The 222422-nt window shown below is 72.6% G+C and carries 200 protein-coding genes and 4 pseudogenes (1 of these 204 cut by a window edge); 92 read left to right on the top strand and 112 right to left on the bottom strand.

The genetic code is table 11. The features are described from left to right. Positions 1-176, bottom strand: the 5' end (the start) of a protein-coding gene (locus MET2598_RS0111055; protein WP_012332430.1) for an inositol-3-phosphate synthase. It extends 913 nt beyond the left edge of the window; only the first 176 of its 1089 coding nucleotides appear in the window; it begins with the start codon at positions 174-176; its stop codon lies beyond the left edge, outside the window. Between the two features lie 495 nt (positions 177-671). Between MET2598_RS0111055 and MET2598_RS0111050 the strand changes: the two genes are divergently transcribed. Next, positions 672-1130, top strand: a complete 459-nt coding sequence (locus tag MET2598_RS0111050) for a MaoC family dehydratase (protein WP_018260865.1) — start codon at positions 672-674, stop codon at positions 1128-1130. A 35-nt stretch (positions 1131-1165) separates the two neighbouring features. Here MET2598_RS0111050 and MET2598_RS0111045 read toward each other — a convergent pair whose 3' ends face one another. After that, complete coding sequence (locus MET2598_RS0111045; protein ID WP_018260864.1) at positions 1166-2068, bottom strand: peptidylprolyl isomerase; 903 nt, start codon at positions 2066-2068, stop codon at positions 1166-1168. A gap of 141 nt (positions 2069-2209) precedes the next feature. Then, complete coding sequence (locus MET2598_RS0111040; RefSeq protein WP_012332433.1) at positions 2210-2524, bottom strand: hypothetical protein; 315 nt, start codon at positions 2522-2524, stop codon at positions 2210-2212. Positions 2525-2724: 200 nt separating this feature from the next. On the opposite strand from MET2598_RS0111040, the gene MET2598_RS0111035 reads away from it, so the two are divergent. The 7 genes from MET2598_RS0111035 (at position 2725) to alr (ending at position 11555) form a co-directional block, all read left to right on the top strand. Continuing rightward, positions 2725-5481, top strand: coding sequence for a bifunctional acetate--CoA ligase family protein/GNAT family N-acetyltransferase (locus MET2598_RS0111035; RefSeq protein ID WP_018260863.1), 2757 nt, complete (start codon positions 2725-2727; stop codon positions 5479-5481). Between the two features lie 647 nt (positions 5482-6128). Then, positions 6129-6533, top strand: a complete 405-nt coding sequence (gene rpsF / locus MET2598_RS0111030) for a 30S ribosomal protein S6 (RefSeq protein ID WP_012332435.1) — start codon at positions 6129-6131, stop codon at positions 6531-6533. A 2-nt stretch (positions 6534-6535) separates the two neighbouring features. Further along, positions 6536-6787, top strand: a complete 252-nt coding sequence (gene rpsR, locus MET2598_RS0111025; protein WP_012332436.1) for a 30S ribosomal protein S18 — start codon at positions 6536-6538, stop codon at positions 6785-6787. Between the two features lie 109 nt (positions 6788-6896). Beyond that, positions 6897-7856, top strand: coding sequence for a DUF2232 domain-containing protein (locus tag MET2598_RS0111020; RefSeq protein ID WP_012332437.1), 960 nt, complete (start codon positions 6897-6899; stop codon positions 7854-7856). Between the two features lie 58 nt (positions 7857-7914). Next, on the top strand, positions 7915-8484 hold the full coding sequence (gene rplI / locus MET2598_RS0111015) for a 50S ribosomal protein L9 (protein ID WP_012332438.1): 570 nt from the start codon (positions 7915-7917) through the stop codon (positions 8482-8484). A gap of 285 nt (positions 8485-8769) precedes the next feature. Continuing rightward, positions 8770-10257, top strand: a complete 1488-nt coding sequence (locus MET2598_RS0111010; RefSeq protein ID WP_018260862.1) for a replicative DNA helicase — start codon at positions 8770-8772, stop codon at positions 10255-10257. Positions 10258-10460: 203 nt separating this feature from the next. Next, the gene (alr, locus tag MET2598_RS0111005) at positions 10461-11555 is read left to right on the top strand and encodes an alanine racemase (protein ID WP_018260861.1); all 1095 of its coding nucleotides are present in this window, start codon (positions 10461-10463) and stop codon (positions 11553-11555) included. Here alr and MET2598_RS0111000 read toward each other — a convergent pair. Further along, positions 11543-12115 carry a cytochrome b gene (locus MET2598_RS0111000; protein WP_018260860.1) on the bottom strand — a complete coding sequence of 191 codons (573 nt, stop codon included), beginning with the start codon at positions 12113-12115 and terminating at the stop codon, positions 11543-11545. The two genes, alr and MET2598_RS0111000, sit on opposite strands and share 13 nt — an antisense overlap. A 241-nt stretch (positions 12116-12356) precedes the next feature. On the opposite strand from MET2598_RS0111000, the gene radA reads away from it, so the two are divergent. From radA to MET2598_RS0110980, 4 genes are all read left to right on the top strand, one after another. Next, positions 12357-13790 (top strand): DNA repair protein RadA, encoded by a 1434-nt coding sequence (gene radA / locus MET2598_RS0110995; protein ID WP_018260859.1) that lies wholly within the window; start codon positions 12357-12359, stop codon positions 13788-13790. Between the two features lie 182 nt (positions 13791-13972). After that, complete coding sequence (locus MET2598_RS0110990) at positions 13973-14569, top strand: CvpA family protein (protein WP_012332443.1); 597 nt, start codon at positions 13973-13975, stop codon at positions 14567-14569. Between the two features lie 172 nt (positions 14570-14741). Next, positions 14742-16241 (top strand): amidophosphoribosyltransferase, encoded by a 1500-nt coding sequence (gene purF / locus MET2598_RS0110985; RefSeq protein ID WP_012332444.1) that lies wholly within the window; start codon positions 14742-14744, stop codon positions 16239-16241. Between the two features lie 6 nt (positions 16242-16247). Further along, the gene (locus MET2598_RS0110980) at positions 16248-17009 is read left to right on the top strand and encodes an SDR family NAD(P)-dependent oxidoreductase (protein WP_012332445.1); all 762 of its coding nucleotides are present in this window, start codon (positions 16248-16250) and stop codon (positions 17007-17009) included. 4 nt (positions 17010-17013) lie between these two features. Here MET2598_RS0110980 and MET2598_RS0110975 read toward each other — a convergent pair whose 3' ends face one another. Beyond that, positions 17014-18639, bottom strand: a complete 1626-nt coding sequence (locus MET2598_RS0110975) for a methyl-accepting chemotaxis protein (protein WP_018260858.1) — start codon at positions 18637-18639, stop codon at positions 17014-17016. 293 nt (positions 18640-18932) lie between these two features. Between MET2598_RS0110975 and MET2598_RS0110970 the strand changes: the two genes are divergently transcribed. Beyond that, a complete protein-coding gene (locus MET2598_RS0110970) occupies positions 18933-19340 on the top strand; it encodes a dihydrofolate reductase (protein ID WP_018260857.1) in 408 nt (135 codons plus the stop codon). Positions 19341-19361: 21 nt separating this feature from the next. Continuing rightward, positions 19362-19529, top strand: a complete 168-nt coding sequence (locus MET2598_RS42140) for a hypothetical protein (protein WP_012332448.1) — start codon at positions 19362-19364, stop codon at positions 19527-19529. A 3-nt stretch (positions 19530-19532) separates the two neighbouring features. Here the strand turns inward: MET2598_RS42140 and der are convergent, their stop codons facing one another. From der to MET2598_RS0110950, 3 genes are all read right to left on the bottom strand, one after another. Next, positions 19533-20873, bottom strand: a complete 1341-nt coding sequence (gene der / locus MET2598_RS0110960; protein WP_012332449.1) for a ribosome biogenesis GTPase Der — start codon at positions 20871-20873, stop codon at positions 19533-19535. A 115-nt stretch (positions 20874-20988) separates the two neighbouring features. Continuing rightward, complete coding sequence (locus tag MET2598_RS0110955) at positions 20989-21699, bottom strand: tetratricopeptide repeat protein (protein WP_018260856.1); 711 nt, start codon at positions 21697-21699, stop codon at positions 20989-20991. A gap of 83 nt (positions 21700-21782) precedes the next feature. Continuing rightward, on the bottom strand, positions 21783-22376 hold the full coding sequence (locus MET2598_RS0110950) for an NnrU family protein (RefSeq protein WP_012332451.1): 594 nt from the start codon (positions 22374-22376) through the stop codon (positions 21783-21785). Between the two features lie 136 nt (positions 22377-22512). Here MET2598_RS0110950 and MET2598_RS0110945 point away from each other — a divergent pair, with 136 nt between their 5' ends. After that, positions 22513-23670, top strand: a complete 1158-nt coding sequence (locus tag MET2598_RS0110945) for a hypothetical protein (protein WP_012332452.1) — start codon at positions 22513-22515, stop codon at positions 23668-23670. Here MET2598_RS0110945 and MET2598_RS0110940 read toward each other — a convergent pair. The 7 genes from MET2598_RS0110940 to rimP form a co-directional block, all read right to left on the bottom strand. After that, positions 23654-24106 carry an acyl-CoA thioesterase gene (locus tag MET2598_RS0110940; RefSeq protein WP_018260855.1) on the bottom strand — a complete coding sequence of 151 codons (453 nt, stop codon included), beginning with the start codon at positions 24104-24106 and terminating at the stop codon, positions 23654-23656. The genes MET2598_RS0110945 and MET2598_RS0110940 overlap by 17 nt on opposite strands. Beyond that, the gene (truB, locus tag MET2598_RS0110935; protein WP_012332454.1) at positions 24099-25163 is read right to left on the bottom strand and encodes a tRNA pseudouridine(55) synthase TruB; all 1065 of its coding nucleotides are present in this window, start codon (positions 25161-25163) and stop codon (positions 24099-24101) included. The genes MET2598_RS0110940 and truB overlap by 8 nt, the downstream gene beginning before the upstream one ends. A 104-nt stretch (positions 25164-25267) precedes the next feature. Next, positions 25268-25687, bottom strand: a complete 420-nt coding sequence (gene rbfA, locus MET2598_RS0110930) for a 30S ribosome-binding factor RbfA (RefSeq protein WP_012332455.1) — start codon at positions 25685-25687, stop codon at positions 25268-25270. Positions 25688-25836: 149 nt separating this feature from the next. Continuing rightward, complete coding sequence (gene infB / locus MET2598_RS0110925) at positions 25837-28782, bottom strand: translation initiation factor IF-2 (RefSeq protein WP_012332456.1); 2946 nt, start codon at positions 28780-28782, stop codon at positions 25837-25839. 140 nt (positions 28783-28922) lie between these two features. Beyond that, positions 28923-29696, bottom strand: coding sequence for an RNA-binding protein (locus MET2598_RS0110920; protein WP_018260854.1), 774 nt, complete (start codon positions 29694-29696; stop codon positions 28923-28925). A gap of 174 nt (positions 29697-29870) precedes the next feature. Beyond that, positions 29871-31505: a transcription termination factor NusA gene (nusA, locus tag MET2598_RS0110915; protein ID WP_012332458.1), complete on the bottom strand. Its 1635-nt coding sequence runs from the start codon at positions 31503-31505 to the stop codon at positions 29871-29873. A 69-nt stretch (positions 31506-31574) separates the two neighbouring features. Then, positions 31575-32186, bottom strand: a complete 612-nt coding sequence (gene rimP / locus MET2598_RS0110910) for a ribosome maturation factor RimP (RefSeq protein WP_018260853.1) — start codon at positions 32184-32186, stop codon at positions 31575-31577. Positions 32187-32500: 314 nt separating this feature from the next. Here rimP and MET2598_RS0110905 point away from each other — a divergent pair, with 314 nt between their 5' ends. Next, positions 32501-33247 carry a hypothetical protein gene (locus MET2598_RS0110905; RefSeq protein WP_026190653.1) on the top strand — a complete coding sequence of 249 codons (747 nt, stop codon included), beginning with the start codon at positions 32501-32503 and terminating at the stop codon, positions 33245-33247. Between the two features lie 33 nt (positions 33248-33280). Here MET2598_RS0110905 and urtE read toward each other — a convergent pair whose 3' ends face one another. From urtE to urtA, 5 genes are all read right to left on the bottom strand, one after another. Next, the gene (urtE, locus tag MET2598_RS0110900; RefSeq protein WP_018260852.1) at positions 33281-33976 is read right to left on the bottom strand and encodes an urea ABC transporter ATP-binding subunit UrtE; all 696 of its coding nucleotides are present in this window, start codon (positions 33974-33976) and stop codon (positions 33281-33283) included. 14 nt (positions 33977-33990) lie between these two features. Beyond that, positions 33991-34785 (bottom strand): urea ABC transporter ATP-binding protein UrtD, encoded by a 795-nt coding sequence (gene urtD, locus MET2598_RS0110895; protein ID WP_012332462.1) that lies wholly within the window; start codon positions 34783-34785, stop codon positions 33991-33993. Beyond that, on the bottom strand, positions 34782-35930 hold the full coding sequence (gene urtC, locus MET2598_RS0110890; RefSeq protein ID WP_018260851.1) for an urea ABC transporter permease subunit UrtC: 1149 nt from the start codon (positions 35928-35930) through the stop codon (positions 34782-34784). Before urtC ends, urtD begins: the two co-directional genes overlap by 4 nt. Before the next feature lie 2 nt (positions 35931-35932). Next, positions 35933-37576, bottom strand: coding sequence for an urea ABC transporter permease subunit UrtB (urtB, locus tag MET2598_RS0110885; RefSeq protein WP_018260850.1), 1644 nt, complete (start codon positions 37574-37576; stop codon positions 35933-35935). A gap of 199 nt (positions 37577-37775) precedes the next feature. Then, on the bottom strand, positions 37776-39062 hold the full coding sequence (gene urtA, locus MET2598_RS0110880) for an urea ABC transporter substrate-binding protein (protein ID WP_018260849.1): 1287 nt from the start codon (positions 39060-39062) through the stop codon (positions 37776-37778). Positions 39063-39466: 404 nt separating this feature from the next. Here urtA and MET2598_RS0110875 point away from each other — a divergent pair, with 404 nt between their 5' ends. Genes MET2598_RS0110875 through guaD form a run of 3 tightly spaced genes read left to right on the top strand, consistent with a single transcriptional unit; the run spans position 39467 to position 43923 of the window. Further along, a complete protein-coding gene (locus tag MET2598_RS0110875; protein WP_018260848.1) occupies positions 39467-41131 on the top strand; it encodes an alpha-amylase family protein in 1665 nt (554 codons plus the stop codon). 41 nt (positions 41132-41172) lie between these two features. Next, positions 41173-42516: a glutamate--tRNA ligase gene (gltX, locus tag MET2598_RS0110870; RefSeq protein ID WP_012332467.1), complete on the top strand. Its 1344-nt coding sequence runs from the start codon at positions 41173-41175 to the stop codon at positions 42514-42516. Between the two features lie 42 nt (positions 42517-42558). Further along, a complete protein-coding gene (guaD, locus tag MET2598_RS0110865) occupies positions 42559-43923 on the top strand; it encodes a guanine deaminase (RefSeq protein ID WP_018260847.1) in 1365 nt (454 codons plus the stop codon). A gap of 24 nt (positions 43924-43947) precedes the next feature. Here guaD and otnK read toward each other — a convergent pair whose 3' ends face one another. The 3 genes from otnK to ltnD all read right to left on the bottom strand — a co-directional run bounded on the left by otnK (position 43948) and on the right by ltnD (position 47063). Further along, positions 43948-45216, bottom strand: a complete 1269-nt coding sequence (otnK, locus tag MET2598_RS0110860; protein WP_026190651.1) for a 3-oxo-tetronate kinase — start codon at positions 45214-45216, stop codon at positions 43948-43950. 41 nt (positions 45217-45257) lie between these two features. Further along, entirely contained in the window at positions 45258-46040 is a 783-nt protein-coding gene (otnI, locus tag MET2598_RS0110855; RefSeq protein WP_018260846.1) for a 2-oxo-tetronate isomerase, read from the bottom strand. Positions 46041-46163: 123 nt separating this feature from the next. Continuing rightward, entirely contained in the window at positions 46164-47063 is a 900-nt protein-coding gene (ltnD, locus tag MET2598_RS0110850; protein ID WP_012332471.1) for an L-threonate dehydrogenase, read from the bottom strand. A gap of 264 nt (positions 47064-47327) precedes the next feature. Here ltnD and MET2598_RS0110845 point away from each other — a divergent pair, with 264 nt between their 5' ends. From MET2598_RS0110845 to MET2598_RS0110830, 4 genes are all read left to right on the top strand, one after another. Then, complete coding sequence (locus MET2598_RS0110845; protein WP_012332472.1) at positions 47328-48377, top strand: LacI family DNA-binding transcriptional regulator; 1050 nt, start codon at positions 47328-47330, stop codon at positions 48375-48377. A 13-nt stretch (positions 48378-48390) separates the two neighbouring features. Next, positions 48391-49047, top strand: coding sequence for a 3-oxo-tetronate 4-phosphate decarboxylase (otnC, locus tag MET2598_RS0110840; RefSeq protein ID WP_018260845.1), 657 nt, complete (start codon positions 48391-48393; stop codon positions 49045-49047). Positions 49048-49109: 62 nt separating this feature from the next. Next, positions 49110-49820 (top strand): orotidine-5'-phosphate decarboxylase, encoded by a 711-nt coding sequence (pyrF, locus tag MET2598_RS0110835; RefSeq protein ID WP_018260844.1) that lies wholly within the window; start codon positions 49110-49112, stop codon positions 49818-49820. 14 nt (positions 49821-49834) lie between these two features. Further along, positions 49835-50179 (top strand): DUF1330 domain-containing protein, encoded by a 345-nt coding sequence (locus MET2598_RS0110830; protein ID WP_012332475.1) that lies wholly within the window; start codon positions 49835-49837, stop codon positions 50177-50179. Positions 50180-50346: 167 nt separating this feature from the next. Here the strand turns inward: MET2598_RS0110830 and MET2598_RS0110825 are convergent, their stop codons facing one another. Beyond that, entirely contained in the window at positions 50347-51561 is a 1215-nt protein-coding gene (locus MET2598_RS0110825; RefSeq protein ID WP_018260843.1) for an NADP-dependent isocitrate dehydrogenase, read from the bottom strand. A gap of 277 nt (positions 51562-51838) precedes the next feature. Here MET2598_RS0110825 and MET2598_RS0110820 point away from each other — a divergent pair, with 277 nt between their 5' ends. Further along, entirely contained in the window at positions 51839-52591 is a 753-nt protein-coding gene (locus MET2598_RS0110820) for an RNA methyltransferase (RefSeq protein ID WP_012332477.1), read from the top strand. 98 nt (positions 52592-52689) lie between these two features. On the opposite strand, the gene MET2598_RS0110815 is transcribed toward MET2598_RS0110820, so the two are convergent. The 7 genes from MET2598_RS0110815 to MET2598_RS0110780 all read right to left on the bottom strand — a co-directional run bounded on the left by MET2598_RS0110815 (position 52690) and on the right by MET2598_RS0110780 (position 59085). After that, positions 52690-53985: an O-acetylhomoserine aminocarboxypropyltransferase/cysteine synthase family protein gene (locus MET2598_RS0110815; protein ID WP_018260842.1), complete on the bottom strand. Its 1296-nt coding sequence runs from the start codon at positions 53983-53985 to the stop codon at positions 52690-52692. Between the two features lie 16 nt (positions 53986-54001). Further along, positions 54002-54409: a response regulator gene (locus MET2598_RS0110810; protein ID WP_012332479.1), complete on the bottom strand. Its 408-nt coding sequence runs from the start codon at positions 54407-54409 to the stop codon at positions 54002-54004. 272 nt (positions 54410-54681) lie between these two features. Beyond that, positions 54682-55962 (bottom strand): O-acetylhomoserine aminocarboxypropyltransferase, encoded by a 1281-nt coding sequence (locus tag MET2598_RS0110805; protein ID WP_012332480.1) that lies wholly within the window; start codon positions 55960-55962, stop codon positions 54682-54684. Positions 55963-56113: 151 nt separating this feature from the next. Further along, the gene (locus tag MET2598_RS0110795; protein WP_012332481.1) at positions 56114-56581 is read right to left on the bottom strand and encodes an arsenate-mycothiol transferase ArsC; all 468 of its coding nucleotides are present in this window, start codon (positions 56579-56581) and stop codon (positions 56114-56116) included. A gap of 38 nt (positions 56582-56619) precedes the next feature. Beyond that, the gene (locus MET2598_RS0110790) at positions 56620-57108 is read right to left on the bottom strand and encodes a UPF0262 family protein (protein ID WP_018260840.1); all 489 of its coding nucleotides are present in this window, start codon (positions 57106-57108) and stop codon (positions 56620-56622) included. A gap of 86 nt (positions 57109-57194) precedes the next feature. Further along, positions 57195-58490: a histidinol dehydrogenase gene (gene hisD, locus MET2598_RS0110785; RefSeq protein WP_012332483.1), complete on the bottom strand. Its 1296-nt coding sequence runs from the start codon at positions 58488-58490 to the stop codon at positions 57195-57197. A gap of 154 nt (positions 58491-58644) precedes the next feature. Continuing rightward, a complete protein-coding gene (locus MET2598_RS0110780; RefSeq protein ID WP_026190649.1) occupies positions 58645-59085 on the bottom strand; it encodes a DUF2948 family protein in 441 nt (146 codons plus the stop codon). 182 nt (positions 59086-59267) lie between these two features. Here MET2598_RS0110780 and MET2598_RS0110775 point away from each other — a divergent pair, with 182 nt between their 5' ends. Next, positions 59268-59579, top strand: coding sequence for a hypothetical protein (locus tag MET2598_RS0110775; protein WP_415926906.1), 312 nt, complete (start codon positions 59268-59270; stop codon positions 59577-59579). Positions 59580-59615: 36 nt separating this feature from the next. Here the strand turns inward: MET2598_RS0110775 and murA are convergent, their stop codons facing one another. Both murA and MET2598_RS42135 read right to left on the bottom strand, forming a co-directional pair. Then, a complete protein-coding gene (gene murA / locus MET2598_RS0110770; protein ID WP_012332486.1) occupies positions 59616-60905 on the bottom strand; it encodes a UDP-N-acetylglucosamine 1-carboxyvinyltransferase in 1290 nt (429 codons plus the stop codon). Positions 60906-61033: 128 nt separating this feature from the next. Beyond that, the gene (locus tag MET2598_RS42135) at positions 61034-61186 is read right to left on the bottom strand and encodes a hypothetical protein (protein ID WP_018260838.1); all 153 of its coding nucleotides are present in this window, start codon (positions 61184-61186) and stop codon (positions 61034-61036) included. A gap of 182 nt (positions 61187-61368) precedes the next feature. Here MET2598_RS42135 and hemA point away from each other — a divergent pair, with 182 nt between their 5' ends. Next, on the top strand, positions 61369-62613 hold the full coding sequence (gene hemA / locus MET2598_RS0110760) for a 5-aminolevulinate synthase (protein WP_018260837.1): 1245 nt from the start codon (positions 61369-61371) through the stop codon (positions 62611-62613). Positions 62614-62730: 117 nt separating this feature from the next. On the opposite strand, the gene MET2598_RS0110755 is transcribed toward hemA, so the two are convergent. From MET2598_RS0110755 to MET2598_RS0110730, 6 genes are all read right to left on the bottom strand, one after another. Then, positions 62731-63240: a GNAT family N-acetyltransferase gene (locus MET2598_RS0110755; RefSeq protein WP_018260836.1), complete on the bottom strand. Its 510-nt coding sequence runs from the start codon at positions 63238-63240 to the stop codon at positions 62731-62733. After that, positions 63237-64220, bottom strand: a complete 984-nt coding sequence (gene hisG / locus MET2598_RS0110750) for an ATP phosphoribosyltransferase (RefSeq protein ID WP_012332490.1) — start codon at positions 64218-64220, stop codon at positions 63237-63239. Before hisG ends, MET2598_RS0110755 begins: the two co-directional genes overlap by 4 nt. Next, complete coding sequence (locus MET2598_RS0110745) at positions 64217-65353, bottom strand: ATP phosphoribosyltransferase regulatory subunit (RefSeq protein WP_012332491.1); 1137 nt, start codon at positions 65351-65353, stop codon at positions 64217-64219. The genes hisG and MET2598_RS0110745 overlap by 4 nt, the downstream gene beginning before the upstream one ends. Positions 65354-65453: 100 nt before the next feature. Then, entirely contained in the window at positions 65454-67037 is a 1584-nt protein-coding gene (hisS, locus tag MET2598_RS0110740) for a histidine--tRNA ligase (RefSeq protein ID WP_018260835.1), read from the bottom strand. A gap of 124 nt (positions 67038-67161) precedes the next feature. Beyond that, on the bottom strand, positions 67162-68421 hold the full coding sequence (locus tag MET2598_RS0110735; protein ID WP_018260834.1) for an O-antigen ligase family protein: 1260 nt from the start codon (positions 68419-68421) through the stop codon (positions 67162-67164). A 231-nt stretch (positions 68422-68652) separates the two neighbouring features. After that, on the bottom strand, positions 68653-69660 hold the full coding sequence (locus MET2598_RS0110730; protein WP_012332494.1) for a bile acid:sodium symporter family protein: 1008 nt from the start codon (positions 69658-69660) through the stop codon (positions 68653-68655). A gap of 130 nt (positions 69661-69790) precedes the next feature. Between MET2598_RS0110730 and MET2598_RS0110725 the strand changes: the two genes are divergently transcribed. The 6 genes from MET2598_RS0110725 to MET2598_RS0110700 all read left to right on the top strand — a co-directional run bounded on the left by MET2598_RS0110725 (position 69791) and on the right by MET2598_RS0110700 (position 75232). Beyond that, entirely contained in the window at positions 69791-70642 is an 852-nt protein-coding gene (locus MET2598_RS0110725; RefSeq protein ID WP_018260833.1) for a LysR substrate-binding domain-containing protein, read from the top strand. A gap of 216 nt (positions 70643-70858) precedes the next feature. Beyond that, on the top strand, positions 70859-71020 hold the full coding sequence (locus tag MET2598_RS36295; protein ID WP_083784669.1) for a YqaE/Pmp3 family membrane protein: 162 nt from the start codon (positions 70859-70861) through the stop codon (positions 71018-71020). A gap of 60 nt (positions 71021-71080) precedes the next feature. Continuing rightward, complete coding sequence (gene uvrC / locus MET2598_RS0110715; RefSeq protein WP_018260831.1) at positions 71081-73087, top strand: excinuclease ABC subunit UvrC; 2007 nt, start codon at positions 71081-71083, stop codon at positions 73085-73087. 159 nt (positions 73088-73246) lie between these two features. Continuing rightward, positions 73247-73849, top strand: a complete 603-nt coding sequence (gene pgsA, locus MET2598_RS0110710; protein ID WP_026190647.1) for a CDP-diacylglycerol--glycerol-3-phosphate 3-phosphatidyltransferase — start codon at positions 73247-73249, stop codon at positions 73847-73849. Beyond that, positions 73846-74097 (top strand): molybdopterin converting factor subunit 1, encoded by a 252-nt coding sequence (gene moaD, locus MET2598_RS0110705; protein ID WP_012332499.1) that lies wholly within the window; start codon positions 73846-73848, stop codon positions 74095-74097. Before pgsA ends, moaD begins: the two co-directional genes overlap by 4 nt. A 106-nt stretch (positions 74098-74203) precedes the next feature. Next, complete coding sequence (locus MET2598_RS0110700; RefSeq protein ID WP_018260830.1) at positions 74204-75232, top strand: DUF3616 domain-containing protein; 1029 nt, start codon at positions 74204-74206, stop codon at positions 75230-75232. Between the two features lie 134 nt (positions 75233-75366). On the opposite strand, the gene MET2598_RS0110695 is transcribed toward MET2598_RS0110700, so the two are convergent. The 3 genes from MET2598_RS0110695 to MET2598_RS0110685 all read right to left on the bottom strand — a co-directional run bounded on the left by MET2598_RS0110695 (position 75367) and on the right by MET2598_RS0110685 (position 78641). After that, on the bottom strand, positions 75367-76272 hold the full coding sequence (locus tag MET2598_RS0110695; RefSeq protein WP_018260829.1) for a metal ABC transporter substrate-binding protein: 906 nt from the start codon (positions 76270-76272) through the stop codon (positions 75367-75369). An 82-nt stretch (positions 76273-76354) separates the two neighbouring features. After that, entirely contained in the window at positions 76355-77935 is a 1581-nt protein-coding gene (locus MET2598_RS0110690) for a xanthine/uracil/vitamin C permease (RefSeq protein ID WP_018260828.1), read from the bottom strand. A 34-nt stretch (positions 77936-77969) separates the two neighbouring features. Further along, entirely contained in the window at positions 77970-78641 is a 672-nt protein-coding gene (locus MET2598_RS0110685; protein ID WP_018260827.1) for a cysteine hydrolase family protein, read from the bottom strand. Positions 78642-78970: 329 nt separating this feature from the next. Between MET2598_RS0110685 and MET2598_RS0110680 the strand changes: the two genes are divergently transcribed. The 3 genes from MET2598_RS0110680 (at position 78971) to MET2598_RS0110670 (ending at position 81274) form a co-directional block, all read left to right on the top strand. After that, positions 78971-79177 (top strand): hypothetical protein, encoded by a 207-nt coding sequence (locus MET2598_RS0110680; RefSeq protein WP_018260826.1) that lies wholly within the window; start codon positions 78971-78973, stop codon positions 79175-79177. 271 nt (positions 79178-79448) lie between these two features. Then, positions 79449-80216, top strand: coding sequence for a carbonic anhydrase (locus tag MET2598_RS0110675; protein WP_018260825.1), 768 nt, complete (start codon positions 79449-79451; stop codon positions 80214-80216). 158 nt (positions 80217-80374) lie between these two features. Then, the gene (locus MET2598_RS0110670; protein WP_012332506.1) at positions 80375-81274 is read left to right on the top strand and encodes a DMT family transporter; all 900 of its coding nucleotides are present in this window, start codon (positions 80375-80377) and stop codon (positions 81272-81274) included. 112 nt (positions 81275-81386) lie between these two features. Here the strand turns inward: MET2598_RS0110670 and MET2598_RS0110665 are convergent, their stop codons facing one another. Continuing rightward, positions 81387-82112 (bottom strand): fused DSP-PTPase phosphatase/NAD kinase-like protein, encoded by a 726-nt coding sequence (locus MET2598_RS0110665; RefSeq protein WP_012332507.1) that lies wholly within the window; start codon positions 82110-82112, stop codon positions 81387-81389. Between the two features lie 230 nt (positions 82113-82342). Between MET2598_RS0110665 and MET2598_RS0110660 the strand changes: the two genes are divergently transcribed. Together MET2598_RS0110660 and ppa are read left to right on the top strand one after the other, a co-directional pair. Beyond that, positions 82343-82849, top strand: coding sequence for a GNAT family N-acetyltransferase (locus tag MET2598_RS0110660; protein WP_018260824.1), 507 nt, complete (start codon positions 82343-82345; stop codon positions 82847-82849). Positions 82850-83046: 197 nt separating this feature from the next. Beyond that, a complete protein-coding gene (gene ppa, locus MET2598_RS0110655) occupies positions 83047-83583 on the top strand; it encodes an inorganic diphosphatase (protein ID WP_012332509.1) in 537 nt (178 codons plus the stop codon). A gap of 60 nt (positions 83584-83643) precedes the next feature. Here ppa and MET2598_RS0110650 read toward each other — a convergent pair whose 3' ends face one another. The 4 genes from MET2598_RS0110650 to MET2598_RS0110635 all read right to left on the bottom strand — a co-directional run bounded on the left by MET2598_RS0110650 (position 83644) and on the right by MET2598_RS0110635 (position 87407). Next, on the bottom strand, positions 83644-83877 hold the full coding sequence (locus tag MET2598_RS0110650) for a hypothetical protein (protein ID WP_012332510.1): 234 nt from the start codon (positions 83875-83877) through the stop codon (positions 83644-83646). 59 nt (positions 83878-83936) lie between these two features. Beyond that, on the bottom strand, positions 83937-84485 hold the full coding sequence (gene speG / locus MET2598_RS0110645; RefSeq protein WP_012332511.1) for a spermidine N1-acetyltransferase: 549 nt from the start codon (positions 84483-84485) through the stop codon (positions 83937-83939). A 61-nt stretch (positions 84486-84546) separates the two neighbouring features. After that, the gene (locus MET2598_RS0110640) at positions 84547-85860 is read right to left on the bottom strand and encodes an MFS transporter (RefSeq protein ID WP_018260823.1); all 1314 of its coding nucleotides are present in this window, start codon (positions 85858-85860) and stop codon (positions 84547-84549) included. Positions 85861-86024: 164 nt separating this feature from the next. Next, a complete protein-coding gene (locus tag MET2598_RS0110635; protein WP_018260822.1) occupies positions 86025-87407 on the bottom strand; it encodes a M20/M25/M40 family metallo-hydrolase in 1383 nt (460 codons plus the stop codon). Between the two features lie 125 nt (positions 87408-87532). Between MET2598_RS0110635 and MET2598_RS0110630 the strand changes: the two genes are divergently transcribed. From MET2598_RS0110630 to MET2598_RS0110620, 3 genes are read left to right on the top strand one after another with little or no spacing between them, the layout of a single operon-like run. Next, positions 87533-88108 carry a (2Fe-2S)-binding protein gene (locus MET2598_RS0110630; protein WP_415926907.1) on the top strand — a complete coding sequence of 192 codons (576 nt, stop codon included), beginning with the start codon at positions 87533-87535 and terminating at the stop codon, positions 88106-88108. Beyond that, a complete protein-coding gene (locus MET2598_RS0110625) occupies positions 88105-89118 on the top strand; it encodes an FAD binding domain-containing protein (RefSeq protein WP_012332515.1) in 1014 nt (337 codons plus the stop codon). Before MET2598_RS0110630 ends, MET2598_RS0110625 begins: the two co-directional genes overlap by 4 nt. An 11-nt stretch (positions 89119-89129) precedes the next feature. After that, positions 89130-91367 carry a xanthine dehydrogenase family protein molybdopterin-binding subunit gene (locus MET2598_RS0110620; RefSeq protein WP_018260821.1) on the top strand — a complete coding sequence of 746 codons (2238 nt, stop codon included), beginning with the start codon at positions 89130-89132 and terminating at the stop codon, positions 91365-91367. A 25-nt stretch (positions 91368-91392) separates the two neighbouring features. Here the strand turns inward: MET2598_RS0110620 and MET2598_RS0110615 are convergent, their stop codons facing one another. Beyond that, positions 91393-91923, bottom strand: coding sequence for a histidine phosphatase family protein (locus MET2598_RS0110615; protein WP_018260820.1), 531 nt, complete (start codon positions 91921-91923; stop codon positions 91393-91395). Beyond that, positions 91920-93683 carry a hypothetical protein gene (locus MET2598_RS0110610; RefSeq protein ID WP_018260819.1) on the bottom strand — a complete coding sequence of 588 codons (1764 nt, stop codon included), beginning with the start codon at positions 93681-93683 and terminating at the stop codon, positions 91920-91922. The genes MET2598_RS0110615 and MET2598_RS0110610 overlap by 4 nt, the downstream gene beginning before the upstream one ends. A gap of 624 nt (positions 93684-94307) precedes the next feature. Here MET2598_RS0110610 and MET2598_RS0110605 point away from each other — a divergent pair. After that, positions 94308-96071: an ethylbenzene dehydrogenase-related protein gene (locus MET2598_RS0110605; RefSeq protein ID WP_012332519.1), complete on the top strand. Its 1764-nt coding sequence runs from the start codon at positions 94308-94310 to the stop codon at positions 96069-96071. 23 nt (positions 96072-96094) lie between these two features. Beyond that, positions 96095-97153 carry a 2Fe-2S iron-sulfur cluster-binding protein gene (locus MET2598_RS0110600; RefSeq protein WP_012332520.1) on the top strand — a complete coding sequence of 353 codons (1059 nt, stop codon included), beginning with the start codon at positions 96095-96097 and terminating at the stop codon, positions 97151-97153. A gap of 58 nt (positions 97154-97211) precedes the next feature. Here MET2598_RS0110600 and MET2598_RS0110595 read toward each other — a convergent pair whose 3' ends face one another. From MET2598_RS0110595 to MET2598_RS0110575, 5 genes are all read right to left on the bottom strand, one after another. Beyond that, a complete protein-coding gene (locus MET2598_RS0110595) occupies positions 97212-98006 on the bottom strand; it encodes a PstS family phosphate ABC transporter substrate-binding protein (protein ID WP_012332521.1) in 795 nt (264 codons plus the stop codon). Between the two features lie 204 nt (positions 98007-98210). After that, entirely contained in the window at positions 98211-99386 is a 1176-nt protein-coding gene (gene solA / locus MET2598_RS0110590) for an N-methyl-L-tryptophan oxidase (RefSeq protein ID WP_018260817.1), read from the bottom strand. Between the two features lie 105 nt (positions 99387-99491). Then, the gene (locus MET2598_RS0110585; protein ID WP_012332523.1) at positions 99492-100676 is read right to left on the bottom strand and encodes an osmoprotectant NAGGN system M42 family peptidase; all 1185 of its coding nucleotides are present in this window, start codon (positions 100674-100676) and stop codon (positions 99492-99494) included. After that, positions 100673-102388, bottom strand: coding sequence for an N-acetylglutaminylglutamine synthetase (ngg, locus tag MET2598_RS0110580; protein WP_018260816.1), 1716 nt, complete (start codon positions 102386-102388; stop codon positions 100673-100675). Before ngg ends, MET2598_RS0110585 begins: the two co-directional genes overlap by 4 nt. 5 nt (positions 102389-102393) lie before the next feature. Next, positions 102394-104166 (bottom strand): N-acetylglutaminylglutamine amidotransferase, encoded by a 1773-nt coding sequence (locus MET2598_RS0110575; RefSeq protein ID WP_018260815.1) that lies wholly within the window; start codon positions 104164-104166, stop codon positions 102394-102396. A 271-nt stretch (positions 104167-104437) separates the two neighbouring features. Between MET2598_RS0110575 and MET2598_RS0110570 the strand changes: the two genes are divergently transcribed. The 3 genes from MET2598_RS0110570 (at position 104438) to MET2598_RS0110560 (ending at position 109363) form a co-directional block, all read left to right on the top strand. After that, a complete protein-coding gene (locus MET2598_RS0110570; RefSeq protein ID WP_018260814.1) occupies positions 104438-105718 on the top strand; it encodes a sensor histidine kinase in 1281 nt (426 codons plus the stop codon). 1 nt (position 105719) lies between these two features. Further along, positions 105720-106097: a response regulator gene (locus MET2598_RS0110565; protein ID WP_012332527.1), complete on the top strand. Its 378-nt coding sequence runs from the start codon at positions 105720-105722 to the stop codon at positions 106095-106097. 311 nt (positions 106098-106408) lie between these two features. After that, complete coding sequence (locus MET2598_RS0110560) at positions 106409-109363, top strand: PAS domain S-box protein (RefSeq protein WP_018260813.1); 2955 nt, start codon at positions 106409-106411, stop codon at positions 109361-109363. Positions 109364-109505: 142 nt separating this feature from the next. Here MET2598_RS0110560 and MET2598_RS0110555 read toward each other — a convergent pair whose 3' ends face one another. Next, positions 109506-110180, bottom strand: coding sequence for a class II aldolase/adducin family protein (locus tag MET2598_RS0110555; protein ID WP_012332529.1), 675 nt, complete (start codon positions 110178-110180; stop codon positions 109506-109508). Positions 110181-110602: 422 nt separating this feature from the next. Here MET2598_RS0110555 and MET2598_RS0110550 point away from each other — a divergent pair, with 422 nt between their 5' ends. Together MET2598_RS0110550 and MET2598_RS0110540 are read left to right on the top strand one after the other, a co-directional pair. Further along, entirely contained in the window at positions 110603-111292 is a 690-nt protein-coding gene (locus tag MET2598_RS0110550; RefSeq protein WP_012332530.1) for a class I SAM-dependent methyltransferase, read from the top strand. Positions 111293-111497: 205 nt separating this feature from the next. After that, positions 111498-112112: a hypothetical protein gene (locus MET2598_RS0110540; RefSeq protein ID WP_018260811.1), complete on the top strand. Its 615-nt coding sequence runs from the start codon at positions 111498-111500 to the stop codon at positions 112110-112112. 103 nt (positions 112113-112215) lie between these two features. Here the strand turns inward: MET2598_RS0110540 and MET2598_RS0110535 are convergent, their stop codons facing one another. Both MET2598_RS0110535 and MET2598_RS0110530 read right to left on the bottom strand, forming a co-directional pair. Continuing rightward, positions 112216-113337 (bottom strand): NADH:flavin oxidoreductase/NADH oxidase, encoded by a 1122-nt coding sequence (locus tag MET2598_RS0110535; protein WP_018260810.1) that lies wholly within the window; start codon positions 113335-113337, stop codon positions 112216-112218. Between the two features lie 104 nt (positions 113338-113441). Beyond that, positions 113442-115367 (bottom strand): propionyl-CoA synthetase, encoded by a 1926-nt coding sequence (locus tag MET2598_RS0110530; protein WP_018260809.1) that lies wholly within the window; start codon positions 115365-115367, stop codon positions 113442-113444. Between the two features lie 206 nt (positions 115368-115573). On the opposite strand from MET2598_RS0110530, the gene MET2598_RS0110525 reads away from it, so the two are divergent. Then, the gene (locus MET2598_RS0110525; protein ID WP_018260808.1) at positions 115574-117205 is read left to right on the top strand and encodes an acyl-CoA synthetase; all 1632 of its coding nucleotides are present in this window, start codon (positions 115574-115576) and stop codon (positions 117203-117205) included. A gap of 547 nt (positions 117206-117752) precedes the next feature. Here the strand turns inward: MET2598_RS0110525 and MET2598_RS0110520 are convergent. After that, the gene (locus tag MET2598_RS0110520; protein ID WP_012332535.1) at positions 117753-117938 is read right to left on the bottom strand and encodes a YdcH family protein; all 186 of its coding nucleotides are present in this window, start codon (positions 117936-117938) and stop codon (positions 117753-117755) included. Positions 117939-118276: 338 nt separating this feature from the next. Between MET2598_RS0110520 and MET2598_RS0110515 the strand changes: the two genes are divergently transcribed. From MET2598_RS0110515 to MET2598_RS0110505, 3 genes are all read left to right on the top strand, one after another. Next, the gene (locus tag MET2598_RS0110515) at positions 118277-118495 is read left to right on the top strand and encodes a YdcH family protein (RefSeq protein WP_012332536.1); all 219 of its coding nucleotides are present in this window, start codon (positions 118277-118279) and stop codon (positions 118493-118495) included. A gap of 207 nt (positions 118496-118702) precedes the next feature. Next, on the top strand, positions 118703-119200 hold the full coding sequence (gene purE / locus MET2598_RS0110510) for a 5-(carboxyamino)imidazole ribonucleotide mutase (RefSeq protein WP_012332537.1): 498 nt from the start codon (positions 118703-118705) through the stop codon (positions 119198-119200). A 23-nt stretch (positions 119201-119223) separates the two neighbouring features. Next, positions 119224-120333: a 5-(carboxyamino)imidazole ribonucleotide synthase gene (locus MET2598_RS0110505; RefSeq protein WP_018260807.1), complete on the top strand. Its 1110-nt coding sequence runs from the start codon at positions 119224-119226 to the stop codon at positions 120331-120333. Positions 120334-120355: 22 nt separating this feature from the next. Here the strand turns inward: MET2598_RS0110505 and MET2598_RS0110500 are convergent, their stop codons facing one another. Continuing rightward, a complete protein-coding gene (locus tag MET2598_RS0110500; protein ID WP_018260806.1) occupies positions 120356-121717 on the bottom strand; it encodes a serine hydrolase domain-containing protein in 1362 nt (453 codons plus the stop codon). 621 nt (positions 121718-122338) lie between these two features. Here MET2598_RS0110500 and MET2598_RS0110495 point away from each other — a divergent pair. Next, positions 122339-123217 carry a tetratricopeptide repeat protein gene (locus MET2598_RS0110495; RefSeq protein WP_012332540.1) on the top strand — a complete coding sequence of 293 codons (879 nt, stop codon included), beginning with the start codon at positions 122339-122341 and terminating at the stop codon, positions 123215-123217. 110 nt (positions 123218-123327) lie between these two features. Here MET2598_RS0110495 and MET2598_RS43360 read toward each other — a convergent pair whose 3' ends face one another. The 5 genes from MET2598_RS43360 to MET2598_RS0110475 all read right to left on the bottom strand — a co-directional run bounded on the left by MET2598_RS43360 (position 123328) and on the right by MET2598_RS0110475 (position 127160). Next, a complete protein-coding gene (locus MET2598_RS43360; RefSeq protein WP_269082995.1) occupies positions 123328-123462 on the bottom strand; it encodes a hypothetical protein in 135 nt (44 codons plus the stop codon). A gap of 73 nt (positions 123463-123535) precedes the next feature. Then, positions 123536-123982 carry a GNAT family N-acetyltransferase gene (locus MET2598_RS0110490; protein WP_012332541.1) on the bottom strand — a complete coding sequence of 149 codons (447 nt, stop codon included), beginning with the start codon at positions 123980-123982 and terminating at the stop codon, positions 123536-123538. Between the two features lie 8 nt (positions 123983-123990). Continuing rightward, on the bottom strand, positions 123991-124989 hold the full coding sequence (gene glpX, locus MET2598_RS0110485) for a class II fructose-bisphosphatase (protein WP_012332542.1): 999 nt from the start codon (positions 124987-124989) through the stop codon (positions 123991-123993). Between the two features lie 44 nt (positions 124990-125033). Further along, a complete protein-coding gene (locus MET2598_RS0110480) occupies positions 125034-126356 on the bottom strand; it encodes a homoserine dehydrogenase (protein ID WP_012332543.1) in 1323 nt (440 codons plus the stop codon). A gap of 120 nt (positions 126357-126476) precedes the next feature. After that, complete coding sequence (locus MET2598_RS0110475; protein ID WP_018260804.1) at positions 126477-127160, bottom strand: ceramidase domain-containing protein; 684 nt, start codon at positions 127158-127160, stop codon at positions 126477-126479. Between the two features lie 118 nt (positions 127161-127278). On the opposite strand from MET2598_RS0110475, the gene xth reads away from it, so the two are divergent. The 8 genes from xth (at position 127279) to MET2598_RS0110435 (ending at position 135631) form a co-directional block, all read left to right on the top strand. Continuing rightward, the gene (gene xth / locus MET2598_RS0110470; RefSeq protein WP_012332545.1) at positions 127279-128091 is read left to right on the top strand and encodes an exodeoxyribonuclease III; all 813 of its coding nucleotides are present in this window, start codon (positions 127279-127281) and stop codon (positions 128089-128091) included. 196 nt (positions 128092-128287) lie between these two features. Continuing rightward, positions 128288-129892, top strand: a complete 1605-nt coding sequence (locus MET2598_RS0110465; protein WP_018260803.1) for an ABC transporter substrate-binding protein — start codon at positions 128288-128290, stop codon at positions 129890-129892. Positions 129893-130058: 166 nt separating this feature from the next. Then, positions 130059-131012 carry an ABC transporter permease gene (locus MET2598_RS0110460; protein ID WP_018260802.1) on the top strand — a complete coding sequence of 318 codons (954 nt, stop codon included), beginning with the start codon at positions 130059-130061 and terminating at the stop codon, positions 131010-131012. A gap of 4 nt (positions 131013-131016) precedes the next feature. Continuing rightward, on the top strand, positions 131017-131937 hold the full coding sequence (locus MET2598_RS0110455; RefSeq protein WP_018260801.1) for an ABC transporter permease: 921 nt from the start codon (positions 131017-131019) through the stop codon (positions 131935-131937). Beyond that, complete coding sequence (locus MET2598_RS0110450; RefSeq protein ID WP_018260800.1) at positions 131934-132977, top strand: ABC transporter ATP-binding protein; 1044 nt, start codon at positions 131934-131936, stop codon at positions 132975-132977. Before MET2598_RS0110455 ends, MET2598_RS0110450 begins: the two co-directional genes overlap by 4 nt. A 3-nt stretch (positions 132978-132980) precedes the next feature. Continuing rightward, entirely contained in the window at positions 132981-133991 is a 1011-nt protein-coding gene (locus MET2598_RS0110445) for an ABC transporter ATP-binding protein (protein ID WP_018260799.1), read from the top strand. A gap of 231 nt (positions 133992-134222) precedes the next feature. Then, positions 134223-134546, top strand: coding sequence for a (2Fe-2S) ferredoxin domain-containing protein (locus MET2598_RS0110440; protein WP_018260798.1), 324 nt, complete (start codon positions 134223-134225; stop codon positions 134544-134546). Then, positions 134543-135631 carry a lysylphosphatidylglycerol synthase domain-containing protein gene (locus MET2598_RS0110435; RefSeq protein ID WP_018260797.1) on the top strand — a complete coding sequence of 363 codons (1089 nt, stop codon included), beginning with the start codon at positions 134543-134545 and terminating at the stop codon, positions 135629-135631. Before MET2598_RS0110440 ends, MET2598_RS0110435 begins: the two co-directional genes overlap by 4 nt. Positions 135632-135757: 126 nt before the next feature. Here the strand turns inward: MET2598_RS0110435 and MET2598_RS43720 are convergent, their stop codons facing one another. The 6 genes from MET2598_RS43720 to MET2598_RS0110400 form a co-directional block, all read right to left on the bottom strand. Further along, the gene (locus tag MET2598_RS43720) at positions 135758-136852 is read right to left on the bottom strand and encodes a methyl-accepting chemotaxis protein (RefSeq protein ID WP_442919007.1); all 1095 of its coding nucleotides are present in this window, start codon (positions 136850-136852) and stop codon (positions 135758-135760) included. A 1474-nt stretch (positions 136853-138326) separates the two neighbouring features. Next, a complete protein-coding gene (locus MET2598_RS0110425) occupies positions 138327-139505 on the bottom strand; it encodes a cell wall hydrolase (protein ID WP_018260795.1) in 1179 nt (392 codons plus the stop codon). Between the two features lie 259 nt (positions 139506-139764). Then, positions 139765-142440: a pyruvate, phosphate dikinase gene (ppdK, locus tag MET2598_RS0110415; protein ID WP_018260793.1), complete on the bottom strand. Its 2676-nt coding sequence runs from the start codon at positions 142438-142440 to the stop codon at positions 139765-139767. Between the two features lie 159 nt (positions 142441-142599). Further along, on the bottom strand, positions 142600-143259 hold the full coding sequence (locus MET2598_RS0110410) for a L,D-transpeptidase (RefSeq protein ID WP_018260792.1): 660 nt from the start codon (positions 143257-143259) through the stop codon (positions 142600-142602). A gap of 203 nt (positions 143260-143462) precedes the next feature. Beyond that, entirely contained in the window at positions 143463-145847 is a 2385-nt protein-coding gene (locus MET2598_RS0110405) for a putative bifunctional diguanylate cyclase/phosphodiesterase (RefSeq protein WP_018260791.1), read from the bottom strand. 143 nt (positions 145848-145990) lie between these two features. Beyond that, positions 145991-147538 (bottom strand): acetolactate synthase large subunit, encoded by a 1548-nt coding sequence (locus MET2598_RS0110400; protein WP_018260790.1) that lies wholly within the window; start codon positions 147536-147538, stop codon positions 145991-145993. Between the two features lie 240 nt (positions 147539-147778). Here MET2598_RS0110400 and MET2598_RS0110395 point away from each other — a divergent pair, with 240 nt between their 5' ends. The 4 genes from MET2598_RS0110395 (at position 147779) to MET2598_RS0110380 (ending at position 152057) form a co-directional block, all read left to right on the top strand. Beyond that, positions 147779-148837, top strand: coding sequence for a zinc-binding metallopeptidase family protein (locus MET2598_RS0110395; RefSeq protein ID WP_018260789.1), 1059 nt, complete (start codon positions 147779-147781; stop codon positions 148835-148837). A 127-nt stretch (positions 148838-148964) separates the two neighbouring features. Beyond that, a complete protein-coding gene (locus MET2598_RS0110390) occupies positions 148965-149957 on the top strand; it encodes a fumarylacetoacetate hydrolase family protein (protein ID WP_012332560.1) in 993 nt (330 codons plus the stop codon). Between the two features lie 74 nt (positions 149958-150031). Continuing rightward, positions 150032-150475: a VOC family protein gene (locus MET2598_RS0110385; protein ID WP_018260788.1), complete on the top strand. Its 444-nt coding sequence runs from the start codon at positions 150032-150034 to the stop codon at positions 150473-150475. A 283-nt stretch (positions 150476-150758) separates the two neighbouring features. Beyond that, complete coding sequence (locus tag MET2598_RS0110380; protein ID WP_012332562.1) at positions 150759-152057, top strand: pilus assembly protein TadG-related protein; 1299 nt, start codon at positions 150759-150761, stop codon at positions 152055-152057. 31 nt (positions 152058-152088) lie between these two features. On the opposite strand, the gene MET2598_RS0110375 is transcribed toward MET2598_RS0110380, so the two are convergent. From MET2598_RS0110375 to MET2598_RS0110360, 4 genes are all read right to left on the bottom strand, one after another. Next, positions 152089-152850, bottom strand: a complete 762-nt coding sequence (locus tag MET2598_RS0110375) for an SDR family NAD(P)-dependent oxidoreductase (protein ID WP_018260787.1) — start codon at positions 152848-152850, stop codon at positions 152089-152091. Between the two features lie 20 nt (positions 152851-152870). Beyond that, complete coding sequence (locus MET2598_RS0110370; protein ID WP_018260786.1) at positions 152871-153317, bottom strand: Crp/Fnr family transcriptional regulator; 447 nt, start codon at positions 153315-153317, stop codon at positions 152871-152873. A gap of 85 nt (positions 153318-153402) precedes the next feature. After that, a complete protein-coding gene (locus tag MET2598_RS0110365; RefSeq protein ID WP_018260785.1) occupies positions 153403-156297 on the bottom strand; it encodes an ABC transporter ATP-binding protein/permease in 2895 nt (964 codons plus the stop codon). Positions 156298-156611: 314 nt separating this feature from the next. Continuing rightward, complete coding sequence (locus MET2598_RS0110360) at positions 156612-156815, bottom strand: hypothetical protein (protein WP_012332566.1); 204 nt, start codon at positions 156813-156815, stop codon at positions 156612-156614. A gap of 236 nt (positions 156816-157051) precedes the next feature. Between MET2598_RS0110360 and MET2598_RS0110355 the strand changes: the two genes are divergently transcribed. Continuing rightward, positions 157052-157246, top strand: a complete 195-nt coding sequence (locus tag MET2598_RS0110355) for a general stress protein (RefSeq protein ID WP_012332567.1) — start codon at positions 157052-157054, stop codon at positions 157244-157246. Positions 157247-157388: 142 nt separating this feature from the next. On the opposite strand, the gene MET2598_RS0110350 is transcribed toward MET2598_RS0110355, so the two are convergent. From MET2598_RS0110350 to MET2598_RS0110340, 3 genes are all read right to left on the bottom strand, one after another. After that, on the bottom strand, positions 157389-157586 hold the full coding sequence (locus MET2598_RS0110350; protein ID WP_012332568.1) for a hypothetical protein: 198 nt from the start codon (positions 157584-157586) through the stop codon (positions 157389-157391). 37 nt (positions 157587-157623) lie between these two features. Continuing rightward, a complete protein-coding gene (locus MET2598_RS0110345; RefSeq protein WP_018260784.1) occupies positions 157624-158127 on the bottom strand; it encodes a hypothetical protein in 504 nt (167 codons plus the stop codon). Between the two features lie 453 nt (positions 158128-158580). After that, positions 158581-159384 carry a response regulator gene (locus tag MET2598_RS0110340; RefSeq protein ID WP_012332570.1) on the bottom strand — a complete coding sequence of 268 codons (804 nt, stop codon included), beginning with the start codon at positions 159382-159384 and terminating at the stop codon, positions 158581-158583. A gap of 189 nt (positions 159385-159573) precedes the next feature. On the opposite strand from MET2598_RS0110340, the gene MET2598_RS0110335 reads away from it, so the two are divergent. Further along, a complete protein-coding gene (locus MET2598_RS0110335; RefSeq protein WP_012332571.1) occupies positions 159574-159792 on the top strand; it encodes a NepR family anti-sigma factor in 219 nt (72 codons plus the stop codon). Positions 159793-160046: 254 nt separating this feature from the next. On the opposite strand, the gene MET2598_RS38980 is transcribed toward MET2598_RS0110335, so the two are convergent. Further along, on the bottom strand, positions 160047-160223 hold the full coding sequence (locus MET2598_RS38980; protein WP_012332572.1) for a DUF1328 domain-containing protein: 177 nt from the start codon (positions 160221-160223) through the stop codon (positions 160047-160049). 182 nt (positions 160224-160405) lie between these two features. On the opposite strand from MET2598_RS38980, the gene MET2598_RS0110325 reads away from it, so the two are divergent. Both MET2598_RS0110325 and MET2598_RS0110320 read left to right on the top strand, forming a co-directional pair. Then, positions 160406-160609 (top strand): hypothetical protein, encoded by a 204-nt coding sequence (locus MET2598_RS0110325; protein ID WP_018260782.1) that lies wholly within the window; start codon positions 160406-160408, stop codon positions 160607-160609. 536 nt (positions 160610-161145) lie between these two features. After that, on the top strand, positions 161146-162096 hold the full coding sequence (locus MET2598_RS0110320) for a DUF2865 domain-containing protein (protein ID WP_012332574.1): 951 nt from the start codon (positions 161146-161148) through the stop codon (positions 162094-162096). On the opposite strand, the gene MET2598_RS0110315 is transcribed toward MET2598_RS0110320, so the two are convergent. Beyond that, entirely contained in the window at positions 162097-162534 is a 438-nt protein-coding gene (locus tag MET2598_RS0110315; RefSeq protein ID WP_018260781.1) for a DUF4332 domain-containing protein, read from the bottom strand. Positions 162535-162670: 136 nt separating this feature from the next. Between MET2598_RS0110315 and MET2598_RS0110310 the strand changes: the two genes are divergently transcribed. After that, on the top strand, positions 162671-163594 hold the full coding sequence (locus tag MET2598_RS0110310; protein WP_018260780.1) for an MBL fold metallo-hydrolase: 924 nt from the start codon (positions 162671-162673) through the stop codon (positions 163592-163594). Positions 163595-163718: 124 nt separating this feature from the next. On the opposite strand, the gene MET2598_RS0110305 is transcribed toward MET2598_RS0110310, so the two are convergent. The 5 genes from MET2598_RS0110305 to MET2598_RS0110280 form a co-directional block, all read right to left on the bottom strand. Continuing rightward, positions 163719-164498 carry a DUF1499 domain-containing protein gene (locus MET2598_RS0110305; protein WP_018260779.1) on the bottom strand — a complete coding sequence of 260 codons (780 nt, stop codon included), beginning with the start codon at positions 164496-164498 and terminating at the stop codon, positions 163719-163721. Between the two features lie 75 nt (positions 164499-164573). Then, a complete protein-coding gene (locus MET2598_RS0110300; protein WP_012332578.1) occupies positions 164574-166202 on the bottom strand; it encodes a long-chain-fatty-acid--CoA ligase in 1629 nt (542 codons plus the stop codon). A gap of 267 nt (positions 166203-166469) precedes the next feature. Next, complete coding sequence (locus tag MET2598_RS0110295) at positions 166470-166958, bottom strand: DUF3429 domain-containing protein (RefSeq protein WP_018260778.1); 489 nt, start codon at positions 166956-166958, stop codon at positions 166470-166472. After that, the gene (locus MET2598_RS0110290; protein WP_018260777.1) at positions 166955-167584 is read right to left on the bottom strand and encodes a TspO/MBR family protein; all 630 of its coding nucleotides are present in this window, start codon (positions 167582-167584) and stop codon (positions 166955-166957) included. The genes MET2598_RS0110295 and MET2598_RS0110290 overlap by 4 nt, the downstream gene beginning before the upstream one ends. A gap of 203 nt (positions 167585-167787) precedes the next feature. Further along, positions 167788-168879, bottom strand: a complete 1092-nt coding sequence (locus MET2598_RS0110280; RefSeq protein ID WP_018260775.1) for an FUSC family protein — start codon at positions 168877-168879, stop codon at positions 167788-167790. A gap of 191 nt (positions 168880-169070) precedes the next feature. Here MET2598_RS0110280 and MET2598_RS0110275 point away from each other — a divergent pair, with 191 nt between their 5' ends. Beyond that, on the top strand, positions 169071-169841 hold the full coding sequence (locus MET2598_RS0110275) for a transporter substrate-binding domain-containing protein (protein WP_018260774.1): 771 nt from the start codon (positions 169071-169073) through the stop codon (positions 169839-169841). Positions 169842-169850: 9 nt separating this feature from the next. Here MET2598_RS0110275 and MET2598_RS0110270 read toward each other — a convergent pair. The 8 genes and pseudogenes from MET2598_RS0110270 to MET2598_RS0110235 all read right to left on the bottom strand — a co-directional run. Next, positions 169851-170276 (bottom strand): annotated as a pseudogene (locus tag MET2598_RS0110270) (methyl-accepting chemotaxis protein); the annotation flags it as partial. A 215-nt stretch (positions 170277-170491) separates the two neighbouring features. Then, on the bottom strand, positions 170492-172471 hold the full coding sequence (tkt, locus tag MET2598_RS0110265) for a transketolase (protein WP_018260772.1): 1980 nt from the start codon (positions 172469-172471) through the stop codon (positions 170492-170494). Between the two features lie 154 nt (positions 172472-172625). Further along, positions 172626-174506, bottom strand: a complete 1881-nt coding sequence (locus tag MET2598_RS0110260; RefSeq protein ID WP_012332585.1) for a TRAP transporter large permease — start codon at positions 174504-174506, stop codon at positions 172626-172628. A gap of 12 nt (positions 174507-174518) precedes the next feature. Next, positions 174519-175532 (bottom strand): TRAP transporter substrate-binding protein, encoded by a 1014-nt coding sequence (locus tag MET2598_RS0110255; RefSeq protein ID WP_012332586.1) that lies wholly within the window; start codon positions 175530-175532, stop codon positions 174519-174521. A gap of 127 nt (positions 175533-175659) precedes the next feature. Continuing rightward, entirely contained in the window at positions 175660-176559 is a 900-nt protein-coding gene (locus MET2598_RS0110250; RefSeq protein ID WP_012332587.1) for an NAD(P)-dependent oxidoreductase, read from the bottom strand. After that, a complete protein-coding gene (locus tag MET2598_RS0110245) occupies positions 176550-177578 on the bottom strand; it encodes a transketolase family protein (protein ID WP_012332588.1) in 1029 nt (342 codons plus the stop codon). The genes MET2598_RS0110250 and MET2598_RS0110245 overlap by 10 nt, the downstream gene beginning before the upstream one ends. After that, positions 177575-178435, bottom strand: a complete 861-nt coding sequence (locus tag MET2598_RS0110240; protein ID WP_018260771.1) for a transketolase — start codon at positions 178433-178435, stop codon at positions 177575-177577. Before MET2598_RS0110240 ends, MET2598_RS0110245 begins: the two co-directional genes overlap by 4 nt. 11 nt (positions 178436-178446) lie before the next feature. Next, positions 178447-179196 carry an SDR family NAD(P)-dependent oxidoreductase gene (locus MET2598_RS0110235; RefSeq protein WP_012332590.1) on the bottom strand — a complete coding sequence of 250 codons (750 nt, stop codon included), beginning with the start codon at positions 179194-179196 and terminating at the stop codon, positions 178447-178449. Positions 179197-179560: 364 nt separating this feature from the next. On the opposite strand from MET2598_RS0110235, the gene MET2598_RS0110230 reads away from it, so the two are divergent. Further along, entirely contained in the window at positions 179561-181414 is a 1854-nt protein-coding gene (locus MET2598_RS0110230) for a tetratricopeptide repeat protein (protein WP_012332591.1), read from the top strand. Between the two features lie 243 nt (positions 181415-181657). Next, positions 181658-182551 carry a 4-(cytidine 5'-diphospho)-2-C-methyl-D-erythritol kinase gene (locus tag MET2598_RS0110225; protein ID WP_018260770.1) on the top strand — a complete coding sequence of 298 codons (894 nt, stop codon included), beginning with the start codon at positions 181658-181660 and terminating at the stop codon, positions 182549-182551. A 133-nt stretch (positions 182552-182684) separates the two neighbouring features. Here the strand turns inward: MET2598_RS0110225 and MET2598_RS0110220 are convergent, their stop codons facing one another. The 4 genes from MET2598_RS0110220 to MET2598_RS0110205 form a co-directional block, all read right to left on the bottom strand. Beyond that, positions 182685-183722, bottom strand: a complete 1038-nt coding sequence (locus tag MET2598_RS0110220; RefSeq protein ID WP_012332593.1) for a polyprenyl synthetase family protein — start codon at positions 183720-183722, stop codon at positions 182685-182687. Positions 183723-183860: 138 nt separating this feature from the next. Next, on the bottom strand, positions 183861-184478 hold the full coding sequence (locus tag MET2598_RS0110215) for a TetR/AcrR family transcriptional regulator (RefSeq protein ID WP_012332594.1): 618 nt from the start codon (positions 184476-184478) through the stop codon (positions 183861-183863). A gap of 51 nt (positions 184479-184529) precedes the next feature. Next, on the bottom strand, positions 184530-187655 hold the full coding sequence (locus tag MET2598_RS0110210) for an efflux RND transporter permease subunit (RefSeq protein WP_018260769.1): 3126 nt from the start codon (positions 187653-187655) through the stop codon (positions 184530-184532). A gap of 16 nt (positions 187656-187671) precedes the next feature. Continuing rightward, positions 187672-188769, bottom strand: coding sequence for an efflux RND transporter periplasmic adaptor subunit (locus MET2598_RS0110205; protein ID WP_020493646.1), 1098 nt, complete (start codon positions 188767-188769; stop codon positions 187672-187674). A gap of 356 nt (positions 188770-189125) precedes the next feature. On the opposite strand from MET2598_RS0110205, the gene MET2598_RS0110200 reads away from it, so the two are divergent. The 3 genes from MET2598_RS0110200 to MET2598_RS0110190 are packed head-to-tail and all read left to right on the top strand — an operon-like array spanning position 189126 to position 191111. Beyond that, a complete protein-coding gene (locus MET2598_RS0110200) occupies positions 189126-190103 on the top strand; it encodes a sensor histidine kinase (RefSeq protein WP_018260767.1) in 978 nt (325 codons plus the stop codon). Between the two features lie 38 nt (positions 190104-190141). Next, positions 190142-190375: a putative signal transducing protein gene (locus tag MET2598_RS0110195; protein WP_012332598.1), complete on the top strand. Its 234-nt coding sequence runs from the start codon at positions 190142-190144 to the stop codon at positions 190373-190375. After that, on the top strand, positions 190359-191111 hold the full coding sequence (locus MET2598_RS0110190) for a tRNA1(Val) (adenine(37)-N6)-methyltransferase (protein WP_012332599.1): 753 nt from the start codon (positions 190359-190361) through the stop codon (positions 191109-191111). The genes MET2598_RS0110195 and MET2598_RS0110190 overlap by 17 nt, the downstream gene beginning before the upstream one ends. Positions 191112-191274: 163 nt before the next feature. Here the strand turns inward: MET2598_RS0110190 and MET2598_RS0110185 are convergent, their stop codons facing one another. Beyond that, positions 191275-191574, bottom strand: a complete 300-nt coding sequence (locus MET2598_RS0110185; protein ID WP_236728705.1) for a hypothetical protein — start codon at positions 191572-191574, stop codon at positions 191275-191277. A 292-nt stretch (positions 191575-191866) separates the two neighbouring features. Here MET2598_RS0110185 and MET2598_RS0110180 point away from each other — a divergent pair, with 292 nt between their 5' ends. From MET2598_RS0110180 to glyS, 3 genes are all read left to right on the top strand, one after another. Then, positions 191867-192730, top strand: coding sequence for a S49 family peptidase (locus MET2598_RS0110180; protein ID WP_018260765.1), 864 nt, complete (start codon positions 191867-191869; stop codon positions 192728-192730). 91 nt (positions 192731-192821) lie between these two features. Then, positions 192822-193763: a glycine--tRNA ligase subunit alpha gene (locus MET2598_RS0110175; RefSeq protein ID WP_012332602.1), complete on the top strand. Its 942-nt coding sequence runs from the start codon at positions 192822-192824 to the stop codon at positions 193761-193763. A 91-nt stretch (positions 193764-193854) separates the two neighbouring features. Continuing rightward, positions 193855-195969, top strand: a complete 2115-nt coding sequence (gene glyS / locus MET2598_RS0110170) for a glycine--tRNA ligase subunit beta (protein ID WP_018260764.1) — start codon at positions 193855-193857, stop codon at positions 195967-195969. A 364-nt stretch (positions 195970-196333) separates the two neighbouring features. On the opposite strand, the gene MET2598_RS0110165 is transcribed toward glyS, so the two are convergent. Continuing rightward, entirely contained in the window at positions 196334-198097 is a 1764-nt protein-coding gene (locus MET2598_RS0110165; protein ID WP_018260763.1) for a hypothetical protein, read from the bottom strand. Between the two features lie 132 nt (positions 198098-198229). Next, positions 198230-198439, bottom strand: a complete 210-nt coding sequence (locus MET2598_RS42130) for a hypothetical protein (RefSeq protein WP_198293010.1) — start codon at positions 198437-198439, stop codon at positions 198230-198232. A 310-nt stretch (positions 198440-198749) separates the two neighbouring features. On the opposite strand from MET2598_RS42130, the gene MET2598_RS43355 reads away from it, so the two are divergent. Further along, positions 198750-198884 (top strand): hypothetical protein, encoded by a 135-nt coding sequence (locus MET2598_RS43355; RefSeq protein WP_012332606.1) that lies wholly within the window; start codon positions 198750-198752, stop codon positions 198882-198884. Between the two features lie 154 nt (positions 198885-199038). Next, on the top strand, positions 199039-199347 hold the full coding sequence (locus MET2598_RS0110150) for a hypothetical protein (RefSeq protein WP_012332607.1): 309 nt from the start codon (positions 199039-199041) through the stop codon (positions 199345-199347). A gap of 284 nt (positions 199348-199631) precedes the next feature. Here MET2598_RS0110150 and MET2598_RS0110145 read toward each other — a convergent pair whose 3' ends face one another. After that, positions 199632-199826, bottom strand: a complete 195-nt coding sequence (locus MET2598_RS0110145; RefSeq protein ID WP_012332608.1) for a hypothetical protein — start codon at positions 199824-199826, stop codon at positions 199632-199634. A gap of 677 nt (positions 199827-200503) precedes the next feature. Here MET2598_RS0110145 and MET2598_RS0110140 point away from each other — a divergent pair. Then, complete coding sequence (locus tag MET2598_RS0110140; RefSeq protein ID WP_236728704.1) at positions 200504-201229, top strand: class I SAM-dependent methyltransferase; 726 nt, start codon at positions 200504-200506, stop codon at positions 201227-201229. Between the two features lie 80 nt (positions 201230-201309). On the opposite strand, the gene MET2598_RS42125 is transcribed toward MET2598_RS0110140, so the two are convergent. Then, positions 201310-201465, bottom strand: coding sequence for a hypothetical protein (locus tag MET2598_RS42125; RefSeq protein WP_012332610.1), 156 nt, complete (start codon positions 201463-201465; stop codon positions 201310-201312). A gap of 262 nt (positions 201466-201727) precedes the next feature. Between MET2598_RS42125 and MET2598_RS0110130 the strand changes: the two genes are divergently transcribed. Next, positions 201728-201913, top strand: a complete 186-nt coding sequence (locus MET2598_RS0110130) for a hypothetical protein (RefSeq protein WP_012332611.1) — start codon at positions 201728-201730, stop codon at positions 201911-201913. Between the two features lie 8 nt (positions 201914-201921). Here the strand turns inward: MET2598_RS0110130 and MET2598_RS0110125 are convergent, their stop codons facing one another. Beyond that, positions 201922-202140 (bottom strand): hypothetical protein, encoded by a 219-nt coding sequence (locus MET2598_RS0110125; RefSeq protein WP_012332612.1) that lies wholly within the window; start codon positions 202138-202140, stop codon positions 201922-201924. A 250-nt stretch (positions 202141-202390) separates the two neighbouring features. Here MET2598_RS0110125 and MET2598_RS42120 point away from each other — a divergent pair, with 250 nt between their 5' ends. Continuing rightward, positions 202391-202546 (top strand): hypothetical protein, encoded by a 156-nt coding sequence (locus MET2598_RS42120; protein ID WP_012332613.1) that lies wholly within the window; start codon positions 202391-202393, stop codon positions 202544-202546. Positions 202547-202622: 76 nt separating this feature from the next. Here the strand turns inward: MET2598_RS42120 and MET2598_RS0110115 are convergent, their stop codons facing one another. Then, positions 202623-202868 (bottom strand): hypothetical protein, encoded by a 246-nt coding sequence (locus MET2598_RS0110115; RefSeq protein ID WP_012332614.1) that lies wholly within the window; start codon positions 202866-202868, stop codon positions 202623-202625. Between the two features lie 337 nt (positions 202869-203205). On the opposite strand from MET2598_RS0110115, the gene MET2598_RS0110110 reads away from it, so the two are divergent. Then, positions 203206-203913, top strand: coding sequence for a hypothetical protein (locus MET2598_RS0110110; protein WP_012332615.1), 708 nt, complete (start codon positions 203206-203208; stop codon positions 203911-203913). 51 nt (positions 203914-203964) lie between these two features. Here MET2598_RS0110110 and MET2598_RS0110105 read toward each other — a convergent pair whose 3' ends face one another. Continuing rightward, on the bottom strand, positions 203965-204552 hold the full coding sequence (locus MET2598_RS0110105) for a hypothetical protein (protein ID WP_012332616.1): 588 nt from the start codon (positions 204550-204552) through the stop codon (positions 203965-203967). 1076 nt (positions 204553-205628) lie between these two features. Further along, complete coding sequence (locus MET2598_RS0110100) at positions 205629-206522, bottom strand: FkbM family methyltransferase (protein ID WP_236728703.1); 894 nt, start codon at positions 206520-206522, stop codon at positions 205629-205631. A 184-nt stretch (positions 206523-206706) separates the two neighbouring features. Between MET2598_RS0110100 and MET2598_RS0110095 the strand changes: the two genes are divergently transcribed. After that, positions 206707-206997 carry a hypothetical protein gene (locus tag MET2598_RS0110095; RefSeq protein ID WP_018260759.1) on the top strand — a complete coding sequence of 97 codons (291 nt, stop codon included), beginning with the start codon at positions 206707-206709 and terminating at the stop codon, positions 206995-206997. 36 nt (positions 206998-207033) lie between these two features. Here MET2598_RS0110095 and MET2598_RS40975 read toward each other — a convergent pair. Further along, positions 207034-207352, bottom strand: a pseudogene (locus MET2598_RS40975) (transposase); the annotation flags it as partial. Between the two features lie 236 nt (positions 207353-207588). On the opposite strand from MET2598_RS40975, the gene MET2598_RS0110085 reads away from it, so the two are divergent. Together MET2598_RS0110085 and MET2598_RS0110080 are read left to right on the top strand one after the other, a co-directional pair. Continuing rightward, positions 207589-208428: a class I SAM-dependent methyltransferase gene (locus MET2598_RS0110085; protein WP_018260757.1), complete on the top strand. Its 840-nt coding sequence runs from the start codon at positions 207589-207591 to the stop codon at positions 208426-208428. Between the two features lie 956 nt (positions 208429-209384). Continuing rightward, positions 209385-210362 carry an AraC family transcriptional regulator gene (locus MET2598_RS0110080; RefSeq protein ID WP_018260756.1) on the top strand — a complete coding sequence of 326 codons (978 nt, stop codon included), beginning with the start codon at positions 209385-209387 and terminating at the stop codon, positions 210360-210362. A gap of 211 nt (positions 210363-210573) precedes the next feature. On the opposite strand, the gene MET2598_RS0110075 is transcribed toward MET2598_RS0110080, so the two are convergent. Beyond that, positions 210574-210756 (bottom strand): hypothetical protein, encoded by a 183-nt coding sequence (locus tag MET2598_RS0110075; RefSeq protein WP_012332621.1) that lies wholly within the window; start codon positions 210754-210756, stop codon positions 210574-210576. A gap of 379 nt (positions 210757-211135) precedes the next feature. On the opposite strand from MET2598_RS0110075, the gene adh reads away from it, so the two are divergent. From adh to MET2598_RS0110050, 4 genes are all read left to right on the top strand, one after another. Beyond that, positions 211136-212656 carry an aldehyde dehydrogenase gene (gene adh, locus MET2598_RS0110070; RefSeq protein ID WP_012336432.1) on the top strand — a complete coding sequence of 507 codons (1521 nt, stop codon included), beginning with the start codon at positions 211136-211138 and terminating at the stop codon, positions 212654-212656. A 667-nt stretch (positions 212657-213323) separates the two neighbouring features. Continuing rightward, entirely contained in the window at positions 213324-214562 is a 1239-nt protein-coding gene (locus MET2598_RS0110065; protein WP_236728702.1) for an acetamidase/formamidase family protein, read from the top strand. 41 nt (positions 214563-214603) lie between these two features. Beyond that, entirely contained in the window at positions 214604-215533 is a 930-nt protein-coding gene (locus MET2598_RS38970) for a metal ABC transporter substrate-binding protein (RefSeq protein WP_157182126.1), read from the top strand. Continuing rightward, positions 215530-216930 (top strand): metal ABC transporter permease, encoded by a 1401-nt coding sequence (locus MET2598_RS0110050; RefSeq protein WP_018260752.1) that lies wholly within the window; start codon positions 215530-215532, stop codon positions 216928-216930. Before MET2598_RS38970 ends, MET2598_RS0110050 begins: the two co-directional genes overlap by 4 nt. A 191-nt stretch (positions 216931-217121) precedes the next feature. Here the strand turns inward: MET2598_RS0110050 and MET2598_RS38965 are convergent, their stop codons facing one another. Next, positions 217122-217313: a hypothetical protein gene (locus tag MET2598_RS38965; protein WP_236728701.1), complete on the bottom strand. Its 192-nt coding sequence runs from the start codon at positions 217311-217313 to the stop codon at positions 217122-217124. Between the two features lie 446 nt (positions 217314-217759). Then, positions 217760-218463, bottom strand: a protein-coding gene (locus MET2598_RS38960) for an IS5 family transposase (protein WP_085984614.1) whose coding sequence is annotated in 2 segments (ribosomal slippage) — positions 217760-218181 and positions 218181-218463 — 705 coding nt in all. Because the reading frame shifts where the segments join, the coding sequence is not laid out codon by codon here. Between the two features lie 200 nt (positions 218464-218663). Here MET2598_RS38960 and MET2598_RS0110040 point away from each other — a divergent pair. After that, a complete protein-coding gene (locus MET2598_RS0110040; protein WP_012332626.1) occupies positions 218664-218876 on the top strand; it encodes a DUF6494 family protein in 213 nt (70 codons plus the stop codon). Between the two features lie 952 nt (positions 218877-219828). Here the strand turns inward: MET2598_RS0110040 and MET2598_RS43715 are convergent. The 3 genes and pseudogenes from MET2598_RS43715 to istA form a co-directional block, all read right to left on the bottom strand. Then, entirely contained in the window at positions 219829-220074 is a 246-nt protein-coding gene (locus MET2598_RS43715) for an ATP-binding protein (protein ID WP_018260749.1), read from the bottom strand. A gap of 112 nt (positions 220075-220186) precedes the next feature. Then, positions 220187-220513: pseudogene (locus tag MET2598_RS43710) on the bottom strand (ATP-binding protein); the annotation flags it as partial. A 56-nt stretch (positions 220514-220569) separates the two neighbouring features. Further along, positions 220570-222067, bottom strand: a pseudogene (gene istA / locus MET2598_RS36285) (IS21 family transposase); the annotation flags it as partial. Positions 222068-222422 lie beyond the last annotated feature (355 nt).

Here is a 222422-nt window from a genome sequence, read left to right as displayed (position 1 = left end):
TCGAAGGCCGCCACCACCTCCACGTCCGCCACGTGGTAGCCCCCGAGCACCACGTTCATCAGCCCCGGAACCACCTCGTCCGGGGCGGCGCCGCGGTAATAGGTGAGGCCCTGGACGAAGGACGACGCGCAGTTCCCGACGCCCGCGATGGCGACCCGCAGAGTCCTCTGTCGCAACGCACGCACTCCCCTGTCGCGAGGCGGCCCGGCGGGGCATCCTCGGGCCGAACCGACGGGCCCCGGCCCTCGCGCCCGGCGCCCCGGGGGGTAAGTAGAACACTCTCCAGGAGTATCATCCCCCCGTCGAACGCGGATGCATCGCGCCCGGCGAGGCTCGCATGCGCTGTCCAGACGTGAGCATCCGGACAGCGTACGACAAGCTCGCGCGGCGCGTGAGCGACGCCGACATCCGCATGGCGACGCAATCCGTCGGATGTCGGATCACGAGCCCGCGCGGCGCTTGAGCGAAGCCGACATCCGCATGGCGACGCAATCCGCCGGATGTCGGATCTATGCCGGCGGCCCGGGATGCCGACGCATCGGGCCGCCGACCACCTCGAAGTGGCGGCACACGCCGATGGCCTGACGAAAAATGGCCTGGCGAAAATTCCAGAACGGCCCCAACGGTCCTGCGAGGTGACCGTTGAGATCGGCTCCGGGCGGGAGGATGGCATGCAGGCATTCGACGGGCCGGAGGCCCTGGCGGCGGCGCTCGGGCAGGAGTTGGGCGTCGGCGGCTGGATCACCGTGGATCAGGCGATGATCGACCGCTTCGCGGAGGCGACCGGGGATCGCCAGTGGATCCACGTCGATCCGGAGCGGGCCGCGCGCGAATCGCCCTACGGCACCACGGTGGCGCACGGCTACCTAACCTTGTCGCTGGTGCCGCAGTTCATCGCCGAACTGCGCCGGCTGGACGGCCTGCGGCTGAGCCTCAATTACGGGCTCGACCGCGTCCGGTTCCCGGCGCCGGTCCTGGCGGGCGCGCGCCTGCGCGGCCGGGTGCGGCTCGCGGCGGCGACCCCCGTGCCGCCGCGCGGGCTGCGGGTGACCTACGGCGTCACGGTCGAGATCGAGGGCCAGGAGCGACCCGCCTGCCTCGCCGACGCGGTGGTGCTGCACCATTGGTGACGGGACGGCCCGAGGGCCGCCCGCGCGGCGGGCCGCTACTTGGCTTCGGCCGGCTTGGCTTCCGTCGGCTTGGCTTCGGCCGGCTTGGCTTCGGTCGGTTTGGCCGGCGCGGGCGCCTCGGTCTTCTCGATCTTCGCCTGCTCGCGCAGCTTGGTGATGATGTCCTGCTGCGTCTTGCGCGTCAGGTAGGTGTCGATCTGCTCCTTCATCTCGTCGAAGCCCGGCACCGGCTTGGTGCGCTTCTCCTCGACCTTGATGACGTGCCAGCCGAACTGCGTCTTGACCGGGTCCGACACCTTGCCCTGGTCGAGCTTGAAGGCCGCCTCGGCGAAGGCCGGGACCATGCGCTCCTTGGTGAACCAGCCGAGATCGCCGCCCTCGGCCTTGGAGCCGGGGTCCTTGGAGGTCTCGGCCGCCACCTTGGAGAAGTCCTCGCCGCCCTTGATCCGCGCCGCGATCTTCTTGGCGTCGGCCTCGTTGTCGACGAGGATGTGGCGCGCATGCACCTCCTCCTCGGGCTTCAGCGTCTTGACGGTGTCGTCGTAGAGCTTGCGCGCCGCCTCGGGCGTCACGGCCTTCTTGGCCTCCCGCTCCAGGTACTCGTCGAGCAGCAGCTTGTCGCGGAAATAGGCGAGCTTGCGGGTGAAGTCCGGGCTCTCGGCGACCTTGGCCTTCTCGGCGGCCTGGGCGCCGAGCTTGAGGTCCACCATGTAGTCGACGAGGAGCCCCTTCTTCTGCTCGTCGCTCACGCCCGGCAGGGAGAGCGCCGGGTCGTCGGCCGCGACCGCGAGGTCGGCGGCCGTGACCGGGCTGCCGTTGACCCGGGCCACCACCGTGTCGGGCGCCGGGTTCGGCGCGGGCGCCGTCTGGGCGACGGCGGGCAGGGCGAGGCCGAGCACGAGGGCGGCCGTGCGCCAGGAAAGGGAAACTGTCTGCATCGGACGATCCTTGCGCCGCGAAGGTCGGGTTGGTCCCGGACGGACGCGGCGGACAGGTGGCGCAGTTCGCCCGACAACACAAGAGAGTCCCGCGGACGCAGCCCCGCGGGGGCGGAGCGGCGTCCCGGGCCCCCGTCGCGCTCAGAAGCCGGGCGCCATCACCTCGACCCGGTCGCCCCGGCGCGCGAAGGCGATCTCGGCCGGGGCCTCGTCGCGCTGCCCCGGAACCGACAGGCTGACCCGCTGGTCGGGGGCCAGGGTCGCCACGAGGCGGACGGGCCGCTCCGCCGAGGCGAGGGTCGCCACCACCCGGTACCCGTCGCGCTCGACCGTGTAGTAGGCGACGCCCCGGTAGGGGCCGAGATCGAGGTTGTGGGCGTGACCCGGGCGGAGCTCCGTCGCGCCGGCGGCGCCGGCCGAGAGGAGGACGAGGGCGAGGGAGACACGAAGGCGCATGAATCTGCTCGGTGCGGTTCTGTCCGGCGCGATGGGCGCTCCGGAAAGCCGGATGACCGGGAGACCTCAATTTATTTTAGCCATGCTGCGCCGCAACGCAAATTTTTGCATTGCCACCTTGCGGCCGCGGAATGGCAAAGCTGGACGTTGCGAGGCGCCGCGCCATCTCGGCGCGGCCGGCCGATTGGGGGGCCTCACCGATGAGCACCTATCGCTTCGACCGCATCCTCTCGCCGCGCAGCGTCGCGCTCGTAGGGGCGAGCGAGCGGCCCGGATCGTTCGGCGCCGCGATCCTGCGCAACCTGCGCGAGGCCGACTTCCCGGGACCGATCTGGCCCGTGAATCCCCGGCACGACACGGTCGACGGGCTGCCCTGCCACCGCTCGCTGGAGGATCTGCCGGAGCCCGCGGACCTCGTCGTGGTGGTCTCGCCGGCCGAGAGCGTGCCCGGCGTGGTCGCGGCGGCCGGGGCGCGCGGCTGCGGCGGGGCGCTGATCATCTCGGCCGGCCTCGGCGCGGGCGAGGGCTCGCTCGCCGAGGCGGCGCGCCTCGCCGGGCGGGCGCACGGCCTGCGCCTGCTCGGGCCGGAATGCATGGGGCTCGCGGTGCCGGCGGCGCGGCTCAACGCGAGCCTGCTCGCGCATCGGCCGCCCCGGGGCGACCTCGCCCTCATCACCCAGTCCCGGACCGTGGCGGCGGGCATCGCCGAATGGGCCTCGGGACGGGGCTACGGCTTCTCGGGCGTGCTCTCGGTGGGCCAAGCGGTCGACGTCGACATCGCCGATTGCCTCGACCACTTCTCGGCCGATCGCGGCACCCGGGCGATCCTCCTGCACCTGGAGACGATCCGCGACGCGCCGAAATTCATGTCGGCGGCCCGCGCCGCCGCCCGCGCCAAGCCCGTGGTGGTGCTGCGCTCGGGGCGGCACGAGACGGCGCGCGCGGACGGCCGGCCCGTCACCCACAGCGGCATCCTGGCCAAGCCCGATGCGGTCTACGACGCGGCCTTCCGGCGGGCCGGGCTGCTGCGGGTCAACGCGCTCCACGAGATGTTCTCGGCGGTCGAGACGCTCGGGCGTCAGCGGCCCTTCCCCGGCAAGCGCCTCGCGATCGTCACCAACGGCCGCGGCGTCGGGGCGCTCGCGGTCGACCGGCTCGCCGATCTCGGCGGCACCCTCGCGACCCTGTCGCCGGCCGCGGCCGAGCGGCTCGACGCGGCGCTCCCGCCGACCGGTCTGCCGGCGCGCCCCTGGGCCAACCCCCTCGACCTCGATGCGGACGCGGACGGCACCCGCTACGCCGCCGCCCTCGACGCGCTCATCGCCGACCGGGAGAACGACGCCGTGCTGGTCATCAACGTGCCGACCGCCCTGTCGGGCGGCGAGGCGGTGGCGGGCGCCGTGGCCGAGGCGGTGCGCCGCGGGCGCAAGGCGAGCCTGCGCGCCAAGCCGGTCTTCGCCGTCTCGGTCGGCGACAGTCTCGCGGCGACCGAGGCGCTCGGGGCGGCGGGCATCCCGCGCTTTCCCACCGACGCCGAGGCGGTGGAGGGCTTCATGCACCTCGTGCGCTACCGCGAGGCGCAGGACGACCTGATGAAGACGCCCGACTCGCTGCCCAAGGACTTCTCCCCGGACGTGGCCGCCGCCCGGACGATCGTCGCGCGGGCGGTCCGGGAGGGCCGGACCTGGCTCGACCCGCGCGAGGTGGCGGCCCTGTTCGCCGCCTACGCGATCCCGATGCTGCCGGTGCACTTCGCCGCCGATGCCGACGCGGCCGCCGAGACCGCCTGGCCGATGATCGCGGCCGGCGCCACGGTGGCGCTCAAGGTCGTCTCGCCCGACATCGTCCACAAGTCCGACATCGGCGGGGTGCATCTCGACCTCACCAGCGAGGCGGCCGTGCGGGAGGCCGCCGCCGATATCCTGGCCCGGGCCGCCCGCGACCGGCCCGAGGCGCGCGTGAGCGGCTTCGTGGTCCAGCCGATGCTGCGCCGGCGCAAGGCGCGCGAGCTGATCGCCGGCCTCACCGACGACCCGGTCTTCGGCCCGGTGGTGGTGTTCGGGCGGGGCGGCACCGCGGTCGAGGTCATCGACGACCGGGCGCTCGCGCTGCCGCCCCTCGACCTGCGCCTCGCCGCCGAGCTGATCGGGCGCACCCGCGTCTCGCGCCGGCTCAAGGCCTACCGGGACGTCGCCGCGGCGGACGAGCGGGCGATCGCGCTCGTCCTCGTCAAGCTCGCGCAGCTCGCCGCGGACCTGCCCGAGGTGCGCGACCTCGACATCAACCCGCTGCTGGCCGACGAGACCGGGGTGATCGCGGTCGATGCGCGCGTCGCCGTGGCGCCGAGCCCGGCCGCGGGGCGTCGCGACGCCGGCCGCGGCCCGAGCCACGCCCGCTTTGCGGTGCGGCCCTACCCGACCGAGTGGGAGCGCAGGATCGCGCTCGACAGCGTCAGCGCCTTCATCCGCCCGGTGCGCCCGGAGGACGAGGGCCTGTTCGAGGACTTCTTCCGGCACGTGAGCGAGGCGGACCTGCGCCTGCGCTTCTTCGCGCCGGTGCGCGACTTCAGCCACGCCTTCCTGGCCCGCCTGACCCAGCTCGACTACGCGCGGGCGATCGCCTTCGTGGCGCTCGACGACGAGACCGGCGCGATGATGGGGGCGGTGCGGCTCCACGCCGACGCCAACCACGAGACGGGCGAGTACGCGATCCTGATCCGCTCCGACCTGAAGGGGATCGGGCTCGGCTGGGCGCTGATGGGGCTGATGCTCGACTGGGCCCGCGCCGAGGGCATCCGCCACGTCGAGGGGCAGGTGCTGCGCGCCAACACCACCATGCTGACCATGTGCCGCAAGCTCGGCTTCGCGGTGGGGACGGACCCGTCGGACCCCGAGGTGATGCTGGTGCGCCTCGATCTTGCCGCCGCGAGCCCGGCCGAGCCGGTCGAGGCCGGCTGACGCGGCGAAGCGTCCCTCTGCCCGCCCGAGCGGAGCCTGCCTCCGCCATCCCGCAGCGATTGCGGCAGCCATCGCCGAGGGATCGGGCGGCTTCGGGATGACGCGACGGTCACGAACCCAGGAACGCGTCCCGGCGACGTGCGGAATTCCGATTCATGACGCAGCCGCTCCCCGGGTGCACGGGGTCCGGCTGCTGGCCGACTGCACGGCCGAGCCGCCCGCTCTCGACGATGGGTCTTGGGCCGTTGACCTTGGGCCGTTGACCTTGGGCCGTTGACCTTGGGCCGTTGACCTTGGGCCGTTGACCTTGGGCCGTTGACCTTGGGCCGTTGACCTTGGGCGGTCGAACAGGCGGACGCGTTCATCGCCTGAGTGCCATCCGCGCGTCGGCGGCCGCCGCCTTGCCATCCCGCGAAAACCTGCTATAGCCCGCGCCTCGCGTTCGCTCCGGCCGGGGGCTGAACGGACGGTGCCGCTCGCCGGCACAGGGGTTCGCGCCCCGGCGTCCCGTGTCTCCGCCTTCGAACAACCGCTCGGGCCTCTGCAGGCTCGAAGGGCTTGGCGCCGTGCGACGCGAGTGAGAACCGGCCCGAACGCCCGTCGTCAGACATCCGGCAGGACGGCTCCATTCCGACGAAAGGCCCACCATGGCTCTGTACGAGCACGTGTTCCTGGCGCGCCAGGACGTGACCTCGCAGCAGGTCGAGTCGATGATCGAAGCCTACAAGGGCGTCATCGAGTCGAACGGCGGCAAGGTCGAGAAGACCGAGATGTGGGGCGTGAAGTCCCTCGCCTACCGCATCAAGAAGAACCGCAAGGCCCACTTCACCCTGCTCAACATCGACGCGCCGCCGGCCGCCCTGGCCGAGATGGAGCGCCAGATGCGGATCTCGGAGGACATCCTGCGCTTCCTGACCATCCGGGTCGACGCGCTGGAGGGCGAGCCCTCCGCGATGATGCAGAAGCGCGACCGCGACGAGCGCAAGGACCGCGAGCGCGGCCGTCGTCGGGACGATGACGGCTACGTCGGCGAGCGGAACGAGGAGGGCTGATCATGGCATTCGGTGCTGGTGGCGGCGGGGGCCGCCGTCCGTTCTTCCGTCGGCGCAAGACCTGCCCGTTCTCGGGCCCCAACGCCCCGAAGATCGACTACAAGGACGTGAAGCTCCTCTCCCGCTACGTGTCGGAGCGCGGCAAGATCGTTCCCTCCCGCATCACCGCGGTCTCGGCCAAGAAGCAGCGCGAACTCGCCCAGGCGATCAAGCGCGCCCGCTTCCTCGGCTTCCTGCCCTACGTCATCCGCTGAGGCGGAACGACGCGCACCAACCCGGCGGTCATCGGGCCGCCGGGGTCGCTGGGGCAGAGTGGCCCCTAACCCTGCCGATCCCCGGCAGCGGGACAGCGGACCGGATTCGATGGCTTCCTCCCTCGGCATCGGCGTCGTCGCCGGCCTCGCCTCGGCCCTGCTCATCGGGGTCATCGTCACGGCGACGCCGCTCGCGCTCCTCCTCTACCTGCTCGCGCCGCTGCCGATCCTGATCGTGTCGCTGGGCTGGCGCCACCGCACCGGGCTCGTCGCCGCCGCGACCGGCACGCTCGCGCTGATGCTCGCCGCCTCGCCCCTGCGCGGCCTCGCCTTCCTGGTCTCGACGGCCCTGCCGGCCTGGTGGCTCGGCTACCTCGCCCTGCTCGGCCGCCCGTCCGGGTCCGGCGCCCCCGGCGCGATGGAATGGTACCCGCTCGGCCGCCTCCTCGCCTGGATCGCCGGCACCGCCGCGGTCGCGCTGATCCTGGTGGTGGTGATCTCCTCGGGCGATTTCGCCGCCTACGAGGAGCGCATGCGGCGCATCGCCCGCGGCGTGACCCAGATCGAGATGCAGTCGGTCCGGCCGGACGCCGAGACCCTGCCGGAGGGCGACCTCGCCCGCATCGCCGACCGGCTCTTGCGCATCGCGCCGGCCGTGATGGGCACGACCTTCACCCTGCTGCTGACCTTCTATCTCTGGGCGGCCGGCCGCATCGTCCAGCTCTCGGGCCGCCTGCCCCGGCCCTGGCCGGACCTGCCGGCGACCGCCATGCCCCGGGCCGTCGTCGCCGGGCTCGTCGCGGCCGCCGCCCTCGGCCTCGCCCCCGGCTTCCCCGGCATCTTCGGCATCGGGCTCGCGGGAGCGCTGGGGGCCGCCTTCGCGCTCCAGGGGCTCGCCGCCCTGCACGACCGCAGCCGCGGCAGGCCCGGCCGGGCGCCGCTCCTGATCGGCCTCTACCTGCTCGTGTTCCTGACCCAGGGGATCGCGCTCACCGCCCTGGCCCTGTTCGGGCTCGCCGACACCCTGTTCCGCCTGCGCCGCCGCCCCGCGGAGGTGCCCGCCCCCTGACCGGTTCCGGGCCCGAACCGGCCCGGTCCCCTCCATCCGCTGACAAGGAGTGACGACGATGGAAGTGATCCTGCTCGAGCGCGTGGCCAAGCTCGGCCAGATGGGCGAGACCGTGAAGGTCCGCCCGGGCTTCGCCCGCAACTACCTGCTCGCCCGCGGCAAGGCGCTGCGCGCCACCGAGGCGAACAAGAAGCGCTTCGAGGACCAGCGCGCCCAGCTCGAGGCCCGCAACCTGGAGCGCCGCACCGAGGCGCAGGCCGTGGCCGAGAAGCTCGACGGCCAGAGCTTCGTGCTGATCCGCCAGTCCGGCGAGACCGGCGTCCTCTACGGCTCGGTCTCGACCCGCGACCTCGCCGAGGTGCTGACCCAGAACGGCTTCACGGTGGGCCGCGAGCAGTTCAGCCTCAACCAGCCGATCAAGACGCTCGGCCTGCACAATGTCCCGGTGGTGCTGCACCCGGAGGTCGAGGTGACCGTGACGGTCAACGTCGCCCGCAGCCCCGAGGAGGCGGAGCGCCAGGCCCGCGGCGAGTCGACCACGGTGCGCGACGAGCTCGACCTGGAGGAGCTCGGCCTCGAGGTCGGCGCCGCCCTGGCCGAGGCCGGGCCGGACGCCGGGGAGCGCTGAGCGCGCGTCGGGGCGCGAGTCTGGGCGCGAGTCTGGGAAAGCCGGGAGAGCGGGGACAATCCGCCCTCCGGGCTTGACTTGTTCCGGTTTCGTTCCAGCATGGCGGGGCTCGATGCCGGCGGCATCGGGCCCCGTTTGCGTTTCCCCCGGCACGATGGTGGGGTGCGCGGCCCGCAGCCGCGGGTCGCGCTCCGCGGAAAGCTTCGGTCAACCATGCCGGTGCAAGGGTCGCCGGATCGTCCAGGGGCACGCGCCGCCCCGGGCGCAACCACACGGAGACGCCGGATGGCCATTCCCAGCACCCTGACGGCGAACCTGGAGCCCGTGCCCCAGGAATACCGGGTCGCGCCCCACAACATCGACGCGGAGCAGGCCCTGCTCGGCGCCATCCTGGTCAACAACGACGCCTATTACCGCGTCTCGGACTTCCTCCTGGCCGAGCACTTCATGGAGGAGGTGCACCGGCGGATCTTCGAGGTGGCGGTCAGCCTGATCAAGGCCGGCAAGCTGGCGAGCCCGATCACGCTCAAGACCTTCCTGGGCGACGCGGATCTGGGCGGGCTCACGGTGAGCCAGTACCTCGCGCGGCTCGCCGCCGAGGCGACGACCGTCATCAACGCCGAGCATTACGGGCGCACGATCTACGACCTCGCCCTGCGGCGGCGCCTGATCACGATCGGCGAGGATCTGGTCAACGGCGCCTACGAGGCGCCGGTCGAGACCTCGCCCCGCGACCAGATCGAGGCGACGGAGCGGCGCCTCTACGAACTCGCGGAGACCGGCAAGTACGACGGCGGCTTCCAGAAATTCTCCGAGGCGCTCACCGCCGCCGTCGACATGGCCGCCAAGGCCTACCAGCGCGAGGGGCGGCTGTCGGGCATCGCCACCGGCCTGTCGGACCTCGACGGCAAGATGGGCGGGCTGCAGCCCTCCGACCTGATCATCCTCGCGGGCCGCCCCGGCATGGGCAAGACCTCGCTCGCCACCAACATCGCCTTCAACATCGCCAAGGCCTATGCCGGCGAGAAGCAGCCGGACGGCACGATGAAGACCGTCAACGGCGGCATCGTCGGCTTCTTCTCGCTCGAGATGTCGGCCGAGCAGCTCGCCACCCGCATCATCGCGGAGCAGTCGGGCGTCGCCTCCTACAAGATCCGCCGGGGCGACATCCGCCCGGAGGATTTCTACAAGATCACCGACGCCGCCCGGGACATGCAGACGATCCCGTTCTACATCGACCAGACCGGCGGCCTCTCGATCGCGCAGCTCGCCGCGCGGGCGCGGCGGCTGAAGCGCCAGCGCGGCCTCGACCTCCTGGTGGTCGACTACCTCCAGCTCCTCTCCGGCGCCTCCAAGAAGGGCGACAACCGCGTGCAGGAGATGACCGAGATCACCACCGGCATGAAGGCCCTCGCCAAGGAGCTGGAAGTGCCGATCGTCGCCCTGTCGCAGCTCTCCCGCCAAGTCGAGTCCCGCGACGACAAGCGGCCCCAGCTCTCGGACCTGCGCGAATCGGGCTCGATCGAGCAGGACGCCGACGTGGTGCTGTTCGTCTTCCGCGAGGAATACTACGTCAAGAACAAGAAGCCGCGCGAGGGCACCGAGGAGTTCTTCACCTGGGAGGCGGAGATGAACCGCGTCTACGGCAAGGCCGAGGTGATCATCGGCAAGCAGCGCCACGGCCCGACCGGCACGGTCGAGCTCCAGTTCGACGCCGAGATCACGCGCTTCTCGAATCTCGCGCAGGGCGACCGGCTGCCGGAGCCGATGTGATCCGGCATCCGCTTGATCGCAGCGGATCCCGGATCACGCGCCTGCGCGGCGCCTGCGCGCGGCGCCTGAGCGAAGCCGACATCCGCCTTGCCGAAATGCGAGATGGCGAAGCCATCAACCGGATGGCGTATGATCCGGCTATAAGCCGGGCCGGGGACGATCCCGCCGGATCGCCCCGCCCCCTCCGCTGCGGACCAGAGGCGATGACGGCCACCTCCCCCCACGGCGCCCGCCTGACCATCGACCTTCGCGCCCTCGAGGCGAATTGGCGGCGCCTCGCCGAGGAGGCCGCGGGGGCCGAGTGCGCCGCGGTGATCAAGGCCGACGCCTACGGGACCGGCATCGACCGTGCCGGCCCGGCCCTGTGGCGGGCGGGCTGCCGCACGTTCTTCGTCGCCCACCTGTCCGAGGCCGAGCGCGCCCGCGCGGCCCTGCCGGAGGCGGTGATCTACGTGCTGAACGGCCTGCCCCCGGGCAGCGCGCCGGCCTACCGGGACCGCGCCCTGCGGCCCGTGCTCGGCTCCCGCGAGGAGATCGAGGAATGGGCGGCCTTCTGCCGGGCGCGGGGGGAGCGGCTGCCGGCGGCGTTGCACGTCGATACCGGGATGAACCGGCTCGGCCTCTCCCCCGACGCGGCCCTGGCGCTCGCCGGCGGCGCCGCGCTAGAGGATGTCGCGGCGAGCCTGCTGGTGAGCCATCTCGTCAGCGCCGAGGTGCCGGGCGACGCGGTCACGGCGCGCCAGGTCGCGGATTTCGCCAGGGTGGCGGCGGCCTTCCCGGGCCTGACGGCCTCCCTCGGCAACTCGGCCGGCACGTTCCTCGGCGCGCGGGCGCGCCACGAGATGGTGCGGCCCGGCTACGCCCTCTACGGCGGCAACCCGCGCCCCGGCGGTCCGAACCCGATGCGGCCGGTGGTGCGGCTCGACGCGACGATCCTGCAGGTGCGCGACGTCCCGCCCGGCGCGACGGCGGGCTACAACGCCCGCTGGACGGCGCCCGGTCCGCGCCGGCTGGCGACGCTCTCGCTCGGCTACGCGGACGGCTACCCGCGGGCGGGCTCCGGGCGGGCGGAGGCGGTGGTGGCCGGCCGGCGCTGCCCCGTGGTCGGCACGATCTCGATGGACCTCGTGATCCTGGACGTGACCGACGCGCCGCCGGAGGCCGCGCGGCGCGGCGCCCGCGCGACCCTGATCGGCGAGGGTCTCGACATCGACGAGGTCGGGCAGCGGGCCGGCACCATCGGCTACGAGATCCTGACCAATCTCGGGCGGCGCTCCGAGCGGGCCTATATCGACTGAGCGCCGCGGGCGCGCCGCCCGGGCCACATCCGCGCCAGCACCTCGTCGAGCCGCACGAGGGCGTGCCACGCCACCGCCAGGAAGTGGAGCGCGAGGAGGAGACCGATCGCCCAGGCCCCCCAGAGGTGGATCTCGCCCCCCAGATGCGACAGCGGCTTGTCGATGGGCACGAGCCGGGGCCAGGAGAACAGGCCGAACCAGGGCAGCGCGTAGCCGCCGGCGCCCGAATCGACGTAGCCGCTCAATGGCATCAGCAGCATCAGGGCGTAGAGGCAAAGATGGGCCGCGCGCGCCGCCGCGCCGGCGAGGCGGGACGGCCGCACCCGGAATCCGGGCGCGCCGGCGATCCAGCGGCAGAGGACGCGCAGGGGCAGCAGCACCAGCACGGTCATGCCGATCGACTTGTGCAGGTCGAGGAGTTCCCGCCGGGGCGAGGTGCCGGGCGGCAGGGTGCTCGCCCAGACGCCGATGGCGAGGGCGACCAGGATCAGGGCCGCCATGCCCCAGTGGAAGGCGCGGGGGGCGCCGGCGTAGTGGTGGGCTTGACCGTCGGGGGACATCGTGGCGATCCGTGCGTGCGATCTCCCCCGCGCTGTCCGGCCCGATTGCGGCCGCAGCGCGACGCTCAGGTTGCTGGCGCGTGACTGTTGCGATCCCGGGACGGCGGGGACATATCGGGAACATCGGCGACCTCCGGCCGCGTTCCGCGAGACGACCGTGGCGGCACCGTCGCATCCTCGCGCCGCGCCCGCCCCGGACCGCGGCGACCATCCCGACCTTCCCGCGCGAGGCAGACCATCGATGGCCAAATCCCACCAGACCTTCGTCTGCCAATCCTGCGGCGCGGTCTACAATCGCTGGCGCGGGCGCTGCGAGGCCTGCAACGGCTGGAACTCGATCGTGGAGGAGACCGGCGCCGGGACCCAAGCCGCCGGGCCGGTGGCGACGCGGCCGAGCCGGGCCAAGGGCCGGGTCTTCCCCCTCGAAGGGCTCGCCGGCGAGGTCAAGGACGCGCCCCGCACCCCCTCGGGCATCGCCGAGCTCGACCGGGTCACCGGGGGCGGCTTCGTGCGCGGCTCGGTCATCCTGCTCGGCGGCGATCCCGGCATCGGCAAGTCCACGCTGCTGATGCAGGCCTCGGCGGCCCTCGCCGCCCGGGGGGAGCGCGTCGCGTACATCTCGGGCGAGGAGGCGGTCGGGCAGGTGCGGCTGCGGGCGGAGCGGCTCGGCCTCGCGGGGGCGCCGGTCGAGCTCGCCGCCGAGACCAACGTCGAGGACATCGTCGCCACCCTGAGCCAGGGACGGCCGCCGGCCCTCGCGATCATCGACTCGATCCAGACCATGTGGACCGAGACGGTCGAATCGGCGCCGGGCACCGTCACGCAGGTGCGCGGCTCGGCCCAGAGCCTGATCCGCTTCGCCAAGACCAGCGGCACGGCGGTGATCCTGGTCGGGCACGTCACGAAGGACGGTCAGATCGCCGGGCCGCGCGTGGTCGAGCACATGGTCGACGCGGTCGCCTCCTTCGAGGGCGACCAGGGCCACCACTTCCGCATCCTGCGGGCGGTCAAGAACCGCTTCGGTCCGACGGACGAGATCGGCGTCTTCGAGATGACCGACGGCGGCCTCGCCGAGGTGCCGAACCCCTCGGCCCTCTTCCTGGCCGGCCGCGACCTCGCCGCGCCCGGCACCGCGGTCTTCGCCGGCATGGAGGGCACGCGGCCGCTCCTCGTGGAGATCCAGGCCCTCGTCGCCCCCTCGGCGCTGGGCATGCCGCGCCGCGCCGTGGTCGGCTGGGATCCCAACCGGCTCTCGATGGTGCTGGCGGTGCTGGAGGCCCATGCGGGCATCCGGCTCGGCACCCACGACGTCTACCTGAACGTGGCGGGCGGCCTGCGCATCGGCGAGCCGGCCGCGGACCTCGCGGTCGCCGCCGCCCTGGTCTCGTCGCTCTCCGCCACGCCCCTGCCCTCCGACGCGGTCTATTTCGGCGAGATCGGCCTGTCGGGGGCGGTGCGGCCGGTGGCGCAGGCGAATGCGCGGCTGAAGGAGGCGCAGAAGCTCGGCTTCGCCCGAGCGCTGATGCCGCAGGGACGCGGGGAGGCCGGCGAGCGTGGCTTCCCCGCCGAGGCGCTCGCGCACATCACCGACCTCGTGGCCGGCATCGCCTCGGGCAGGCCGGTCGGCCGCGGCGCCAAGCGCCCCCGCCTGCCGGCCTACGATCCGGAGGGGTGACCGTCGCGCGGCGCGCGGCACGGCGCGTGGAAGCGGGCCGCCCGGCCGCCGCGGACCCCGTCCGCGGGGCGCGCCTCCGGTCCGCCGGGTGACGGATCGGCCATGGCGGAGTATAGGTCTGGCGCGGCCAGGAGCAGCCGCGCCCACGAACCAACGCCGCCCGCTCCCGGTGCGTTCCTGCGATGCCCTTCTCCGTTCTCGATCTGGTCGTCCTCGGCGTGGTGGTCATCTCGGCGCTGCTCGCCGCGGTGCGGGGCTTCACCCGCGAGGTTCTGGCGATCGTCGCCTGGGTCGTGGCCGCCGCCGTCGCCTGGAAACTCCACCCCGTGCTGCAGCCGCTGGTGCAGCAGCACGTCTCCAGCGAGACCGTCTCGCGCGTCGTCGCGATCGCGGCGATCTTCCTCGGCACGCTGCTCGTCGTGTCGATCATCACCGTGAAGGTCTCGGACCTGATCCTCGATTCCCGGATCGGCGCCATCGACCGCAGCCTCGGCCTCGCCTTCGGCGCCGCCCGCGGCTTCCTCATCTGCGTGATCGGCTGGGTCTTCCTGGCCTGGCTGGTCCAGGGCAAGGTTCCGGACTGGGCCCAGCAGGCGCGCAGCCGCGAGATCCTGGACAATACCGGCCAGAAGCTGGTGGCGATGCTGCCCGGCAACCCGGACGAGCTCCTGAAACAGTTCCGCAAGCCCAAGCCCGAGGCCGACCCCGGCACGGAGGCCCCGGCCGAGGCCGATACCACGCCCCAGCGCCGGACGGATGCCACCCCTGCGCGCCGGTAGCGGCCGGCGCCTTGGCTCGGCCGCACTCCGCGCCTACATGACGAACTCGTCACCGGGCCGGTTCGGCCGACCCGGTCAATCCGTCGTGGACGAGTCGGGAACCGGCCTCGCGCCCGGGCGCCGCGTCGTCTAGCGAGGGCGGTGGCAGGGCCGGCCGCGAGGGACTTTCATCATGGCAGCACGGTGGGAATCGGGCCGGACGGCCTCCGCGGGCAGCGCGGATTTCGGCGGCCTCGACCTCGACGGCGACACCCTGCGCGAGGAATGCGGGGTGTTCGGCATCCACGGCCATCCCGACGCGGCGGCCATCGTGGCGCTCGGCCTCCACGCCCTCCAGCATCGCGGCCAGGAAGCGGCCGGCATCGTCTCCTTCGACGGGAGCGTGTTCCATTCCGAGCGCCGGATGGGCCTCGTCGGGGATTCCTTCTCGGATCTCGCCACGATCGAGCGCCTCAAGGGCCTCTCGGCGATCGGTCACGTGCGCTACTCGACCACCGGCGAGACGATCCTGCGCAACGTGCAGCCGCTCTTCGCCGAGCTGGAGACCGGGGGCCTCGCGATCGCCCATAACGGCAACCTGACCAACGGCCTGCTGCTGCGCCGCCAGCTCGTGCGCGACGGCGCCATCTGCCAGTCGACCTCCGACACCGAGGCGATCCTCCACTTGGTCGCCCGCAGCCGGCACGTGCGCATCATCGACCGGGTGATGGACGCCCTGCGCCAGATCGAGGGCGCCTACGCGCTCGTCATGCTGACGAACAAGAAGCTGATCGGCGCCCGCGACCCGCTCGGCATCCGCCCGCTCGTCCTCGGCGAGCTCGACGGCCGCTACATCCTCGCCTCCGAGACCTGCGCCCTCGACATCATCGGCGCCCGCTTCGTGCGCGACATCGAGAACGGCGAGATCGTCGTCATCGACGACGACGGCATCCGCTCGATCCGCTTCGCCGCCGAGGCGCCGATGCGGCCCTGCATCTTCGAGTACATCTACTTCGCCCGCCCGGATTCGGTGGTGAACGGCAAGAACGTCTACGCGGTGCGCAAGAGCATCGGCGTCGAGCTCGCCAAGGAGGCGCCGGCCGAGGCCGACATCGTGGTGCCGGTGCCGGATTCCGGCGTGCCGGCGGCGCTCGGCTACGCCCAGGAGACGGGGCTGCCCTTCGAGATGGGCATCATCCGCAACCACTATGTCGGGCGCACCTTCATCCAGCCGACGCAATCGGTGCGCGAACTCGGCGTGCGCATGAAGCACTCGGCGAACCGCGCCGCCATCGCGGGCAAGCGCATCGTCCTCGTCGACGACAGCCTCGTGCGCGGCACCACCTCGGTGAAGATCGTGCGGATGATGCGCGAGGCCGGGGCGAGCGAGGTGCATTTCCGCATCGCCTCGCCGCCCATCACCCATCCGGACTTCTACGGAATCGACACGCCCGAGAAGGAGAAGCTGCTCGCCGCCACCCACGACCTCGAGGGCATGCGCCGCTACATCGGCGCCGACTCGCTCGCCTTCCTGTCGATCGGGGGCCTGTACCGGGCGATGGGCGAGGAGGGCCGCGACCCGGCCTGCCCGCAATACACCGACCATTGCTTCACGGGCGATTACCCCACCCCGCTGACCGACCTCGCCGTCGCCTCGCCGCGGCGGATGGCGCTCCTCGCCGAAGCCGACTGAGACCCGATGTCCGACCTCCCGTCCGCAGAGACCAAGCCCCTCGCCGACCGCATCGCCGTGGTCACCGGCGCCTCCCGCGGGATCGGGCGCGCGGCCGCCCTGGCCCTCGCCGCCGCGGGCGCCCACGTGGTCGCGGTGGCGCGCACCCAGGGGGCGCTCGAGGAACTCGACGACGCGATCCGGCAGGGCGGCGGCACGGCGACCCTCGTCCCCCTCGACGTGACCGATTACGACGCCATCGACCGGCTCGGCGCCGCGATCCACGAGCGCTGGGGGCGGCTCGACGTCCTGATCGGCAATGCGGGCAATCTCGGCCGGCTGATGCCCCTCGGCCACGTCGAGCCGAAGCTGTGGGCGAGCGTCATGGACGTGAACCTGACGGCGAATTGGCGCCTGATCCGCTCCCTCGACCCGCTGCTGCGGCGCTCGGATGCGGGCCGGGCGATCTTCATCACCTCGGGCGCCGCGGCGAGCTGCAAGGCCTATTGGGGGCCCTACGCGGTGTCGAAGGCGGCGCTGGAGGCGCTGGTGCGGACCTACGCGGCCGAGACCGCGTCCACGCCGATCCGGGCGATGCTGGTCAATCCCGGGCCGCTGCGCACGGCGATGCGCCGGGCGGCGATGCCCGGCGAGGATCCCGAGACCCTGCGCACGCCCGAGGACCTGGCGCCGCACGTGGTGCGCCTCGCGAGCCCCTCCTGGCAGGAGACCGGGCTCATCTACGACTTTCCGAGCGACCGGGTGCTCACGCCCCAGCGCCCGGCCTGAGCGCTCAGGCGGCCCGGACGGCCGCCAGGAAGGCGCCGACCTCGCCGACCAGCCTCTCGGACTGCCCGGAGAGGTCGCGGGCCGCGTCCTGCACCTGGGCGGCCGCCGCACCGGTCTCCTCCGCCCCGTCGCGCAGGACGAGGACGTTCGCCCGGACGCTCTCGGTCCCGCGCGCCGCCTCCTGCACGTTGCGGGTGATTTCCTGCGTGGCGGCTCCCTGCTCCTCCATGGCGGCCGCGATGCTGGCGGCGTGCCGCGCCATCTCGGCGATCACCTCGCCGATCTGCCGGATGTCCCCGACGGCCGCCTGGGTGGCGGCCTGAATCTCGCCGATCTGACCGCCGATCTCGTCGGTGGCCCGGGCGGTCTGGCCGGCGAGTTCCTTGACCTCGGCGGCGACTACTGCGAAGCCGCGCCCCGCCTCCCCGGCCCGCGCCGCCTCGATCGTGGCGTTCAGCGCCAGCAGGTTCGTCTGCGCGGCGATGCCCGAGATGGCCGAGACGATGCCGCTGATCCGCTCCGCGGTCTCCGCCAGACGCCGCACCGTGGCGTCGGTGCGGCGGGCATCCTCCACCGCCCGTCCGGCGATGCGCGAGGATTGCGCCACCTGGCTCACGATCTCGTGGATCGAGGCCGCCATCTCCTCGCTCGCGGCGGCCACCGTCTGCACGTTGGCCGTGGTCTGCTGCGCGGCCCCGGCCACGGCGGCCGCCTGGACCGCGCCCCGCTCCGCGACCGAGGCCATCACGCCGGCCGTCGCCTCCATGCCCCGCACGGCGCCCGAGAGGCCCTCGCGCAGGGCCGCCACCGTCCCTTCGAGCCTGCGCGTGAGCGCGTCGAGCTGGCCGGCGCGGGCGAGCTTCGCGCGGGCCTCCGCCGCCTCGCGGGTCTCCAGTTCGCGCCGCGCGAGGGCATCGTCCCGGAAGACCTGGAGGGCGCGGGCGAGCGCGCCGACCTCGTCGCGCCGCTCGGTCCCGCCGACCGCGACCGCGAGGTCGCCGCTCGCGAGCCTGCTCATCGCCGCGGTGGCACGGCCGAGCGGGCGCGAGACGCCCCGCACGGCGACGAGCCCGAGCAGGGCGCAGGACAGCGTGAGGCCCGTCACGGCCAGGCCCAGCTGGCGCCAGGACGCGGCGGTGACGCTCTCGTGAGCCCTGTCACGGGCGGCGGCGAGTTCGCCGAGATTGGCCTCCACCCGGCTGCGAACCGCGCGGAGCGCGGCCTCGCGCGCGCGCTGCCCCTCCTTGGAGGCCAGCGCGAAGGCCGCCTCGTTCTCGTTGCGAAGCGCGAACGCTACCACCCGGTCGGCCACTGCGAAATAAGCTGCGATCTGCTGCCCGACCGCCTCGGCGGTGCTGCTCCGCGCGGGCGTGTCCGCGAGCCGCGCGAGCCGGTTTTGGGCGGCGCCGGCCGCGTCCTTCGCGGCCACGTAGCGGTCGTGGTAGCCCCGCAGCGCCGCCGGATCGGTCTCGATGATGATGTTGCGCTCCTGGATCGTCGTCTCGCCGACGGCGAGCGCGACCTCGAAGGCCCCGACGACGCGGGCCGCCTGCAGGTCGACGAGCCGCTGGGTGGTCCGGTCGAGCTCGGAGAAGACGCCATCCACCAGGCCCAGCAGACCGATCGTCACGCCGATGAGAATCAGGACTGGGATTGCAATTTTTCCCAGGATAGGAATATCATCTATGATTCTCCGCACGATACCCTCCTGGGAGCGCCGCTCCGGTGAATTAATCTTTCTTATACGGCTCGATTGCAAGTTTATGCATCGGGTATTAACAAAAGGTTATGAATTTACGTTACGTCATATGATCCCCTTGGTCGGGCCGCGGCCTGGGCGGCGCGGCCGAGCGACCGTGGCGCCGGCCCCGTCGACCCGGCCCCGTCGACCCGGTATGACGCGGTGCAAGGCGGAGAGACGCGATGATCGACGTGCGGGCGATGTGCGCCATCGGGCAGCGGGGCCAGCTCGGCCTCGACGGGCGGCTGCCCTGGGAGGGCAACGCGGATCCGCTCTACGTCGAGGACGTGACCCGCTTCTTCGCCGAGACGCAGGGCCACGTGCTGATTGCCGGCCCGAAGACGATCGAGGCGGTGCCCTCCTTCGCGTACCGGGACCGGACCATCGCCATCATCCGCTCGCACGAGGATCCGGCCGCGGTGCTCGCCCGCTACAGCGGGCGGCGGATCTTCGTCGGCGGCGGGGTGGCGGTGTGGAACGTCTACGCGCCCTTCATCCAGCAATGGGACATCACGCGCCTGCCCTACGACGGCGAGGCGGATCGCTGGTTCGACCCCGCTTGGCTGGTGGGCGGCAAGCTGCGAGGGTGACGGCGCGAGGGGATCGATTCGATGACCGCACAGGACCAGTTCAAGCGCCAGCCGCGCCGCAAGGCGGAGAAGGGGCGCGTCCTCACCGTCTCGGCGGAGCAGAAGGCCGCCTACGAGGCGCTGATGCGCGAGAAGGAGGAGCGGGAGGCCTACGCCAAGCACCTGCCCGGCGACCTGAAGCCCCGCTGAGCCTCACTCCCCCTTGTCGAACGGATTGCGCGACGTGCGCAGGGACAGCCGGATCGGCACGCCGGGCAGGTCGAACGCGTCCCGGAGCCCGTTCACGAGGTAGCGCGTGTAGGATTTCGGCAGCGCGTCGAGCTGGTTGCCGAACAGCGCGAAGTGCGGCGGCCGGCTCTTCACCTGGGTCGCGTAGCGGATCTTGATGCGCCGGCCCGACACGGCGGGGGGCGGGTTGGCCTGGACGGCCTCGGACAGCCACTGGTTGATCCGCGCCGTCGGCACCCGCCGGTTCCAGACGTCGGAGGCCGAGACGACGCCCTGCATCAGCCGGTCGATGCCCTCGCCCGCGAGCCCGGAGAGCGGCACGATCGGGGCGCCGCGCACCTGGGGCAGGAGCCGCGCCGCCTTCTCCCGCAACTCCTTGAGCAGGCCGGGCTGGTCGGCGACGAGGTCCCACTTGTTGAGCCCGATGACGAGGGCGCGGCCCTCCTGCTCGACGAGGTCGACGATGGTGAGGTCCTGCTTCTCGAACGGGATGGTGGCGTCGAGGAGCACCACCACCACCTCGGCGAAGCGCACCGCCCGCAGCCCGTCCGAGACGGCGAGCTTCTCCAGCTTGTCGTCGACCCGGGCGCGGCGGCGCATCCCCGCCGTGTCGTGCAGCTTGATGCGGCGGCCGCGCCACTCCCAGTCGAGGGAGATCGAGTCGCGGGTGATGCCCGCCTCCGGCCCGACCAGCAGCCTGTCCTCGCCGAGCATCCGGTTGATCAGGGTCGACTTGCCGGCATTGGGGCGCCCGACGATGGCGACCCGGAGCGGCTTGCCCTCGCCCTCCTCGTCGTCGTCCTCGGCCTCGGGCAGGATGTCGGCCAGCGCGTCGATGAGCTGCCCCATCCCCTCGCCGTGCTCGGCCGAGACCGGGACCGGGTCGCCGAGGCCGAGCCCGAAGGCCTCGTAGGCGCCCGCCAGGCCGGCGCCGCCCTCCGCCTTGTTGGCAAGCAGGATCACCGGCTTGTCGGCGCGCCGGACGAGCTCCGCGAAGGGCTGGTCGGCCGGCAGCAGGCCGGCGCGGGCATCGACCACGAAGAGCACCGCGTCGGCCTCCGCGATGGCGGCCTCGGTCTGGGCGCGCATCCGGCCGGCCAGGGATTCCGCGTCGGCCTCTTCGAGGCCCGCCGTGTCGATGATCGTGAAGCGCAGGTGCCCGAGCCGCGCCTCGCCCTCCCGGCGGTCGCGGGTCACGCCCGGACGGTCGTCCACGAGGGCGAGCTTGCGGCCGACGAGGCGGTTGAACAGCGTCGACTTGCCGACGTTGGGACGCCCGACGATCGCGACGATGGGCATCGACATGGGAGAGGTCCTGGGCGAGGGGCGCAGTGCAGGTGCAACGCGGAGGGCGCGGGGTCCGTCCTCTCGGACGGAGCCCCCCGCGCCGGTGGATCTCGGGACGGTCGGGCAGGCGCGGCTAGCGCGTCACCTCCGGCGGCGGCGGGGCGGCGGGCGCGGCCGGGCCCGCGTCGCTGACCTGGACCGGACCGCCCGCCGCGAGGGCGACGTAGACCTCCAGGCGCTGGCGCAATCCGGGCGGCGTCTCGCGGTCGGCGGCGATCTGGTCGAACCAGCGGCCGGCGCCCTCGAAGTCGCCCTTGCGCATCGCCGTCAGGCCCAGCATCTCGCGGGCGGTGTGGCGGAAGGCGTTGCCGGAGGCGGCGAGCCCCTGGAGCGTGTTCAGCGCTTCCGGGTCGTCGGAATCGAGGCGCAGGAGCGCCCCGCGCAGGCGCGCCGCGTCGCGCAGGCCCGGCCCGACCCCGGTATCGGCCGCGATCGCCGCGTAGGCCCTGGCGCCGGCCGCCGGATCGGCCTTGCCGGCCTCGGCCGCGGCGCGGAACTGGGCCAGGATCCGGTAGCCGTGGGGGGAATCCGCCGCGAGCGTCTCGAAGGCCTTGGCCGCCTCGCTGCCCTTGTCCTTGCTGGCGCGCACCGCCTCGTCGAAGCGCCGGCTCGCCGCCTCGGCCTGGACCTGCTGCTCGTGCTGCCAGAAGCGCCAGCCGCCGACGCCGATCACCACGAGCACCGCGATGCCGATGAAGACGCCGCTGTAGCGCTTCCAGATCTCGGCCGCGCGGTCTCGCCGGTAATCCTCGTTGACCTCGCGTATGAACTCGTCTTCTTTCATCTCGGACCCGCTCGCCGGAAGCATGCCGCGCGCGCCCGCGACAGGGCGGTCCGCCTAGCACGAACGCGCGCGGATGGCGAGGCTCAGGCCTGTCCCGGCCACACCGCGACGCCGATCAGCCAGGGATGCAGCACCCGGGCGAAGACGAACCACGCGACGACCCCGATCCCCACCGCGAGCGCGTCGTTGCGCCAGCCGGCGGGCGCCGCCGCCGGACCCGCATGGGCCTTCACCTCGTCGCGGCGCTTGACGCTGATGCGGGCCGCCACCGCCCAGGCCAGGATGCTGCCGAACAGGAGGATCGAGCCGAGATCGCCGTTGGCGAGGAGGTGCGCCGCCGCCCAGATCTTCACGCCCGCCAGCATCGGGTGCTTGAGCGCGCCCTTGATCCGCCCCGGCAGGTAGGCCGCCGCGAAGGCCACGAAGGCGACGAGAACGAGGAGGAGCGCGAGGTGGCGCGTCCAGACCGGCGGCGACCAGATGTCGATGTAGCCCTCCGACCGGTAGCGCCCGTAGCCGATGCCGAGCACGATCAGGCCGACCAGGGCGAGCACCGAGTAGCCGAGCTTGTAGGGCCCCTCCCCGACCCGCGCGATCAGGGCCGCGCGCGGCCCCCGCAGCATGGTGAAGGCGTGGGTGCCGAGGAACAGCGCGAGGCCCAGGAGGAGGACCGGCATGGGCGAAAAACTCCCTGGGCGAGCACTCCCCGGGCGAGCACTTCCCGGGCGAGGGCTCCGTGAATCGGCGCCGTCGGGCTAACCGGCCCGCAAGGAATTCTCGGCCAAGCTCCCCGCCCCTGTCCAGGTCGAGACGATGCGTCGCCTGCTCCTTGCCGCGTGGCTCGGCGTCGCGGCCTGCCGCGCCGTCGCCGAGCCGGGCCCGCCGCTCTCGGCGCTGACGCTGGTCGGTCCGGCCCGGCCGGTCTTCCGGGCCCGGGTGGATGCCTGCGACGGGCACGACGTGCCGGACGCGCCGGTGCGCGCCTTCCGGGATGCCGGGGGCGGCCTGGTGATGTTCGGGCTGCACTACCGCAACCGCGCCCTGCGGGGGCCCGACCTCGATCACCTCGCGATCGATTGCCGGATCGTGCTCGATTCGGGCCTCGCGGCCGAGCCCGAGCGCTACGACGACCGCAGCTGGGTCACCGCGACCTGGACCGAGGACGGGCGCGCGGTCGCGGCCCTCCTCCACCACGAGTACCATGCCGAGGCGCATCCGGGCCGCTGCCGCTCGGGCGAGATGATGGCCTGCTGGTACAACACCATCCTGGCGGCCCGCTCGGGCGACGGGGGCGCGCGCTTCGAGCGGGCGAGCCCGCCCGCCGTGGTGGCCGCGCCGCCCTTCCGGCAGGAGGTCGAGCAGGGCCGCCACCGCGGTTTCTTCAACCCCTCGAACATCGTGCGGGACGGGCGCTACTGGTACTTCCTCGCCTCGAACACCGGCTGGGACGGCCAGCCCTTCGGCGTCTGCCTGTTCCGCTCGGACGACGTCGCCGATCCCGGCCGCTGGCGGGCCTGGGACGGAACCGGCTTCACGGTCGCCTTCCCGGACCCCTACCGCAAGGGTGCGAGGCCGGCCGGCGCCTGCCGGCCGGTCTGGCCCTTCCCGGCCCCGGTCGGCTCGGTCAGCCGCCACCGCGGCACCGGCGCCTGGATCGCGGTGTTCCAGGCGGAGGCGGGCGGCGCCTTCCCGCGCTCCGGCTTCTACTGGACCACCTCCCGCGACCTCCTCGCCTGGGACGAGCCGCGCCTCCTCCTCGAGGGCCCGACGCTCTACGGCGATCCCTGCCGGGCCCGGGGCGACCTCATCAGCTACCCGTCGCTGCTCGATCCGGGCGCGCGGGGCCGCAACTTCGACGACGTGGGCGAGCGCGCCGAGCTGTTCTACGCGGTGCTGCGCCGGAACGGGTGCGAGATCACCTCCGACCGCGACCTCGTGCGGCGGCCGGTGGCGATCAAGGTGTGGCCGTAGGGGCGAACCGGGCCGCGCGGCGCAGCCGCTCCGCCGCCTCGCGCGCCGCGCCCTCCAGCGGGCGCGGCCGGCGGCTCTCCGCGTCGATGACCACGCAGGCCGCCTCCGCCTCCCCGACCAGGCGTCCCTCGGCGAGGATGCGGTTGCGGAACCCCAGCGAGCTGCGCCCGATCCGGGCGAGCCAGGTCCCGGTGCGCACCCGGCCGGGGAAGTGCAGCTCGCCCCGGTAGTCGATGACGAAGCGGGCGATGACGAGGGCGCAGCCCTCCGCCAGCACCGGCCTCAGATGCGCGGCGAAGAACTGGACCCGGCCGCTCTCGCAGAAGCCCGCGAAGACCGCGTTGTTGACGTGGCCGTTCGCGTCGCTGTCGCGGTAGCGCAGGACGTCCTCGGTCCAGAGGATCCGGGGATCGTCGGGCGGCGCGGCCTCAGCCATGGCGCGGAGCGGTGCCGCCGAGGTGGAAGACCCGGTGCGGCACGAGTTCGCCCCGCTCGACGTCGCCCACCGCCACCAGCACCCCGTTGCAGGTCGCGTAGGCCTTGCCGGCCACCGGCGCGTCGCGCCCGCGCAGGATCACCGATTGGCCCCGCATCAGCCGCATCGCCATGTCGCGGGAGACGGGCACGCAGGCCACGGCGTCGAGGGCGGTCTCGACGGGCCGGAGCACCGCCGCCACCTCGTCGCCCTGCGCCGCTTCGAGCGCGCCGAGGGTGCAGGACTGGTCCTCCGCGAAGGGACCGACCCGGGTGCGGCGCAGGGCCGAGACGTGGCCGAGGCAGCCGAGCGCCCGGCCGAGATCGCGGGCGATGGCGCGCACGTAGGTGCCCTTGCCGCACTCGGCCTCGATGATCGTCCGCTCCTCCGCATGGGCGACGATCGCGAGCCGGTCGATCTGGACCGGCCGCGCCACGAGCTCGACCACCTCGCCGTCGCGGGCGAGGTCGTAGGCGCGCTCGCCCTGGATCTTGATCGCCGAGTAGCGCGGCGGCACCTGCTCGATCGCACCGACGAAGCGCGGCAGCACCGCCTCGACCTCCTCGCGGGTCGGGCGGCTCTCGGAGGTGGCGACGGCGCGGCCCTCCGCGTCGTCCGTGTCGGTCTCCGTGCCCCAGGTCACCGTGAAGACGTAGGCCTTGCGCCCGTCCATCACGAAGGGGACGGTCTTGGTCGCCTCGCCGAGCGCGATCGGCAGGATGCCGGAGGCGAGCGGGTCGAGGGTGCCCGCGTGGCCGGCCTTCTTGGCGTTGAGCGCCCGCTTCACCGCCGCGACCGCGTGGGTCGAGGTCATGCCGACGCCCTTGTCGAGGATCACCCAGCCGCTGATCTCGCGGCGCTTGGGACGGTCGCCTTTGGGCCTGTCGCCCTTCGGCCGGTCACTCTTGGGTCGGTCGCCGCCGGGCCGGTCGCCCTGCGGGCGCCCGCGGTCGCGAGGCGGCCGGCCCTCGCGCGGTGCGGCCGGACTCGACCCGGCAGCCTGGTCCTCGTGCATCATCGCTTCCCGTCCCATCCAAAGCCGGGCGGACGCGGCCCGGCTCGCCGGCGCGCTCCCCCCTGGTCAATCCTCGCGGAAGCGCGCCGTTGCGGCGGCGCGGCAGCTCACGCGTCGGGATCGCCGGCGTCGTCCTGCTCGCCGCCGAGGTCCCGCTGCACCTTCTCGCTGCGCAGCAGCCGATCGATCCGCGCCGCCTCGTCGAACGTCTCGTCGCGGCGGAAGCGCAACTCGGGCGCGAACTTGAGGTTCACGCGCCGGGCCACCTCCTGCCGGAGCGCCTTGCGGTTGCGCTCCAGCGCCTCCAGCACCGGGGCCTCGTCCTGGCCGCCGAGCGGCATGACGTAGGCGGTGGCGAGCTTGAGGTCCGGCGACATCCGGACCTCCGGCACCGTGATGACGTGCCGGCTCAGCACCGGGTCCTGCAGGTCGCCGCGGCTCAGCACCTCCGCGATGGCGTGGCGGACGAGTTCGGCCACGCGCTGCTGACGCTGCGAGGGGCCGGCGGTTTCGGTCGGTTTGCGCATCGTGTCTCAATCCGGGCTTGAACCGGGGCCGCCGGGCGGCCGGGGTGACGCCTTCAGGGTTCTGAACCGACGAGCCCGGGGCGAGGGCGCCCCGGGCTCGGCAGAAACGGGGCCGCCCGGCGGGGCGGCCGAACGGCGTCAGGAGCGGATCAGAGCGTCCGCCGCTCCTCGTGCACGATGTAGCACTCGATCACGTCCCGGACGCGCATGTCCTGGTAATTCTCGAACGCCATGCCGCATTCCTGGCCGGCCGAGACCTCGCGCGCGTCGTCCTTGAAGCGCTTGAGCTGCGAGAGCTTGCCCTCGTGGACGACGACGTTGTCGCGGATGAGCCGGACGTTGGCGCCGCGCTCCACGCGGCCATCCTCGACCCGGCAGCCCGCGATCTTGCCGACCTTCGAGACGTTGAAGATCTCGAGGATCCGCGCCTCGCCCAGCCGCTCCTCGCGGAGCGTCGGCGGGAGCAGGCCCGACATCGCCGCCTTCACGTCATCCACGAGGTCGTAGATGATGTTGTAGTAGCGGATCTCGACGCCGGAGCGCTCGGCGGCCTCGCGGGCCTCCTTGTGGGCGCGCACGTTGAAGCCGATCACCACGGCGCCGGAGGCCTGGGCCAGGGTGATGTCCGACTCCGTGATTCCGCCCACGCCGGTGTGCAGGATGCGCGCCCCGACCTCCTCGTTGCCGAGCTTGTCGAGGGCCCCCGCGATGGCCTCCACCGAGCCCTGCACGTCGCCCTTGACGACGAGCGCGAACTCCTTGCGGCCGGCGCCCTCCTTGAGGTCGCGCATCATGTCCATCAGCGAGCGGCCCGAGGCGGCACCCGCCGCGGCCGCGCGCTCGCGCTTCACGCGGGCCCGGTACTCGGTGACCTCGCGGGCGCGGGCCTCGTTCTCGACCACCGCGACGCGGTCGCCCGCCTCGGGCGTGCCGTTGAAGCCGAGCACCTCGACCGGGACCGCCGGGCCCGCCTCGCGCACGTTGCGGCCGGTATCGTCGATCAGGGCGCGCACGCGGCCCCACTCGGCGCCCGCCACCACGATGTCGCCCGTGTGCAGCGTGCCGCGGGCGACCAGCACGGTGGCGACCGGGCCGCGGCCGCGGTCGAGCTTGGCCTCGATCACGGTGCCTTCCGCCGAGCGGTCGGGATTGGCGCGCAGGTTCAGCACCTCGGCCTGCAGGGCGAGGCCCTCCAGGAGTTCGTCGAGGCCCTGGCGGGTCTTGGCCGAGACCTCGAATTCGAGGGTCTCGCCGCCCATCGATTCCACCTGCACGTTGTGCTGGAGGAGTTCGGTGCGCACCCGCTGCGGGTTGGCGTCGGGCTTGTCGACCTTGTTGATCGCCACGACGAGCGGCACGTCGGCCGCCTTGGCGTGGGCGATCGCCTCGATCGTCTGGGGCATGACGCCGTCATCGGCCGCCACCACCAGCACGACGATGTCCGTCACCTTGGCGCCGCGGGCGCGCATGGAGGTGAAGGCGGCGTGGCCGGGGGTGTCGATGAAGGTGATCTTGCCGCCGGAGGGCGAGGTCACCTGGTAGGCGCCGATATGCTGCGTGATGCCGCCCGCCTCGCCTTCCACGACGTTGGCGTTGCGGATCGCGTCGAGGAGCGAGGTCTTGCCGTGGTCGACGTGGCCCATGATGGTCACGACCGGGGGCCGCGGCTGGGTGTCCTCGTCGACGTCCGGCTCGTCGAAGAGCCCCTCCTCGACGTCGGATTCCGCCACGCGGCGCACCGTGTGGCCGAGTTCCTCGGCGATCAGCTGGGCCGTGTCCGAGTCGATCACGTCCGTGATCTTGTGGATCTGGCCCTGCTTCATCAGCAGGCGGATGACGTCCACCGCCCGCTCGCTCATGCGGTTGGCGAGTTCCTGGATGGTGATCGTCTCCGGGATGACCACTTCGCGCGACAGCTTCTCTTTCTGCTCCATCTGCCGGTGGCCGGTGAGGCGCTGGGTCCGGCGACGGAAGGAGGCGAGCGAACGGGTCCGCTCATCCTCGCCCGAGGTCGCGGTGGCGATGGTCAGGCGGCCGCGGTTGCGGTCGCCGCCCGGGGATTTCGGCGTCTTGGGCGGGCTGATGATCTTGAGCGGCATGCCGGGCCGCCGGATCACCCGCTTGGTGTCGGCCTCGTCGTCCGCCGGGGCGGCGGCCGGGCGGCCGGTGGCCGGGGCGGCCCGCGCGGGCGTCGCCGCGGTCGGCTGCGCGCTCGCGGCCGGCTTCGGCTCGGGCTTGGGCTCGGGCGGCTTCGGGGCCGGCCGGGCCATGAAGTTCAGGTCGCGGGGCTTGCGCGCATCCGCCGTGAGGACGCGGCGCGGCTCGGCCGGGGTCGCGGGCCGGGCCGCGGCGGCCGGCCGGCCGGGAACCGCGGCCGGGCGCGGGCCCGGAGCAGCGGGGCGCTGGCCCGGAGCGGCGGGGCGCGGGCCCGGTGCCGCGGCGGTCGGGCGCGGCGCCGCCGCGGCGGGCCGCGGGGCGACGGGGGCCGCCGGTGCGGCAGCCTGCGCGGCGGGCGCGGGCGCCTCGAAGGCGGCGGTGGCGGCCGCAGCCCGGGCCGCCTCCTCGTTCGCGCGGCGCTCGGCCTCCTCGGCGGCGCGGCGCTTGCGCGCGTCCTCCTGGCGGCGGCGCTCCTCCTCCTCGCGCTTGCGCGCCTCGGCGGCCTCGCGCTCGCGGGCTTCCGCGGCCTCGCGCTCGGCGCGGCGGCGGGCCTCGTCGGCGGCGCGGCGGCGCTCGTCCTCCTCGCGCCGGCGCGCATCCGCCAGCGCGGCGAGGCGGGCATTCTGCTCCTGGTCGCTCAGCGTGCGCAGCACCACGCCCGAGCGGGCCGGCGCCTGGCGCGGCTCGCCGGAGCGCGGCGGGGCGCCCGAGGCCGGCCGGCTCGGGGCCGGCGCCGGTGCGGTCTCCTTCGGGGCGGCAGCCGGCGCCTGCGGGGCACCGATGACGCGCCGCTTCACTGTCTCGACCACGACCGACTTCGAGCGGCCATGGGAGAAGCTCTGGCGTACGATGCCCTGCTCGACCGGACGCTTCACCGAGAGCGTCTTGGCGGGGCCACCGTGCAGCGTCTTGTCGCCCGGATTCTTCGTCTCACTCATTCAGTTCAGATCCTGGGGGTTCTCAGCGTCCCGGGATCCGGCCTCCCGGAGGCCGCCTCCCACCTGCATCCCGGGAACGCACCCGGGAGGGGCCGATCCCATTCACTCAATCACCGGCCTTCCGGGGACCGGTCACGATCTCATTCCGTCGCCTGGACATCGTCCGGGAGGGCCGTGTCGGCGTCGCCGTGCGGCGCCAGCCCGACATCCCCCGGCGCGGCCTCCGCACCGCGGAAACGGCGGAGCCGACGCCAACGCGCGAGCAAGCCGGCCGTGCCGGCCCCCGCGGTGAGGGCAGCGTGTATCACATGATCCCGGCCCAAGGCCATGTCCAATTCAACACCGGACAGGTCGTCCACCACCGGGATCTCGCATATGGCATCGCCGTAGCGGCGGCGCAATGCCTGGGCGAGCTTGCGCCGCCCGTCCGGGCTGGCGTCGCTGGCGTGCAGGAGGGCCGCCACGCCCTCCCGGCTCGCCACGGCGCTCTCCACCTTGGTGAAGCCCGTGACGACGCAGCCCGCCTTGTTGGCGAGCGAGAGGCCCTGGCGCAGGTCCTGGCGCAGGGCCGCCTCGATCACATCCGCGAGATCCGGCGGTACGGCCGTCGCCTTGCCCTTGAAGGCGCGCTGGAACAGGCGCTTGCGCAGCGCCTCGGCGACCGCCGCGCGGGTCGCGGTGACCCAGGCGCCCCGCCCCGGCAGGCGCGCCCTCAGGTCCGGCACCACCGTCCCGTCCGGCGCGAGCGCGAAGCGGATCATCCCGGAGGGGTTCTGCGCCTCCCGGGTGACGAGGCAGGTGCGCTCCGCCCGCGCGCGGCCGCGCCCGATCCCGGCATCGAGGATGTCGGGCGGCAGATCGTCGGGCAGCGAGTCGTCGGGCGACAGGTCTTCGGGGATCGCGGCGTCCTGCATGGGGGGCCAAGGGTGGGGGGCCAAGGGTGGGGGGCCAAGGGTGGCGGGCAAGGGTGGCAGCAAGGGTGGCGGGCACGAGTGGCGGGTCTTGGATGATCGGGGAACGTCGGAGGCGCGGCGACGGATCCCATCCCTGCCGGGAGAGGCGGGGCGCCGCGCGGCAGCGGCGGCCGATCAGGTCGGCTGGCCCTCGGCCTGAGCGGGCTCGGCCTCGGCCTCGTCCTGCTCGGCCTGCTCGTCCTCGGCGGGCGCCTCCTCCGGGGCCTCGATCCAGCCGGCCCGCACGCGGGCGGCCACGATCATCGCCTCGGCCTCGGCGCGGGAGAGGTCGAACCCGTCGAGGTAGCCCGGGTGACGCACCGCCTCGGGCCCGCGGCCCTCGGTGTAGCCGACGAGGTCGTCGGTGGCGCATCCCGCCAGGTCCTCGACCGTGCGCACCTCGTTCTCGCCGAGCGCCACCATCATGGGCGTGGTGATGCCGTCGATCTCGCGCAGCTCGTCCTCGACGCCGAGTTCGCGGCGGCGGGCGTCGTTCTCGGCCTCGATCCGGGCGAGGTATTCCTGGGCCCGGCTCTGGATCTCGGCCCCGGTCTCCTCGTCGAGTCCCTGGATGTTGGCGATGTCGCCCGGCTCGACGTAGGCGATCTCCTCGACGGAGCGGAAGCCCTCCGCGGCCAGGAGCTGGCCGACCGTCTCGTCGACGTCGAGCGCCTGCATGAAGGTGTTGGTGCGCTCGACGAACTCCTTCTGCCGGCGCTCGGATTCCTCGGCCTCGGTCAGGATGTCGATGTCCCAGCCGGTGAGCTGGGAGGCGAGCCGCACGTTCTGGCCGCGGCGGCCGATCGCCAGCGAGAGCTGGTCGTCCGGCACCACCACCTCGATGCGGTCGGCCTCCTCGTCGAGCACGACCTTGACCACCTCGGCCGGCTGGAGCGCGTTGACGATGAAGGTCGCCTGGTCCTGCGACCACGGGATGATGTCGATCTTCTCGCCCTGCAGCTCGCCGACCACGGCCTGGACGCGCGAGCCGCGCATGCCGACGCAGGCGCCGACCGGGTCGATCGAGGAGTCGCGCGAGATGACCGCGATCTTGGCGCGCGAGCCCGGATCGCGGGCCACCGCCTTCACCTCGACGATGCCGTCGTAGATCTCGGGCACCTCCTGGGCGAAGAGCTTCGCCATGAATTGCGGGTGCGAGCGGGACAGGAAGATCTGCGGCCCGCGCACCTCGCGGCGCACGTCGAACAGGTAGGCGCGGATGCGGTCCCCCGGCCGGAAGGTCTCGCGCGGGATCGATTCGTCGCGGCGCACGATGCCTTCGCCGCGGCCGAGATCCACGATGGTGTTGCCGTACTCGACGCGCTTGACGAGGCCGTTCACGATCTCGCCGATGCGGTCCTTGTACTCCTCGTACTGGCGGTCGCGCTCGGCGTCGCGGACCTTCTGGACGATGACCTGCTTGGCCGACTGGGCGGCGACGCGGCCGAAATCGAAGGGCGGCAGGGTGTCGGCGATGACGTCGCCGATCTGGGCCGCCGGGTTGTGCCGGCGGGCGGTCTCGAGGTCGATCTCGCGGGCATCGTTCTCCACCTGCTCCACCACCAGGAGGTGGCGCGAGAGGCGCAGCGCGCCGGTGCGGGGGTCGATCTCGGCATGGACGTCGGTCTCGGCGCCGTAGCGCGAGCGGGCGGCCTTGGCGATGGCCTCCTCCATCGCCCCGATCACGATGGACCGGTCGATGACCTTCTCGCGGGCGACGGCGTCGGCGATCTGGAGCAGTTCGAGTCGGTTGGCGCTGACGACGGCCATGGCTGCTGATCCTTCCCTGGATTCGAGGGCGCCTCGCGGCGCGGATGCCGTTTCGTGTGCGTGGTGCGGTCAGAGGGGCGCGCCGGGCGCCTCGTCCTCGCCCTCCTCATCCTCGTCCTGCGCCGGGGCCGAGCCGCGGCGCAGGGATTCGCGGATGAGGTCGTCGGTGAGCACGAGGTGCGCCTCCCCGATATCGGCGAGGCGCAGCTCGTAGGAGGCGGGCGTCCCCTCCTTCGCGTCGGGCAGGTCGATGCGCACGGTCGCGCCCTCGGGCGCCCGGATGAGGCCGCGGAAGCGCTTGCGCCCCTCCAGCGGCACCGCGAGCTCCACCTTGGCCTCGTGCCCCGCCCAGCGGGCGAAGTCGCCGGCGCGCACCAGCGGCCGGTCGATGCCGGGCGAGGAGATCTCCAGGTGATAGGCCCGGCCGATCGGGTCGTCGACGTCGAGGAGCGGCGAGATGGTGCGGCTCACCGCCTCGCAATCCTCGACCGTCATGGTGCCGTCCGGCCGCTCGGCCATGATCTGGACCGTGCAGCCGTTCTGGCCGGTGACCCGCACCCGCACGAGGCGGAAGCCGAGCCCTTCGAGCGAGGGCTCGACGATCTGCGCCACGCGGGCGGCGACGCCGGTCTCGGTGATGAGCCGCTTCTCGGTCGCGTGATGGTCTGGGGCGTCGGTCATGGTGCTCGCCGGGGCGTCCTCGGGGAAGGGCTGGCGTTCCGCTCGCGCTCGCCCGAGGCCGCGGCAATAAAAAAGAGCGGGTCCCGAGGGGCCCACTCCCGCACCGCAGCCTCATCGACCGCGAACAGAACTGATGGCGGAGAGATAGTCCCACCGCGCGAAAAATGCAAGCAGACCGGCCACGACGCCCGCGGCGTTCGGCCGCCCGGCCGGCGCCGCCAAGATCGGGACGGAGCGCCCGCCGAGACTCCGTTGACACTCCCCCCGGAAACAGTCAATCCAGTGTGACTTCATCCAAAAGCCGGGGCTGCGGGATGAACCCTGTCGAATATCTCCGGGATTTCGCCAAGCAATACCCCACTCAGGGTGCGATTCTCGCCTCGGCAATCGCCTGCTTCGCCGCGGTGGCGCTCATCGAGCAGTTCGGGACGCGGCTCGAGAGCGCGATTCCCGCCGTCGTCTACGTCCTCGCGGTCGGGGTCGTGCTCTTTCTGCTGGTGAGATTCCTCAGCGAGCCGATCGCGCAGCGCGCTTCGGGCTGGTTCATCGCGCTGCTGATCGTCGCGTGGCTGCCGCTCTTCGTGTGGAGCCGGTCCCGGCCCGAGAATGAGCGGCTCGCCTGCGTCGTGTATTTCTGGCTACCCTGCCGCATCGCCGCCGACGCCGCCGCCTCGCAGGCGCAAGCCGCGCCGCCGGCCGGCACGCCGGCACCTGCGAAGCCGGCCGGCGCGACGGCGGCGCCGGCCGGTCCGGCCGCCGAGGCCAGGGCGAAGTACCAAGTCTACATCCAGTTCGCGGGCTTCCCGCGGCCCGCCATCGCGGCCCTCGCCAACGCCCTGGCGGCCCAGGGCTGGGCCGTGCAGGGGGCCGGTGCCGGCGGCGAGCGGGTCGCGGCCGCCGCGACCCTCGCCGAGGTGCGCTACGGCGACCCCGCCGCCAAGCCCGCCGCCGAGGCGCTCGCCGCCGCCCTCAATCAGAGCGGGATCGTCCCCAGGACCGTCAGGGCGGTCCCGCTGGCGATCATCAGGCCGAACGTGCTGGAAGTCTGGATCGGGCAGTAGCGCGGCGCCCCGCGGGCGCGCCGCGGCGGCGGCTCACACCGACAGCCAGCGCCGCACCTGCGCCTCGACCATCTCGGATCTCGGCCCGGCCTCCACCACCTGCCCGCGATCCATCACGGCGTAACTGTCGCACAGGTCGCGCGCCCACTCGAAATACTGCTCGACGAGGACGATCGCCATCTCGCCCTTGCCGCGCAGGTAGTCGATCGCCCGGCCGATATCCTTGATGATCGAGGGCTGGATGCCCTCGGTGGGCTCGTCGAGGACGAGGAGGCGTGGGCGGGTCACCAGGGCCCGACCGATCGCGAGCTGCTGCTGCTGGCCGCCGGAGAGGTCGCCGCCGCGGCGCCAGAGCATGTCCTTCAGCACCGGGAACAGGTCGTAGATCTCCGCCGGCACGTAGCGGTCGCGGCGCGTCAAGGGCGCGAACCCGGTCTCCAGGTTCTCCTTGACGGTGAGCAGCGGGAAGATCTCGCGGCCCTGGGGCACGAAGGCGACGCCCCGGCGCGCGCGATCGTAGGGGGGAAGCCGGCTGATCTCCTCGCCGGCCAGCCGCACCGCGCCCTTCGAGACCGGCTGCTGGCCCACGATGGCGCGCATCAGCGAGGTCTTTCCGACGCCGTTGCGGCCGAGCACGGCCGTCACCTTGCCGACCTCGGCGGTGAGGGAGACGCCGCGCAGGGCCTGCGCCGCGCCGTAATGCAGGTCGATCGCCTCGACGGTGAGCATGCTGCCGGACCCCCTCAGCGGCCGAGATAGACCTCGACCACCCGCGGGTCGGCCGAGACGGAATCGATCGAGCCCTCGGCCAGCACCGCGCCCTCGTGCAGGCAGGTGACGCGGCAGCCGAGGGCGCGCACGAAGTGCATGTCGTGCTCGACCACGATCACCGCGTGGTCGCGGGCGATGCGCCGCAGCAGCGCGGCGGTCGCCTCGGTCTCCGCGTCGGTCATGCCGGCCACCGGCTCGTCCACGAGGAGCAGCTTCGGGTCCTGCGCCAGCAGCATGCCGATCTCCAGCCACTGCTTCTGGCCGTGGGAGAGGTCGGCGGCCGGCCGCGCCCGGTGCGCCAGCAGGCCGGTCGTGCCGAGGATCGCGTCGATGCGCTCCGCCTCGACCCGGTTGCGCCAGCCGAACAGCGAGGCGGTGGCGCCGCGCGGCCCCTTGAGGGCGAGCAGGATGTTGTCCGCCACGCTGTGGCTCTCGAACACGGTCGGCTTCTGGAACTTCCGGCCGATGCCGAGTTCGGCGATGTCCGCCTCGTCCATGCGGGTGAGGTCGTGCACGCCGTCGAACATGACGGTGCCGGAATCCGGCCGCGTCTTGCCGGTGATGCAATCCATCATGGTGGTCTTGCCGGCCCCGTTCGGGCCGATGATGGCGCGCATCTCGCCGGGCATCAGGGTCAGCGACAGGCCGCGCAGGGCGCGGTAGCCGTCGAACGTGACCCGGATGTCATCGACGTAGAGGAGCGTGCTGGTGAGGCGCCGCTCCTGGGCGGGACCCGCCGGGGGGTCGAGGGCGATCGCCGCGCTCATGAGCCGCGTCCTTCCTCGGCGAGGGCCGGCTCGACCTCCCCCGGCGCCGGCCCGGGCAGGGTCGCCCGCGCGCGCCGGCTCCCGAGCCGCTCGACGAGCGTGCCCACGATGCCGCGCGGCAGGAACAGGGTGACGACGACGAAGAGGGCGCCGAGCATGAACAGCCAGGCGTCCGGCATCGCGCCGGTGAGGAGCGTCTTGGCGTAGTTGACGAGGACGCCGCCGAGGGCGGCCCCGACCAGGGTGCCGCGGCCGCCGACCGCGACCCAGATCACCGCCTCGATGGAGTTGGCCGGCGTGAACTCGGACGGGTTGATGATGCCGACCTGCGGCACGTAGAGGGCGCCGGCCACGCCCGCCATCATGGCCGAGACCGTGAAGGCCAGGACCTTGAAGTGGGCCGTGCGGTAGCCGAGGAAGCGCGTGCGCGATTCCGCGTCGCGGATCGCGATCAGCACCTTGCCGTAGGCGGAGGTCGTCATGACGCGGGCGACCAGGTAGGCGAGCGCCAGGGCGGCGGCGGTGAGGACGAACAGCGTCACCCGGGTCCCCTGCGCCTGCACGTTGAAGCCCAGGATGTCCTTGAAGTCGGTGAGCCCGTTATTGCCGCCGAGGCCCATGTCGTTGCGGAAGAAGGCGAGCATCAGCGCGAAGGTCATCGCCTGGGTGATGATCGACAGGTAGACCCCGGTCACCCGCGAGCGGAAGGCGAGCCAGCCGAACACGAAGGCGAGCAGGCCCGGCACCAGCAGCACCATCAGCGCCGCGAAGGGGAACCAGTCGAAGCCGTGCCAGTACCAGGGCAGGTCCTTCCAGTTCAGGAAGACCATGAAGTCGGGCAGGATCGGGTGGCCGTAGACGCCGCGCGGGCCGATCTGGCGCATCAGGTACATGCCCATCGCGTAGCCGCCGAGGGCGAAGAAGGCGCCGTGGCCGAGGGACAGGATGCCGCAATAGCCCCAGACGAGGTCGAGGCTGAGCGCCAGGATCGCGTAGCAGAGGTACTTGCCCATCAGCGAGACCGCGTAGGTGGGCACGTTCGCCGCCGAGCCCTCGGCGGTCGCGAGGTTGAGGACCGGCACCGCCACCGCGAAGGCGAGGAGGACGGCGAGGAAGACCCAGCCCTTCCGGTCGATCAGGGTCATGCTCACGCCTCCACCGCCCGGCCCTTCAGCGCGAACAGGCCGCGCGGGCGCTTCTGGATGAACAACACGATGAAGATCAGGAGCAGGATCTTGCCGAGCACCGCCCCCGCGTAGGGCTCCAGGAACTTGTTCGCGGCGCCGAGGGTCAGGGCCGCGACGAGCGTGCCCCAGAGATTGCCGACGCCGCCGAACACCACGACCAGGAAGGAATCGATGATGTAGCTCTGGCCGAGGTTGGGCGAGACGTTGTCGATCTGCGACAGCGCCACGCCCGCGATGCCGGCGATGCCCGAGCCCAGCCCGAAGGTGAAGGCGTCGATCCAGGGCGTGCGGATGCCCATGGCGGCAGCCATGCGCCGGTTCTGCGTCACCGCCCGGGTCTTCAGGCCGAAGGAGGTCGCCTTGAGGATCAGGTTGAGCCCGACGAAGACGGCGAGCGCGAAGACCACGATCCAGAGCCGCCCCCAGGTGATCGCGAGGCCGAACACGTCGACGGCGCCGGACATGTAGGACGGCGCCCCGACCTCGCGGTTGGTCGGCCCGAACAGCGAGCGGACCCCCTGCTGCAGGATCAGGCTGACGCCCCAGGTCGCGAGCAGCGTCTCGAGCGGCCTGCCGTACAGGAAGCGGATGATGCCCCGCTCGATCACGATGCCGACCGCGCCCGCCACCAGGAAGGCGAGCGGGATGGCGATCGGCAGCGACCAGTCGAACAGGCCGGGCGCCCGCTGGCGGATCACCTCCTGCACCAGGAAGGTCGTGTAGGCGCCGAGCATCACCATCTCGCCATGCGCCATGTTGATGACGCCCATGACCCCGAAGGTGATGGCGAGCCCGATCGCCGCGAGCAGCAGCACCGAGCCGAGGGAGATGCCGTACCAGGCGTTCTGGAGGTTCGCCAGGATGGCGAGGCGGAACGCGATGCCGGCGACCGCCTTGGCGCCGGCCTCGCGCAGGGCGGCCGGCGCGTCCGCCGGCAGGCCGCGCAGGATCGCGAGCGCGTCGCCGTCGCCGCGGGCCTGGAGCACCGCCACGGCGGCGACGCGCTGGGCCTCGCTCGCGTCGGGCTTGGCGAGGAGGGCGGCGGCGCGGGCCTCCTCCAGGGCGCGCCGCACGCCCGCATCGCTCTCGCGGGCGAGCGCCGCGTCGAGGGCCGGCAGGGCGGCGACGTCGCGCGCCTTGAACACCGCGTCCGCGGCGGCGCGGCGCCGGCCGGCCTCGGGCGCGACCAGGTTGAGGGTGCCCTGCGCGGCGTCGATGGCGCGGCGCACCCGGTTGTTGACGCGCACGGGCCTGAACCCCTCCGCGCCCGGCACCGCGGCGCCCGTGCGGGCGAGCGTCAGCGCGGCGCCGTCCCGGATCGCCAGGGCCCGGTCCTCGGGGCGGTACAGGAGCCTTCCGTCGGCGAGCGCGCCGAGGACGAGGCCGGCCCGCGCGTCGCCGCTCGCGGCGAGCGCGGCGATGCCGGCCTCGATCTCGGCGTAGCTGTCGCTCGCGAGCCGGGCGTAGGCGGCCTCCGCCGGCGCCGGCGCCGGCGCCGGCGCCGGCGCTTGGGCCTGGGCCTGGGCCTGGGCCTGGGCGTGCGCGGCCGGCAGGGCGGCGGCGAGGACGACGAGGGTCAGGACGAGGGTGAGCCAGCGACGCATTCGGTGTTCCGATCGTTGAACCGGGCCGCGCCGCGGATCAGGCGCGAGATCCCTCCCCGCGCGGCGGAGGGGGCCCGCGCCGCGCGGCGCGGGGGGATTGCGCATCACGCGCCGGGCCGGCCCCCGGCCCGGCGCGCGACGGTGGGGGAACGGGAGCCCGGCGGACCCGCCCGAGGCGAAGCCGCCGGGGAAGGGCGGCTCACGCGCCGCCGCACTTCTTGGTCTTGGTGTTGTAGTTGCCGCAATTGAGCTTCACCCAGTCGGCCTCGAGATCCTTGGAGCCGTCGAGCTCCTTCGACCACGCATCGCCCGGGACCAGGCCGTCCGTCTTCCACACCACGTCGAACTGGCCGTCGCCCTTGATCTCGCCGATGAAGACCGGCTTGGTGATGTGGTGGTTCGGCAGCATCTCCGACGTGCCGCCGGTCAGGTTGGCCTGCTTGGTGCCGGGCAGCGCCGCGATCACCTTGTCCGGATCGACCGAGCCGGCCTTCTCGACCGCCTTCACCCACATGTTGAAGCCGATGTAGTGGGCTTCCATCGGGTCGTTGGTCACCCGCTTCGGGTTCTTGGTGAATTCCTTCCACTTGGCGATGAACGCCTTGTTGTCCGGCGTGTCGATCGACTCGAAGTAGTTCCAGGCCGCGAGGTGGCCGAGCAGCGGCTTGGTGTCGATGCCCGCCAGCTCCTCCTCGCCGACCGAGAAGGCCACCACCGGGATGTCGGTCGCCTTGATGCCCTGGTTGGCCAGCTCCTTGTAGAACGGCACGTTCGCGTCGCCGTTGATCGTCGAGACCACCGCCGTCTTCTTGCCGGCCGAGCCGAAGGCCTTGATCGCGGCGACCCGGGTCTGCCAGTCGGACTGACCGAACGGGGTGTAGTTGATCGAGATGTCCTCGGGCTTCACGCCCTTCGACTTGAGGTAGGCTTCGAGGATCTTGTTGGTCGTGCGCGGGTAGACGTAGTCCGTGCCCTCCAGCACCCAGCGCTGAACCTTCTCCTCCTTCATCAGGTAGTCGACGGCCGGGATCGCCTGCTGGTTCGGGGCGGCGCCCGTGTAGAACACGTTGCGCTCGCTCTCCTCACCCTCGTACTGCACGGGGTAGAACAGGACCGAGTTCAACTCCTTGAAGACCGGAAGGACCGACTTGCGCGACACGCTGGTCCAGCAGCCGAACACCGCCGATACCTTGTCCTTCGAGATCAGCTCGCGCGCCTTCTCGGCGAAGAGCGGCCAGTTCGAGGCCGGGTCGACCACGACCGCTTCGAGCTTCTTTCCCAGCACGCCGCCCTTCTTGTTCTGCTCATCGATCAGCATGAGCATGACGTCCTTGAGGGTCGTCTCGGAGATGGCCATCGTGCCCGAGAGCGAGTGCAGGATGCCGACCTTTATCGTCTCCTGCGCGAACGCGGCGGTGGACGCCACCGTGCCGAGCGCGAGCCCGCCCGCGACGGCGGCGCGCGAGAGCCATGCCTTCCAGGACATCGTCATGTTTTCCTCTTCCCCCGACCTCTCGTCCGGTCGCCCCCCACCGGCAAGCGATGTGCCAATTTCGCGTGCGCCGACAGCCTAGGCCGGGGGCCCGGATTCGGTCCGAACCGCGGCCGGACGCCGGCATTGCAGCGCAAACGGGCAGGCCTGCGCCGCCGTCGAGCCCAAAGGCGCGTCACGCTGCCCATCAGGCCGGCAATTTGCCGCCGAAGTGGCGCGGCCGCCGCGATTCCGCGCCGGGACGGCACCCAGATCGGCCGATCGCGCTCGCGAGCAGGCCTCGCTCGGGTCGAAGCCTGAAGCCTGCCCGAGGTCTCCGCCTGTGCCGCGTAACCTCCGCTGAGCCGGCATCCCCTTCGTCGGGAAATGCTCTAGCTGTGCGGCCAGGGGAGACGCCGATGATCGAGGACCTCTGGTACAAGAACGCCGTCATCTACTGCCTGTCGGTCGGCACCTTCATGGATGCGAACGGCGACGGCATCGGCGACTTCTCCGGCCTGGAGCGGCGCCTCGACTACCTGGTCGGGCTCGGGGTGACGGCCCTCTGGCTGATGCCGTTCCAGCCCTCGCCGATGCGCGACAACGGCTACGACGTCAGCGACTATTACGGCGTCGACCCGCGCTACGGCACGCTCGGCGACTTCGTGGCCTTCACCCACGCGGCCAAGCAGCGCGGCCTCAAGGTCCTGATCGACCTCGTGGTCAACCACACCTCCGACCGCCATCCCTGGTTCCAGTCGGCCCGCTCCGACCCGGATTCCCCGACCCGCGACTGGTACGTCTGGTCGAAGACCAAGCCCCCGCACGCCGACAGCGGCGTCGTCTTCCCGGGGGTGCAGAAGACCACCTGGACCTACGACCGGGCGGCGCGGGCCTATTATTTCCACCGCTTCTACGATTTCCAGCCCGACCTCAACACCGCGAACCCGCGGGTGCAGGCCGAGATCCTGAAGATCATGGGGTTCTGGATCCAGCTCGGCGTCTCGGGCTTCCGCATGGACGCGGTGCCCTTCGTGATCGCCGAGAAGGGGCCGGAGGTGACGGGGGCGCCGGTCGAGCAGTTCGGGATGCTGCGCCAGTTCCGCGAGTTCCTGCAGTGGCGCCAGGGCGACGCGATCATCCTGGCCGAGGCGAACGTGCTGCCGCGCCAGGACCTCGACTATTTCGGCGAGGACGCCGACCGCATGCACATGATGTTCAACTTCCAGGTCAATCAGGGCCTGTTCCACGCCCTGGCGACCGCCACGACGGAGCGCCTGCTCGACTGCCTGGAGAAGACGCGGGCGCGGCCGGCCTCGGCGCAATGGGCGCAGTTCCTGCGCAACCACGACGAGCTCGACCTCGGGCGCCTGTCGGCGGAGGAGCGGGAGGCGGTCTTCGCCGCCTTCGGTCCCGACCCGGACATGCAGCTCTACGGGCGCGGCATCCGCCGGCGCCTGCCCCCGATGCTGAGCGGCGACCGGCGGAGGCTCGAACTCGCCTACAGCCTGATGTTCACCCTGCCGGGCACGCCGGTCCTGCGCTACGGCGACGAGATCGGCATGGGCGACGACCTCCGGCTGCCCGAGCGCGAATGCGCCCGCACGCCGATGCAGTGGTCCGACGAGCCCGAGGGCGGGTTCACCAAGAGCGCGCGCCCGGTCGCGCCGCCGATCCGCTCCGGCCCCTACGGCTACCCGCACGTGAACGCCGCGGTCCAGCGCCACGACCCGAACTCGCTGCTCAACTGGCTGGAGCGGATCATCCGGATGCGCAAGGAGGTGCCGGAGATCGGCTGGGGCGATTTCACCGTGCTGAGGACCGGGGCCGAGAGCGTGCTCGGCCTGCGCTACGAGTGGCGCAACAACGCGGTGGTCTGCCTGCACAACCTCGCGGCGGAGCCGATCGAGATCCGCTTCGCGACCGGCCTTCCCGGCGAGGGCGGGGCGCTCACCGACCTCCTCACCGGCGAGCGCAACCCCCCGGACGAGAGCGGCCGGCACACCTTGCTCCTCGAAGGCTACGGCTACCGCTGGTACCGGGCCGGCGGGCTCGACTACCTGCTGAAGCGCAGCGAGGTGTGAGCCCCTGTGACAGCGCCCGCGCGCTTGCGTAGAAGCGGCCCATGGCTCCCGTCGTCCGCTTCGCGCCCTCCCCCACGGGCTACCTCCACATCGGCAATGCCCGCCCGGCCCTCTTCAACGCGCTCTTCGCCCGGCGCGCGGGGGGCCGCTTCGTGCTGCGCCTCGACGACACCGACACGGCGCGCTCGACGCCCGAATTCGCCGCGGCGATCGTCGAGGACCTCGCCTGGCTCGGCATCGTGCCGGACGAGACCCTGCGCCAGTCCGACCGCATCGCCCTCTACGACGCGGCGGCGGAGCGCCTGCGCGCGGCGGGCCGCCTCTACCCGGCCTACGAGACGTCCGACGAGCTCGAGCGCCGGCGCCGCCGCCAGCTCGGCCGCGGCCTGCCGCCGGTCTACGACCGCGCCGCCCTGCGGCTGACGGCCGAGGAGCGGGCCGCCTTCGAGGCCGAGGGACGGCGGCCGCACTGGCGCTTCCGCCTCGATCCCGGCCCGGTCACCTGGACCGACCTCGTGCGCGGCCCCTGCCACGTCGAGGCCGATTCCCTCTCGGACCCGGTGCTGGTGCGCGAGGACGGCAGCTACCTCTACACCCTCCCCTCCGTGGTGGACGATGCCGAGATCGGCATCACGCACGTGATCCGGGGCGAGGACCACGTCACCAACACGGCGGTGCAGATCCAGATCTTCCGCGCGCTCGGCGCCGCCGTGCCGGTCTTCGCCCACCACAACCTCCTCACCACGGCGAGCGGCGAGGGCCTGTCGAAGCGCCTCGGCCACCTGTCGCTGCGCGGCCTGCGCGACCAGGGCTACGAGCCCGGCGCGGTCGCCTCCCTGGCGGTGCTCACCGGCTCCTCGGAGGCGGTGCGGGCCGTCCCCGACCTCGACGGGCTGGCCGCGCTCCTCGACCTCGCCCACGTCTCGCGGGCCCCCGCCAAGTTCGACCCGCACGACCTCGACCAGCTGAACGCGCGCCTCCTGCACGAGATGCCCCTCGCCGCCGCGGCGCCGCGGCTCGCCGCCCTGGGCATTCCGGCCGCGGCGGCGGAGCCGTTCTGGGCCGCCGTGCGGGCGAACCTCGCCACGTTCTCCGACGCGGCCGGGTGGTGGCGCGTCGTCGCCGGCCCCGCCGCGCCGCTGATCGCCGATCCGGCCCTGGCGGCCCGCGCGGCGGCGCTCCTGCCCCCGGAACCCTGGGACGCGACGACCTGGAAGAGCTGGACCGAGGCCGTGAAGGCCGCGACGGGGCTCAAGGGCAAGGCGCTGTTCCTGCCGCTGCGGCTCGCCCTGACCGGGCTCGATCACGGCCCCGACCTCTCGGGCCTGCTCCCGCTGATCGGGCGCGAGCGGGCGCAGCGGCGCCTGCGCGGCGAGGCGGCCTGAGCCGCGCGCGATCCCCGCTCCCCCTTCCTCGCAGGTGACCCCATGCCCCCCGAGCCACGGCCCCGCCGCGCCGCCCTGCGCGGGCAAGCGATCAGCTTCTCGGGCAATCCCTTCCTGCAGGCGCCGCGGGACTGCTTCGTCCACCACGAGGACGCGCTGATCCTGATCGAGGACGGGCGGATCGCCGCCTTCGCGCCCTACGATCCCGCCCTGCTGCCGCCGGGCGTGACGCCGGTCCACTACGAGAACGCCCTGATCACGGTGGGCTTCGTCGACGCGCACGTGCACTACCCGCAGGTCGGGATGGTGGGCGCCTTCGGCGAGCAGCTGCTCGCCTGGCTCGAGCGCTACACCTTCCCGGCCGAGCGCGCCTTCGCGGACCCGGCCCATGCCGAGGCCGCCGCCAGGATCTTCCTGCGCGAGATCCTGCGGGCCGGCACCACCACGGCCTCGGTCTACTGCACGGTCCATCCCCACTCGGTCGACGCCCTGTTCGCCGAATCCGAGCGGTTCAACACCCTCATGGTGGCCGGCAAGGTGCTGATGGACTCGCACGCGCCGGACGACCTGCGCGACACGGTCGAGAGCGGCTACGAGGACAGCCTCGCGCTGATCCGCCGCTGGCACGGGCGCGGCCGGCAGCATTACGGGGTGACGCCGCGCTACGCCGGAAGCTGCAGCGCGGCGCAGCTCGACTCGGCCGGGGCGCTGCTGCGCGGCCATGAGGGCCTGTTCCTGCAGACCCACCTGAGCGAGAGCCCGGCCGAGGTCGCCTGGGTGCGCGACCTGTTTCCGGCCCGCTCCAGCTACCTCGACATCTACGCCCATGCGGGGCTGGTGCGGCCGCGCGCGATCTTCGGGCACGGCATCCACGTCGGCGAGGAGGAGTTCTGCACCTGCCACGCGGCCGGCGCGGCGCTCGCCCATTGCCCGACCTCGAACCTCTTCCTCGGCAGCGGCCTGTTCCGGCTCTTCGACGCCCTCGATCCCCGCCGCCCGGTGCGGGTCGCGATCGGCACCGATATCGGGGCGGGGACCAGCTTCTCCGCCCTGCGCACGCTCGGCGAGGCCTACAAGGTCGCCGCCCTGCGCGGCGACGCCCTCGACGGGCTGAGGGCCTTCCACCTCGCGACGCTCGGGGGCGCGGCCGCGCTCCACCTCGACGACCGGATCGGCCGGATCGCGCCGGGCTACGACGCCGATCTCTGCGTGCTCGGCCTCGACGCGACGCCGTTCCTGGCCTTCCGCACCGCCCGCTGCGAGCGCGTCGAGGACCTGATGTTCGTCCTGATGACGCTCGGCGACGAGCGCGCGGTGCGGGCGACCTGGGTGGCGGGCGAATGCGTCTACGACGCCGCCCGCCGGCCGGACCCGTTCCGCTACGCGGACGGCGCGGCGGCCGGATGAGCCTCCGGCGCAGCGCCTCGCGCGTCACGGCATCAGGGCGAGCGCCTGCGCGAAGAAGTCCGGCCCGCCGAAATTTCCCGACTTCAGGGCGAGCCGCATCGGCCGGTCGACCGTGCCGAGCACCGGCACGCCCGGCGCGATCTCGGGGCCGACCCGGAAGGCCGGGAGCCCGAGCGCGTCGACCACCGCGCCCGAGGTCTCGCCGCCCGCGACGACGAGGCGGCGCACGCCGCGCCGCACCAGCCCCTCGGCGAGGCGGGCCATCGCGGCCTCGATGGCGTGGCCGGCGGCCTCGCGCCCGTGCCGGGCCTGCAGGTCCGCCACGGCCTGCGGCGTCGCGCTCGACGCGATCAGGACCGGGCCGGCCCCGATCCGCTCCGCCGCCCAGGACAGGGCCTCCTCGACCTCGTCGGCGCCCGCGAGCAGCCGCTCGGGGTCGAGGCGCCGCACCGGCATCGCGGCCTCGGCCGCCGCGATCTGGCCGAGGGTGGCCTGGGAGCAGCTGCCCGCGAGGCAGGCCGCCGGCCCGCCGACCGGGGCCCCGAGCCCCTCCGCGGCGTCGGCCGGCCGGACCCGGCCGCTCGCCACCAGCGCCCGGGCGAGGCCGAGCCCCAGGCCCGACGCCCCCGTCGAGACCGGATCGGACAGGCAGGCCTGCCCCAGCACGGCGAGATCCGCGTCGAAGACCGCGTCCGCGATGGCCGCGCCCTTGCCCTCGGCCGCGAGCGCGTCGAGGCGGGCGCGCACGGCCTCGGCCCCGCGCGCGACGGTGGCGAGGTCGACGAGCCCGACCGGATCGCGGCTCTGGCGCGCCAGCACCCGGGCGAGGTTGGAATCCCGCATCGGGTTGAGGGGATGGTCCTTGAGCGGGCTCTCGTGCAGCGGCACGGCGCCGACGAAGAGGTGGCCCTGGTAGACGGTGCGCCCCGTCTCCGGGAAGGCCGGCGTCACCAGGGCGATCGCCGCCCCGGAGGAGCGGCGCAGCGCGTCGGTCACCGGGCCGATATTGCCCGCGTCGGTCGAGTCGAAGGTCGAGCAGATCTTGAACAGGACGTGGGCCGCGCCCCGCGCCCGCAGCCAGGCCTCCGCCTCGCCCGACCGGGCGACCGCCTGCTCGGCCGGGATCGAGCGGCTCTTGAGCGAGACCACGACGGCGTCGATCCCCGGCAGGTCGAGGTCGTCGCCCGGCACGCCGATGGTCTGGACCGTGCGCAGGCCCGCCCGGGTGAGGGTGTTGGCGAGGTCGGACGCGCCCGTGTAATCGTCGGCGATGCAGCCGAGGGCGAGGCTCATCGGGGCGGAGGTCATCGGGGCGGAGGTCATCTGAACGGAGGTCATGGGCGCGCCTCCCGGTAGGGCGCGAACCAGCCGAGGCCCTCGCGCGTCCCGGCCTTCGGGTTGTACTCGCAGCCGACGAACCCCCCGTAGCCGAGCCGGTCGAGCTCCGCGAACAGGAAGGCGTCGTTCATCTCGCCGGTCCCGGGCTCGTGCCGGTCGGGCACGCTCGCGGTCTGCACGTGGCCGATCAGCGGCATCAGGGCGCGCAGCCGGGCGGTCACGTCCCCGTGCAGGATCTGGCAATGGTAGAGGTCGAACTGGAGCTTGAGGTTCGGCGCCGCGAGGTCGCGGATCAGCGCGGCGGCGAAGCCGAAATCGTCGAGGAAGTAGCCCGGCATGTTGCGGCCGTTGATGGGCTCCAGCAGGACGTCGATCCCCTCGCGCCCCAGTCGCTCGGCGGTCCAGGTCACGGCGCCGCGATAGGCGTCGCGGGCCGCGGGATCGGCCTTGTCGGCCATCCCGGCCATCAGGTGGAGGCGGCGCACGCCGGTCTCGGCCGCGTAGGCGAGCGCGGTCTCGATTCCGGCCTTCAGCTCGTCGGCGCGCCCCGGCAGGGCGGCGAGCCCGCGCTCGCCGGCGGCCCAGTCGCCCGGCGGCAGGTTGAACAGCGCCTGGGTGAGCCCGTGGCGGCGCAGGCGCTCGCCGATCGCCGCCGGCGGGTGCTCGTAGGGGAACAGGAACTCGACCGCGGTGAAGCCCTCCTCCGCGGCGGCCGCGAAGCGGTCGAGGAAGGGGAGTTCGGTGAACATCAGCGTGAGGTTGGCGGCGAAGCGCGGCATGGCTCCTCCCTCTCGGATCGGGCGGTCCGGACGGACCGGCACGATGCGCGTCCGACCGGATTGGTGTCTGCGCATCGCGCCCGCGGCCGCACCGGCGACCGCTGCGGCGCGTGATGCTCCGGGTCAGGGCAGCGCGGTGCCCGTCACCTGCGCGTAGAGCCGGGCCACGGAGGAATCGTCGTCCCGGCCCATCCCGGCGGCCGAGGCCATCAGGAACATCTGCAGGGCGGCCGCCGCCACCGGGACCGGAAAGCGCTGCGCCCGGGCCATGTCCTGGACGATGCCGAGGTCCTTCACGAAGATGTCGACGGCGCTGCGGGGCGCGTAGTCGCCCGCCAGGACGCGCGGCATGCGGTTCTCGAACATCCAGGAATTGCCCGCCGAGGCGGTGATGACCTCGTAGACCTTGCCGAGGTCGAGACCCTGGCGGGCGGCGAAGGCCATGGCCTCGCTCGCCGCCGCGATGTGCACCCCGGCGAGCAGCTGGTTGATCATCTTGAAGGCGGCGCCCTGCCCGGCGGACTCGCCGAGTTCGTAGAGCGTGGCCGCCATGGCGTCGAGGGCCGGCCGCGCGCGGGCGAAGGCCGCGCCGCTCCCCGAGGCCAGGATGGTGAGCGCCCCCTCGGAGGCGCGCTGGGCGCCGCCGCTGATCGGCGCGTCGAGGTAGAGCCGCCCGGACGCTTCCAGCCGGCCCGCGAGGCGGCGGGCCGCCTCCGGATCCATCGTGGCGCAGGAGACGAACACCGCCCCCTCGGGCATGGCGGCCGCCACGCCCCCCTCCCCGAACAGGACCGCCTCGGTCTGGGCCGCGTTCACGACGACGCTGACGACGATGTCGGCCCCGGAGGCCGCCTCCGCCGGGCTCGCCGCCCCCCGCCCGCCCTCGCCCGCGAAGCGCTCCACCACCGCCCGGTCGAGGTCGAAGCCCGCCACGGCGAGGCCGGCGCGGCGCAGCGACTGCGCCATGCCGTAGCCCATCGATCCGAGGCCGATCACGGCGGCGCGGACGGACCCGTCGGTCATCACGGCATTCTCCTCCCTGATGCGCCGTCTCGGGCCCCGGGGGGCCGCCCGCGGCGCGACGCGCGAGCACTCTGAACACGGCGGCGCCGCACGGCCAGCCCCGGCCTTCGGGGTGCTTCGTTCTGATCAGTCTAGCAACTCGTGGCAGCGCTTCCAATCTGAAGCAGCGGCCCCCGCGCACGCGTTGAGCGAGCCCGGGACTCGTGACATCGTGCAACCGCGGCGGGGCGGTGGTCTCGGCCCCGTCCGCGAGGGGGGGGCTGCATGGAGGACCTGGACGGCCGGTGCGCGCTCGCGGGCGACCCGCCGGCGGCCCGCGAGGCGGTGGCGCGGCGCCCGGTGACGCTCGCGGACGTGGCCCGCGAGGCGCGGGTCGGCGAGAGCACGGTCTCGCGCGTGCTGCGCAGCCACGGGTCGTTCTCGGAGCGGACGCGCGCCCAAGTGGAGGCGGCCGTGGCGCGGCTCGGCTACGTGCCGAACCGGATCGCCGGGACGCTCGCCTCGACGGGCTCGCGCCTGATCGGCATCGTGATCCCGTCGCTCACCAACATCGTGTTCCCGGACGTGCTGCGCGGCGCCACCGGCGCCCTCGACGGGGAGGGATTCCAGTCGGTCATCGCCGTCACGGATTACGACGACGATCGCGAGGAGGCCCTGGTCGATTCCCTGCTGAGCTGGCGCCCGGCCGGCCTGCTGATCACGGGGTTGGAGCACAACCAGGGGACGGTAAGACGCCTCCACGCGAGCGGCGTGCGCGTGGCCGAACTCCTCGACCTCGACGGGCCGGGGCTCGACATCGTGGTCGGCTACTCGAACCGCGCCGCCGGCGAGGCCAGCGCCCGCTACCTGATGGCCCGCGGCTACCGGCGCATCGCCTATCTGGGCCACGACCTCGCCCGCGACCGGCGGGCCGGCAAGCGCTACGCGGGGTTCCGCGCGGCCCTGGCCGAGGCGGGGCTCGCGCTCCACGCGGAGGAGCGCATCACGGCCCCCTCCTCCGTCGAGGCCGGACGGCACGGGCTCTCGGCCCTGCTGGCGCGGGCGCCCGACTGCGACGCGGTCTACTTCTCGAACGACGACATGGCGCTCGGGGGCTACTTCCACTGCCTCGCGGCCGGCATCACCGTGCCGGACCGGCTCGCCCTGTTCGGCTATAACGGGCTCGACGTGGGGCGGCTGATGCCCCAGCCGCTCACCACCATCCGCACCCCGCGCGTCGAGGCGGGCGCGACGGCGGCGCGCCTCCTCTGCACGGACGCGCCGGCCACCCGGGTCGATCTCGGCTTCGAGCTGATCGTGGGGGCGACCGCGTGAGCCGGGCCGCGCGATGAGCGAGACCGCCCTGCGCGAGGCGATCTGCCGCTTCGGCCGCTCCCTGTTCGAGCGCGGCCTCACCCCGGGCTCCTCGGGCAACATCTCGGTGCGCCTCGACGACGGCGGCTGGCTGGTGACGCCGACCAACGCCTCCCTGGGCTTCCTCGACCCGGCGCGGATCTCGCGCCTCGACGGCGGCGGGCGGCTCCTCGCGGGCGATCCGCCCACCAAGGAGATCCCGCTGCACGGGGCGCTCTACGACTCGCGCGCGGCGTCCCGCGCCATCGTGCACCTGCACTCGACCCACGCGGTGGCGGTCTCGATGCTGCCGGAGATCGATCCGCGCGCGGTGCTCCCGCCGCTCACCGCCTACTCGGTGATGCGGGCCGGCGCGGTCGCCCTGGTCCCCTACTACCGCCCGGGCGACCCGGCGGTGGCCGACGCGATCCGGGGCCTCGCCGGGGCCTATTCCTCGGTCCTGCTCGCCAATCACGGGCCGGTCGTGGCGGGCGACACGCTCGAGGCCGCGGTCTTCGCCACCGAGGAACTGGAGGAGACGGCCAAGCTCTACCTCCTGCTGCGCAACCTCAATCCGCGCCACCTCACCCCGGCGCAGGTGCAGGACCTCGTCGCGCATTTCGGGCTGAGCCTGCCCGACCACGACCATTGAGGCGCCGGCTTGATTTCCGGGCGCCGGCCGTGATCGGTGGGGGTCCCACGCAGCGAGAGCCCATGACCGAGCCCCTGACGCCCCGCGACCGGCTGATCGTCGCCCTCGACATGGCGAGCCGCGACGAGGCCGAGCGCCTGATCGACCGCATCGGCGACGCCGCCGCCTTCTACAAGATCGGCTACCGGCTCGGCTACGCGGGCGGGCTCGCCCTGGCCGAGCGGCTCGCCGCCTCCGGCGTCAAGGTCTTCCTGGACCTGAAGCTCCACGACATCGGCAACAGCGTCGAGGAGGGCGTGCAGTCGCTGGCGCGCCTCGGCGCCCACCTGCTCACCGTCCACGCCTACCCGCAGACGATGCGGGCGGCGCGGCGCGGGAGGGACTCGGTGCCCGGGAGCGCGCTCAGGCTCCTCGCCGTCACGGTGCTCACCTCCTACGACGATGCCGACCTGCGCGAGGCCGGCTACGCCGCCGGCGTCGCCGACCTCGTGGCGTCCCGCGCGGCCGCCGCCCGCGACATCGGCATCGACGGGATCGTCTGCGCGGCGACCGAGGCCGCCGCCGTGCGGGCGGTGATCGGGCCGGACCGCCTGATCGTCACCCCCGGCATCCGCCCGGCGGGCGCCGCGAGCGGCGACCAGAAGCGCGTCGTGACGCCGGCCGCCGCCATCCGGGCCGGGGCCGACCACCTCGTGGTCGGCCGGCCGATCACCGAGGCCGCCGATCCGCGCGCGGCGGCGCGGAGCATCGTTTCCGAGATCGCCGAGGCGTGAGCAGGGAGAGTCGAATGCCGAGAGGGTACTGGATCGCCCGGGTCGATGTGCACGACGAGGACGCCTACAAGAACTACGTCGCGGCCAACGGCGCGGCTTTCGCCAAGTTCGGCGGGCGGTTCCTCGTCCGCGGCGGCGCGTTCGAGGCGGTGAGCGGCACGAGCCGCAAGCGCAACGTCGTGCTGGAATTTCCGAGCTACGCCGACGCCCTGGCCTGCTGGAACTCGCCCGAGTACCAGGAAGCGCGGGCCAAGCAGCAGGGCGGCGCGGAGATCGACCTCGTCGTCATCGAGGGCTACGACGGGCCGCAGCCGACCCTGTCGGCGCCGCCGCAACCGGACAACCCGGCCTCCGAGTGATCCGGGATCCGCGTGATCGAAGCGGATCGCGGCTCACGAGCCCGCGCGGCGCCTGAGCGACGCCGCCATCCGCATGGCCGAAATCGGAGATGGCGAAGCCATCAACCGGGGGTCGGACGAGGCGGCGGAACCCCGCGCGGCGCGCCGCCGCGCGGGGCTGCTGGCCGTCAGGCCGCCATCGCGGCCTTGAGGTTCTCGTCGATCTTGTCGAGGAAGCCGGTCGTCGAGAGCCAGCGCTGATCGGCACCGACGAGCAGCGCGAGATCCTTCGTCATGTGGCCGGCCTCGACGGTGTCGACGCAGACCGTCTCGAGCGTGGCGGCGAACTTCGCCAGCTCCGCGTTGTTGTCGAGCTTGGCGCGATGGGAGAGGCCGCGGGTCCAGGCGAAGATCGAGGCGATCGAGTTCGTCGAGGTCTCCTTGCCCTTCTGGTGCTCGCGGTAGTGGCGCGTCACGGTGCCGTGGGCGGCCTCGGCCTCGACGGTCCGGCCGTCCGGCGTCAGCAGCACCGAGGTCATCAGGCCGAGCGAGCCGAAGCCCTGCGCCACGGTGTCCGACTGCACGTCGCCGTCGTAGTTCTTGCAGGCCCACACGTAGCCGCCCGACCACTTCAGGGCCGACGCCACCATGTCGTCGATCAGCCGGTGCTCGTAGGTGATGCCGGCCGCGTCGAACTTCGCCTTGAACTCGTTCTGATAGACCTCCTCGAAGATATCCTTGAAGCGGCCGTCATAGGCCTTCAGGATGGTGTTCTTGGTCGAGAGATAGACCGGGAACTTGCGGGCGAGCCCGTAATTCATCGAGGCGCGGGCGAAGTCGCGGATCGAATCGTCGAGGTTGTACATCGACAGGGCGACGCCGGCGCCCGGGAATTTGAAGACCTCGCGCTCGATGACGGTGCCGTCGTCGCCCTCGAACTTGATGGTGAGCCGGCCCTTGCCCGGAACCTTGAAGTCGGTGGCGCGGTACTGGTCGCCGTAGGCGTGGCGGCCGACGACGATCGGCTGCGTCCAGCCCGGCACGAGGCGCGGCACGTTCCGGCAGATGATCGGCTCGCGGAAGATCACGCCGCCCAGGATGTTGCGGATCGTGCCGTTCGGCGACTTCCACATTTCCTTGAGGTTGAACTCCTTCACCCGCGCCTCGTCGGGCGTGATAGTGGCGCACTTCACGCCGACGCCGTGCCGCTTGATCGCCTCGGCCGCCTCGATGGTCACCCGGTCGTTCGTGGCATCGCGATGCTCGATCCCGAGATCGTAGTACTCCAGAGGGATATCGAGATAGGGATGGATCAACTTGTCCTTGATGTTCTGCCAGATGATCCGTGTCATCTCGTCCCCGTCGAGCTCCACGACGGGATTCGTCACCTTGATCTTCGCCATGATCGACCAGCCTTCCCTATGCGGCGAGCGTGCCCGCTGTTGCAGCGGATGATGTCCGCCGGCAAGGACCGGGCCGTCGCGCGGTCATAGCGCGCTGCAGCATCACGGGGAAGCCGGGCGGCGCCGGCAATCGCCCACAGAAAAAGGCCCCGGCGCGGTCGCCGGGGCCGAGGAGGTCTCATCGGGAAACGCGCCCGGAGCCGCGCGGTTCCCATGCGGGCTGGCCCGCCGGCGCGCCCGCGCCTAGAAGCGCCGGACAATCCGGAACCGCCTCCCCATGTTCGAGCACCCGCCCCGCCCCGCCGTCATCCTGGTCGAGCCGCAGCTCGCCGAGAATATCGGCATGACCGCCCGCGCGATGGCGAATTTCGGCCTCTCGGAGCTGCGCCTCGTCGCGCCGAAGGGCGGCTGGCCGAAGAAGGGCGTGCGCGAGACGGCCTCGGGCGCCACCCACGTCCTCGACGGGGCGACCATCCACGCCACGGTCGCGGAGGCGATCGGCGACCTCCATCACGTGCTCGCCACCACGGCGCGAGAGCGCGGGCAGATGAAGCGGGTCATGGGACCCGACGAGGCGATGGGGAGCGTGGTGGCGCGGCAGGCGGCCGGCGAGCGGGTCGGCATCCTGTTCGGGCGCGAGCGGGTCGGCCTGTCGAACGACGAGGTCTCGCTGGCGGACGCGATCGTGACCTTCCCGGTCGACCCGCGGCACGCCTCCCTCAACCTCGCCCAGAGCGTGCTCCTCGTCGCCTACGAGTGGCGGCGCGCGTCCGGCCTCGCCACCCTGCCCTTCGACGGCGAGATGCGCTCGCCGCCGGCCCCCCGGGAGGCGCTGCTGTCGCTGTTCGAGAGCCTGGAGGGGGCCCTCGACGCGGTCGGCTACTTTCCGCCCGAGAAGCGGGGCGGGATGGTGCGCAACCTGCGCGACATTCTCCACCGCATGGCGATGACCGAGCAGGACCTGCGCAGCCTGCACGGCGCCCTCCGGGCGCTGACCCGGCGCGCCCCGGCCGAGCGGGAGCCGGATTAGAGCATTTTCCGACGAAGTGGATGCCGGTTCGGCGCAGAACATGCGGCAAGATCAAAGACCTGGAGCAGCACCCGATGGCCACGTGATCGGGTGCTGCTCTAGGGCAGTTTCGCCAGGGATTGCTCGACGTCGGCGATCAGGTCCTCGATGCTCTCCAGCCCGATCGACAGGCGCACCGTCTCGGGTCCCACGCAGGCCGCCGCCTTCTCGTCCTGGCGCAGCTGCCGGTGCGTGGTGGTGGCCGGGTGGATCGCCAGCGACTTGATCTCCCCGATATTGACGAGGTGGGAGATCAGGTCGAGGCCGCTGATGAAGGCGAGCGCCGCGGGCTCGCCGCCCTTCAGCGCGAAGGTGAAGATCGCGCCGGCGCCCTGGGGCACGTAGCGGTTCGCCACCGCCTCGCCGGCCTGGCCCGGAAGCGAGGGATAGCTCACCCAGCCGACCTTCGGATGCGCCTTGAGGCGGGCGGCCACGGCCCGCGCGTTGGCGCAGTGGCGCTCCATGCGCAGCGGCAGCGTCTCGATCCCCGTCAGGGTCAGGAAGGCGTTCATCGGCGAGAGGCCGGGGCCGAGGTCGCGCAGGCCGAACAGCCGGCAGGCCGTCGCGAAGGCGGTCTCGGGGAAGCGCTCCGACACGACGAGCCCGTCGTAATCGGGCCAGGGCTCGTTGATCAGGTTGTAGCGGCCGGTGGCGCGCCAGTCGAAGCGGCCCGCGTCGCAGACGATGCCGCCGATCACCGTGCCGGACCCGGACAGGAACTTCGACGTCGAGTGCACGACGATGTCGGCCCCGTGCTCGATCGGCCGGATCAGGGCGGGCGAGGCGAGGGTGTTGTCGACGATGAGCGGCAGCCCGTGCCGGCGCGCCACCGCGGCCACGCCCGCGACGTCGACGACGGTGCCGCAGGGATTGACGATCGACTCGCAGATGATCGCCCGGGTCCGGTCCGTGATGGCGCGCTCGAAATCCTCGGGGGTCAGCCCGCGGCTGAATTGCGGAGTGAGGGCGTAGCGGGTCTCCAGGCGGCGCATCAGGCCGAGCGAGCCGCCGAACAGCCGCGCGGAGGCCACGTAGGAATCCCCGGCCTGCAGCAGCGTCAGCAGCACGAGGAGCATGGCGGCCTGGCCGGAGCCCACCGCCACCGCCGCCTTGGCGCCTTCGAGGGAGGCGACGCGCCGCTCCAGGGCCGCGACGGTCGGGTTCGAGCCGCGCGAATAGGAGAACCCCGTCGCCCGCATGGCGAAGATGTCGGCCGCCTGCTCGTTCGACTCGAAGACGAAGCCGTTGGTGAGGTAGATCGGCTGCGCGCGCGCGCCGGTGGCCGGATCGGGGGCCGCCCCGCCATGGACGGCGCGGGTGGCGAAGGCGAGGGACGCGGGGTCGAGGGGCGGCATCGCGGCGGTCCGGGGATCAGGCGGCGCGCCGCACGCAATCGTGCAGCGCCTGGACGAGGTTGCAGGGCGCGTAGGGTTTCGGGATGAAGCGGGCGCCGTCCGGCATGTCGTGCGGCCCCGGCGTGCCCATGCCGGAGACGACGAGCACCGGGATCCAGGGCCAGCGCCGCGCCACCAGCCGGGCCAGCGCGAGCCCGTCGATCGAGCCCAGCGGCATGTCGACGTCGGTCATCAGCGCGTCGACCTCCTGGGCGCTCTCCAGCACCTGCAGGGCCTTGTCGGCGTGGGGCGCCTCGACGACCTGGAACCCCGCCTCCGCCAGCGTGTCGGCGGCCTCCATCAGCAGCAGCCCGTCATCCTCCACCAGGAGGATGACGGGGGGCTCCGGGGCGGCGCAGTCCGGCGGGTTCGGGCTCACTGTCATGGGCGGCAACGGCTGAGGGGATGGCTGGTTGCTGCCTATGGGCAGCCATCCCCTGGGTCAAGCGCGGCCGGACCGATCGCCCGGCGCCCGCGCCGCCCGTCATCCGACATCCGGTTGATCTCTTCGCGATGCGGATGTCGGCCCCGCTCACGCGCCGCACAGGCTTTTTATCCCAAATCCGCATGATCCCTTCGGGATGGCGGCTTTGGGCTTCGCTCAAGCGCCGCGCGGGCTCGTGAGACGGGATCCGCTTCGATCGCGCGGATCCCGTCTCAGCCGGCGAGGGCCTGGTCGAGATCCGCGATCAGGTCGGCCGGGTCCTCGATGCCGACGGAGAGGCGCACCACCTCCGGCCCGGCCCCGGCCCGGACCTTCTGCTCGTCGCTGAGCTGGCGGTGCGTGGTCGAGGCCGGATGGATCACGAGCGAGCGCGTGTCCCCGATATTGGCGAGGTGCGAGAACAGCTTGAGGTTCGACACGAGCCTCACGCCGGCCTCGTAGCCGCCCTTCAGGCCGAAGGTGAAGACGGCGCCGGCCCCGAGCGGGCAGTAGCGCTTGTGCAGGGCGTGGTAGCGGTCGCTCTCCAGGCCCGGATAGCTGACCCAGGACACGAGCGGGTGCCCCGCCAGGTGCTGGGCCACCACGCGGGCATTGTCCGAGTGGCGCTGCATGCGCAGCGGCAGGGTCTCGATGCCGTTGAGGATCAGGAAGGCGTTGAAGGGCGAGAGGGCCGGCCCGAGGTCGCGCAGGCCCAGCACCCGCACCGCGATGGCGAAGCCGAAATTGCCGAAGGTCTCCGACAGGACCATGCCGCCGTATTCGGGCCGCGGCTTCGAGAGCATCGGGTAGCGGTCGTCGCCCGCCCAGGAGAAGCTGCCGCCGTCCACGATCACGCCGCCGATCGAGTTGCCGTGGCCGCCGAGGAACTTCGTGGCCGAATGGACCACGATGTCGGCGCCGTGCTCGAAGGGCCGGATCAGGTACGGGGTCGCCATCGTGTTGTCGACGATGAACGGGATGTTGTGGCGCTTGGCGACGGCCGCGACGGCCGCGAGATCGGTGATCACGCCGCCCGGATTGGCGATCGATTCCACGAAGATCGCCTTGGTGCGCGGCGTCACGGCGGCCTCGAACGAGGCCGGATCGTCCGTGTCGGCCCAGACCACGTTCCAGCCGAAGTTCTTGTAGGAATGGTTGAACTGGTTGATCGAGCCGCCGTAGAGCTTGTTGGCGGCGATGAACTCGTCGCCCGGCTGCAGCAGGGCGTGCATCACCAGGAACTCGGCGGCGTGGCCGGAGGCGACCGCGAGGGCGGCGGTGCCGCCCTCCAGGGCGGCGACCCGCTCCTCCAGAACCGCGTTCGTCGGGTTGCCGATGCGGGAGTAGATGTTGCCGAAGGCCTGAAGCCCGAACAGCGAGGCGGCGTGGTCGACGTCGTCGAACACGAAGGACGTCGTCTGGTAGATCGGCGTCGCGCGCGCGCCCGTCGCGGCGTCCGGCGCCGCCCCGGCATGGATGGCGAGGGTGTTGAAACCGGGCAGGCGGTCGGTCATGGGGCGGCTCCTCGGCGGGAATGCCCGTGCTCTAGGGTGCGGGCGCGGCGGGGGTCAAGGGCGAGCCCGGCTCGCAGGGATCGAGGGCGAGCCCGGCTCGCAGGGGGGCAAGGGCGAGCCCGGCTCGCAGGGGGGCAAGGGCGAGCCCGGCTCAGCGCAGCCGCTTGCGGATCCGCGCCGCCAGCCCGTCGCGCACTTCGCGGTAGGCGTCGAGCCGCTGCTCCCGCGAGCCCTGGCTCGCGGTCGGGTCCGGGGTCGGCCAGTACTCGACCTCGGCCGCCACGGTGCGGGTCAGTTCGAGGGCGGCGTGGTGGGCCTCCGGCGACAGGGAGATGATGAGGTCGAAGTTCAGCCCCTCCCACTCCTCCAGCTCCTCCAGGGTGCGGGGCCGGTGGCGGTGCGCGTCGATCCCGATCTCGTCGAGGGCCGCGATCATGAACGGGTCGGTCGGCTCGCCGGAGCGCACGCCGGCGGATTGGACGTAGACCGAGCGGCCGAAATAGTGCCGGGCCAGCGCCTCCGCCGCCGCGGAGCGCACGGCGTTGAAGTTGCAGACGAACAGCACGGATTGCACCCGCCGGCCGGCCCTCGCCGCCGGATCGCCCGGGGCGCCGGTCACGGCCCGCCCCCGGTCGCGGCCGCCTCGCCCATCCGGCGTCAGCCCTTCCAGTGCAGGGCGAAGATGAGGGTGAAGAGGCGGCGCGCGGTGTCGTGGTCGACCTCGACCTTGCCGTCGAGGCGCTGCTTGAGCAGTTCCGACGCCTCGTTGTGGACCCCGCGCCGACCCATGTCGATCGCCTCGATCTGGCTCGGGGAGGCGGTCCGGATCGCCTTGAAGTAGCTGTCGCAGATCATCTCGTAGTCGCGGATCACGCCCCGGAACGGCGTCAGCGACAGGAGATGCGTCATCACCGGGGCGCCGTCCGCGGTCGAGATCGCGAAGGCGAGCTTGTTCTCGACGAGGCCGAGCCGCAGCGCGTAGGGGCCGCCGTCGTGGTTGGCGACGGCGAAGTGGTTGGATTCCAGTATGTCGTAGATCGCGATGGCGCGCTCGTGCTCCTGGTCCGGGTTGCCCCGCCCGATCGAGTCCTCGTCGAGCTTGACCGCCGCAAGGCGCCGGCGCGGATCGGGAGCATCGCTCGACATCGGTTCTGGTCCCCGGATTGGTCTTTGGGTCGCCGCGGCGTGGCGCTACCTGACGCGCAAGCGCGCGCCCGCGCAAGCCGGCGGCGTCAGAGGTTCAGGCGGATGGCGACCGAGCGGGCATGGCCGTCGAGGCCCTCGGCGCGGCCGAGCGTCACCGCGGCCGGGCCCAGCGCCCGCAGGGCCTCCGGCGAGCAGGACAGGATCGAGGTGCGCTTCATGAAGTCGAGGACGCCGAGCCCGGAGGAGAACCGCGCCGAGCGCGCGGTCGGCAGCACGTGGTTCGGCCCGCCGACATAGTCGCCGATCGCCTCCGGGGTGTGGGCGCCGAGGAAGATCGCCCCCGCATTGCGCACCCGCGCGCCCAGGGCCTCGGCGTCCCGCGCCTCGATCTCCAGGTGCTCCGGGGCGAGGCGGTCGACGAGGGGGATCGCGTCCGCGAGGCGCGCCACCCGCACGATGGCGCCGTAGTCGCGCCAGCTCGCCCGGGCGATCGCTGCCCGCGCCAGCGTCGCGAGCTGGCCCTCCACCGCCGCCGCCACGGCCTCCGCCAGGGCGTCGCTGTCGGTGATCAGGATCGCCTGCGCGGCCGGGTCGTGCTCGGCCTGGGCCAGGAGGTCGGCGGCGACCCATTCGGGATTGGCGCCCTCGTCGGCGAGGATCAGCACCTCGGACGGCCCGGCGATCATGTCGATCCCGACCTGCCCGAAGACCCGGCGCTTGGCCGCCGCCACGTAGGCGTTGCCGGGGCCGACGATCTTGGCGACGGGCGCGATCGTCGCCGTGCCGTAGGCCAGGGCCGCCACCGCCTGCGCGCCCCCGACCCGGAAGATCTCGTCGACGCCGGCGATCCGGGCCGCGGCGAGCACGAGCGGGTTGGTCACGCCGCCCGGCGTCGGCACCACCATGGCGAGGCGCGGCACGCCCGCGACCTTGGCGGGGATCGCGTTCATCAGAACCGAGGACGGGTAGCTCGCCGTCCCGCCCGGCACGTAGAGGCCGACGGATTCGAGGGCGGTCCAGCGCCAGCCGAGGGTGACGCCGAGCGCGTCCGTCTCCCGGTGGTCGGCGGGGCGCTGCGCCCGGTGATAGGCCTCGATCCGCTCCCGGGCGAGGTGGAGGGCGTCGAGCGCCTCGCGGGGGGAGGCCGCGACTGCCGCGTCCACCTCCGCTTGCGTGACCCGGATCGAGGCCTCGGTGAAGTCGGCGCCGCGGCCGTCGAAGCGCCGGGTATAGGCGACGAGGGCGGCGTCGCCCTCCCGCGCCACCGCGGCGATGATCGCCCGCACGGCCTCGTCGACATCCTCCGCCACCTCGCGCTTGACCGTGAGCAGGCGGGCGAAGTCGGCGTCGAAGGTGGGGGCGCGGGAATCGAGGCGCAGCATCGGGATGTCCGGAGGCGGGAGCCGGGGTCGGTCGCGCCCACTGGCAGAGAATGCCGGTCCTGTCCAGGCGGAGGATGGACGGGACCGACCCCGCGCCGGATCGCCCGGGACGGGGGCTGCCAGACCCGCGGCCGCGCGCTGCGGGGGAGCGGTCTCAGGCCGCGTCGAGCGGGATCGGGTGGACTGGGCGGCTCTCCGCCCCCCAGACCGGGCCGAGATCCCGCATGCCGGCCTCGATGCATTCGAGCTCGAGCCGGATGGCGCCGCCGCCCGCGAAGACCAGCGTCGCGGTGCCGGAGGGCGCCTCGCCGGGCTCGAAGGTGATGGCGAGGAGTTCCATCGCGGCGTCGGGCGTCTCGCGCGGGATGCCGCGGCAGCGCACCGCCATCACCCGGTCGAAATGCAGCCCGGTCAGGCGCCGCCGCGGCGGGGCGCCGTCCGGGGCGGTCCAGTCGAACCGGCGCGCCACGAGGGCGAAGCGACGCTCGCGGGGCAGGTAGGCGAGGTCGCCCGCCCGCAGGACGGCGTCCTGCAGATGGGCCGAGATGACCGCGAGGTCGTCGGCGTCGAGGGCAGCGAGCTTCAGAAGCTCCATCTCCGCGTCCTTCACTGTCGGCGTCCTTCAGGCAGGGGGCCGGCCGCCGGGCGAAGTCCGGTCCCGGGGCCTCTACTCCTGGTAGGTAGCGACGGCCCCCGCCCCGAACAACCGCCCCCGCCGGCTCACCCACCGTTCATCTCGTTGCCGTTAGATCTGCCCGGCATGACAGGAGACCACGCGTGAGACCTGTGACGCTCGCGGCCCTCGCCGCACTGACCCTCGGCGGCGGCATCGCCCCTGCCCTCGCCCAGTATTACGGCGACGGGTACGACCGCCCGCGCCGCCGCGAGTTCCGCGAGGAGTACGAGCGGCCGCGGCGCGGCCCCGAGGGCTACTATTACGGACGCGAGCGCGCGCTGCGGCGGGAGGGGTTCGGGCGCATCTGCGTGACGGCGCGCGGCAATTGCCCGACCCGGCCGGGGCCGATCAACGCGCCCTGCGGCTGCGAGATCCCGGGCTTCGGCCTGAAGCGCGGCCAGATCGGCTACTGAGGACGACGGTCGGGGCGGGCCGCGCCCGCCCCCGGCTCAGGCCCGCTCGCGCCGGATCTGGGCGCCGCAGCGGCCGAGCTTGGCCTCCAGGGCCTCGAAGCCGCGGTCGAGGTGGTAGACCCGGTTGATGGTCGTCTCGCCCTCGGCGGCGAGGCCGGCGATCACCAGCGACACCGAGGCGCGCAGGTCGGTCGCCATCACGGGCGCGCCCTTCAGGCGCTCGACCCCGTCCACCACCGCGAGATCCCCGTCCAGGCGGATGCGGGCGCCGAGCCGGGCGAGTTCCTGGACGTGCATGAAGCGGTTCTCGAAGATCGTCTCGCGGATGCGGGACTGGCCCCGGGCCCGGGTCATCAGGGCCATGAACTGGGCCTGCAGGTCGGTCGGGAAGCCGGGGAACGGGTCGGTGGTGACGTCGACCGCCGCCACGCCCGCGCCGTTGCGGCGCACCCGGATGCCGTCCGGCAGGGCCGTCACCTCGGTGCCGGTGGTCGCCAGCACGTCGAGGGCGCTGTGGAGCAGTTCCGCCCTGGTGTCGCGCAGGATCACGTCCCCGCCGGTCATCGCGACCGCCATCGCGTAGGTGCCGGTCTCGATCCGGTCCGGCAGCACCTCGTGGCGGGCGCCGCCGAGGCGCGAGACGCCCTCGACCACGATCCGCGGAGTGCCGACGCCCTCGATGCGGGCGCCCATCTTGGTCAGGCAGGCAGCGAGGTCGACCACCTCGGGCTCGCGGGCGGCGTTCTCGATCACGCTGGTGCCCTGGGCGAGGGCGGCCGCCATCAGGGCGACGTGGGTGCCGCCCACCGTCACCTTCGGGAAGACGATCTCGGCCCCGCGCAGGCCGTTGCGGGTGCGGGCGACGACGTAGCCGCCGTCGATCTCGATCGAGGCGCCGAGCCGCTCCAGCGCCATGAGCAGCAGGTCCACCGGCCGGGTGCCGATGGCGCAGCCGCCCGGCATCGAGACCTTCGCCTCGCCGAAGCGGGCGAGGAGCGGCGCCACGACCCAGAAGCTCGCCCGCATGGTGGAGACGAGTTCGTAGGGCGCCGTCGTGTCGATCACGTTGCTCGCCGTGAGGCGGATGGTCTGGCCGGTCTCGCTGGTCTGGCCGGGGCGCTTGCCGACCACCATGTGGTCGACGCCGTGATTGCCGAGGATGCGCAGGAGCGAGGCGATGTCGGCGAGGCGCGGCACGTTGGCGAGTTCGACCGTCTCGCCGGTCAGGAGGCTCGCGATCATCAGCGGCAGCGCCGCGTTCTTGGCGCCCGAGATCGGGATCTCGCCCTGGAGCGGTGCGCCGCCCGTGATGTGAATTCGATCCATCTGCGTTCCCTGAAACGGGCCGCGCCCGTCACGCGCGGCCGTCCTGCGCCTGAAGTCGTCCCGCCCGCGCCGCGCCTCCGCGCATCCGCGCACGCCATCATCCACTCGCGGCCTTAAGGCCACGCTTCTCAACGCTCGGGCCGGTCCGGCGGATCCGCCTCGGCCGGGCGCGGCGCCTCTGCCCCCGCCCGCCCGCGGGCCTGCGCCTTGCGGCGCTTGAGGTTGTCCCGCAGCGCCGCCTTCAGGCGCTCGGCCCGGTCGTCCTTGGCTCTCTCGTCCATCTCGCGACCCATCGTCGCCGTCGCGCATTTGGCCTTCCTCCCCCGCCCCGGAGGAGTCAGATACGGCGCACCCCGCCTTACCCTGATCCAGTTACAAAGCCAGCCGGATTTGAGCGAGATCAAGGCGTGACCCGGGCAGAAGCGTGCCCCGTCGCGCATTCCGGCGAGCCGAAGGGATCCTGATGCCTCAGACCGATTACCAGGCCATCTTCCGCTCCGCCGTGGACCGCCTGCACGACGAGCGCCGCTACCGCGTCTTCGCCGACATCGAGCGCGTCGCCGGCCGCTTCCCGGTCGCCCGCTGGCGCCTGCCCGACGGCAGCTGCCGCGACATCACCGTCTGGTGCTCCAACGACTACCTCGGCATGGGCCAGCACCCCGACGTCGTCCAGGCCCTCACCCGGACCGCCGCCCGCTGCGGCGTCGGCGCCGGCGGCACCCGCAACATCGCCGGCACCTCCTCCCCGCTGGTCGACCTCGAGCGCGAACTCGCCGACCTCCACGGCAAGGAGGCCGCCCTGGTCTTCACCTCCGGCTACGTCTCCAACCAGACCGGCATCGCCACCCTGGCCCGGCTGATCCCCGACTGCCTGATCCTGTCCGACGCCTACAACCACAATTCGATGATCGAGGGCGTGCGCCAGTCCGGCTGCGACAAGCGCGTGTTCCGCCACAACGACCTCGCCCATCTCGAGGCGCTGCTGGCCGAGGCCGGCGCCCGGCCCAAGCTGATCGCCTTCGAGAGCGTCTACTCCATGGACGGCGACGTCGCCCCGATCGCGGCGATCTGCGACCTCGCCGCGCGCTACGGGGCGATGACCTACATCGACGAGGTGCACGCGGTCGGGCTCTACGGGCCGCGCGGGGCGGGGATCGCCGAGCGCGACGGGGTGATGCACCGGCTCGACGTGATCGAGGGCACCCTGGCCAAGGGCTTCGGGGTGGTGGGCGGCTACATCGCCGGGAGCGCGGTGCTGTGCGACGCGGTGCGCAGCCACGCGCCGGGCTTCATCTTCACCACGGCGCTGCCGCCGGCGATCGCGGCGGCGGCGACGGCCTCGATCCGTCACCTGAAGCGCTCGGGGGCGGAGCGGGCGGCGCATCAGCGCCAGGCGGCGCGCACGAAGGCGGCGCTGGCGGGGGCGGGTCTTCCGGTTCTGGCGACGCCGACGCACATCGTGCCGGTGATGGTGGGGGATGCGGAGCGCTGCAAGGCGGCGGCGGACCGGCTGCTGGAGCGGCACGGGATCTACATCCAGCCGATCAACTACCCGACGGTGCCGCGGGGGACGGAGCGCCTGCGGATCACGCCGTCGCCGTTCCACGACGAGGCTGACATCGCGCGGCTGACGGCGGCGCTGGTGGAGGTCTGGGACGCGCTCGGCCTGCCCCGGGCCGGCACGGTCCTCGCCGAGGCGGCCGAGTAGCGGGGCGCCGCGCCGCACGCCTCTCTCGATGCGGCGCAGGTCCGGGCCTCGCGGCCTCCGCGCGCGATCGGCAGCCTCGACACCCGGACCGCGATCCTGTCGGCCGAGCCGCTCTGCCTAGCCCCGCTCCCAGACCAGGAGTCTCCGCCCCGGCCGGCTGCCGCTCTCTCCCGACGCCCGGAAGCCGAGGGCGTGGAGCAGGCGCCACGAGCGCTGATTGTCCTCCCGGCATTCCGCCACCGGGAGGCGCCCGGGCACAGCCTGGCGCAAAGCCGCGACGAGGGCGGCGGCCGCCTCGCGGGCGAGGCCCCTGCCCTGCGCGGCGGGCGCGAACCAGTAGCCGATCTCGACCCGGTCGTCGCCGCGCAGATGCGCCCCGAGCACGCCGACCAGGGTCTCGTCGGCGCAACGCCACGCGCCGAGGAAGCGGTCCCGGCCGCCGTCGGCCCCGGCGATCAGGGCGCGCGCCTCCGCGATGGCGAAGGGCGAGGGCAGGAAGTGGATGGCCCCGGTGATGGCCGGGTCGTCGGTGAGCCGCTGCAGGGCGGGCGCGTCGGCTTCGGCGAGCCGCGCCAGCCGCAGCCGCGCCGTGCGCAGGACCGGCAGCGCCTCCAGGTCGCGGCTCACGGTCCGATCCGGGCGAGGAGGCGCTCGATCAGCGGGTTCTCGGCCGCGAAGGCGTAGTCGACGCGGCGCACGCTGACCCCGAGCGCCCCGGCCCGGGCGAGCGCCTCGGCGAGGTCGAAGACCGCCTCGCCCGGGCAGCGCAGGACGATCTCGGCCCGCCCCTCCGGCAGGCCGTAGGGCAGTTCGGCCTGGTGGGCGGCGGCGAGGGCCGCGAGGTCGATCGGGGCCGCGGGCATCCCGGCCCGGACCTCGCGGCTCGTGCGCGCCCGCTCCTCGGCGCTGATGCGGCCGAGCACCGCCTGGACGGCCGCCCGCGCGGTCGGCCCCCAGGAGGCGCCGAGCGAGGCGACGAGGTTCGCCTCCGAGCGCAGGATGACGCCGTCGTCCAGCACCTTGAGGGCGTTGGCCGTGAGGGTGGCGCCCGTCGTGGTGATGTCGACCACGATCTCGGCGCTGCCCGCGGCCGGCGCGCCCTCGGTCGCGCCGAGGCTCTCGACGATGCGGTAATCCGCGACCCCGTGCCGGGCGAAGAAGCGGCGGGTGAGGTTGACGTATTTCGTGGCGATGCGCAGCCGCTTGCCGTGGCGCAGGCGCATGTCGGTGGCGACCTCGTCGAGGTCGCTCATGGTGCGCACGTCGATCCAGGCCTGCGGCACGGCCACCACCACGGTGGCGTTGCCGAAGCCGAGCGGCGTCAGCAGCTCCACCTGGGCGCCGGAATCCGGCAGGGTCTCGCGGATCAGGTCCTCGCCGGTCACGCCCAGATGGGCCGCGCCGCTGGCGAGCTGGCCGGCGATCTCCGAGGCCGAGAGGTAGCGCACCTCCACGTCCGCCACGCCCTTGAGGCGGCCGCGATAGTCGCGGGCGCCGCTGGTCTGGGCGAGGACGAGGCCGGCCCGGGCGAAGAAGGCGGCGGCGTTCTCCTGCAGGCGCCCCTTCGAGGGCACCGCCAGGACCAGGGGACCGTCGGCACGGGTCATCGGGCGCTCTCCCGGGCGCTGAGGCGGTCGAGCCAGAACGAGCAGCCGACCGCCGGCAGGGGCTCCGGGCTGCCGAGATGCTGCAGCAGGCCGTCGTAGCGCCCGCCGCCCACCACCGGGCGCTCGCCCTCCGGGACGGTGATCTCGAAGATGAAGCCCGTATAATAGTCGAGGTTGCGGGCGAAGCGGCCCGAGAAGGTGAAGCGGTCGAGGGGCAGGCCGCTCGCCGCGATGAAGCCGTTGCGCTCCTCGAACAGGGCGACCGCCTCGCGCAGGGATGGGGCGGAGAGCCCGGCCGAGGCGACGAGGTCGCGCAGGCCGGCGGCGGCCCGGTCGGGATCGCCCGTGAGGGCGAGGTAGCCCTCGATCACCGCGCGGGCCTCGCCGCCGAGCCCCGCCCCGCCGCCCGCATGGGCCGCCGCCTTGGCGAGGAAGCGCTCGGCGATCTCGCCCGCGCTGCGCCCGCCGACCCGGCTGATGCCCGCGATGGCGAGCACGTCCTCCACGAAGGCGCGCACGCCCTGCGGGTCCTGGCCCTGGATCGCGCTGAGGAGCCCGGCATGGGCCTCCCCGACCGGGACCGGCGCGGCGATCTCGTCGAGGGAGCGCCCGGCCGCGATCGCGCGCAGGCAGCGCCGCTTGGCGGCGGGCGCGACGCCGAGCGCGTCGAGGAGCGCGGTGATCAGGCCCATGTCGCCGAGGCGCACCCGCGGCTCGCCGTGGCCGAGGCGCTCCAGCCCCTCGACGGCGAGGCCGAGGATCTCCGCGTCCGCCGCCGGCACGTCGACCCGGCCGATCGACTCGATGCCCGCCTGGTGGAACTCGTTCGGCTCCCCCGCGCGCAGACGGAAGACCGGGCCCAGATAGCTGTAATCGGCGGCCTCGGCGCCCGCCACGGCGCGGTGATGCCGGCCGACCGGGATCGTGTATTCGGGCCGCAGGCAGAGTTCGGCCCCCGCCTCGTCCTGGGTGATGAAGATGCGCCGCCGGATGTCCTCGCCCGAGAGTTCGAGGAAGGGCTCGACCGGCTGCAGCACCGGCGGCTCGACGCGCGCGTAGCCCCGCCCTTCGAACAGGGCGAGCAGCCGCTCGTGCGCGGCCGTCCTGGGTTGCGCGGCTCCGTTGCCTGTCATGTCGACCGATCCGTCCTCAGGTCCTGTACCAATCCGGGCCGCCCCCGGCGATCCTCGCGACTGCTTAGGCGGGCCCCGAGCGGACCTCCGCCCCCGCGGCTCACCCGAAATGCCGGCCCAGCACCTCGCGCAGGCGGGCGACCATCTCGGCCTCCGGCACCGAGAACTGCGCCGGCCGGGCGGCCTTCCACTCGGCGTTGCTGGCGATCGCCTCGGCGGCGCGGGCGCCCTCGATCAGGTCCTTGATCTGGACCTCGCCGCGGGCCCGCTCGTCGCTGCCCTGGATCACCACGGCCGGCGCGCCGCGGCGGTCGGCGTACTTCATCTGCGCTTTGAGGCCGGCGGCCCCGAGATAGAGTTCGGACCGGATGCCGGCCTGGCGCAGGGCGGCGACCAGGGCCTGGTAGCTCGCGATCTCCTCGCGGTCGAGCACCAGCACCACCACGGGTCCGGGCCCGGCCGCGCCCGCCACGATCGGGCTCCCGACGATCTGCAGGGCCGCGAACAGGCGCGACACGCCGATCGAGAAGCCCGTCGCCGGGACGGGCTCGGCCCGGAAGCGCCCGACCAGGCCGTCGTAGCGCCCTCCCCCGGCCACCGAGCCGAAGCGCACGGTCTGCCCGTCCTCGCCCACGACCGGGAAGGTCAGCTCGGCCTCGTAGACCGGCCCCGTGTAGTATTCGAGGCCGCGCACCACCGAGGGGTCGGCCCGCACCCGGTCGTGGCCGTAGCCCGCCGCCTCGCACAGGCGCAGGATCGCGTGCAATTCGGCGATGCCCTGGCGGCCGGTCTCGGAGCCGCCCACCACCTCGGCCCAGCCGCCGAAGAAATTCTCCCAGAAGGCGAGCCGGTCGCCCCCGTCCGTGGGCGCCGCCTGGAAGGAGACGTAGCGGATGATGCGGTCGATCGCCTCGTCCGGGAGCCCGGCCCCCTTGGTGAAGTCGCCGCTCTCGTCCCGGCGGCCCGGCCCCAAAAGCAGCCGCACCCCGTCCACCCCGAGGCGGTCGAGCTTGTCGATGGCGCGCAGCACCGTGAGGCGGCGCCCGGCCTGGTCGTCGCCGCCGAGCCCGATCGCCTCCATGACGCCGTCGAGCACCTTGCGGTTGTTGACCTTCACCACATAGTCGCCGCGGGCGATGCCGACCCGCTCCAGCGTGTCGGCGGCCATCATGCAGATCTCCGCATCGGCCGCGACGGTCGGGGCGCCGACGATGTCGGCGTCGAACTGCATGAACTGGCGGAAGCGGCCGGGCCCCGGCTTCTCGTTGCGGAAGACGTAGCCCGCCCGGTAGCTGCGGTAGGGCTTGGGCAGGGCGTCGAAATGCTCGGCGACGTAGCGGGCGAGCGGCGCGGTCAGGTCGTAGCGCAGGGACAGCCACGCCTCGTCGTCGTCCTGGAACGAGAACACGCCCTCGTTCGGGCGGTCGAGGTCGGGCAGGAATTTCCCGAGCGCCTCGGTGTACTCGATGAAGGGGGTCTCCACCGCCTCGAAGCCGTAGAGTTCGAAGCTCTCGCGGATGGTCTGCAGCATCCGCTGGGTCGCGGCGATCTCGGCCGGGCCGCGGTCGACGAGGCCGCGGGGCAGGCGGGGCTTGAGGGTGCCGGGCTTCCCGGAGCCGGCCTTGGCGGCGCTGGCCTTGGCGGCACTGGCCTTGGCGGAACTGGCCTTCGCGGAGTTGGACATGGCGGCGGACATCCGGTCGTCGTGGGGCGGCCGCTCCGGCGCGGGTCCGGCGCCGCGTCCGGCGCAGGGGCGAGGTTCGGCGGCGCGGCCGTCACGGCCGGCCCGCCGGGGCCGCGCGCCGCCTCTAGACCATTTGGACGCGGGAGGAAACCGCGCCCCCGCCCCGACTGCGGACCCGGGCGGCTTCGAGGGCCCAGACCAGGCCCAGCATCATGTGGACGTGGCGCCACTTCTCGATGTCGATCTGGAATCCCTGCAGGAAGAACATGATCAGCACCGGCACGACGATCTGGGCGTGGCGCCGGACCGGGCTCGCCTCGGCCATCAGCCGCCAGCCCACCCGCGCGGTCGAGAGGACGAGCAGGATGAAGGCGGCCCCCGCCACCCAGCCTCCGTTGGCGAAGGCGCCCAGGTAGGAATTATGCGGCTCCAGGTTGAAGATCAGGCGCCAGCGCAGGGGGCCGAAGCCCATCGGCTCCTCCATCAGCAGGCCGAAGCCGCGCATCTGGTTGCCGAACCGTCCGGTCTCGCCCTCGTCGTAATCCTGCGTGACGGCGGCGCGCTTGTGGAAGGTCTCGGCGACGCTGCCGATCGACAGCAGGCCGCCGAGGGCGAGGCCGCCGAGCACCAGGGTGACCAGCGTGCTGCGCAGGATCCGCCGCCGCAGCGCCATCGAGGCGCTGGTGCGGTAGATGCTCGACACCATGAGGGCGACCGCCACGACCGTGCCGCCCCAGGAGCCGCGCGAGAAGGACAGGAAGATGCCGGCCAGCAGCAGCAGCAGGCCGGCGAGCGACAGCAGCGGCCGCCGCGCGCGCCCGGTCATCAGGTTGTGCATCAGGTAGAGGGCACCGAGCGTGAGGAAGGAGCCGAACACGTTCGGGTCCTGGAAGGTGCCGGACGCGCGCCCGTACTTGCTGAACAGGTCCTCGTTGCCGATCAGGTCGAGGTAGCCGCCGATCCCGAGGGCGCCGGAGAACAGGGTGCTCGCCGTGTAGACCTTGAGCGCGAGCTCCACCCGGCGCTCGGTCTCGTCGGCGAAGAACATCGCGAAGAACAGGGTGGTGACGGCGAGGTAGCAGAGCTGGACCGTCCAGGTCACCGGCCGCTCCTCGTCGAGGTAGGGCAGCAGGGCCAGCACGGTGGCGCCGACGAAGACGGTGAGCAGGATGACCAGGGGCACCGCGCCGCGATGGAGCCGGATGCCGAGGAGCAGCCACAGGGCGATGGTCGGCAGCGCCACGAGGTCGTAGGGCGAGGCCTCCGAGAAGGCGAAGCACGCGAAGAAGACGAAGGCCGTGAAGAGGGCCAGGCCGAGCCCGTGCAGGACCCGCAGCAGCGGCAGCGCGGCGAGGCCCCGGTGGGGCAGGACGGCACTGGTCATCGGACGGCTCCGGTCGGACGCGCTCCGTCCGGATCCTGCCGCTCAAATCCTCTGCGCCGCCTCAAGCAAGATGGTGAAGGGAGCGTTGCGGCGGGCCCCCGCCCGGGGATGCGCCCGGGGCGCGCCGCTGCCCCGCCGCGCAGGGGGCGCGACGGGGCCGGTCGTTCGGGGAACGGAGCCGATACGCAACCTGGCTCTCCCGGAGTATCGGCGCGGGCGGTGAATCAATTCTCAACGGGACGCCAGCGGCAGCGCGGAAAGCGCCGCCGGGGCCGTTCGATAGCTCCCGCCGCGGGCGGCGTAGCGCCGGGCCAGGGCGGCGCAGGCCGCGATCTGGATCTGGTGGAACAGCATCACCGGGAGGAGCAGACCCCCGACATCCTGCCCGGCGAAGAGGACGTTCGCCATCGGCACGCCGGCCACGAGGCTCTTCTTCGAGCCGCAGAACACGATGGTGATCTCGTCCGCCCGCGAGAAGCCGAGCAGCCGGCTCGCGGCCGCGGTCAGGGCGAGCACGCTCGCGAGCAGGATCCCGTCGACGAGCAGCATGGTGGCGAGCGCCGGCAGCGGCGTGCGCGACCACAGCCCGCTCGCGCTGGCGTGGCTGAAGGCGAGGTAGACGACGAGCAGGATCGAGCCGCGGTCGACGAGGGCGGTCACCCCCTTGCGGGAGGCCAGGAGCGGCGCGAGCCGCGGCCGCAGCAGCTGCCCGAGCAGGAAGGGCGCGAGCAGCTGCAGGAGGACCTTGCCCGCCCCGGACCAGTCGAAGGCGCCCTGGGCCCGGAACAGCAGGGAGGCCAGGAGCGGCGTCAGGACCATGCCGAGGATGTTCGAGGCCGAGGCGGCGCAGACCGCCGCCGGCACGTTGCCGCCCGCCACCGAGGTGAAGGCGATCGACGATTGCACGGTCGAGGGCAGGACGCACAGGAACAGCACGCCCGCCGCGAGGGCCGGCGTCAGCAGGCTCGGCGCGAGCAGGCCCGCCGCGAGGCCGAGGAGCGGGAAGAGCCCGAACGTCGTCGCCAGCACCACGAGGTGGAGCCGCCAATGGACGAGCCCGGCCAGGGCCGTGCGCCGGTCGATGCGGGCGCCGTGCAGGAAGAACAGGAGCGCGATCGCGCCGGTCGCCACGCTGCCGAGCCCCTCCGCGAGCCCGCCGCTCACCGGCAGGAACGCGCCGAGGAGCAGGCAGGCGAGGAGCATCAGCATGAAGGGATCGGGGCGGAAGCGCGCGCGCATCGGGGGGATCCTGGCCGGGGGGGTGACCTAAAGGTAATCCTGCGGCGCACAAGGCGGAATGCTGCGGCGCGGGATTACAGCTATCACGAGACGCGATAACCTGCCCGCCGTCTATGCAGGAGGACCGGCGGTGGCGCCCCTGATCGATCCCGTCCTGCTGCGCACCCTGACGGCGGTGCTGCGCAGCTGCAGCTTCAGCCGGGCGGCCGAGCAGCTCGGCCTGCGCCAATCCACGGTGAGCCAGCACGTGCAGCGGCTGGAGGCGCAGCTCGGGCGCCGGCTCGTCGCCCGCGACACCCACTCGGTGGCGCCGACCCCGGAGGGCGAGGCGGTGCTCGGCTTCGCCCGCACGGTGCTCGACGCGCATGAGCGGCTGGAGCGCACGCTCGCCGGCCAGGCGGTGCGCGGGCGGCTGCGCTTCGGCGCCTCGGAGGATTTCGTGCAGACGCGGCTCGCGGAGGTGCTGCGCGATTTCCGGACCACCTACCCGTCGGTGGATCTCGAACTGAGCGTGTCGTTCACGCACCTCCTCGCCGAGGCGGTGGAGCGGGGCGAACTCGACCTCGTGCTGGGCAAGCGGCGCCTGGGCGAGGCGCAGGGCCTGCCGGTGCGGCGCGACCGGCTGGTCTGGTGCGGGCTCCCCGACGCGGTGCCGGCGCGCGACGAGCCGGTCTCCTTCCTGTCCTTCCCGGCCCCGAGCGTGACCCGCACGCTCGTGCTCGAAGCCTGCGCGCGGGAGAGCCGCCCCTGGCGCATCACCTGCACCTGCGCCAGCCTGAGCGGCCTGCGGGCCGCCGCCTTCGCGGGGCTCGGGCTGATGGCGCAGGCGCGCAGCCTCGTCCCGGAGGGGCTGCGGGAGATCGCGGATCCCGACCTGCCGCGCCTGCCCGAGGTCGAGTTCATCCTGGCGGGGCCCGGCCTGCACCGGGAACCGAGCCGCAGCCTCGCCCACCGGATCCTGAACGCCGACATCTGGGATTGAGCCGGCCAAGGCGCGTGACGGAGGGGAACCGGCGCGCGCCGCGGCCGTTCTCAGGGGAGCTTGGCCTTGGACCGACCGCCCGGGATGCCGACGCATCGGGCCATCGATCGTCCCGACGTCTCGATGCAAGCCAGTGGCTCGGCGACGATTCGAGAACCGACGCGGCGGTCAGGAGCAATGACCGCCGGTGTGACCCCCCTCGGCACGGAGACCCCCATGGGCGACCTGATCCGCATCATCCTCCTCGTGATCATCCCGCCGGTCGGCGTGCTGTTCACGGTCGGCCTCGGCCTGCAGTTCTTCATCAACGTGATCCTGACCCTGTTCGGCTACATCCCGGGCCTCATCCACGCGGTCTGGGTCGTGACCCGGCGCTGACGCCCGATCGCGCGCGGGCCGCCCTTCCCTCCCCGCGCGCCGTCGCCTAAATCCTGGGCGATGACGCGCATCCCCGGGAACGACGTACCGCTCGACGCCCTCGACCTCGACGACGACGGCGAGGACGCCGCGGTCGATGCCCGCGACGACGCGCCGGAGATCGATTTCGACCCGCAGGCCGGGGCCGGCCTCGTGGAGGCCGGCACCGAGGTGATCCGCCGCTTCTGGTCGACCCTGCCGCCCTCCCCCGGCGTCTACCGCATGCTCGACGCCAAGGGCGACGTGCTCTACGTCGGCAAGGCCAAGAACCTGAAGAACCGCGTCGGCTCCTACGCCCGCGGCCAGGCCCATTCGAACCGCATCGCCCGGATGATCGCCGAGACGGCCTCGATGGAGTTCGTCACCACGGTCACCGAGACCGAGGCGCTGCTGCTCGAAGCCAACCTGATCAAGCAGCTCAAGCCCCGCTTCAACGTGCTGATGCGGGACGACAAGTCGCTGCCCTACATCCTGCTCACCGCCGACACCGAGGCGCCCCAGATCGTCAAGCACCGCGGCGCGCGCCGCCGGCCGGGCCACTATTTCGGCCCCTTCGCCTCGGTCTGGGCGGTCAACCGCACGGTGAACGCGCTGCAGCGGGCCTTCCTGCTGCGCTCCTGCTCGGACAGCTACTACGAGAACCGCAGCCGCCCCTGCCTGCTGTACCAGATCAAGCGGTGTTCGGGTCCCTGCACCGGGGAGATCGCGCCGGCCGACTACGCGCTGCTGGCCGACGAGGCGCGCGCCTTCCTGTCGGGGAAGTCGACCAGCGTGAAGGAGCGCCTCGCCGCCGACATGCAGGCCGCCGCCGAGGCCTGGGAATTCGAGAAGGCGGCGCGCTACCGCGACCGCATCGCCGCGCTCGCGGCCATCCAGGGCGTGCAGGGCGTCAACACCCAGGACATCGAGGAGGCCGACGTCTTCGCCCTCGACGAGCAGGCCGGGCAGTTCTGCATCGAGGTGTTCTTCTTCCGCAACTGGCAGAACTGGGGCAACCGCGCCTACTTTCCCAAGGCCGACCGCTCGATGTCGGCCTCGGAGGTGCTCGGCTCCTTCATCGGCCAGTTCTACGACGACAAGCCGGCGCCGCGCCTGATCCTGGTCTCGCACGAGATCGAGGACGCGGAACTGCTCGCCGCGGCGCTCTCGACGCGGATCGACGCCCGGGTCGAGATCCACCAGCCCAAGCGCGGCGAGCGCAAGAACCTGATCGACTACGCGGCCCGCAACGCCCGGGAGGCCCTGGCAAGGCGGCTCGCCGATACCGCCTCGCAGGGCAAGCTGCTGGCGGCGCTGGGCCAGGCTTTCGGCCTGCCGAGGCCGCCGCGGCGGGTCGAGGTCTACGACAATTCCCACATCATGGGCACGAACGCGGTCGGCGCCATGATCGTCGCCGGGCCGACCGGGTTCATGAAGACCCATTACCGGACCTTCACCATCAAGTCGCCGGACGTGAAGCCGGGCGACGATTTCGGCATGATGCGCGAGGTGCTGCACCGGCGCTTCGCCCGGCTGGTCAAGGAGGCGCCCCGGCAGGAGGGCGAGGCCGAGCCGGCGGATGCGGACGCCTTCCCGGCCTGGCCGGACCTCGTCCTGATCGACGGCGGCAAGGGCCAGCTCGAGGCCGCCCGCGCCGCCTTGGCGGAGGTCGGCGTCACGGGGGTGCCCCTCGTCGGCATCGCCAAGGGGCGGGACCGGGACGCGGGCCGCGAGACCTTCTTCGTGGAGGGTCAGCCGCCCTTCAAGCTGCCGCCCCGCGACCCGACGCTCTACTTCGTGCAACGCCTGCGCGACGAGGCGCACCGCTTCGCGATCGGGGCGCATCGGGCCAAGCGCAAGCGCGAGCTGGTGAAGAACCCGCTCGACGAGATCCCGGGGATCGGGCCGACGCGCAAGCGCGCCCTCCTGCACCATTTCGGCACCGTGAAGGCCATCGAGCGCGCGGCCCTGGAGGATCTCGCCAAGACGCCGGGCGTCAACGCCGCCACGGCCCGCGCCGTCTACGACTTCTTCCACGCGAATGCGTGAGACGAGGCCCGGACGGTCCTTTCGGGACGCCGCGTCAGGCGCCCGCGCGGCGCCCGGGCGAGGGCGATTTCCGCCCCGCGCGGCGATCGGTCGGAAATCGCGTGACCCCGCGCGAGTCGCGGTTGACGCGTCCCCGGCCCCGTGGTTTCACCGGCCGCGATGACCATGGTCGTACCTCGGCGCCGGTCGGTCGCCCTCAACCTCGCCAATCTGCTGACCTACGGCCGCGTGGCGGCGGTGCCGGTCGTGGCGGGCCTCCTGTTCTGGCCGCAGGAGCCGACGGCGCGCTTCGCGGCCCTGGCGGTGTTCATCGCCGCGGCCATCACCGACTACCTCGACGGCTACGTGGCGCGCACCTACGCGCAGAGCTCGGCCCTCGGGCGGATGCTCGATCCGATCGCCGACAAGCTCCTGGTCGCCGCCTGCCTGCTGATGCTCGCCGCGGACGGCTCGATCCCCGGCACCTCGCTTTGGGCCGCGATCGTCATCCTGTGCCGGGAGATCCTGGTCTCGGGCCTGCGCGAATACCTCGCCGAGCTGAAGGTCGGGGTGCCGGTGAGCCGCGTCGCCAAGTGGAAGACCGCCGCGCAGCTCGTCTCCCTCGGCTTCCTGATCGCCGGGCCGGCGGGCGAGCGGATCCTGCCCGGCACCGTCACGATCGGGCTGACCCTGCTGTGGATCTCGGCGGCGCTCACCCTCTACACGGGCTGGGACTATCTGCGGGCGGGCCTGCGCCACATGATGGAGGACGACGCCCGATGAAGCTCGTCTACTTCGCCTGGGTGCGCGAGCGGATCGGCCGGCCCGAGGAGAGCGTGGAGCCGCCCGGCTCGGTCGCGACCGTGGCGGACCTCGTGGCCTGGCTCAAGACGCGCGGCGAGGAATACGCCTACGCCTTCGAGAACGAGGGCGTGGTGCGGGCCGCGATCGACAGGGTGCATGCCCGGCCCGAGACGCCGCTCGCGGGGGCGCGGGAGATCGCCTTCTTCCCCCCCATGACCGGCGGCTGATCGGCGCTGCCGGAGCGGAATAGCAGTTGAACGAAATCGCGGCTGCGCGATCTTCACCCGGACCGGCCGGGCAACGAGGATGGCCGGGTTGACGGGGAGGACGATCATGGTGCGCCTGAGGACGCTCGTCTCTGCGTTCGTACTCTGCCTGCCGGCGACGGCGGGCTTCTCGCAGGTCCGGACGGGCCCGGTGCTCGTGCACTGGGGCATGTGCGAGGCGTCGGGGGCCGTGCCGGTGCCGGCCGGCAGCTTCGGCGACCGCTTCCTGGTGGTGAACGACGAGGACAACACCCTGCGCCTCTACAGGGCGGAGGAGACGGGCGCGCCCCTCGCCCTGGCCGGGGCCGACCTCGACCCGGTCTTCGCGCCCAAGCCCGGCGGCAAGGTGAAGAAGGCCGATCTCGAAGGGGCGGCCTGGCTCGGCGGCGACGTGGTGGTGATCGGCTCGCACAGCCGGGACAAGGACGGCGAGGCGGAGGAATCCCGCCGGCAGCTCCTCGCCGTCACGCTCACCGGCGCGCCGGACGCGCCGGTGCTCAAGCGGCGCGGCGCCTCGTTCCGGGGCTTGGCCAAGGCCCTCTCGGACCTCGACCCGCAGCTCGCGGCGCGCATCGCCCTCGACGCCGACAGCAAGCCCGACCTCGCACCGAAGCGGCGGGGCCTCGCGGTCGAGGGGCTCGCGCCCACGGCCGACGGGCAGGGCCTGCTGATCGGGCTGCGCAATCCCCTCAACGCCGACAACGACGCCCTCGTCGTGCCGCTGCAGAACCCCGCCGAGGTGCTGGCGAGCGGCGCCGCGCCCAAGCTTGGCAAGCCGATCGCCCTCGACCTGAAGGGCCGCGGCATCCGCGACATCGCCTACGCGCCCGGCGCCAAGACCTACTTCATCATCGCGGGCGGCGCCGGGAGCGGCGGCGAGGCCTTCGACCTCTACCGCTGGTCGGGCGAGCCGGGCGCCGCGCCCGCGCGGGTGCCGGGCGCCGCCCAGGCGCTCGCGGGCATTCCCGACTTCCAGCCCGAGGCGCTGCTGGTCGCGCCCGACGGCAGCCGGGTCCGGCTCCTCAGCGACGACGGCGCCTCCTGCCCGGACAAGGCGCCCAAGAGCTTCCGCAGCGTCCTGCTCGACCTGAAATAGAGCCTCGTCCGACGAAGCGGAATCCGGTTCGTCGAGGACGACGCGGCAAGATCAACGACCTGGATCAAACGCCCTGGATCAAACGATCTGGAGCAGCGCCCGATCGTCGCGTGATCGGGCGCTGCGCGAGCGGCTCAGCCCGGCATCAGGGCGGCGGAAAACTCGCGCAGATTGTGGCGCATCATGTCCAGGTAGGTCGGGGCCGGACCGTCCGGCTCCGACAGCGCGTCGGAGAAGACGCGCCCGCCGGCCTTGGCGCCGCTCTCGCGGGCGATCTGCTGCATCAGCCGCGGATCGGCGATGTTCTCCAGGAACACCGCCGGGATCTTCTCCCGCTTCACCTGCGCGATGATGCGCGCGACGTCCTTGGCGGTGGCCTCGCTGTCGCTCGACACGCCCTGGGGCGCGATGAAGTGCATGGCGTAGGCGCGGGCGAAGTAGCCGAAGGCATCGTGCGTGGTGATGACGCGGCGGCGCGCCTCCGGGATCGCGGCGATGCCGGCGCGGATCTCCGCCTCGAGCGCGTCGAGCTTGGCGAGGTAGGCGCGGGCCCGATCCTCGTAGGCCGCCTGGCCCTCCGGGTCGACGCGCACGAGCGCGTCGCGGATCGCCGCCACGTAGAGCTTGGCGTTGGCGACGTTCTGCCACGCGTGCGGGTCGATCGGGTGCGCCTCGTGCCCGCCATGCGCGGGCGCGTCCTCCCGGATCGGGTTGACCCCCGCCGAGGCGACCACCACCGGCGCCCAGGTGCCGGAGGCCTTGACCAGCCGCTCGATCCAGCCCTCGAAGCCGAGCCCGTTCACTACCACGAGTTGCGCATCCGCGAGCTTGCGCGCGTCGCTCGGGGAGGGCGAGAAGGTGTGGGCGTCGCCGTTCGGGCCGACCAGCACCGAGACCGCGACGCGCTCGCCCCCGACCTGATGCACGAGGTCGCCGAGGATCGAGAAGCTCGCGACGGCCTTGAGCGGATCGGCCAGGGCCGGCGCGGCGCCGGACAGCAGCGATGCCAGCGCGAGCGCCGCGATTCTCCACTTCACCATAGGGGTCCCCCGCTTCCTCGAGCGTGGGCAGCTTAGCGGATGCGGCGGAACATGCAACGTTATTACATGGCGATGCCGCTTCTCACTCGGCCGGGACCGCCTGGACGGCGGGCTGGGCCGCCTCGGCCGCCCGCGACGCCGCGAACAGGATCCCGGCGACCATGAGGTAGGCGGCGGCGAGCGCCGGCTTCACCGCGATCCCGACCGCCGGCCCGTGCATGAAGCCGAAGAAGGTCAGCACCGCGCCCGCCAGCGCGAAGCCAGCCGCCCGCCGGAAGTCGCGCTCGATGATGAAGACCGCGACGGCGCCGAGGATCAGCCCGCCCAGGATCGAGCCCTCGCCCAGCACTTCGAGGCCTCCGTAGAGCACCCCCGCCTGGGCGAGCGTGTCGAGCCCGACCGCCGCCGCGCTGGTGCCGGCGGCGCCGAGCGCCCCGTCGATCAGGGTCTTGCCCCAGGCGGCGAGGTGCGGCGCGAAGGCCAGCACGATGGCGGGCGCGTGGTCGTGCGGCGTCTCCTGGAAGGCCTGCGCCCCGATCAGCATGCCGATGTAGAGGAGGATCGGGGCGATCGCCACGACCGGCACGAGGCTCGACAGGAGCGAGATCAGGTTGAGCCAGGCGAGCACCAGGACCACGAGGCCGGTCACGAAGGAGTAGCCGATCCGCCCGCCCATCGCCTTCCAGCCCGGATGGCCGATATAGACGGCGTTGATGAAGGGGTTGCCCATCAGGCAGCCGATCAGGCTCACGAGCCCGTCCGCCGTCAGCACGCGCGTGGTCGGGTAGGCGTCGCCCGCGACCTCGGCGCTCTCGACGTTGTCCATCGCCTCGACGAGGTCGTAGATGCCGAAGGGGATCGCCGTCACCAGGATGACGCCGACGAACTGGAAGCCCCCGAAGACGTGGTCGACGGCCGGCAGGGGCACCGCGAAGCCGATCCCGGCGAGCGCGCCGACGAGGCCGCCGCCGCTGACGCCGCCGACGTCGAGGCCGAGGAGCTTGGCGCCCCAGGCGACCACCATGCCGAACAGGATGGCGACGAGCCCGGCCGGCAGGCGGCCCGGGTAGCGCACGCCGCCGAACCACGCGAGCAGGATGATCGCGAAGGCGACGATTCCGATCACCGGGGTCAGGATCAGCTCCAGGGCCGGCCGCATGGCGATGAAGGTGACGCAGACGCCCGCCAGCGTGCCGAGCAGCGCCGCCCGCGGGGTGATGCGCCGCACCAGGGGGGCGACGAAGCCGCCCAGCATCAGGATGAAGCTCTGGATGAACACCCAGGCCAGGCCCGCCTCCCAGCCCTTCACCGGGTCGCCCGTCTGCAGCTTGATCGGCAGCATGATCACGAAGACGACGATGAACATGTGCGGCACGCTGATCCCGGAGGGCAGCGCGCAGACATCCGCGCGGCCGGTCCGCGCCGCCAGCCGCCAAGCCAGCCACGCGTAGTAGGCCGTGGAGAGGCACAGCATCAGGCCGACCGCCGGGAGGATGCGCCCGAAGGTGATCGCGTCCGGCATGCCCAGCACGAAGCGCAGCAGCCCGGTCAGCACCAGCAGGTTGACCAGGATGTTGGTGCCGAAGCCGAACAGCGCGTTCCAGTCCCCCGGCACCCAGAGCGCCGGCCTGAAGCCCGGCGGGGCACTCGTCGCCATCGCCATCCGAAATGCTCCTCTCGCCTGCGCGGCGGCAGCCTCAGGCCGCCCTGATCGCCGCGATCGCCGCGGCGGTGTTCGAGACCCAGCCGAAGATCCCGCCCTGCGCCTTGATCATGGCGAGGCCGACCTCGTGGAAGTGCGGGACGTAGGAGCCGCAGGCATCCGCCAGCACGACGCAGCGGTAGCCGCGGTCGTTGCCCTCCCGCACCGTGGTGTGGACGCAGACCTCGGTGGTGACGCCGCAGACCAGCAGGGTCGCGATGCGCCGGGCGGCCAGGATCTCGCCGAGGGCGGTGGCGTAGAAGGCGCCCTTGCCGGGCTTGTCGATCACCACCTCGCCCGGCGCCGGCGCCAGTTCCGGGATGATGGCGTGGCCCGGCTCGCCGCGGATCAGGATGCGGCCCATCGGTCCGGGCGCGCCGATCCGGGCGCTGGGCGCGCCGCGCGCCACCTTGGCGGGGGGCGCGTCCGAGAGGTCGGGCGCGTGGCCCTCGCGGGTGTGGACGACGAGGAGGCCGGCCTCCCGCGCCGCCGCCAGCACCGCCCGGCAGGGGCCGATCGCGGCCCCGAGGAGCCCGACGTCGTTGCCCAGCGTCTCGCCGAAGCCGCCGGGCTCCAGGAAGTCCCGCTGCATGTCGATGATCACCAGGGCCGTGGTCGCCCGGTCGACGGCGAGCGGTGCAGGTTCGGCATCGAGCAGGACGGACACGCGGAGATCCTCGCGGAGGGGACGGGCCGCCGCCCGCACGGTGAGGGGAGGATGGCAGCACGCGAGATCGCATGCATGACGAAAGGTTGGGCCGGGCTGCCGATAGTGGCTGCAAGTGCACCGGATTTGATCTGCTCTGGATGTGAGCGGGCCGCCCGGGCGGGGCCCGCGACGTCGCGTCCCGGGCCCGCGGCCCCCGGCGCGGCGTCGGGCCGGGCTTGACGCCTTCGGAGGGGTCGCGTCTGATCCCGGTTCGGCCGCCGCTGGCCGATCAGGGCATGGAGATGGTGCCTCGCGCTTCCGCGGTCCGGCCGCGCCCGAGACGGTTCATGACGGCCGACGATGCGGCGTGCCGCGCCTGCATCGCGCAGATGCGCGCCGTGCCCGAGAGCCTGCCGCATGGCCGGCTGATGGTGGTCGCCTCGACGCCGGTGGTGGAAGCGTTCGGGGGCGGGATCGAGACCCGCTATCTCTGCCTGGATTGCGGCCACACGCTGATGCACTCGACCGGCCGCTTCGGCCAGGGCTGGCATTAGGGCCCCGCGACATCCGCAGGCGAGGACGCGCGCCGGACACCGCACCGCGGCAAGATCATTAGTCCGTCCGGCTTAGCCTGCCCCTGCGTCCGCCGGCTGGCGGCCGCAGATGCGAATCTGATATGCCCCGGTGAGCCTCGATGAATACCGGCCCCGCCACTCGCCCTCGATTGTCCGTCCCGGACGTGCACGGTCCGCGTGTTGTCGTCCCCGGAATCGTGATCGGTCGATGCGCCTGCGGGACGGCGGACCGAGGCCGTGAAGGGGGGCGATGATGATCGAGCGGCGGGCGTTACTGAGCGGTCTCGGCGGTATCCTGGGATGCGCGCTCTGCGGAGCGGGCAAGGGCTTCGCGTCGGAGGCGCTGCACTGGAGCTATTCGGGCCCGACCGGGCCGGAGCATTGGGGCGAGCTGGACCACGCGGCGCAGGTCTGCTCGATCGGCGGGCAGCAATCGCCGATCGACATCGTCGCCTCGACCCGCTCGGACCTGCCGGCCGTCGAGCTCGCCTGGAACCCCCTCGCCGGCAAGGTGGTCAATAACGGCCACACGATCCAGGTCGACGTCGCCTCGGGCGGCACGATGGCGGTCGGGCCGGCCCATTACGACCTGCTGCAATTCCACTTCCACGCGCCCAGCGAGCACCGGATCGACGGGCGCAGCTTCCCGATGGAGGTCCACTTCGTCCATCGGGACGCGCAGTCCGGCAGCCTCGGCGTGCTCGGCGTCTTCATGGTGGCGGGCCGGCCCAACCCGGCCTTCAAGGCGCTGATGGCCGCGCGGCCCGAGCAGCCGGGAAGCGCGGTCCCGGTCCCGCCCGGCACCGACATGACCGCCCTCCTCCCGGCCGGCCGGCGCTACTACGCCTACGAGGGCTCCCTGACCACGCCGCCCTGCAGCGAGACCGTGGATTGGCGCGTCTGCGTCGACCCGATCGAGGTCGACGCGGAGGACATCCGGCGCTTCACCGCGCTCTACCCGATGAATGCGCGCCCGGTGCAGGAGCGCCACCGCCGCTTCGTGCTGGTCTCCGGCTGAGGAGCGCCCCGCCCGGGCCATGCAGCCCGGGCGCGGCAGCGCCCCGCGGGCCCGCATTGCCGGCCCGCGGCGTTCGTAGTAGCGCCGCACTCGCATTCAGTGGGAGGCGCTACCATGGCGCGTGTCGCGCGCGGGGGCCGGGCCGTCGGCGGGCCGGCGTGAAACCCTTCCCGCCCCCGGTCGGCCTCGCTGCGCCGCGCCCCCGCACGGCCCTGGCGGGGATCGCCTGGGCGCTCCTAGCCGTCAGCATCTGGGGCGGCTGGTTCGTGGTGACGCGCCGCGCCGTCGGCAGCGGCGGCAGCCTCGCCCCGGCCGACCTGGTGGCGATCCGCTTCGGCTGCGGCGGGCTCATCCTGCTGCCGGTGGTGCTGCGCCTGCGCCGCCTGTCCCGGCGCGAGGCGGCCGACGCGGCCTGGCTCGTCCTCGGCCAGGGCGCGCCCTTCGCGCTGCTGATCTCGATCGGCCTGCGCTACGCGCCGGCCGGCCACGGCGCGGCCCTCACGCCGGGCACCATGCCGCTGATGGCCGCCGCCCTCGGCATCGCGCTGCTGGGCGACCGGCCCGGACGCGTCGCGCTCCTCGGGCTCGGCCTGATCCTGGCCGGAGCCCTGACCCTGGCGGGTGCCGCGACGACGGGCGACGAACTGCTGGGCGACGCCATGTTCCTGACCGCGGCCCTCCTCTGGGCGCTCGGCACGGTGCGGATGCGCCGCTCGGCCCTGCGTCCCGTCGAGGCCACCGCCCTGATCTGCGTCGTCTCGCTGGTCGGCTACCTGCCGCCCTACTTCGCGCTGGGGCTCTCCCGCCTGCGCGAGGCCGGGGCGGCCGAACTGGCCCTGCAGGTCGCCTATCAGGGCGTGCTGGTGAGCGTCGTCGGGCTCATCGCCTTCAACCGCTCGCTCGCCCTGATCGGCCGGCGCACCCCCGCCTTCACGGCGCTGGTGCCGGCGATCGCGACCCTGCTGGCGATCCCGGTCCTCGGCGAGGTCCCGAGCCTGCCGGCCGCCGCCGCCGTCGCGGCGATCGGCCTCGGGGTGCTGCTGACGACGCGCGGCTGAGGCGGGGTCATACCCAATCCGCTCGATCCCTTCGGGATGGCGGGTTCGGGCTTCGCTCAGGCGCCGCGCGGGCTCGTGATCCGGGATCCGCTGCGATCAACCGGATCCCGGATCACTCCCGCTTGAGCAGGCGGTCGACGAGCATGTCCGACCAGAAGCCGGCCCGGAACTCCCGCTGCAGGGCCTCCGGGTCGTAGACGGTCTCGACCCATTCGAGGAAGCTCAGCCCGCGCCTCTCGCCCTGCGCGAGGTAGCTCTCGAAGAAGGCGTCGAGGATGCCGGTCTTGGCGAAGCGGAAATGCCCGAAGCGCGGGGAGAGCTGGCGCGCCGCCTCGGCCACCGGCCGGCCCTCGTGCAGGATCAGGTAGAGCGCCGCCGCGAAGCCCGCCCGGTCCGCCCCGGACTTGCAGTGCAGCAGGGCCGGGTACTCGACGCTGGCGAAGAAGTCCCGGGCCCCGAGCAGCATCTCGCGGTTCGGTGCCTCCCGCGAGCGCACCACGAATTCCCGCAGCACCAGCCCCTCGCGCTCGCAGGCCTCGCGCTGGAGCTGCCAGGAGCCGTGCTCGCGCCCGCCGCGCAGGGACACGATGGTGCGCACGCCGTGGCGCTTGAACCAGGAGAAATCGTGCGGCGCCGGCTGCGCGGAGCGCCAGACCAGGCCGCGACCGACCCGGTGCCGGTTGAGATAGGCCAAGCGCAACACGCCGTGGTCGACGAGCAGCATGTTGACCCAGGCGCGCAGGCGGCTCCGGCGTCCGGCGATCGGCTTCTCCCAGCGGGCGATGCGGGCCATGCGCCGGGCGTAGCGGGTCTCGGGCGAGAGGAAGCGGTTGAACACGCGGTCTGGATCGTTGCGAGAGACGGTCGGGCCGGCGCGGAGCCGCGGCGAGTCCGCCCACCCGCCGGTGTCCTGACAAGCCTTGCCCTGTAGCAGCCGCGTGGCGGCTCCGCAACGACGCGACGCGATGCGAGCCGGCTCACAACCGTGGCATTGCACTTGCTCGGATTCCTCCCGCATCCTGGCGGCCACACCCGCCGCGCGGGCGCCGGGTCGGAGGAGGATTCACCGTGAGCACGCAGGTCGTCAGCATCCGCCGGGCGCGGCAGCACGATGCCGGGATGCTGTCGGAGGTCTTCGACGCCGCGTGGCGGGAGGCCTATCAGGGCATCATTCCGGGCGTCGCCCTCGACCGCATGCTGGCCCGCCGCGGGCCGGCCTGGTGGCGGGCCACGCTGGGCCGGGGCCGGCCCCTGGTGGTGCTGGAGGTCGGCGAGGCCGTCGTCGGCTACGTCTCCTACGGGCGCTGCCGCGACCGCTCCCTGAAGGCGGAGGGCGAGATCGACGAGATCTACCTCGCGCCCTCCTACCAGGGGCTCGGCTACGGCACGCGCCTGTTCCGGGCCGTGCGCAACGACATGCGCGACCGCGACGTGGCCCGCCTCGCCCTGTGGTCCCTGGCGGAGAACGGGCGGGCGCGCGCCTTCTACGAGCGCATGGGCGGGACGGTCGTGGCGGAGGCCGTCGACCGGATCGCGGGCGCGACCCTGGCCAAGGTCGCTTACCTCTTCGCGTGAGGCCCCGCGCGCGGGCGCATCGCCCGGCGCACCGTCGACGGTGCCGCACGATCAGCCGTCGAGAACTGGGCCAGAGGGCCGCCCGACCGCCGTCCGCCCAAGTCGAGACCAAGCTCAACGCGCTTGTCTTGACCGGCCCGGGTCTCTAAGCACCGAGCGACCCGGGGCACGGCGCCCCGCAGGGAAGGAGTGCGGTCATGCGTCTCGACGCCGTTTCCATCGGCAAGAGCCCGCCCGACGACGTGAACGTCGTCATCGAAGTGCCGGTCGGCGGCGAGCCGATCAAGTACGAGATGGACAAGGAGGCCGGGACGCTGGTCGTCGATCGCTTCCTGTACACGGCGATGCACTATCCGGGGAATTACGGCTTCATCCCGCACACCCTGTCGGGCGACGGCGACCCCTGCGACGTGCTGATCGCCAACACCCGCGCGATCGTCCCGGGCGCGATCATGAGTGTGCGCCCGGTCGGCGTGCTGGTGATGGAGGACAATGCCGGCGAGGACGAGAAGATCGTCGCGGTCCCCTCCCGCCACCTCACCAAGCGCTACGACCGGATCGAGAACTACACCGACCTGCCCGACATCACGCTGCACCAGATCCAGCACTTCTTCGAGCACTACAAGGATCTGGAGCCCGGGAAGTGGGTGAAGATCGTGCGCTGGGGCGACAAGGCCGAGGCGCACCGGCTGATCCTGGAGGGGATCGAGCGGGCCAAGACCGGCAAGGCCTAAGCACCGGCAAGGCCTAAGCACCGGCAAGGCCTAAGGAGCGGCAAGGCCTGAGCCGGGGCCTCAGCGGGCCCGCACCCCGCCCTCGTCCCACGCGCTCCAGGCGAAGACCTCGCGACCGGCGCCGTCCGTGACCCGGACGGTCTCCGCGATCGGGCCGAGGCGCTGAGGCACCCGGGCGCGGCGAAACAGCCGCAGCGCCCGCTCGCGGGCCGCCTCGAGCCCGGAGACGCGGATCGAGGCCCGCTGGACCAGGCCTTCCGGCCCCGTGACTTCGATGTGGAAGGTCTCGCGCAACGACGGGCTCCTCGGGGGCGCCCTCCATAAGGCACCCGGACCCGTCCCGCCAGGGCCGCTCAGGTCCTGAGCACCGGCTCCTGCACGTCGCCGCCGCCGCGCCGGGCCAGGTAGGCGGGCTGGAACAGGCACATCCGCACCGCGTCCCGGTAGCGCCCGTTCACGAAGAACTCGTCCTTCAGCACGCCCTCGATCGTGAAGCCGGCCCGCTCGTAGATCCCCACCGCCCGCCGGTTGTCCTTGTCCACGTGCAAGTAGAGCTTGTGGATGTTGAGGACGCTGAACGCGTAGTCGATGGCGATGCGGGTGGCCTGCGAGGCGTAGCCGCGGCCCTGGAAGGCCGGGTGGATGGCGATCTGGAACTCGCAGCGGCGGTGGAGATGGTTGATCTCCACGAGCTCGACCATGCCGGCCCGCTCCGCCTCGGGCGAGCCCACGATGAAGCGCCGCTCGGTCTGGTTGTGGATGTTGCGCTCGTAGAGCTGCGCGAGTTCGGCGAAGGATTCGTAGGCCTCCTCGAACCAGTAGCGCATGATGCTGTCGTTGTTGTTCAGCTGGTGGACGAAGAGCAGGTCCTCGCGCTCCAGCGGCCGCAATTTCACGGTCATGGGGATCCCGGCCGGCAGGCTGTCCTCGCGGTCGGGATCCTAATCGCGCGTCGCGGTTCCGTCACTCACCCGGGACCGGCCGGACCACGCCCGGGGCGGCGCTCGTCCCGGCCCGGCGGTAGATCAGGACCGTCGCGACCAGTCCGGCGAGGCCGCCGAACGCCATCCAGAGGCCCGGCGCCGCCTTGTCGCCGGTGACCTTGACGAGCCAGGTCGAGACGGCGGGCGTGAAGCCGCCGAACAGGGCGGTGGCCAGCGAGTAGGCGAGCGAGAAGCCGGCCGTGCGCACGCTCACCGGCACGATCTCGGTCAGCGCCACCACCATGGCGCCGTTGTAGCTGCCGTACAGGAAGGACAGCCACAGCAGCACGATCAGCATGTTGAGGAACGAGACGTGGCCGACGAGCCAGAGCAGCGCCGGGTAGGCGGTGAGCGCCGCGAGGCCCGAGAGGGCGATCAGCAGGGGCTTGCGGCCGACCCGGTCGCAGAGCGCGCCCATCACCGGCAGCCAGACGAAGTTCGAGACCGCGACGCAGAAGGTGACGACGAGGCTGTCGGTCGCCGAGAGCTTCAGCACGTCCTTGCCGAAGGTCGGGGTGTAGACCGTGATCGTGTAGAAGGAGATCGTCGTCATCGCGACGAGGAGCATGCCGAGCAGCACGATGCGCCAGTTCTGCCCGAGCGAGCGCGCGATCTCGCGGCCGCTCGGCCGGTGGCGCCGCTGCAGGAATTCCTGGGTCTCCTCCAGCGAGCGGCGGATGTAGAACAGGAACGGCACGATCAGGCAGCCGATGAAGAACGGCACCCGCCAGCCCCAATCCTGCATCTGCGGCGGCAGCAGCGCGAGGTTGAGGGCGTAGCCGATCAGCGCCGCCACCATGATGGCGACCTGCTGGCTCGCCGATTGCCACGCCACGTAGAAGCCCTTGCGGCCCGGCGTCGCCATCTCCGAGAGGTAGACCGAGACGCCGCCGAGTTCGACGCCCGCCGAGAAGCCCTGCAGCAGCCGCCCGATCAGGACCAGGAGGGGCGCCGCGAGGCCGATCGTCTCGTAGGCGGGCACGAAGGCGATCAGGATCGTGCCCATCGCCATGATGCCGAGCGTGACGATGAGGCCCCTCCTCCGCCCGACCCGGTCCACGTAGGCGCCCAGGAAGACGGCCCCGAGCGGGCGCATCAGGAAGCCGGCCCCGAAGGTCACGAAGGTCAGCAGCAGGGAGGCGACCTCGTTCCCGGCCGGGAAGAACGCCTTGGAGATGTAGCTGGCGTAGAACCCGAACAGGAAGAAGTCGAACATCTCCAGGAAGTTGCCGCTCGTGACGCGCAGCACCGTGGCGATCTTCGAGGCGGACGGATCGGGGGCTGGACCTGCCACCGGGGAACTCCCTCCCTGGGCGGGACGTGCGCCATCCGTATCGCCAAAGTTGCACGTCCGATAGGGACTTTTCATCCCGCGCCCGTCCGGGAATTCCGCCCGGCGCGGCCCGGCCGGGGACAGCCCCGGCGGCGGGCGCGAGGCCCGCCCCGCGCCGCCGCCGCTCAGCCGGCCAGGGCGGCCAGCACCCGGGCCCAGCTGCGAATGCCCTTGTGGAAGCTCTTCAGGTCGTACTTCTCGTTCGGCGAGTGCACGCGGTCGTCGTCGAGTCCGAAGCCGATCAGCAGCGTGTCGAGGCCGAGGCTGCGCTTGAAATCCCCGACGATCGGGATCGAGCCTCCCGAGCCGATCGTGGCCGGGGCGACGCCCCACTCGTCCTCCAGCGCCCGCCGGGCCGCCCCCAGGGCCGGCATGTCGAAGGGCAGCGCGATGGCGCGCGAGCCCTTGTGCGTCACGACCCGCGCCGTGCAATCCGCCGGCACCCGCGCCGCCACGAAGGCGCGGAAGCTCGCCGCCACCGCCTCGGGATCCTGGTCCTCGACGAGGCGGAACGAGATCTTGGCGCTCGCCTCCGCGGGGATCACCGTCTTGGTGCCCTCCCCGGTATAGCCGCCGACGATCCCGTTCGCGTCGCAGGTCGGGCGCGACTGCACCTGCTCGATCAGCATGCGGTCGCGCTCGCCCGCCGACGCCTTGAGCCCGATCGGCCCCAGGAAGTTCTCGGGGGTCAGGCCGAGGGCGCGCCAGCTCTCCAGCACCGCGGCCGGCGGCTCGCGCACCGCGTCGTAGAAGCCCGGCAGGGTGACGCGGCCCTCGGCGTCGTGCAGGTCGGCGACGATGCGCGACAGCACGTGGATCGGGTTCGCGGCGGCGCCCCCGAACAGGCCCGAATGCAGGTCGCGGTCGGCGCAGCGCACGAACACCTCGAAATAGGCGAGCCCGCGCAGCGAGGTGGTGATGGCCGGGGTGTTGCTGTCCCACATGCCGGTGTCGCAGACCAGGGCGAGGTCGGCCCTCAGCTCCGCGCGGTTCGCCTCCACCCATTCGGGCAGGAACTGCGAGCCGTTCTCCTCCGCCCCCTCGATCAGCAGCGTGACCCCGACCGGGAGCTCGCCCGCCACCGCCTTCCAGGCCCGGCAGGCCTCCACGAAGGTCATCACCTGCCCCTTGTCGTCGCAGGCGCCCCGCGCGCTGATCGCCCGGCGCCCGTCCGGCAGCGTCTTGAGCCGCGGCTCGAAGGGGGGCACTTCCCAGAGGTCGAGGGGATCGACCGGCTGCACGTCGTAATGGCCGTAGAACAGCACGTGCGGGGCGCCGGGCTTGGGGCAATGCGCCAGCACGACCGGATGCCCGCCGGTCTCGCGCAGCGAGGCGTCGAAGCCGATCGCCGCGAGGTCTCCCGTCAGCCACTCGGCCGCGCGCCGGCACTCCGCCGCGTAGGCCGGATCGGTCGAGATCGACGGGATCCGCAGGAAGGCGAAGAGCCGCTCCAGCGAGGTGTCGAGGTCGCGGTCGATGTCGGCGAGGATCGGGTCGAGAGCGGGCATGCGGCTCCTCCATCAGGGCCGCGAAGGGGTATCCCAGAGTCTTGCCGGCTTGAACCCCGTCCGGCGCGGGACGGGGGCCGCGGCGCCGCGGCTCCCCTGCGGAACGCGGTCAGCTTGGAATCGTTATGGCTGCGATCCGACGGAACCCGGCCCCGGGGCCGGCCACCAGGGAGTTCCGAGGCGTGAGCGAGAGCGGCACCAGCGCGGACGGCGAGCGGGTCGCCGTCACGCTGACGATCAACGGCGAGGAGCGCCAGCTCCGGGTCGCCCCCTGGACCAGCCTCCTCGACCTGCTGCGCGAGGAGCTCGATCTCACCGGCACCAAGAAGGGCTGCGACCACGGCCAGTGCGGCGCCTGCACCATCATCGTCGACGGGCGGCGGATCAATGCCTGCCTCGCCCTCGCGGTGATGAGGGACGGGGCGTCGGTCACGACGATCGAGGGCCTGTCGTCGGGCGCGCTGCACCCGCTCCAGGCGGCCTTCATCGCGCGCGACGCCTTCCAGTGCGGCTACTGCACGCCCGGCCAGATCATGTCGGCCCTGGCGCTGATCGAGGAGGGAAGGGCCCGCAGCCGCGAGGAGATCCGCGAATACATGAGCGGCAATCTCTGCCGCTGCGGCGCCTACACCAACATCGTGGACGCGATCGAGGACGTGCTCAACGCCCGCGCGGGCGCCGGGCAGGAGGCCGCGGAATGAACCGCTTCGCCTACATGCGCGCCGGCAGCGTGGCCGAGGCGGTGAGCGCCCTCGCCGCCGATCCGGCCGCCCGGATCATCGCCGGGGGCACCAACCTCGTCGACCTGATGAAGTACAATGTCGAGCGGCCCGACCGGCTGATCGACATCACCCGCCTGCCCCTGGCGGAGATCGAGCCGCTCCAGGGGGGCCTGCGCATCGGCGCCCTGGTCCCGAACAGCGCGGTCGCGGAGGATCCGCGCGTCGCGGAGCGCTACCCGCTGCTGGCGAGCGCCATCCTGGCCGGGGCGTCGCCGCAGCTGCGCAACGCCGCCTCGACCGGCGGGAACCTGCTGCAGCGGACGCGCTGCTACTACTTCTACGACGAGGGCACGCCCTGCAATAAGAGGGTGCCCGGCAGCGGCTGCCCGGCGATCAGCGGCGTCAACCGCATCCACGCCATTCTGGGCACCTCCGACCAGTGCATCGCCACGCACCCCTCCGACATGTGCGTGGCGCTGGCCGCCCTCGACGCCGTGGTGCAGGTGGAGGGACGCGGGGGCCGCCGCGCGATCCCCTTCGGCGACCTCCACCGGCTGCCCGGCGACGCGCCCGAGCGCGACACCACCCTCGCGGCCGACGAGATCGTGCTCTCGGTCGACCTGCCGGCCGAGAGCTTCCCGCACCACTATACGTACCTGAAGCTGCGCGACCGCCTCTCCTACGCCTTCGCCCTGGTCTCGGTGGCGGCGGCGCTGGAGCTGGAGGGCGACACGATCCGCTCCGCGCGCCTCGCGCTCGGCGGCGTGGCGCACAAGCCCTGGCGCAACCGGGAGGCGGAGGCGGGCCTGGCGGGCCGGCCCGCGACGCCGGAGAGCTTCCGGGCCGCCGCCGACCTGATCCTCGCCGAGGCGAGGCCCTACAAGCACAACGCGTTCAAGATCGAACTCGCGCGGCGCGCGATCGTGCGCGGCCTCGCGCAGGCCGCCGCCGGCACGCCGCAATCGCAGACCGACAAGCGCATCCGCTGAGGTTCCGCCGCATGGCCACCACCCCCCTCCACGTCGGCGCGGCCCGCAGCCGGGTCGACGGTCCCGCCAAGGTGACGGGCGCGGCCCGCTACGCCGCCGAGTTCAAGGCGGCGGACCTCGCCTACGGGGTGGTGGTGTCGAGCGCGATCACCCGCGGGCGCGTCACCGCCATCGACGCCGCCGCCGCCCTCGCGGTCCCGGGCGTGATCCAGGTCTTCACCCACGAGAACCGGCCGCGCACCGCCTGGCTCGACTACAATTACCGCGATCAGGTCGCCCCGCCCGGCTCGCCCTTCCGGGCCCTGCACGGGCCCGAAATCGTGTTCGGCGGGCAGCCGGTCGCCCTGGTGGTGGCGGAGAGCTTCGAACTCGCCCGCTACGGCGCGTCGCTGATCCGGGTCACCTACGCCGAGGAGGTCCCCCACACCGACCTCGCCGCGGTTCGCGACGCCGCCTACGTCCCGCCCAGGAAGCGCTCCGGCATCAAGCCGCCGCCCGACCCGCGCGGCGATGCCGAGGGCGCCCTCGCGGCCGCCCCGGTCCAGCTGCGCCAGGAGTACAGGCAGGCGATCGAGCACCACAACCCGATGGAGCCCCACGCCACCACAATCGTCTACGAGGGCGACGGCAAGCTCACCATCCACGACAAGATCCAGGGCGTGAACAACACGCAATCCTACGTCTGCAGCGTGTTCAATCTCAAGCCAGACGATGTGCGCGTGATCTCGCCCTATATCGGCGGCGCCTTCGGCTCCGGCCTGCGCCCGCAATACCAGCTGTTCCTGGCGGTCTCGGCCGCTCTCAACCTGAAGCGCTCGGTGCGGGTGGTTCTGAGCCGCGACCAGATGTTCACCCTCGGCTATCGCCCCGAGACGATCCAGAGCGTCGCCCTCGGGGCCGATCGGGACGGGCGGCTGCAGGCGCTGCTGCACGAGGCGGTCGCCGGCACCTCGACCTTCGAGGATTACCAGGAATCGGTCGTCAACTGGTCCGGTCTCCTCTACCATTGCCCCAACGTCAAACTCGGCTACAAGCTCGCCAAGATCGACACCGCGACGCCGGCCGACATGCGGGCGCCGGGCGCGGCGACCGGCGTCTACGCGCTGGAAGTCGCGATGGACGAACTCGCCGACGCGACCGGGATCGACCCGCTGGACCTGCGGCTGCGCAACTACGCCGAGCGCGACGAGGGCGAGAACAAGGACTTCACCTCGAAGGCCCTGCGGGAGGCCTACGCGCAGGGCGCCGAGCGCTTCGGCTGGAGCCGCCGCGGCCGTGCGCCGCGCTCGATGCGCGAGGGCCGCGAGCTGGTCGGCTGGGGCCTCGCGACCGGGGTCTGGGAAGCCTACCTGATGAAGTCGAGCGCCCGCGCCCGGCTCGCCCTCGACGGCACGCTCGAACTCGCCTGCTCCACGGCCGATCTCGGCACCGGGACCTACACGATCCTGAGCCAGATCGGCGCCGACGCCCTCGGGGTCCCGCTCGACAAGGTCCGCACCCTGCTGGGCGACACGACCTTGCCCGAGGCACCCCTCGCCGGGGGCTCCTGGACGGCGGCCTCGTCGGGCTCCGCGGTGGAGATGGCCTGCCGCGCGGTGGCCGAGCAGCTCCTCGGCTTCGCCCGCCGGATCGACGACTCGCCCCTCGCCAACGCCGACCTCGCCCACGTCACCTTCGCGGACGGCGCGATCCGCCTGGCCTCGGACCCCTCCGCCAGGATCTCGCTCGCCGAAGCGATGCGGGCGGGCGGCGTCGAGAGCGTCGAGGCGACCGAGACCGTGAAGCCGAGCCTCCTCACCGGGCTGCGCTACGCCGCCTACACGCATTCGGCGGTGTTCGCGGAGGTGCGGGTCGACGAGGATCTCGGCGTGGTCCGGGTGACCCGGGTGGTGAGCGCCGTCGCGGCGGGCAGGATCCTGAACCCGAAGACCGCCCGGAGCCAGATCATGGGCGGTGTGGTGATGGGAATCGGCGCGGCCCTGGAGGAGGAGTCGATGCTCGACCACACCCTCGGGCGGTTCATGAACCACAATCTCGGCGAGTACCACGTGCCGGTGAACGCCGACATCCACGACGTCGAGGTGATCTTCGTGGAGGAATCCGACGACAAGGTGAGCCCGATCGGCGCCAAGGGCCTGGGCGAGATCGGCATCGTCGGCACGGCCGCCGCGGTGGCGAACGCCGTCTTCCACGCCACCGGCAAGCGCATCCGCGAACTGCCGATCACCCTCGACAAGATCATCGCCTGAGCGGGAGCGGTCCCGGCCTCGCCGCTCAGGCGGCCGGGCCGCGCTCCAGGCGGACCCACTCGCCGTTCGAGAGGCTGCGTCCGGTCAGCGCCTGGATCACGCCCCAGTGGCAGACGACGAGGGTGTGGGCCCAGTCGGGATGGGCGTCCATCTCGGCCAGGAACGCGGCGGTGCGGGCCTCGAACGCGTCGTGCGGCTCCTCCTCGCCGGGCCACCACACCTCCTCGATCGCCCCGAAATCGAGGTGGGGCCAGGCCGCCGCGAGCGCGGCCGAGCCGGTGCCGATGTCGCAGCTCGCCCCGAAGCGCTCGCGCACCAGCGCGGTGACCGTCACGGGCAGGCGCAGCCGCGCCGCGACCGGCGCCGCGGTCTGCAGGGCCCGCGTGTAGGGCGAGCAGAGGATGCGCCGCACGCCCTCGCCCGCCAGGGCCTCGGCGGCCTCCTCGGCCTGCCGGTGGCCGAGTTCCGTCAGCGGCGCGTCCGGGATGCCTGGATCGACCCCGGTCGCCCCGTAATGCAGGTTGAACGCGCTCTGGCCGTGGCGGAGGAGGATCATCGGGACTCCCTCAGGAGGCGGTCGAGGCGGGTCGCGCAGGCCGCGGCGGCGGCCCGCAGGCGCAGGGCCTCGTCGGGCGCGGCCCCGCTCTCGGCCGCGAGCGTGCAGGCGCCGAGCCGGAAGGCGAGGTAGCACAGGGTGTGGAGCCCGAGGAGGTCCGGGTCCGGCGGGCGGATCCCGGCGGCCGCCAGCACCGCGCCGATCCGCTCCGCCGCCGCGGAGGGCAGGTCGAGTTCGACGCGTGCCCCGGCCACGTCCCAGGCGATGTCCTGACAGCCGACGAGGTCGTGGCCCGCGTGGTGGTCGAGGGCGTCCGCCTTGCGCAGGCTCCCGTCCGGCAGGACCAGCCATTCCCAGGGCTGCAGGCGGGCATCGACCCGGACGGGCCGGCGCCGCTCGCCGAGGGCGGCGAGCCGCACCGCGCCGTAGGGGGAGAAGCCGCGGGCGGCCTCCTCGCCGAGGGCGGCCGCCGCGTTGTGCCGGGCCATGGCGACGAGGTCGGGCAGCGTCGCGCCCTCCTCCGGATCCGCCGGGAAGGCGGCCGCCCGGAAGGCGAGGTAGCGCCCGACCGCCTCCGCGAGGGGCAGCGGGGCGAGGGCGCCGGGCCGCAACGGGCGGGCCTCGGCGAGCCACCGCTCCACCAGGAAGCCGTGAACCAGCCCGGCGACGGGGGGCGTGAAGCCGGCCGCGTGGAGCCTCCGCGCCCGGGCGAGCGCCGCCTCCCCGGTCGGCCCGAGCCCGACGAACTTGACGAGCCAGGTCGCGCCGCCGGCCCGCGCCAGGAACTTGCGCCGCTCCAGCTGGGCGTTGACCGGCGGCCAATCGGCCTCCCGCGCGAAGTGGTGGCGGCGCCAGGCGCCGCCCGAGACCTCCTCCAGCGGCCCGTCGAGGGGCCCGAGCAGGCCGGAGACCCAGCCGGCGAGCCGGTGGGCGGGGTTCTCCGCGTCGAGCAGGAGGCGCTCGAAGGGGACCAGGTGGCGCCGCGCCCGCGCCCAGGCCCGCCGGTGGCGCGGCGCCGCCCGCGGGCCGGGCTCGCCCGGATGGCTCGGGAAGAAGGCGAGGCGCTCCGGCCCGGCCCCCCGCGCCGCGAGCGCGTCGGAGGCGGCGCCGAAGGAGCTGCCCGAGAGGCCCGGCCCCTCGTCCACGATCGCCACCTCCCCCCGGGCGGCCTCGGCGAGGGCCCGCTCGGCCCCGGGGCCGAGGGCGAGGCGCCGGTCGAACGGGTGCCCGACCGGGCGCACCGACAGCGGGGCGCGCGCGCCGAGCGCGGCGGCGACTATCGCGGCGAGGGGCAGGCCGATGCTGCGGATACCGAGGCAGGTCGTGCCCGGCGGGAGGCCGGAGCCCGCGGCGGCGGCCCCGTAGCCCTCGGGGTAGAGCGCGTAGAAGGCGAAGCCCTCGGCGCGGCGGCCGCTGATCCGCGCCGGCAGCGCCGCTCCCGCGAGGGCGGCGAGCGGGCCGGGCGCGACCGGCGCGCCCGCGCAGCCCGCCCGCCAGGAATGCCACGCCGCCCGCGCCAGGGCCATGAGCAGGGCCGTGGCGAGGTCCTGCGCCCCGGAGGGCGCGTCCTCGCCGCGCGCCGCGAGGTCCGCGTCGGCGATCCCCTGCGCGAGTTCCCCGGCCTCGATCAGGCTCCCGACCAGTATCGCGTGCCGCGCGAGGCCGGGCGGTGCCCCGCTCTGGGCGCGAAGCGCCGCCTCGATCCGCGCGATCCAGGCACCCGGATCCCCCTCCCGCGCGCGATCGCCGAAGACCAGCATTCCGTCCCGTGCCCCCGCCCGCCGCGCCCGGCCCGCTCCCTCATCGCGCGCGCCCGCGCCGGGTTCCCTGCCCGTCCCGGCCGGCCGCCCGGTCGCGCGCCGTCGATCTCCGCCGAGATGAGGTCAGATCTCGCCGCCCGGGCGAACACTTCCCGCCAAGCTGTTCGCTCCGGTGGGCCAGTCGATCGCCGTCCCGGCCGCGCGGCCTTTGCAGTGGAGGCGGTATTCGATCCGGTTCTTCTCGCCTGACCCTGCTGCCGCCCCGCGCCGGAGCGGCGGCGCGCCCTGACGAAACCGGCGCCGCAAGATGCAACCTGAGGTGAGCGGCCGATCGGGCAGCTTCGAGGGGCCGCGCGACCGCCTGGACTGTCGCTGGTCTTTCGGCGAATTGCCGCAGCGGAGCGACATTGCAGGAAGATCGGGACGGCCTCGGTGTCGACATCGTGAGTGAGCCATTCCCCAGCGGATCAGGATGGCAGTCCTCAGCCAAGCTGCGGTTTACCATACCCAAAAAAATCGCCCGATGCTGGAACCGCGCGTTGCAACCCGGGCGAGCTTGGATAAAGTTTTCTTACGAGCAAGCATAAAGTCTGGCGATCGGCTGCGTGCCGCCCGGGGGCCGTCATGAACGAGATGGTGTCGAAGGATCGCTTGGCGGGCGCGCAGCCCCAGTCGACGGACGGTTTGCGACCGAGATTGCAACCCAGAGGGAGCGGGCTGCCGACGAGCGACGTCGGGACCGTGATCCTGCACTGGACGAGCGCCGTCGCCATGACGGCGAGCCTGGTCACGGGCCTGCGGATCTCCGCCGACGCGCTCGACGCCGTCGTGGCGCGCTGGCTCTCCCCGATCCTGCCCCAGGGCGAGGTCTGGACCGTCCACATCTATGCCGGGCTGCTGCTCTTCGGCGTCTCCGTCGCCTACGTCGCCTACATGGCCCGCAGCGGCCTCGCCAACCGCGTCGCGCTGCGCAAGGCGCGGGCGCTGAAGCTCGCCCAGAACGCCCAGCTGCGCTGGATGGGCGCGAACGTGCTCCTGCACTGGCTGCTCTTCGGCCTCGTGATCGTCCTGACGGCGACCGGGATCCTGCTCTATCTCGGCCATGGCGGCCTCGTGGTGACCATCCACGAGGCGGCGGCCTACGGCACCCTCGCCTACACGCTGCTGCACCTCGTCGGCCATTTCGGGTATGGCGGCTGGCGGCAATGGCTGCGGATCTTCCGCCCGGCGGCGCTCGCCCCCAATCCGGCGCAGCGCAGCCGCCGGCCGATGCTGGTCGCCGGGCTGGTCACGGTGCCGGCCGTGGCCGCGGCGGTCGGCCTCGACCTCGTCGACCGCGACACCCTGACCGTCGAGACGGTCGCCCAGGCGCCGACCCTCGACGGCGTGCTCGACGACGCGGCGTGGCGGGCGGCGCGGCCGGTGCGGGTGCGCACCCAGCAGGGTGCCAATCTCGGCGGCACCGGCGAGTCCACGGTCGAGATCCGGGCCGTCCAGGACGGCACCAGGATCTACTTCGCCTTCCGCTGGCAGGATCCGACCCGCTCGATCGCCCGCGTGCCGATGATCAAGGAGGCCGACGGCTGGCACGTGCACGCGAGCCGGGCCGGCGAGGCCGACGTGGTCGACTTCTACGAGGACAAGTTCGCGGCGATCTTCTCCCACTCGGACGGGTTCGGCGCCGGCGGCGTCACCCATCTCGGCCCGCGGCCGCTGCCCGACAAGCCCTCCTCGCTCAACCAGCGCGGCCTGCACTACACGACCGACGGCTCCTACGTGGACATGTGGCAGTGGAAGTCGTCCCGCGGCGGCCTCCTCGGCCACGTCGACGACCAGTACATGGGCCCGCCGCGGGAGCCGACGCCGGACGAGGCCCGGAAGCGCGCCCGCTACCAGGGCGGTTACTGGAACGACCCGGGCTCGACGATCTACAGCTACAATTTCCCGTTCGAGGGTCCGGGGGGCTATGCCGGCCCGGTCAAGCCGAAGCGCCTGCCGGTCGATCCGGCCGCGACCATGGCGGCGCTCGGCCACTTCGACCTCAAGAACCCGGACACGCACCAGGACGAGGGCGCCCGCTGGTGGCTGACCGGCGCGGATTCGAAGCCCTACACCGAGGAGGACGACGCCCGGATCCCGGTCGGGACGGTGATCCCGGGCGTCCTCAACACCGGCACCTACGAGGGCGACCGCGCCGACCTCAGCGGCGGGGCCAAGTGGAAGGACGGGTACTGGACGCTCGAGGTCTCCCGCGCCCTCAGGACCGGCAGCCGCTACGACGTGGATTTCGTGCCGGGCGAGCCGCTCTATCTCTGGGTCGCCGTCTTCGACCACACGCAGACGCGGCACACCCGGCACGTCCGACCGGTCCGCGTCGTCCTGCGCTGATCCCCGCCTTCCGGAGCGCATCCATGGCCTCTTCCTGCTCGCTCGTCGTCAACGGCAAGACCATCCGGGCCGCGCGCGGCGACACGCTCGTGGACGCCGCGATGACGGGCGGGGTCGTGATCCCGCACGATTGCGCCACCGGCCAGTGCGACACCTGCCGGGTGCGGGTCTACGCGGGGGAGGTGGACGAGTCCGGCACCCGCCAGGGCGACACGGTTCTCGCCTGCCAGGCGCGGGTGGCGGGCGACGCGGTGATCGAGTTCGACGCCGTGCCGCCGGTCGCGAAGCGCCGCGGCACCCTCGTCGGCATGGTCGACCTCTCGCACGAGATCGTCGAGGTGACCGTCGCGCTCGCCAAGCCCCTCACCTCCCTGCCGGGGCAGTACGTGTCCTGCGCCTTCGCGGGCTTCCCGGCCCGCGACTACAGCCCGACGCTGCGCAGCGACGGCTCGGGCGAGATCAACGAACTCATCTTCCACATCCGCCGCGTCCCGGACGGCGCGGTCTCGGCGGAGCTCGGCGGGCGGATCCGGCCCGGCCACGACGTGCAGATCCGCGGCCCCTTCGGGAGCGCCTTCCACCGGCTCGGGCCGGGGCGCCTCGTGCTGATCGGCGCCGGCACCGGCTGGGCGCCGATCTGGAGCATCGCTCGCGCGGCGCGCTTCCGCGAGCCCGGCCGCGAGATGATGGTGATCGCCGGCGCCCGCGATCCCCGCAACCTCTACATGGGCGAGGCCCTCGACTGGCTTCGCCGCAGCGGCGTCGAGCGGGTGATCGCCACGGCGAGCGGCGGCGAGCCCGGGCCCGGCCGGCTCGCGGGCCGTCCGACCGCCCACCTGCCGCTGCTGCGCGAGAGCGACGTGGTGCACGTCGCGGGCTCGCCCGGGCTGGTGGCGGCGGTCCGTCTGGTCGCCGCGGGCGTCAACGCCACCTGCTACGCGGATCCCTTCGTCGCCTCCGCGCGCAAGCGCACGATCCGCCACGCGCTGTTCGACCTGCTGTTCGCGCGCCGGCCGAGGGCCGAGCCCGGACGCGCCTTGTCCGTCGCCGCGCCGGCCGAAGCGGCGCGCGGCGCCGCCTGATCCCGACGGTCACGTCTCCGGCCCGGTGGCTCGGCGTCCCGGGCGGTCGGGACGAGTCTCAGCGCGCCACCGGCACGGCGCCGAAGCTGCGGATCACCTCCCGGGCCGCCGGCGCCTGCGTGAAGGCGACGAAGCGGGCGGCGGCGGGCGTCAACTGCCCGCCCATGTGCACGAAGGCGAGTTCGCCCGCGCTCGGATAGCCGGCATCGGTCGGCAGCTTGCCGTCGATGGCGAGCACCTGCGTGCCGACCTCCAGGGAGCGGCTGTAGGGGCCGAAGCCGATCGCGCCCTCGACGGAGCGCACCGTCTCGATCGCCTCCTGGGTGGAGACCGCGGTCTTCGAGCGCTCGGTGATCGCGAGGTCCTTCCAGCCCGGCATGCTGGCGCGCAGGATGCGCAGGGTGCTGTCGGTCTCCTCCCGGCGCACGACGCGGATGCGCAGATCCGCCCCCCCGACCTCCTTCCAGCCGGTGATCCGCCCCGCATAGATGCCCGCGAGCTGCTCGGCGCTGAGCCGCGTCACCCCCGCGCTCGGATGCGCGAAGATCGCCGAGGGCAGCCGCGCCACCGGGGTGTAGACCAGGCCGCGGCCGAGCTCGGCCTCGGTGAGGTGGCGCGCCACCCGCGCCAGGGAGGCCTTGCCCGACCCCACCGCCGTGATGCCGCCGTCCGAGCCGATGCTCGGCGGGACCGTCACGTCGAGCTCCGCATCCGCCTCGCGGGCGCTGGCGCCGAGCGCCCGCATCAGGTCGATCGCGTCGCCGGTCCCGACCACGGTCAGTTCGGCCGCGCCGGCCGGCGCGGCCAGGATCAGCGCTGCGAGCGCCAGGGCGGGACGGGTGGGAAGCGGCATGGCACGCACCGGACGCGGTTCTATCTCGCGCGATCCTGCGGGGCCGATCGTAAACAATGCCTGAGCGTCGCCCCGCCGCCCCCGGGTTTCCTCGGGCCCTCACAGGACATCCGACGGATTGCTTTGCTAAGCGGATCTCGGCGGCGCTCACGCGCCGCGCGAGCGTGTCATACGCTCTCCGGACGTGATCGTCCGGACAGCGGATCAGCGGAACCGGGCGAGCCCGAACGGCGCGAGGTCGACCGGGGAGCGGCCGGTGACGAGGCGCTCGGCCAGGGCGGCCCCGAGCCCGGCCGAGTGCTTGAAGCCGTGGCCCGAACAGGCCGAGACCGCGAGGATGCGGTCGCTCTCCGGATGGTCGTCGATCAGGAAGTCCCGGTCGGGCGTCACCGTATAGAGGCAGGCGGCGGAGGCGACCGCCCCGGGCGCGACCCCGGCGAGGCGCCCGGCGACGTGCGAGGCGTAGAAGGCCTCGGCCTCGGCCGGATCCGCGGCGCGGGCCTCCTCGGCCCGGCTCGGGCGGACGAACTGCTCGGTCCCGAGCTTGACCCGGGCCTCGCCGGGAAGCGGCGGGAAACCGTACAGGAAATCCACCCCGGGGGACGGCGCGATCCAGATGAAGGCCGGCGCGCGCGCCGGGAACGGGGCGCCGGGATCGACCGGAAACCAGTGCAGCACCTGCCTGTTCACGGTGAGGAGCGCGTCGAACGGGGGACCGAGGAGCGGCCCCAGCCACGCGCCCGCCGCCACCACGACGCGGTCGGCCGTGACCGCGCCCGCGTCGGTCTCGACGCGCACGCCGGCCGCCTCCGGCCGCAGCGCCCGCACGGGCGCGTCCGTGCGGATCTCGGCGCCGTGCGCCGCGGCGAGCCGCAACTGCGCGGCGATGCAGCGCTCGGGCGCCACGTAGCCGCCGCCGGGCTCCAGGTAGGCCTGCTCGCCGCCGCGCAGCCCGGCGAAGTGGGGAAAGCGCCGCGCCAGTTCGGCCGCGTCGATCACCTCGTGCGCGATTCCGCCCGCCCGCGCGGCCGCGGCCGAGCGCCCGACGAAGTCCGAGCGGCCGTGGGCGAGAGAGGCGCCGTCGGCCGGGGCGATCAGGACGAGGCCGCAGGCGGTCAGCAGCTTCTCGCCGGTGCGCGCCTCGAGGTCGCGCCAGATGCGGTGGCTCTCCCGCACCAGCGGCCGATAGGCCTCGCCCTCGCCGACGCCCTCCCGGGTGATCCGCGTCTCGCCGTGGCTCGATCCCTGGGTGTGGGGCGGGCTGAAGCGGTCGAGGCCGAGGACGCGCACGCCGCGGCGGGCGAGCTGGTACAGGATGGCGGCGCCGACCGCGCCCAGGCCGATCACGGCGACGTCGGTGCGGCGGGAGGTGACGGGCATGGCGGGGCTCGGCCGGGACGGCTCGCGCGGGAGGTCCGGCGCGGCGCGCCGCCCTGATACGCCGGGCGCGGGCGCCCGCCCAGTGCGGCGTCGCGGCCGCGCGCCTCAATCCGGCGGGATCGCGCCCTCCTGGATGTCCGCCTGCGGGTCGGCGGTCTCGCTCTCCTGGTGGGGGAAGTCGGCGAGCGGCCCGAGGGGCTTCACGTCCCTTCGGAAGAGCACGTCGCTCTGCAAGTAGAGGCAGGAGAGCTCCGCGAGCGAGCGCAGGGCGTTCACGTGGGTGCGCTCGTAGCCGTGCGAGGAATCCACCCCGAAGCAGATCAGCGCCGTGCGCAGGTCGTTGCCCGCCTCCAGCGCCGAGGCACTGTCGCTGCGGTAGAAGCGGAACACGTCGCGCTCGTAGCGGATGTCGTTCGCCTCGCAGAGCTCGATGAGGCGGCGGGTGAGGTGGTAGTCGAAGGGCCCGGCCGAATCCGCCATGCTGATCGTCACGCCGGATTCCCGGCTGCCCTGGCCGGGCGCGACGGTGCCGTTGTCGATCGTCACCATCTCGGCGATGTCGCCGTGCAGCACCGAGGAGGCGCCGACCCCGACCTCCTCGGCGATGGTGAACAGCATGTAGGTGGTGACGGTGGGCCTGCGCCCGGCATCCGCCATCGCCTTCATGGCAGCGAACATCACGGCGACGCCCGCCTTGTCGTCGAGGTAGCGGGAGTTGATGTAGCCCCGGGGCGAGATCTCCGGGTTCGGGTCGATGGCGACGAAGTCGCCGACGTTGAATCCGAGCCGGCGCAGATCGTCCCGGCGATACGCGAAGGCGTCGACCCGCAATTCGACGTTGGTCCAATCGACCGGCTGGGTGTCGACCTCCTCGTTGTAGGTGTGGCCCGAGGCCTTGAGGGGCAGGATCGTGCCGCGGTAGCTGCCCCGGTCGGTGAAGATCGTGCAGCGCGCGCCCTCGGCGAAGCGGGCCGACCAGGTCCCGATCGGGACGAGGCCGAGGCGCCCGTTCTCCTGGAGCTGGCGCACCATCGCCCCGAGCGTGTCGAGATGCGCGACCATGGCGCGGGCCGGCCCCGGCCCGGCGCCCCGCAGGGTCGCCCGGATGGCGCCGCGCCGCGTCAGTTCGAAGGGCACGCCGAGGCGCTCCAGCTCGCGCCCGCAGAAATGCACCGCCTGATCGGTGTAGCCGGTCGGGCTCGGGATCTCGATCAGGCGCTTGAGGACGTCGAGCATGTAGTCGATGTCGATCCGCACCCCGGCGGAGTGCGCCGCGAAAGGCCTGTTCACGCGAAGGGCCTCCGGATGCGGGCGGCGGTGATGGTCTGCGGGAAGAGCATGTCGACGAAACGCTCGGCGGTGGGCTGCGGTTCGTGGTTGGCGAGGCCGGGCCGCTCGTTGGCCTCGATGAACCAGTGCTCCGGCCGGCGCACGTCCGGCACCATCAGGTCGAGCCCGACGACCGGGATGTCGATCACGCGGGCGGCCTTCACGGAGGCCGCGACGAGGTCGGGATGGATCTCGTCGGTCACGTCGTGGATGGTGCCGCCCGTGTGCAGGTTGGCGGTGCGGCGCACGAGGAGCGTCTCGCCCGCCTCCGGCACGTCGTCGAGGCGGCGCCCGGCCCGCTCGACGCAGCGCCGCGTCTCGTCGTCGAGGGGAATGCGCGACTCGCCCCCGGTCGCCGCCGCCCGGCGGCGGCTCTGGCGCTCGATCAGCTCGCGCAGGGTGTGGCGCCCGTCGCCGATCACCTGCGCGGGCCGGCGGATCGCCGCCGCCACGACCTTGAAGTCGATCACGATCACCCGCAGGTCGCTGCCCTCGACGAATTCCTCGAGCAGCACCGTGTCGCAGAGCGTGCGCGCCTCCGCGATGGCCGCCTCCATCTCCTCGGGCGTGGTGAGGTTCACGGCGATGCCGCGGCCCTGCTCGCCGCGGGCCGGCTTCACCACCACGGCGCCGTGCCGCTCCAGGAAAGCGCGGCACGCCGCCGCGTCGCCGGCGACCGTCTGGTCGGGGACGCGCAGGTCCGCCCCGGCGAGGAGGCGGCGGGTCAGGGCCTTGTCGTCGCAGATGGTCATCGCGGTGGCCGAGGTCGCCGAGGACAGGCTCTCCCGGCAGACGAAGCTGCGCCCGCCATGGGTCAGGCGGAAGATCGAGGTCGGCTCGTCCACCACCTCGACCGTGATGCCGCGCCGGCGCGCCTCGTTGGTGATGATCTGCGCGTAGGGGTTCAGCGCCGCCTCCGGCGAGGGCCCGATATAGAGCTTCTCGTTGAAGGAGTTCTTCGTCTTGATGGTGAAGGTCGGCAGGCGCGTGAAGCCGAGCTTCTCGTAGAGGGCGATGGCCTGGGCATTGTCGTGCATGACCGACAGGTCCATCAGGGCCCGGCCGCGCTGGCGGAAATGGGCCGCGAGGGCCCGCACCAGGCCCTCGCCGACCCCCGGATGCGGCGTCTGCGGGTCGACGGCGAGCGACCACAGCGAGGAGCCGTCCTCCGGGTCGCCGAAGGCCACCGCGTGGTCGATGCCGGTCGCCGCACCCAGGACGGCGCCGGTCTGGGCATCCTCCGCCACCAAGTGGGTGAGGAGCCCCCCCGGGCGGGGGGGCCAGGCGTGGGCCGGGTCGATCTGGACCATGTGGCGGGCCCGGCAGATCCGGTTGATCTCCTCGATGTCGGCCGGCCCGGCGACCGGCCGCACCCGGAAGCCCCGCGGCGCCTCCGTCTCCGCCGGGAGGTCGCCGAGGTCGAGGCGGAAGGCGTGGGACGGGTCGAGGAAGAGCTCGGTCGGGGCGAGCGCCAGCACCACGTGGGGCTCCGACACGTAGAAGGCGACGTCGCGGTGGCCCGGCTCCTCCTGCAGCAGGCAATCGACCAGGTCGGCGGGATCGCGGAAGGTCTGGCCGAAGATCAGCCGGCCCCAGCCGCAGGAGACGGCGACGTTCTCCGCCCGGGCCGCGGCGGGCTCGGGGCGGGGCGGGTTCGGATCGGGAGAGGCCATGGCGGTCAGATCGCGTGGGTCTGGAGCCAGAATTCGAGCAGCGCGACCTGCCAGAGCTTGGAGCCGCGCAGCGGCGTCATGTGGGCCTCCGGCTCGGCCAGCAGGCGCTCGACGTAGGGCCGGTTGAACAGGCCGCGCTGGCGGGCCACCGGCTCGTTCAGCACGTCGCGCACCAGTTCGAGGAACGGCCCGCGCAGGTATTTCAGGGCCGGGACCGGGAAGTAGCCCTTCGGCCGGTCGATCACCTCGGAGGGCACGACCCGCCGTCCGGCCTCCTTCAGGATGTACTTGCCGCCGTCGCGGATCTTCAGGGATGCGGGGACGCGGCCGGCGAGCTCGACGAGGTCGTGGTCGAGGAAGGGCACCCGAGCCTCCAGGCCCCAGGCCATGGTCATGTTGTCGACGCGCTTCACCGGGTCGTCGACCAGCATGATCTCGGTGTCGATGCGCAGCGCCTTGTCGATCGGGCGCGGTGCGCCGGGGCGGGCGAAATGCGCCGCCACGAAGTCCCGGCTCACGTCGCCGCCGAGGAGGTCGGCCGCCAGCGCCTCCGCCATCTCGGCGTGGTCGCGGTCGAAGAAGACGCGGGCGTAGTCGGCGACCGGGTCGCGCGATTCCATCATCGGCGGGTACCAGTGGTAGCCGCCGAAGATCTCGTCGGCCCCCTGCCCGCTCTGCACGACCTTCACGTGCTTGGAGACTTCCTGGGACAGGAGGTAGAAGCCGATCGCGTCGTGGCTGACCATCGGCTCGGCCATCGCCGCGACGGCCCCGTGCAGGGCCGGCAGGGCGCGGGAGGAATCGATGCGGATGCGGTGGTGATCGGTGGCGAAGCGCTCGGCGATCACGTCCGAGTAGGTGAACTCGTCGCCCGCCTCGCCACCCACGCTCTCGAAGCCGATCGAGAAGGTCTTGAGCCCGCTCTGGCCGGCCTCGGCCAGGAGCGCCACCACGATCGAGCTGTCGAGGCCGCCCGACAGGAGCACGCCGACCGGCACGTCCGAGACGAGCCGCCGCTCCACGGCCCTGCGCAGGGTCGCCAGCACGGCCTCGCGCCAGTCGTCCTCCGCCATGCCGGCATCCTCGGGCCGCTCGCCGACGGCGGCCTCCCAGTAGGTGCGCTGGCGGCGGGTGCCGTCGGGCTCGATCGTGATCGTCGTCGCGGGCGGGACCTTGCGCACCCCGCGCAGGATGGTGAGCGGGGCCGGCACGACGGCGTGGAAGCTCATGTAGTGGTGCAGGGCCGCCGGATCGATCGTCCGGTCGACGTCGCCCGCCGCCAGGAGCGCCGGCAGGCTCGACGCGAAGCGCAGCCGCCCGCCCGCCTCGGCGTAGTAGAGCGGCTTGATGCCGAGCCGATCCCGCGCGATCAGGATCCGGCCGCTGTCGCGCTCCCAGAGCACGAAGGCGAACATCCCGTAGAAGCGCTCGACGCAGGCCGGCCCCCAGGCGTGGTAGGCCTTGAGGATGACCTCGGTGTCGCCGTCCGAGAAGAAGACGTAGCCCTTGTCCCGCAAGTCCTGGCGCAGGTCGCGGAAATTGTAGATGCAGCCGTTGAACACCACGGCGAGGCCGAGCTGCGGGTCGACCATCGGCTGCTGCGAGGCCGGGCTCAGGTCGAGGATGCTCAGGCGCCGGTGGCCGAAGGCGACGGCCCCCTGCGAGAAGCTGCCGCCCGCGTCAGGGCCGCGCGGGCGAAGCAGCCCGGCCATGGCCTGGACCGCCGCCGCGTCGGGCGGGGCGCCGTCCAGCCGGATTTCGCCGCAGATCCCGCACATCCGATCCCATCCCGTTCGGTTTCGCCAAGCCCCTCCGCAGCGCGACGTCCCGCGGCGCACCCGAGGGCGGGCTGCCGAGGGACGTGGGATGGGGCGTGCGACCCCAATGCGCGTGGTCGGGCAAGGTTCCCGGGCCGGCCGGCCGGCCCGGCCACGCCGCAGCGACAGGCGCCCCCCCGCCATGATTTCGTGAAGGAAACGGATGCGCGCCCGCGCGCGAGCCGCCATACTCGCACCGGCTGCGCGGCGGCCGACTTCAGGTGATGCCCACATGATCGACTTCGTCGGCCGACTGCTCGAGACGGGGAGCCTGTCGCCACATGGCATCTGCCTGCTCTGGCGCCCGGAGCTGATCTGGACCCATGTCGTCGCGGACTTTCTGATTGGTCTGTCCTACTTCTCGATCCCTGTCGCCCTCGGGGTGCTGGTGACGCAGCGGCGCGACGTCGCCTTCGGGTGGATGTTCTGGTGCTTCGCACTCTTCATCCTGGCCTGCGGGACCACGCACCTCCTCGCGATCTGGACCCTGTTCGTGCCCGATTACGGCATCGAGGCGCTGGTGAAGGTGGTGACCGCGGCGGCCTCGGTCGTGACCGCGATCATGCTCTGGCCGCTGCTGCCGCGCCTCCTGGCCCTGCCCTCCCCCTCGGAGCTGCGGACCGTCAACGCGGCGCTGACCCGGCGCATCGCCGAGCACGACGCGGCGCTGGCGGCCCTGCGCGAGGCCGTGGCCGAGCGGGAGAGGGCCGAGGCGATGCTGCGCCAAGCGCAGAGGATGGAGGCGATCGGCCAGCTCACCGGCAGCCTCGCCCACGACTTCAACAACCTCCTCGGGATCATCGTCGGGAGCCTGGAGCGGCTGCAGCGCCTCGTTCCCGAGCGCGGCATCGGCGAGACGACGCTGCAGGGCGCCATGCGGGCGAGCGAGCGGGCGGCCGCCATGGTGCGGGACCTCCTGGCCTTCGCCCGCCAGCAGCCCCTGATCCCGGAGCGGCTCGACATCAACGCGCTGCTGCGCGGGATGACGGACCTCGTCGCGGGCGCCATGCCGCCGGAGGTGCGGCTGGCGACCGAGCTCGAGGACGGGCTCTGGCCGGCCTGCATCGACCGCAACCAGCTCCAGAGCGCCGTCCTCAACCTCGTGGTCAATGCCCGCGACGCCCTCGATGCCGGCGGGACCCTCACCCTCGCGACGCGCAACGTCCCGCGGGCGGACGCCCGAGGGATCCCGTCGCTGGCGGAGCACGACTACGTCCGGATCAGCGTCCGCGACACCGGCCGGGGCATGCCCCCGGAGGTGCTGGAGCGGGCGGTCGAGCCCTTCTTCACGACCAAGCCGCAGGGGCGCGGCACCGGGCTCGGCCTCAGTCAGGTCTTCGGCTTCGTGCGGCAATCGGGCGGGCACCTCGCCCTGCACAGCCGCCCGGGCGAGGGCACCGCCGTGGAGATCTACCTCCCGCGCGCGCCGGGCGTGGACGGCGCCCGCGACGCGTCTTCCGGGAACGCGTCCGAGCCGGTAGCATCGCTGCCGGCCGATGCGGGGTTGGCGTGAGATGAGTCGGGGCCGGATCGCGAACGTCCTCGTGGTGGAGGACGAACTCCTCCTCCTCGACCTCGTCACGGCCGAGCTGGAGGATGCGGGCCTGACCGTGATCCAGGCCGGGACCGCCGAGGCGGCCCTCGCGGCCCTCGCCGGCGAGGCGGCGATCGACCTCCTGTTCACGGATATCCGCCTGCCGGGCGCGATGGATGGCTGGCGCCTCGCCGAGGAGGCCGTGCGCCTGCGCCCGGACCTGCGCGTGATCTACGCGACCGGCTTCTCCGGCGCCGCCCCGCGCCTCACCCCCGGCAGCCTTTTCTTCACCAAGCCCTACCGTCCCTCCGCCATCATCGCGGCGATTCGGTCCTTCCAGGACGCGGCCCGGGGCTGAGGCCGGCCCGGGCGCCGCGCTTCCCGGGCGAGTTTGCCTTCAGGACATCTTCCCATCGCTCGGCCTCAGCTGCTATTCGTAGACGAACGACTGTCGAATCGCGTGGCAGCACTTGGGCGCGGCGTTCGAGGGGAGCGCGGCCTGACGCGGGCGATGGGATCGCGCGCCGCTTTCGATCGCGCGCAATCCAAAACGTTGACAAGGCTCGGGCCGATGCGTCAGGTGGCAGCCTCGACGCCAGCCGTGGGGAGCCTGGGGGCTTTGCAAGCGAGGGCCAGCGCAGCGTGGCCGTGGCCAGGTTAGGCGGATTTATGGGTGAGGACCGGAGCGACGCGGGATTCGGGGCGCGGCGCGCGCGCTGGCCGCGCCTGCGCGCCGCCCGCCGCGACCGGCCCGCCTGCGCGGCGTCGGCGGCCTGCGTGGCGGCGTCGCCGGCCGCCGCGTCCGTGCCCGACCTGCCGGCCGGATGGTTCGAGAGCGCGTCGCTCGGCCTCACGGCCTCCCTGGTGGCGCTCGCGGCGACCGCCTCGGTCGTGCTGCGGCGCAAGCGGCGGCGCCTCGCCCAGGACGCCCCGGGCGAGCGCGAGCGGGCTGCGCCCTCGGTGCGCGAGGCCGCGGCGGTGGCGGAGGCGACGCGCGCCGCCGCGCTCCTCGGCAAGACCCTCGACTGCATGGATCAGGGGGTGATCCTGGTCGGGCCGGACCGCACGGTCCAGGTGGCGAACCGGCGGGCGCGGGAGTGGCTCGGCCTCTCGGAGGAGTTCATCGCCGGCCGGCCGAGCTACCGGGAGGTGCGGGCGCGGGCGCGGCTGAGCCCCCACTGGGGCACCCTCGTCTCGGACACCCCCCTCCAGCTCTCCGAGGAGGATCCGGAGGCCACCCACACGATCGCGGAGCGGCGCAACGCCGACGGGACCGTGCTGGAGATCCGCACGGTCCGCACGGAGGATGGCGGCCTCATCCAGACCCTCACCGACATCACCGAGCGCCGCAGCGCGGAGGATCGCTACCGGCTCCTCGCGGAGAACGCCACCGACCTGATCTCGCTGCGGCCGCGGGGCCGCGACGGGCGGGTCTACGTCTCGCCCTCCTCCCGGGCCGTGGTGGGCTGGGAGCCGGAGGAATTCGCGCAGCTGCGGGCCGACCAGCGGCTGCACCCGGACGATCTCGACCGCGTGCGCCGGGAGGTGACGGCGCTGACGCCCGACTCGCCCCGGCGCACGAGCGAGCACCGGCTGCGCCACAAGGCGGGCCACTACGTCTGGGTGGAATCGACGCTCCTGCTCACCAAGCCCGGCACGCCCGAGGAGGCGGTGATCGTGGCCTCGCGGGACGTGACGGCCCGCCGGGCCGCCGACGCGGCCCTGCGCGAGAGCGAGGCGCGCCACCGGCTCCTCGCCGAGCGCACCGGGGACATCATCGCCCGGGCCGACCTCAACGGCGTCCTGCGCTACCTCTCGCCGGCGGTCGAGCGGGTGATCGGCTACCCGGCCGACGAGCTCCTCGGCCGCTCGGCCCTCTCCCACATCCACCCGGACGACCGTCCGATGGTGATGCGGCGCTACAGCGCCCTGGTGGAGGCCGGCCCGGGCGCGCGCGCCAAGTTCGAGTACCGGGTGCGCCACCGGCACGGCCACGACGTCTGGCTCGAGGTGAACCCGACCGTCCTGTACGACGAGGGCGACCTCGCGCCGCTCGGCTTCGTGGACGTCGCCCGCGACGTGACCGCCCGCAAGGCGGTCGACGCGGAACTCGCCGCGGCCCGCGAGCAGGCCGAGGCGGCGCGCATCCAGGCCGAGCACGCGAGCCAGGCCAAGACCGACTTCCTGGCCTCGATGAGCCACGAGATCCGCACGCCGCTGAGCAGCGTGATCGGCTACACCGAGATGCTGCTCGACGACGCGGAGCTGACGCAGAGGCAGCACCTGCAGGCCTCCCGGATCCGCTCGGCCGGCTCGGCCCTGCTCACGGTGGTCGACGACATCCTGGACTTCTCGAAGATCGAGGCGGGGCAGGTCGACCTCGACCTCGTGCCCTTCGCCCTCGACGGCCTGATCGAGAACGCCGTCGCGATCGTGCGCCAGCTCGCCGAGCGCAAGGGGCTGGAGATCCGCGTCGAGCTCGATCCGGCCCTGCCGCGGGCCCTCGTCGGCGACCAGAACCGCCTGCGCCAGATCCTGCTCAACTTCCTCAACAACGCGCTCAAGTTCACCCGCCGCGGGCGGGTCGTGCTGGCGGTCGAGAAGGCCGGCGACGGGGCGGGCGGCTGGCCGATCCGGTTCTCGGTCACCGACACGGGCATCGGCATCGCCCCCGAGCAGCAGGCACGGCTGTTCAAGCGCTTCAGCCAGGTCGACGGCTCGATCCGGCGGGAATTCGGCGGCACCGGGCTCGGGCTCGCCATCTCCAAGAAGCTGATCGAGCTGATAGGCGGGGCGATCGGCGTGCGCAGCGCCCCCGGCGAGGGCTCGACCTTCTGGTTCGAGGTGCTGCTGCCCGAGGCCGACGAGGCGCCGCCGGCCGCCTGCGCGGCGCCGCCCCCGGCGGTGCGGCCGGCGCGCATCCTCCTCGTCGAGGACCTGATCGTGAACCAGGACCTCGCGCGCGCCGTGCTGGAGAAGGGCGGCCACAGCGTCGACGTGGCCAATGACGGGCTGGAGGCGATCGCGGCCGTCCAGGCCAACCGCTACGACCTCGTGCTGATGGACGTGCAGATGCCGGGCATGGACGGGGTCACCGCCACCCGCCACATCCGGGCGCTGCGCCCGCCCGTCTGCACCATCCCGATCATCGCCATGACGGCGAACGTCCTGCCGAGCCAGGTGGCCGAGTTCCGCGCGGCCGGGATGAACGACCATCTCGGCAAGCCCTTCCGGCGCGAGGAATTGCACGCGGTGATCGAGCGCTGGATCAACGGCGCCCGGCCGGGCCCGTCGCGGGAGGCCCTCGACCGCATCGTCTACGACGACGTGGTCGGCCTGCTCGGCGCCGACCGCCTCGGCTACTTCCTCGACGAGCTCGCCCGCGAGATCCGCGACCGGCTGAGCGACCAGAAGCTCTGCGGCGCCGACCCGGAGCGCCTCGCCCGCGACGCCCACGGCCTGATCGCCTCGGCCGGGACCCTCGGCTTCGCCGAGCTCTCGGGCCTGTGCAAGCGCCTGGAAGTGGCCTGCCAGAGCGGCGCCTTCGAGGACATGCTGGCCGAGGTGCGGGCAGGGCGCGACCGGGCGCTCGGCGAGATCGACCGGCTGCGGCCGGCCGCCTGATCCGGGATCCGCTCGATCGCAGCGGATCCCGGATCACGAGCCCGCGCGGCGCCTGAGCGCGGCGCCTGAGCGACGCCGACATCCGCATGGCCGAAATCGGAGATGGCGAAGCCATCAACCGGATGTCGTAAGATCCGACCGTTCAGGGCGTGCCGGCCGCCGCGCCGCGCAGCCCGTAATCGGCGAAGCGCTCCAGCACCGCGTCGATCTCCGCGCGCGAGAGGATCACCGGACCGCCCTCGAGCTGCAGGCTGTGATGGTACTGCTTGGCGAGCGTCTCCAGCTCGACCGCCCGCCACATCGCCTTCTCCAGGCTCTCGCCGATCGCGATGATGCCGTGGTTGGCGAGCAGGCAGGCGGTGCGGTCCCGGAGGGCCGCCAGCGCCTCCCGCGACAGGGCCTCGGTGCCGTAGAGCGCGTAGCCCGCGCAGCGCACGTCGTGGCCGCCGAAGGCCGCCACCATGTAGTGGCAGGCCGGGATCGACCGGCGGGTGATCGCGATCGCCGTCGCGAAGGTCGGGTGCGCGTGGACCACCGCCCCGGCATCCGGGCGGCTGCGCAGGATGTCCCGGTGGAAGCGCCACTCGGTCGAGGGCTTGAGCGGGCCCTCCCAGACGCTCCCGTCGCCGTCGAGCGGCATCGCGGCGATCATCTCGGGCGTCATCAGGTCGTAGGGCGTGGCGCTCGGGGTGAGCAGCATGCGCGCGCCGTGCCGCGCCGAGATGTTGCCGGCCGTGCCCTGGTTGAGGCCGTTGCGGTTCATCTCGCGGCAGAGCGCCACGATCCTCTCCCGCAGGTGTCGCTCGGTCCCGTCCATCCGCACCTCCCCGCCTGCGCGCGCCTTATCATGGGCCGGCGGGCCGGTCATCGGCGGCCGTGACGCCCGGGACACAGCCCCAGCATCTGCCTTGCGCCGGATAGAATTGAGCCAGCTCATCGCCTATCATCCCCGCGGGAAGCCGCCGCGGGCGGGCCAGATGGCGCCGCGTGTCGCAGTGACGTCACAATATAGCTGGCAAAACGGCCCCGTTGCGGGGCGCGGGACGGGCCGGTTCTGCTCGGGCGCGGCCGGAAGCGATGTGACGGATTGAAGTCGTCATGCTTCTGTTAAGGACATCCTCTACCGCTCGGAGCGCCCGAGGGGGGATGCGACGGAATCCGGAACGGTGCGCCCGCCTCGGCGCAACGCCGTCCCGGCCGAGCGCGCGGCAGCCCCCTTCCATCCGGAGAGCCGAAGCGATGTCCTCCATGCCCCACAGTCACGCCGCGACGGCGGACGCGATGCCCGCGCGGGATCTGGACACCGACGCGGTGGCGAAGGCCTATGGCCGCTGGGCGCCGGTCTACGACCTGGTGTTCGGCCGCGTCTTCGCGCGGGGGCGCAGCCTGTCGATCGAGGCGGCCGAGCGGGTCGGCGGCCGCGTGCTGGAGGTCGGCGTCGGCACCGGCATCTCGCTCCCGGCCTACCGGCGCACGACGCGGCTCTACGGCGTCGACATCTCGGAGCCGATGCTGGAGAAGGCCCGCGAGCGCGTCCGCGGCCTGCGCCTGCAGAACGTCGAGGGGCTCGCGGTCATGGACGCGGAGCATCTCGACTTCCCGGACGGCGCCTTCGACGTGGTGGTGGCGCAGTACGTGGTCACGGCCGTGCCCGACCCGGAGGCCGCCCTCGACGAGTTCGCCCGCGTCGTGCGGCCGGGCGGCGAGATCGTGATCACCACGCGGATCGGGGCCGAGGGCGGCCTGCGCGGGGCGCTGGAGAAGGCCTTCTCGCCGATCGCCAACCGCCTCGGCTGGCGGACCGAGTTCTCGTGGAGCCGCTACGCCCGCTGGGCCGAGGCCCATGGCGGGGTCTCCATCGTGGAGCGCCGCTCCCTGCCGCCGCTCGGCCATTTCTGCCTGATCCGCATCCGGAAGGCGGCCGGCTGAGGCCATTCCCACGCGATCCCGGATCCGGGTTCCGGTTGATCCAGGCGGATCCCGGATCACCAGCCCGCGCGGCGCTTGAGCGAAGCCCCGATCCGCCATTCCGAAGGGATCAAGCGGATCACCAGCCCGCGCGGCGCCCGAGCGAAGCCCCGATCCGCCATCCCGAAGGGATCAAGCGGATCGGGCATGAGAGGAGACAGGTGCGATGACGAGCTTTCTCGAGGCGCTGCGGATCCAGCGCTGGGACGACCACCGCTACTATCACCACAGCCGGATCAACCAGTCGCTGCACCTCGTGAGCGCGGTGAGCTTCCTGGTCGCCTACGCGATGGCGTTCAAGGACCCGGCCATGGCGGCCGTGATCGGCTGGCTGGTTTCGATGCTGTCCCGGCAGGCGGGCCACTTCTTCTTCGAGCCGCACGGCTACGACGAGGTGAACCAGGCCACCCACGAGCACAAGGAGGAGATCAAGGTCGGCTACAACCTGCAGCGCAAGGTCGTGCTGATGGCGGTGTGGGCGTTGTCGCCGCTGCCGCTCTACTACGACCCGACCTTCTTCGGCCTGTTCGCGGAGCCGGAGGGTCCGCTGGACGTGATGCGGCAGGTCGGCCTGATCTGGCTGGCGATCGCGGTCGGCGGCCTGCTGTTCCGGGTGGCGCAGCTCTGCCTGACGCAGAGCGTGCAGACGGGCCTGGTCTGGGCGACCAAGATCCTCACCGACCCGTTCCACGACATCAAACTCTACTACAAGTCGCCGCTCTACCTCCTCCAGGGCGAGCTGATCGACCGCGGCGGCGACATTGCGCACAAGCCCAACTGATGGCCCGCGGCGGCGCGGCCCCCGCCCTCCGGGCGGGGGCTCGTCGGCTTTCCCGCGACCGTTTCCGCCTCCCGGCCCGGTGAGGACGCGATCGGCGGCGCGCTCAGCGCTGGCCGAAGGCGGCGTCCTTGAACAGTTCCTTGAACTCGCGGGGCTGCGAGCGCCAGTACTGTTTCGGCGCGTGCACGCGGGCGCCGAGTTCGGCCGCGGCGTGCCAGGGCCAGCGCGGATCGTACAGCATGGCGCGGGCGAGCGAGACCGCGTCCGCCCGCCCCTCCTGCAGGATCTGCTCGGCCTGGGCCGGCGTGGTGATCAGGCCGACCGCGATGGTGACGAGGTCGGTCGCCTGCCGGACCCGCTCGGCGAAGGGCACCTGGTAGCCCGGGCCGAGGGCGATCTTCTGCCTGGGCGAGACGCCGCCGGTGGAGACGTGGATCGCCGCGGCGCCGCGCTCCTTCAGCGCCTGCGCGAAGGCGACGGTCTGCTCGACCTCCCAGCCCTGCTCCACCCAATCCGTCGCCGAGACCCGCGCCCAGACCGGCTTGCCCGCCGGCACCGCGTCGCGCACCGCGTCGAACACCTCGAGCGGGAAGCGCATCCGGTTCTCCAGGCTGCCGCCATAGGCGTCGGCGCGCTGGTTGGAGAGGGGCGAGAGGAACTGATGCAGCAGGTAGCCGTGCGCGGCGTGGAGTTCGACCGCGTCGATGCCGAGCCGCATGGCCCGCTTGGCGGTGGCGACGAAGTCGTCGCGGATGCGCTTCAGGTCGGCGGCGTCGAGGGCGCGCGGCGCCACCTCGCCCTCCGCGTGCGGGAGCGGAGAGGGCGCCTCGGTGAGCCAGCCGTAGGGATGGTCGGGGGCGATCTGCGCGCCGCCGTCCCAGGGGGCCTGGCTCGACGCCTTGCGGCCCGCATGCGCGAGCTGGATGCAGATCGGCCGCGGCGCGTAATCGCGGATCGCCGCCAGCACGCGGCCGAGCTCGCGCTCGCAGGCATCGTTGTAGAGGCCGAGATCGCCGGAGGTGATGCGCGCCTCGGGCGACACGGCGGTCGCCTCCAGGGTGAGCAGCCCGGCGCCCGACATCGCGAGCTGTCCGAGATGCATCATGTGCCAGTCGCTCGCCTCGCCGTCCCGCGCCGAGTACTGGCACATCGGGGCGATGATGATGCGGTTCTCAAGTTCCAGGCTGTCGAGGCGCAGGGGCTCGAACAGGCGGGGCGCGGTCATGCGGGAGACCTCCGTTGGCGGACCGCGTCTATCTGGACGCGGCGCGCCCGCCCGGAAAGCCCTCCGGGCCTCCCCGCGCATCATCCCCGCGCCGCGGGCATGTCTCAGCCGAGGCCGCGCGCCCGCAGGGTCGCGCCGATCTCGTCCAGGATGGCGGGATCGTCGATGGTCGGCGGGGTGGTCCAGGGCTCGCCGTCGGCGATCTTCTTCATCGTGCCGCGCAGGATCTTGCCCGAGCGGGTCTTGGGCAGCCGCCCGACCGTCAGGGCGAGCTTGAAGGCGGCGACCGGGCCGATGCGCTCGCGCACCAGGGCCACCAGCTCGCCCTCGACCTCGACGGGGGAGCGGGCGACGCCGGATTTCAGCACCACGAAGCCGCAGGGCACCTCGCCCTTCAGGCTGTCGCGGATGCCGATGACCGCGCATTCGGCCACGGCCGGGTGGGAGGCCAGCACCTCCTCCATGCCGCCGGTGGAGAGCCGGTGGCCCGCCACGTTGATGATGTCGTCGGTCCGGCCCATGACGTAGACGTAGCCGTCGCGGTCGAGGAAGCCGGCATCCGAGGTGTTGTAGTAGCCCGGGAAGGTGGCGAGGTAGCTCTCGCGGAAGCGCTCGTCCTGCTGCCAGAGGGTCGGCAGGCAGCCGGGGGGCAGCGGCAGCGCGATCGCGATCGTGCCCATCGTGTCCGGGGGCACCGGCCTGCCGCCCTCGTCGAGCACCTGCACGTCGTAGCCCGGCATGGCGACGGTCGGGCTGCCGTGCTTGACCGGCAGGATGCCGAGGCCGACCGGGTTCGCGGCGATCGGCCAGCCGGTCTCGGTCTGCCACCAATGGTCGACGACCGGCACGGCGAGGATGCGCTCCGCCCAGGCGACGGTGTCCGGATCGGCCCGCTCGCCCGCCAGGAACAGGGTGCGGAAGCCCGACAGGTCGTGCCCGCGCAGCAGGGACGCCTCGGGATCCTCCTTCTTGACCGCGCGCAGCGCCGTCGGCGCGGTGAACAGGGCGACGGCCCCGGTCTCGGCGATGACCCGCCAGAAGGCGCCCGCATCGGGCGTGCCGACCGGCTTGCCCTCGTACAGGACGGTGGTGCAGCCGTGCAGGAGCGGCCCGTAGACGATGTAGGAATGGCCGACGACCCAGCCGACGTCGGAGGCGCACCAATACACCTCGCCGGGCCGGATGCCGTAGAGGTTCGGCATCGACCAGGCGAGCGCCGCGAGGTAGCCGCCCGTGTCGCGCACCACGCCCTTCGGCTTGCCGGTCGTGCCGGACGTGTACAGGATGTAGAGCGGGTCGGTGGCGGCCACCGGCAGGCAGGGTGCCCGCCGCCCGGCGGCGCGGGCTTCGGCGACCGCCGCGGCCCAGTCGCGGTCGCGTCCGGCCGCCAGGGCGGCCTCGGCCTGGGGGCGCTGCAGGATCAGGCAGGCGAGCGGCCTGTGGGCGGAGAGCCGGCAGGCCTCGTCGAGGAGGGGCTTGTAGGCGACGACCCGCCCCGGCTCGATCCCGCAGGAGGCCGCGAGCACGACCTTGGGGGCCGCATCCTCGATGCGGGCAGCCAGTTCCTTGGCGGCGAAGCCCCCGAACACGACCGAGTGGACCGCGCCGAGGCGGGCGCAGGCGAGCATCCCGAACAGCGCCTCGGGCACCATCGGCATGTAGAGCACGACGCGGTCGCCGCGCCCGACGCCGAGATCCTGCAGCACGGCGGCGAGCAAAGCGACCTCGTCCTGCAACTCGGCGTAGGTGATGCGCCGCTTGGTGCCGGTGACGGGGGAATCGTAGAGGATCGCCGCCTGCTCGCCGCGGCCCGCCGCCACGTGGCGGTCGACGGCGTTGTGGCAGGCATTGACCTCGGCGCCGACGAACCAGCGGCCGTAGATCCCGGCCTGCGGGTCGAAGACGCGGTCGGCCGGCCGGTGCCAGTCGATGGCGCCGGCCGCCTCGGCCCAGAACCCGGCGGGATCCGCCTTCCAGGCCCCGTAGACCTCCGCGTAGCGGCTCTGCGTCGTGCTCCCGAGCGGCGCCATGGCCTGCCTCCCTGGTCGGGCCGCGGGGCGCCGGTCCGGCGCCGCGGCTCCTGGTTGGGGTGAGCTTTAAGCGACCCGCCGGCGCCGGTGAATCCGCCGATGCGCCTACGCCTTTGGTGGGACGGCCCGCATCTTGCGATTTTTCTCGCCGCGGCGGCCCGCTACATTGCGCCAGGGGCGCGCGACGCGCCACGGGAGGCATCCGCATGAGTGCCGGGACCATCTACGACCATGGCCTCGACCGGAATCCGGCCAATTTCCAGCCGCTGACGCCCCTCACCTTCCTGGAGCGCGCGGCCACCGTGTTTCCGGACCACGTGGCGGTGGTGCACGGGCCGCTGCGGCATTCCTACGCGAACCTCTACGCGCGCACCCGCCGGCTCGCCTCGGCGCTCGCGGCGCGCGGGATCGGGCGCGGCGACACGGTGGCGGTGATGCTCGCCAACACGCCGGCCATGATCGAGTGCCACTACGGCGTGCCGATGACCGGCGCCGTGCTCAACACCCTCAACACCCGCCTCGACGCGGCGATCATCGCCTTCTGCCTCGATCACGGCGAGGCCAAGGTGCTGATCACCGACCGGGAATTCGCGCAGGTGATCAAGCCGGCGCTGGCGCTCGCCAAGGTCAGGCCGCTCGTCATCGACTACGACGACCCGGAATTCGGCGGCGAGGGCGAGCGCCTGGGCAGCCTGGATTACGAGGCCTTCCTCGCCTCCGGCGACCCCGCCCACGCCTGGTCCCTGCCCGGCGACGAGTGGGACGCGATCTCGCTCAACTACACGTCCGGGACCACGGGCGATCCGAAGGGGGTCGTCTACCATCACCGCGGCGCCTCGCTGCTCGCGGTCGGCAACGTGATCACCACCGGCCTCGGCAAGCACCCGGTCTATCTCTGGACCCTGCCGATGTTTCACTGCAACGGCTGGTGCTTTCCCTGGACCCTGTCGGTGGTGGCGGGCACGCATGTCTGCCTGCGGCAGGTGCGGGCCAAGCAGATGTACGACGCGATCGCCGATCACGGCGTCACGCATCTCTGCGGCGCGCCGATCGTGATGCAGCTCCTGCTGAACGCGCCCGCGGCGGAGCGCCGGGCGCTGCCGCACCGGGTGTCGTTCTTCACCGCCGCCGCCCCCCCGCCCGAGGCGGTCCTGGCCGGCATGGCGGAGGCGGGCTTCGACGTGACCCACCTCTACGGCCTCACCGAGACCTACGGGCCGGCGGTGGTCAACGAGTGGCACGCGGATTGGGACGCGCTGACCAAGCCCGAGCAGGCGGCCCGCAAGGCGCGCCAGGGCGTGCGCTACCCGCCCCTCGAAGCGCTCGACGTGCTCGATCCCGAGACGATGCGGCCGGTGCCGGCGGACGGGCAGAGCCTCGGCGAGGTGATGTTCCGCGGCAACGTGGTGATGCGCGGCTACCTCAAGAACCCGACCGCCACCCAGGCCGCGTTCCGGGGCGGCTGGTTCCACTCGGGCGATCTCGGCGTCAAGCACCCGGACGGCTACATCCAGCTCAAGGACCGCTCGAAGGACATCATCATCTCGGGGGGCGAGAACATCTCGTCGATCGAGGTGGAAGAGGCCTTGTTCAAGCACCCGGCCGTGGCGGCGGCCGCGGTCGTCGCCAAGCCGGACGAGAAATGGGGCGAGACGCCCTGCGCCTTCGTGGAGCTGAAAGGGTCCGAGATGGTCTCGGCCGAGGAGCTGATCGGCTGGTGCCGGCAATCGCTCGCCGGCTACAAAGTGCCCAAGCACGTCGTCTTCACGGAACTCCCGAAGACGTCGACCGGCAAGATCCAGAAATTCGTGCTGCGGGAGATGGCGAAAGCGCTGTGACACGACATCCGACGGGTTGCGTCACCATGCAGATGTCGGCTTCGCTCAGGCGCCGCGCAGGCTCGTGATCCGGGATCCGCTGCGATCAAGCGGATCCCGGATCATCCGCTGCCCGGACGTGATCGTCCGGGCAGCGGATGATGCGGCGCGGCCGATGAGGTCCCCCCTCTTCCCGGGCCCGTTCGGCCCCGCATGGCGGGAGCGGGGCGGACGGAGATCCGGAGACAAGGGGGGACTTGGGGGGGACTTGGGGGGGACTTGGGAGGGGGACTTGGGACAGGCCGGGCCTTGAGAAACCGTGCCGCCGGCGGCCTTCGATCGCTCTGCGGAACCGGTGCGCAGAGAATCGTGCGAGGGGCCGGCGCGGCGGCCGCGCGACCGCGGCGCGGCGTGTCGATGGAGTGTCGTGGGGGATGGCTCGCCTGGACCGCGAGCGCCTCGTCCGAACCGGGACGGTGTCGGGATCCTCACCGCACCGACCGCCACGCGGTCGCCGGGACTTCCGTTCCGTTCGAACGGGGCCGCCCGAGGTCTGGCGGCGCGGAGCCTAGTGCACCACGCGCGCCGCGCTGGTGCGAAGTCGGTTGATCTCGTCCTTGAGGTGCAGCTTGCGTCGCTTGAGCTCGACCACCCGGAGGTCGTCGGTCGAGGGATGGGAGATCGCGTCCTGGATTTCGCGCTCGAGCGCCTCGTGCTTGCGCTCGAGTTCGGACAGATGCGTCTGCAGCGACATCGGCTGAGTCCTCCTGTCATGGTTGCGACATAAGCAGATTGCCACAGGCCGGGGCGCCTGTCGAAGGCATTCGTCGCTGCACTGCACGGTGACGCCGCGGCGACGACAGGGCGACACTCGCGGCAGCACGGCGGTTCAGCGTTGCCCGCCATCCCGGAAGCGTCGCCGTTGCGGCGTTTCGACGATGCCGCCGGGGCGCGCCGGGCGAGGATTCCGCTACGACACGACGCAGGGAGAACGGGCCGGACGCCCGCGCGGCGGGGCCGGCCCCCCAACCTCCGCCTTGCTGGAATCGGCGGCCTGGCGCATCCTCCGCGCAGGGCGTCGGGATGGACGATATGGCGTTCGAGTTGAGTGCGGAATCGGCGGCCGAGTACGAGGCGGAGCTGGCGCGCCTGCGCGAGGAGCACCGCGACCTCGACGACGCGATCGAGGCGCTGATGCAGCTCGCGAGCGGGGACCGGCTGCAGGTCCAGCGGCTCAAGAAGCGCAAGCTCGCCCTGCGGGACCGGATCAGCTTCCTGGAGGACCAGCTCACCCCGGACATCATCGCCTGAGGGCGGCCGGCCCGACCATCGTGCGGTTGCGGCGCGCCGCCCGGGCCGCTAGTGCGGGGAGAGGGCCCGGCATCGCGGGGCGGTTCCGTTCCGGGATCCGAACCATCGGTTCGGCACCCGGATCCTCGACCCGCGCGGCGCCCGAGCGAAGCCGATTTCCGCGTTGTGAGGCAATCGACCGGAAATCGTACGGGAGGGCGTGAGAGCATGGCGGCATCGCCCGCGGTCGCGGTCATCATGGGCAGCCAGTCGGACTGGGCCACGATGCGGCACGCCGCCGAGACCCTCGACGCCCTCGGGATCGCCTACGACGCCCGCATCGTCTCCGCGCATCGCACGCCCGAGCGCATGGTCGCCTTCGCCAAGGGCGCCAGGGCGGCGGGATTCCAGGTGGTGATCGCGGGGGCGGGCGGCGCGGCGCACCTGCCCGGCATGGTGGCGTCGCTGACGCCGCTGCCGGTCCTCGGCGTGCCCGTGGAGTCCAAGGCGCTCTCGGGCCAGGACAGCCTGCTGTCGATCGTGCAGATGCCGGCCGGCATCCCGGTCGGCACGCTCGCGATCGGCCGGGCCGGCGCCGTCAACGCCGCGCTCCTCGCGGCCGCCATCCTCGCCCTCTCGGATCCCGACCTCGCCGCCCGGCTCGACGCGTGGCGCGCCCGCCAGAGCGGGGCGGTGGCCGAGCGCCCGGATTCCTCCGCCCCGTGAGTGCCGAGACCAGCGACCCGCCCATGACTCAGCCCGCCCCGCTCGCCCCCGGCCGCACCGTCGGCATCGTCGGCGGCGGCCAGCTCGGCCGCATGATCGCGCTCGCCGCGGCGGCCTACGGCCTCAAGGTCCACGTCTACGCGCCGGACGACGACAGCCCGGCCTTCGACGTCGCCGCCGCCCGCACGGTGGCGGCCTACGAGGACGAGGCGGCCCTCGCCGCCTTCGCGGCGGCAGTCGACGTCGTCACCTACGAGTTCGAGAACGTCCCGCGCCGGACCGCCGAGATCCTGTCCGCCGCCAAGCCCCTGCACCCGAGCGCCGCGGCGCTCGCCACCACCCAGGACCGGCTGGCGGAGAAGAGCTTCGTGGCGGGGCTGGGCATCCCCACCGCCCCGTTCCGGGCCGTCGACGACGCGGCGGGCCTCGCCGAGGCGGTGGCCGCGCTCGGGCTGCCCGCCGTGCTCAAGACCCGCCGCTTCGGCTACGACGGCAAGGGTCAGCGCATGCTGCGCCCGGATGCGCCGCTCGACGCCGAGGCGGTGATGGCGTCGCTCGGCCACCAGCCCTGCATCCTGGAGGGCTTCGTGCCCTTCGAGAGCGAGGTCTCGGTGGTGGCGGCCCGGGCCGGGGACGGCACCTTCTCGGCCTACGATCCCTGCGGCAACGAGCACCGCGACCACATCCTCGACCGCACCCTGGTGCCGGCGCCCGGGATGGACCCGGAGAGCTGCGAGGAGGCGCTCGGCATCGCCCGCCGGATCGCCGAGGCGCTCGGCTACGTCGGCGTGCTCGCGGTCGAGATGTTCCTGGTCCGGGGCGGCGACGGCCGCGCCCACGTCGTCGTCAACGAGATCGCCCCGCGGGTGCACAATTCCGGGCACTGGACCATCGAGGGCGCGCTGACCTCGCAATTCGCCCAGCACGTGCGGGCGATTTGCGGCTGGCCCCTCGGCGCCACCGGGCGGGTCGGCGGCGCCGCCGTCGAGATGCGCAACCTGGTCGGGCCGGCGGTCGAGGCGTGGCGCCAGATCCTCGCCGAGCCCGGCAGCCACCTCCACCTCTACGGCAAGGGCAAGGCCCGCCCCGGCCGCAAGATGGGCCACGTGACGCGCCTGCTGCCGCCGGCCTGACGGCGGCAGCAGGCGCGCCGCCTCAATCCGCGATCGCGGCGTAGACCAGCTGCTTGAACGCGCGCCGGTAGAAGGCCCGGCTCGGGCCCGGCGCCTGGGTCATGATCACCACCGCGAGATCCTCCCTGGGATCGACCCAGAAGAAGGTGCCGGCGTAGCCCGCCCACATGAACTCCCCGGCCGAGCCCGGCACCCCGGCGATCCCCGCCTCCTTGCGCACCATGAAGCCGAGCCCGAACGTGTAGCCGGGCACGCCCATCAGCAGGTCGCCCGGCGTGGCGACGGGCCGGATGCGCTCGCCGAGATGGTCGGAGGTCATCAGCTCGACGCTCTTGCGGCTGAGGATCCGCGTGCCGGCGAGGCGGCCGCCGTCGAGCATGGCCTGCGCGAAGCGCAGGTAATCCGCCGCCGTGCCGTAGCCGCCGGCCCCGCCCGAATCGTTCCGCGGCACCGCGCCGTCGATGAGCCGGTTGGGCGCCCCGGTGGCCGGGTCGGTGGCGAGCGGCAGCGCGATCCGGCCCGCCTTCTCGGGCGGGACCGAGAAGCCGGTCTCGGTCATGCCGAGGGGCCGGAACAGGCGCTCCTCCAGGAAGGCGCCGAGCCGCTTGCCGGAGACCTTCTCGATCACGCGGCCGAGCACGTCGACCGCGAGGCTGTACTGCCAGACCGTGCCGGGCTGGTAGGCGAGCGGGGCGGCGGCGATGCGGCTCGTGAATTCCTCGGGCGTGAGGTCGGTGGTGTTGTAGTCGAAATCCGGCTTGTACAGGCCGGCTTTGACGTAGGCGGCCTTGACCAGCGGGTTGGTGGTGATCTCCCCGTAGGCGAGCCCGGCCGTGTGGCGCAGCAGATCCTGCACGGTCGGCGCGCGCTCGGCCGGCACGAGGTCGTAGGCCACCTCGCCGAGGGCGTTCGGCTTCTGGACCGCGACCTTCAGGTCCTTGAAGTCCGGCAGGTGCTTGGCGACCGGGTCGGTCAGCTGGAGCGCCCCGTCCTCCACCAGCATCATCGCCCCGACCGAGACCAGCGGCTTCGTCATCGAGTAGATGCGGAAGATCGCGTCCTTGGCGAGGGGCTCCCCGGCCGGCCGGTCGCGGAAGCCGAAACTCTCCGCGAAGGCAAGGCGCCCGTGCCGGGCGATCATCACGACCGCGCCCGGGAGCCGGCCGGCCGCGACCTCGGCCTCGATCACCCGCCCGATTCCCTTCAGGCGCTCCGAGGAGAGCCCGACCTCCTCCGGACTGGCCGGCGCGAGGACGTCTCCGCCGCGCCGCGCCGCGGGGGCCTCGGCCAGGACGGGCCCGGCGAATCCCAGCAGCAGGGCCGTCATCCCGGCCAGCATCGTCCGCCGCAGGCCCCCGCGGGGCCCGCGCTCCGTCTCCCTCATCGCATCCTCCCTCGTCCGCGGGCCTCTGTCGGACCCGGGTGCAGCACTCTAAGCGCAAACGCCTCCAGGATGCTGACGCATCGGGGCGTTGACCATCCCGGATTGTCGACACCAAGCCAAAGGCTTGGCGAGACGGCTTGGCGGGACGGCTTGGCGAAAAGGCTTGGCGAGACGGCTTGGCGAGACGGCTTGGCGAAAAGGCTTGGCGACGATCCGAGAACGGAACCAGCGGTCACGAGAAATCACCGCCGGGATAAGCGCAAACGCCCGACGGGATTCCGCTCAGAGTCGCGATCCCGCGTCACTTCCGCCGCCGAAGCGATGACCGCTTCGGCGAAGGATATGGCGAGGCCGTCCCGGCGAGGCGCGGGCGGCAGCCGCGCGCCGCCTGCGGCGCCGGCGCCACAGAGGGCGCCTCCCCGCACCGTCCGGCCCGGCGCACCCGGCCGCAGCCACACCTTCGCCACATCGGCCCTGTGAAGCGGGGCCACGCGGACGCTTAAGGCGGCATTCACCGCGATCCCCGACGGTCCATTCCGGACGGGATCGCGCGGGTGCCGCGATCCGATGGGGTGACAGACCGCGCGGCCAGGGCTTGCGCCGCCGCTGGGGGACGAGGGGATGAAGGCTGTGATCGTGCTGCGCCGGACGAAGCCGGCGGCCGTGCTCGGAGCGACCGCCCTCGCGGCGTTGCAGCTCGCCGGCTGCGACACCGTCAGCCGCGCCACCGCGACGCGGCAATTCGCCGTGCTGGAGACCGACAAGACCGGCGCGGCCGACGTGAACATCGCCTCGCTCACGGACGTGATCCAGCGCAACCCGAGCGATCCGGCCGCCTACAACACCCGCGGCGCCGCCTATGCCCGGGCGGGCAATTACGGCGAGGCGATCGCGGACTTCACCAAGGCGGTGCAGCTCGATCCGAATTCCGCCTCGGCCTACAGCAACCGGGCGCTGGCCTACCGTCAGTCGGGCCGCAACGACGCCGCGCTGCAGGACTTCACGCGCGCCCTCACGGCCGATCCGAACTACAGCGCGGCCTATATCGGGCGGGCGAACCTGCAGCGGGCGATGGGCAATTACGAGGCGGCCTACTCGGACCTGAGCCAGGCGATCCGCCTCACGCCCGAATCGGCGGAGGCCTACCACGCCCGCGGCCTGGTGCGGCAGGCGCAGGGCCAGCACCGGGCGGCGATCGGCGATTTCGACGCCGCGATCGACCGCAACCCCTTCGTGAGCGCCCCCTACGCGGCCCGCGGCCAGAGCCTGATCGCCACGAACCAGTACGACAAGGCGATCGAGGACTTCAACGCGGCCCTGAACGTGAACAACAAGGACGCGGATTCCTGGGCCTATCGCGGCGTCGCCTACGAGAAGTCGGGCCGTCGCCAGGAGGCGATGGAGAGCTACCAGCGCGCCACGGCGATCGACCAGAACAACGCGGTCGCCCGCCAGGGGCTCGGGCGTGTGCAGGGCGGGATGGCCTCGCTGTTCCGGTGAACCGTCGCGCGCCGCTCCGGCCCGATCCGTGCGGCGCGCGCCGCGTCCCCGATGCGGACGTGGCGGCCGCTGCAGCGCGCCCGACATGCTGCGCCGAAAGCCCCGGCCGCTCACCGCCTCATCCGCCATCCGGTTGATGGCTTCGCCATCCGGTTGATGGCTTCGCCATCCGGTTGATGGCTTCGCCATCCGGTTGATGGCTTCGCCATCCGGTTGATGGCTTCGCCATCTCCGATTTCGGCCATGCGGATGTCGTCTTCGCTCAGGCGCCGCGCAGGCGCGTGATCCGGGAGCCGCTCCGATCAAGCGGCTCCCGGATCACAGGATCTTCCGGTACTGGATGAAGCCTGAGCGGTCCGCCAGCGTGTCGTAGAGCGCGCGGGCCGTGATGTTGCCCTCCTGGGTCAGCCAGTAGACCCGGCTCGCCCCCGCCTCCCGCGCCTTCTCGTAGACGGCCTCGATCAGCGCGCGCCCGGCTCCGCGGCCGCGGGCGGCCTCCGCCGTAAACAGGTCCTGCAGGTAGCAGTAGGGTCCCACCGTCCAGGTCGAGCGGTGGAAGATGTAGTGCACGAGGCCGATCACCGCTCCGTCCGCCTCCGCCACCAGCCCGTGCATCGGCTCGGACGGATCGTGCAGGCGCGCCCAGGTCGTGTCGCAGACCTCGGGCGCGACGCTCCCGCCGTAGAAGCGCAGGTAGCCCTGCCAGAGGGGCTCCCAGACGGCCCGCTCGTCGGGCCGCAACGGCCGAACCAGAGGAGCCGTCATCGCGCCTCCTACTTCAGGTGGAACTTGGTGAAGTCGCGGTGCTCCGCCTGGATGCGGCGCACCGTGCCCGTGTGGGATCGATAGACGATCGTGTCGGTCTGCACCACCTCCCGCCCGAAGCGGACGCCCTTGACCAGGGCGCCGTCGGTCACGCCGGTGAGCGCCACCACCACGTCGCCGCGGGCGAGATCCTCCAGGTCGTAGCGGCGGTTGGGATCCTGCACGCCCATCTTGGCGGCGCGGTCGCGCTTCTCCTGGGTGTCGAGGATCAGCCGCCCCTGCATCTGGCCGCCGATGCAGCGCAGGGCGCCGGCCGCCAGCACGCCCTCGGGGGCCGCGCCGATGCCGAGATAGATGTCGATCCCGGTTTCCTCCGGCATGGTCGTGAAGATCACGCCGGCCACGTCGCCGTCCGAGATCAGGCGCACGCCGGCGCCCGTCCGGCGGATCGCCGCGATCAGGTCGGTGTGGCGCGGCCGGTCGAGGACGAGGGCGGTGATCTCCGAGGGCGGGACCCCCTTGGCCTTGGCGAGCGCCTGGATGTTGTCCTCGGGGCTCGCGTCGAGGTCGACCACGCCGCGCGGGTAGCCGGGGCCGACCGCGATCTTGTGCATGTAGACGTCCGGCGCGGCCAGCAGCGTGCCGCCCTCCGCCATCGCCATCACGGCGACCGAGCCCGGCATGTCCTTGGCGCAGAGCGTGGTGCCCTCGAGGGGATCGACCGCGATGTCGACCTTCGGCCCCTGGCCGTTGCCGAGGGTCTCGCCGATGAACAGCATCGGGGCCTCGTCGCGCTCGCCCTCGCCGATCACCACCGTGCCGGCGATCGGCAGGCGGTTCAGCTCGCGCCGCATCGCGTCGACGGCGGCTTGGTCGGCGGCCTTCTCGTTGCCCTGGCCGCGCAGGCGGGCGGCGGCGACGGCCGCGCGCTCCGTCACGCGCACCAGTTCGAGGGTGAGGATGCGCTCGATGATCGGGCTCGGGGCGGCCTTGGTGGCGTCCGACATGCGGTCAGGTTCCTCGTCAAACTCTGTCAGGGCGGCGCGGGCCGTCAGTCCCGCTCGATCCGGATGACCTGCGGCGGCTCCGAGAGGAAGCCGTCCGCCGCCATCGCGTCGAGGCTGGCGCGGATCGCCGCCTCCGTCGCCGCGTAGGTGATGAGCACGAGCGGCACCGGCATGCCCGATCGCCCGTGCGGGTCCTGGGCGGCCGCGTTCTCGGAGCGGCGCTGCAGGATGCTCTCCAGCGAGATCTCGCGCTCGGCCATCCGGGCCGCCACGCCCGCCGCCACGCCCGGCCGGTCGTGCACGGTCAGGCGGATGTAGTAGCCGCCCTCGTGGCGCTGCATCTCGGCCCGGGGCGGGCGCACCAGCGAGCCGGCCGGGCGCCCGAAGGCCGGGACGATCCGGCCGGCGGCCACGTCGGCGATGTCGGCGACCACCGCCGAGGCGGTGGCGTCGCCCCCGGCGCCGGGACCGATCAGCGTCAATTCGCGCAGCGCGTCCGTGTCGATCGTGACGGCGTTCGTCACGCCCATCACCTGCGCGATCGCCGAGGAGCGCGGCACCATGGTCGGGTGCACGCGCTGCTCGATGCCGGCCGGCGTCGCCTCGGCCACGCCCAGGAGCTTGATCCGGTAGCCGAGTTCCTCGGCCATGCGCAGGTCGAGGGGCGTGATCGCCGAGATGCCCTCGACCGAGATGCCCTCCGCGTCGATCTCGCTGCCGAAGGCGAGGCTGGTGAGCACGGCGAGCTTGTGGGCGGTGTCGAAGCCCTCGACGTCGAAGGTCGGGTCGGCCTCCGCGTAGCCGAGGGCCTGCGCGTCCTTCAGGCAGGCCTCGAAGGTCAGGCCCTCCAGCTCCATCCGGCTCAGGATGTAGTTGCAGGTGCCGTTCAGGATCCCGTAGACCCGCGAGATCGCGTTGCCGGACAGCGCCTCGCGCAGGGTCTTGACCACCGGGATGCCGCCGGCCGCCGAGGCCTCGAAGGCCAGCGCCGCGCCCGCCCGCTCGGCCGCCCGGGCGAGATCCGCGCCGTGGCGGGCGAGGAGCGCCTTGTTGGCGGTCACCACGTGCTTGCCGGCGGCGAGCGCCGCCTCGACGGTGGCGCGGGCCGCGCCCTCCGCCCCGCCGATCAGCTCGACCACGCAATCGACCTCGCCCGAGCGGGCGAGGGCCACGGGATCGTCGAACCACGCCACCTCCGCCAGGGAAAGGCCGCGGTCGCGGCCGCGGTCGCGGGCCGAGACGGCCGTCACGGTGATCGGGCGCCCGGACGCGGCCGTCAGCACCGCGGCGCGGCGCTCCAGCATGCGCATGACGGCGGCGCCCACCGTGCCGAGGCCGGCGACGCCGAGGCGGAGGCTCTGAGTCATGCGCGCATCCAACGACCTTCGCGGCGCCCGAAGCGCGGCCTCAGGCAGACGCGGACCTTCTGCAACGATTTCCGGGCCCGTGCAAGGAAGCGCGGGCCGGCCTTTCCCGAGCGGACGGGATCAGCCCGGCGGCTCGCGCCCTGCTTGCGCGAGCAGCGTCACGAGTCCGGCGAGCAGGGCCGCATTCATCACGTGCCACAACCAGTGGATGCCGATCGGGATCGCCCCGCAGAGCGGCGCGTCGAGGGTGCGGGCGGCGAGCGAGGCGAGGAACAGGCCGGAGAGGCCGAGCATCGCCGATCCGGCCCGGACGCGGGCGGGCCGCGCCGAGGCGCGCAGGGCGGCGCCGACGCCCAGCAGGGCGAGCAGGGCGGGCAGGTAGGCGAGCGAGCCGTTCGTCGCCGCCGCGAGCCCGCGGCCGGCGAGCGCCGAGAGGCCCGGCTCGAAGCCTAATCCCGCCGCGAAGGCGAGGGTCGCGAGCGCGCTCCGTCCCGCGCCGAGGCCGAGCAGCCGGTGCAGGGCGAGGAAGAAATAGGCGTGGATGAAGATTGCGATCGGCAGCACGTCGGCGAGTTCGGCCCAGCACACCGCGAGCGTGTGGAACAGGAAGCTGCCGATCCCGATCACGCCGATCAGCGCGGCGAGCGCCAGCGAGGCGGCGTCGCGGGGCCGGCGCCCGGCCCGGGCGAGGAGCAGCAGGCACGCCGCCAGGAAGGCCGCGTTCGAGACCGCGTTCAGCGGCTCGGCCCAGAACCCCGCATCCCCGCGCTCGCAATAGGCGCGAACCGGCTCCCACCATCCCATCGGCCAAGCCCCCCTCGCCCCGCCTCTCCTTGCAAAGGCTCGGCGAAACCCCGATGACGGGCGCCGCCCTCCTCGCGCGCGACGCGGGCACGGCCCTCCTCGGCGGAAGCGGGTTGCGATGCGGATCACCACCTGGAACGTCAACTCGATCAGGCAGCGCCTCGGCCACCTGCTCGCCTTCCTGGAGGAGGCCAAGCCCGACGTGGTCTGCCTCCAGGAGCTGAAATGCGTCGACGAGAGCTTCCCGCGCACCGAGATCGAGGAGGCGGGCTACGTGGTGGCGACCCACGGCCAGAAGGCGTTCAACGGCGTCGCCCTGCTGGCGCGCCAGCCCCTGCCCCTGCGCGAGCTGCGCCGCGGCCTGCCGGGCGATCCCGAGGACGCCCAGGCCCGCTACATCGAGGCCCTGATCCCGACGCCGGCGGCGAACCTGCGGGTCGCCTCGATCTACCTGCCGAACGGCAACCCGGTCGGGACGCCGAAATTCGACGACAAGCTCGCCTTCCTGCGCCGCCTCACCGCCCACGCGCGCCAGCTTCGGGAGCGGGAGGAGGTGCTGGTGCTGGCCGGCGACTACAACGTGATCCCGGAGCCGGTCGACGTGGCCGATCCCGCGGCCTGGCTCGGCGACGCGCTGTTCCGGCCCGAGAGCCGCGCGGCCTTCCGGGCGCTCCTCAACGAGGGCTTCGCCGACGCCCTGCGGGCCTGCGACGAGCGGCCCGGCCTCTACACCTTCTGGGACTACCAGGCCGGCGCGTGGCCGCGGAATCTCGGCATCCGCATCGACCACCTGCTGCTGTCGCCCCAGGCCCTCGACCGGCTGGTCTCCGCCTCGGTGCAGAAGCACCTGCGCGGCCTGGAGAAGCCCTCGGACCACGTGCCGGTGACCGTCGAACTCGATCTCGACCGACCGGCCGCTGCCTATTTCTGAAGCAATCCGCTCCGCCGCATCCTTGCCTGCACGTCTATGCGACGCATTCGCGCCGGCCCTGATCCGAGGGCCGATTGATCGCGGCTTTCCTGCCTTCGGTTTAGTCGCCTCGACGACGGCCTCCCGGCCGCGCCCCGGCGGACGATGGCAGGCCTCTTGCTAAGCCCCCGGCGCCAACAGAAGCGCGAGGTGTTCCGTGAGGCCATGGTCTTTCCGCAGCCCGATCCTGGGTCTCGTTCTCGCTGCCGTCCTGGCCCTGCCGGCCGCGGCGCAGGGCGTGCTCCGCATCGGGATGACCGCCTCCGACATCCCGCTGACCACCGGACAGGCGGACAATGGCGGCGAGGGCATGCGCTTCATGGGCTACACGGCCTATGACGCGCTCATCAACTGGGACCTCGGCAGTGCCGACAAGGCCTCCGAACTGACCCCGGGCCTCGCCACCGCCTGGAAAACCGACCCCGACGACACGCGCAAGTGGATCTTCACCCTGCGCGAGGGCGTGACCTTCCACGACGGCTCGCCCTTCGACGCCGACGCGGTGGTCTGGAACCTCGACAAGCTCCTCAAGAACGACAGCCCGCAATTCGACCCGCGCCAATCGGCGCAGGGGCGCACCCGCATCCCGAGCGTGGCGAGCTACCGGGCCGTCGACCCCAAGACGGTCGAGATCGTCACCAAGACCCCGGACGCCACCTTCCCGTTCCAGATCGCCTGGATCCTGATGTCCTCGCCGGCGAACTGGGAGAAGCAGGGCCGCAGCTGGGACGCGGTCGCGAAGGCGCCCTCCGGCACCGGCCCGTGGAAGATCACCACCTTCGTGCCCCGGGAGCGGGCGGAGCTCACCCCGAACAAGGCGTACTGGGACAAGGCGCGGGTGCCCAAGCTCGACAAGCTGGTGCTGATCCCCCTGCCCGAGGCCAATGCCCGCGTGGCGGCCCTGCGCTCGGGCCAGGTCGACTGGATCGAGGCGCCGGCCCCGGACGCGCTCGCGTCGCTCAAGGCGGCGGGCTTCCGGATCGTCACGAACCTCTACCCGCACAATTGGACGTGGCACCTGTCGCGGGTCGAGGGCTCGCCCTGGAACGACATCCGGGTCCGCAAGGCGGCGAACCTCGCGGTCGACCGCGAGGGGCTCAAGGAGTTCCTGGGCGGCCTCGCGGTGCCGGCCGAGGGCTTCATGACCCCGGGCCATCCCTGGTTCGGCACGCCGGCCTTCAAGGTGAAGTACGACCCCGAACAGGCCAAGGCGCTCCTGAAGGAGGCCGGCTACGGCCCGAACAAGCCGGTCACCACCAAGATCCTGATCTCGGCCTCCGGCTCGGGTCAGATGCAGCCTCTGCCGATGAACGAGTTCATCCAGCAGAACCTCGCCGAGGTCGGCATCAAGGTCGATTTCGAGGTCGTGGAATGGAACACGCTCATCAACATCTGGCGCGCCGGCGCCAAGAGCGAGAGCGCGCGGGGCGCCACCGGCATGAACTACTCCTACCTGATCCAGGATCCGTTCACCGCCTTCATCCGCCACGCCCAGTGCAACCTGGCGCCCCCGAACGGCACCAACTGGGGCTTCTACTGCGACCCTGAGATGGACAAGCTGTTCGATCAGGTTCGCACCACCTTCGATCCGGCGGCGCAGACCGCCGTGCTGCGGAAGATCCACGAGAAATTCGTCGACGACGCGCTCTTCCTGATGGTGACGCACGACGTGAACCCGCGGGCGATGAGCCCGAAGGTGAAGGGCTTCGTCCAGGCGCAGAGCTGGTTCCAGAACTTCTCGTCGATCTCGATGGACAAGTGACCCGGCCCGCGCGGCAGGCGTCGACCCGGCCCGCGCGGCGGGCGTCGGCCCGGCCCGCGCGGCGGGCCGGGCCGCCATCGGGGAACGCCGCTGTCCGGAAAGCCGGTCCCGCGCCCGCGCCGCGCGCTCCGGGCGCCGGCCGCCACTCACGGAGGCCCGAAGGCCCATGCTCTCCTTCGTCCTGAAGCGCGTCGCCTACGCGGCGCCGGTCGCCCTCGGGGTGAGCCTCGTCTGCTTCCTCCTCGTGCACCTCGCCCCGGGCGATCCGCTGAGCGCGATCCTGCCCGTCGACGCCACCGCCGAGATGCAGGCGCAGATGCGCGCGGCCTACGGCTTCGACAAGCCCCTCCCCGTCCAGTACGGGCTCTGGCTCTGGAAGGTGCTGCACGGCGACCTCGGCACCTCGATCGCGACCGGCCGCCCGGTCGCCGCGGAGGTCGGCCGCGCGGTCACCAACAGCCTGATCCTGGCCGCGGTGGCGACGCTGATCGGCTTCACCTTCGGCACCTTCTTCGGCTTCGTCGCCGGCTACGCCCGCGATTCCTGGCTCGACCGGCTCGCCTCGGCCGTCGCGGTGTTCGGGGTGAGCGTGCCGCATTACTGGCTCGGCATCGTGATGGTGATCGTGTTCTCGGCGACGCTCGGCTGGCTGCCGCCCACCGGGGCCGGGCCGCAGGGGTCGGGCGATTGGTGGCCCGACGCGGAGCACCTGCGCTACCTCGTGCTGCCGGCCATCACCATGTCGGTGATCCCCATGGGCGTGATCTCCCGCACCGTGCGGGCGCTGGTCGGGGACATCCTGCACCAGGACTTCGTCCAGGCGCTGCGCGCCAAGGGCCTGTCCGAGTTCGGCGTGTTCCGGCACGTGGTCAAGAACGCGGCCCCCACCGCCATCGCCATCATGGGGCTGCAGCTCGGCTACCTGCTCGGCGGCTCGATCCTGATCGAGACCGTCTTCGCGTGGCCGGGCACCGGCTTCCTCCTCAACGCGGCGATCTTCCAGCGCGACCTGCCCCTCCTCCAGGGGACGATCCTGGTGCTGGCGATGTTCTTCGTGACCCTCAACCTCCTGGTCGACGTGGTGCAGACCGCCCTCGACCCCCGCATCCAGAGGGCCTGAGCCGATGACGCCTCCGACCACCCTCGCCTCCGCCGATCGGGGCGCGGCGGCCCCCGCGGAGAGCGCCGAGGCCCCGGTCCAGGCCGGCCGCGGCTACTGGGGCAGCGTCCTCTCCCGCCTCCTGCGCGACAGGGTCGCGATGGCCGCCCTGCTGGTGATCCTCCTGATCGTGCTCGCGGCCGTCTTCGCCCCGCTGATCGCGCCGATGGATCCGTTCAAGGGCTCGATGATCCGCCGCCTCAAGCCCGTCGGCGACGCCACCTACCTGCTCGGCTCCGACGAGCTCGGCCGCGACATGCTGAGCCGCCTCCTCTACGCGGGCCGGCTCTCGCTGTTCATGGGCGTGCTGCCGGTGGTGATCGCCTTCTTCGTCGGGTCGGGCCTCGGCATCCTGGCGGGCTACGCCGGCGGCTGGGCCAACACGCTGATCATGCGGGTCGTCGACGTGTTCTTCGCGTTCCCGTCCGTGCTCCTCGCCATCGCGCTCTCGGGGGCGCTGGGGGCGGGAATCCTCAACTCGATCGTGTCGCTCACCGTGGTGTTCGTGCCGCAGATCACCCGCGTGGCCGAGAGCGTGACGGTCCAGATCCGCAATCGCGACTACGTGGAGGCGGCCCGGGTCTCGGGGGCGAACCCGCTCCGCGTGGTGCGGGTGCAGGTGCTCGGCAACGTGCTCGGCCCCGTCTTCGTCTACGCGACGAGCCTGATCTCGGTCTCGATGATCCTGGCCTCCGGCCTCTCCTTCCTGGGCCTCGGCGTGAAGCCGCCGGAGCCCGAATGGGGCCTGATGCTCAACACCCTGCGCACGGCGATCTACGTGAACCCCCTCGTGGCGGCGCTGCCGGGCGCGATGATCTTCGTCACCTCGATCTCCTTCAACCTGCTCTCGGACGGGCTGCGCTCGGCCATGGAGGTGCGCTCATGAGCGAGACGCTCGACCCGCGCGACCGCGGCGGCCCCGCCCAGCCCCTGCTCTCGGTGCGGGGCCTCGTGAAGCATTTCGGGTCGAAGGGCGGGCTGTTCGGCAAGGGGCCGGTGGTGCGGGCCGTCGATGGCGTCGACTTCGACATCCTCAAGGGCGAGACGCTCGGCGTCGTCGGCGAGTCCGGCTGCGGCAAGTCCACCACCGCCCGCCTGCTCATGCAGATCATCGCGCCGGACCAGGGCGACGTCGTCTTCGACGGCGAGCTCCTCGGCTCGCGCGCCCTCGACCTGAAGTCCTATCGCCGGCAAGTGCAGATGGTCTTCCAGGATTCCTACGCCTCGCTCAACCCGCGCCTCACCGTCGAGGAGACGGTGGCGTTCGGGCCGCAATCGCACGGGCTGTCGCGCCGCGCGGCGCTCGGGCGCGCCCACGACCTGCTGCGCCGGGTCGGGCTGGAGCCGCGCCGCTTCGGGGCGCGCTACCCGCACGAGGTCTCGGGCGGCCAGCGCCAGCGCGTCAACATCGCCCGGGCCCTCGCGCTCGAGCCGCGCCTGCTCATCCTCGACGAGGCGGTCTCCGCCCTCGACAAGTCCGTCGAGGCGCAGGTGCTCAACCTCCTCACCGATCTCAAGCGCGAGTTCGGCCTGACCTACATGTTCATCTCGCACGACCTCAACGTCGTGCGCTTCATGTCGGACCGCGTGATGGTGATGTATCTCGGCAAGGTGGCCGAGCTCGGCCCGGCCGACGCCATCCTGGCGAGCCCGCGCCACCCCTACACGGCGGCGCTGCTGGCCTCGCAGCCCTCGACCGACCCGGGCGCCCGCATCGAGGAGGCGCCCCTCACGGGCGACCCGCCGAACCCGATCAACCCGCCGCCCGGCTGCTGCTTCCACACCCGCTGCCGCTTCGCCGCCGCGATCTGCGGCGCGCGCGAGCCCGGCCTCGACGAGGTCGCGCCGGGCCACGCCGCCGCCTGCCACAGGGCGGTGGCCGGCTCCGGCCACCCCGAGGCCCCCGCCCTCCCGATGGCAGCCTGATCCATGAACGCACCCCTGCGCAGCCCCGAGGCGGCGGCCGCCGACGCCCTCGTCGAGGTCCGCGGCCTCACGGTGGATTTCCTGGGCGGCCGCAAGCCGGTCCGGGCGGTCGGCGGCGTCGACCTCGACCTGCGGGCCGGCGACGCCCTGGCGCTGCTCGGCGAATCCGGCTCGGGCAAGAGCGTGACGCTGCGCGCCCTGATGCGGCTCCTGCCCGAGAGGAGCACCCGGATCGGCGGCAGCCTGCGGGTCGACGGCCAGGACGTCCTCGCCCTCGGGCGGCGCAGCCTCGCGGCCTATCGCGGCGGCACGGTCTCGATGATCTTCCAGGATCCCGGCCTCGCCCTGGATCCCGTCTACCGGATCGGCGACCAGATCGCCGAGGCGGTGGTCCGCCACGAGGGCGCGAGCTTCGCGAAGGGGCGGGCGCGGGCGCTCGAACTCTTCGAGCGGGTGCACATCCCCTCGGCGTCGCGCCGGCTCGACGCCTACCCGCACGAGATGTCGGGGGGCATGCGCCAGCGCGCCATGATCGCGCTGGCGCTGGCCTGCAAGCCGAAGCTGCTCCTCGCCGACGAGCCGACCACCGCCCTCGACGCGACCGTGCAGATCCAGATCCTCCTCCTGCTGCGCGAATTGCAGCGGGATCTCGGCCTCGCGGTGATCTTCGTGACCCACGATGTCGGGGTCGCCGTCCAGGTCGCGGACCGGGTGGCGGTGATGTATGGCGGCCACCTCGTCGAGGTCGGGGCGAGCGGCGAGGTGATTGGCACGCCCGCCCATCCCTACACGCAGGGACTGCTCGCCTCGCGCATCACGCCGGCCTCGCCGAAGGGCGTGCGGCTCGCGACCATCCCGGGCTCGCCGCCGGACCTCGCCGATCCGCCGCCCGGCTGCCCCTTCGAGCCCCGCTGCGCCCGCGCGGCGCCGCCCTGCCGGGCGGGTCTGCCGCCCCGGATCGCGGTGGCGCCGGGCCACGCGGCGCGCTGCGTTCGCCTCGGCGCGTCACCCTGACGGCGCGAGCGTGGCGGAAGCGCCGCGCGACCTCGGCCGTTCCGCGATGGTCGCGTCCGTCGCAGGCGAGTCGCTCCCGTGCCGAAAGCCCCCTTCCCGTCCCGCCGGAGCGATCGCCCGCGATCCTCCGGCGCTTCCCCGTGTCGCGGGGCGCCGCAGCATGCCGCGTTGCGGGGCCGGCCGGCCCTCGCTACCTCCCCGGCCGGCCCGTCGGGGGCCTGGAGGGACGGTGTGAGCGCGAGCGACAGCGCGGTGCGGCGGCGGCCGAGAGCGGCCGCGGCGCCCTGGAACGACCTCGTCGTGGTCTGCGCGACATGCGCCAAGCGGCAGGGCCTGGGCGGCCGGGTGCGCAAGGACCTGAAGCGGGCGCTCAAGCGCGCCCGCCCCGAGCGCAAGGTCCGCGTCGTCGAGACCGGCTGCCTCGGCCTCTGCCCGAAGCGCAGCCTCACCTTCGCGACGCCGGCCTCCCTGCGGGCCGGGCGCCTCCTCGTCCTCGACCCGGCGACGGAGGCCGAGACCATGGCGGAGATCCTGGTGCCGGAGCCCCACCGGTGAGCGGCGGCGCGCCCGCGGCGACGCGCCGGCTCGCCCGCGCCCTGATGCGGCGCGTCCCCCTGATCGGGGCGCTCGCCGGCCTCGTCCTCGCCCTCTGGCTGGTGAGCGTGCACGATCTCTCCGCGGTCGCCACCGCCTTCGGGCGGATCGGCCCGGCGGGCCTGGCGGCCGTGGTGCTGGTGCGGGCGCTCGTCGTGCTGCTCTGCGGCCTCGCCTGGGCCCGGGTGGCGGGGGTGCCGCAGATCGGTGCCGGGCCCTTCGTGCTGCTGCGCTTCGTGCGCGAGGGCGTGAACGTGCTCCTGCCCGTCGCCTCGGTGGGCGGCGAGGTGCTGGGCGGGCGTCTCCTCACCTTCTGGGGCGTGGCCGGGCCGGTCGCGGCGGCGGGCATCGTGGTCGACCTGTTCTTCCAGATCGTCGGCCTCGCCCTGTTCGCGCTGTTCGGGATGGTCCTGCTGCTCCGGGTCGAGGGCGAGCAGGCGGCGCAGGTCGCGGCCTGGTGCGCGCAGGGTCTCGCCCTCGCCGCCCTGGTCCTCGGCGGCTTCTACGCGGTGCAGCGCTTCGGCGGCGCGGGCGCGGTCGAGCGCCGGATCGCGGCGCTCGGGCGGCGCTTCATGCGCGAGGCCTCTGGGACCGCGCCCGAGATCGGCGTGCAGCAGGCCCTCGACGCGCTCTGGGACCTGCGGCGCTGGCGGGTGCTGGCGGAGGGGTTCCTGCTGCACCTCGCGGCCTGGTTCGCGGGCGCGCTGGAGATCTGGATCGCCCTCACCTGCATCGGGGTGGAGCACGTCTCGCTGACCGAGGCGCTGGTGCTCGAATCGCTCAGCCAGGCGATCCGCTCGGCGGCCTTCCCGGTCCCGAGCGGCCTCGGCGTGCAGGAGGGCGGGCTGGTCCTCCTCGGCGGGCTGTTCGGCGTCGATCCCGGGACGGCGCTCGCCCTCTCGCTGGTCAAGCGCGTGCCGGACGTGGTGCTCGGCCTGCCCTCCCTCCTGCTGTGGCAGGCGATCGAGGGGCGCCGCGAGGCGGTGGCGCGCCCGGCCGCGTGCGGGGCGCGCATGGCGGGGTCGCTGCCGCGGGTGGAAGGCTGAGCGGGATCCGGATCGGTCCTCGCGGCCGTCCGGAGCCTTGCCGGGCCGGCGCGCGCCGCGGAAGCGGTGCGTCGGGCCCGGCGGCCCGGCGAATCCTCGTCCGCGGCGACGCCGCGGCACCGTCGGTCAGGCGGCCCGGACCGAGGCCACGAAGCGCACCATCTCGGCCCGCAGCACCTCCGCCTGGCGCGCCAGCTCGCTCGCCGAGGCCAGGATCTGGTCCGCCCCCGCCCCGGTCTCGGCCGCGGCCCGGGCCACATCCGCGATCGTGGTCGTCACCTCCGAGGTCCCGGCCGAGGCGTGGCTCACCGATTGCACGATCTCCCGCGTGGCCGCGCTCTGCTGCGTCACCGCCGCGGCGATCGCCGNGGCCGTGGCGTTGATCGTCGCGATCGTGCGCGAGATGCCCTCGATCGCCGGAACCGCCCGCTGCATCGTCCCCTGGATCGCCGAGACCTGCCCGGCGATCTCGCTGGCCGCCTTGCCGGTCTGCTCGGCCAGGCTCTTCACCTCCGCGGCCACCACCGCGAAGCCGCGCCCCGCCTCGCCGGCCCGCGCCGCCTCGATCGTGGCGTTCAAGGCCAGCAGGTTGGTCTGGCCCGCGATCCCGGAGATCATCTCGATGATCGCGCCGATCCGCGAGGCGCCCGCCGACAGGTCCGCCACGATGGCGGCGGTCGCGGTGGCCTCGTGGACGGCCCCGCTCGCCAGCTGGGCCGCGTGCTCGACCTGCCGGCCGATCTCGACGACCGAGCTGCCGAGCTCCTCGGCGGCGCCGGCCACCGCGGTGACGTTGCCGGCGGCCTGCCCGGCGGCGGCGGTGACGGTGCGCGACTGGCGCGAGGCGTGGTCGGCCGAGCCGGTCAGGTGCTGGGCGGTGGCCTGGAGTTCGGTGGCGGCCGAGGACACGACCTGCACGATCGCGCCGACCGAGTGCTCGAAGGCGTCGGCCAGCTCGGTCATGGCGCGCCGGCGCACGGCCTCGCCGTCGCGGCGGGCGGCCTCGGCCTCGGCCTCGAGGGTGCGGTTGCGGGCCAGCCCGTCGCGGAAGACGTGGACGGCCTCGGCCATCGAGCCGATCTCGTCGCGCCGGCCGACGCCCGGGATGGCGGCGTCGAGGTCGCCCGAGGCGATGCGGTGCATGCTGGCGGTCATGGCGGCGAGCGGCCGGGTGACGCGGGTCCGGATGAGCCAGAAGGCGGCGGCGGCGATGGCCAGCATGGACGCGAGGGTGAACCAGGCGAGCCGGGCCTCGGACCGCGCCCGGGCCGAGAGGTCCTCGATCCGCGCGATCGCGCTGTCGAAGGCGGCGTCGCGCGCCTCCAGCACGATCCGCCACATCTTGAGCGTCACCTCGCGGAAGCGCGGCGCATCCATGCTGAACTGGCCGGTAGCGAATTCCGTGCCGAGCGAGGCGCGCAGGGCCTTGAAGGGCTCGTGGTAGCCGGCGGTGGCCTGCCGGATCGCCTCGCGCAGGGCGGGCGCGGTGGTCGGGCGGGCGCCGGTCGCGGCGATGCGGGTCCAGATCGGGTGCAGCTGCCCGTCCAGCTGGGTGAGCGTGGTGCGGGTCGCCTCGGGCACCGGCTTGCCCTGGACGATCAGGTTCTGGAGGATGCCGCCGATGCGCCCGGCCACGTCGCGCAATTCCCACACGGTGAGAGCGAGATCGCCGGCGCCGAAGGCGACGCCGTCGACCTGCGCGATCGCTGCCAGCTGCGCGTGGATCATGCCGATGATCGCCTCGTTCATCCGGCTCGTGGTGTCGATCGCGGCCTCGGCGGCGTTGCCGCGCTGCGCGATCGGCACGCCGCGGATCATCTCCTCGCTGCGTCGGCGCAGGTCGGCGAAGACCTCCCGCTGGCGGTCGAGTTCGGCCCGAACGGGCGCGAGTTCAGGCAGCGCCTCGACGAGTTGCCCGACCGCGGCCTGCGCGGCCCGGAAGGCGGCGTCGGCCGGCTTGCGGGCGTCGATCAGGGCTTGGCTCTGGGAGGTGTCGCCGGGCGCCACGGTGCCGAGCTGCAGCTGCATGAGGCCGCGCTCCGGATTGGCCGCGGCCGGGATGTCGGCGAGCGCCTTGGCGGCCTTCAGCCGGGTCAGGGTGACGGCGTAGGTGTCGAGGTGATGCTGGTGTCCGAGGCCGATCCAGAGCGCCAGCCCGCAGCCGAGCAGGGCGAGCGCGAGTACGATCGTCGGAAGCAGCCTTGCGAGCCTCATGATTGTCCCCTGTTCGGCAGATCGACAGCACACGGGTCGGGCGCCGTCCTCGCGGAACGGCGCTGCGCGGATCTGGCCCGACTTGGGATGACGACCGCCGCGGCGATGCCGGGGCCGACCTTGAGACTAGCCACGTTCCTTGCGGAAATACGCATAAGGCGCGTTTCCTTACGTTTCGTAAGGAACGATCGGCCTCGCGCCTCGGGCGCAGCGGCCCGCCACCGCTTCGCTGACCGGATCGGCCGGTCCGCGCCCGCGGCGGGGCAATGCCGAGCGCTCCTTCCGGTAGGCCTTTCGGCCGCTCTCGCCTCGCCGCGAGGGCGGCGCGAGCCGCGCGGGGGCCGCGCCTCACCGCGCGGGTGCCTGCGAGCCGCCTGCCCGGTCCCCGGCGGCCTCGGCCCGGGAGGGCTGCGCGACGGGCTTCGGCGCGGCGCGACCGACTTCGCCGCGCGCCGCACCTGCAGGGCCGCCCCGCCGGCCCTCAGGTCTGGCCGGGCTTGAGCTGGTAGAAGATGTGACGGCCGATCACGTCCATCTTCTTGAGCCGGCGCGACCAGCGCGGGCGGACGTAGTCGGCGTGGTAATGGGTCGCCCCGCCGACATCGGCGAGGTAGGTGCGGCCCTCGACGACCTCCCGGGCCACGCGCGTCGCGGTGGTCCAGGCGCTCTCGTCGGTGATGCGCAGCGAGCGGCCCTCGCAGGCGAAGGAGAACTGGCAGCCGAGGTAGCGGTGCCGGTTCTGGTAGACCACCCCGCAGATGTTGGACGGGTAGAGCCCGCTCTTGGCGCGGTTGAGCACCACCTGCGCCACCGCCGCCTGGCCCTGCTCGGGTTCTCCGCGCGCCTCGAAATAGACCGCCTCGGCGAGGCAGCGCTGCTCCTTCTCGGCATTGTCGGGCGTGATCAGGGCCGCGTAGCGGCGCCGCGCCTCCTCGGTCGGCAGCACCTCGGGGCTGATCCGCGCCGCATGGGTGAGGCCGGGGCGCGCGTCGAGGCGCGAGGACGGCAGCCCGCCCACGACCGGGGCCGCCGCGACCTCGATCGGGATGGCGTCCGCCGGGGCCGGCGTCGTCGAGGACAATGCGACGGCGCGGGGCACCGCCGGGGTGGCGCCGTCCTGGCGGGCGTCCTGGGTCCGCCCGCCGGTCGAGGCGCCCCGCGTCTCGTCGCTGGCGGCGCTCGACGGGGAACTCTCGGAGGGCCGCTCGCCGCCCACCGGCGGGCTCCCGCCCGGTGGAAACGGCACGAAGCCGGTCTCGTCGGGGTCGGGCGTCCAGGTGGCCGGCCCGGGCGTCAGGGCGGCGGCGACGCCGCTCCCGGCGCCGCCGAGCCAGCCCCTGCGCAGGGAAGCGAGGCGCCGCCGCGCGCTCTCCTGGCGCCCAGGCGCGAGGGCGTCCGCCTTGGCCGCGCGCTGCGGCAGCGGCGACGGCCCGGCATGGGACTTGAGGTCGGGATGCAGCGGCGCCGCGTCGAGGGGCTCGGCGAAGAGCCCGCTTGGCGGCACCAGCCCGCTTGGCGGGAGAGGCGGCGACGCGTGGGCCGAGAGGAGCGCCACCGTGCTGGCCCCGAAGGACGAGTCGACGCCGGCCGCCGCCGTGAACGAGACCAGGACCCCCCCGGCCACGAGCCACGGCGCCGTCGCGGCGCCGATCCAGCGCACGCCTCGCCCTCTTCTCCCGCGCCCTGCTCCCACGTTCCGATCCCACGGCTGTTGCGCCAGAAGCCGCGTGACGGCCGGGGACGATGATCGGGAAGTATGGTTGAGCGGGCGTTAACGGCGGCGCCGCGCCCGAGCGGCGAGGCGCCGGACGGCGTCATCCGCTGTCCGGACGATCACGTCCGGACAGCGTCTGAGAAGCCCGCGCGGTGCGTGAGGCAGGCCGACATCCGCCTGGCGACGCAAGCCGTCGGATGTCGGATCAGGCCTCTCCGCGCGGCCTGATCGAGAGCGCCGCCTGGGCGGCGGCGAGCCGGGCGATCGGCACCCGGTAGGGCGAGCAGGACACGTAGTCGAGGCCGACCTCCTGGCAGAAGGCGATCGAGGCGGGGTCACCCCCGTGCTCGCCGCAGATGCCGAGCTTGATGCCCGGGCGCACCGCCCGGCCGCGCTCGACCCCGAGCCGCACCAGTTCGCCCACGCCCTCCTGGTCGATCGACACGAAGGGGTCGGAGGAGAGGATGCCGCTCTTCGTGTAGGGCCCCAGGAAGGTGCCGGCGTCGTCCCGGCTGATGCCGAGCGTCGTCTGGGTCAGGTCGTTGGTACCGAAGGAGAAGAACTCCGCCGTCTGCGCGATGTCGCCGGCCCGCAGGGCCGCCCGCGGCAACTCGATCATCGTGCCGACCTGGTACTCGACCGACGCGCCGGTCTCCTGCGCCACGGCCTTGCCCATGGCGTCGATGCGCGCCTTGACGAGGTCGAACTCGGCCTTGGTGAACACCAGGGGCACCATCACCTCGGGGATGACGGGCTTTCCGGTCCGCGTGGCGGCCTCGACGGCGGCCTCGAAGATCGCGCGGGCCTGCATCTCGGCGATCTCCGGGAACAGGATCGCCAGCCGGCAGCCGCGGAAGCCGAGCATCGGGTTGGTCTCGTGCAGCTCGGTCATGCGGCGGCGCAGCTTGTCGGCCGGCAGGCCCGTCTCGGCGGCGAAGGCCGCGACCTCCTCCTCCTTGGGCAGGAACTCGTGCAGCGGCGGGTCGAGCAGCCGGATCGTCACCGGCAGGCCCGACATGATGGTGAAGAGCTCGACGAAATCCGCCCGCTGGTAGGGGAGGAGCTTGGCGAGCGCCGCGCGCCGCCCCTCGGCGTCGTCCGAGAGGATCATCTCGCGCACGGCCGTGATGCGGCCCTCGTCGAAGAACATGTGCTCGGTGCGCGACAGGCCGATGCCCTCGGCGCCGAAGGTCCGCGCCGCCCGCGCATCCGCCGGGGTCTCGGCATTGGCGCGCACCTTCATGGTGCGGACCTCGTCGGCCCAGCCCATCAGGGTGGCGAAGTCGCCCGAGAGTTCGGGCTCCAGCATCGGCATCTCGCCCTGGATCACCTGCCCGTTGGAGCCGTCGATCGTGACGAGGTCGCCGGCCTTCAGAGTCACGCCGCCGACCGAGAGGGTGCGGGCGTTGTAGTCGACGCGGATCGCGCCCGCGCCGGAGACGCAGGGCTTGCCCATCCCGCGCGCCACCACGGCCGCGTGCGAGGTCATGCCGCCGCGGGTGGTCAGGATGCCCTCCGCCGCGTGCATCCCGTGGATGTCCTCGGGCGAGGTCTCGACCCGCACCAGGATGACCTTGCGCTCGGCCTTCCTGGCCGCCTCGGCCTCCTCCGAGTTGAACACGATCTCGCCGCAGGCCGCCCCCGGCGAGGCCGGCAGGCCGGTCGCGATCACGCGGCGCTCGGCCTTCGGGTCGATGGTCGGGTGCAGGAGCTGGTCGAGCGAGGCCGGCTCGACCCGCCCGATCGCCTCCTGGCGGGTGATGAGCCCCTCGCCGGCGAGTTCGACGGCGATGCGCAGGGCCGCCTTGGCGGTGCGCTTGCCGTTGCGGGTCTGCAGCATCCAGAGCTTCCCGTTCTCGACGGTGAACTCCATGTCCTGCATGTCGCGGTAGTGCTTCTCCAGCAGCCCGTAGATGCGCACGAGCTCCGCGTAGGCCTCCGGCATCGCCCGCTCCATCGAGGGCTTGTCGGAGCCGGACTCGATCCGGGCCGCCTCGGTGATGTCCTGCGGGGTGCGGATGCCCGCCACCACGTCCTCGCCCTGGGCGTTGATCAGGAACTCGCCGTAGAGCGCGCGCTCGCCCGTCGAGGGGTTGCGCGTGAAGGCGACGCCGGTCGCGGACGTGTCGCCCATGTTGCCGAACACCATGGCCTGCACGTTGACCGCGGTGCCCCAGCTCTCCGGGATGGCGTGCAATTCGCGGTACTTGTTGGCGCGCGGGTTCCGCCACGAGCCGAACACCGCCCCGATCGCGCCCCAGAGCTGGGCCTGCGGGTCCTGCGGGAAGTCCTGCCCGAGCTCGCGCTTCACGATGCTCTTGTACTCGCCGATCAGGTGCTTCCAGTCCTGGGCGGAGAGGTCGGTGTCGAGCTCGAGCCCCTTCGTCTCCTTGTAGTGCTCGAGCGCCTCCTCGAAGGTGTGGTGCTCCACCCCGAGCACCACGTTCGCGTACATGGTGATGAAGCGCCGGTAGCTGTCGTAGGCGAAGCGCGGGTCGCCCGCGCCGCGGGCCAGCGCCTCGACGGTGACGTCGTTGAGGCCGAGATTGAGCACCGTGTCCATCATGCCCGGCATGGAGGCCCGGGCGCCGGAGCGGACCGAGACCAGCAACGGCGTCTCGGAATCGCCGAAGCGGCGGCCGGTGAGCCCTCCCACCGCCTCCAGGGCGGCGTCGACCTGATCCTTGAGCTCGGGCGGGTACTCCCGCCCGTGGTCGTAGAAGTAGGTGCAGACCTCGGTCGTGATCGTGAAGCCCGGGGGCACCGGCAGCCCGAGATTCGACATCTCGGCAAGGTTCGCGCCCTTCCCGCCGAGCAGGTTGCGCATCGACGACTGGCCCTCGGCCTTGCCGTCGCCGAAGGTGTAGACCCACTTCGCCATCGTGTTCGTCCGTTTGTCCGGGTTGCGACCCCACGCGTCGCCGGGGTTGGACCATCCCAAGGCACAACGCAAGCTGAACGGTGCGCCGCGCACCTGACGCGCGGGCGGCGGGGGCCCTGCTCCGCGCCGCGCCGGGGCCGGCGCGCGGGTCCCGGAATCTCAGACCCGGTACCGGCCGTGCCGCTTCACCAGGACGGTCGTCCCCACCGGCACGCGGCCGTAGAGGTCGACGATGTCCTCGTTGAGCATGCGCACGCAGCCCGAGGACATCTGCTCGCCGATGCTCCAGGGCTCGTTGGTGCCGTGGATGCGGAAGAGGATGTCGCGCCCGCCCTGGTAGAGGTAGAGGGCGCGTGCCCCGAGCGGGTTGTCGAGCCCGCCCTTGCGCGAGCGGGGCAGGTCCGGGTTGAGGCCGACCATGGTGCGGGTCGGCCCCCAATCGGGCCAGACACCCTTGCGGCCGATCGTGGCGGTGCCCTTCCAGGAGAAGCCGAGCTTGCCCACGCCGACGCCGTAGCGGATGGCCTCGCCCCCGTCCTGCACGAGGTAGAGCAGGCGCTCGTCGATATCGACCACGATCGTGCCGGGCTTCTCGGGGCCCGCATAGGCCACGACCTGGCGCCGGTACTTCGGGTCGATCCGGCCGCGGTCGACCAGCGGCACCTCGAAGGGCTGGTCGGGCATCGTGCCGATGTACCAGGCCGCATCCTCGTCGGTCGCCGCCACACCGGTCGCCGCCACCTGGGCCGGCCCGCGGGCTTGGCAGGCGGCGAGCGACAGGCTCGCCAGGAGGAGGGGGATCAGGCGGCGCGGCGTCATGGCGGGGAGCGATCCTCGGCGGGCGGTCGGATGCTCCTGCCTAGCCGCTCGCGCGGGCCGCGTGTGTGTCCCGGGAGCCGCAGCGCGCCGCCGAGCGCCCGTCCGGCGGCGACCCCGGCGCGGAACCCGGATCCGAGCCGAACGGCCGCGGCGCTTGAGCGAGGCCGACATCCGCATGGCGAAGCAATCCGTCGGATGTCGGATCAGGCAGCGAGGAGCGGGCGCAGGGCCGCGGCCGGGACCGGGCGGCCGAGAAGGTAGCCCTGCACCACGTCGCAGCCGAAGGCGCGCAGCTGCTCCAGCTGCCGGGGCGTCTCGACGCCCTCGCCCACCGTGACGATGCCGAGGCTGCGGCCGAGATTCGTGACGGCCCGGACGATGGCGGCACTCTGCGGGTCCTCGCCGAGGCGGCCGACGAAGGACCGGTCGATCTTGATCTGGTCGAACGGGAAGGCGCGCAGGTAGCTGAGGCTGGCGTAGCCTGTCCCGAAATCGTCGATGGCGATCCGCACGCCGAGCGCGCGCAACTCGCTCAGGATCGCGACGTTCGCCGCGTCCTCGGAGAGCAGGACCGTCTCGGTGATCTCCAGGTCGAGGCGCCGGGGGTCGAGCCCGGTCTCGGCGAGGATCGCCGTCACCGAGAGGGCGAGGCCCGGGCTGCGGAACTGCGCGGGCGACAGGTTCACCGCGACGCGCAGCGGGACGCTCCAGCCGGCCGCCTCCCGGCAGGCCGCGCGCAGCACGAAGGCCCCGAGCTCGCCGATCAGGCCGAGATCCTCGGCGAGGGGCACGAATTCGCCCGGGGGGACGAAGCCGCGCGCCGGGTGGCGCCAGCGCAGCAGGGCCTCGCAGCCGAGGATGCGCAGCGTGCGGCAATCGTGGAGCGGCTGGTAGTGCACCTCAAGCGCGCCGGCCTCCAGGGCGGCGCGCAGGTCGGCTTCCAGGATGCGGCGGGCCTGGATCGCCTCGTCCATCGCCGGCTCGAACGCGACGGCGGTGCCGCGCCCGGCCGCCTTGGCGGCGTAGAGCGCCATGTCGGCCCGGCGCAGCAGCACGTCCGGATCCGTGCCGTCGGCGGGCAGGAGCGCGACGCCGACGCTCGCGCCCACCTGGACGGCCTGGCCCGCGACCAGGAAGGGCTGCTGCGCGAGCGCCGCGATGACGCGCCGCGCCGTCGCCATCACCGCCTCCGGCCCGTCCGCGGGCGCGAGCAGGGCGAATTCGTCGCCCCCGAGCCGCGCCACGCTGCCGTCCTGCGCGCAGGAGGCGAGGCGCTGGGCGGCCTGGCGCAGCAGCTCGTCGCCGGCCGGATGGCCCAGCGTGTCGTTGACGAGCTTGAAGCGGTCGAGGTCGAGGCAGAGCAGCCCGGCGCTCCGCCCGTCCCGGGCCTGCGCCTCAAGGGCCGCCACGATCCGCTGCCGGAACAGCACCCGGTTGGGCAGGTCGGTCAGCGCGTCGTGATGCGCCATGTGGGTGATCCGCGCCTCGGCCCGGCGCCGCTCGGTCACGTCCACCAGGGCGGTGAGCGTCGCCGACCGGCCCTCGAAGGGGATGCGGCGCGAATAGGCCGCGACCTCGATCACGCTGCCGTCGCGGCGGCGGTGGCGCGCGGGCGCCTCGCCGCTGCCGGCGCCGCCCGCGACCGCGAGGTCGCGCAGGCTCATGCGCAGGAAGTCCGGCGACGCGTAGCCGTAATGGCCGATCGCGGCGTCGTTCACGGCCAGGAAGCGGCCGGCCTCGTCCGTCACCCACATCGGCAGCGGGTTGGTCTCGAACAGCAGGCGGGCGGATTCCTCCCGCGCCTTGACGTCGCCGATGTCGGTCAGCGTGAGGCCCAGGTGATCCCCGAGGGAGGCGGCCTCGATCTTGAGGTGGAGCACGGCCCCGTCCGCGCGCCGATAGGCCGCCTCGAAGCTCAGGCGCCCGGACGCGCCGGCGATGGGGCGCAGGCGCCCCGTGGTGGCCTCGGCGACGGGGCCCGGCAGGATCGCGGACAGGCGCCGCCACATCAGCGCCGCCGCCGGCCCGCCGATCATCGCGGCCGCGGCCTCGTTCAGCGCCACGACCTGGAAGTCGACGACGCCGCCGGCCTCGTCCCGCACGGCGCTGAGCGCCAGGATGCCCTGGCCGGTGGCGCGCAGGATCGCCTTGAGGAGGTTGGTGCGGCTCGTCTCGCCGAGCAGGCAGAGCAGGACGTAGCGGCCCCCCGTCCGGTCGCGCAGCGGCAGGCCGAGGATCTCGGTGGAGAGCACCATCCCGCCGCTGACCTGGTTGCAGCGCGCCCGCACGGGCTGCCCGCCCGCGAGCGCGTCCCGCAGGATCGCCCCGAGGGAATGGCCGAGGCCCTCCCCCAGCGCCGCGACCGCGACCCCCTGCGGCGGGCGCCCGAGCCAGGCCTCGAAGGCCTCGCCGCTCCACAGCACGTGCGCCGGATCCTCGCCGGGCAGGGCCACGAGGGCGGCGCGCGGCGCCGCCCGCCCGAGATTGCCGAGAACCACATCCTCGTAGAAGGGCAGGCCGCGCGCGGCGGCCTGCGCGGAAGACCAGCCGCGAAGCAGCGCGTCGGTTGCCGTCGGATCGGTCGCCATGGTCACCGTAATTCCACGCAGAACCGAACCATGTCTCGCGCGGCCGGCGTTACGCTCTGCTGAAATTTTGCCGGCTTTACCCAGAGAATCTGCAGTGCCGGCGCGATTTTGCGCGTCCGGCGTGTTTTGTGCGCCCCTCTCAATCAAAGGGCCACTTCGATCAGGAAGGGTCCGCGCCGCGCGAGGGCGCGCGTCAGGACGTCGACGAGGCGCGGCAGGGTCTCGACCCGGCAGCCCTCGACGCCGTAGCCGCGCGCGAGGCTCGGCCAGTCGATCGGCGGATCGTCGAGGGTGAGCATGTCGAGGGCCTTGCGGCCCGGATTGGCCCCCACATGCGCGAGTTCCGCCCGCAGGATGGCGTAGGAGCGGTTCGACCAGATCAGGGTGACGACGTCGAGCCCCTCGCGGGCCTGGGTCCAGAGCGATTGCGCCGTGTAGAGCGCGCTGCCGTCCGCCTGCAGGGCGATGACCTTGCGGTCCGGGCAGGCCACGGCGGCGCCCGTCGCCATCGGGATCCCGAGCCCGATCGCGCCGCCGCTGAGCTGCAGCCAGGTATGGGGCGCAGCGCCCTGCGTGACGGGGAAGAAGTTCCGGCCGGTGGTGATCGACTCGTCGCAGATGATCGCTCCCTCCGGGATCAGGGCACCGAGCACCTGCCCGACGCTGTCCTGGTCGAGGCGCTCGCCGCCCGGCAGGACCGGGCGGGCGGGGGCCGGGAGGTCCGCCGCGGCCGGCGCGCCGACCGCCTCGGCGAGGCGCTCCAGCGCGTCGATCTGGTCCTGCTCGGGGGCGGCCAGGGCGAAGACGTCGCAGGTCGGCGCCGCCAGCGCGGAAGGCTTGCCCGGATAGGCGAAGAAGGCGACCGGCAGCGTCGCCCCGACCAGGATGATGTGCCGGAAGGGGGCGAGCACCGCCCGGGCGGGATCGACCGGGTAGGGCAGCCGCTCGATCGGCACGCTGCCGGCGCCGCGGTCGATCCGGGCGTTCGAGGTCATGGCGAGGAGCTGCGCCCCGGTCCGGGCCGCGATCCGGGCCGCGATCCGCCGTCCCTCCCCGCGCACCGCCCGGTCGCCGAGATGCAGCAGCACCGGCTCGCCGCTGGCGAGCGCCGCGGCCGCGTGGGTGATCGCCTCGTCCGGCACCCGCGCCCGCGCCGGGATGGCCGGCACGGGCGCCACCCCGCCTCCCTCCTCCCAGGCGGTGTCGGCGGGCAGGATCAGCGTCGCGACCCCGCCGGGCGGCGTCAGGGCGGCGGCGACCGCCGCCGCGCCGTCCCGCGCCACCTCCCGGGCGCTCAGCCCCGTGCGGAGCCAGGCCGAGACGGGCCGCGCCAGCCCCTCGATGTCGGAGGTCAGGGGCGCGTCGAAGGCGCGGTGGTAGGTCGCGTGCTCGCCCACGATGTTGACCATCGGCGAGCGTGCCCGCCGGGCATTGTGGAGATTCGCGATGCCGTTGCCGAGGCCGGGGCCGAGGTGGAGGAGCGTCGAGGCGGGCCGGTCGGTCATCCGGGCGTAGCCGTCCGCCGCGCCGGTCGCCCCGCCCTCGAACAGGCACAGCACCGCGCGCATCCCCTCGACCCGGTCCAGGGCCGCCACGAAGTGCATCTCGGACGTGCCCGGATTGGTAAAGCAGACCTCGACGCCGCCCGCGACCAATGTGCGGACCAGGCTCTCGGCACCATTCATGGTCATCGGCGGGCGCTCCTCCGTCCCTGTGACGTCGCCGCCGATATAGCGCCGCCCGAGGGATCCCAAAGCCCGCCCGCCCGTTACGGGTGCAAGGCTCGGCCGTTCGGCCCGCGGCCGCTTCCCGGACGCGCCCGCGGTTCCCGCCGGAACCGGGGCGCGCCGGGCTTCCACCCTTACGGCACCGCCCTCGACGGACCGGCATCCGCGTCGTCGGGCGGTGCCCTGCATGGCGGCGAGGCTCCGATGCGACTGTTCCAGTGCCAGTTCTGCGGCAACATCCTGTACTACGAGAACCACACCTGCGAGCGCTGCGGGCACCGGCTCGCCTACCTGCCCGAGACCGGCACGCTCTCGGCCCTGGAGCCGGTGGGCGACGGGTCCTGGACGCCGCTCGCCGCCCCGGACCGGCCCGGCCTGTTCTGCACCAATGCCGAGCACGACGCCTGCAACTGGCTGGTGCCGCCCGGCACGCGCGACGCGTTCTGCCTCGCCTGCCGCCACAACGGCACCATCCCGGACATCTCCGATCCGGGCCGGCTCCTGGCGTGGCGGAAGATGGAATCGGCCAAGCACCGGCTGTTCTACACCCTGCTGCGCTGGAACCTGCCGCTCCACACCCGCGCGGAGGATCCCGAGCACGGGCTGATCTTCAACTTCCTGGCCGATCCGCCCGCGGACGGCCCGAAGGTGATGACCGGCCACGACAACGGCGTCATCACCATCGCGCTCGTCGAGGCGGACGACGCCGAGCGCGAGCGCCGCCGCGCCGCGATGGGCGAGCCCTACCGCACGCTGCTCGGCCATTTCCGCCACGAGGTCGGCCACCATTACTGGGACGTGCTGGTCCGCGACGCCGGCAAGCTCGACGCCTGCCGGGCCGTCTTCGGCGACGATTCCGAGAGTTACGAGGAGGCGCTGAAGCGCCACTACGCGGAGGGCGTGCCGCCGAACTGGCAGGAGAACTTCGTCTCGGCCTACGCGACGACGCATCCCTGGGAGGACTTCGCCGAGACCTGGGCGCATTACCTTCACATCGTCGACACGCTGGAGATGGCGAGCGCCTTCGGCATGCAGGTCCAGCCGCTCCTCGACGCGACCGGGACGCTCGCCGCCCGGATCGGCTTCGACCCCTACAGGGCCGACAGCATCGAGCAGGTGGTCAGCACCTGGCTGCCGGTCACCTTCGCGCTCAACAGCGTCAACCGGGCGATGGGCCTCAACGACGTCTATCCCTTCGTGCTGGCGCCCCCGGTCATCGCCAAGCTGGGCTTCATCCACGACCTCGTCCATCGGCGGATCTGACCGGGGCGCCGCCGCCGAGGCCGCGCTGGCGCCGGCTCCCGGACCCGTCCATGATGGGCCGCATGCCCCCGGGGGATGCGCCGACGCCATCGGCGCCTCCCGGCCAGCGGGGCCGGGAGGACAGGACATGAAGCTCGCCAGCCTCGCGCACGGCCGGGACGGCCGCCTCGTCGTCGTGTCGCGGGACCTCACCCGCGCCACCGATGCGTTCATCGTGGTGCCGACCCTGCAGCAGGCCCTCGACGAGTGGGACCGCCACGGCCCGGCCCTGGAGGCCCTGGCCGAGCAGCTGGAGCACGGCTCCGTCCCCTCCTTCCGCTTCCACGAGCACGCCTGCGCGGCGCCGCTGCCGCGGGCCTTCGCGCGCCGCCACGCCGCCGCCTGGCCGGGGCACGTCCGGCTCCTGCGCCAAGCCGAGGGTGCCGAGGCCCCGTCCGATTCCGGCACGCCCCTGCGCCACGCGGCCTCGGACGGGTTCCTGGCCCCGCGCGCGACGCTCCCGGCCGATCCCGCCGCCTCCCTCGACGTCTCCGCGGGCCTCGCCGTGATCACCGGCGACGTGGCCCAGGGCACCGCGCCCGCGCAGGCCGCGGGCGCGGTCCGGCTCGTCACGCTCGTCACCGAGGTGATTCGCCGCGACCGCCTCAAACCGGACGGGCTCGACCTCGACGGCCCCCTGGCGGCGGGCTTCGCGGCGAGCCTCGGCCCGGTCGCGGTGACGCCCGACGAGCTCGGGCCGGACTGGCAGGACGGCATGGTCCAGCGCCCGCTCTGCGTCACCCGCAACGGCGCGCTCCTCGGCCGCCCCGAGGCCGGCTCCGATCTCGGGTCGGGTTTCGGCGAGCTGATCGCCGAGGCGGCGCGCCTGCGCCCGCTCGGGGCCGGCACCATCGTGAGCGCCGGGCCGGTCTCGAATCGCGGCATCGATGGCGGGCCGGGCCGCTCCGTCGCCGAGGGCGGGGCGGGCTTCGCCTCCCTGGCCGAGGCGCGCGCCGCCGAGATCGTCGCGTCCGGCTGGGCGCGCCTGCCCTACCTGGCGCCCGGCGACCGCCTGCGGGTCGAGGTGAAGGACCGCGGCGGCCACTCGGTGTTCGGGGCGATCGAGCACGAGGTCGCCTGAGGCCGGCGCTTCTCGCCGCAAGCGGGCGCCCTCCCCCTCCGGCGCCCCCCCTCCTCGACCCGGAGCACGTCCCGATGCCCGATCCCGAACCGCTTCCCGAACTCGCCGAGGTGCTGACCGAGGGCGTCCTGCGCCCGGCGATCCACCTCGACCACTGCGTCATCCACGTCTCGGACTGGGACCGCGCCACGGCCTTCTACCGCGACGTGCTCGGCGCCGAGCCGGTCCCGGTCGGCCGCGGCTTCGCCTACCGCTTCGGCGGCGTGCAGCTCAACGTGCACGGCCCGGGGCAGATCGGCGAGCCGCGCGCCCGCCTGCCGGTGATGCCGGGCGGCAGCGACCTGTGCTTCCGCTGGTCGGGGCCGATCGAGGAGGCCGTCGCCCACCTGGAGCGCCACGGCGTCGCGGTGGAGCTCGGGCCGGTGCCGCGCAACGGCGCGGCCGGCCCGGGATTGAGCGTCTATTTCCGCGATCCGGACGGGTCGCTGATGGAATTCATCACCTATCCGACGCCGTGAGGCCCGCCCGCGCGGCCGCGTCATCCGCCATCCGCCCCGCGCCGCACGGTCCCGGGCGCCCGCGAGGCGTCGCCGCCACCCAGCCGCCTTCCGTCTCGATAAGTGCTGCCCCATCGGCGAGAGACATCTTGTCCCCGGGTCGTCTGCATTCTGTGCCGATCTGCTGGTGTATGAGCCGGCGATTCGGCGGACGGCTTAAATTTTCCGAAAGCCGTGCCGAGTCAGGACTCGCCTGTACGGAAGCGCCCCCGGGGCGCCGGCGTGCGGGCGCGTGGAGGCCGGGATGCGGTCCGAGGGCGGATGGGTTCGGCGCGGGGTGACCCGGTCGCGTCGCGTCTTCGCGGCGGACCGGAGCGGCAGCATCGGCATGATGTTCGTCGTCACCCTCGTCCCGGTGCTGCTGCTCGTCGGGGCGGCGGTCGACTTCACCTCCTACCAGAAGGCCCGGACGGAGCTCGACGCCGTCGCGGACCAGGCGGTCCTCGCCGCCGTGAGCGCGGCGGGGATGAAGATGAGCCAGGCGGATGCCGAGGCCGCCATGGCCAAGCTGTTCACGGACGCGGCCGCCGCGCTGCCGAACGTCTCGGCCAGCCCGCGCGCGGCGACGGCCCCGACGACGGACGGGGTGCGCACGGCGAGCCTCACCTACAGCGCCACGATCCGCACGGGAATCATGCGGCTCGCCGGGTTCTCGACGGTCGCCTTCGGGGGCACCGCGACGGCGGCCTCGCCGAATCCGATCTTCACGGATTTCTACCTGCTCCTCGACAATTCGCCGTCGATGGGCGTGGCGGCGACCACCGCCGACATCGCCACCATGGTCGCCAACACCTCCGACCAATGCGCCTTCGCCTGCCACGACATGTCGGCGGGCGGGAACGACTACTACGCCAAGGCCAAGAACCTCGGCGTGAAGATGCGCATCGACGTGGTGCGCGACGCCACCCAGCAGCTGATGGACACCGCGAGCGCCAAGGCGATCGCGGCGGGCCAGTACCGGATGGCGATCTACAGCTTCGGGACGAGCTGCTCCGGGATCGGGCTCAACCAGGTCTCCGCGCTGACCGCCAATCTCTCCACCTCGAAGACCGACGCGGGCGCGCTCGACCTGATGACGGTGCCCTACCAAAATTACAACAACGACCAGTGCACCGACTTCGACGGAATCTTCGCGCGGCTGAACAGCGCGGTGCCCAATCCCGGCAGCGGCGCCAGCGCGGCCTCCCCGCAGAAGGTGGTCTTCTTCGTCTCCGACGGGGTGGCCGACGCGAATTACCCGAGCACCTGCACCAAGCCGACCACCAACGGGCGCTGCCAGGAGCCGATCACGCTCGCCAATTGCCAGGCCCTGAAGGACCGCGGCATCCGGGTCGCGGTGCTCTACACCACCTACCTGCCGCTGCCGACGAACGGCTGGTACAATACCTGGATCGCCCCGTTCTCGAGCCAGATCGCCACCAACATGGCGGCCTGCGCGTCGCCGGACCTGTACTGGCCGGTGAGCCCCTCGGAGGGGATCGCGGACGCGATGAAGGGCCTGTTCAAGAAGGTGGTCGATTCGCAGCGGCGCATCACCAACTGACGCGGCCGGACGTGATCGTCCGGACAGCGGATCACAGCCCCGAGACGAGGTGCCCCCCATCCACAGGCAGCGTCACCCCGGTCATCCAGGCGGAGGCGTCGGTCGCCAGGAGCAGGAAGGCGGCGTCGAGATCCTCGGGCTGCCCGAGCCGGCGCATCGGGATCCGCCTGACGAGCGCCTCGCCGGCCGGGGTGGCGAAGAAGTCGCGGTTGATGTCGGTGTCAATGTAGCCCGGCGCGAGCGCGTTCACCCGGATCCCGTACCGGGCCCATTCGAGGGCGAGGGCCTCGGTCATCTGCACCACCCCGGCCTTCGAGACCGTGTAGGGGCCGACGCCGCCCGCGACCCGCAGGCCGAGGATCGAGGCGACGTTGAGGATCACGCCGCCGCGCGCGGCGCCGCGCCAGCGCCGCGCCGCCGCCACCGACACCGCCCAGACCCCGCGCAGATTGGTCGCGATCACCCGGTCGAAGACCGACAGGTCGGTGTCGAGGGCGGGCCCGCCCTCCGCCACGCCGGCATTGTTCACGACCACGTCCGGCAGCCGGTCGAGGCCCGCGAAGGCCGCCTCGACCGAGTCGGCATCCGCCACGTCGAGGGCCACGGCCGAGGCCTGGGGGGCACCGGCTTCGCGCAGGGCCTCGACCAGGCGGTCGAGCCGGTCGCGGCGGCGCGCCGCCACGGTGACCTCCGCGCCGCTGCGCGCGCAGAGCCGGGCGAAATGCGCGCCGAGGCCGCTCGACGCGCCCGTCACGAGCACGTGGCGGCCCCGCAGGCCGGCGGCGAGATCCATGGCGCGCTCCCTCTCTGCCCTCAGCCCGACCGGCTCTGGGCGAGCTGCTGGTTCGTCATCTCCAGGCGGTGGGCGAGTTCGCGCATCACCGCGATGGCGATCTGCGGGAACTGGCTCAGCAATTCGAGGAAGACCCTGCGGTCGATGCGCAGCGCCGTGGTGGGCAGCACCGCCGTCACGGTCGCCGAGCGGGGCTGATCGGCCAGGATGCCCATCTCGCCCACGAGGGCGTTGACGCCGAGCACCGCCACCCGGATCGGCCCGATCGGGCGGTCGAGGGTGACGGCGGCCTCCCCCTCCAGGATCAGGTAGGCGGCGTCCGCCGCGTCGCCCTGGTCGAAGAACTTCTGTCCGGCCGCGAAATGCACGCGTTCGCTGGTGAAGGCCAGGAGCTTCAGGCGCGGAGGATCGACCTCCCGGAACATCGGCACTTGGCGCAGCGACTGCACCTCGGTCTCGAGCGTCATGCCCCGCATCCCGGCCCCTGACGCGCCGACCTTGCCGCAGCGCGGGTCCGGGCGCCAGCCCCCCGGGGCGGATGGGCGGCCGGCCTCAACCGGAAGTTCGCGCATCCGCGGCGACGGAGGTGCCCCGGGCCCGCAGCACCACGTCGAAATGCGAGGCGAAGCGCTCGTTGGGCAGGACGGCGACGAGGCTGCCCTCGCGGCCGAAATGCTGGACCAGCAGCGTCAGCACCGCCCGGGCCCGGTTCTCGCCCATCGGGCCGAGCGCGCCGTCGAGGACGAGGAGGTCGGGCCGGCGCACGAGGCCGCGCACGAGGCTGATCGCCGCCCGCTGGCCGCCGGTGAGGAAGCGCCCGGCCGGGCCGACCTGGTGGTCGAGGCCGACGCGGGCGACGGCGTCCGCGAGGTTCATGGCCTCGACCGTGGCGGTGATGGCGGCGGTCACGGCGGCGGCGGCGTCCGCGGCCGACTGGTTGATCCGCCCGAACAGCAGGTTGTCGCGCAGCGGGGCCGCCGCGCAGACCGCGTCCGGCTCGTAGAACTCGACCCCGCCCTCGCCGGCCTCGGCGAGCGCCGCGCGCAGTGCCGCGCGGGCCTCGACCAAGCGGGCGCGCAGCGCGTCGTCGAGCAGGCCGAGGCGGTGGCGCGGCTCGATATAGGCGAGCGGCAGGGCGATGAGCCGCGTCGCGTCCGCCCCGCCGTAGCGCTCCAGCCCGAGCCAGCGACGCCGGACCCGCGCGAGCCAGGACGAGCCGTGGCGCGCCTCCGAGGCCTCGGTGGCGGTCCGGCGCGCCAGGATCGCCTCGTATTCCGGCAGCTCGTCCGCCGACAGGAAGGAGAATTGCTCGAAGAGCGGGTGGCCCATCGGTAGGCCCTGGAAGATCTCCAGCATCGTCTGGGCAATCTGCTCGCCCATGGTGACGAAATCCTCGGCGAGCCCGCGCTCGTCGAGCACGGTGCGCACGACCGGGTGCTCCGCCATGGCCCGCCCGGTCAGGCTCGCGGTGGTCGGCACGCCGAACAGGAGGTTCTCGCCCACCGTCGCCTGGCTGTTGTAGCGCTCCGGGTCGAAGGGCTCGACGAGGTTCTCCATGCCCTGCGCGGCGAGCCGGGCCCGCAGCGCGCCGCGCGCCTCGATCATGCGGGAGGCGAGGTTCGGATGCCGCTCCGGATCGACCTGCCCGAGGAGGCCGAACCGGTAGACCTCCTCGCCCATGCCGATGCGGCGCAGCCAGCCCAGGATCACCCCGTCCAGGGCCGCCGCGTCCGGCACGCCCGCCTGCGCGTAGTCGATCCAGTCCCCCGACAGGCTCGCCAGCGGGTTGCCGGTGCGCCGGGCCTCTGCGAGGCGGCGGCGGTCCTCGAGGGTCTCGGGCGGCGGCACCTGCTCGGGCGGGCGCTGCAGCCCGTAGACGATGTTCTCGCGCAGCGACCCTGGAAACAGGATGGGCTCGACGCTGGCGTAGGCGATGCGGCGCGCCAGCGCCAGCGAGCCCCATTCGCCGAGGTCGTGGCCGCCGACCGTGATCCGCCCGCGGCTCGGCGCGAGGCGGTGGGCGAGGACCCGCGCGAGGGCGCTCGCGGCCTGGCTGCCGTCGCTGACGATGCCCAGGCGCAGGGGCAGCGTGACGGAGAGTGAGACCCCTTCCAGGAGCGGGCCCTGCGCTTCCCTGACCCAGAGGTCGTCGGCCTCGAGCGGGCCGATGAGGGGCGTGTCGCGTCCCGGGACCTCGGCCGGCAGCAGGCGGTCCGGCAGGAATTGCTGCACCACCTGCTCGTACTTCACCTGCACGTCGAGCCGCTGCTGATCCCAGTCGATCAGTTCCTTGAGGGGCGGCGGCAGGTCGCGATAGGCGGCGATCACCGCCACGAGCTGGCCGATGCTGAGCTGGCCCTTGAGCGCGAAGTAGCCGCCGATGCAGTAGAACAGGAACGGCGTCATCTGCGCGAGCAGGTTGTTCAGGAACTTGACCATGAACTTGCGCCGGTAGATGCGCAGGCGCAGGTCGAAGAGGCCGAAGAGGCGCTGGCCGATCTCGGCGCGCTCCCACGGCTCGGCCCCGTTGGCGTGGACCGCCTCGATGCCGTCCACCACCTCGCCGACCCGCCCGGCGAGGCGGCGCGAGGCGAGCTGGCGCCGCCGCCCGAGGCGCAGGAGTTCCCGCCGCAGGCGCGGGATGACCACGAATTGCACGCCGACGACCGCGGCCGCCATCAGTCCGAGCCAGACGTTCTGGAGCAGGATGAAGGCCATGGCGGTGGCCGCCTGGGTTCCCAGGAAGGCCGGCAGGATGTAGGCGTCGCCGATGAAGCCGCCGATCGGCTCGACCTCGTCGCGCACGATCGTGGCGAGTTCGGAGGCCTTCGCCTGCCGGATCGACTCGGGCGAGAAGCGCAGGATCAGCGAGAACAGCTGGAAGCGCAGGCGCCGCAGCATGCGCTCGCCGAGCGCCCCCTTGGCCACGTTGATCCAGTACTTGAAGGCGCCGTTGATCAGGACGAGGAGGAGGAACAGGGAGGAGAGCCCGAACAGGAGTTCGAAGCGGTCGACCTCGAACCCGTCGAAGAGCGCCCTCTCGCCGCCGAACCAGTCCGGCACGCGCAGGCGCAGGACGAGGAAGTGGGCGGTCGCGTTGCCCTTCTCGAAGGCGTGGCCCTGGATCGCCTCGTTGACGATGCGCCGCGGCAGGTCGAGGGACGCGAAGTAGAGCGGCAGCGAGGCCAGCACGACGGCGCAGATCAGGATCTGGTCGCGCTTCGAGTGGCGCCAGATGTAGCGGAACAGGCTGCGGTCGAGCCCGCCCGCCGCGTCGGCCGCCTCCGGATCGGTCCCGATCATGGGCGCGGCCCGCGGCGTCGCCCGATCGGCCACCGGCGCGGCGACCCCGTTGCGTCTGAGCGCTTCTGCCCCGTCCATCCGCTCCTGCCCGCTCCGCGCGACGACCCCGTCCCTGTGGCGCCCGCCCCGCGCCGGCACCCGCATGGCAGGATCGCCGACGGTTCGGGGCGGAGCGGGCGGACGCCGCCGGGCCGCCGGCCCGCGCCGTTCCGCAGGTCCCGGCCCGGCCGGACGTCCCTGCCCGAACGACCGAGCGTGACCTCCCGCGCCGGCTCAGTCTAGGCGGGAACCCGGCGGGAGTCGCTAGAGGCTGTGATGGACCGCTCCCGGCGCCCGGCGGGACGTCCGCCCCGGCACGTTGCGGCGACCGGCCGGAGCGGGAGCCGGCCGGGCCGGCGCCGGGGCCGCCCGCCGCCCGCTCCGCGCGGGGCGCGGGTCCCGCGCCCCCCGGGCCGGCCTCACTCCTTCCGGGTCGTCAGCCCGCCGGCCCGCCGCGTGACGACGAGGTCCTGGGCGTGCGGCGAATCCTCCGGGTCGTGGTCGGTGGTCGGCGTAGGGCTGTCCTCGGGCGCGGGCACGGGCGGCACAGCGTCGCAGTTGGGGGCCGGGGCGGTGTCGGGCTGCGTGGCGGCGCGGCGCTGGACCATGTTGGGATTCGTCATCGGGGAGGCTCCTGGCTCGACCGGAGGCGCGGCCACCGCGTCGGCGACGCCCGCTCATGCCGGTCCGGGCGGGATTCCGGCCCGGACCGGCACCGGGGCGAACGTCAGCGCCGGGACACGGTTCCGGCCCCGGCGCCCCCGCCGCCGTCCCAGGCCGGGACGGGGCCGAAGGGGATTAGGAACCATCATTTGCGCTGAAGGTTGAGAGCACGAGGACACCGGCCAAGGAGGCATTCATGGCAACCGGCAATTCGACCTCGAAGCGCGGCTTCGCTTCGATGGACATGGAGCGGCAGCGCGAGATCGCCAGCAAGGGCGGCCGCAGCGTTCCCGCCGAAAAGCGCTCGTTCTCCCAGGATCGCGAACTCGCCTCGTCCGCGGGGCGCAAGGGTGGGCAGGCCTCCGGGTCGGGCCGCTCGAGCGAGGATTGAACCTCATCTGACGCTTCGCCGTGGTCCGGCATGGTTGCCGGGCCACGGCGTCGGCATGCCTCGCCTCACCTTCGCCGGACAAACGAAACGGGCACCTCGCGGCGCCCGTATCCGTGTCGTCCTCGCCCCGCCGGGGGCGGCCTCAGGCCGCGAGTTGCGTCACCACCAGGTTGCGCTTGAGCAGGGCCGGACAGACCGTGTCGTCGGACGGGCGCGTGACCACCAGCCCGGCCAGCAGCCGCTCCAGGCGCTCGCCCTCGGGCAGGGTCGCGGGCTCGCGCCGGACGCGCTCCGCCGCGGGCGGGGGAGCCGGGTCGTCGATTTCGCGGTAGCCGAGCATGTCTCTCTCTCCATGAACGCGCGTGCGGGGCCGCGGCTCAGCCCGCGGCCGGAGCCGGAGCCGCCTGGGCGAGGCAGCGGCTCGGCAGCAGCCGCCGGGCCTCGTGGCCGGCGAGGCCGCTGATCGCGCCCTCGCAGCCCTCCGGCATGGTGCGGCGCGTGCCGACCTCGCCCGCCGGCGGGCCGGGTGCCCGCTGCACCACCGGCACGCCCTCCCGGGTGCGCAGGGTGACGTGCGGCAGTGCCGTGTCCCGGGCCACCAGCGTGGTGTTGGCGGAAGAATCGGTCTCGAAGACCACGTCGCCCGCCGCGTTGCGCAGCGTGACCTTCGCGGCCCCGAGCCCCGTGATCTCGACCGCCACCGGCTTCTGCGGCAGGCCGGCCGGCCGCGGTGGCGCGATCCGGTCGCCCTTGACAAGCTGAGCCGGGGTCTTGGCCGGCCCGGCCATCGCCGCGAGCGAGTGTTCGACCACTGGCTGCGCGATCAGGGCAAGCAGCGCGGCCGGGGCGGTGATGCTGAAGAAGAGGTGAGCGCGAAGCATACGCGGGTCCTCGGAGCGAAGCTTGACACGTCGATCCGATAACGTCGCGACCGGCCCAGTCGTTCCGTGTGGCCGTGCACGAACGGCACAGTTTTTGGGGCGGATCCGAGTGAGGCCCTTCACGCTTCGTTGACCATGTGCAGGCCGCCCGCCGGCGGCGCATGCGGCCTCGCCGCAACACTCGCCGAAAATCAACGCGCCGGCGCGGGAACCCCGCCGGGCGGGGCGACGTTGATTAGGCAACCCGGCCACCTGGTCCTCCCCGCATTCCCCTTGTGCATCGGCCGGAAACTCAGAACGGGCTGGAGCCTATCCGGCCCGTTTCTTTATGTCGGAGCGACGCAGCGCCCGAGATGATCCCAAAGCCACCTGATGATCCCAAGACCATCTCATGACAAAGGGCCGCCCCGGTGGGACGGCCCTGGCAGGTGTCGCTGCGAGGTCCGGGCGAGATCAGGCCGTTGCCTTGGCCTCGCGGCGGCGGGCGCTCTGCTGGAAGAAGAGGGCTTGGCTGATCACCGCGGAGACGTTGGCGGGCTGGAACGGCTTGGCGATCAGGAAGGCCGGCTCGGGCCGCTCGCCGGTGAGGAAGCGCTCCGGATAGGCCGTGATGAAGATCACCGGCACCTCGAAGGTCTTGAGCAGGTCGTTGACCGCGTCGAGGCCGGAACTGCCGTCCGCCAGCTGGATGTCCGCCAGGATGAGGCCGGGCCTGCGGCCCTCGGCGAGCTTGATCGCCTCCGACCGCGTGCGGGCGACCCCCGTGACGTTGTGGCCGAGCCCCTCGACGAGGGCCTCCAGGTCCATGGCGATCAGCGGCTCGTCCTCGATGATCAGGATCTCGGTCGCCATGTCGGCGGCCAGTTCCCGGCCCGCCTCGTCGACGAGGTCGCGCACCTCCGAGATGTCGACGCCCAGGATCGTCGCGGCATCCTCCTCGGAGAAGCCTTCGAGGCAGGAGAGCAGGAAGGCTTGCCGCGGCAGGGGCGTGATCTGGCCGAGCCGGACCTCGGCGGGCAGGTCGTGCTGCACCTGGTCGCTCTGACCGTTCACCGACAACGAGTTCCAGATCCGCGTGAAGACCCTGAACAGATCGGCCTTGACGTTCGCGCTGCGGCCCAGTGTTTCGGGCTCGTTGACGAGCGTTTCGAGCGTCGCGGCCACGTAGGCATCGCCGGCCACCTGGCTGCCCGTGAGCGCGCGTGCGTAGCGGCGCAGGTACGGCAGGTGCTGCACGACGAGTTGTGCTGTCGACATTCAGTTCCCCTTGAGAGTGGTGTCCGCGTGCGAAGACCCTGATCCACAACGCCGCGCCCGCGCGATCGTTCCGGTTCCGTGGAACCGCCCCGGCCCGGACGCGTTGTCGGCGCAAGAGCGCGTGTTGGTCAACAAGCGCCGCAGTATCGCCCTGCCCGTCTGCCCGGGGGCGGGGCGAAGGGGATTTGCATGATCGATGGCAAGGGGATGGGCGGCGCGCAGACGCCGGCGGACCACGGGGTCGCAGGCGGGTCCGATCAGCCTGGGCTCGATCGACTCACTCAGGGCAGGCTCGGCTCCCACCTTCGCGCCATGTACGACGAGCTCGTGCAGCAGCCGATTCCCGAGCGCTTCGTCGAGCTGCTGGCCAGCCTCGACCAGCCCGCCGAGACCTCGAAGAACTCCTGAGGCGCGCGGCCGCGGCTCGTCCGCCCCCGCACGACGAGGCTCCGGCCATCCTGGGCCGGGGGCCGGCTCGCCATCGTCGGGCTGATATTGCGACGACGTCCCGGAGCAAGCCTCCTTGGGCCCCTTGGGCCCGGGGCCCCTTGGGCCCGGGCCCCCTTGGGCCCGCGCCCGCGCAGTTGCGGGGCAAGACCTGTTCAGGTCTGGTCCCGCACGTTGCTGGCTGCCGAACCGATGACGACTTCGGCGGCCGAGGCTCAGAGCGTGGAGGAGCGTCCGCGCAGCAGGCCGACGATGGCCGAGATCGCGAACAGCACCACCGCGACGAAGAAGATGATCTTGGCGGCCTCGACCGCCGTCCCGGCGATCCCGCCGAACCCGAACAGCGCGGCCACCAGGGCCACCACCAGGAAAGTAACCGCCCAACCCAGCATGGCGCGAACCTTTCGTATGGTCGGATCATCGGCCCGCGGCCGATCTTGAGCTTACAAACGTCAAGCCTGTCTCCCGGTTCCGCTTTGTCGCAGCGACAGGGGCCGAATCCGCCCCCATCTTGGGGAAGCGGAACCCCGGTTTCGTGCCGCACGTTGCCGAGGCGAACCATTGGAGGCGCTCGATGAACCGATCCCTTGCCCTGCAGGCCGGCCTGGCCCTCCTGATCGGGCTGATCCTGGTCGGGTTCGTGGAGGCCGGCGCCCTCATCCCGGCCATCGCAGCGGGTGCGGCCCTCGCGGCTGCCGCGGCGGCCCTGCGGGGCGTGGCGCAGCCCGCGCCGGTTCCCGTCCCGGTGCGGGCCCGTCGCGGAAGACGCGGCGGCTGAGCCCGGCCCGACACCCGTCGCGGCCCGCCTCCCGCGCCCGGCCGGAGCTCGCGAGGGCGAAGAACCGTCGCATGCGGGCGTGCCTGTCCGACGCGGCTCTGCCCCGAACCGGAGATCATGAGGCGAGACAGTCGCGGTACCCGAGCCCTCCCCCGACACGAGGGAGAGCGTGGGCACCGCGGGCGGCGTGACACGGTATTCCGTTGCCGGGGGAGCGGGGGTCGGGCAAGGCTGCCGTCCGCCGTATTGAGTTAGTTCCTAGACATCGGCATTGCAAACTCGACACCGCGAGACCGGACGATCGATTTCAAGTCTCCTCGCAGAATAGCTCGTGAAATTATGCTTGAGTTGTTGTTTCCGCGCCATTCTTGACGCGGTGCCGGCGACCACTTTCGCTGAATGACGCCGGCAGCGGAACCCTCTGCCCTTCGTCTGGCCGGGCGGCGCCTGAAATTGATGCAGCCCTCGGTGTTTCGTGCCGATTGCTTGCCGGCTCGACTCGGTCGTATCAGCGCCGAGCTTGTCGGGGAGACGTCATGGGCATGCGGTCTTTGTCGAGCGGCCGGTCGGTGCTGCGCACGAGCCTGCTCGGGGCGCTGATCGGGCTCGGCGGGGCGGTGGGAACGACGACGCTGGTGCGCGCCGCGGATGATGCCGGACTCTTCGAGTTCCTCTTCGGCACGGCTCCCCGCGCGGCCGCCCCGCGCCTCTTCGAGGTGCGGCCGGCCCCGCCGCGCGCCGCGCGCGCCTCGCAAGCGCCGCCGCGCCGGCGCTGGGCGTCGCGCCCGGCGCCGCGCGCGGTCCAGACGATGCGGCCGAGACTCGCCGCCGCCGGCCGCGCCGCCCCGCCGGCGCCGCACGAGAGGGGCGGGAGCCGCTCGGTCTGCGTGCGCACCTGCGACGGCTACATGTTCCCCTTGGCGACCCTGCGGACGAGGGCGGATGCCCCCGCGCACGAGGCGGCCTGCGCGGCCGCCTGCCCGGGCGCCGAGACCCGCCTCTACACCGTCGATCCCGGGCAGGAGCTCGACCGCGCGGTCGGCCTGGACGGCCGGCCCTACCGGGACGGCGCGAGCGCCTTCCTGTACCGCAGCCGCGTCGTCGCCGGCTGCTCCTGCCGGCCGGACGGGGCCCTCGTCGCGGCTCCCCTGCCCCTCGACCGCGACCCGACCCTGCGCGCCGGCGACGCGGTCGCGACCCGGAGCGGCGGGCAGGTCTTCACGGGGCGCAGCGGGACGGTGCGGCCGCGCTTCGTCGAGTTCCGCCGCGCCGAGATCCTCCCGGCGGCGTGGCGCCGGGACCTCGACCGCGCCCTCGACGTGTCGCGCCGCGAGCGCGAGCAGGCGAGCTTCCGCGCAGAGCTCGGCCGGGCGCAGCGGGCCGAGCTGCGCCCGGTCCGCGTCGCCCAGATGGCGAGCTTCGCGGTGCTGGCGACGGATGCCGGCTTCGCGCCGGTGCGCGTCGTGGTCCCCTCGCCCTTCCGCTGATCAGGGCGCGGGCTCCCCCGCGACCCCGGGCTCCCCTGCGATTCGCGGCGCGAGCCGGCGCGCCCGCGCGATCCAGTCGGCGACCATGCGCGGCGTCGGCGACACCGGGCAGTGGCCGCGCTCGGCGTTGAGCGCCGCGAGCCGCCCGCCCAGGGAGGCCGGCTCCTCGCGGGCGAGGTCGCCGACCGTGCGGATGCCGGCGGATTCGAGCAGTTCCGCCATCGGGCGGGCGAGGCCGTGCACCCGGAAGAGGTCGCAGCGCTCCGCCCAGCGCAGCAATTGCGCCGCGTCGATCCCGGTGCTGTCGGCGAGGCGCCTCCGGTCCGCCGGGTCGCCCGCACGGGCGAGCAGCGCGTCGCTGGTCGCGATCCCGGCCGCCCGCAGGCGATCCGCCAGGAAGGGCGCGATGCAGCCGATGGTCTCGATCAGGTACGCCACGACCCATCCAGCGGGATCACGTCGCTCGCGTCACGGTAGCGCGGCGGGCCCGCACGGTCCAGTTCGGCGCGGCGCTCGACAGCCGCCGCCCGCGCCGGTAACCCGGGACGGTGCCGAGGACGAGGGGGGATCCCGGGTGAGCGCTTCCGACGACGCCGAACCGCCGGCCTTCTCCCGCGACGCGCCCGCGCCCGGGCGGGTCGAGGCGGTCTCGCCGCTGATCCGCCGCCTCGTCTGCCCGAACGGCGGTCCCTTCACGCAGACCGGCACCTGCACCTACATCGTGGGGCACGGCCGGGTCGCGGTGGTCGATCCCGGTCCCGAGGAGCCGGGCCACGTCGAGGCCCTCCTCGCCGCGCTCGGCGACGAGACCGTGGCGGCCATCGCGGTGACCCACACGCATCGCGACCACTCGCCGGCCGCGCGCGCGCTGAAGGCCGCGACCGGCGCGCCGATCGTCGGGTGCGGCCCGCACCGCGCCGCCCGGGCGGTGCGCGGCGGCGAGAGGACCATCCTCGACGCGGCCGCCGACCGCGACCACGGGCCGGACGTCGCGCTCGCCGACGGCGAGCGGATCGACGGGCCGGGCTGGACCCTGGTCGCCGTCGCGACGCCGGGCCACACCATGAACCACCTCGCCTTCGCGCTGCCCGAGGACGAGGCGCTGCTCTCGGGCGACCACGTGATGGGCTGGTCGACCAGCATCGTCGCGCCGCCGGACGGCGCCATGGGGGCCTACATGGCGTCCCTGGACCGCCTGAGGGGCCGGCCCGAGCGCACCTACTGGCCGGGCCATGGCGGGCCGGTGCGCGAGCCGCAGCGCTTCGTGCGCGCCCTCGCGCATCACCGCCGCGCCCGCGAGGCCGCGATCCTCGACCGCCTGGGCGCGGGCGGGCGGACCATCCCGGCGCTCGTCGCGGAGATCTACCAGGGGCTCGATCCCCGGCTCGCCGGGGCGGCCGCGCTGTCGGTCTACGCCCATCTGGAGGACCTCGTCGCCCGCGGGCAGGCCGCGACGGACGGGGATCCGGCCCTCGACGGCACATACCGGCCGGCGTGACGCCTCGTACCAACGCCCCAGAATGCTGACGCATCGGGCCGTTGACCATCCCGGATCGTCGACACCAGAGGCTCGGCGACGATCCGAGAACGGACCCAGCGGTCATGAGACATGACCGCCGGTGTCACTTCACCGCCAGCGCGAGGTTCGACAGCTCCTCCAGGTAGGAGCGGATGTGGTCGGCGTTCTGGCCGAAATCGCGGTCGCCGTAGCGCGCGGCCGAGCGCACGTCGATGCGGGCGCCGTCGGCGCGGGGCCTGACCCGGACGGTGACGTCGTAGGGCAGCCCGAGCAGGCGCGAGCGCACCACCGCCTCGATGCGGCCGTTGCCGACCCGCCCGCCCGGCTTGATCGCCTCGATCACCTGCCACTTGCGGTTCCCGGCCGCCTTGAGGGCGAGGGCGAAGGCCTCGTTCGGCCCGAGATCCAGGGTGAGCGGGGCGATCTGCGGATAGGCCTCGCGCTGCAGAACGCGGGCGGCGGGCGGGATCTCCGGCGGCAGCGCGCCGCCCCGCGCCGCGTAGGCGGCGCGCGAGCGCGAGTAGGAGGGCGGATCGGCGATGTCGGTGGCGATGTCGGTGAGCCGCGGCAGCACTGCCCCGCGGACCGCCATGTAGCCCGGATAGGCGAGGACGAGCGCCGCGAGGAAGAGGCCGCCCAGGGCGGTGCGCAGGCCCCGCGCCCCCTCGTTCCAGACCCGCACGAAGGCCCCGAGCGCGAGCGCCACGGCGAGCAAAGCCACGGCGATGCCCGCCCCGAGGGCGGCGAGGGCAGGCCCGGTCTCGGCCCGCGGATCCCGCACCAGCAGGAGCGCGATGGCCACCACCGCGACGGCGAACCAGCCGCAGCGCAGCGCCCAGGGTGCCGCCCGGGTGACGGGCTCCTCGACGATCAGGCGACGCATGCGGGGAGCGCGGGATCAGCGGTCATCGCCCCTCCCTAAAGCGGTCCGCGGCGCCGCGAAACCCCTCCCGCCCCCTCACGCCGTCCCGGGGAACCGGTAGTCCCGGAACTGGTCGCGCAGGGCCGTCTTCTGGATCTTGCCCGTCGCCGTGTGGGGGATCTCCTCGACCAGCACGACGTCGTCCGGCAGCCACCACTTGGCGATGCGCGGGCTCATGAAGGCCAGGATGTCGTCCTTGTCCGGGACGCGCCCGGGCTTGGGCACCACGACAAGGAGCGGGCGCTCGTCCCATTTCGGGTGCGCCACCCCGATCACCGCCGCCTCCGCGACGTCCGGGTGCCCGACGGCCAGGTTCTCCAGGTCGATGGAGGAGATCCACTCGCCCCCCGACTTGATCACGTCCTTCGAGCGGTCGGTGATCGTCATGTAGCCGTTGGGGTCGATCGTCGCGATGTCGCCGGTGTCGAAGAAGCCGCGGTCGTCGAGGATCGGCGTGTCGTCCCGGAAATAGGCCGCCGCCACGGCGGGGCCGGCCACCTTGAGGCGCCCGAAGGTGGTGCCGTCCCAGGGCAGGTCGCGGCCGGCATCGTCGGTCAGCCGGAACTCGACCCCGAAGGGCGGGTAGCCCTGCTTCATCTTGAGGTCGAGGCGCGCCTCGCCCTCCAGCTGCGACACCTCCGGCTTCAGCGAGCAGAAGGAGCCGATCGGACTCATCTCGGTCATGCCCCAGGCATGGGTGACGCTCACGCCGAACTCCCGCTCGAAGCGCTCCGTCATCGCCCGCGGGCAGGCCGAGCCACCGATCAGCACGCGCTTCAGGTGCGTGATCCGGCCCCCGGTCGCGTCGAGGTGCTGGAGGAGGCCGAGCCACACCGTCGGCACCGCCGCCGTGACGGTGACGCCCGTCGACTCCAGGAGGTCGTGCACGGAGGCGCCGTCGAGTTTCGGCCCCGGCAGGACCAGGGCCGCCCCCGCCATCGGCGCCGCGAAGGCGAGCGACCAGCTGTTGGCGTGGAACAGCGGCACCACCGGCATCGCCACGTCGCGGCTGGAAAGCCCGATATAGTCGGGCCCGTTATTGGCCATCGCGTGCAGCACGTTGGAGCGGTGCGAGTAGAGCACGCCCTTCGGATTGCCGGTCGTGCCCGACGTGTAGCAGAGCCCCGCCGCGCTGCGCTCGTCGAGCTGCGCCCAGGCGAAATCCGCGTCCGCCTCGGCGAGCCATTCCTCGTAGGCGACCGCGTTGCGCAGGGACGTGTCCGGCATCCCGGCCGCGTCGGTCAGCACCACGAAGCGCTCGATCGTCGGCAGCTGCTCGGCGAGCCGCTCCACCAGTGGCACGAAGGTGAGATCGAGCAGGAGGATGCGATCCTCCGCGTGGTTGATGATGTAGGCGATCTGCTCGCCGAACAGCCGCGGGTTGACCGTGTGGTAGATCGCTCCGAGCCCGGTGATGCCGTACCACGCCTCCAGGTGCCGCCAGGTGTTCCAGGCCAGGGTGGCGACCCGGTCGCCCGCGCGGATCCCGTCCCGCTCCAGCCGCTTGGCGAGCCGCAGCGCCCGCCCCCTCACCTCTCCGTAGGTGGTCCGGTGCATCGGTCCCTCGACCGAGCGGGAGATCACCGCGCGGTCCCGGTGCTGGGAGGCGGCGTAGTCGATGATGCGGTGGATGAGCAGGGGCCAGTCCTGCATCAGGCCGAGCATGGCGTCGTGTCCTTCCCTCTGGCGGGCGCGTCGGCACGCCCCGTCCGGCCGGCCGAGCGGCCGGCGACGGGCGGCGAGGCCCGTCGCGCCCAGTCTAGCCGATTTCCCGCGCCAGGGGATCGCGGCGAGAGCGTCGCCCGCGCCGTCGCGCCTCGCCGCGCGTCCCGGCGCGCAAGGGTCGGGGTCGCTGCGCGCGCTTCGCACGGTTGGTGTCGGTCGTGCGAAGGGGCACCGCGTGCCGGCCCGACCGGGCGATCGACCCCGCGCTCAGACCCGGCCGGCGAGTTCGATCGCGAGCAGCGCCGCGAGGCTGAGCAGCGCGAGCGGGATCTGCATCGGCCGCAGCCGCGCGAAGTGGCGCGGGGCCTCGCCGGACCGGGCCGCCAGGGGATCGAGGACGACGATGAGGCCGTAGCCGGCGAGGAGCAGCGCCGTCGTGGCGGTGGCGCGCCCGAACAGCAGGCCCGCGAGGGCCGCCAATCCGAGCCCGAACAGGACCATCATGGTGGCGATCTGCGTGGCGGTCGGTCCGCCGACCGTCCGGAAGCTGAGGCCCCGCCGCACGCCCGACAGGAAGGTGAGGATGGCGCTCCCCCACAGGAGCGTGAGGCTGACGATCAGGCGCCGGGTCTCGCCCGCGCTGGCGAGCGCCGCCGCGGCCCCGGCGACGAGCGGCAGCATCGGCCCGAAGCCGTAGAGGAGGCTGAGCCAGGGGATCCGCGGCGAAGCGTCCTCGCGGGTGGGGTGGGGTCTCATCGGGCCGGGTCCCCCGGGGGCTGCCGCCCGTCGAGGTCCGGGTTGCGCCGCCGCAGATCCTCCGTGAGGACGTCGCCGAACACCGACCACAGGGTGAGCGGCAGGCCGCTCGCCGCCGCGAGGCCGTCCACGCGCCCGGCCCGGGCGATGAACCCCGCCCCGGCGGCCACCACGAGCGCGCCCTCCGCGACCCCGCCCGTGAGGCTGCGCGCGCCGAAGAAGACCTTGTTGTAGGCGGTGACCAGGGCGAGGGTGAGGGCCCAGAGGGCGATCGCCTCGTCGCGGGCCGGCGAGCGGGGCTGGCGCATCAGCCGGTAGGCGCCCGCCGCCATCAGCGTGAGCAGGACCGGCCAGCCGCCGGCGAAGACGGGGTCCGGCGGCTTCCAGGACGGGGTATCGAGGCGGCCGTACCAGCGGGCGATGTCCGGGTGGCTCGGATCGGGGCTGTAGCGGCGGCTGACCAGCCCGCTGAGCAGGAGCGCGCCCCCGACCGCGACGAGCGCCGCGCCCGGCGACAGCGCACCGTCGCGCCGCGGGGGGGCGGCGCCGCGCGGGCGCCCGGCGCCCCGCGGGGGCGCGGATCGGCGATGCGCCGCCCGCGCGGCGCCGGTGGAGGATTCGGCCATCGGGTGATTCCGGGACTGCGCGGCCCTGCCGGCCGCCCTCCCCCAACGTCCCGCCGCGCGGCATGTTCAAGCGGGGCCGCCCGTGCTGGTCCTCGACCGGGACCGGACCGTCGTGAAGACGGTCTTCGGCCAGCGCCCCCGGAAGGTCCTGCTCCGGGGCGAGATGGTGCTGCGCAAGCGCGCCGCGCCGTGAGCCGCGCGCCTCACCCGGCGGGCGCGGCCCGCCCCTCGGCGGCGCGCTCGGCGAGGTCGTCGAGGTTGCGCCGCATCTGGTCGAGCGAGAAGGCGATCCAGAAGATCTGCCCGACCTCGTCGGTCGGGAGGTCGCGGGTGAGCCGGCGGCGGCGCATCTCGTCGATCGCCGCCCGGTAGGCGGCGATCGCCCGCGGCAGGGCCGGATCCTCCTCCGGGGCCCGGCCGTCCTGCTCGAGGCAGGCGGCGATGCCCCGCAGGCGCGCGGCCGCGGCCGAGGCCGCCGCCGCCCAGGGGGCCGCGAGGTCGGCGCCGAGATCCGCCTCGCGCGTGGCCCGGCGCAGCATCACGACGTCGTGGCGCAGGCGCAGGAGCGTGCGGGCGAGCGGCTCGGGATCCGGGGCGGCGGCGAGGCGGCTGCGCCGCTCGCGGGCGGCCTCCCCCACCAGCAACTCCAGCCGGTCGAGGCTGCGCCGCGTCGCCAGCGGCAGCCCCTTCGCGTCGATGGCGACGTCGTCGCGGCGCGCCAGCACCTCCAGCTGATCGGCGAGGAGGCGGGCGGTCCGCGCCGCCTGCTCGCGCACCACCCGCGCCGCGCGGGCCGGCGCGACCACGAGCGAGACCGCGAGGCCGATCGCGCAGCCGAGGCCGACCTCCAGGATCCGGTCGAGCGCGAAGGCGATCGGGCCGAGCGTGCTGCCGGTGGTGCTCAGGAGCACGATCACCGCGGTGATCGGCGCGACCCGGAACCCCGCCGACTGCGCCGCCGCGACGGAGAGCGGGCCGATCGCCAGCAGGAGGGCGACCGCCGTGGTGATCCCGCCCTGGTGCGGGACGGCGAGGGCGACCGCGCCCCCGTAGACCGCGCCGAGCACCGAGCCGAGGAAGCGGTCGAGGGCGGCCTTCAGCGAGGAGCCGACGCTGCTCTGGGTCACGATCAGCGCGGTGATCACTGCCCAGAAGGCCTGCGGCAGGCCGAGCCCGGCGGCGAGCCCGAAGGTGGCGAGGCTCGACACCGTCATGCGGGCGGCCTGGACCAGCTTGGCGCGGTTCCGGGACAGCCAAGCCTCCAGGCGCGCGGCGCCGCTCGCGTCGATCGTCATCGTGCCTCCGCGGATGGCGCCTCTTCGACGCCAGCGGGGGCCGGCCTGTCAACCGCGCCGGCGCGCTTCGCCCGCCGCCCCGTTGCAAGCGTGTCCGCTCTCGGCTCTGTTAGGCGGGAAGAAGGGGCCCGCGATGATGCGCGGTGCGTCGCCGGACGCGCCGGGGCCGGGCAGAGCGCAGGGGGTGGGTGATGGGCCGGACTTTCTGGGCCGGGATCGGGATCGTGGCCGCGGCGCTCGCGGCCGCGCCGGCCGCGGCGAGACCCCTCGCGGCGATCCGCGAGGCGGGGGTGCTGCGGGTCGGCCTGACCGGCGACTACGCGCCCTATTCGCTGAGGCGCGCCGAGGGCGACGTGAAGGGCGCCGACGTCACGATGGCGCGGGATCTCGCCCGCAGCCTCGGGGTCTCGCTCGAGATCGTCCCGACGACCTGGAAGGGCCTCAAGGACGACCTCCTCGCCGACCGGTTCGACATCGCCATGGGCGGCGTCTCGGTGACGTCCGACCGCGCCGCGGTGGCGGATTTCTCGGTGCCGGTGATGACGGACGGCAAGCGCCCGATCGTGCGCTGCGCCGATGCCGGGACCTACACGAGAGTCGCGGCGATCGACCGGGCCGAGGTGCGCGTGGTGGTCAATCCCGGCGGCACCAACGAGCGCTTCGCGGCCGCCCACTTCCCGCACGCCGCCGTGCGGCTGCACCCGGACAACCGCACGATCTTCGAGGAGGTCGCGGAGGGCCGCGCGGACCTGATGGTCACGGACGGGGCCGAGGTCGATTACCAGGCGCGGCGCCACCGCGGCGTGCTCTGCCCGGCCACGGTGGCGGATTCCTTCGACCACGCCGACAAGGGCTACTGGATGAGCCGCGACCCGGCGCTCAAGGCGGCGGTTGACGGCTGGCTCAAGGCCGCCCTGGCCTCGGGCGCCTACGACAGGGCGCTCGAGGCCGCGGCCGAGTAGCGGACCGCCTCAGGCGGCGCGGATCCCGGCGAGGAAGCGGTCGGTCCCGGCGGAGAGCTGCTCGGATTGCCGCGACAGCGCGCTCGCCGCGCCCAGCACCTGGGAGGCGGCCTCCCCAGTCTGCGCGACCGCGCCCGCCACCGCCCCGATCGTGTCCGTCACCGCCCGCGTCCCGCGCGACGCCTCCGCCACGTTGCGCACGATCTCCTGCGTCGCCGCCCCCTGCTCGGTCACCGCCGCGGCGATCGCCGAGGCCACGCTGCGGATCTGCCCGATCCGCCCCGTGATCCCGCCGATCGCCGTCACCGCCTGGCGCGTCGCGCCCTGGATCTGGCCGATCTGTCCCGAGATCTGCTCGGTCGCCCGCGCGGTCTGGCCGGCCAGTTCCTTCACCTCCGCGGCCACCACCGCGAAGCCGCGCCCGAGCACGCCTGCGACGAAGCACGCCTGCGACGGCGAACAGGAAGGCGAAGGACAGGATCTTCCAGGCGAGCGAGCGGACCCCGCCCCGCAGCGCCGCTCCCCGCGAAGCAAGCTCGAAAATCGGCGGAGAGTGGCGGCGTCGAACTGATCGCAGCACGGCACCGTCCGGCGCCCCGGGCCATCGGCCCGCAAGGCCGATGCCGCGCCGCGGGCTCGGCGGCTCGGGCTCAGAGCCGCGCCCGCACCTCGCGAAGGACCGCCTCCGGCGTGATGCCGAAGTGGCGGAAGAGCTCCTCGCCGGGCCCGGAGGCGCCGAAGCCGGTCATCCCGACGAAACCGCCCTCCTCGCCGATCCAGCGCTCCCACCCGAGCCGGATGGCCGCCTCGACGGCGACCCGCACGGTGTCGCGGGGGATCACCTCGCGGCGGTAGGTTTCCGGCTGGGCCGCGAAGGCCTCCCAGGACGGCATCGACACCACGGCGGTCGGGATCCCCTCCGCCTGCAGCGCCGCGCGGGCGGCGAGCGCCACCGCCACCTCGGAACCGGTGCCGATCAGGGTGACCCGCCGGCGCCCGCCCGTCGCCGGGGCGAGCAGGTAGGCGCCCCGCGCGCTCAGGTTCTCCGCGCCCGCCTCCCGCCGCAGGGCCGGCAGCGGCTGGCGGGAGCAGATGAGCGAGGTCGGCCCGTCCCGATGCGCGAGCGCCATCTCCCAGGCCTCGGCGGTCTCGACGGCGTCGGCCGGGCGCAGCACCAGCATGTTGGGGATCGCCCGGAGCGAGGCCAGGAACTCCACCGGCTGGTGGGTCGGCCCGTTGCGGCCGATGCCGATCGAATCGTGGCTGTAGACCGTGATGACCGGAAGCTCCATCAGCGCCGCCATCCGCAGGGCGGGCCGCAGGTAGTCGGAGAAGACCAGGTAGGTGGCGCCGACCGGGATCAGCCCGCGATGGGCCGCCATCCCGTTCATCATCGCCCCCATGGCGTGCTCGCGGATCCCGTAATGCAGGTAGCGCCCGGCCCTTTCCGTGGCCGTGAAGGCGGCGAGCCGCTGCTTGTGGCGCGTCGGGCCCTCCAGGTCGGGGGCGCCGCTGAACAGGTCCGGCACGGTCTCGGCGAGGGCCGCCAGGATGTCGGCCGCCACCTCGATGGTCGGGCGCTCCGGGGCGGTCTCGGACCAGTGCCGCCTGAGGGCGAGCAGCGTCTCGCGCCAGGACGGGGGCAGCCGGCCCGCCATCCTCCGGTCGAACTCCGCCCGCCGGGCCTCCGGCAGGGCGGCCCGGCTCGCCTGCCAGGCCGCGTAGGCGGCCCGGTTGCGCGCCCCCGCCCCGGCCCGCCAGGCGGCGGCGACATCCTCGGGCACCGCGAATGCCGGATGGTCCCAGGCGCGGGCGGCGCGGGCCTCCGCGCAGTCGCTCTCGAAGACGCGCCCGCCATGGGCCCCGCGCTGGCCTTCGAGCCGCGGCAGGCCGCGGCCGATCACCGTGCGGCAGGCGGTCAGGCTCGGGCGCGGATCGCCCCTGGCGAGGAGCAGCGCCGCCGAGACCGCCTCGACGTCGTGGCCGTCGCAGTCGATCACCTGCCAGTCGGCGGCCCGGAAGCGGGCCCGCACGTCCTCCGAGATCGACAGGTCGGTGCTGCCGTCGTCGGTGATGCGGTTGTCGTCCCACAGGAAGGTCAGCTTGCCGAGGCGCAGGTGGCCGGCGAGCGAGACGACCTCGTGGGCGATGCCCTCCTGCAGGCAGCCGTCGCCGACCAGGGCGTAGGTGCGGTGATCGACGAGATCCGGGCCGAACTCGGCCGCGAGCTTGGCCTCCGCCACCGCCATGCCGACCGCGTTGGCGATGCCCTGGCCGAGGGGGCCGGTCGTCGCCTCGATGCCGTGACGGGGCGCGTATTCCGGGTGGCCGTGGCAGGGCGAGCCGAGTTCGCGGAAGCCGCGGATCGCCTCGATCGAGATCGCAGCGTAGCCCGCGAGGTGGAGGGCCGCGTAGAGGAGCATCGAGCCGTGGCCGTTCGACAGCACGAAGCGGTCGCGGTTGGGCCATTCCGGATCGTCCGGGTTGCAGACGAGGTGCCGGGTGAACAGGGCGGTGGCGATCTCGGCGCAGCCGAGCGGCGCGCCCGGATGTCCGTCCCCGGCCCGGGCGATGGCGTCGAGGGCGAGGAACCGGACGGCATCGGCCATGCGGCTCGGCGCGGCATTCATGGTGAGGTCCTCTCAGGCAAGGCGGGGGCGTCCGCGGCCGCCGGGAGGGGCGGCCGCGCGGGGTCGTGATCCGCTTGGATCAACCGGATCCCGGATCATGCGCTGTCCGGACGTGATCGTCCGGACAGCCTATGACCGCTTCGGCGAATGACGCTCAGCCGAGGAAGCCGATCGAGATCCAGGGCACCAGGATGACGACGACGAGGCCGAGGATCATCGCCAGGATGTAGCCGACGATCGGGCGGATGCCCGCGTCCGGGTGGATCCGGCTGATCGCGCAGGCCGCGTAGTAGCCCACCCCGAAGGGCGGCGCGAACAGCCCGATCCCCATGGCGAGGATCACCACCATGGCGTAGTGCACCTCGTGCACCCCCACCGCCCGGGCGATCGGGAACAGCAGCGGGCCGAACAGCACGATCGCCGGGATCCCCTCCAGCACCGAGCCCAGCACGATGAAGGCCAGCGCCGAGACCACCAGGAAGCCCAGCGACCCGCCGGGCAGGCTCTTCATGATCACCGCCAGGCTCTGCGAGAAGCCCGACTGCGTCAGCGCCCAGGCCATCCCGGTTGCCGCCCCGATGATTAGGAGGATCGCCCCCGACAAGGATGCCGTCGAGACCAGCATCGGGTAGAGCCGCCTCCAGTCGAACTGACGGTAGATCAGCAGCCCGGCCAGGATCGCGTAGACGATGCCGATGGTCGAGACCTCGGTGGCGGTCGCCACCCCCTCCACCACCGCCGCCCGGATCACGAAGGGCAGCGCCAGGGCGGGCAGCGCGATCACCAGCGAGCGGCCGATCTCGCGCCCGCGCGCCCGGCGCACGTGGCTGAGATCCTCGCCCCGATAGCGCCACCAGACCAGCGCGCACAGCATGATCCCGAGCACCACGCCCGGCAGCATGCCGCCCGTGAAGAGCGCGGTGATCGACACGCCCGTCACCGACCCGATGGTGATCAGCACCAGCGAGGGCGGGATGGTCTCGGTCTGGGCGCCGGTGGCGGCGAGCAGCGCCACGAGATCGCCCTCCTTGGCGCCGCGCGCCTTCATCTCGGGAAACAGCACCGGGGCGACCGCGGCCATGTCGGCGGCCTTGGAGCCTGAGATGCCCGAGACGAGGTACATCGCGCCGACGAGCACGTAGTGCAGGCCGCCGCGCACGTGGCCGAGCAGCGCGGCGAGGAAGCCGACCATGGCCTTGGCCATGCCGGTCATCTCGATCAGCAGGCCCAGGAAGACGAAGAGCGGCACGGCGAGCAGGATGAGGTGGCTCATGCCCTCGTCCATGCGCCCCACCACCACCATGGAGGGGGCGCGGGTGGTGAAGGTGAGGTAGCCGAAGGTGGCCAGCCCGAACGCGAAGGCGATCGGCACGCCCGAGAAGACCAGGGCGCCGACGCCGAGGACGAAGAAGATCAGCAGGTTCCAGTTGCCGAGGGTGCGCAGGGTCGGCTCGGCGTAGAACAGGCCGGCCACCACGGCGCCGGTGAGCAGGAGGGCGCCGAGGGAGGTTTTCCAGTCGGTGCTCTCGACGAGGCGCAGCACCGCGATGGCGAGCATCAGCACGAAGCCGACCGGGAGGGCGGCGGCGCGCCAGGCGTTGGTGATCTCGAGCGCGGGTGTCTGGACGAAGAGCTCCTCGCTGGCGAACTCGTAGGCGGGTTCGAGCAGGATGCCGATGAAGACGAGGCCGGCGGCGAGCGAGAGCGCGTCCAGGAAGGCGCGCACCTTCGGGGAGGCGAGGCTGACGACGGCGGTCATGCGCATGTGCTCGGAGCGCCGGTAGGCGACCACCGAGCCCAGCATGGCGAGCCAGAGGAACAGGATCGAGGCGAGTTCGTCCGCCCACACGATCGGCTGGTGGAAGACGTAGCGGCTCACCACGCCCGAGCCCAGGACCACGATCTCCAGGACGACCAGGAGCGCCGCGGGCAGCTCGATCAGCAGGCCGAGCGTGTCGTCGAGCCATCTCAGCCGGGCCCGGCGGCCGGTGAGCGCCGGTGCGACCGGCGACTCATCCGCGAGTTCGAGATGCATGCGTCTCCTCCCTCAGGCCAGCTTTCCGGACACGGCTTCCAGGTGACCCCAGGCCGCGTCGCCGAACTTGGCGCGCCAGTCCTTGTAGAAGGTCGTGCGGCCGAGCGCATCGCGGAAAGGCTCGCGGTCGACCTCGATGAAGGTGATGCCCTTGGCGGTGAGGTCCTGGCGCAGCGTGGTGTTGAGGCGGAGGATGTCGGCGCGCTGATCGTCGGCGGACTTGTCGAGTTCGCGGGTGACGAGGGCGCGCAGGTCCTCGGGCAGGCGCTGGACCGCGCGCTTGTTGCCGAGGATCCAGTAGCCGTCCCAGACGTGGCCGGTGAGGCTGCAGGATTTCTGCACCTCGTAGAGGCGCGTCGTCGCCGTGATGGCGAGCGGGTTCTCCTGACCCTCGAAGATCTTGGTCTGCAGGGCGGAGTAGAGTTCGTTGAAGTTCAGGGGAGCGGCACCCGCATCGAGGGCCTTGAACAGGGAGGTCAGCATCGGGGCCGGGGGCACCCGGATCTTGAAGCCCTTGAGGTCCTCGGGGGTGCGGATCTCGCGGGTCGAGGAGGTGATGTGGCGGAAGCCGTTGTCCCAGACCTTCGAGACGGCCTGGATCGGCGTCTTGGCGATCTGGTCGCGGATGTAGGCGCCGAGCCCGCCGTCCATCGCCGCCCAGACGGCGGTGTAGTCCTTGAAGGCGAAGCCGGTATTGGGAAGGCTCGCGGCGGCCACGAAGGTGGCGAGGATCGAGGTCGAGAGGTTGAAGAACTCGACGCTGCCGTTGCGGACCTGCGAGAGCAGGTCGGTGTCGGAGCCGAGCTGGTTGGCCGGGAAGAGCTTGATGTCGAGTCGCCCGTTCGAGGCCTCGCGGATGCGGTTGAGGGCCTCCTGCGCGCGGATGTTGACCGGGTGGGTCGGGTCCTGGCCGGTGGCGAGCTTGTACTCGAACTCGGCCGCGTTGGCGGGCCGGCGCAGGACGGTGACGAGGGGGATGCTGGCGGCGCCGGCGAGGAGCGTGCGGCGCGAGAGGGTCGTCGACATGGCGTTCTCCCTGGATTTCCATTGATTGCGAAGCGCCGGTTCGTCCGGCGGTGTTGTCCTGGTCGAGTGGGATGGGAGCCGCACGCGGGGCCGGATCCGCTGGCCCTCGGGCGGGGACGGGCCCGCCCTATCCCGTGCCGTTCAGCGCCCGGTAGGACCCGATCACCTGGCTGTCGTCGGCCGCGCCCTCGCCGCGGCCGGAGGCGGCGAGGAAGAGCTGGTGGGCGAGGCTCGCGAGGGGCAGAGCCGCCTTCTGGTCGCGGCCGGCCTCCAGCACGATGCCGAGATCCTTCACGAAGATGTCGACCGCGCTGGTGACGCGGGGCGCCTCCTCCAGCATGCGCGGCCCGCGGTCGCGCAGCATCCAGCTCGCGGCCGAGGAGCCGGAGAGGATCTCCAGCACGACCGGCAGGTCCACCCCGACCCGCTCGGCCAGTGACAGCGCCTCGGCGGCGGCCGCGATGTGCACGCCGCACAGGAGCTGGTTCACCGCCTTCACGGTCGCGCCCTGGCCGGGCCGCGTGCCGACGTGGAAGATCCGCGCGCCGACCGCGTCGAGCAGCGGCCGGACCGCGCCGAACACCTCCGCGGGGGCCGCCGCCATCACCGTGAGGCTGCCGGCCTCGGCGCCGACCACCCCGCCCGAGACGGGCGCGTCGACGAAGCGGCGGCCGGCCGCCGCGACCCGCGCGGCGAGGCCCTCGACGGCCTGCGGCGGGCAGGTCGCCATCAGGATCACGGCCGCGTCGGGGGCGAGGACCTCCAGCGCGCCCTCGGCCGGGGCGCCCCCGCCGAAGAGCACGGCCTCGGCCTGGGCGGCGTTCACCACCATCAGGACGAGGGCGCCGGCGCCGGCGGCGGCGGCGCGCAGCGTGTCGGCCGCCTCGCCGCCGGCCCGCGCCAGGGCGGCCCGGCTCTCGGGCCGGACGTCGTAGCCGCGGACCGGGAAGCCCTTGGCGACGAGGTTCTGCGCCATCGGCAGGCCCATGGCGCCGAGGCCCACGAAGGCGACCGGCGTCAGAGCCATGCGCGGATGCTCCGCACCATCGCGGCGGTCGAGAGGCCGTAGCGGTCGTGGAGGGTGGGGAGCGCGCCCGCGTCGAGGAACTCGTCGGGAAGCCCGATCTGGCGGAAGCCGCGCTCGACGCGCGTGCCGCCGCGCATCAGCAGGCCCGCCACCGCCTCACCGAGGCCGCCGATCACCGTGTGGTTCTCGGCCACCACCACGAGCCGGCCGCCGCGGCCCGCCTCGCGCAGGATCGTCTCCTCGTCGAGGGGCTTGATCGTCGGCACGTGCAGCACCCCGACATCGACGCCGTCGTCCGAGAGGGCGTCGGCCGCCTCCAGCGCCCGCATGGTCATCAGGCCGCTCGCGATGACCAGCACGTCCCGCCCGTCCCGGATCGTCTTGGCCTTGCCGAGTTCGAACCGGTAGCCGTACTCGTCGAGCAGGAGCGGCACGTTGCCCCGCAGGAGCCGGAGATAGACCGGGCCCTGGTGGGCCGCCATGGCGGGCACCACCTGCTCGATCTCGTGCGCGTCGCAGGGATCGATGATGGTGAGGTTCGGCAGGCCGCGGAAGATCGCGAGGTCCTCGGTCGCCTGGTGGCTCGGGCCGTAGCCCGTGGTCAGGCCCGGCAGGGCGCAGGCGATCTTGACGTTGAGGTTCTCCTCGGCGATCGCGAGGCAGATGAAGTCGTAGGCCCGCCGCGCCGCGAACACCGCGTAGGTCGTGGCGAAGGGCGTGAAGCCCTCGCGGGCGAGGCCCGCCGCCGCGCTGAACAGCAGCTGCTCGGCCATGCCCATCTGGTAGAAGCGGTCCGGATGGGCCTGCGCGAAGATGTGCAGGTCGGTGTACTTGCTCAGGTCCGCGCTGAGGCCGACGATGTCGGGCCGCTCGGCGGCGAGCCGCGCCAGCGCGTGCCCGAACGGCGCCGCCCTGGTGCGCTGCCCCGGCGCCGCCAGCGAGGCGATCATCGCCGAGGTGGTGAGCCGGGGCCCGCCCTGCAGCAGGTGGGTCGGCCGCTCGTACTTGGATCGCCTCATTCCGCCCTCCCCTCGGCCAGCACCGCGAGCGCCTGGCTCCACTCGGCCGGCTCGACGCGCAGGAAATGGTTGCGCTCGCGCGCCTCCAGGAACGGCACGCCCTTGGCCATGGTCGTGTCGCAGATGATGATCCGGGGCCTCGGCTCCGGATGGGCCTTGGCGGCGTCGAAGGCCGCCACCAGGGCCGCGATGTCGTTCCCGTCGACCCGCTGCACGAACCAGCCGAAGGCCTCGAATTTCGGCGCCAGCGGCTCGAAGTTGAGGACGCCCCGGGACGGGCCGTCCGCCTGCATGCCGTTCACGTCGACGAGGCCGATCAGGTTGTCGAGCCCGAACGAGGCGGCCGACATCGCGGCCTCCCAGGTCGAGCCCTCGTCGAGTTCGCCGTCGGAGAACAGGTTGTAGACGAAGTTCTTCGAACCCTTGCGCTTCAGCCCGAGCGCGAAGCCGACCGCGATGCCGAGCCCGTGGCCGAGCGAGCCGCCGGTGATCTCCATGCCGGGCGTGTAGGCGGCCATGGCGGACATCGGCAGGCGGCTGTCGTCGCAGCCATAGGTCTCGAGCTCGTCCTCCGGGAGGATCCCGGCCTCGATCAGGGCCGCGTAGAGCGCGATGGCGTAGTGGCCGATCGAGAGCAGGAAGCGGTCGCGGCCCTCCCATTCGGGGTCCTCGGGCCGGTAGGTCATGGCGTGGAAATACGCGACCGCGAGCACGTCCGCGATGCCGAGGGCCTGGGCGATGTAGCCCTGGCCCTGGACCTCGCCCATGCGCAGGGCGTTGCGGCGGATGCGGTAGGCCCGCTCGGGCAGCAAGACGTTCGAGCGCTCGCGCGCCGCGGTGGCGTGTGCCGGTGACATGGATTCCTCCGTCAGTGGATCAGCATGCCGCCGTTGACGTCGATCACCGCGCCGGTGGTGTACGCGGAGAGGTCCGAGGCGAGGAACAGGCAGGCCTTGGCGACGTCCTCGGCCACGCCGAGGCGGGCGAGCGGGATGCCCTTGACGATCTCGGCCTTGAGCTCGTCCGTGAGCTTGCCGCCGGTGATGTCGGTCTGGATCAGGCCGGGCGTGACCGCGTTGGCGCGGATGCCGTCGGGGCCGAGTTCGCGCGCCATCGCCTTGCACAGGCCGAGCACGCCGCCCTTGGCGGCGCTGTAATGCGGCCCGCCGAAGATGCCCCCGCCGCGCTGGGCCGAGACCGACGACATGCACACGATCGAGCCGGACTTCTGCGCCCGCATCTGCGGGATCACCGCCTGGCTCATGTAGAGCGTGCCGCGCAGGTTCACGTCGGTCACCGCGTCGTAGTTCTCCGGCGCGATGTCCATGATCCTGAGCGGCTGGGTGATGCCGGCGTTGTTGACGAGGACGTCGATGCGGCCGAGGCGGGCGACCGCCTCGTCGGCGGCGGCCTGGCAGGCCTTCCGGTCGGTGACGTCGCAGGCGAGGCCGAGATGGCCGGCGCCGATGGCCCGGGCCGCCTCCTCCGCCTGGCCCGCGTCGAGGTCGAGGACGACCACCCGCCCGCCCTGCTCGGCGAAGAGGCGGGCGGTGGCGCGGCCGATGCCGCGCAGCGAAGCGGCGCCCGTGATCAGGCACACCTTGTCGGACAGAAGCAAAGCACCCTCCCTGATGCGGCCGGCTCGGCCGCTGGGCCGTGACGGCCCGCGATCGCTCGCGACGGCGGAGGGGCGTGGGCGGCGCGTCGCCGCAGCCCCCGGGCGGGACCCGATGTCCCTCCGGCGGCGTGATCGCCCGGCGTTTCCTCTCGCTGTCGTTGAGGAGACGGTGCCAGCCGGGCGCCGCGTGTTCAAATGCACAGTTTGCAACGTCAGATGAATGCCATTCATCTGACCGGGCGGTCCCGCCGCGCCCTCGCCCCGGTTTGGTCTTGCCGCTGCCCCGTCCAGGGTTCAATGTCGCGCCCGATCTCGCGTGCCGTCGCCGCGGCCGGCACGCCGCTGGAGCCGTCGCTTGGTGCCCATGTCCCGTCCTCTTTCGTCCCGCCTGCGCGGCGGCGCCGCCCTCCTGGCGCTGTTCCTCGCGGCCCCCTCGCCCGTCCTGGCCGCCCGCCTGACGCCCCGCGACGTCCCCGGACCGACCACCTACGAGCCGGCCGACTCCCTCGAGGGAAATTTCCTGGCGGCCTACATCGCGGGCGCGTCCCGGGATACGACGGCGGCGGCCTCCTACTATCGCGAGGCGGTGAAGGGCGACCCGCGCAACGCCGAATTGCTGGAGCGCTCCTTCGTGGCGCTGCTGGCGGACGGGTCCCTGCAGGAGGCGTTCCGGGCGGCCGAGAAGCTCACCGCCCGCGACACGTCGAACGGCCTCGCCCAGCTCGCCCTCGGGGTGCAGAAGCTGAAGGCCAAGCAATGGGGCGCGGCGCGCCAGAACCTGCAGCGCGGCGGCCGGGGCGCCACCGCGGACCTGACCTCGACCCTGCTGACCGCGTGGTCCTACGCGGGCGAGGGCCAGGGGAAGAAGGCCTTCGAGACCATCAACAAGCTCAAGGGCGAGCGCTACATCGGGGTCTTCCGCGACTACCACGCGGGCCTGATCGCCAGCGTGGTGGGCGACAAGGTCGAGGCCGAGCGGCGCCTGAAATCCGCCTACGACGCGGACCGCAACACCCTGCGGATCGTCGACGCCTACGCGCGCTTCGAGGCCGATTCCGGCCGGCCCGACCTCGCGGTCGCGGCCTACGAGGCCTTCGACGCGGTGCTGCCGCGCCACCCGATCGTGCGCGACGCCCTCGAGAAGCTGAAGGCCGGCAAACCCCTGCCGCCGCTGATCGCGAGCGCCCAGGAGGGCGCCGCCGAGGTGCTGTACGGGCTCGGCACCGCCGGCACCTCGCAGGGCGAGGAGCTGCCGGCCGTCATCTACCTGCGGCTCGCCCTCTACCTCGCGCCCGAGCATCCCCTGGCGCTGCTCACCCTCGGCGACACGCTCGAGCGCATGAAGATGCCCGAGCGCGCCAACGAGATCTTCGCCCGCATGCCGGCGACCTCGCCGCTGAAGCTCAACACCGACATCCAGATCGGGCTCAACCTGGAGCAGCTCGGCAAGAACGACGACGCGCTGGCCCATCTCGATCAGGTCGCCAAGGCCAACCCGAAGGACGTCGACGTGATCTCGGCGCTGGGCAGCGTGCAGCGCCTGCGCAAGCAATACGCGGAGGCCGCCGAGACCTACTCGAAGGCGATCGCCCTGATCGGCTCGGAGCCGCCCCAGAATTACTGGAACCTCTACTACTACCGCGGCACCGCCTATGAGCGGGCCAAGCAATGGCCGAAGGCCGAGGCCGATCTCAAGAAGGCCCTGGAGCTGGTGCCGCAGAATCAGCCGAACGGGCGCGCGCAGGTGCTGAACTACCTCGCGTATTCCTGGGTCGACCAGAACATGAACATCGACGAGGCCTTCCGCATGCTGGAGAAGGCGGTCGACCTGCAGCCGCGCGACGGGATGATCGTCGACAGTCTGGGCTGGGCGTATTTCCGCCTCGGCCGCTGGGACGACGCCGTGCGCGAACTGGAGAAGGCGGTCGACCTCAAGCCGGGCGACCCGACCATCAACGACCATCTCGGCGACGCCTACTGGCGCAGCGGCCGCCGGCTCGAGGCGAAGTTCCAGTGGCAGCACGCCAAGGACCTGAACCCGGAGCCCGAGGATCTCGCCAAGATCGAGCAGAAGCTGAAGGACGGCCTGCCCGACGCGGACAAGCCGGCCGCCACCGCGGAGAGCCGGCCGACGCCGGACCAGCCGGCGATGCCGAAGGGCTCGCCCGCCCCGAGCGATCCGCCCGCGATGGGCTCGACCCCGAAGGGCGGCGGCTAGAGCGACGCCCGATCGCGGTGCCATCGGACGCCGCTCTCGTTCTTTAATTCCGCCGCATTTTCCGCGACGAAGCGGGATCCGCTTCGTCGAATACGCTCTCGCCTCCTTCGCTCCCGGACGCGCGGGGCCGCACCGGCCCCGCGCTATCCTCTCGAGACTTGCGGCCGTCGCGGACAGCCTCCGCCAGGGCGGGACACCCGAGCCCGCCCGGCGTTCCGGTCGCGCAGCCCCACGAGCCCGACCGTGACGTCCCCGACCACCTGCCCGACCACCCGCGCTCCCGCGAAGATCAACCTCACGCTGCACGTCCTCGGCCGGCGACCGGAGGACGGCTATCACGCCCTCGAAAGCCTGGTGGCCTTCGCGGGGGTCGGCGACACGCTGACGCTGGAGCCCGGCCCGGACCTCGCGCTGGCGGTCTCCGGCCCGACGGCCGGGCCCGCCGGCCCGACGGCCGACAACCTCGTGCTCCGCGCGGCCCGTCGCCTCGCCGCCCTGGTCCCCGGCCTCGCGACGGGGCGGTTCTCGCTGGTGAAGCGGCTGCCCGTGGCCGCCGGCATCGGCGGCGGCTCGTCGGACGCGGCCGCGGCCCTGCGCCTGCTCGGGCGCCTGAACGGCCTGCCGGCCGATCACCCGGCCCTGATCGAGGCGGCGCGCGGCACCGGGGCGGACGTGCCGGTCTGCCTCGACCCGCGCGCCCGGATGATGCGGGGCGCCGGCGAGGCGATCGGACCGGCGCTCGCCCTGCCGGGCCTGCCCGCCGTGCTGATCAATCCCGGCGTGCCGGTCGAGACCGCACCGGTCTTCCGGGCCCTCGGGCTGAAGGTCGGCGAGGCCAACCCGGCCGCGTCGGTGCCGCATCCGACGATCGGTCCGCGGCTCGACGGCGCGGCGCTGCTCGCGCTGATCGGCCCGGCCCGCAACGACCTCGAAGCGCCCGCCCTGACGGTGGCGCCGGTCATCGGCGAGGCGCTCGGCGCCCTGCGCGAGCGGCCCGGCTGCCGGCTCGCCCGGATGTCGGGCTCGGGCGCGACGGTGTTCGGCCTGTTCGCGCATCGCGGCCGCGCCGCCCAGGCGGCCCGCGCGATCGCGCGGGCGCGGCCGGGCTGGTGGGTCCGCGCCACGATCCTGCGCTGAAGCCCGGGGACCTGCGCGCCCCGCGCCTGCCGGCCTCGCGAGGTCCGCGGCCGGCGCCGCGCCCTCGCGCGCGTCCTTGGGCGGCCCGGATCCCGAGGAATCCGGCCGGCGGGATCCTCGCCGATCCCGACCCTCAGCGCGCCCGGGCGATGCAGAAATCCACGGCCTGCAGCAGCGCCCGCTTCATCGGCGCGTCGGGGAAGAGCGCCAGCGCGTCGCGGGCGATGGCCCCGTAGTGGCGCGCCCGCTCGACCGTGTCCTCCAGGGCCCGGTGGCGGCGCATGATGCCGATCGCGGTGTCGAGGTCGCGCGCCTCGTCGATCTCGCCCTGCTCCAGGGTGCGGCGCCAGAAGGCGCGCTCCTCCGCCGAGCCGCGCCGGAAGGACAGCACGACCGGCAGCGTGATCTTGCCCTCGCGGAAATCGTCGCCGACGTTCTTGCCGAGCGCCGCGCTGGTGCCGCCGTAATCGAGGGCGTCGTCGATCAGCTGGAAGGCGACGCCGAGATTCATCCCGTAGCTGCGGCAGGCCGCCGCCTCGGATTTCGGCCGCTCCGCCAGGACCGGGCCGACCTCGCAGGCCGCCGCGAACAGCTCCGCGGTCTTGGCGCGGATCACCGCCAGGTACTCGTCCTCGGTCGTCTCGGTGTTCTTGGCCGCGCCGAGCTGCATCACCTCGCCCTCGGCGATCACCGCGGCGGCCGAGGAGAGGATGTCGAGGGCGCGCAGGCTGCCCACCTCCACCATCATCTTGAAGGCTTGGCCGAGCAGGAAGTCGCCGACCAACACGCTCGCCTGGTTGCCCCACTTGATCCGCGCGGCGACGCGGCCGCGGCGCATGTCGCTCTCGTCCACCACGTCGTCGTGCAGGAGCGTCGCCGTGTGCATGAACTCGACGCTGGCGGCGAGCTTCACGTCGCCGTCGCGGCCGGCCTCCCCCGCCCGGTAGCCGCAGAGCTGGGCCGTCGCGAGCGTCAGGATCGGCCGCAGGCGCTTGCCGCCCGAGGCGATCAGGTGGTTGGCCACCTCCGGGATCATCGCGACGTCCGAGCCGGTGCGCGACAGGATCATCGCGTTCACCCGCTCCATCCCGCTCGCGACCAGCGCGACGAGGTCGTTGAGGCTCGCCTCCGGATCGGAGGAGGTGTCTTCGAGGGGGATGACGACGCCCACGCGCGGCAGATCTCCGATGAGGTGAGGCCCCCGCCGCCGGGCCCGGGACAACGTCTCCCCGCCCGCGGCGCACCTGCCCCTTTGCACGCGTTCCGCCCCGGCGGCAACACGCAAGCTTGCCGCAAGTGGGGCGGCGGGTCAGCGCGCCCGCAGGCCCGCGAGGAGGAAGTCGATCATCTGCTCCAGGGTCGGGCCGACCTCGTCGGCGCATTGGGCGATCAGCGCCGGGTGGCAGAAGCGCACGAAGGCGGTCTGGACGCAGCGCGCCGCCGCCATCGGGTCGCAGACGTCGAATTCGCCGGACGCGGCCCCCTCGGCCACGAGGCGGCAGAGGATGCGGTCGACCCGGTCGATGTGGCGGTGCACCACCTCCCAGCTCTCCGCCATCGCCACCTCGACCATCTCGTGCATGCGGCGGTTGGCGGTGAACTGGCTGGCGTTGCGGTGGTGCATCGTGGTGAGGAGCGCGCGCAGCCGGGCGGAGGCCGGAACCTCGGATTGCGCGGCGATGCGCTCCAGCTCCGTCCCGAGTTCGGTCAGCAGCCGGTCCGCCACCGCCTCGTTGAGGGCCTTCTTCGAGGGGAAGAAGCGGTAGACGTTGCCGGGGCTCATGCGCAGGTCCGCGGCGATGTCGGCCACCGTGGTCTTGCGATAGCCGAGGTCGCGGAACAGGCGCTCCGCGATCGCCAGGATCCGGCAGCGCAGGTCGCCGGACCCTGCGCCCTCGGGCTCCCGGATGAGGTTCCGTGTCGTCATGCGCGGGTTACGCTCTGCGGCCGCGTCGCGGCCCGGGATGTCGGGGTCCTGTCATTCGGCCGCCATCGCCAGCGGCACGACAGTCTGCCGCACCGGCGCCGGTTGTCCAGCCTCGTCGAGGCGCTTGCGGTACCAGAGGGCGTAGAGGGCGGGGAAGAAGAACAGGGTCAGGAAGGTCGCCACGAACAGGCCGCCCATGATGGTGATCGCCATCGGTCCCCAGAAGGCGCTGTGGGTGAGCGGGATCATCGCCAGGATCGCGGCCAGCGCGGTCAGGATCACCGGCCGGGCCCGGCGCACGGTCGCCTCGACGATGGCCTCGCCGCGGCGGTGGCGGCCCGCCGCCACGTCGGCCTCGATCTGGTCGACCAGGATGACCGCGTTGCGCATGATCATGCCGGCGAGCGCGATCAGGCCGAGCAGGGCCACGAAGCCGAAGGGCTTGGCCGCGACGTTGAGGCCGAGCGAGGCGCCGATCAGCCCGAGCGGCGCCGTCAGGAAGACCAGGATCAGGCGCGAGAAGCTCTGCAGCTGCAGCATCAGCAGCGTCAGCATCGCCAGGATCATGACCGGGAAGAGGATGAACAGCGAGGCGTTGGCCTTCTCCGATTCCTCGACCGCGCCGCCGATCTCGATCCGGTAGCCGGGTTCGAGCGCGTCGCGGAGCGGCTTGAGGCCGGGCCAGATGGCGCTCGTCACGTCCGGCGGCTGGACCCCGTCGACCACGTCGGCGCGCACCGTGATCGCCATGTCGCGGTTGCGCCGCCACAGGATCGGCTCCTCGTGGCTAAAGTCGAGCCGGGCCACCTGCGCCACCGGCACCGGCACCCCGCCCCTCGACACCACCGTCAGGTCGCCGATGCGGCCGAGATCGAGCCGCTCGGCCGGCACCGCGCGGGCGACCACGCCGACCTGCTCGACGCCGTCGCGCACCGTCGTCACGGTGATCCCGGAGAGCAGCGTCTGCAGCGTCTGCCCCACGTCCTGGACGTTGAGGCCGAGCGCCCGGGCCCGCTCCTGGTCGACGACGAGGCGCAGGGAGGGGGTCATCTCGTTCCAGTCGAGCTGCGGCTCCACGACGTCTCGGTTGAGACGAACGAGGTCGCGCACCTTATAGGCGAGTTCGCGCACCCGCGCCGGATCGGGGCCGACGACGCGGAACTGCACGGGGAAGCCCACCGGCGGGCCGAAATTGAAGCGGTCGACCCGCACCCGGGCCTGAGACAGGGCGCCGGCCGCCAAAGCCGCCTCGATCCGGGCCTTGACCCGCTCGCGCGCCTCGACCCCGCGGGCGACGACGACGATCTCCGCGTAGGCCTCGTTCGGCAGTTCCGGGTTGAGGCCGAGCCAGAAGCGCGGGCTGCCCTGCCCGACATAGGCCGTGTAGGTCGCGATGTCGGGATCGTCCCGTCCGAGCAGCGCCTCGGCCTCCCGCACGGCGGCGGTCGTGGTCCCGATCGCGCTGCCCTGCGGCAGGCGCAGCTGCAGGAAGAGCTCCGGCCGCTCCGAGAGCGGGAAGAATTGCTGCTGCACGTGGCCGAATCCGACCATGGCGGCGACGAAGATCCCGCAGGTCGCCAGCACGGTCGCGAGGCGCCGGCGCGTGCAGGCCCGGATCAGCCGCCGCAGCCCCCGGTAGAGCCGCGTGTCGTAGAGCGCGTCGGGATCCTGGTGGGCCCCGTGCTTGGCGAGGTCCTTCGGCAGCAGCAGCACGCCCAGATAGGGCGTGAACAGGACCGCCACGAACCAGGAGGCGACGAGGGCGATCGCCACCACCCAGAAGATGCCGCCCGCGTACTCGCCGACCGACGAGTTGGCGAAGCCGACCGGCAGGAATCCCGCCACCGTGACCAGGGTGCCGGTCAGCATCGGGAAGGCGGTCGAGTCCCAGGCGAAGGCCGCGGCGCGCAGCCGGTCCCAGCCCTGCTCCATCTTCACCACCATCATCTCGACCGCGATGATGGCGTCGTCGACGAGGAGCCCGAGGGCGATGATCAGGGCCCCGAGGGTGATGCGGTGGAGGTCGATGCCGAGGGCCTGCATCACCACGAAGGTGAGGGCGAGCACCAGCGGCACCGAGAGCGCCACCACGATGCCGGTGCGCCAGCCGAGCGAGAGGAAGCTCACGGCGAGCACGATCACCAGCGCCTCCGCGAAGGAGCGCTCGAACTCGAACATCGCCTCGTCCACCACCTTGGGCTGGTCGGCCACCCGCGTCAGGTCGATCCCCTGCGGCACCGCCGCCATGAACTCGCGCGAGGCCGCCTCGACGCCCGCGCCGAAGGCCATGATGTTGGCGCCCCGCGCCATCACCACGCCGATCCCGAGGGCGGGCTTGCCCATCTGCCGCACCAGGAAGTCGGGCGGGTCGACGAAGCCCCGCGTCACCGTCGCGACGTCGCCGAGCCGGAAGGTGCGCCCCCCCGCCTCGACCGGCGTCTCGGCGACCGCCTGCACCCCGTCGAGGGCGCCGGTGACGCGCAGCGGGATGCGCTGCGCCGCGCTCTCGACCGTCCCGGCGGGCGTCACCGCATTCTGCCGCCCGAGCGAGTCGAACAGGGTCTGGGGCGTGATCCCGAGGGTGGCGAGCTTGGCGTGACTGAATTCGACGAAGATGCGCTCGTCCTGCACGCCGTAGAGGTTGACCTTGACGACGCCGTCCACCTTGAGCAGGCGCTGACGCAGGCCCTCGGCGACCTTCTTCAACTGCGCGTAGTCGGCGCCCTCGCCGGTCAGCATGGAGAGGATCGAGTCGACGTCGCCGTACTCGTCGTTCACGTTCGGGCCGATGATCCCGGCCGGAAGGTCGCCGCGCGCGTCGTCGAGCTTCTTGCGGATCTGATAGAACAGGGACGGCACCAGCGCGCCCGGGGTGCTGTCCCGGAAGGTCACCTGCAGGGCCGCGAAGGAGGGCTTCGAGAAGGTGACCACCTTCTCGAAATAGGGCAGCGTCTGCAGCTTCTTCTCGATCCGGTCGGCGACCTGGTCCTGCATCTCGCGGGCGGTGGCGCCGGGCCAGAGCACGGTGACCACCGCGACCTTGATGGTGAAGTTCGGGTCCTCCGCCCGGCCGAGGCGCAGGAAGGCGAGGCTGCCGCTGAGCGCGACCGCCAGGATCAGGAACAGCACCACGGCCCGGTGCTGGACCGCCCAGGCGGAGAGGTTGAGGCGCGGCATCGGACCCTTCCCCCGGTCAGAAGCGCAGCGCGTCGACGACGCGCACGCGCTGCCCGGCATCGAGCTTGTGCACGCCCAGGCGCACGAACCGCTCACCCTCCGCGAGTCCGCCCGCGACGAGCGCGTCCTGCGCCTCGTAGGCGGCGACGGTGACCGGCTTGAGGCTGAGCCCGCCGGCCTCGTCCACGGTCCAGACCGCCGGCCCGCCGCCCTGATTGTACAGGGCCGAGAGCGGGACGCGGACGATCCGCTCGGCCGAGGCGCCGGACAGCGTCACGGTGGCGGTCATGCCGAGCTGGACCCGCGCATCGGCGTCGGGAAGCGAGAAGCGGGCGAGGTAGGTGCGGGTGGCCGCGTCGGCCGCCGGCGCGAGTTCGCGCAGCCGCGCCGCGAGCTTCGCCTTCGGGTCGGACCACAGGCCGACCGTGGCGGCGCCCTCCCGCACCTGCCCGATCAGGGCCTCGGGGACAGCGATCACCGCCTCCTTCTCGGCCGTGCGGGCGAGGCGGATCGCGGCCTGGCCCGGCGCCACCACCTGCCCGGGCTCGACCAGGGCCGCGGTCACGACCCCGTCCGCGTCCGCCGCCAGCACCGCGTAGGAGACGGCGTTGCGGGCGAGCATCAGGGCGCGCTCGGCCCGCAGCAGCCGGCCGCGCGCCTCCTCGGCCGCCGCCTTCTGGCGGTCGAGGGAGGCGGCGGCGCTCCAGCCCTGGCCGGCCAGCGTGGCGGTGCGCCGCAGATCCGCCTCGGCCTGGGCCAGGGACGCCGTGGCGGCGGCGAGTTCGGCCTGCGCCTGCTCGGTCTGGAGGCGCAGGTCGACCTCGTCGAGCCGCGCCAGGGGCTGGCCCGCCCGCACCACGTCGCCGACATTCACGAGGCGCGTCTCGATCTTCCCTTGCACCCGGAAGCCGAGATCGCTCTCGATGCGCGGCCGGATCGTGCCCACGAAGGTGCGGCTCGGCACCCGGTCCTCGAAGGTGGCGCGCTGGACCAGGACCGGCCTGGCCCCGCTGCCCTCCCCCGCGGCCGGCGCCTTCTGCTCGTCGCAGCCCGCGAGGGCGAGCCAGCCGAGGGCGGCGGCGAGGCGGATCGGGGTCACCAAGGGGCGTGCCATGCCGGCGGCTCCGCGAGAGAGGTGCCGCAGCCGGGCCGGGACCGGCCCCGGCCGAGGGGCGGATGACCGCGGTCCGTCCGGCCCGGCTGCTGCGGCGGGACCCTATCCTGAAATTGACGATTGTCAACAATCGTCAATTCGCCAGCCCGGCAGCCCGCAGCGGATTAGGGAAGCAGGCCGGTCGGCCCGCAGCGGGCTTCCGGGCCGCTGCTCGGACTGCTAAGCAGTTCCGAGGGTATAAACGTGTTGGTTGAGCGTCGAAATCCTGAGGCGGATCAGGGGCTCCGGCCGGCCGCGTGCGGACGCGCCGGGGCCGCGGCGCGCGGCGACGCCGCGCATCGGGGCGGGATGCGGCCATGACGCTCATCCGGGCGATGCAGCGCTTTCGCCGGAATCCCTGGCTCGGGCACGGGATCGGCCTCCTCCTGTTCCTGACCGCCGTGGCGCTGCGCGCGGCCCTCGGCAGCAGCGTGCAGGGCGTGCCCTTCATCACCTTCTTCCCCGCGGTGGTCGCGGCCGCGGTGCTGGGCGGGGTGCGGGCGGGCGCGGTCACGGTCCTGCTGACCGCGGGCGCCGCGATCCTGCTGTTCTGGCCCACCGCACCGGCGAGGCCGGTGGGCTGGCCGGGCGGCGCCGTCGCCCTCGGCCTCTACCTGTGCACCACCGGCGCCGTGCTCTGGATCATCGACGCGCTCAACCGCACGCTCGACGACCTGATCGAGGAGCGGGACCGCTCCGCGGCCATGTTCGAGGAATTGCAGCACCGGGTCGCCAACAATCTCAGCCTCATCGCCAGCCTGCTGCGGCTGGAGCAGCGCCGCCTGCAGGAGGGCGAGCCCTGCGACCCGGTCGAGGTGCTGGAGCGGGCGCAGGGACGCCTCGCCCTGATGGCCCGCATCCACCGCCGCCTGCACGACCCGCAGGCGGCGGAGCGCCCGGTCGAGGAGCAGCTGCGCGACCTCTGCGCCGACCTGCTGGAGGCCGTGGGGGCGGCCGGGCGGATCCGCTGCGACGTCGCCGCGCCGGGGGTGCGCCTCGACCTGCGCCGGCTGGTCCCGCTCGCGCTCATCGTCGCCGAGACCGTGACGAACGCGGTCAAGCACGCCTTCCCGGACGAGCGGAGCGGGCAGGTGGCGATCACGCTGGACCGGGCCGGGGACGACCTCGACCTGGCGATCCGGGACGACGGGGTCGGCCTCCCGCCCGGCTTCGACCCGGAGACCAGCCGCAGCCTCGGCCTCCGCATCGTGCGCTCGCTGGCCCGCCAGCTCGGCGGCGAGGTCGAGATCACGAGCGGGCCCGGGGTGACGACGCGCGTGCGCTTCCCCGCCTGAGGCTGGCGCCGCCGGCCCGGCCGGGGCAAGACTGCGCCATGGTCGAGATCCTGCGCACCAACGACATCGTGCTGATCGGCTTCGCGCAGTCGCTGCTGGAGGGCGCCGCGATCCCGGTGCTCGTGGCCGATTCGCACATCAGCGCCCTCGAGGGCATGATCGGCGCCTTCCCGCGCCGCCTGCTCGTGCCCGGGGACCACGCCGCCCAGGCCCGCCGCCTGCTCACCGACGCGGGACTCGCCCACGAGTTGCGCGATGCCGCCCGGCCCTGAGCCGCAGGCCTGGCTCGGCGGTCGGCTGCGCCTGCGCCAGCCGCCGCCGGGCGCGCACCGGGCCGGCACGGATGCGGCGCTGCTCGCCGCGGCGGCCGGCGCGCCGGAGGGGGACGTCTACGATCTCGGCGCCGGAACCGGGGCGGTCGGCCTCGCGGTGGCCCTGCGGGCGCCGCTCTGCCGCGTCGTGCTGGTCGAGCGGGATGGGGAGGCCGCCGCCCTCGCGCGGGCCAACGCCGCCGCCAACGGCCTCGCCGGGCGCGTCGCCGTGCTCGAAGCCGACGTCACCGCCCCCGCCGCGGCGCGCCGCGCCGCGGGCCTGATGCCGGACGCGGCCGATCTCGTGCTGACGAACCCGCCCTTCTTCGAGGGCGCCGGGCACCGGCCCTCGCCGGTGGCCGCGCGCGCGGCGGCCCACGCGCTGCCGGAAGGGGGGCTCGACGCGTGGCTGCGCACCTGCGCGGATCTCCTGCGCCCCGGCGGCCGCCTCGTGCTGATCCACCGGGCCGACGCGCTGCCGACCTGCCTGCGCGCCCTCGCCGGGCGATTCGGGGCAGTCGCGGTGCGCCCGGTCCAGCCCCGCGCCGAGACCCCGGCCTCGCGGGTGCTGATCGCGGGCCGGCGCGGCAGCCGGGCGCCGTTCGCGCTCCTGCCGCCGCTGGTCCTGCACGGCCCGGACGGCCGCTTCACCGCCCTCGCGGAGGCGCTGCATCGCGGCGAGGCGGTGCTGGCGTGAGGCTCCCCGCGCGGGGCTCTCCGCGCGGCCGGGCGCCGCGAGGCGCTCGTCCGGTCATCCCGCGAGCGGGATCCGACCGGGTCGCGATCGGCTCCTGCTCCGGGTTCTTGCGCGTGCCGCATGGCCTGCGGCGAACCGGCGGCCCGCTTCGTCGGACAATGCTCTAGAAGTAGAAGCGCGGCCCGTAATAGCGCCGGTACGGCCGGTAGTAGTAGTAGCGCCGATACGGCCGGTAGTAATAGTAGCGGCGGTACGGCCGGTAGTAGCCGTAGCGGCGATAGGGCCGGTAGTAGTAGCGCCGGTAGTAGTAGGCCTTCTCGACGTGCGAGGCCGCCGTCGAGAGGTCGCCCGCGGCGATGGCGCCGGCGGTCGGCAGGGCCGCCGCCTCGCTCCGGCCCGCCGTGAGGCCGAGGCTGCCCAGGACGAGGGTCAGGACGACCGTCACCCAACGAAGAACACGCATCCACGCTCTCCCGAGTTCCGTCCCCGGCGCGGCCTGCGGCGGGCACGCGAGACAAGACGAGGGCGCCCCTGCGCGGACGCCCGACCTCATGCGCGCCCGCGGGCCCCCCTCGGAAACGGGTTGGACCGGTGAGCCGCCGCCCGATTCTATGCTTTCCCTGTGAACATTCAATCAAGACTTGGCACAATTCTGCCGGACATCTGTCCGTAATAACCACCGAGAGGTCGCGCTTGCGGGCGGCGGCGGCGCGGCCTACCTCCGCCGGGTCGACCCGAGGGAGACCCGACCCGCCATGCCGTCCGCCTTCCGCACCGCCCTGCGCGCCCTCCTGCCCGCGCGCTGGCGGCGCGATCACCCGCTCGTCGCGGTGGTGCGTCTCAGCGGCCCGATCGGCGCGGTCTCGCCGCTGCGCCAGGGCCTGTCCCTCGGCACCTGCGCGCCGGCCCTGGAGCGGGCCTTCGGGCTGCCGGGCCTCAAGGCGGTGGCGCTCGTCATCAACTCACCAGGGGGCTCGGCGGCGCAGTCGCACCTGATCCATCACCGGATCCGGGCCCTGGCCGAGGAGAAGAAGCTGCCAGTGCTCGCCTTCGTGGAGGATGTGGCGGCCTCCGGCGGCTACATGATCGCCTGCGCGGCCGACGAGATCGTCGCGGATCCCTCCTCCCTCGTCGGCTCGATCGGGGTGGTCTCGGCCGGGTTCGGCTTCCAGGGCCTGCTCGAGCGGCTCGGCGTCGAGCGGCGGGTGCACACGACCGGCCCCTCGAAGGCGATGCTGGATCCCTTCCGGCCGGAGGACCCCGCCGACGTCGCCCGGCTCAAGGGGATCCAGGCGGACATCCAGGCCCTGTTCACCGACCTCGTGCGCGCCCGCCGGCCCTCCCTGTCGGGGGAACCGGCCGACCTGTTTTCCGGCGCGGTCTGGAGCGGGCGCCAGGCCCTCGCCCTCGGCCTCGTCGACGCCCTCGGCGATCTGCGCGGGGTGCTGCGCGCCCGCTACGGCGACAAGGTCGAGATCCGCGTCGTCGAGCAGGTGCGCGGCGGCCTCCTCGCCCGGCTGCTGCGGCGCAGGGAGCCCGGCGCGGAGGGCCTCGCCCTGGTCGAGGGCGCGCTGGCCGTGCTGGAGGAGCGCGCCGCCTATGCGCGCTTCGGCCTCTAGGAGGATCGGGTTGAGAGCTCCGGGTTGAGAGCTCCGGGTTGACTTGGGGAGGCCCGCCCGTAAACGGGCCGGGCCTGTCCGCGAGAACCCGATGACCGCCACCGACGACGCCCTTCAGCCGACGCGCTCGTTCCAGGGCCTGATCCTGACGCTGCAGCGCTTCTGGGCCGCGCAGGGCTGCGTGATCCTGCAGCCCTACGACATGGAGGTGGGCGCCGGCACCTTCCACCCGGCGACGACCCTGCGGGCGCTCGGGCCCCGGCCGTGGAAGGCCGCCTACGTGCAGCCCTCGCGCCGCCCGAAGGACGGGCGCTACGGCGAGAACCCGAACCGGCTCCAGCACTATTACCAGTTCCAGGTCATCCTGAAGCCGAATCCGCCCGACCTGCAGGACCTCTACCTCGCCTCGCTGCGGGTAATCGGGGTCGACCTCGCCCTCCACGACATACGCTTCGTCGAGGACGACTGGGAGAGCCCGACGCTGGGCGCCTGGGGCCTCGGCTGGGAATGCTGGTGCGACGGGATGGAGGTGAGCCAGTTCACCTACTTCCAGCAGGTCGCGGGCTTCGAATGCGCCCCGGTGGCGGGCGAGCTCACCTACGGGCTCGAGCGCCTCGCCATGTACGTCCAGGGCGTCGAGAACGTCTACGACCTCAACTTCAACGGCCTCGACGGGCCGGAGCGGGTCAGCTACGGCGACGTGTTCCTGCAGGCCGAGCAGGAATACTCGCGCCACAATTTCGAGGCGGCGGATACCGAGATGCTCTTCCGCCACTTCCGCGACGCGGAGGCGGCCTGCCGCCGCTACCTCGACTTCGGCGAGCCAGGCCCGGCGGCGAACGACGCCCGCCACCGGATGGCGCAGCCGGCCTACGACCAGTGCATCAAGGCGAGCCACGTCTTCAACCTGCTCGACGCGCGCGGGGTGATCTCGGTGACGGAGCGCCAGAGCTACATCCTGCGGGTGCGCGACCTCGCCAAGGCCTGCGGCGCGGCGTGGCTGCGCACCCAGGCGGGGGGCGCGGCCGGCTGAGGCGCCCGAGGATCCTCTTCCGCGACGCCCCTCCCCGGCTCTCCGCCGTCCCGTCCGAGGCCCGCCCGCCTCCCCCGATCCCCGGTGCCCGATGCCCGACCTCCTGCTCGAACTCTTCTCCGAGGAAATCCCCGCCCGCATGCAGCGCAGGGCCGCCGAGGACCTGCGCAAGCTCGTCACCGACGCGCTGGTCGAGCGCGGCTTCCTTTACGAGGGCGCCAAGGCCTTCTCGACGCCCCGGCGCCTCGCCCTCCACGTCGCGGGGCTCCCCGTGCGCGGCCAGGACGTGCGCGAGGAGCGCAAGGGACCCCGCGTGGGCGCGCCCGAGGCCGCCGTGCAGGGCTTCCTCAAGAGCGCCGGGCTCGCGAGCCTCGACCAGGCCCGGGTCGTCGCCGACCCGAAGAAGGGCGAGTTCTACGTGGCGGTGATCGAGCGGCCCGGCCGCGAGACGCTCGACGTGCTGGCCGAGATCCTGCCCGCGATCATCCGCGCCTTCCCGTGGCCGAAATCCATGCGCTGGGGCGCGGCCTCGGCCGAGCCCGGCGCCCTGCGCTGGGTGCGCCCGCTCCACGCCATCGTGGCCACGTTCGGTCCCGAGACCGAGACGCCCGAGCGGGTGCCCTTCCGGGTCGACGGGATCGAGGCGGGTTTCACCACCTACGGCCACCGTTTCCTCAGCCCCGGCCCGATCGAGGTGCGCCGCTTCGCCGATTACCTGCCGGCGCTGGAGCGCGCCAAGGTCGTGCTCGACGCGGATCGCCGCAAGGACATCATCCTGCACGATGCCCGCGACCTCGCCTTCGCCCGCGGCCTCGACCTCGTCGAGGACGAGGGCCTGCTGGAGGAGGTGGCCGGCCTCGTCGAGTGGCCCGTGACCCTGATGGGCGCCTTCGACGCGAGCTTCCTCGACATCCCGCCCGAGGTGATCCGCGCCACGATCCGGGCGAACCAGAAGTGCTTCGTCCTGCGCGCGCCCGCGGCGGATCCGGCGGCCAAGGGCCGCGAGCGGCTCGCCAACGCCTTCATCCTGGTCTCGAACCTCGCCGCCTCGGACGGCGGGGCGGCGATCGTGGCGGGCAACGAGCGCGTGGTGCGGGCCCGGCTCTCGGACGCGAAGTTCTTCTGGGAGACCGACAGGAAGATCCCCCTGGCGGAGCGCCTGCCGAAGCTCGACGACATCGTCTTCCACGAGAAGCTCGGCACCCAGGCGGCGCGGGTCGGCCGCATCGCCGCCCTGGCCCGGGCCTTCGCCCCGGTGGTCGGGGCCGATCCGGCCGAGGCCGAGCGGGCGGCGCGCCTCGCCAAGGCCGACCTCGTCACCGAGATGGTCGGCGAGTTTCCCGAATTGCAGGGCCTGATGGGCCGCTACTACGCGGAGCTCCAGGGCGAGCCGGAGGCGGTGGCCGCCGCGATCGAGGAGCACTACAAGCCGCTCGGGCCCGGCGACCGGGTGCCGACCGGGCCGGTCTCGGTGGCGGTGGCGCTCGCCGACAAGCTCGACACCCTGGTGGGCTTCTGGTCCGTCGACGAGAAGCCGACCGGCAGCAAGGACCCCTACGCCCTGCGGCGGGCGGCGCTCGGCGTGATCCGCCTCGTGCTCGGCGCCGGGGCGCGCCTGCCCCTCCTCCCCGCCCTCGCGGCGGCGGCGGGCGGGCACGGGGCCGCGCCGGGCGGCTTCGCGGCGGACCTCCTCGGCTTCTTCGCCGACCGCCTCAAGGTCCACCTGCGCGACCAGGGCGCCCGCCACGACCTGATCGACGCGGTCTTCGCCCTGCCGGGCCAGGACGACCTGCTGCTGGTCGTCCGGCGGGTCGAGGCGCTCGGCCGCCTCCTCGACACCGAGGACGGCACCAACCTCCTGGCCGGCTACCGGCGCGCGGCCAACATCCTGCGCATCGAGGAGACGAAGGACGGCCGCGCCCATGACGGCGCGCCCGACCCGGCGCGCTTCGCCCTGCCCGAGGAGACGGCGCTCGCCGAGGCCCTCGCGGCGGCGCGGGGCGCGGCCGAGCGGGCGGTGGCGGCGGAGGATTTCGAGGGCGCCATGCGGGCCCTCGCCGGCCTGCGCGCCCCGGTCGACGCCTTCTTCGACAAGGTCACGGTGAATGCCGAGGACCCGGCCATGCGGGAGAACCGCCTCGCGCTCCTCGGCGCCCTGCGGACCGCGACCCTGGCGGTGGCGGATTTCTCCCGCATCGAGGGGTGATCCGTTTTCCGCAAAGTCAGTTCCGGAAAACGTATGATACGGGATCCGCTTGATCGAAGCGGATCCCGTCTCACGCGCCTGAGCGGCGCCTGAGCGAAGCCCAAATCCGCCATCCCGGAGGGATCGAGCGGATTGGGTATGAGTTGCGCACCGGCTTCGCCGTCCCTCACGGATGAAACCTGAGCGTGTATAAGATCAGAGTCTCGCACGCCAGCATAGCGAGTTTCTATTTAGAGGCTGCCCGAGCAGCCGCATGCGGGCGGGCCGGCGGCACCCTCGGGCGGATCGGGCCGCGAGACGGCCGCTCGGGTCATCGTCCCCGCGCGGTTCCCGCCGCCGAGCCGAGGCCCCCTCGCATGCAGGTTCAGGGCACCGGGACGGGCGTCGTCGCGCAGGGGATCGGCAGCGGCACCCGCGCCCGCGGGGTCACGAATTCGGGGATGCCGAGCCGGTGGCCCTGCTCCGCCGCGAAGGTGGCGATCCGCCCGCGCCCGCACAGGGTTTCGAGCTGCGCGGCGTCCATCGCCTGCAGGTGGAGCCGCAGCGGGCGGTTCGAGAGGTCGGGCGCGTTGCGCACGAGGTCGGCCGCGAAGGCGAGCCTGTCGTCGTTGACGACGACGATGTCGGCCTCCGCGCGGGCGATCGCCGCGTCGGCCGCCACGTAGGGGGCCGCGAAAGCGTGCGCCACGCGCGCGTGCACCGGAAGCACCAGGGCGAGGCAGGCGAGGCAGGCAAGGCCCACGCTGCCGCGCGCCCGCGCGAGCGCGTCGGGCGCGCGGCCCCGCGTCGCCTCGATCCAGCCGGCGGCGGCGAGCAGGCAGGCGCTGCCGATCATCCCGTGCAGGTAGCGGTAGCCCCAGCCGTGGCCCTGGAAGGGCGAGAGAACCGCCATCGCCGCGCAGGTGAGCAGGAGGCCCGCCGCGAGCGGCCGCAGCACCCCGTCGCCCCGGCGCAGGGCCGGCCAGGCCAGGAGGCCGAGCGGCAGGACCAGGGGATTCTCCCAGATGAGGAAGCGCACGAGGTTCTTGACCATCTGGTCGCGCGCGAAGGGGCCGACCGTGCCGATCTGCTCGGCGGCGCGCGCCGCGAGGTAGCCGCCCCCCAGGCCGGCGCCGGCTTCCTGCTGCGCGAGCCCGGAGGCTGCCACGGCCAGCTTCCAGTACAGCACCCAGACTATTCCGATCAGGGCGTAGGCCGCGAGGTAGAAGCCGGCGAGGCGCCAGCGCCGGGCCGGCAGCAGGCCCGCCAGGAAGGGAAGCGCGAACAGGGGGTGGAAGACGATCTGGTGCAACCCGCAGGCCAGGAAGGCGACCACGGCGGCGCCCGCGTGGCCGAGCCGCCCGCCCCGCAGGAAGAGGCGCAGCCAGAGCAGGTTGAGGGTGAGGTGGGCGGTCATCGCGTAGGCGGTGGTCGCCGTCACCAGCACCTGCGGGGCGGTGGCCAGGAGCAGGCCCGCGAGGATCGCGGCGTCGGGTCTGGCCGGCCACAGGCGCCGGGCGACGGCGACGACGAGCCACGCCGCCGCCGCGGCCAGGATCGGTCCGGTCAGGGCTTCGAGGCCGAGGAGCCCGAAGCCCGCCCGAAGGGCCGCGTTGACCGGCAGGTAGGACGAGACCCAGCCCGCGTGCCCCGGGACGGGGAGCAGGAAGAAGGGCGCCAGGGCCGGGGCGTAGTCCCGCCACGCCTCCGGCAGCGGTGCGACGAGGTGCCCGCTCCCGATGATTCGCGCGTCGAAGACCGCCATCGCCTCGTCGTAGGAGAGCGGGTGGCCGCGATGGAGCAGGAGGGTGAGGCCGGCCGCCGCCGCCGCGACGCCCGCGGCGAGGACCGCGCCGCCCCGTCCGGGCCGGGCCGCCAGCCGATGCCAAGCGGCCGGCACTCCGGCGCGCGCCCGGAGCCCCGCGAGCGCCAAGAGGAGGCTCAGGGCGACGGCGCCCGAGGCCGCCCGGTCGGTGTTGAAGAACACCGTCACGAGGCTGCCCTCGGCGAGCAGCCCGAGGGGCAGCAGCAGCGCGACCGCTGCGACCGTGAGGAGCCCCGCCAGCAGGCCGAGTCGCAGGCCGCGGAGCGCGGGCGAGGGTCGACCGAGGGACCAGCCGTCGACGGACGGTGCTTGCGGGAGAGACATGACGCACCGCGGTGATCGGGCGTCGCCGCGGTGCGCCGACGCGGGAACGGCCGCGGCGACCCGCCGCGAGGCACGTGCCCAGTCTAGGCGGGCCTCGGTAAACGATTCCCGACCGCGCGCCGGCGGCGCGGCTCAGGCAGCGTTCGGGATGGCGTCCGGGATGGCGTCCGGCCGCGCCCGCCGCATCACGGCGAGGCCCCAGGACTGGAACAGGTAGTAGCCGTTCCACCGTGCCGCCTGCCGGGCCGCCGCCGAGACGAAGCCGCGGGGCGCATCGGCGACGTCGTCGATGACCGTCACGAACTGCCAGGCCGGCATCCGGATGAATGACGGAACGGGCATCCAGGCCGGCACTGCACAATAAAGCTCCCGCTTCTGTGCACTGCAAAACAGATTATATGAAGCCGCCTCGCTATTCATGCGCGTCATCCCTGGCCGCAAGTCTTCGTACTTTGGTCGAAGATGACGTGTCAAGCCCAATAGAGTGTGTTGCGCCGGACTTGCTGACGGAGGATGTCGGAGAGTTTGCGGTCGGTCCGGCCGGGCGGCGGACCGATGATCGGCTTTATTGGTCGGGTGCGGCCATATCGCGCGCGACCGGAGCGCGTGCCGGGGCGTTGCCCCGCCGGATCCCGCCAACCAGGAGATCGTCATGGATTCCGATACGTTCCGCGACCGGTCGGGCCGCACGCTCGACGACGCCGATCAATTGAGCAGCGTGATCCTGCTCGGTCTCGCGGTCGCGGGCGGTGCCGTGGCGGTGGCCGTCCTGACCTTCCTGGCCTGAGGCGCGCGCCGGCCCGGATTCGCGCCGATCGATTGTGTGCAAAAAAATTTGCTCGCACGACGCGAACCCTCGCCTGGCTGGCGACTCGCCTGGCTGGCGACTTGGCCCGGCAGGTCGGCGGCCCGCCGCCCCTCCCCTCACCTCAAGGAACACCATGATCAGGCTCGCCACGGCCGCGCTCGCGCTCGGCCTCCCCACCTGCGCCCTCGCCCAGATCGTCGAGACCCCGGTTCGGATCCCGGGCGGTGCCGTCCTGGTCGCCCCCGCCTCGCCGGACGTCACCGGCTCGCTCGGCGCGCCCGACAAGAGCGGCCCGGGTGCGGTGGAGGTCGTGCCCGGCCGGACCGGCGCGAGCACGCTGGAATCCGATTCCGCGGCGGGCGCGAACGCCGAGCAGACGACCCGTCCCGTTCCCCAGTACGGGCGGAACGGCGGCAACGGGTCCGGCGGCGGCGGCCAATAGCCGCCCGTCCTTCCGCGCATCGCCCTCTCCCCATGCTGAGCTGCAGACGCGGGCTGCCTCGAAGCCCGCTCGACGGTCACCCGTTCGGATCACCGTTCAGGATGCTTCGGGGCGCAGCTCTCGCTCGCCGCCCGTCATGAGGAAGGGGGGGATTGCCGGCACCGTCCGGCCTCATCGCCTGTTTCTTCTCGAGGGAGATCCGCGCCAGACCGGCCCGCGGCCCGAGACGACACCTCGAATTCCGGCGGGGCGATCGCGCCGGACATTGCGGGATGTTCGCTTGCTCAGTCGAGGTGCTGGCGGGGGAACTCGGCGAGCGAGGCATCGATCGCGTCCGCCACGCTCAGGGCGGTCCCGATCACCAGGAGCGTCAGTCCTGCCGCGATGAGGCCGATCGCCTCGACCGGCCGCCACGCGCCGCGCCGGGTCCTCCGGCGGGCCTGTCCCGGACGGGCCGGGTGGGCGATGACACGGGACATGGGCGACCTCACCTCGCTCCCGGCCCGCTGCCGCCATGGCCCGGACCGGCTGGTATCAGCGTAGCGTTATGCCGTGGTGGTTAACGTCCGGTTTCACGCCAGCTCTCGGCAAGGTTTGTCCGCTCAAGCCGCCCGCTCGATGCTTCACGAACCGCGTCGCCCATCAGTTGAGAGCGGAGGTCGACCGTGGTCGTGCAGCGCATCCGGGCTGGGATAAAGGTCGGCGGGCGACGCGCCCGGATCTCCTGGCCGTTCGCGCCGCGAGACCGTGCGCGCGTGAACCCGCGGGCGGTTCCCGTATCCTGCGTTCACCCGAGGCCGGATGCGGCGGGCGAGAACGATCTTCCGTAGAGTTGAAGAGATCGCTGCGGCGGGAAATCTGCGCGATATGCGCTACGCAGTCTGACCGTCTGTATCCGTCAGCTTCGCATGGTATCGCTCGTCCGACCGGGAGCGGTTTCGTAGGGGCAGGCGATATGAGTATTGCACGGACGGATCGCGCGCGCGGACCCTGTGCTGGCCGCTTTCGTCCGGATTTCGTGCGGTCATTCGGGCGTTCCGGCCCGCGGCACGACATCGTGTCCTTCGCTGTCTCGGCTTTCAACGCGATGGATCGCGACCTCTTCGGAATGCTGAGCGCCGCTTCCCGGGATTGGAATCGGAGCAACGGGCGACGCGTGGTTCGGCTGCTCGACGTGATCCTCGGACAGGTCGCCAAGCGGCAGCTCGACCGCGTCGCGGTGCTCAACCTGTCGGGCCTGAACGAGGGCAAGCCGGATCCCCTGCTGTTCGACCTCGTCGCCGAGCGGATCGGGCCGGGGCGCCTGTCCTGGACGGTGGTCGATCATCCGCTCTCGCAGACCTTCACGGAGCCGACGATCCGCGGCTGGCTCGACGCAAGGGGCATCGCGCGCCTGCCCCGCGATCTGCGGGATCCCGATTGCCGGTTGCCGGAGGGCGACGCCGACGTCGTGATCTGCACCGAGATCCTGGAGCACCTCGACTACACGGTGGCGATGCGGCTGCTGCGCGGCGCCTGCGGGGCCCTGAGGCCGGGCGGGCTGCTGGTGATCACCACGCCGAACGCCGTCTTCCTCGAGCATCGGATCCGGTTCGCCCTCGGCCAGTGGGATTTCCTGCACTTCATGGACGGGCCGGACGATGCCGAGCGCGGCCTGCTCGGCCACGTGATGTACTACGACGGCGCCCGGCTGGCCCGCATGCTGCGGCTGATCGGCTTCGTGGGCGTGACGCCCGGCACGTTCAACGTCGGGCACGGGCCGGGCGAATTCCGCAACATCCTGACGCGCATCGCCGCGCTCACGCTGCACGCGATGACGTGGCTGGTCCCGCATTCGGGCCAGGTCCTGATGGTGCGGGCGGAGAAGCCGCTCGACGCGTGACGCGCGGGCGGGAGCCGACCGCGGCGCGATCGGATCCCGCAGCGGGTCTCGGAGCCGCGCCGCGGGAGGTCGTGCGTCGCTCAGCCGATGCTGTAGGTGCGCTCGATCACCACGCCGCAGCTCTCCGCGAGGCTGAAGGCGAGTTCCCGCGTGAGCCCGAAGATCAGCGGACGATCCCCGCGCAGGAGGGTGTAGCTGCCGTCAGGTTTCACGGTGATGCGCACAGGCTCGGACATCGGCGTCTCCCTGAATCCGGCCAGCTCACCCAGCGGTGGCCCGCATCTTATCCGGCGCAGGCTAAGCTGATTCGCGTCCGGGAAGAAGACCTGCCGATTCGGGAAGAAGGCCTGCCGATTCGGGAAGACCTGCCGATTCGGGAGGAGGCCGAGGGGAGGCGCCGTGCCGTCCGCGTCCCGAACGGCGCGCCCTGGACGGGGGGGCGCCGCGACCCGATCTTCCGCGGGTCGGGCCGCGCGCCCGCCGGTGCGGGACCGGACGATGCCGACGGATGATCCTCGGGAGGATGCCGACCAGCGCGGGCGCGCGCTCCTCGCCCTCGCCCTCGTCGCCGCGCTGGTGCTCGGGAGCGTCTGGGTGTTCACGACCCTGCGGCGCGAGGCGCAGCGGGAGGATTGCCTCGCCGCGCACCGGCGCGATTGCGACCGGCTCGCGGATTCGCCCTGACGCGGCGCTCAGCGGCCGGGATTCAGCAGGCGCCGCACCTGATCGTAGAATTCCACGGTCTTGTCCTTCTCGACCGGACCCTTGTCGTCGTTCGACGCCACCGCCATGGTCTGGGCGTCGAGCCGCCCGTTGACGTTGACGCCGAACCTCGGATCCGTGTCCTGAAGGTGCTTCGCGATCATGCGCAACGCCGTTTCGATCACGCGGATCCTGATCTCGTCGTCCATGGCCTTGTCCGGGTGCGGGGCAGCGAAACGCGGGCGGATTTCGCACGGGCGAGAGAGTGGTCCGGGCGTATTAAGAAAGCGTTGACTCTCGGGCGCGCGGGCCGGTCGCGGCAGGCGCGCCCCGGCAGCCGGGCCGGAGCGGCCCGGGCCATGCCCGCGGCGCATGCCTGACCGTTGGCATCTGGCATACCAACGAAAATGGTGCGGTGCCATATATGGTGCATCGCACAACGCAGACCGAGAGCCTCCGATGATCGCCTTCGCCCTTCTCGGCCTCGTCGCCGCCCTCGCCGCCAACGCCTCGCTGGTCCTCGTCGCGGCGGACCGGCTGACGCCTCCGGCGGATCGCACCCCGCTGGTCGCCGGGAACGAGAACGACCTGCTGGCGGCGAAGCTCGCGGCCTGACCGGCCGCCTCCCCGGACAGGATCGACCCCGCGCGGCTGGAGCTGCGCGGGGTTTTTCGCGCGCGGTCCGGGCGGCTCAGTTGCGCGCCGCCCGCATCCGGTGACGCTGGATGCCGATCACGCGGCGATCCCGGTCCCATAATTCGATGTCGAACGGCACGTCGAGGCCGCGCGCCTTCAGCAGCGCCTCGACGTCGTCCTCCGCGTCGATGCGTTCGACTCCGACGATGTGGTCCTGTCCGTCGATGAGGTAGGCGCGATAGCTCAGTCCCGCGAGCGATTCCGCCTCGCGCGGGCGCGGACGATTGCAGCGGCAAGTCATTGGTACCCCGCCTCGTTCGGGCGGGAGATTCTGGTCTCCCCGAGAGGCAGGTTTTACTTACTTTGAAGCGCTGTCAAGTGGTAATCGGCGTTATCTCGAAAGAGTAATCCGGTATATCAGCGCCCCGCCGGTCCACTCGGCCGATCCCGGCGGGTGCGGATGGTGGGTCGAGGGTGGCCGGAGCCGGACGTCAAGGAATCGCGGCCTCGGTACTCTTTCGGCTTCGCCCGCCGCCGCAAACCGGGTAGGTGTCAGGCCGTCCGCGCGCGCCGGACCTCGCCGCCGGCGCGCGACGAGTCCTGCCGACGCCGGGTGCGCCGCTGATGACATCCGATCGATGATCAGTTCATCCGATTTCGTGACCCGGTTGCTCGAGGCCAAGCAGTGGATGCTCGATCTCGCGGCGCCCGCCATTCAGGCCGTACGGACGCTCGATCGCGACACCTGGCTCCTGGGCGGCGTGGCGGCCGGCCTGCTGGTCCTGGCGCTCCTCCTTCGCGTCCTGGCCCGGCGCGACCGCACCGCCCGGGACCTGGTCGAGGCGACGCAGCGCGCGGTCGCCCTCCAGGCGGCCGGGATGGAGCTGCAGCGGGAGGCGAGCGAGCGTCAGCTGCGGGCGTATGTGGGGGTGACCTTCGCGTCCTTCCAGCGCTTCGCGCCCGGCCAGGACCTCGTCGTTCAGATCGAGCTGCGCAATCACGGGCTGACGCCGGCCCTCGACCTCGTGGCGAATTTCACGCTCGCGGTCGAGCCCTTCCCGGCGGCGAGCCTGCCGAGCGTGACCGCGGCGGCGGACCGCCTCCCCTGCATCGTGGGTGCGCGCGAGACGCGCCTGGTGACCCGGCGGGTCAACCTCCAGGCGGCGCCCGGCGTGGCGGAGCGCCTGCTGAGTTCGGAACTCGGCCTCTACCTGGTCGGTCAGGTGACCTACCGCGACGTGTTCGGCCGCGAGCACCTCACCAGCGCGACCCTGGTCGCGAGTGGGGACCGGATCCGCGGCCGCGAGCCCTTCGTCCTGTGCGAGGGCGGCAATGCCGTGACCTGAAGCGGGCCGCAGGTCGACCGCCGCGGCGGCGGCCCGCTTCCGACCCTGGGCTCAGCGGCAGACGCGATCGAGCTTGAAGCCCCCGGGTCCGCTGAACCCGGCGAAGCGGCAGCCGCCGAAGGTGCCCTCGAAGCCGTAATCGTTCTTCCCGGTCTTCCAGGTGGCGCCGCGGCCGCCGTTCCAGCTCGCGGTCCGGTAGCCGGCGGGCCGCTCCGCCCGCCGCGGGGCCTCGACGAGGTCGCGGTCCGCGACGCGGCCGCGGCGCGGCGCGGCGACGGGCTCGGGGGCCGGGGCGGGCTCCTCCACGGCGGCGACCGGCCTGGCCTGCGGCGCGGATTGCGGGGCCGGCGGGGCGGCGACGTAGGCCTGGTTCTGCCCCTCCGCCCGCGGCAGGTCGATCACGCGCGGCGCGGGCCGGGTGCCCTGAAAGCGCTCGTCGGCGTCGGTCTGCGTCGTGGGCGCCAGGGTCTTCACCTCGGCGTAGCGTTTCGGCGCGGGGCGCGCCGGAGCCTCGGCCACGGCCGGCCCGGGCTGGGCGGCGGGCAGCGCGCTCGGCGGGCTCATGGTGAGGTTCGCGTGGGCGACGGTGCCGAGCCCGACGGTGAGGATCGCGGCCGTGGCAAGCGACTTGCTGATCATGGTGAACTCCCGTGCGGCGGCCCGGGCAGGGCGCGCCCCGATGGTGTCTGATGCCACCCGTCGGGCTCGTTCCTCCTCGCCCTCCAGGACGCGAACACCTTCGCACCGCTCGCGCCGGCGCGCCGTGCCGGGGCGCACGCGCGCGCCGCGCGGTCCGCGGCCGGCGCCGTGCACGTCCGGATCCGAGAACGCCCGCCATCCCGGGCCGCCTCGCCCGACGCGACGGCTCATCCGAACCGGAACACATCCGAGTCGCCGGATTTCACCGCGCCGAGCGGTCCGCCTCCTGCGACGAATTCAGGGTGATGTCCGCTTCGACGCTGCGCCAGCCGACCCAAGTCGTTGACCGTCCGGGACGCGGTCGCCGCAGCCGCTCCGCATTCCACCCGATGCGATGCAGGCGATCCGCGCCATGCCGCCGCGACGCCGGAGGAGGCTCATACGCCATCCGGTTGATGGCTTCGCCATCTCCCATTTCGGCAATGCGGATGTCGTCCGCGCTCAGGCGCCGCGCTCAGGCGCCGCGCTCAGGCGCCGCGCTCAGGCGCCGCGCGGGCTTGGGATACGGGATCCGCTTCGATCAAGTGGATCCCGGATCACTTGATCTTTGTTCGCCACCTCGACTTCGGCGCACAGCGTCGCGCCGTCGTGCCCGTCCCGTATGCGCGGCAGCGGGGAGCGTCGCGGCTCCCGAGGCGCCGGCCCCGGAATCGTTCGTGCCGGCCCTCGCCGCCCGGCCCGCTGCGCGCGCCCGGCCAAGCCGTCGATGGTGGACGGGACCCACTGTCCATTGACAGTCCAACCGGGCCACCTCCTGGCGGCTGATCACCCTTGGGGCTGATCACCCTTGGGGCTGATCACCCTTGGGGCTGATCACCCTTGGGGCTGATCACCCTTGGGGCTGATCACCCCGGCGCCGAACCGTTCGAGCGTGGCGGCCCCCGGCGCCGGGGGCAACCAGACTTCGACGTGAATCGGCACGATAGCGAGGCCATCGGCGCCCTGTGCCGGGACCTCGCTGACATGGCGCCGCTGGATCCCCGTGAGGCGCAGGCCACTCGTCGGGAGCCAACCGGTCAGACGTGGCGACCGGGCGGAAGCAGCAGGACGTCCTGCGGGCGCATGAAGGACGGGCGGTCCCTGATCTCCGTGAAACTCAACCGCGTTCCGAGCGGCCGCAGCACGCTCTGCCGATGCAACCCGACTGCCAGGAATCGATAGTCGGGCGGCAACACGGCACGGACCCTTTCATAGAAATCGACCCCCTTGCGTTCGTAATAATTCGGTTCGACTTCCATCAGAATGACGGGGCGGTTCCGGGCGATTGTCTCATTTCCACCGGCGAGCACCTCGTCCTCATGGCCTTCCGTATCGATTTTTATGACGCTGATCGGCAAAGCGATCTCGTGCGCGACATAGTCGTCGAGCCGCATCGTCACGATCTTGGTTGTTTCAAATAAATTATCCTCAGTGCTAATGACGATCGCGGCGTTGCCGGTGCGCGATCCGTTCTGGAAATCCTCGCGCAGCGAGATTTCGACCGTTCCCGGCTTCGAGGAGAGCGCAGCCGGGATGATTGTCACGGTCTCATCGAGCGCGTTTATCAGGATGTTTTCCTGCAGGCGGTCGCGGTTCCCTGGGACGGGCTCGAAGGCAAAGACCCGCCCGAAGCGCCGCTGGTCTCGAACGACGATGCCGAGCGGGACTGTAAAGAAGCCAACATTGGCTCCAATGTCGAGCACCGCCGTCCCCGGCTCGATGAACCTCCTCAGAAGCTCTATTTTCTGCTGGTCGTAGGTGCGCAGATAGAACGGGCCCCGCTCTGTCGTCGAGCGCCGATCAACGAGCATGCGGTGCCCGGCGCTCATCGTCACTTGCCGAACAGGGTCTCTTCCCAGAATTTGCTCGGTCGCGTTCAGGGCATCAGCAAGACGACGTGCTCCACGGACGTTCGGAAGGTGAAGCGGCATTGGATGCTCCCCACTGAGACCGAGACTCAGCGAGTAAAATCTACATAAATTATGTAGTCAATTGCCGATTTAAACTCGTACCTACGAATGGCGATTGCAATCTCAGCGCAACTTGATTTCCCGCGAGTTATAAGGGCCCAAGTCGAACGCTTTCCGCTCAGCGGTGGGGCGCCGGTCGACGAGCATGCAGTGGCCGGCGCTGGTCGTTATCGTGCGGGCCGCCAGCGGGATCTGTGCCTCGCGGCAGGGCTCCGATCGGCTCGCCCGCCTCGCCGAGAAGGACGGGGCCGACACGCCCCTCGAGCGCGTGCTGGAGGGCGTCGCCCACGACTGCCCCTATCCGCCGCCCGACAGGGTGCGTGGGAACGCGTACGTGGCCCGCCGTCACGCCGGCTTCCCCGACCTGACCGGGCCGCCGAAGCCGCCCGTTCTGCCGCCGGCGCGCTGGGTGGGCCCGGGGCACGTCCGTCAATGAGGCCGCCTTTCGGGGTCGAGTTGGAGCGGCCACCGGTCAGGCGGCCTGCGGCGGAAGAGTGATCGCCTCCTCGATCAACGCCGGGGTGAGCCCGGCCATGCCCTCGACCTGCACGTAGCGGTGCTGCAGCGGCCACTCGTCGTTGGCTTCCGGCAGAAGCGCGCCGATCGGGCGCCTGATCACCCGCCTCGTTGCGGAAGATGCCGACCACCTCGGTGCGCCGCTTGGTCTCGCCGTTGAGGCGCTCCAGCGGGTTCGTGCTGCGGAGCTTGGCCCGATATTGGGCCGGGAAGCCCATGGAGGCCGGCACGTCCGGTTCTGCGGCGTCCATCAGGGCGGCGCGTTTCGGCACTCGAACAGGAGCACCGCCCAAAGCCCGCAACCCGCACCCTGGTCAGCCAAGCCCACTCACCGTGCACATAAAAAGGCCGGGGCAATCCCACCAGAGCGGGCGTGGACGCACGAGCATGAAGTCTGGCGGCCCGGTCATTCGCCTGGCCGGTCGGCGGCAGTAGTGGTGATCCCCGCAAGGCCGACGCATCGGCGGACGGCCGGAGCGAAGAAGACCACGCAGGAAGACGAGGGCATGCCATGAGCACCGTCATCGATTGCCGCCCGACCGCGGCCGCACCGGATCTCGCGGCCATCAAGGCCAGGCAGCAGCTGGCTTGGTCGTCAGGAGACTACGCCGTCGTCGGCACGACGCTTCAGATCGTCGGCGAGCAACTCGCGGAGGCGATGGACCTGCGCGCGGGGCAGGACGTGCTGGACGTCGCCGCCGGTAACGGCAACTTCACGCTTGCAGCCGCCCGCCGCTGGTGCAACGTGACCTCCACGGACTATGTCGAGCCCCTCCTGGAGCGCGGGCGGCTGCGGGCCGAGGCCGAGGGCGTGGCCGTCACATTCCGCAAGGCCGATGCCGAGAACCTTCCGTTCGCAGACCGGTCCTTCGACGCGGTCGCTTCCACCTTCGGCGCGATGTTCAGTCCCGACCAGGGCCGCACCGCGGGCGAGATGCTCCGCGTCTGTCGGCCCGGGGGTCGTATCGGCTTAGCCAACTGGACGCCGGACGGCTTCATAGGCCAGATGTTCAAGATCATCGGCAAACACCTCCCACCACCGCCAGGCCTCAAGTCCCCAGCCCTGTGGGGAACGCCGGAGTGGATCGAGACGAGTTTTGCTGCCGAGGCGTCCTCGCTCATCGCACAGTCCCGGCACTTCACCTTCCGTTACCGCTCAGTACAGCACTTCCTCGATACCTTCCGCACCTATTACGGCCCGATGCTGAAGGCTTTCGAGGCGCTCGGGGCTACCGCCAGGATAGCGCTGGCGCAGGATCTCACCGGCCTGATCGGGCACTTCAACAAGTCTGGTGACGCGACCGTGGTCGTGCCGAGCGAATACCTGGAAGTCGTCGTGACACGACGGTGAGGATGCGGCAGGCCACAGCAGCCGACGGCACCCGCCACCCTGTGCTGTGGCCCGAAGGCCTTATTCCGTCGCCCGGATCAGAAGCGGCGCGGGACGTCTCCCGACCCTGTCATCCGCTGTCCGGACGATCACGTCCGGACAGCGGATGACATGTCCGCGCGGCGCTTGAGCGACGCCGGCATCCGCATGGCGACGCAAGCCGTCGGATGTCGTATCACATTCCCACCGCGGGCCCGTAGCGCCAAGCTGATCGGTGGTGCGTGGATGGCGACAGCCGCCGCACGGGCCTCGAACGGGCCTCGACTTGCGCCATCTCGGCTCGGCGACCGCGCGGAGCGCCATGGCCCGCGCGCCGTCATCGCGGCAGCGTCCAGTTCCCGGCCGTTGCGGTCCGACGGAGCAACCTCGCCCTGACGGCATTCCACTCCGCTACCTCGGTCATGGTGCCCTTCCTCGGCGCCATCGCGGGCGCGGTGCAGTTCGTGCACCGCCACGTCGGCCGCGCTAGAGCATTGTCCGACGAAGTGGATGCCGGTTCGTCGCAGAAAATGCGGCAAGATCAAAGACCTAGAGCAGTACCCGATGGCCACGTGATCGGGTGCTGCTCTCACTCACGCCGGCCGCGCCGGTGCTGTATACTCGGCGCGATCCGATGGCCGCGGAGCTGCTCGGGATCGGAGCTCACGACGAGTCGCAGCACCGAACTCTTCGCCAGCACGGCGCTGGATTTAACGCTCGACCTGGCGCTCGACTTGGGGCAGCGGCGCCTGAGCGCCCCACGGATGTGCAGCGCCCCGGCGATCCGGCCGAGCTTCGGTTCGCACGGGGATCGAGGCTGCTGCCCATGGAGGCTCTTGCCCATGGAGGCTCTTGCCCATGGAGGCTCTTGCCCATGGAGGCTCTTGCCCATGGAGGCTCTTGCCCATGGAGGCTCTTGCCCATGGAGGCTCTTGCCCATGACGGCGGACGTGCTTTCGGATGTGCTCTCGGCGGTCCGGCTGACCGGCTCGGTGTTCTTCGACGTCACCGCCACCGCGCCCTGGGTCGCCGAGGCGCCTCCATCGGCGCAGATCGCGGGGGCCGTTCTGCCCGGTGCCCAGCACGCGATCGAGTACCACGTGCTCACGCGCGGCTCGTGCTGGATCTCCATCGTCGACGGTGCGCCGTTTGAGCCCGTGCGGTTGCACGAGGGCGACATCGCCATCATCCCGCATGGCGAGCCGCACGCCGTTTCCAGCGCGCCGGGGATGCGCGCCGGGCCCGATCTCGATGCTCACCGCCGGCCGAACGAGGTCGGCGGCCTGCCGATACGGTTGCGGGCCGGCGCGGGCAGCGCGGACGATGCCCACGTGATCTGCGGATTCTTCAGCTGCGATGTGCGCCCGTTCAACCCGCTGCTCGACGCGTTGCCACGCTTCGTGCGCGTCGGACGAGGCGCGTCGCCGGCGACGGACGGGTTGCTGAACCAGTTCGTTCTGCTCCTCTCGCACGAGACGAAGCACCGGCGCCCGGGCGCCCAGAGCGTTCTCAACCGGCTCTCGGAACTGATGCTCATCGAGGCGGTGCGGACCTACATGGACCAGCTCGACCCCGGGCACATCGGCTGGCTGTCCGGGCTGCGCGATCCGCTGGTGGGTCATGCCCTCGGGCTGCTGCACGCCGAGCCGGCCCGGGCCTGGACGCTCGAGGACCTCGCCGCCGCGTGCGGCGCGTCGCGCTCGGCGCTCGCCGGCAGGTTCACCCAGCTGACCGGCTATCCTCCCATCCAGTATCTCACCCGGTGGCGCATGCAGCTTGCGGCCAAGCGCCTGAGCGAGGGGGGCGCCAAGGTCGCCGCCGTGGCCCAGGACGTCGGCTACGACTCCGAGGCGGCGTTCAGCCGCGCGTTCAAGAAGTTTTCCGGCCGGTCGCCGAGCGAATGGCGGTCCGGCTGAGGCGATCCCACGGCGTCGGGCGCATGCCTCGCCAGGCCCCCGTTCCGCGCAGACGAACAGGGGGCAAGGTCGCAACGCACGGCGCCGCTGGGGAGTCTGGAGCCCCCGCAACGAGCCGGATGGCGGGCAACGCTCCCGGGCCTCTCCGCCGTTCCGAGTGCACCACACGTTCGCGAAGGCGAACAAGCCTCGCAATCCGCGAGCCTGCCCCTCACTCTTCGTCGAGCTGGTCGCGAATGTCGAAGGATGGCGGGCACTTGACGTTCGGGTTGTGGCACGCGTGACCCTCGACCTTGAACGAGAGCGAGCGGCCATCCGGCAGCGTCACCACGAAGCGGTCCCCTGCGATCTCGACCTGCGCGTCCGGGTGGAAGAAGTCCTCGTAGAGCTTCATGCCTCCCCTCCTCGTTCTCAAGGTCGGGGTCGCCCGCCCTCGGCCCCGGCCACCGGCCTCATCCGCCCGCCATTCCCGTCGTCAGAGGTGTGCGTCGAGATCTACGACGCGGTCGTCTCGTCTCGGAACAACGCCTGAGGCGGTTGCCGGCAGCCGCCAGGTGCGAGAGAATTTGCGCTGTCGCGCACGGCAGGTCGGCGCCTGCGCCGCCATCATCCTGGCCGCGAAAGTAATCTCATCGCGAGCTGATGTTGAGCTGGATCAATGCCGCTCATGGTCAGGCGTCCATACAGCAGGCGAAGCAGCTACCGTTTCAGCACATCAACGACGGCTCAGCATTCCACGGCTCCGCCGTGGGAGGTAGCTGCGGAGGAACGCCATGAACAAGCCGGAATTCCTGCGCGGCCAGACCGCCTCGCCGTTCGCGGCGCGCTACGACAACTTCATCGGCGGGCAGTGGGTGGCGCCGGCGGCGGGCCGCTACTTCGAGAACACGTCGCCGCTCACCGGGCGGCTGATCTGCGAGGTCGCCCGCTCCGACGCCCAGGACATCGAGCGCGCCCTCGACGCCGCCCACGCCGCCAAGGACGCCTGGGCCCGCACCGCCCCGGCCGAGCGCGCCCGCATCCTCACCAGGATGGCCGACCGCATGGAGGACAACCTCGACCTGCTGGCGCTGGCCGAGACCTGGGACAACGGCAAGCCGATCCGCGAGACCACCCACGCCGACATCCCGCTGGCCATCGACCATTTCCGCTACTTCGCCGGCTGCGTGCGCGCCCAGGAGGGCTCGCTCTCCGAGATCGACCACGACACCGTCGCCTACCACTTCCACGAGCCGCTCGGCGTGGTCGGCCAGATCATCCCGTGGAACTTCCCCATCCTGATGGCGGTCTGGAAGCTCGCCCCGGCCCTGGCGGCCGGCAACTGCGTGGTGCTCAAGCCCGCCGAGCAGACCCCGGCCTCGGTCCTGGTCCTGGCCGAGATCATCGGCGACCTGCTGCCGGCCGGCGTGCTCAACATCGTCAACGGCTTCGGCCTGGAGGCGGGCAAGCCGCTGGCCTCCTCGCCGCGCATCGCCAAGATCGCCTTCACGGGCGAGACCTCGACCGGGCGGCTGATCATGCAGTACGCCAGCCAGAACCTGATCCCGGTGACGCTCGAGCTGGGGGGCAAGTCGCCCAACATCTTCTTTGAGGACGTGATGGCGCGGGACGACGCGTTCCTGGACAAGGCGCTGGAGGGCTTCGCGATGTTCGCCCTCAACCAGGGCGAGGTCTGCACCTGCCCGAGCCGGGCGCTGGTGCAGGAATCGATCTACGAGCGCTTCATCGAGAAGGCGGTGGCGCGGGTGGAGGCGATCCGGCAGGGCTCGCCGCTCGACCCGGCCACGATGATCGGCGCCCAGGCCTCGGGCGAGCAGCTGGCCAAGATCCTGTCCTACATCGACATCGGCCGCCAGGAGGGGGCGCAGCTGCTGACCGGCGGCGAGCGGGCGGTGCTGGCGGGCGAGTTCGCCGAGGGCTTCTACGTGAAGCCGACGGTGTTCCGGGGCCACAACCGGATGCGGATCTTCCAGGAGGAGATCTTCGGGCCGGTGCTGTCGGTGACGACGTTCAAGGACGAGGCCGAGGCGCTGGCGATCGCCAACGACACGCTCTACGGGCTGGGCGCCGGGGTGTGGACGCGGGACGGGACGCGGGCCTACCGCTTCGGGCGGGAGATCCAGGCCGGCCGGGTGTGGACGAACTGCTACCACGCCTACCCGGCCCACGCGGCGTTCGGGGGCTACAAGCAGTCGGGCATCGGGCGCGAGACCCACAAGATGATGCTCGACCACTACCAGCAGACCAAGAACCTCCTGGTCAGCTACTCGCCAAAGGCCCTCGGCTTCTTCTGAGACCCCGCTCCCCCGCCGGCCTTCGGGCCGGCGGACCGCCCTCCTTCGAGCCATCGACCGGGCAGCGGCGCATCGCATGGCGGCTCAACCGAAGCGTGAAGAGTCGAGCGCGTCGGAGCGTCTCACCTCGCCTCCCTGAGCCTGCGCAGGGCTTCCGCCGCCGGGACATTCCTCCGCCCGCCCTGCCAGCGCCGCTGCGCGCCCCCACGCTGTTCGCAAGCGCGTCGCCCGATCGGATGCGGGCCGGCACTCTTGCGGGCGCTGACGTGCCCCCACGGCGCTCGTCGGTGGCGGCCCCGCTCTCGTCGCCGCATCACCACCACGCTCTCTCGAAGAATAACTGCTGTCGGCCGATCACCGGATTTCAAGCCAACCTCACGAGGTGGACTGGACGGACTGCTCGATGACGAGGCATGCTGCCTCCCGAAGAACAGAGGGAGGAAGTTATCCGATGCGGCAGAACCTCCTCTGTGGCGCTGCGGCCGTTGCCGCATTGGCCCTCGCGGGATCGGTCACTCCGTCTCGGGCTCAAGCCCCCCAGATCTTACCAACGCCCTCGGGGCGCCCGCAGGCGCCGAGCCCGGGTGCCCCGGCTCCCACCTCGCCTGCGCCGGCTCCCGGCCAGACAAAGCCGGCATCGCCCGACCTCAACGATCCCACGACGTTCTTGCCGTTCGTCTACGGCCCACTGCAGCAACAGGGCATGAACGCGCCCTCGCATCATGCCAAAGGCAAAGTTCATCTTCTGCCAGCCACTCCTGCCACGACGCAGTGGGGCTGGTTCGACAACTCCCAGCCGCCCGTGCTGAGAATTCAGTCCGGCGACACGGTCGCCATGGAAACAATGATGCACGCCCACAATCAAGTGGTTCCGGGCATCACAATCGATCAAGTCAAGAAAACCCGCACTGATTACCCGGGCCGGGGCCCTCACACGCTCACGGGACCTATTTACGTTGAAGGGGCAGAGCCTGGAGATGTTCTCCGCGTGCACATCAACAAGATCGTGCCGCGCGCCTACGCGACCAATTTCAATCTTCCAGGCCTGTTCGGTGAGTTTCCGAAAGACTTCCCGGAAGGACAGATCAGATTCTTCTACCTCGACCTCGACCGCAAGACCATGGAGTTCGCGCCAGGCATCGAGATCCCGCTCAGGCCGTTCCCGGGCACGACCGCGGTAGCCCGCGCGGAGCCTGGCCGGTACAGCTCGGTGCCACCCGGCCGCTTCGCCGGGAACCTCGATATCCGCGAACTCACGGAAGGCGCGACGCTCTACATACCGGTCTTCGTCCAGGGGGCCCTGCTGTGGTCCGGCGACAGCCACGCCGGTCAGGGCAATGGCGAGGTGAACCTCTGCGCCATCGAGACGGCGTTCAAGGAGTTGAACGTCACGGTCGACGTGATCAAGGGTGCGACGCTCGACTGGCCGCGCATTGAGACCCCAACGGACTGGATCACGGTCGGCTACGATCAGGATCTCAACAAGGCTCTCGACCTCCTGCGCGACCAGACCACGAGATTCATCATCGAACGCGACAAGGTCTCACAGGCGCAGGCCGAGCAGTCGATGCTGGAAAATTGGAATTGCCCGATCTCTGAGGTCGTGAACGTGGTCAAGGGCACATACTGCATGCTGCCCAAAGATGGAAGGAAGCCGACGCAGCTGCCGCGAGCCGAGACGCCGGAGGTTTTCGTCACGACGGGCAGGGACGCGGACCTGAACAGGGCGATGGACACGGCGTCGATGGCGATGATCAACATGCTCGTCGAGCGCAAGGAACTGTCGCGCCTGGACGCGTATGCGCTCGCGAGCATGGCGATGGACTGCCGCATCGCGGCACCCCGGGATGCCGAGAAAGAGGTCAGCTGCATGGTTCCCAAGAGCCTGTGGGTGAACCAGCGCTAGCCGGCCTGGCATCAGTGGGCAGCGACCGGATCCTCCGGCGCTTGGGCGCGCTCGCTCTCCTGGTGCTGCCGCTTCTGCTCTGCCCCGCAGCGGTGCGTGCGGCCCAGGGCGGACCGGTGCGGGTCGTCGCGACCACGCCGGACCTGAAAAGTCTCGTCGAGGCGGTCGGCGGTGACGCTGTCGTTGCGGCGAGCCTCGTCCCACCCGGTGCCGACCCCGAGGCTTACGAGGTGCGGCCGGGCGACCTCCTTCGGCTGCGTGGTGCCGACCTGGTCGTCCGCGTAGGCCTCGGCTACGATCACTGGCTCGACCCGCTGCTGGCGCGCCACGCCGATCCGAAGCTCATGCGGGGCGGCGCGGGGCAGGTGGACGCCTCGGCGGGCATCCCACTCCTCGAAGTGCTGGGGAGCAGCGTGGAGGCGGGAGCCACCGGCGGCCATGCTCACGGCTTGGCGAACCCCCATTACTGGCTCGACCCCGCGAATGCCGAGACGATCACCGCCGGTATTGCGGATGGGTTGGCACGGGTCGCGCCGGGCCGAGCCGCCCTGGTCGCCGAGAACCGCGGGCGCTTTCTCGCCGGCCTCGCCCGGCGGCTCGCGTCGTGGCAGGCCCGACTGGCGCCCTACGCGGGCGCACCGGTCGTCGCCTATCACAACGACTGGCCCTACTTCGCCCGCCGCTTCCGCCTCAACGTGGTTGCCGTCGTGGAGCCGAAGGAGGGGATCGCACCGAGCCCGGCCCAACTCGCCCGAGTTGCCGGGCTGATGCGCGAGCAGGGCGTGCGCGTCGTGCTCGCGAAGCCGAACGCGCCGCGCGGGCCGGCCGAGGCCGTGGCGGCCCGAACCGGTGCCCGGGTGGTTGTGCTCGCCGGGTCGGTCGGCGAGCTATCGGGGACCAGCGACTACCTTGGGTTGTTCGAGGTCGATGTCGACGCGCTCCACGACGCGTTCGAGGCGGGTGGGCGTTGATCGCCGATCTCGCCGCCCTGCTCGCGGTGCCCCTCGCCGTGACGGCGATCTTCATCGGGGTCCACACTTACTTGGGCCTCCACGTTCTGCGCCGAAGGGTCGTGTTCGCGGATCTCGCGCTCGCGCAGCTCTCCGCGCTGGGGGCCACGCTCGCCGTGGCCCTCGGCCACGCGCCGAGCGATCTGGCCGCGTTCGCATACGCGATGCTGTTCGCGTTCTCCGGCGCGGTGGCCCTGACCGCGAGCCGTTCGGTGTCCTGGGCGGTGAGCCAAGAGGCGCTCGTCGGTGTCCTCTACGTCGCCGCCAGTGCGGCCACGGTGCTCGTCATCGATCGCGCGCCGCAGGGGGCGGAACACGTCAAGAGGATGCTCGTCGGGACCCTGCTCGACGCGCGACCGGAGCAGCTCGCGAAGATCGTCCCGCTCTATTCGGCCGTCGCATTGCTGCACTGGGCCGCCCGGCGCCCGCTGCTCGACGCTTCGGAGAACCGACTCACCGGCGCCCGTGGCGTCCTGTGGGATTTCGTCTTCTACGCCTCGTTCGGCGCGATCGTGACCAGCTCCGTCGCCGTCGCGGGCGTCCTGCTCGTGTTCTCGTTCCTCATCATCCCGGCCGTCACCGGGACGTTGTTCGCCGCCGACAGAATCGGCTTGGCGCTCCTCATTGGCTGGTGCGTTGGTCTGACGGCCTCACTGGGTGGCTTCGCGAGCTCGCTGGCATTCGACCTTCCGACTGGCGCGTGCGTGGTCCTCACGCTGTTCGCCGCTCTCGGTCTCGCCGCATTGGCGCGCTTTTTGTGGATCGGTGACCCAAACGAGACGACGCAGAGGCGCGCTCGTGCACGCCAGGCATCATCGATCGGACTGCTCTCACTCATGCTCGCGGGCAGTCTCTGGTCCTTCATCAGGCCCGGGGCCGATCAGCCGCTGCTCGCGGCCCTGAACCGGATTGGCTTGCGGCCTGAGCGCTTCATGGACGATGCCGAGGCGGCTCGCTACGCCGAAGCGGCTGCGATGGAGCGGCGGTATCGCGCCGAGGTCGAGGCCCTCTCCAACCAGGAGAGGCAATCGCGCTGGCGCGGGGCGGGCCTGACAGACGATGAGGTTCGGCGCATTGCGTCCTACCAGCAGACCTACAACGAGATGGCTCGCGGCGAGCGCTTCGTTCAGGACCACCTTCTGGCCCGCGCCCATGCGCGGGAGCGCTGGCAGGTGTCGCTGCCGCTCGCGGTGGTCTCTGCGGCGGCATTGCTCGTCCTCGTATTCCGCACGCGCGTGATGCGTCGACCGACGCGCACGCCCTCGGACGGGGCAGGCGGACCTCTCGACGACGCAACCCGTAAGCCGCCGCTGACCGGTTCGCTGAACGCATTCAGGTGGAGCAAGAAATCCTTGTAGCAGTTCATGGTTCTCGTTTGGACCAGAGCTTGGCTGCTCGAGGCCCGTTCTACGGTTCAAATCCGCGGGGCGCGGGCCCTCAACAGCCTATTTTACTGAATTTAAGAGCGGCAGCCTGAAAGCGACGAGCGGGCGGCGGGCGTGGAGGGCCTCTGTCATACGGGATCGGCTTGATCGAAGCGGATCCCGGATCACGAGCCCGCGCGGCGCCTGAGCGAAGCCGACATCCGCATTGCGAAGCAATCCGTCGGATGTCGTATCCCAAGCCCGCGCGGCGCCTGAGCGAAGCCGACATCCGCATGGCCGAAATGGGAGATGGCGAAGCCATCAACCGGATGCCGGATGAGTTCCTCGGACTGCTGGCTGCGCACCATGGCCAGCAACGCAGGCTGTCGCTCGGCTGCCGCCGGGCAGTGGTGCGTGAGGGAGGACCCTCTCCGAAATCGCGCACCGCCCCGACCGCCGTCCGCCGAGGTGCATCTTAGTTTTCCGGAAGCCCGGCCTTACGGAGCCCTTCAACGGTGCGCCGATACTCCTCCAGGAAGATCGGATTGCGCGACCAATCAGCCTTGGCCCATTTCTGGACTGTGTATCCTGGCATAAGACGGACAAGTTGTTTGACCGCCTCCTGGGCATCATGTTTTCTGTCGAGCCAAGCACGCGCTGCAGCAAGATCAAGATACGTTATCCAGTAGGGGCCATCCGATATAGATTGATTACACCACGAAACAGCTTGCTCCCACATGCCCTGGTCTGTGTGTAGGCGTGACACATCCAGTATTTCCAAATGTTAGTCAACGGGTCGCGCGGGCTTAGGGTCAGGACTCAATCAGCACCAGAACGCGATCACGGCGGCGAGGGCGAGAGCGGAAGCGTAGTTGCGAGCCAGCTTGTCGGAGCGGGTGGCGATCCGGCGGACGTCCTTGAGACGGCAAAAGGCAGCCTCGATGCGCCAGCGTTCCCGGTCGCGGCGCTTGTCGTGGCGCAGCCGGCGCTTGCGGGCGCGGGTGCCGGGGATGACGGGGGTGATGCCCTTCTCCCGCAGATCAGCCCGCAGCCAGTCGGCGTCGTAGCCCTTGTCGGCAATCAGGCGCTGGATGGGGCCTGGGGCCTCGGCCAGCACCGCCGGGGCGGTGCGCACGGCGCTGGTGTTGCCCGGCGTCAGCAGGAGGACGCCAGGGCGGCCGAGCACGTCGACGAGGGCGTGGATCTTGGTCGTCTTTCCGCCGCGCGACGCGCCGATCGCCTGCGCTGTCGCCCCCCTTTGCCGCCCTGCGCCGAGCGGTGCGCCTTGACGTAAGTCGCGTCGATAGCAGCCGCCTCACCGACCCACCCGGCCCTAGCCAGGGCGGTCAGCATCGCCGTCCAGAAACCGCGCCGCGACCATGTGTTGAATCGGTTGTAGACCGTGGTGCGATGTCCATCCGCGGCCGGGCCGTCGCGCCAGCGGCAGCCGGAGGTGAGCACGTGCAGGATGCCGGGGATGATCCGCCGATCGTCCTCGCGCTCGGGGCCGGGCTGGTTTGTGGGCATGAACGGCACGAGGCCCAGACGTTCAGCCCCTTCCGGGGACGGCGGGGAACGAGGGGCGACGTGCGAAGCACGGAGCGGGCGTGGTTCACCGCCCCCGAGCCGAAGGCGAGGGTTCGAGCACGCACTCCACCGGACCCCGGAAATAGATTTCCTCTTCCGCGTTGCCGATTCGGCGACCGAAGCACCGGAGGAACAGCAATATGGACGAGGACCGCTTCAACATCGAGCTGCGCAAGTTCCTGAAGGAGGTCGGCGTGACCTCCCAGCGCGAGATCGAGCGCGTTGCACGGGAGGGTCTCGTGTCCGGCAACACGCTCAAGCTGCGAATGACGCTCACGGCCGAGAACGCCCCGCTGCAACACGTGGTCGAGCGGACGATCGCACTCGACGGCGAGACCGATCCAGCGTCGTAGGAGCGCCGAGTTCCTTCGCGTCGCGGCGCCCCTCAATGCGGCTCCGCGCGAGAGCAGCGCCCGATCACGTGGCCATCGGGCGCTGCTCCAGGTCTTTGATCTTTCCGCATTGTCTTCGACGAACCGGCATCCACCTCGTCGGACAATGCTCCAGCCGCTCCACCACTGGGCGCATCTCCTTAAGCTGATTAGAGATTCAAGATTGGGAGCGACTTCATGCTGCCATGCTGGTCCAGATCGATTTGGTGTTCGAGAACCTCCTCCCGGGTGAGTTCGCGCATCACGGTCGCGCTGGATCCTGGGCCAGCAGACTCCGAGACCAAGAGCTCCGCGTCCATCTCGTCACGAGCAACGACGAGCACAGGCGCCGTTCTGGGCTCCGACGAGTGAGCTTGCTTGACAGTGACTTGCACTCCGAATGCCTTGTTCATGTGGCAGCGCCTCTTCCCAGATCGGGCCGAAACGATCCCCGCACCCGACCGTGATCCGCGTCCGGCTCATGCCTCTTGCGGCACCAAAGGTTCCTTGACGCCGCCGTCCGTCTGCGCCCCGGGAGCCATGTCCGGGAGCGCCCATCCAGCAAAACCGCGGTTCTGATCTGACAGGAGCCGCTCGTTGCCGGGCAGGCCGGCCGGAAGGCCGAGGCGAGTGCGGGCGCGCCGGAGACCGGCTGCTCACGGGCGCGTGCCCGGTTTCGAGGTTCCTCGACGACCCCGAAGCGCAGCCTGCCTGACCCGGATTCTCCCGGTCCGAGGCGGAGATGACCCGTTGCTGGCGCGTTTGACACGCTGTCCGGACTGTCAAACGGCGTGGAATGTTGACCCCAGATCGGCGTCCAAAATTGACCCCCTGGATGGGTGCGGTGTGACGCCCCTGATCAGCCCGGCGGAGCCGGTCGGGGAAGCGCAGCCGGGCTGATCAGGGGTCCAGGAGGCGCAAGGCGCTGGCGACCTCAAGCACGGTTCTTGAAGCGCCAGCTCTCGTTGCCGGTCTCGACGATCTCGCAGTGGTGGGTCAGCCGGTCGAGCAGCGCGGTGGTCATCTTCGCATCGCCGGCGAACACCGCCGGCCACTCGCCGAACGCCAGGTTGGTCGTCACCACGATCGAGGTCGTCTCGTAGAGCCGGCTGATCAGGTGGAACAGCAGCTGACCGCCCGACTGCGCGAACGGGAGGTAGCCGAGTTCGTCCAGCACCACGAAGTCGATCCGGGCAAGATGGTCGACGATGCGCCCCTGCCGGCCGCGCGCGGGCCTCGGCTTCGAGCCGGTTGACGAGGTCGACCACGGGTGTAGAAGCGGCCCCGCGCCCCGTCCTGGATGCAGGCGCGCGCGATCGCGATGGCCAAGTGCGTCTTGCCCGTGCCGGTGCCGCGCCGACCAGCACGACGTTGCGCTGGTGGGCCAGGAACTCCCCGCTGGAGAGATCGCGCACCAGCCCCTCGTTGATCGGCGTCCCGGCGAAGGCGAACTCCGCCAGGTCCTTGGCCAGCGGCAACTTGGCGATCGTCATCTGGTAGCGGATCGAGCGCGCCTGCTTCTCGCTGATCTCCGCCTGCAGCAGGTCGCCCACCACCTGCTGCGGCTCGTGGCTGCGCTTCACGGCGACCTTGATGATCTCGTCGTAGGCCGCCTTCATCCCGTACAGCTTGAGTTCGCCCATGGTGGCGAGGATCTGCTGGCGTTCCATCACGACGCTCTCCTCAAGGTATCGTAGCGGGCGCAGTCCGCGGTTGGCTCGTGGCGCAGCCGCAGGCTCTCGGGCGTCAGGAGGGTGACGGGCGCGGCGGGCTCGCGCTGCCGGGCCAGGATGTTGAGGATCACGTCGGCCGAGTGCACGCCCTCGCGCAGCGCCTTGGCACAGGCCGCCTCGACCGCAGGGAGCCCGTCGCCGAGGACGGCGGTGAGGATCTCGACCATCTGGCGATCGCCGTCGGCGCTGCCGGCGAGCTTGCGCCGGACCCGGTCGAGCGCGGCGGGCAGCACCCAGTCCCGGAAGGGCGCGCCGTTCCTGAGCGCGCCGGGCTTGCGGGCGAGCACGGGCACGTAGTGCCAGGGATCGTAGACGGTCTGACCGCGGCCGAAGGCACGGGCGTGATCGCCGACCACGCGCCCATCCTGGCGGATCTCGATGCGCTCGGCATAGGCGCGGACCTCGACCGGGCGACCGATCGCGGAGGCGAGGACCGAGTACTTGTTGTTGTCGAAGCGCACGAGGCAGGTCGAGGACACGGCCGCCGGCACGGCGTGGAAGCCATCGAAGCGCCCCGGCATAGGGCACCAGCACCGCCCGCTCCGCCTCGAAGGCCTGCCAGATCGTCAGATCGCGCTGCTCGGGATGAGGGTGGGCCTTGGCGTAGGCGACGACCCCGTCGAGCAGCAGGGCGTTGAGCTCCTCGTAGCTCCTCACCCGCACCCGCGGCGGTGAACAGGCGCTCGCGCACCAGCCCGACCTGGTTCTCGACCTGGCCCTTCTCCCAGCCCGAGGAAGGCGTGCAGGCCACCGGCTCCACGAGGTAGTGCGAGCACATCTGCAGGAAGCGGCGGTTGTAGGCGCGCTCGCGCCCGACGAAGATCGTCTCCACGGCGGTCTTCATGTTGTCGTAGATGCCGCGCTGACAGGCGCCCTTGAAGAAGGCGAAGGCCCGATCGTGGGCGTCGAAGACCATCTCTTGGCTCTCGCGCGGGTAGGCGCGCACGAACAGCATGCGCGAGTGGCAGAGCCGGACGTGAGCGACCTTGACCGTCGTGGTGACGCCGGCGACCAGCACGATCTCGTGGCTCCAGTCGAACTGGTAAGCCTCGCCCGGCGCGAACGAGAGCGGCACGAAGGCGGGTGCCGTCACGGAGGTCTGCTCGCGCTTCCAGGTCTTGGCGTAGCGACGGACGGCATCATAGCCGCCCTCGTAGCCGAGCCCCCGCAGGGCCTCGAAGATCCGGATCAGGGTCAGCCGCTCTCGCGGCGCGACTTGCCGGCGTTGGCGGCCAGCATCCGATCGAGGTCGTCCCGCCACGGCCCGAGCTTGGGCAAGGGCTGCACCTCGCGTTCGTAAGTGAAGGTGGTTGCACCTGAGCGGATGACCTTGCGCACGGTGTTGCGAGAGACGTGCAGGTCGCGGGCGATGTCCTTGATCGCGCGGCCCGGGGTGAAGAACTCGCGCCGTATGCGCGCAATCGTGTCCACGCCCTTCATCCCCCCACCACCCGTCCGGTCGTCCCGAAGGGCAGTCTGCGAGAGCAAGCTTCAGGGGGTCAGAATTGGACGCCGATCCCCCGCCTCAGGGGGTCAAAGTTGCACGCCGAAACACAGTCCGGACGATCGCGTCGGGACAGCGGATGACAAGCCTCGCGATCGCGCGGGGCACCTTCTCGAACCTGATCGCCGGCCGCCCAGGTTCCGCGCTCTTGCGGCCTGGAGGCCGACGACACCGGTGCTGCAATCGCTGGACTGAGGCGCTGATCCCCTGCCCCGACGCCCGTGGCGAGATCGTCGGCGGCGTGTTCCTCAACGATTGCCCGGGCGGCCCCGGCCTGACCTCCGGGGCGGT

The sequence above is a fragment of the Methylobacterium sp. WSM2598 genome, assembly GCF_000379105.1.
Taxonomy (GTDB): Bacteria; Pseudomonadota; Alphaproteobacteria; order Rhizobiales; family Beijerinckiaceae; genus Methylobacterium.
The sequence above is the reverse complement of the archived record's forward strand: the minus strand, read 5'-3'. Positions and strand labels throughout refer to the sequence as shown.

Excerpts from the sequence above, each read along its gene's own strand:
- MET2598_RS0111050 (WP_018260865.1), top strand. The coding sequence starts at position 672 with ATGCAGGCATTCGACGGGCCGGAGGCCCTGGCGGCGGCGCTCGGGCAG.
- MET2598_RS0111045 (WP_018260864.1), bottom strand. The coding sequence starts at position 2,068 with ATGCAGACAGTTTCCCTTTCCTGGCGCACGGCCGCCCTCGTGCTCGGC.
- MET2598_RS0111040 (WP_012332433.1), bottom strand. The coding sequence starts at position 2,524 with ATGCGCCTTCGTGTCTCCCTCGCCCTCGTCCTCCTCTCGGCCGGCGCC.
- MET2598_RS0111035 (WP_018260863.1), top strand. The coding sequence starts at position 2,725 with ATGAGCACCTATCGCTTCGACCGCATCCTCTCGCCGCGCAGCGTCGCG.
- rpsF (WP_012332435.1), top strand. The coding sequence starts at position 6,129 with ATGGCTCTGTACGAGCACGTGTTCCTGGCGCGCCAGGACGTGACCTCG.
- rpsR (WP_012332436.1), top strand. The coding sequence starts at position 6,536 with ATGGCATTCGGTGCTGGTGGCGGCGGGGGCCGCCGTCCGTTCTTCCGT.
- MET2598_RS0111020 (WP_012332437.1), top strand. The coding sequence starts at position 6,897 with ATGGCTTCCTCCCTCGGCATCGGCGTCGTCGCCGGCCTCGCCTCGGCC.
- rplI (WP_012332438.1), top strand. The coding sequence starts at position 7,915 with ATGGAAGTGATCCTGCTCGAGCGCGTGGCCAAGCTCGGCCAGATGGGC.
- MET2598_RS0111010 (WP_018260862.1), top strand. The coding sequence starts at position 8,770 with ATGGCCATTCCCAGCACCCTGACGGCGAACCTGGAGCCCGTGCCCCAG.
- alr (WP_018260861.1), top strand. The coding sequence starts at position 10,461 with ATGACGGCCACCTCCCCCCACGGCGCCCGCCTGACCATCGACCTTCGC.
- MET2598_RS0111000 (WP_018260860.1), bottom strand. The coding sequence starts at position 12,115 with ATGTCCCCCGACGGTCAAGCCCACCACTACGCCGGCGCCCCCCGCGCC.
- radA (WP_018260859.1), top strand. The coding sequence starts at position 12,357 with ATGGCCAAATCCCACCAGACCTTCGTCTGCCAATCCTGCGGCGCGGTC.
- MET2598_RS0110990 (WP_012332443.1), top strand. The coding sequence starts at position 13,973 with ATGCCCTTCTCCGTTCTCGATCTGGTCGTCCTCGGCGTGGTGGTCATC.
- purF (WP_012332444.1), top strand. The coding sequence starts at position 14,742 with ATGGCAGCACGGTGGGAATCGGGCCGGACGGCCTCCGCGGGCAGCGCG.
- MET2598_RS0110980 (WP_012332445.1), top strand. The coding sequence starts at position 16,248 with ATGTCCGACCTCCCGTCCGCAGAGACCAAGCCCCTCGCCGACCGCATC.
- MET2598_RS0110970 (WP_018260857.1), top strand. The coding sequence starts at position 18,933 with ATGATCGACGTGCGGGCGATGTGCGCCATCGGGCAGCGGGGCCAGCTC.
- MET2598_RS42140 (WP_012332448.1), top strand. The coding sequence starts at position 19,362 with ATGACCGCACAGGACCAGTTCAAGCGCCAGCCGCGCCGCAAGGCGGAG.
- der (WP_012332449.1), bottom strand. The coding sequence starts at position 20,873 with ATGTCGATGCCCATCGTCGCGATCGTCGGGCGTCCCAACGTCGGCAAG.
- MET2598_RS0110955 (WP_018260856.1), bottom strand. The coding sequence starts at position 21,699 with ATGAAAGAAGACGAGTTCATACGCGAGGTCAACGAGGATTACCGGCGA.
- MET2598_RS0110950 (WP_012332451.1), bottom strand. The coding sequence starts at position 22,376 with ATGCCGGTCCTCCTCCTGGGCCTCGCGCTGTTCCTCGGCACCCACGCC.
- MET2598_RS0110945 (WP_012332452.1), top strand. The coding sequence starts at position 22,513 with ATGCGTCGCCTGCTCCTTGCCGCGTGGCTCGGCGTCGCGGCCTGCCGC.
- MET2598_RS0110940 (WP_018260855.1), bottom strand. The coding sequence starts at position 24,106 with ATGGCTGAGGCCGCGCCGCCCGACGATCCCCGGATCCTCTGGACCGAG.
- truB (WP_012332454.1), bottom strand. The coding sequence starts at position 25,163 with ATGATGCACGAGGACCAGGCTGCCGGGTCGAGTCCGGCCGCACCGCGC.
- rbfA (WP_012332455.1), bottom strand. The coding sequence starts at position 25,687 with ATGCGCAAACCGACCGAAACCGCCGGCCCCTCGCAGCGTCAGCAGCGC.
- infB (WP_012332456.1), bottom strand. The coding sequence starts at position 28,782 with ATGAGTGAGACGAAGAATCCGGGCGACAAGACGCTGCACGGTGGCCCC.
- MET2598_RS0110920 (WP_018260854.1), bottom strand. The coding sequence starts at position 29,696 with ATGCAGGACGCCGCGATCCCCGAAGACCTGTCGCCCGACGACTCGCTG.
- nusA (WP_012332458.1), bottom strand. The coding sequence starts at position 31,505 with ATGGCCGTCGTCAGCGCCAACCGACTCGAACTGCTCCAGATCGCCGAC.
- rimP (WP_018260853.1), bottom strand. The coding sequence starts at position 32,186 with ATGACCGACGCCCCAGACCATCACGCGACCGAGAAGCGGCTCATCACC.
- MET2598_RS0110905 (WP_026190653.1), top strand. The coding sequence starts at position 32,501 with ATGAACCCTGTCGAATATCTCCGGGATTTCGCCAAGCAATACCCCACT.
- urtE (WP_018260852.1), bottom strand. The coding sequence starts at position 33,976 with ATGCTCACCGTCGAGGCGATCGACCTGCATTACGGCGCGGCGCAGGCC.
- urtD (WP_012332462.1), bottom strand. The coding sequence starts at position 34,785 with ATGAGCGCGGCGATCGCCCTCGACCCCCCGGCGGGTCCCGCCCAGGAG.
- urtC (WP_018260851.1), bottom strand. The coding sequence starts at position 35,930 with ATGACCCTGATCGACCGGAAGGGCTGGGTCTTCCTCGCCGTCCTCCTC.
- urtB (WP_018260850.1), bottom strand. The coding sequence starts at position 37,576 with ATGCGTCGCTGGCTCACCCTCGTCCTGACCCTCGTCGTCCTCGCCGCC.
- urtA (WP_018260849.1), bottom strand. The coding sequence starts at position 39,062 with ATGTCCTGGAAGGCATGGCTCTCGCGCGCCGCCGTCGCGGGCGGGCTC.
- MET2598_RS0110875 (WP_018260848.1), top strand. The coding sequence starts at position 39,467 with ATGATCGAGGACCTCTGGTACAAGAACGCCGTCATCTACTGCCTGTCG.
- gltX (WP_012332467.1), top strand. The coding sequence starts at position 41,173 with ATGGCTCCCGTCGTCCGCTTCGCGCCCTCCCCCACGGGCTACCTCCAC.
- guaD (WP_018260847.1), top strand. The coding sequence starts at position 42,559 with ATGCCCCCCGAGCCACGGCCCCGCCGCGCCGCCCTGCGCGGGCAAGCG.
- otnK (WP_026190651.1), bottom strand. The coding sequence starts at position 45,216 with ATGAGCCTCGCCCTCGGCTGCATCGCCGACGATTACACGGGCGCGTCC.
- otnI (WP_018260846.1), bottom strand. The coding sequence starts at position 46,040 with ATGCCGCGCTTCGCCGCCAACCTCACGCTGATGTTCACCGAACTCCCC.
- ltnD (WP_012332471.1), bottom strand. The coding sequence starts at position 47,063 with ATGACCGACGGGTCCGTCCGCGCCGCCGTGATCGGCCTCGGATCGATG.
- MET2598_RS0110845 (WP_012332472.1), top strand. The coding sequence starts at position 47,328 with ATGGAGGACCTGGACGGCCGGTGCGCGCTCGCGGGCGACCCGCCGGCG.
- otnC (WP_018260845.1), top strand. The coding sequence starts at position 48,391 with ATGAGCGAGACCGCCCTGCGCGAGGCGATCTGCCGCTTCGGCCGCTCC.
- pyrF (WP_018260844.1), top strand. The coding sequence starts at position 49,110 with ATGACCGAGCCCCTGACGCCCCGCGACCGGCTGATCGTCGCCCTCGAC.
- MET2598_RS0110830 (WP_012332475.1), top strand. The coding sequence starts at position 49,835 with ATGCCGAGAGGGTACTGGATCGCCCGGGTCGATGTGCACGACGAGGAC.
- MET2598_RS0110825 (WP_018260843.1), bottom strand. The coding sequence starts at position 51,561 with ATGGCGAAGATCAAGGTGACGAATCCCGTCGTGGAGCTCGACGGGGAC.
- MET2598_RS0110820 (WP_012332477.1), top strand. The coding sequence starts at position 51,839 with ATGTTCGAGCACCCGCCCCGCCCCGCCGTCATCCTGGTCGAGCCGCAG.
- MET2598_RS0110815 (WP_018260842.1), bottom strand. The coding sequence starts at position 53,985 with ATGCCGCCCCTCGACCCCGCGTCCCTCGCCTTCGCCACCCGCGCCGTC.
- MET2598_RS0110810 (WP_012332479.1), bottom strand. The coding sequence starts at position 54,409 with ATGACAGTGAGCCCGAACCCGCCGGACTGCGCCGCCCCGGAGCCCCCC.
- MET2598_RS0110805 (WP_012332480.1), bottom strand. The coding sequence starts at position 55,962 with ATGACCGACCGCCTGCCCGGTTTCAACACCCTCGCCATCCATGCCGGG.
- MET2598_RS0110790 (WP_018260840.1), bottom strand. The coding sequence starts at position 57,108 with ATGTCGAGCGATGCTCCCGATCCGCGCCGGCGCCTTGCGGCGGTCAAG.
- hisD (WP_012332483.1), bottom strand. The coding sequence starts at position 58,490 with ATGCTGCGCCTCGATTCCCGCGCCCCCACCTTCGACGCCGACTTCGCC.
- MET2598_RS0110780 (WP_026190649.1), bottom strand. The coding sequence starts at position 59,085 with ATGGAGCTTCTGAAGCTCGCTGCCCTCGACGCCGACGACCTCGCGGTC.
- murA (WP_012332486.1), bottom strand. The coding sequence starts at position 60,905 with ATGGATCGAATTCACATCACGGGCGGCGCACCGCTCCAGGGCGAGATC.
- MET2598_RS42135 (WP_018260838.1), bottom strand. The coding sequence starts at position 61,186 with ATGGACGAGAGAGCCAAGGACGACCGGGCCGAGCGCCTGAAGGCGGCG.
- hemA (WP_018260837.1), top strand. The coding sequence starts at position 61,369 with ATGCCTCAGACCGATTACCAGGCCATCTTCCGCTCCGCCGTGGACCGC.
- hisG (WP_012332490.1), bottom strand. The coding sequence starts at position 64,220 with ATGACCCGTGCCGACGGTCCCCTGGTCCTGGCGGTGCCCTCGAAGGGG.
- MET2598_RS0110745 (WP_012332491.1), bottom strand. The coding sequence starts at position 65,353 with ATGACAGGCAACGGAGCCGCGCAACCCAGGACGGCCGCGCACGAGCGG.
- hisS (WP_018260835.1), bottom strand. The coding sequence starts at position 67,037 with ATGTCCAACTCCGCGAAGGCCAGTTCCGCCAAGGCCAGTGCCGCCAAG.
- MET2598_RS0110735 (WP_018260834.1), bottom strand. The coding sequence starts at position 68,421 with ATGACCAGTGCCGTCCTGCCCCACCGGGGCCTCGCCGCGCTGCCGCTG.
- MET2598_RS0110730 (WP_012332494.1), bottom strand. The coding sequence starts at position 69,660 with ATGCGCGCGCGCTTCCGCCCCGATCCCTTCATGCTGATGCTCCTCGCC.
- MET2598_RS36295 (WP_083784669.1), top strand. The coding sequence starts at position 70,859 with ATGGGCGACCTGATCCGCATCATCCTCCTCGTGATCATCCCGCCGGTC.
- uvrC (WP_018260831.1), top strand. The coding sequence starts at position 71,081 with ATGACGCGCATCCCCGGGAACGACGTACCGCTCGACGCCCTCGACCTC.
- pgsA (WP_026190647.1), top strand. The coding sequence starts at position 73,247 with ATGACCATGGTCGTACCTCGGCGCCGGTCGGTCGCCCTCAACCTCGCC.
- moaD (WP_012332499.1), top strand. The coding sequence starts at position 73,846 with ATGAAGCTCGTCTACTTCGCCTGGGTGCGCGAGCGGATCGGCCGGCCC.
- MET2598_RS0110700 (WP_018260830.1), top strand. The coding sequence starts at position 74,204 with ATGGTGCGCCTGAGGACGCTCGTCTCTGCGTTCGTACTCTGCCTGCCG.
- MET2598_RS0110695 (WP_018260829.1), bottom strand. The coding sequence starts at position 76,272 with ATGGTGAAGTGGAGAATCGCGGCGCTCGCGCTGGCATCGCTGCTGTCC.
- MET2598_RS0110690 (WP_018260828.1), bottom strand. The coding sequence starts at position 77,935 with ATGGCGATGGCGACGAGTGCCCCGCCGGGCTTCAGGCCGGCGCTCTGG.
- MET2598_RS0110680 (WP_018260826.1), top strand. The coding sequence starts at position 78,971 with ATGACGGCCGACGATGCGGCGTGCCGCGCCTGCATCGCGCAGATGCGC.
- MET2598_RS0110675 (WP_018260825.1), top strand. The coding sequence starts at position 79,449 with ATGATGATCGAGCGGCGGGCGTTACTGAGCGGTCTCGGCGGTATCCTG.
- ppa (WP_012332509.1), top strand. The coding sequence starts at position 83,047 with ATGCGTCTCGACGCCGTTTCCATCGGCAAGAGCCCGCCCGACGACGTG.
- speG (WP_012332511.1), bottom strand. The coding sequence starts at position 84,485 with ATGACCGTGAAATTGCGGCCGCTGGAGCGCGAGGACCTGCTCTTCGTC.
- MET2598_RS0110635 (WP_018260822.1), bottom strand. The coding sequence starts at position 87,407 with ATGCCCGCTCTCGACCCGATCCTCGCCGACATCGACCGCGACCTCGAC.
- MET2598_RS0110630 (WP_415926907.1), top strand. The coding sequence starts at position 87,533 with ATGGCTGCGATCCGACGGAACCCGGCCCCGGGGCCGGCCACCAGGGAG.
- MET2598_RS0110625 (WP_012332515.1), top strand. The coding sequence starts at position 88,105 with ATGAACCGCTTCGCCTACATGCGCGCCGGCAGCGTGGCCGAGGCGGTG.
- MET2598_RS0110620 (WP_018260821.1), top strand. The coding sequence starts at position 89,130 with ATGGCCACCACCCCCCTCCACGTCGGCGCGGCCCGCAGCCGGGTCGAC.
- MET2598_RS0110615 (WP_018260820.1), bottom strand. The coding sequence starts at position 91,923 with ATGATCCTCCTCCGCCACGGCCAGAGCGCGTTCAACCTGCATTACGGG.
- MET2598_RS0110610 (WP_018260819.1), bottom strand. The coding sequence starts at position 93,683 with ATGCTGGTCTTCGGCGATCGCGCGCGGGAGGGGGATCCGGGTGCCTGG.
- MET2598_RS0110605 (WP_012332519.1), top strand. The coding sequence starts at position 94,308 with ATGAACGAGATGGTGTCGAAGGATCGCTTGGCGGGCGCGCAGCCCCAG.
- MET2598_RS0110600 (WP_012332520.1), top strand. The coding sequence starts at position 96,095 with ATGGCCTCTTCCTGCTCGCTCGTCGTCAACGGCAAGACCATCCGGGCC.
- MET2598_RS0110595 (WP_012332521.1), bottom strand. The coding sequence starts at position 98,006 with ATGCCGCTTCCCACCCGTCCCGCCCTGGCGCTCGCAGCGCTGATCCTG.
- solA (WP_018260817.1), bottom strand. The coding sequence starts at position 99,386 with ATGCCCGTCACCTCCCGCCGCACCGACGTCGCCGTGATCGGCCTGGGC.
- ngg (WP_018260816.1), bottom strand. The coding sequence starts at position 102,388 with ATGGCCTCTCCCGATCCGAACCCGCCCCGCCCCGAGCCCGCCGCGGCC.
- MET2598_RS0110575 (WP_018260815.1), bottom strand. The coding sequence starts at position 104,166 with ATGTGCGGGATCTGCGGCGAAATCCGGCTGGACGGCGCCCCGCCCGAC.
- MET2598_RS0110570 (WP_018260814.1), top strand. The coding sequence starts at position 104,438 with ATGATCGACTTCGTCGGCCGACTGCTCGAGACGGGGAGCCTGTCGCCA.
- MET2598_RS0110565 (WP_012332527.1), top strand. The coding sequence starts at position 105,720 with ATGAGTCGGGGCCGGATCGCGAACGTCCTCGTGGTGGAGGACGAACTC.
- MET2598_RS0110560 (WP_018260813.1), top strand. The coding sequence starts at position 106,409 with ATGGGTGAGGACCGGAGCGACGCGGGATTCGGGGCGCGGCGCGCGCGC.
- MET2598_RS0110555 (WP_012332529.1), bottom strand. The coding sequence starts at position 110,180 with ATGGACGGGACCGAGCGACACCTGCGGGAGAGGATCGTGGCGCTCTGC.
- MET2598_RS0110550 (WP_012332530.1), top strand. The coding sequence starts at position 110,603 with ATGTCCTCCATGCCCCACAGTCACGCCGCGACGGCGGACGCGATGCCC.
- MET2598_RS0110540 (WP_018260811.1), top strand. The coding sequence starts at position 111,498 with ATGACGAGCTTTCTCGAGGCGCTGCGGATCCAGCGCTGGGACGACCAC.
- MET2598_RS0110535 (WP_018260810.1), bottom strand. The coding sequence starts at position 113,337 with ATGACCGCGCCCCGCCTGTTCGAGCCCCTGCGCCTCGACAGCCTGGAA.
- MET2598_RS0110530 (WP_018260809.1), bottom strand. The coding sequence starts at position 115,367 with ATGGCGCCGCTCGGGAGCACGACGCAGAGCCGCTACGCGGAGGTCTAC.
- MET2598_RS0110525 (WP_018260808.1), top strand. The coding sequence starts at position 115,574 with ATGAGTGCCGGGACCATCTACGACCATGGCCTCGACCGGAATCCGGCC.
- MET2598_RS0110520 (WP_012332535.1), bottom strand. The coding sequence starts at position 117,938 with ATGTCGCTGCAGACGCATCTGTCCGAACTCGAGCGCAAGCACGAGGCG.
- MET2598_RS0110515 (WP_012332536.1), top strand. The coding sequence starts at position 118,277 with ATGGCGTTCGAGTTGAGTGCGGAATCGGCGGCCGAGTACGAGGCGGAG.
- purE (WP_012332537.1), top strand. The coding sequence starts at position 118,703 with ATGGCGGCATCGCCCGCGGTCGCGGTCATCATGGGCAGCCAGTCGGAC.
- MET2598_RS0110505 (WP_018260807.1), top strand. The coding sequence starts at position 119,224 with ATGACTCAGCCCGCCCCGCTCGCCCCCGGCCGCACCGTCGGCATCGTC.
- MET2598_RS0110500 (WP_018260806.1), bottom strand. The coding sequence starts at position 121,717 with ATGAGGGAGACGGAGCGCGGGCCCCGCGGGGGCCTGCGGCGGACGATG.
- MET2598_RS0110495 (WP_012332540.1), top strand. The coding sequence starts at position 122,339 with ATGAAGGCTGTGATCGTGCTGCGCCGGACGAAGCCGGCGGCCGTGCTC.
- MET2598_RS43360 (WP_269082995.1), bottom strand. The coding sequence starts at position 123,462 with ATGGCCGAAATCGGAGATGGCGAAGCCATCAACCGGATGGCGAAGCCA.
- MET2598_RS0110490 (WP_012332541.1), bottom strand. The coding sequence starts at position 123,982 with ATGACGGCTCCTCTGGTTCGGCCGTTGCGGCCCGACGAGCGGGCCGTC.
- glpX (WP_012332542.1), bottom strand. The coding sequence starts at position 124,989 with ATGTCGGACGCCACCAAGGCCGCCCCGAGCCCGATCATCGAGCGCATC.
- MET2598_RS0110480 (WP_012332543.1), bottom strand. The coding sequence starts at position 126,356 with ATGACTCAGAGCCTCCGCCTCGGCGTCGCCGGCCTCGGCACGGTGGGC.
- MET2598_RS0110475 (WP_018260804.1), bottom strand. The coding sequence starts at position 127,160 with ATGGGATGGTGGGAGCCGGTTCGCGCCTATTGCGAGCGCGGGGATGCG.
- xth (WP_012332545.1), top strand. The coding sequence starts at position 127,279 with ATGCGGATCACCACCTGGAACGTCAACTCGATCAGGCAGCGCCTCGGC.
- MET2598_RS0110460 (WP_018260802.1), top strand. The coding sequence starts at position 130,059 with ATGCTCTCCTTCGTCCTGAAGCGCGTCGCCTACGCGGCGCCGGTCGCC.
- MET2598_RS0110455 (WP_018260801.1), top strand. The coding sequence starts at position 131,017 with ATGACGCCTCCGACCACCCTCGCCTCCGCCGATCGGGGCGCGGCGGCC.
- MET2598_RS0110450 (WP_018260800.1), top strand. The coding sequence starts at position 131,934 with ATGAGCGAGACGCTCGACCCGCGCGACCGCGGCGGCCCCGCCCAGCCC.
- MET2598_RS0110445 (WP_018260799.1), top strand. The coding sequence starts at position 132,981 with ATGAACGCACCCCTGCGCAGCCCCGAGGCGGCGGCCGCCGACGCCCTC.
- ppdK (WP_018260793.1), bottom strand. The coding sequence starts at position 142,440 with ATGGCGAAGTGGGTCTACACCTTCGGCGACGGCAAGGCCGAGGGCCAG.
- MET2598_RS0110410 (WP_018260792.1), bottom strand. The coding sequence starts at position 143,259 with ATGACGCCGCGCCGCCTGATCCCCCTCCTCCTGGCGAGCCTGTCGCTC.
- MET2598_RS0110405 (WP_018260791.1), bottom strand. The coding sequence starts at position 145,847 with ATGGCGACCGATCCGACGGCAACCGACGCGCTGCTTCGCGGCTGGTCT.
- MET2598_RS0110400 (WP_018260790.1), bottom strand. The coding sequence starts at position 147,538 with ATGACCATGAATGGTGCCGAGAGCCTGGTCCGCACATTGGTCGCGGGC.
- MET2598_RS0110395 (WP_018260789.1), top strand. The coding sequence starts at position 147,779 with ATGCGACTGTTCCAGTGCCAGTTCTGCGGCAACATCCTGTACTACGAG.
- MET2598_RS0110390 (WP_012332560.1), top strand. The coding sequence starts at position 148,965 with ATGAAGCTCGCCAGCCTCGCGCACGGCCGGGACGGCCGCCTCGTCGTC.
- MET2598_RS0110385 (WP_018260788.1), top strand. The coding sequence starts at position 150,032 with ATGCCCGATCCCGAACCGCTTCCCGAACTCGCCGAGGTGCTGACCGAG.
- MET2598_RS0110380 (WP_012332562.1), top strand. The coding sequence starts at position 150,759 with ATGCGGTCCGAGGGCGGATGGGTTCGGCGCGGGGTGACCCGGTCGCGT.
- MET2598_RS0110375 (WP_018260787.1), bottom strand. The coding sequence starts at position 152,850 with ATGGATCTCGCCGCCGGCCTGCGGGGCCGCCACGTGCTCGTGACGGGC.
- MET2598_RS0110370 (WP_018260786.1), bottom strand. The coding sequence starts at position 153,317 with ATGACGCTCGAGACCGAGGTGCAGTCGCTGCGCCAAGTGCCGATGTTC.
- MET2598_RS0110365 (WP_018260785.1), bottom strand. The coding sequence starts at position 156,297 with ATGCGGGTGCCGGCGCGGGGCGGGCGCCACAGGGACGGGGTCGTCGCG.
- MET2598_RS0110360 (WP_012332566.1), bottom strand. The coding sequence starts at position 156,815 with ATGACGAATCCCAACATGGTCCAGCGCCGCGCCGCCACGCAGCCCGAC.
- MET2598_RS0110355 (WP_012332567.1), top strand. The coding sequence starts at position 157,052 with ATGGCAACCGGCAATTCGACCTCGAAGCGCGGCTTCGCTTCGATGGAC.
- MET2598_RS0110350 (WP_012332568.1), bottom strand. The coding sequence starts at position 157,586 with ATGCTCGGCTACCGCGAAATCGACGACCCGGCTCCCCCGCCCGCGGCG.
- MET2598_RS0110345 (WP_018260784.1), bottom strand. The coding sequence starts at position 158,127 with ATGCTTCGCGCTCACCTCTTCTTCAGCATCACCGCCCCGGCCGCGCTG.
- MET2598_RS0110340 (WP_012332570.1), bottom strand. The coding sequence starts at position 159,384 with ATGTCGACAGCACAACTCGTCGTGCAGCACCTGCCGTACCTGCGCCGC.
- MET2598_RS0110335 (WP_012332571.1), top strand. The coding sequence starts at position 159,574 with ATGATCGATGGCAAGGGGATGGGCGGCGCGCAGACGCCGGCGGACCAC.
- MET2598_RS38980 (WP_012332572.1), bottom strand. The coding sequence starts at position 160,223 with ATGCTGGGTTGGGCGGTTACTTTCCTGGTGGTGGCCCTGGTGGCCGCG.
- MET2598_RS0110325 (WP_018260782.1), top strand. The coding sequence starts at position 160,406 with ATGAACCGATCCCTTGCCCTGCAGGCCGGCCTGGCCCTCCTGATCGGG.
- MET2598_RS0110320 (WP_012332574.1), top strand. The coding sequence starts at position 161,146 with ATGGGCATGCGGTCTTTGTCGAGCGGCCGGTCGGTGCTGCGCACGAGC.
- MET2598_RS0110305 (WP_018260779.1), bottom strand. The coding sequence starts at position 164,498 with ATGCGTCGCCTGATCGTCGAGGAGCCCGTCACCCGGGCGGCACCCTGG.
- MET2598_RS0110300 (WP_012332578.1), bottom strand. The coding sequence starts at position 166,202 with ATGCTCGGCCTGATGCAGGACTGGCCCCTGCTCATCCACCGCATCATC.
- MET2598_RS0110295 (WP_018260778.1), bottom strand. The coding sequence starts at position 166,958 with ATGAGACCCCACCCCACCCGCGAGGACGCTTCGCCGCGGATCCCCTGG.
- MET2598_RS0110290 (WP_018260777.1), bottom strand. The coding sequence starts at position 167,584 with ATGGCCGAATCCTCCACCGGCGCCGCGCGGGCGGCGCATCGCCGATCC.
- MET2598_RS0110280 (WP_018260775.1), bottom strand. The coding sequence starts at position 168,879 with ATGACGATCGACGCGAGCGGCGCCGCGCGCCTGGAGGCTTGGCTGTCC.
- MET2598_RS0110275 (WP_018260774.1), top strand. The coding sequence starts at position 169,071 with ATGGGCCGGACTTTCTGGGCCGGGATCGGGATCGTGGCCGCGGCGCTC.
- tkt (WP_018260772.1), bottom strand. The coding sequence starts at position 172,471 with ATGAATGCCGCGCCGAGCCGCATGGCCGATGCCGTCCGGTTCCTCGCC.
- MET2598_RS0110260 (WP_012332585.1), bottom strand. The coding sequence starts at position 174,506 with ATGCATCTCGAACTCGCGGATGAGTCGCCGGTCGCACCGGCGCTCACC.
- MET2598_RS0110255 (WP_012332586.1), bottom strand. The coding sequence starts at position 175,532 with ATGTCGACGACCCTCTCGCGCCGCACGCTCCTCGCCGGCGCCGCCAGC.
- MET2598_RS0110250 (WP_012332587.1), bottom strand. The coding sequence starts at position 176,559 with ATGGCTCTGACGCCGGTCGCCTTCGTGGGCCTCGGCGCCATGGGCCTG.
- MET2598_RS0110245 (WP_012332588.1), bottom strand. The coding sequence starts at position 177,578 with ATGAGGCGATCCAAGTACGAGCGGCCGACCCACCTGCTGCAGGGCGGG.
- MET2598_RS0110240 (WP_018260771.1), bottom strand. The coding sequence starts at position 178,435 with ATGTCACCGGCACACGCCACCGCGGCGCGCGAGCGCTCGAACGTCTTG.
- MET2598_RS0110230 (WP_012332591.1), top strand. The coding sequence starts at position 179,561 with ATGTCCCGTCCTCTTTCGTCCCGCCTGCGCGGCGGCGCCGCCCTCCTG.
- MET2598_RS0110215 (WP_012332594.1), bottom strand. The coding sequence starts at position 184,478 with ATGACGACACGGAACCTCATCCGGGAGCCCGAGGGCGCAGGGTCCGGC.
- MET2598_RS0110210 (WP_018260769.1), bottom strand. The coding sequence starts at position 187,655 with ATGCCGCGCCTCAACCTCTCCGCCTGGGCGGTCCAGCACCGGGCCGTG.
- MET2598_RS0110205 (WP_020493646.1), bottom strand. The coding sequence starts at position 188,769 with ATGGCACGCCCCTTGGTGACCCCGATCCGCCTCGCCGCCGCCCTCGGC.
- MET2598_RS0110200 (WP_018260767.1), top strand. The coding sequence starts at position 189,126 with ATGACGCTCATCCGGGCGATGCAGCGCTTTCGCCGGAATCCCTGGCTC.
- MET2598_RS0110195 (WP_012332598.1), top strand. The coding sequence starts at position 190,142 with ATGGTCGAGATCCTGCGCACCAACGACATCGTGCTGATCGGCTTCGCG.
- MET2598_RS0110190 (WP_012332599.1), top strand. The coding sequence starts at position 190,359 with ATGCCGCCCGGCCCTGAGCCGCAGGCCTGGCTCGGCGGTCGGCTGCGC.
- MET2598_RS0110185 (WP_236728705.1), bottom strand. The coding sequence starts at position 191,574 with ATGCGTGTTCTTCGTTGGGTGACGGTCGTCCTGACCCTCGTCCTGGGC.
- MET2598_RS0110180 (WP_018260765.1), top strand. The coding sequence starts at position 191,867 with ATGCCGTCCGCCTTCCGCACCGCCCTGCGCGCCCTCCTGCCCGCGCGC.
- MET2598_RS0110175 (WP_012332602.1), top strand. The coding sequence starts at position 192,822 with ATGACCGCCACCGACGACGCCCTTCAGCCGACGCGCTCGTTCCAGGGC.
- glyS (WP_018260764.1), top strand. The coding sequence starts at position 193,855 with ATGCCCGACCTCCTGCTCGAACTCTTCTCCGAGGAAATCCCCGCCCGC.
- MET2598_RS0110165 (WP_018260763.1), bottom strand. The coding sequence starts at position 198,097 with ATGTCTCTCCCGCAAGCACCGTCCGTCGACGGCTGGTCCCTCGGTCGA.
- MET2598_RS42130 (WP_198293010.1), bottom strand. The coding sequence starts at position 198,439 with ATGCCCGTTCCGTCATTCATCCGGATGCCGGCCTGGCAGTTCGTGACG.
- MET2598_RS43355 (WP_012332606.1), top strand. The coding sequence starts at position 198,750 with ATGGATTCCGATACGTTCCGCGACCGGTCGGGCCGCACGCTCGACGAC.
- MET2598_RS0110150 (WP_012332607.1), top strand. The coding sequence starts at position 199,039 with ATGATCAGGCTCGCCACGGCCGCGCTCGCGCTCGGCCTCCCCACCTGC.
- MET2598_RS0110145 (WP_012332608.1), bottom strand. The coding sequence starts at position 199,826 with ATGTCCCGTGTCATCGCCCACCCGGCCCGTCCGGGACAGGCCCGCCGG.
- MET2598_RS42125 (WP_012332610.1), bottom strand. The coding sequence starts at position 201,465 with ATGTCCGAGCCTGTGCGCATCACCGTGAAACCTGACGGCAGCTACACC.
- MET2598_RS0110130 (WP_012332611.1), top strand. The coding sequence starts at position 201,728 with ATGCCGACGGATGATCCTCGGGAGGATGCCGACCAGCGCGGGCGCGCG.
- MET2598_RS0110125 (WP_012332612.1), bottom strand. The coding sequence starts at position 202,140 with ATGGACGACGAGATCAGGATCCGCGTGATCGAAACGGCGTTGCGCATG.
- MET2598_RS42120 (WP_012332613.1), top strand. The coding sequence starts at position 202,391 with ATGATCGCCTTCGCCCTTCTCGGCCTCGTCGCCGCCCTCGCCGCCAAC.
- MET2598_RS0110115 (WP_012332614.1), bottom strand. The coding sequence starts at position 202,868 with ATGACTTGCCGCTGCAATCGTCCGCGCCCGCGCGAGGCGGAATCGCTC.
- MET2598_RS0110110 (WP_012332615.1), top strand. The coding sequence starts at position 203,206 with ATGATCAGTTCATCCGATTTCGTGACCCGGTTGCTCGAGGCCAAGCAG.
- MET2598_RS0110105 (WP_012332616.1), bottom strand. The coding sequence starts at position 204,552 with ATGATCAGCAAGTCGCTTGCCACGGCCGCGATCCTCACCGTCGGGCTC.
- MET2598_RS0110100 (WP_236728703.1), bottom strand. The coding sequence starts at position 206,522 with ATGCCGCTTCACCTTCCGAACGTCCGTGGAGCACGTCGTCTTGCTGAT.
- MET2598_RS0110095 (WP_018260759.1), top strand. The coding sequence starts at position 206,707 with ATGCAGTGGCCGGCGCTGGTCGTTATCGTGCGGGCCGCCAGCGGGATC.
- MET2598_RS0110085 (WP_018260757.1), top strand. The coding sequence starts at position 207,589 with ATGAGCACCGTCATCGATTGCCGCCCGACCGCGGCCGCACCGGATCTC.
- MET2598_RS0110080 (WP_018260756.1), top strand. The coding sequence starts at position 209,385 with ATGACGGCGGACGTGCTTTCGGATGTGCTCTCGGCGGTCCGGCTGACC.
- MET2598_RS0110075 (WP_012332621.1), bottom strand. The coding sequence starts at position 210,756 with ATGAAGCTCTACGAGGACTTCTTCCACCCGGACGCGCAGGTCGAGATC.
- adh (WP_012336432.1), top strand. The coding sequence starts at position 211,136 with ATGAACAAGCCGGAATTCCTGCGCGGCCAGACCGCCTCGCCGTTCGCG.
- MET2598_RS0110040 (WP_012332626.1), top strand. The coding sequence starts at position 218,664 with ATGGACGAGGACCGCTTCAACATCGAGCTGCGCAAGTTCCTGAAGGAG.